General features: G+C 41.8%; 194 protein-coding genes, 5 tRNA genes and 1 riboswitch (2 of these 200 running past the window's edge). Of the genes, 105 read left to right on the forward strand and 94 right to left on the reverse strand.

Annotation, left to right across the window (positions count from 1 at the left end):
• Positions 1–506 carry the 3' portion of a helix-turn-helix domain-containing protein gene (locus QWZ01_RS03080; protein WP_290321759.1) on the forward strand. 382 nt of this gene lie to the left of the window's left edge, so only the last 506 of its 888 coding nucleotides appear in the window; its start codon lies beyond the left edge, outside the window; it ends in the stop codon at positions 504–506.
• 87 nt (positions 507–593) lie between these two features.
• Entirely contained in the window at positions 594–1634 is a 1041-nt protein-coding gene (locus tag QWZ01_RS03085; protein WP_290321760.1) for an NAD(P)-dependent alcohol dehydrogenase, read from the forward strand.
• A gap of 308 nt (positions 1635–1942) precedes the next feature.
• Here the strand turns inward: QWZ01_RS03085 and QWZ01_RS03090 are convergent, their stop codons facing one another.
• Complete coding sequence (locus QWZ01_RS03090) at positions 1943–3493, reverse strand: M20/M25/M40 family metallo-hydrolase (RefSeq protein WP_290321761.1); 1551 nt, start codon at positions 3491–3493, stop codon at positions 1943–1945.
• A gap of 193 nt (positions 3494–3686) precedes the next feature.
• On the opposite strand from QWZ01_RS03090, the gene QWZ01_RS03095 reads away from it, so the two are divergent.
• Both QWZ01_RS03095 and QWZ01_RS03100 read left to right on the forward strand, forming a co-directional pair.
• Positions 3687–4361 carry a COG3650 family protein gene (locus QWZ01_RS03095; protein ID WP_290321762.1) on the forward strand — a complete coding sequence of 225 codons (675 nt, stop codon included), beginning with the start codon at positions 3687–3689 and terminating at the stop codon, positions 4359–4361.
• A 105-nt stretch (positions 4362–4466) separates the two neighbouring features.
• Complete coding sequence (locus tag QWZ01_RS03100; RefSeq protein ID WP_290321763.1) at positions 4467–5282, forward strand: helix-turn-helix transcriptional regulator; 816 nt, start codon at positions 4467–4469, stop codon at positions 5280–5282.
• A gap of 109 nt (positions 5283–5391) precedes the next feature.
• On the opposite strand, the gene QWZ01_RS03105 is transcribed toward QWZ01_RS03100, so the two are convergent.
• Genes QWZ01_RS03105 through QWZ01_RS03115 form a run of 3 tightly spaced genes read right to left on the reverse strand, consistent with a single transcriptional unit; the run spans position 5392 to position 7702 of the window.
• Positions 5392–5958 (reverse strand): isochorismatase family protein, encoded by a 567-nt coding sequence (locus tag QWZ01_RS03105; protein ID WP_290321764.1) that lies wholly within the window; start codon positions 5956–5958, stop codon positions 5392–5394.
• Between the two features lie 20 nt (positions 5959–5978).
• A complete protein-coding gene (locus QWZ01_RS03110; protein ID WP_290321765.1) occupies positions 5979–7238 on the reverse strand; it encodes an MFS transporter in 1260 nt (419 codons plus the stop codon).
• Between the two features lie 26 nt (positions 7239–7264).
• A complete protein-coding gene (locus tag QWZ01_RS03115) occupies positions 7265–7702 on the reverse strand; it encodes a MarR family winged helix-turn-helix transcriptional regulator (protein WP_290321766.1) in 438 nt (145 codons plus the stop codon).
• Between the two features lie 151 nt (positions 7703–7853).
• Between QWZ01_RS03115 and QWZ01_RS03120 the strand changes: the two genes are divergently transcribed.
• Together QWZ01_RS03120 and QWZ01_RS03125 are read left to right on the forward strand one after the other, a co-directional pair.
• Positions 7854–8246, forward strand: a complete 393-nt coding sequence (locus tag QWZ01_RS03120) for a group III truncated hemoglobin (protein WP_290321767.1) — start codon at positions 7854–7856, stop codon at positions 8244–8246.
• A 43-nt stretch (positions 8247–8289) separates the two neighbouring features.
• The gene (locus tag QWZ01_RS03125; RefSeq protein WP_290321768.1) at positions 8290–9189 is read left to right on the forward strand and encodes a glycoside hydrolase family 25 protein; all 900 of its coding nucleotides are present in this window, start codon (positions 8290–8292) and stop codon (positions 9187–9189) included.
• Positions 9190–9192: 3 nt separating this feature from the next.
• Here the strand turns inward: QWZ01_RS03125 and QWZ01_RS03130 are convergent, their stop codons facing one another.
• The 4 genes from QWZ01_RS03130 to QWZ01_RS03145 form a co-directional block, all read right to left on the reverse strand.
• On the reverse strand, positions 9193–10479 hold the full coding sequence (locus tag QWZ01_RS03130; protein WP_290321769.1) for a hypothetical protein: 1287 nt from the start codon (positions 10477–10479) through the stop codon (positions 9193–9195).
• 56 nt (positions 10480–10535) lie between these two features.
• Positions 10536–12050: an FAD-binding protein gene (locus QWZ01_RS03135; protein ID WP_290321770.1), complete on the reverse strand. Its 1515-nt coding sequence runs from the start codon at positions 12048–12050 to the stop codon at positions 10536–10538.
• Between the two features lie 11 nt (positions 12051–12061).
• Entirely contained in the window at positions 12062–12412 is a 351-nt protein-coding gene (locus tag QWZ01_RS03140; RefSeq protein ID WP_290321771.1) for a Bor/Iss family lipoprotein, read from the reverse strand.
• 183 nt (positions 12413–12595) lie between these two features.
• Positions 12596–13297, reverse strand: coding sequence for a head GIN domain-containing protein (locus tag QWZ01_RS03145; RefSeq protein ID WP_290321772.1), 702 nt, complete (start codon positions 13295–13297; stop codon positions 12596–12598).
• A 155-nt stretch (positions 13298–13452) separates the two neighbouring features.
• Here QWZ01_RS03145 and QWZ01_RS03150 point away from each other — a divergent pair, with 155 nt between their 5' ends.
• Complete coding sequence (locus QWZ01_RS03150; RefSeq protein ID WP_290321773.1) at positions 13453–14343, forward strand: glutamate--tRNA ligase family protein; 891 nt, start codon at positions 13453–13455, stop codon at positions 14341–14343.
• Between the two features lie 4 nt (positions 14344–14347).
• Here the strand turns inward: QWZ01_RS03150 and QWZ01_RS03155 are convergent, their stop codons facing one another.
• From QWZ01_RS03155 to QWZ01_RS03175, 5 genes are all read right to left on the reverse strand, one after another.
• Positions 14348–15070, reverse strand: coding sequence for a hypothetical protein (locus tag QWZ01_RS03155; RefSeq protein ID WP_290321774.1), 723 nt, complete (start codon positions 15068–15070; stop codon positions 14348–14350).
• A 262-nt stretch (positions 15071–15332) separates the two neighbouring features.
• Positions 15333–16751, reverse strand: coding sequence for a glycoside hydrolase family 30 protein (locus tag QWZ01_RS03160; protein WP_290321775.1), 1419 nt, complete (start codon positions 16749–16751; stop codon positions 15333–15335).
• Positions 16752–16827: 76 nt separating this feature from the next.
• Entirely contained in the window at positions 16828–18303 is a 1476-nt protein-coding gene (locus QWZ01_RS03165; protein ID WP_290321776.1) for a RagB/SusD family nutrient uptake outer membrane protein, read from the reverse strand.
• Positions 18304–18324: 21 nt separating this feature from the next.
• Positions 18325–21375 carry a SusC/RagA family TonB-linked outer membrane protein gene (locus QWZ01_RS03170; protein ID WP_290321777.1) on the reverse strand — a complete coding sequence of 1017 codons (3051 nt, stop codon included), beginning with the start codon at positions 21373–21375 and terminating at the stop codon, positions 18325–18327.
• A gap of 314 nt (positions 21376–21689) precedes the next feature.
• Positions 21690–23627, reverse strand: a complete 1938-nt coding sequence (locus QWZ01_RS03175) for a 7TM diverse intracellular signaling domain-containing protein (protein WP_290321778.1) — start codon at positions 23625–23627, stop codon at positions 21690–21692.
• A 686-nt stretch (positions 23628–24313) separates the two neighbouring features.
• On the opposite strand from QWZ01_RS03175, the gene QWZ01_RS03180 reads away from it, so the two are divergent.
• The 4 genes from QWZ01_RS03180 to QWZ01_RS03195 all read left to right on the forward strand — a co-directional run bounded on the left by QWZ01_RS03180 (position 24314) and on the right by QWZ01_RS03195 (position 26571).
• Positions 24314–24523 carry a hypothetical protein gene (locus QWZ01_RS03180; RefSeq protein ID WP_290321779.1) on the forward strand — a complete coding sequence of 70 codons (210 nt, stop codon included), beginning with the start codon at positions 24314–24316 and terminating at the stop codon, positions 24521–24523.
• Positions 24524–24715: 192 nt separating this feature from the next.
• Positions 24716–25792 carry a glycosyl hydrolase gene (locus QWZ01_RS03185; protein WP_290321780.1) on the forward strand — a complete coding sequence of 359 codons (1077 nt, stop codon included), beginning with the start codon at positions 24716–24718 and terminating at the stop codon, positions 25790–25792.
• Positions 25793–25958: 166 nt separating this feature from the next.
• Positions 25959–26174, forward strand: coding sequence for a hypothetical protein (locus tag QWZ01_RS03190; RefSeq protein ID WP_290321781.1), 216 nt, complete (start codon positions 25959–25961; stop codon positions 26172–26174).
• A gap of 91 nt (positions 26175–26265) precedes the next feature.
• Positions 26266–26571 (forward strand): hypothetical protein, encoded by a 306-nt coding sequence (locus tag QWZ01_RS03195; RefSeq protein WP_290321782.1) that lies wholly within the window; start codon positions 26266–26268, stop codon positions 26569–26571.
• A 306-nt stretch (positions 26572–26877) separates the two neighbouring features.
• Here QWZ01_RS03195 and QWZ01_RS03200 read toward each other — a convergent pair whose 3' ends face one another.
• Positions 26878–27627, reverse strand: coding sequence for an alpha/beta hydrolase (locus QWZ01_RS03200; protein ID WP_290321783.1), 750 nt, complete (start codon positions 27625–27627; stop codon positions 26878–26880).
• A 370-nt stretch (positions 27628–27997) separates the two neighbouring features.
• Positions 27998–28071, reverse strand: a tRNA-His gene (locus QWZ01_RS03205).
• A gap of 116 nt (positions 28072–28187) precedes the next feature.
• Here QWZ01_RS03205 and QWZ01_RS03210 point away from each other — a divergent pair.
• Positions 28188–30281, forward strand: a complete 2094-nt coding sequence (locus QWZ01_RS03210) for a heavy metal translocating P-type ATPase (protein ID WP_290321784.1) — start codon at positions 28188–28190, stop codon at positions 30279–30281.
• A gap of 99 nt (positions 30282–30380) precedes the next feature.
• Positions 30381–30842, forward strand: coding sequence for a ribonuclease HI (rnhA, locus tag QWZ01_RS03215; RefSeq protein ID WP_290321785.1), 462 nt, complete (start codon positions 30381–30383; stop codon positions 30840–30842).
• A gap of 99 nt (positions 30843–30941) precedes the next feature.
• Here the strand turns inward: rnhA and QWZ01_RS03220 are convergent, their stop codons facing one another.
• On the reverse strand, positions 30942–31436 hold the full coding sequence (locus QWZ01_RS03220; RefSeq protein ID WP_290321786.1) for a metallophosphoesterase family protein: 495 nt from the start codon (positions 31434–31436) through the stop codon (positions 30942–30944).
• Between the two features lie 177 nt (positions 31437–31613).
• Here QWZ01_RS03220 and QWZ01_RS03225 point away from each other — a divergent pair, with 177 nt between their 5' ends.
• Complete coding sequence (locus tag QWZ01_RS03225; RefSeq protein ID WP_290321787.1) at positions 31614–32678, forward strand: T6SS phospholipase effector Tle1-like catalytic domain-containing protein; 1065 nt, start codon at positions 31614–31616, stop codon at positions 32676–32678.
• Here the strand turns inward: QWZ01_RS03225 and QWZ01_RS03230 are convergent.
• The 3 genes from QWZ01_RS03230 to purL are packed head-to-tail and all read right to left on the reverse strand — an operon-like array spanning position 32652 to position 35979.
• Entirely contained in the window at positions 32652–33365 is a 714-nt protein-coding gene (locus tag QWZ01_RS03230; RefSeq protein WP_290321788.1) for a tRNA1(Val) (adenine(37)-N6)-methyltransferase, read from the reverse strand. The two genes, QWZ01_RS03225 and QWZ01_RS03230, sit on opposite strands and share 27 nt — an antisense overlap.
• Positions 33366–33367: 2 nt before the next feature.
• Positions 33368–33757: an SMU1112c/YaeR family gloxylase I-like metalloprotein gene (gene gloA2, locus QWZ01_RS03235; RefSeq protein ID WP_290321790.1), complete on the reverse strand. Its 390-nt coding sequence runs from the start codon at positions 33755–33757 to the stop codon at positions 33368–33370.
• Positions 33757–35979 carry a phosphoribosylformylglycinamidine synthase subunit PurL gene (gene purL / locus QWZ01_RS03240; RefSeq protein ID WP_290321791.1) on the reverse strand — a complete coding sequence of 741 codons (2223 nt, stop codon included), beginning with the start codon at positions 35977–35979 and terminating at the stop codon, positions 33757–33759. Before purL ends, gloA2 begins: the two co-directional genes overlap by 1 nt.
• Positions 35980–36304: 325 nt before the next feature.
• Here purL and QWZ01_RS03245 point away from each other — a divergent pair, with 325 nt between their 5' ends.
• Positions 36305–36646: an ArsR/SmtB family transcription factor gene (locus QWZ01_RS03245; protein WP_290321792.1), complete on the forward strand. Its 342-nt coding sequence runs from the start codon at positions 36305–36307 to the stop codon at positions 36644–36646.
• Complete coding sequence (locus QWZ01_RS03250; RefSeq protein ID WP_290321793.1) at positions 36627–37091, forward strand: SRPBCC family protein; 465 nt, start codon at positions 36627–36629, stop codon at positions 37089–37091. Before QWZ01_RS03245 ends, QWZ01_RS03250 begins: the two co-directional genes overlap by 20 nt.
• A gap of 290 nt (positions 37092–37381) precedes the next feature.
• Here QWZ01_RS03250 and QWZ01_RS03255 read toward each other — a convergent pair whose 3' ends face one another.
• A complete protein-coding gene (locus tag QWZ01_RS03255) occupies positions 37382–38206 on the reverse strand; it encodes an energy transducer TonB (protein ID WP_290321794.1) in 825 nt (274 codons plus the stop codon).
• 827 nt (positions 38207–39033) lie between these two features.
• Here QWZ01_RS03255 and QWZ01_RS03260 point away from each other — a divergent pair.
• Positions 39034–40341, forward strand: a complete 1308-nt coding sequence (locus QWZ01_RS03260; RefSeq protein WP_290321795.1) for an ammonium transporter — start codon at positions 39034–39036, stop codon at positions 40339–40341.
• Between the two features lie 355 nt (positions 40342–40696).
• Here QWZ01_RS03260 and QWZ01_RS03265 read toward each other — a convergent pair whose 3' ends face one another.
• The 3 genes from QWZ01_RS03265 to QWZ01_RS03275 all read right to left on the reverse strand — a co-directional run bounded on the left by QWZ01_RS03265 (position 40697) and on the right by QWZ01_RS03275 (position 44304).
• Positions 40697–41296 (reverse strand): DUF4468 domain-containing protein, encoded by a 600-nt coding sequence (locus QWZ01_RS03265; RefSeq protein WP_290321796.1) that lies wholly within the window; start codon positions 41294–41296, stop codon positions 40697–40699.
• A 124-nt stretch (positions 41297–41420) separates the two neighbouring features.
• Positions 41421–42467, reverse strand: coding sequence for an outer membrane beta-barrel protein (locus QWZ01_RS03270; RefSeq protein WP_290321797.1), 1047 nt, complete (start codon positions 42465–42467; stop codon positions 41421–41423).
• A gap of 214 nt (positions 42468–42681) precedes the next feature.
• Positions 42682–44304: an ammonium transporter gene (locus QWZ01_RS03275; RefSeq protein ID WP_290321798.1), complete on the reverse strand. Its 1623-nt coding sequence runs from the start codon at positions 44302–44304 to the stop codon at positions 42682–42684.
• Positions 44305–44896: 592 nt separating this feature from the next.
• On the opposite strand from QWZ01_RS03275, the gene QWZ01_RS03280 reads away from it, so the two are divergent.
• Entirely contained in the window at positions 44897–47071 is a 2175-nt protein-coding gene (locus QWZ01_RS03280; RefSeq protein ID WP_290321799.1) for a glutamine synthetase III family protein, read from the forward strand.
• Between the two features lie 144 nt (positions 47072–47215).
• Positions 47216–48394 (forward strand): AIR synthase related protein, encoded by a 1179-nt coding sequence (locus QWZ01_RS03285; RefSeq protein ID WP_290321800.1) that lies wholly within the window; start codon positions 47216–47218, stop codon positions 48392–48394.
• A 93-nt stretch (positions 48395–48487) separates the two neighbouring features.
• On the opposite strand, the gene QWZ01_RS03290 is transcribed toward QWZ01_RS03285, so the two are convergent.
• Positions 48488–51829: a TonB-dependent receptor gene (locus QWZ01_RS03290; RefSeq protein ID WP_290321801.1), complete on the reverse strand. Its 3342-nt coding sequence runs from the start codon at positions 51827–51829 to the stop codon at positions 48488–48490.
• A 361-nt stretch (positions 51830–52190) separates the two neighbouring features.
• The gene (locus QWZ01_RS03295; RefSeq protein WP_290321802.1) at positions 52191–55445 is read right to left on the reverse strand and encodes a TonB-dependent receptor; all 3255 of its coding nucleotides are present in this window, start codon (positions 55443–55445) and stop codon (positions 52191–52193) included.
• Positions 55446–55820: 375 nt separating this feature from the next.
• Between QWZ01_RS03295 and lpdA the strand changes: the two genes are divergently transcribed.
• From lpdA to smc, 7 genes are all read left to right on the forward strand, one after another.
• Positions 55821–57206: a dihydrolipoyl dehydrogenase gene (gene lpdA, locus QWZ01_RS03300; protein ID WP_290321803.1), complete on the forward strand. Its 1386-nt coding sequence runs from the start codon at positions 55821–55823 to the stop codon at positions 57204–57206.
• Between the two features lie 145 nt (positions 57207–57351).
• Positions 57352–58191: an MBL fold metallo-hydrolase gene (locus tag QWZ01_RS03305; RefSeq protein WP_290321804.1), complete on the forward strand. Its 840-nt coding sequence runs from the start codon at positions 57352–57354 to the stop codon at positions 58189–58191.
• 237 nt (positions 58192–58428) lie between these two features.
• Entirely contained in the window at positions 58429–59289 is an 861-nt protein-coding gene (locus QWZ01_RS03310) for a sigma-70 family RNA polymerase sigma factor (RefSeq protein WP_090466905.1), read from the forward strand.
• A gap of 97 nt (positions 59290–59386) precedes the next feature.
• On the forward strand, positions 59387–60091 hold the full coding sequence (gene nfi, locus QWZ01_RS03315; protein WP_290321805.1) for a deoxyribonuclease V: 705 nt from the start codon (positions 59387–59389) through the stop codon (positions 60089–60091).
• A gap of 320 nt (positions 60092–60411) precedes the next feature.
• Complete coding sequence (locus QWZ01_RS03320) at positions 60412–61077, forward strand: ATP-binding cassette domain-containing protein (protein WP_290321806.1); 666 nt, start codon at positions 60412–60414, stop codon at positions 61075–61077.
• A 104-nt stretch (positions 61078–61181) separates the two neighbouring features.
• Entirely contained in the window at positions 61182–61973 is a 792-nt protein-coding gene (locus QWZ01_RS03325; RefSeq protein WP_290321807.1) for a PhzF family phenazine biosynthesis protein, read from the forward strand.
• 473 nt (positions 61974–62446) lie between these two features.
• Positions 62447–65986 (forward strand): chromosome segregation protein SMC, encoded by a 3540-nt coding sequence (smc, locus tag QWZ01_RS03330; RefSeq protein WP_290321808.1) that lies wholly within the window; start codon positions 62447–62449, stop codon positions 65984–65986.
• 10 nt (positions 65987–65996) lie between these two features.
• Here smc and QWZ01_RS03335 read toward each other — a convergent pair whose 3' ends face one another.
• Genes QWZ01_RS03335 through QWZ01_RS03350 form a run of 4 tightly spaced genes read right to left on the reverse strand, consistent with a single transcriptional unit; the run spans position 65997 to position 69190 of the window.
• Positions 65997–67562, reverse strand: a complete 1566-nt coding sequence (locus QWZ01_RS03335; RefSeq protein WP_290321809.1) for a S41 family peptidase — start codon at positions 67560–67562, stop codon at positions 65997–65999.
• A gap of 55 nt (positions 67563–67617) precedes the next feature.
• Positions 67618–68226, reverse strand: coding sequence for an HAD family hydrolase (locus QWZ01_RS03340; protein ID WP_290321810.1), 609 nt, complete (start codon positions 68224–68226; stop codon positions 67618–67620).
• Entirely contained in the window at positions 68216–68524 is a 309-nt protein-coding gene (locus tag QWZ01_RS03345; protein ID WP_290321811.1) for a hypothetical protein, read from the reverse strand. The genes QWZ01_RS03340 and QWZ01_RS03345 overlap by 11 nt, the downstream gene beginning before the upstream one ends.
• Before the next feature lie 15 nt (positions 68525–68539).
• Positions 68540–69190, reverse strand: a complete 651-nt coding sequence (locus QWZ01_RS03350) for an ABC transporter ATP-binding protein (RefSeq protein ID WP_290321812.1) — start codon at positions 69188–69190, stop codon at positions 68540–68542.
• A gap of 222 nt (positions 69191–69412) precedes the next feature.
• Between QWZ01_RS03350 and sucC the strand changes: the two genes are divergently transcribed.
• Positions 69413–70699, forward strand: a complete 1287-nt coding sequence (gene sucC / locus QWZ01_RS03355; RefSeq protein WP_290321813.1) for an ADP-forming succinate--CoA ligase subunit beta — start codon at positions 69413–69415, stop codon at positions 70697–70699.
• A gap of 209 nt (positions 70700–70908) precedes the next feature.
• On the opposite strand, the gene QWZ01_RS03360 is transcribed toward sucC, so the two are convergent.
• On the reverse strand, positions 70909–72549 hold the full coding sequence (locus QWZ01_RS03360) for an FMN-binding glutamate synthase family protein (protein WP_290321814.1): 1641 nt from the start codon (positions 72547–72549) through the stop codon (positions 70909–70911).
• A gap of 218 nt (positions 72550–72767) precedes the next feature.
• Between QWZ01_RS03360 and QWZ01_RS03365 the strand changes: the two genes are divergently transcribed.
• Together QWZ01_RS03365 and QWZ01_RS03370 are read left to right on the forward strand one after the other, a co-directional pair.
• Positions 72768–73310: a YceI family protein gene (locus tag QWZ01_RS03365; protein WP_290321815.1), complete on the forward strand. Its 543-nt coding sequence runs from the start codon at positions 72768–72770 to the stop codon at positions 73308–73310.
• 210 nt (positions 73311–73520) lie between these two features.
• Positions 73521–74141: an L-threonylcarbamoyladenylate synthase gene (locus QWZ01_RS03370; RefSeq protein WP_290321816.1), complete on the forward strand. Its 621-nt coding sequence runs from the start codon at positions 73521–73523 to the stop codon at positions 74139–74141.
• Positions 74142–74266: 125 nt separating this feature from the next.
• Here QWZ01_RS03370 and trpA read toward each other — a convergent pair whose 3' ends face one another.
• The 4 genes from trpA to trpD all read right to left on the reverse strand — a co-directional run bounded on the left by trpA (position 74267) and on the right by trpD (position 77945).
• Entirely contained in the window at positions 74267–75037 is a 771-nt protein-coding gene (gene trpA / locus QWZ01_RS03375) for a tryptophan synthase subunit alpha (RefSeq protein ID WP_290322081.1), read from the reverse strand.
• Positions 75038–75144: 107 nt separating this feature from the next.
• A complete protein-coding gene (gene trpB / locus QWZ01_RS03380; protein ID WP_290321817.1) occupies positions 75145–76326 on the reverse strand; it encodes a tryptophan synthase subunit beta in 1182 nt (393 codons plus the stop codon).
• The gene (locus QWZ01_RS03385; protein ID WP_290321818.1) at positions 76310–76951 is read right to left on the reverse strand and encodes a phosphoribosylanthranilate isomerase; all 642 of its coding nucleotides are present in this window, start codon (positions 76949–76951) and stop codon (positions 76310–76312) included. Before QWZ01_RS03385 ends, trpB begins: the two co-directional genes overlap by 17 nt.
• 4 nt (positions 76952–76955) lie before the next feature.
• Positions 76956–77945 carry an anthranilate phosphoribosyltransferase gene (trpD, locus tag QWZ01_RS03390; RefSeq protein ID WP_290321819.1) on the reverse strand — a complete coding sequence of 330 codons (990 nt, stop codon included), beginning with the start codon at positions 77943–77945 and terminating at the stop codon, positions 76956–76958.
• A 326-nt stretch (positions 77946–78271) separates the two neighbouring features.
• On the opposite strand from trpD, the gene QWZ01_RS03395 reads away from it, so the two are divergent.
• Positions 78272–79225, forward strand: coding sequence for an ion channel (locus tag QWZ01_RS03395; RefSeq protein WP_290321820.1), 954 nt, complete (start codon positions 78272–78274; stop codon positions 79223–79225).
• A gap of 95 nt (positions 79226–79320) precedes the next feature.
• Here QWZ01_RS03395 and QWZ01_RS03400 read toward each other — a convergent pair whose 3' ends face one another.
• The 4 genes from QWZ01_RS03400 to QWZ01_RS03415 all read right to left on the reverse strand — a co-directional run bounded on the left by QWZ01_RS03400 (position 79321) and on the right by QWZ01_RS03415 (position 83077).
• Positions 79321–80136, reverse strand: coding sequence for an SDR family oxidoreductase (locus QWZ01_RS03400; protein WP_290321822.1), 816 nt, complete (start codon positions 80134–80136; stop codon positions 79321–79323).
• Entirely contained in the window at positions 80123–80956 is an 834-nt protein-coding gene (locus tag QWZ01_RS03405; RefSeq protein ID WP_290321823.1) for a glycosyltransferase family 2 protein, read from the reverse strand. Before QWZ01_RS03405 ends, QWZ01_RS03400 begins: the two co-directional genes overlap by 14 nt.
• Position 80957: 1 nt before the next feature.
• Positions 80958–81575, reverse strand: coding sequence for a recombination mediator RecR (gene recR, locus QWZ01_RS03410; protein ID WP_290321824.1), 618 nt, complete (start codon positions 81573–81575; stop codon positions 80958–80960).
• A 338-nt stretch (positions 81576–81913) separates the two neighbouring features.
• Positions 81914–83077, reverse strand: a complete 1164-nt coding sequence (locus QWZ01_RS03415; protein ID WP_290321825.1) for a glycoside hydrolase family 76 protein — start codon at positions 83075–83077, stop codon at positions 81914–81916.
• A 272-nt stretch (positions 83078–83349) separates the two neighbouring features.
• Between QWZ01_RS03415 and QWZ01_RS03420 the strand changes: the two genes are divergently transcribed.
• The 3 genes from QWZ01_RS03420 (at position 83350) to QWZ01_RS03430 (ending at position 87091) form a co-directional block, all read left to right on the forward strand.
• Positions 83350–84834 (forward strand): sodium:solute symporter, encoded by a 1485-nt coding sequence (locus QWZ01_RS03420; protein ID WP_290321826.1) that lies wholly within the window; start codon positions 83350–83352, stop codon positions 84832–84834.
• Between the two features lie 22 nt (positions 84835–84856).
• Positions 84857–85564, forward strand: a complete 708-nt coding sequence (locus QWZ01_RS03425) for an LOG family protein (RefSeq protein WP_290321827.1) — start codon at positions 84857–84859, stop codon at positions 85562–85564.
• A 390-nt stretch (positions 85565–85954) separates the two neighbouring features.
• Positions 85955–87091 (forward strand): BamA/TamA family outer membrane protein, encoded by a 1137-nt coding sequence (locus QWZ01_RS03430; protein WP_290321828.1) that lies wholly within the window; start codon positions 85955–85957, stop codon positions 87089–87091.
• 83 nt (positions 87092–87174) lie between these two features.
• Here QWZ01_RS03430 and QWZ01_RS03435 read toward each other — a convergent pair whose 3' ends face one another.
• On the reverse strand, positions 87175–88323 hold the full coding sequence (locus QWZ01_RS03435; protein WP_290321829.1) for a TlpA disulfide reductase family protein: 1149 nt from the start codon (positions 88321–88323) through the stop codon (positions 87175–87177).
• 176 nt (positions 88324–88499) lie between these two features.
• On the opposite strand from QWZ01_RS03435, the gene QWZ01_RS03440 reads away from it, so the two are divergent.
• Positions 88500–89771 carry a TCR/Tet family MFS transporter gene (locus QWZ01_RS03440; RefSeq protein ID WP_290321830.1) on the forward strand — a complete coding sequence of 424 codons (1272 nt, stop codon included), beginning with the start codon at positions 88500–88502 and terminating at the stop codon, positions 89769–89771.
• Here the strand turns inward: QWZ01_RS03440 and QWZ01_RS03445 are convergent.
• Positions 89752–90348, reverse strand: coding sequence for a DUF502 domain-containing protein (locus tag QWZ01_RS03445; RefSeq protein WP_290321831.1), 597 nt, complete (start codon positions 90346–90348; stop codon positions 89752–89754). The genes QWZ01_RS03440 and QWZ01_RS03445 overlap by 20 nt on opposite strands.
• Before the next feature lie 564 nt (positions 90349–90912).
• Here QWZ01_RS03445 and QWZ01_RS03450 point away from each other — a divergent pair.
• Positions 90913–91548, forward strand: a complete 636-nt coding sequence (locus QWZ01_RS03450; RefSeq protein ID WP_290321832.1) for an SGNH/GDSL hydrolase family protein — start codon at positions 90913–90915, stop codon at positions 91546–91548.
• Between the two features lie 41 nt (positions 91549–91589).
• Here the strand turns inward: QWZ01_RS03450 and QWZ01_RS03455 are convergent, their stop codons facing one another.
• Positions 91590–94052, reverse strand: coding sequence for a bifunctional UDP-N-acetylmuramoyl-tripeptide:D-alanyl-D-alanine ligase/alanine racemase (locus QWZ01_RS03455; RefSeq protein WP_290321833.1), 2463 nt, complete (start codon positions 94050–94052; stop codon positions 91590–91592).
• A gap of 59 nt (positions 94053–94111) precedes the next feature.
• Between QWZ01_RS03455 and QWZ01_RS03460 the strand changes: the two genes are divergently transcribed.
• From QWZ01_RS03460 to QWZ01_RS03470, 3 genes are all read left to right on the forward strand, one after another.
• Entirely contained in the window at positions 94112–94594 is a 483-nt protein-coding gene (locus tag QWZ01_RS03460) for a regulatory protein RecX (protein WP_290321834.1), read from the forward strand.
• 68 nt (positions 94595–94662) lie between these two features.
• Positions 94663–94735: transfer RNA gene (locus tag QWZ01_RS03465), tRNA-Gly, on the forward strand.
• Positions 94736–94786: 51 nt separating this feature from the next.
• Positions 94787–94871: transfer RNA gene (locus QWZ01_RS03470), tRNA-Leu, on the forward strand.
• Between the two features lie 130 nt (positions 94872–95001).
• On the opposite strand, the gene QWZ01_RS03475 is transcribed toward QWZ01_RS03470, so the two are convergent.
• The 10 genes from QWZ01_RS03475 to QWZ01_RS03520 all read right to left on the reverse strand — a co-directional run bounded on the left by QWZ01_RS03475 (position 95002) and on the right by QWZ01_RS03520 (position 108062).
• Positions 95002–96348 carry a hypothetical protein gene (locus QWZ01_RS03475; protein ID WP_290321835.1) on the reverse strand — a complete coding sequence of 449 codons (1347 nt, stop codon included), beginning with the start codon at positions 96346–96348 and terminating at the stop codon, positions 95002–95004.
• Entirely contained in the window at positions 96348–97088 is a 741-nt protein-coding gene (locus tag QWZ01_RS03480) for a superoxide dismutase (RefSeq protein WP_290321836.1), read from the reverse strand. The genes QWZ01_RS03475 and QWZ01_RS03480 overlap by 1 nt, the downstream gene beginning before the upstream one ends.
• 100 nt (positions 97089–97188) lie before the next feature.
• Entirely contained in the window at positions 97189–98019 is an 831-nt protein-coding gene (locus tag QWZ01_RS03485; protein ID WP_290321837.1) for a DUF4397 domain-containing protein, read from the reverse strand.
• Between the two features lie 10 nt (positions 98020–98029).
• Positions 98030–100795 carry a TonB-dependent receptor gene (locus QWZ01_RS03490; protein ID WP_290321838.1) on the reverse strand — a complete coding sequence of 922 codons (2766 nt, stop codon included), beginning with the start codon at positions 100793–100795 and terminating at the stop codon, positions 98030–98032.
• A 107-nt stretch (positions 100796–100902) separates the two neighbouring features.
• Complete coding sequence (locus QWZ01_RS03495) at positions 100903–101949, reverse strand: cytochrome-c peroxidase (protein ID WP_290321839.1); 1047 nt, start codon at positions 101947–101949, stop codon at positions 100903–100905.
• Positions 101950–102052: 103 nt separating this feature from the next.
• On the reverse strand, positions 102053–102721 hold the full coding sequence (locus QWZ01_RS03500; RefSeq protein ID WP_290321840.1) for a YceI family protein: 669 nt from the start codon (positions 102719–102721) through the stop codon (positions 102053–102055).
• A gap of 73 nt (positions 102722–102794) precedes the next feature.
• The gene (locus QWZ01_RS03505; protein WP_290321841.1) at positions 102795–104123 is read right to left on the reverse strand and encodes a peroxiredoxin family protein; all 1329 of its coding nucleotides are present in this window, start codon (positions 104121–104123) and stop codon (positions 102795–102797) included.
• Between the two features lie 28 nt (positions 104124–104151).
• Positions 104152–105468, reverse strand: coding sequence for a peroxiredoxin family protein (locus tag QWZ01_RS03510; RefSeq protein WP_290321842.1), 1317 nt, complete (start codon positions 105466–105468; stop codon positions 104152–104154).
• Between the two features lie 221 nt (positions 105469–105689).
• Positions 105690–105802, reverse strand: a riboswitch (SAM riboswitch).
• Between the two features lie 408 nt (positions 105803–106210).
• Positions 106211–106657 carry a protein-disulfide reductase DsbD domain-containing protein gene (locus QWZ01_RS03515; RefSeq protein WP_290321843.1) on the reverse strand — a complete coding sequence of 149 codons (447 nt, stop codon included), beginning with the start codon at positions 106655–106657 and terminating at the stop codon, positions 106211–106213.
• 241 nt (positions 106658–106898) lie between these two features.
• A complete protein-coding gene (locus QWZ01_RS03520) occupies positions 106899–108062 on the reverse strand; it encodes a hypothetical protein (RefSeq protein ID WP_290321844.1) in 1164 nt (387 codons plus the stop codon).
• Between the two features lie 229 nt (positions 108063–108291).
• On the opposite strand from QWZ01_RS03520, the gene QWZ01_RS03525 reads away from it, so the two are divergent.
• From QWZ01_RS03525 to QWZ01_RS03570, 10 genes are all read left to right on the forward strand, one after another.
• The gene (locus tag QWZ01_RS03525) at positions 108292–109068 is read left to right on the forward strand and encodes an SDR family NAD(P)-dependent oxidoreductase (RefSeq protein ID WP_290321845.1); all 777 of its coding nucleotides are present in this window, start codon (positions 108292–108294) and stop codon (positions 109066–109068) included.
• Positions 109069–109325: 257 nt separating this feature from the next.
• Positions 109326–110132, forward strand: coding sequence for a phytanoyl-CoA dioxygenase family protein (locus QWZ01_RS03530; RefSeq protein ID WP_290321846.1), 807 nt, complete (start codon positions 109326–109328; stop codon positions 110130–110132).
• 308 nt (positions 110133–110440) lie between these two features.
• A complete protein-coding gene (locus QWZ01_RS03535; RefSeq protein WP_290321847.1) occupies positions 110441–111361 on the forward strand; it encodes a family 2A encapsulin nanocompartment shell protein in 921 nt (306 codons plus the stop codon).
• On the forward strand, positions 111345–113618 hold the full coding sequence (locus QWZ01_RS03540; protein ID WP_290321848.1) for a family 2A encapsulin nanocompartment cargo protein cysteine desulfurase: 2274 nt from the start codon (positions 111345–111347) through the stop codon (positions 113616–113618). The genes QWZ01_RS03535 and QWZ01_RS03540 overlap by 17 nt, the downstream gene beginning before the upstream one ends.
• A 9-nt stretch (positions 113619–113627) precedes the next feature.
• On the forward strand, positions 113628–114446 hold the full coding sequence (locus tag QWZ01_RS03545) for a serine O-acetyltransferase (RefSeq protein ID WP_290321849.1): 819 nt from the start codon (positions 113628–113630) through the stop codon (positions 114444–114446).
• Between the two features lie 11 nt (positions 114447–114457).
• Positions 114458–115711 (forward strand): cation:proton antiporter, encoded by a 1254-nt coding sequence (locus QWZ01_RS03550; protein ID WP_290321850.1) that lies wholly within the window; start codon positions 114458–114460, stop codon positions 115709–115711.
• A 130-nt stretch (positions 115712–115841) separates the two neighbouring features.
• On the forward strand, positions 115842–116915 hold the full coding sequence (locus tag QWZ01_RS03555) for an acyltransferase (protein WP_290321851.1): 1074 nt from the start codon (positions 115842–115844) through the stop codon (positions 116913–116915).
• A gap of 109 nt (positions 116916–117024) precedes the next feature.
• Positions 117025–117453 carry an SRPBCC family protein gene (locus QWZ01_RS03560; protein ID WP_290321852.1) on the forward strand — a complete coding sequence of 143 codons (429 nt, stop codon included), beginning with the start codon at positions 117025–117027 and terminating at the stop codon, positions 117451–117453.
• Between the two features lie 135 nt (positions 117454–117588).
• Complete coding sequence (locus tag QWZ01_RS03565) at positions 117589–118854, forward strand: Na+/H+ antiporter (RefSeq protein WP_290321853.1); 1266 nt, start codon at positions 117589–117591, stop codon at positions 118852–118854.
• Positions 118855–118985: 131 nt separating this feature from the next.
• A complete protein-coding gene (locus QWZ01_RS03570; protein ID WP_290321854.1) occupies positions 118986–119903 on the forward strand; it encodes a bestrophin family protein in 918 nt (305 codons plus the stop codon).
• Between the two features lie 3 nt (positions 119904–119906).
• On the opposite strand, the gene QWZ01_RS03575 is transcribed toward QWZ01_RS03570, so the two are convergent.
• A complete protein-coding gene (locus tag QWZ01_RS03575; RefSeq protein ID WP_290321855.1) occupies positions 119907–121262 on the reverse strand; it encodes a serine hydrolase domain-containing protein in 1356 nt (451 codons plus the stop codon).
• A gap of 152 nt (positions 121263–121414) precedes the next feature.
• Here QWZ01_RS03575 and QWZ01_RS03580 point away from each other — a divergent pair, with 152 nt between their 5' ends.
• The 5 genes from QWZ01_RS03580 (at position 121415) to QWZ01_RS03600 (ending at position 123814) form a co-directional block, all read left to right on the forward strand.
• Positions 121415–121993: a Crp/Fnr family transcriptional regulator gene (locus QWZ01_RS03580; protein ID WP_290321856.1), complete on the forward strand. Its 579-nt coding sequence runs from the start codon at positions 121415–121417 to the stop codon at positions 121991–121993.
• A gap of 153 nt (positions 121994–122146) precedes the next feature.
• Positions 122147–122884, forward strand: a complete 738-nt coding sequence (locus QWZ01_RS03585; protein WP_290321857.1) for an SDR family oxidoreductase — start codon at positions 122147–122149, stop codon at positions 122882–122884.
• 246 nt (positions 122885–123130) lie between these two features.
• Positions 123131–123203, forward strand: a tRNA-Gly gene (locus tag QWZ01_RS03590).
• A 141-nt stretch (positions 123204–123344) separates the two neighbouring features.
• Positions 123345–123429 (forward strand) — tRNA-Leu (locus QWZ01_RS03595).
• 127 nt (positions 123430–123556) lie between these two features.
• Positions 123557–123814, forward strand: a complete 258-nt coding sequence (locus QWZ01_RS03600; protein ID WP_290321858.1) for a GIY-YIG nuclease family protein — start codon at positions 123557–123559, stop codon at positions 123812–123814.
• Between the two features lie 201 nt (positions 123815–124015).
• On the opposite strand, the gene QWZ01_RS03605 is transcribed toward QWZ01_RS03600, so the two are convergent.
• Positions 124016–124906: a winged helix-turn-helix domain-containing protein gene (locus QWZ01_RS03605; RefSeq protein ID WP_290321859.1), complete on the reverse strand. Its 891-nt coding sequence runs from the start codon at positions 124904–124906 to the stop codon at positions 124016–124018.
• Positions 124907–125009: 103 nt separating this feature from the next.
• Here QWZ01_RS03605 and QWZ01_RS03610 point away from each other — a divergent pair, with 103 nt between their 5' ends.
• Together QWZ01_RS03610 and QWZ01_RS03615 are read left to right on the forward strand one after the other, a co-directional pair.
• The gene (locus QWZ01_RS03610) at positions 125010–125663 is read left to right on the forward strand and encodes a WD40/YVTN/BNR-like repeat-containing protein (protein ID WP_290321860.1); all 654 of its coding nucleotides are present in this window, start codon (positions 125010–125012) and stop codon (positions 125661–125663) included.
• 300 nt (positions 125664–125963) lie between these two features.
• Entirely contained in the window at positions 125964–126689 is a 726-nt protein-coding gene (locus tag QWZ01_RS03615; protein ID WP_290321861.1) for a 3-keto-disaccharide hydrolase, read from the forward strand.
• Positions 126690–126789: 100 nt separating this feature from the next.
• Here the strand turns inward: QWZ01_RS03615 and QWZ01_RS03620 are convergent, their stop codons facing one another.
• Both QWZ01_RS03620 and QWZ01_RS03625 read right to left on the reverse strand, forming a co-directional pair.
• Complete coding sequence (locus QWZ01_RS03620; RefSeq protein ID WP_290321862.1) at positions 126790–127686, reverse strand: helix-turn-helix domain-containing protein; 897 nt, start codon at positions 127684–127686, stop codon at positions 126790–126792.
• 59 nt (positions 127687–127745) lie between these two features.
• Entirely contained in the window at positions 127746–128570 is an 825-nt protein-coding gene (locus QWZ01_RS03625) for an SDR family NAD(P)-dependent oxidoreductase (RefSeq protein ID WP_290321863.1), read from the reverse strand.
• Positions 128571–129010: 440 nt separating this feature from the next.
• On the opposite strand from QWZ01_RS03625, the gene QWZ01_RS03630 reads away from it, so the two are divergent.
• Positions 129011–129385, forward strand: a complete 375-nt coding sequence (locus QWZ01_RS03630; RefSeq protein ID WP_290321864.1) for a hypothetical protein — start codon at positions 129011–129013, stop codon at positions 129383–129385.
• A 112-nt stretch (positions 129386–129497) separates the two neighbouring features.
• The gene (locus QWZ01_RS03635; RefSeq protein WP_290321865.1) at positions 129498–130577 is read left to right on the forward strand and encodes a hypothetical protein; all 1080 of its coding nucleotides are present in this window, start codon (positions 129498–129500) and stop codon (positions 130575–130577) included.
• 100 nt (positions 130578–130677) lie between these two features.
• Here the strand turns inward: QWZ01_RS03635 and QWZ01_RS03640 are convergent, their stop codons facing one another.
• Entirely contained in the window at positions 130678–131559 is an 882-nt protein-coding gene (locus QWZ01_RS03640; protein ID WP_290321867.1) for a hypothetical protein, read from the reverse strand.
• A 107-nt stretch (positions 131560–131666) separates the two neighbouring features.
• On the opposite strand from QWZ01_RS03640, the gene QWZ01_RS03645 reads away from it, so the two are divergent.
• A complete protein-coding gene (locus QWZ01_RS03645) occupies positions 131667–132170 on the forward strand; it encodes a cupin domain-containing protein (RefSeq protein WP_290321868.1) in 504 nt (167 codons plus the stop codon).
• Position 132171: 1 nt separating this feature from the next.
• On the opposite strand, the gene QWZ01_RS03650 is transcribed toward QWZ01_RS03645, so the two are convergent.
• Complete coding sequence (locus QWZ01_RS03650) at positions 132172–132618, reverse strand: DoxX family protein (RefSeq protein WP_290321869.1); 447 nt, start codon at positions 132616–132618, stop codon at positions 132172–132174.
• A gap of 357 nt (positions 132619–132975) precedes the next feature.
• Here QWZ01_RS03650 and QWZ01_RS03655 point away from each other — a divergent pair, with 357 nt between their 5' ends.
• The 4 genes from QWZ01_RS03655 to QWZ01_RS03670 all read left to right on the forward strand — a co-directional run bounded on the left by QWZ01_RS03655 (position 132976) and on the right by QWZ01_RS03670 (position 136959).
• A complete protein-coding gene (locus tag QWZ01_RS03655; RefSeq protein WP_290321870.1) occupies positions 132976–134445 on the forward strand; it encodes a ligand-binding sensor domain-containing protein in 1470 nt (489 codons plus the stop codon).
• A gap of 123 nt (positions 134446–134568) precedes the next feature.
• Positions 134569–135156 carry a TetR/AcrR family transcriptional regulator gene (locus tag QWZ01_RS03660; RefSeq protein WP_290321871.1) on the forward strand — a complete coding sequence of 196 codons (588 nt, stop codon included), beginning with the start codon at positions 134569–134571 and terminating at the stop codon, positions 135154–135156.
• 81 nt (positions 135157–135237) lie between these two features.
• The gene (locus QWZ01_RS03665; protein ID WP_290321872.1) at positions 135238–136086 is read left to right on the forward strand and encodes an oxidoreductase; all 849 of its coding nucleotides are present in this window, start codon (positions 135238–135240) and stop codon (positions 136084–136086) included.
• A gap of 18 nt (positions 136087–136104) precedes the next feature.
• On the forward strand, positions 136105–136959 hold the full coding sequence (locus QWZ01_RS03670) for an NAD-dependent epimerase/dehydratase family protein (protein ID WP_290321873.1): 855 nt from the start codon (positions 136105–136107) through the stop codon (positions 136957–136959).
• A gap of 29 nt (positions 136960–136988) precedes the next feature.
• On the opposite strand, the gene QWZ01_RS03675 is transcribed toward QWZ01_RS03670, so the two are convergent.
• Positions 136989–137936, reverse strand: coding sequence for a helix-turn-helix domain-containing protein (locus QWZ01_RS03675; protein WP_290321874.1), 948 nt, complete (start codon positions 137934–137936; stop codon positions 136989–136991).
• 250 nt (positions 137937–138186) lie between these two features.
• Between QWZ01_RS03675 and QWZ01_RS03680 the strand changes: the two genes are divergently transcribed.
• The 3 genes from QWZ01_RS03680 to QWZ01_RS03690 all read left to right on the forward strand — a co-directional run bounded on the left by QWZ01_RS03680 (position 138187) and on the right by QWZ01_RS03690 (position 140463).
• A complete protein-coding gene (locus QWZ01_RS03680; protein WP_290321875.1) occupies positions 138187–138951 on the forward strand; it encodes an SDR family NAD(P)-dependent oxidoreductase in 765 nt (254 codons plus the stop codon).
• 284 nt (positions 138952–139235) lie between these two features.
• Entirely contained in the window at positions 139236–139883 is a 648-nt protein-coding gene (locus tag QWZ01_RS03685) for a DUF5343 domain-containing protein (protein ID WP_290321876.1), read from the forward strand.
• Positions 139876–140463, forward strand: coding sequence for a Swt1 family HEPN domain-containing protein (locus QWZ01_RS03690; RefSeq protein ID WP_290321877.1), 588 nt, complete (start codon positions 139876–139878; stop codon positions 140461–140463). The genes QWZ01_RS03685 and QWZ01_RS03690 overlap by 8 nt, the downstream gene beginning before the upstream one ends.
• 89 nt (positions 140464–140552) lie before the next feature.
• Here the strand turns inward: QWZ01_RS03690 and QWZ01_RS03695 are convergent, their stop codons facing one another.
• The 7 genes from QWZ01_RS03695 to QWZ01_RS03725 all read right to left on the reverse strand — a co-directional run bounded on the left by QWZ01_RS03695 (position 140553) and on the right by QWZ01_RS03725 (position 147539).
• Complete coding sequence (locus QWZ01_RS03695; protein ID WP_290321878.1) at positions 140553–141116, reverse strand: dihydrofolate reductase family protein; 564 nt, start codon at positions 141114–141116, stop codon at positions 140553–140555.
• A 123-nt stretch (positions 141117–141239) separates the two neighbouring features.
• Positions 141240–142304 carry a serine hydrolase domain-containing protein gene (locus QWZ01_RS03700; RefSeq protein ID WP_290321879.1) on the reverse strand — a complete coding sequence of 355 codons (1065 nt, stop codon included), beginning with the start codon at positions 142302–142304 and terminating at the stop codon, positions 141240–141242.
• A gap of 113 nt (positions 142305–142417) precedes the next feature.
• Complete coding sequence (locus QWZ01_RS03705) at positions 142418–143278, reverse strand: SDR family NAD(P)-dependent oxidoreductase (RefSeq protein WP_290321880.1); 861 nt, start codon at positions 143276–143278, stop codon at positions 142418–142420.
• An 83-nt stretch (positions 143279–143361) separates the two neighbouring features.
• A complete protein-coding gene (locus tag QWZ01_RS03710; protein ID WP_290321881.1) occupies positions 143362–143931 on the reverse strand; it encodes a TetR/AcrR family transcriptional regulator in 570 nt (189 codons plus the stop codon).
• 174 nt (positions 143932–144105) lie between these two features.
• On the reverse strand, positions 144106–146292 hold the full coding sequence (locus QWZ01_RS03715; protein ID WP_290321882.1) for a TonB-dependent receptor: 2187 nt from the start codon (positions 146290–146292) through the stop codon (positions 144106–144108).
• Positions 146293–146353: 61 nt separating this feature from the next.
• Positions 146354–146671, reverse strand: a complete 318-nt coding sequence (locus QWZ01_RS03720; protein ID WP_290321883.1) for a hypothetical protein — start codon at positions 146669–146671, stop codon at positions 146354–146356.
• 31 nt (positions 146672–146702) lie between these two features.
• A complete protein-coding gene (locus tag QWZ01_RS03725; RefSeq protein ID WP_290321884.1) occupies positions 146703–147539 on the reverse strand; it encodes a polysaccharide deacetylase family protein in 837 nt (278 codons plus the stop codon).
• 183 nt (positions 147540–147722) lie between these two features.
• Between QWZ01_RS03725 and QWZ01_RS03730 the strand changes: the two genes are divergently transcribed.
• Positions 147723–148751: a LacI family DNA-binding transcriptional regulator gene (locus QWZ01_RS03730; RefSeq protein ID WP_290321885.1), complete on the forward strand. Its 1029-nt coding sequence runs from the start codon at positions 147723–147725 to the stop codon at positions 148749–148751.
• A gap of 164 nt (positions 148752–148915) precedes the next feature.
• Positions 148916–149989: a phosphotransferase enzyme family protein gene (locus tag QWZ01_RS03735; RefSeq protein ID WP_290321886.1), complete on the forward strand. Its 1074-nt coding sequence runs from the start codon at positions 148916–148918 to the stop codon at positions 149987–149989.
• Between the two features lie 225 nt (positions 149990–150214).
• Here the strand turns inward: QWZ01_RS03735 and QWZ01_RS03740 are convergent, their stop codons facing one another.
• From QWZ01_RS03740 to cysQ, 5 genes are all read right to left on the reverse strand, one after another.
• Positions 150215–151537, reverse strand: coding sequence for a DUF3472 domain-containing protein (locus QWZ01_RS03740; RefSeq protein WP_290321888.1), 1323 nt, complete (start codon positions 151535–151537; stop codon positions 150215–150217).
• Positions 151538–151543: 6 nt separating this feature from the next.
• Positions 151544–154525: a glycoside hydrolase domain-containing protein gene (locus QWZ01_RS03745; RefSeq protein ID WP_290321889.1), complete on the reverse strand. Its 2982-nt coding sequence runs from the start codon at positions 154523–154525 to the stop codon at positions 151544–151546.
• Positions 154526–154655: 130 nt separating this feature from the next.
• On the reverse strand, positions 154656–156167 hold the full coding sequence (locus tag QWZ01_RS03750) for a RagB/SusD family nutrient uptake outer membrane protein (RefSeq protein ID WP_290321890.1): 1512 nt from the start codon (positions 156165–156167) through the stop codon (positions 154656–154658).
• 13 nt (positions 156168–156180) lie between these two features.
• Positions 156181–159210, reverse strand: a complete 3030-nt coding sequence (locus QWZ01_RS03755; RefSeq protein WP_290321891.1) for a SusC/RagA family TonB-linked outer membrane protein — start codon at positions 159208–159210, stop codon at positions 156181–156183.
• Between the two features lie 464 nt (positions 159211–159674).
• Complete coding sequence (gene cysQ / locus QWZ01_RS03760; RefSeq protein WP_290321892.1) at positions 159675–160460, reverse strand: 3'(2'),5'-bisphosphate nucleotidase CysQ; 786 nt, start codon at positions 160458–160460, stop codon at positions 159675–159677.
• Positions 160461–160619: 159 nt separating this feature from the next.
• Between cysQ and QWZ01_RS03765 the strand changes: the two genes are divergently transcribed.
• From QWZ01_RS03765 to QWZ01_RS03775, 3 genes are all read left to right on the forward strand, one after another.
• Positions 160620–161417, forward strand: coding sequence for a HipA family kinase (locus tag QWZ01_RS03765; protein WP_290321893.1), 798 nt, complete (start codon positions 160620–160622; stop codon positions 161415–161417).
• Positions 161395–161778, forward strand: coding sequence for a DUF3037 domain-containing protein (locus QWZ01_RS03770; RefSeq protein WP_290321894.1), 384 nt, complete (start codon positions 161395–161397; stop codon positions 161776–161778). Before QWZ01_RS03765 ends, QWZ01_RS03770 begins: the two co-directional genes overlap by 23 nt.
• Positions 161779–162013: 235 nt before the next feature.
• Entirely contained in the window at positions 162014–163186 is a 1173-nt protein-coding gene (locus QWZ01_RS03775; protein ID WP_290321895.1) for a DUF5009 domain-containing protein, read from the forward strand.
• 185 nt (positions 163187–163371) lie between these two features.
• Here QWZ01_RS03775 and QWZ01_RS03780 read toward each other — a convergent pair whose 3' ends face one another.
• Together QWZ01_RS03780 and QWZ01_RS03785 are read right to left on the reverse strand one after the other, a co-directional pair.
• Positions 163372–164127, reverse strand: coding sequence for a ThuA domain-containing protein (locus QWZ01_RS03780; protein WP_290321896.1), 756 nt, complete (start codon positions 164125–164127; stop codon positions 163372–163374).
• A gap of 53 nt (positions 164128–164180) precedes the next feature.
• Positions 164181–164747: a DUF1572 family protein gene (locus tag QWZ01_RS03785; RefSeq protein ID WP_290321897.1), complete on the reverse strand. Its 567-nt coding sequence runs from the start codon at positions 164745–164747 to the stop codon at positions 164181–164183.
• A 208-nt stretch (positions 164748–164955) separates the two neighbouring features.
• Between QWZ01_RS03785 and QWZ01_RS03790 the strand changes: the two genes are divergently transcribed.
• Positions 164956–167895 (forward strand): PAS domain-containing protein, encoded by a 2940-nt coding sequence (locus QWZ01_RS03790; RefSeq protein ID WP_290321898.1) that lies wholly within the window; start codon positions 164956–164958, stop codon positions 167893–167895.
• 14 nt (positions 167896–167909) lie between these two features.
• Here the strand turns inward: QWZ01_RS03790 and QWZ01_RS03795 are convergent, their stop codons facing one another.
• The 3 genes from QWZ01_RS03795 to holA form a co-directional block, all read right to left on the reverse strand.
• Positions 167910–168743 (reverse strand): sulfotransferase, encoded by an 834-nt coding sequence (locus QWZ01_RS03795; protein ID WP_290321899.1) that lies wholly within the window; start codon positions 168741–168743, stop codon positions 167910–167912.
• Between the two features lie 45 nt (positions 168744–168788).
• Positions 168789–169352, reverse strand: coding sequence for an adenylyl-sulfate kinase (gene cysC, locus QWZ01_RS03800; RefSeq protein WP_290321900.1), 564 nt, complete (start codon positions 169350–169352; stop codon positions 168789–168791).
• A gap of 299 nt (positions 169353–169651) precedes the next feature.
• Positions 169652–170674 carry a DNA polymerase III subunit delta gene (holA, locus tag QWZ01_RS03805; protein ID WP_290321901.1) on the reverse strand — a complete coding sequence of 341 codons (1023 nt, stop codon included), beginning with the start codon at positions 170672–170674 and terminating at the stop codon, positions 169652–169654.
• Between the two features lie 151 nt (positions 170675–170825).
• On the opposite strand from holA, the gene QWZ01_RS03810 reads away from it, so the two are divergent.
• Positions 170826–171287 (forward strand): type I restriction enzyme HsdR N-terminal domain-containing protein, encoded by a 462-nt coding sequence (locus QWZ01_RS03810; protein WP_290321902.1) that lies wholly within the window; start codon positions 170826–170828, stop codon positions 171285–171287.
• On the opposite strand, the gene QWZ01_RS03815 is transcribed toward QWZ01_RS03810, so the two are convergent.
• Both QWZ01_RS03815 and QWZ01_RS03820 read right to left on the reverse strand, forming a co-directional pair.
• Entirely contained in the window at positions 171284–173083 is a 1800-nt protein-coding gene (locus QWZ01_RS03815; protein ID WP_290321903.1) for an ATP-binding protein, read from the reverse strand. The genes QWZ01_RS03810 and QWZ01_RS03815 overlap by 4 nt on opposite strands.
• Positions 173084–173178: 95 nt before the next feature.
• The gene (locus QWZ01_RS03820; protein ID WP_290321904.1) at positions 173179–175854 is read right to left on the reverse strand and encodes a valine--tRNA ligase; all 2676 of its coding nucleotides are present in this window, start codon (positions 175852–175854) and stop codon (positions 173179–173181) included.
• Between the two features lie 417 nt (positions 175855–176271).
• Between QWZ01_RS03820 and QWZ01_RS03825 the strand changes: the two genes are divergently transcribed.
• On the forward strand, positions 176272–178347 hold the full coding sequence (locus QWZ01_RS03825) for a M13 family metallopeptidase (protein ID WP_290321905.1): 2076 nt from the start codon (positions 176272–176274) through the stop codon (positions 178345–178347).
• Between the two features lie 70 nt (positions 178348–178417).
• Here QWZ01_RS03825 and QWZ01_RS03830 read toward each other — a convergent pair whose 3' ends face one another.
• Both QWZ01_RS03830 and QWZ01_RS03835 read right to left on the reverse strand, forming a co-directional pair.
• The gene (locus QWZ01_RS03830; RefSeq protein ID WP_290321906.1) at positions 178418–178777 is read right to left on the reverse strand and encodes a hypothetical protein; all 360 of its coding nucleotides are present in this window, start codon (positions 178775–178777) and stop codon (positions 178418–178420) included.
• Positions 178778–178779: 2 nt separating this feature from the next.
• Positions 178780–179415: a TNT domain-containing protein gene (locus QWZ01_RS03835; RefSeq protein WP_290321907.1), complete on the reverse strand. Its 636-nt coding sequence runs from the start codon at positions 179413–179415 to the stop codon at positions 178780–178782.
• A gap of 238 nt (positions 179416–179653) precedes the next feature.
• Here QWZ01_RS03835 and QWZ01_RS03840 point away from each other — a divergent pair, with 238 nt between their 5' ends.
• The 6 genes from QWZ01_RS03840 to QWZ01_RS03865 all read left to right on the forward strand — a co-directional run bounded on the left by QWZ01_RS03840 (position 179654) and on the right by QWZ01_RS03865 (position 185491).
• Positions 179654–181000 (forward strand): rhodanese-like domain-containing protein, encoded by a 1347-nt coding sequence (locus tag QWZ01_RS03840; protein ID WP_290321908.1) that lies wholly within the window; start codon positions 179654–179656, stop codon positions 180998–181000.
• A 27-nt stretch (positions 181001–181027) separates the two neighbouring features.
• Positions 181028–181720, forward strand: coding sequence for a tRNA (5-methylaminomethyl-2-thiouridine)(34)-methyltransferase MnmC2 (gene mnmC2, locus QWZ01_RS03845; RefSeq protein WP_290321909.1), 693 nt, complete (start codon positions 181028–181030; stop codon positions 181718–181720).
• A gap of 77 nt (positions 181721–181797) precedes the next feature.
• Positions 181798–182601 (forward strand): nucleoside triphosphate pyrophosphohydrolase, encoded by an 804-nt coding sequence (gene mazG / locus QWZ01_RS03850; RefSeq protein ID WP_290321910.1) that lies wholly within the window; start codon positions 181798–181800, stop codon positions 182599–182601.
• 64 nt (positions 182602–182665) lie between these two features.
• Positions 182666–183115 carry a hypothetical protein gene (locus QWZ01_RS03855; RefSeq protein ID WP_290321911.1) on the forward strand — a complete coding sequence of 150 codons (450 nt, stop codon included), beginning with the start codon at positions 182666–182668 and terminating at the stop codon, positions 183113–183115.
• Between the two features lie 281 nt (positions 183116–183396).
• Complete coding sequence (locus QWZ01_RS03860; RefSeq protein WP_290321912.1) at positions 183397–183951, forward strand: RNA polymerase sigma factor; 555 nt, start codon at positions 183397–183399, stop codon at positions 183949–183951.
• A complete protein-coding gene (locus tag QWZ01_RS03865) occupies positions 183944–185491 on the forward strand; it encodes a ribosomal eL19 family protein (protein ID WP_290321913.1) in 1548 nt (515 codons plus the stop codon). Before QWZ01_RS03860 ends, QWZ01_RS03865 begins: the two co-directional genes overlap by 8 nt.
• Before the next feature lie 69 nt (positions 185492–185560).
• Here QWZ01_RS03865 and QWZ01_RS03870 read toward each other — a convergent pair whose 3' ends face one another.
• The gene (locus QWZ01_RS03870; RefSeq protein ID WP_290321914.1) at positions 185561–186781 is read right to left on the reverse strand and encodes an ABC transporter permease; all 1221 of its coding nucleotides are present in this window, start codon (positions 186779–186781) and stop codon (positions 185561–185563) included.
• A gap of 84 nt (positions 186782–186865) precedes the next feature.
• Here QWZ01_RS03870 and QWZ01_RS03875 point away from each other — a divergent pair, with 84 nt between their 5' ends.
• The 3 genes from QWZ01_RS03875 (at position 186866) to QWZ01_RS03885 (ending at position 189996) form a co-directional block, all read left to right on the forward strand.
• Positions 186866–188104 carry an exo-beta-N-acetylmuramidase NamZ family protein gene (locus tag QWZ01_RS03875; RefSeq protein WP_290321915.1) on the forward strand — a complete coding sequence of 413 codons (1239 nt, stop codon included), beginning with the start codon at positions 186866–186868 and terminating at the stop codon, positions 188102–188104.
• A gap of 34 nt (positions 188105–188138) precedes the next feature.
• Positions 188139–189056: a methionyl-tRNA formyltransferase gene (gene fmt / locus QWZ01_RS03880; RefSeq protein WP_290321916.1), complete on the forward strand. Its 918-nt coding sequence runs from the start codon at positions 188139–188141 to the stop codon at positions 189054–189056.
• Between the two features lie 142 nt (positions 189057–189198).
• Positions 189199–189996 (forward strand): DUF3050 domain-containing protein, encoded by a 798-nt coding sequence (locus QWZ01_RS03885; RefSeq protein WP_290321917.1) that lies wholly within the window; start codon positions 189199–189201, stop codon positions 189994–189996.
• Between the two features lie 73 nt (positions 189997–190069).
• Here the strand turns inward: QWZ01_RS03885 and QWZ01_RS03890 are convergent, their stop codons facing one another.
• Both QWZ01_RS03890 and QWZ01_RS03895 read right to left on the reverse strand, forming a co-directional pair.
• Positions 190070–190906 carry an aminotransferase class IV gene (locus QWZ01_RS03890; RefSeq protein WP_290321918.1) on the reverse strand — a complete coding sequence of 279 codons (837 nt, stop codon included), beginning with the start codon at positions 190904–190906 and terminating at the stop codon, positions 190070–190072.
• Positions 190907–191051: 145 nt separating this feature from the next.
• Positions 191052–192110, reverse strand: a complete 1059-nt coding sequence (locus tag QWZ01_RS03895) for an RluA family pseudouridine synthase (protein WP_290321919.1) — start codon at positions 192108–192110, stop codon at positions 191052–191054.
• A gap of 129 nt (positions 192111–192239) precedes the next feature.
• Here QWZ01_RS03895 and QWZ01_RS03900 point away from each other — a divergent pair, with 129 nt between their 5' ends.
• The gene (locus QWZ01_RS03900; protein WP_290321920.1) at positions 192240–193127 is read left to right on the forward strand and encodes a 1-aminocyclopropane-1-carboxylate deaminase/D-cysteine desulfhydrase; all 888 of its coding nucleotides are present in this window, start codon (positions 192240–192242) and stop codon (positions 193125–193127) included.
• Between the two features lie 70 nt (positions 193128–193197).
• Here QWZ01_RS03900 and QWZ01_RS03905 read toward each other — a convergent pair whose 3' ends face one another.
• Both QWZ01_RS03905 and QWZ01_RS03910 read right to left on the reverse strand, forming a co-directional pair.
• Positions 193198–194523 carry an SGNH/GDSL hydrolase family protein gene (locus QWZ01_RS03905; protein WP_290321921.1) on the reverse strand — a complete coding sequence of 442 codons (1326 nt, stop codon included), beginning with the start codon at positions 194521–194523 and terminating at the stop codon, positions 193198–193200.
• Between the two features lie 18 nt (positions 194524–194541).
• A complete protein-coding gene (locus tag QWZ01_RS03910; RefSeq protein WP_290321922.1) occupies positions 194542–195765 on the reverse strand; it encodes an OmpP1/FadL family transporter in 1224 nt (407 codons plus the stop codon).
• A gap of 239 nt (positions 195766–196004) precedes the next feature.
• On the opposite strand from QWZ01_RS03910, the gene QWZ01_RS03915 reads away from it, so the two are divergent.
• From QWZ01_RS03915 to QWZ01_RS03980, 14 genes are all read left to right on the forward strand, one after another.
• Positions 196005–196913: a helix-turn-helix domain-containing protein gene (locus QWZ01_RS03915; RefSeq protein WP_290321923.1), complete on the forward strand. Its 909-nt coding sequence runs from the start codon at positions 196005–196007 to the stop codon at positions 196911–196913.
• A 207-nt stretch (positions 196914–197120) separates the two neighbouring features.
• Positions 197121–198917 (forward strand): acyl-CoA dehydrogenase FadE, encoded by a 1797-nt coding sequence (locus tag QWZ01_RS03920; RefSeq protein ID WP_290321924.1) that lies wholly within the window; start codon positions 197121–197123, stop codon positions 198915–198917.
• Positions 198918–199123: 206 nt separating this feature from the next.
• Positions 199124–199867: an electron transfer flavoprotein subunit beta/FixA family protein gene (locus tag QWZ01_RS03925; RefSeq protein ID WP_290321925.1), complete on the forward strand. Its 744-nt coding sequence runs from the start codon at positions 199124–199126 to the stop codon at positions 199865–199867.
• Between the two features lie 31 nt (positions 199868–199898).
• Positions 199899–200876 (forward strand): electron transfer flavoprotein subunit alpha/FixB family protein, encoded by a 978-nt coding sequence (locus tag QWZ01_RS03930; RefSeq protein WP_290321926.1) that lies wholly within the window; start codon positions 199899–199901, stop codon positions 200874–200876.
• A gap of 7 nt (positions 200877–200883) precedes the next feature.
• Complete coding sequence (locus QWZ01_RS03935; protein WP_290321927.1) at positions 200884–201333, forward strand: acyl-CoA thioesterase; 450 nt, start codon at positions 200884–200886, stop codon at positions 201331–201333.
• A gap of 7 nt (positions 201334–201340) precedes the next feature.
• The gene (locus QWZ01_RS03940) at positions 201341–201598 is read left to right on the forward strand and encodes an acyl-CoA-binding protein (protein WP_290321928.1); all 258 of its coding nucleotides are present in this window, start codon (positions 201341–201343) and stop codon (positions 201596–201598) included.
• Positions 201599–201927: 329 nt separating this feature from the next.
• The gene (locus QWZ01_RS03945; protein WP_290321929.1) at positions 201928–202380 is read left to right on the forward strand and encodes a DUF2147 domain-containing protein; all 453 of its coding nucleotides are present in this window, start codon (positions 201928–201930) and stop codon (positions 202378–202380) included.
• Positions 202381–202419: 39 nt separating this feature from the next.
• The gene (locus QWZ01_RS03950; protein ID WP_290321930.1) at positions 202420–204801 is read left to right on the forward strand and encodes a 3-hydroxyacyl-CoA dehydrogenase/enoyl-CoA hydratase family protein; all 2382 of its coding nucleotides are present in this window, start codon (positions 202420–202422) and stop codon (positions 204799–204801) included.
• 114 nt (positions 204802–204915) lie between these two features.
• Positions 204916–206091 carry an acetyl-CoA C-acyltransferase gene (locus QWZ01_RS03955; protein ID WP_290321931.1) on the forward strand — a complete coding sequence of 392 codons (1176 nt, stop codon included), beginning with the start codon at positions 204916–204918 and terminating at the stop codon, positions 206089–206091.
• A gap of 25 nt (positions 206092–206116) precedes the next feature.
• On the forward strand, positions 206117–207934 hold the full coding sequence (locus QWZ01_RS03960; RefSeq protein WP_290321932.1) for an AMP-dependent synthetase/ligase: 1818 nt from the start codon (positions 206117–206119) through the stop codon (positions 207932–207934).
• Positions 207935–208025: 91 nt separating this feature from the next.
• Positions 208026–208802, forward strand: coding sequence for an enoyl-CoA hydratase/isomerase family protein (locus QWZ01_RS03965; RefSeq protein WP_290321933.1), 777 nt, complete (start codon positions 208026–208028; stop codon positions 208800–208802).
• Between the two features lie 15 nt (positions 208803–208817).
• Positions 208818–209711, forward strand: a complete 894-nt coding sequence (locus QWZ01_RS03970; protein ID WP_290321934.1) for an SDR family oxidoreductase — start codon at positions 208818–208820, stop codon at positions 209709–209711.
• Positions 209712–209961: 250 nt separating this feature from the next.
• Positions 209962–211293 carry an L-lysine 6-transaminase gene (lat, locus tag QWZ01_RS03975; protein ID WP_290321935.1) on the forward strand — a complete coding sequence of 444 codons (1332 nt, stop codon included), beginning with the start codon at positions 209962–209964 and terminating at the stop codon, positions 211291–211293.
• A gap of 242 nt (positions 211294–211535) precedes the next feature.
• A complete protein-coding gene (locus QWZ01_RS03980; protein ID WP_290321936.1) occupies positions 211536–211973 on the forward strand; it encodes a hypothetical protein in 438 nt (145 codons plus the stop codon).
• A gap of 68 nt (positions 211974–212041) precedes the next feature.
• Here the strand turns inward: QWZ01_RS03980 and bshB1 are convergent, their stop codons facing one another.
• The 3 genes from bshB1 to QWZ01_RS03995 are packed head-to-tail and all read right to left on the reverse strand — an operon-like array spanning position 212042 to position 213900.
• Positions 212042–212764 (reverse strand): bacillithiol biosynthesis deacetylase BshB1, encoded by a 723-nt coding sequence (gene bshB1, locus QWZ01_RS03985; RefSeq protein ID WP_290321937.1) that lies wholly within the window; start codon positions 212762–212764, stop codon positions 212042–212044.
• 18 nt (positions 212765–212782) lie between these two features.
• Positions 212783–213283 (reverse strand): glutathione peroxidase, encoded by a 501-nt coding sequence (locus QWZ01_RS03990; protein WP_290321938.1) that lies wholly within the window; start codon positions 213281–213283, stop codon positions 212783–212785.
• Positions 213284–213285: 2 nt separating this feature from the next.
• Complete coding sequence (locus QWZ01_RS03995) at positions 213286–213900, reverse strand: DUF4294 domain-containing protein (RefSeq protein ID WP_290321939.1); 615 nt, start codon at positions 213898–213900, stop codon at positions 213286–213288.
• Between the two features lie 108 nt (positions 213901–214008).
• Between QWZ01_RS03995 and QWZ01_RS04000 the strand changes: the two genes are divergently transcribed.
• The 4 genes from QWZ01_RS04000 (at position 214009) to QWZ01_RS04015 (ending at position 219521) form a co-directional block, all read left to right on the forward strand.
• Positions 214009–216231 (forward strand): RelA/SpoT family protein, encoded by a 2223-nt coding sequence (locus QWZ01_RS04000; RefSeq protein WP_290321940.1) that lies wholly within the window; start codon positions 214009–214011, stop codon positions 216229–216231.
• A 164-nt stretch (positions 216232–216395) separates the two neighbouring features.
• A complete protein-coding gene (locus tag QWZ01_RS04005; protein WP_290321941.1) occupies positions 216396–216863 on the forward strand; it encodes a Fur family transcriptional regulator in 468 nt (155 codons plus the stop codon).
• 38 nt (positions 216864–216901) lie between these two features.
• Positions 216902–218179: an adenylosuccinate synthase gene (locus QWZ01_RS04010; protein ID WP_290321942.1), complete on the forward strand. Its 1278-nt coding sequence runs from the start codon at positions 216902–216904 to the stop codon at positions 218177–218179.
• Positions 218180–218273: 94 nt separating this feature from the next.
• Positions 218274–219521 carry an anthranilate synthase component I family protein gene (locus tag QWZ01_RS04015; protein ID WP_290321943.1) on the forward strand — a complete coding sequence of 416 codons (1248 nt, stop codon included), beginning with the start codon at positions 218274–218276 and terminating at the stop codon, positions 219519–219521.
• A 3-nt stretch (positions 219522–219524) separates the two neighbouring features.
• Here the strand turns inward: QWZ01_RS04015 and QWZ01_RS04020 are convergent, their stop codons facing one another.
• The 5 genes from QWZ01_RS04020 to QWZ01_RS04040 all read right to left on the reverse strand — a co-directional run bounded on the left by QWZ01_RS04020 (position 219525) and on the right by QWZ01_RS04040 (position 223356).
• Positions 219525–220298 (reverse strand): YqjF family protein, encoded by a 774-nt coding sequence (locus tag QWZ01_RS04020; protein WP_290321944.1) that lies wholly within the window; start codon positions 220296–220298, stop codon positions 219525–219527.
• A 67-nt stretch (positions 220299–220365) separates the two neighbouring features.
• Positions 220366–221166: a M48 family metallopeptidase gene (locus tag QWZ01_RS04025; protein ID WP_290321945.1), complete on the reverse strand. Its 801-nt coding sequence runs from the start codon at positions 221164–221166 to the stop codon at positions 220366–220368.
• A 5-nt stretch (positions 221167–221171) separates the two neighbouring features.
• On the reverse strand, positions 221172–221819 hold the full coding sequence (plsY, locus tag QWZ01_RS04030; RefSeq protein ID WP_290321946.1) for a glycerol-3-phosphate 1-O-acyltransferase PlsY: 648 nt from the start codon (positions 221817–221819) through the stop codon (positions 221172–221174).
• A gap of 115 nt (positions 221820–221934) precedes the next feature.
• Positions 221935–222777, reverse strand: coding sequence for a carboxylating nicotinate-nucleotide diphosphorylase (nadC, locus tag QWZ01_RS04035; protein ID WP_290321947.1), 843 nt, complete (start codon positions 222775–222777; stop codon positions 221935–221937).
• A 183-nt stretch (positions 222778–222960) separates the two neighbouring features.
• Positions 222961–223356 carry a DUF4783 domain-containing protein gene (locus tag QWZ01_RS04040; protein ID WP_290321948.1) on the reverse strand — a complete coding sequence of 132 codons (396 nt, stop codon included), beginning with the start codon at positions 223354–223356 and terminating at the stop codon, positions 222961–222963.
• 194 nt (positions 223357–223550) lie between these two features.
• Between QWZ01_RS04040 and gpmI the strand changes: the two genes are divergently transcribed.
• Entirely contained in the window at positions 223551–225074 is a 1524-nt protein-coding gene (gene gpmI / locus QWZ01_RS04045; RefSeq protein WP_290321949.1) for a 2,3-bisphosphoglycerate-independent phosphoglycerate mutase, read from the forward strand.
• The gene (locus QWZ01_RS04050) at positions 225061–225630 is read left to right on the forward strand and encodes a hypothetical protein (protein WP_290321950.1); all 570 of its coding nucleotides are present in this window, start codon (positions 225061–225063) and stop codon (positions 225628–225630) included. Before gpmI ends, QWZ01_RS04050 begins: the two co-directional genes overlap by 14 nt.
• A gap of 57 nt (positions 225631–225687) precedes the next feature.
• Here QWZ01_RS04050 and QWZ01_RS04055 read toward each other — a convergent pair whose 3' ends face one another.
• Positions 225688–226335: a tetratricopeptide repeat protein gene (locus QWZ01_RS04055; RefSeq protein ID WP_290321951.1), complete on the reverse strand. Its 648-nt coding sequence runs from the start codon at positions 226333–226335 to the stop codon at positions 225688–225690.
• A gap of 361 nt (positions 226336–226696) precedes the next feature.
• Between QWZ01_RS04055 and lon the strand changes: the two genes are divergently transcribed.
• Both lon and QWZ01_RS04065 read left to right on the forward strand, forming a co-directional pair.
• Positions 226697–229171, forward strand: coding sequence for an endopeptidase La (gene lon, locus QWZ01_RS04060; RefSeq protein ID WP_290321952.1), 2475 nt, complete (start codon positions 226697–226699; stop codon positions 229169–229171).
• A gap of 96 nt (positions 229172–229267) precedes the next feature.
• The gene (locus QWZ01_RS04065) at positions 229268–230215 is read left to right on the forward strand and encodes a lipid A deacylase LpxR family protein (protein ID WP_290321954.1); all 948 of its coding nucleotides are present in this window, start codon (positions 229268–229270) and stop codon (positions 230213–230215) included.
• Positions 230216–230294: 79 nt separating this feature from the next.
• On the opposite strand, the gene arfB is transcribed toward QWZ01_RS04065, so the two are convergent.
• A protein-coding gene (arfB, locus tag QWZ01_RS04070) for an alternative ribosome rescue aminoacyl-tRNA hydrolase ArfB (protein ID WP_290321955.1) crosses the window boundary here: on the reverse strand, positions 230295–230686 show its 3' portion. It continues 16 nt past the right edge of the window; only the last 392 of its 408 coding nucleotides appear in the window; its start codon lies beyond the right edge, outside the window; the stop codon is at positions 230295–230297.

Here is a 230686-nt window from a genome sequence, read left to right on the forward strand (position 1 = left end):
ATGAGCAAACTGAATACATATACAGCCTATTCAAGCGCATGCACCACGAACTTGATGGCGAATACCTGTATAAATATGAGCTTATCCGTAACCACCTGAACCTCATTATACATGAGGCCATCAAAATGCAACCGGCGGTGGCTTATTTCACGCCTCAAAACGCAGCATCGCGCATAACCAAGCTGTTTTTGGCCCTTCTTGAAAAACAGTTCCCGGTTGATTCAATCCGCTATACCCTCGCCCTCAAAAAAGCCAGCGACTTTGCCGATAAGTTGGCGGTTCACGTAAATCATCTCAACGCCGCGGTAAGTGAAATAACCGGCCGCTCTACCACTACCCACATCAACGACAGGATACTTACCGAAGCAAAATCACTGTTAACCCATACCAATTGGAGTGTTGCCGAAATTGCCAACAGCCTTGGTTTCGATTATTCTTCGTATTTTAATAACTTCTTTAAAAAACATACAGGCCTTACACCAATGGCTTTACGAAAAGCTCTTTGAAAAGTGTAATTATTGCTTTGAAACGTATAATCGCTTCTTAGGCCACCATTTATACATTTGCTAAGTAAACATAAACAACAACTAAATATGATACAAGCAAAAGGATACGCAGCGCAAACTGCTGAAACTGACTTAGCTCCCTGGGATTTTGAACGCCGGGAAGTTGGACCACACGACGTTCAAATAGAAATATTATTTTGCGGTGTTTGCCATTCAGATCTTCACCAGATCAAGAATGACTGGTTTCCGGGTATATTCCCAATGATTCCGGGCCATGAGATTGTTGGTAAAATTGTTAAAGTTGGCGATCACGTAAAGAAATTTAAAGTTGATGATTTGGCAGGTGTTGGCTGTATGGTTGATTCATGCCAGGTTTGCGAAAACTGCAAGCAAGGTTTAGAGCAATACTGCCTGGAAGGCAACACGCCAACTTATAACGGCAACGACAGAAGCGGTGTACCAACCTATGGTGGTTACTCCAACACCATTGTAGTGCGTGAAGAGTTTGTGTTACATGTTTCAGACAAGTTACCTCTTGCCGCCACAGCTCCATTGCTTTGCGCAGGCATCACAACCTACTCGCCATTGCGCCACTGGAAAGTTGGCAAAGGCCATAAACTGGCTGTTTTAGGCTTAGGCGGCTTAGGCCACATGGGCGTAAAATTTGGTGTTGCCTTTGGTGCCGATGTTACTGTATTAAGTACTTCTGCATCAAAAGAACAAGCGGCCAAAGATTTAGGTGCTCATCACTTCGTGGTAACATCTGATCCGGAACAAGTTGCTGCCGTTAAAGGTTCATTTGACTTTATCCTTGATACCGTATCAGCAGAGCATGATATGAATCTGTACCTGTCATTACTAAGAACCAACGGAACACTTATTGGTGTGGGTGTACCTTCTGAACCATATTCTATTCAGCCGTTTTCATTGTTGGCTGGTCGTAAAAGCATGGCTGGTTCAGGTATCGGAGGCATTCCTGAAACTCAGGAAATGCTTGATTTCTGTGCCGAGCATAACATCGTTTCTGATATTGAGATGATTGATATTAAAGATATCACCGGTGCTTACGAACGCATGGTTAAAGGTGATGTCCGTTATCGTTTTGTGATTGATATGGCTACGCTGTAATCTATAGAAACCCGCTTAATAAAAAAAGCTCCCGCATGCACGCGGGAGCTTTTTTGCTTTTTTAACTATCGAAAACTTAATAGCTGCTATTTATGTGCTGTTGCAACGGAGTTGTTGGAAAAAATAAACAAATTGTCATTTCGACGAGGTACGAAGAGAAATCTTCTCGAGCTTTCAAAACCACCGGATATCGCACAAGATTTCTCTGTCGCGCCATCCTCATTCCAGCCATTGCTCCATCGAAATAACAACATTTTTTCATAACGTTTATTTTATAAAACACCAGTCACCAACCTACATCAATCCTATTACTTATCCAATCCACCTTTCCGGGTCGATTTAACCTGTACGGGCCACTTCACTCCTTCTGTTTTTACGGTAGATGTTTTTTCAGGGTCTTCGCTGGCCATATAAGCCATAATGGCCGCTAACATGGCATTGTTGCGCAGATCATCAAACACAATTTTATCATAAGTGTCACGGTTGGTATGCCAGGTATAGGTTCCGTACGACCAGTTAAGCGATCCTAACGAAAAGCCTGGCGCTCCAACGGCTACAAATGAGGCAAAATCTGAACCGCCACCACCAGGCTGCCCAGGGAAATTTGTTTTCACACGGGTCTTAATACTATCAGGCGCAGCCGCCAGCCAGCGTGTCAGATAATCCTTAGCATCGGCAAAACCTTGTCCCGAAAGGTTTACTACCCTGCCGGTACCGTTATCCTGGTTAAATAATGCCTGCAGGTTTTTAACAATTTCCGGGTGATCCTCAACAAAGGCGCGTGAACCGTTCAGGCCTTCCTCCTCGCTGCCCCAGTGACCAACCAATATGGTACGTTTAGGGTGAGGATAGAATTTCTTCAACAAACGCATGGCCTCCATCATAGTCAATGTACCTGTACCGTTATCGGTAGCTCCTGTGCCGCCGTCCCATGAATCAAAATGGGCCGATAACATCACATATTCGTCGGGCTTTTCGGTACCTTTTATTTCGGCAATGGTGTTAAATGTGGGCACCACACCCAGTTCTTTTGATTCGGTATGAATGCTGATCACCGGCTTTGTGCCTGATTCGCTCAGGCGGTAAAGCAGGGTATAATCTTCCAGGCCAATATCAACAGTAGGAACAGTTTTGGTATAAGCACTAAATATTTTATCAACCCCAAATCCGGCCGACCAATTATTAGTAAGAATACCTAAAGCTCCGGCTTTTTCAAGCGCTACCGGAAGTGTTTTGCCGGTAAAGCCGGTCTTGCTGATACGTTTGCGCCAGGCATCGGTCATGGCGGTACGTTCGGCCTTCATTTTGTCAAATGATTCTTTCAGGGCAAATTCCTGCCAGTTATAATCGGGCCTGCCGGTTGGCTGACACATGGATATCATTACAAACTTACCCTTGGCATTGGGCAGCCATTGCTGAAAAGCAACAGAATCGGCCACATCAGGTAAAATGATCACCTCGGCTGTGGATGTTTTTTTACCCATGCCCGGGCTCCAGGCCAATTGGGTACCTTCTAATGATTTTACACGGGGTGATACCATATCAATGTGTGAGATACCTCTTTCCCAGCCGCGCCATTCGCCCCATTTTTCGTTTCGGGCGGGTATGTCCCAACTTTTGTATTTGGCAACAGCCCAGTCATTAGCTTGCTTCATTTGAGGCGAACCAACCAAACGGGGGCCTATGCCATCAAGCAGTTCACGACCCAGTTTTTCTAATTGCGAGTTGGAGGTTTCCTCCTTCACTATATTATCAATAACAGGGTTGCTTGATTGTGCAAAGGTAACGCTGCTGCAAAGCATCATCCCTAACACCAATGTCTTTGTGCGATGCCATATATTATAGTAGTTTTTTTCCATGACCCGAATTTATAAAAATCGGGGCTAACTGTTACTGTAGGTGAATGCCACGTAACAGGTTTGTTATAAAAAAGTCTTTTAATCTTTTCGTTGCAAAATTACCCCAGATAAATAATATGATTTTTTATTATATTTAACTTACTGATAATCAATATAAAATAAGTAGATATTTTAACCTGTCACTTTTAATCCCATGAAAAAAAGATCACTGCTACTAATATTTTCAGGATGTGTTTTACTGGCCTGCACCAGTAATACCAAAACTGATTCAAAGGCCGATTCAGGCATGGCTATCACCAAAGTACCGGATAGTAAAACCGACTCTGACAATAAACCAAATGCGAAAATACCAACGGCTGTTGATACAATTGCCCCTGACTCTGCCGACACTACACCAGGGGCGCAGTATGACATCAATACAACAAGTAAAAAAACTGCCGCATTGATCAGAACTGTGCTGCCTGTTGTGCTCAAAGAAAATTATGAGTTCATATCAAAAGCTAACCGCCGTTTTATATTTTTTGAAACAGATTTAAATGACGACGGCCGTAAGGAGATTTTTGTAGGCTTTAACGGGTTGGATTTTTGCGGCACCGGGGGCTGCACCGCTCTTCTGTTAACAGCTGATGGAAAACTGATTACCTATTTTACGGTGGCCGATTATCCGTTTATCATTTATAATAAAAAAACCAAAGGCTGGAAAAACCTGGTAGTAAGAAGTAATCATGCCGACAGGCTACTTACCTGGAATGGGAGCAAATACCCATCCAACCCATCTGTGGCACCCAAGTACAAAGGCCTGCCAAGTGATGAGGCACCCCGTGCATTATGGTGGACACAGCACCCGTATCCATGGTTTAAATTTTAAATGCGCCATTAATTAGCGCATCAAACCATATAAACAACTGGCATATAAGGTCATATAACTTTATATTTGTATATAACCAGATAAAACCCAAAAGGGCATTAGTAAATGGAGTACAAACAGATACAGCCACCTGCATACCTGAAAAACCACATCCGTTATTTCTGGACGCTGGAAAGTAATGATCTGAGCATCCCAACACGGAGTTTCAGAACAGTTGCAGAAGGTTCGCCTGGGCTTATTTTTCAGTCGCCTGAGAAAGGGCCCATGTATCAGTTTGGCAAGGAGCTGCCACATATTTTTTTATATGGTCAGTCAACCCGCCATGCCGAAATTCACTTCGGCGGAGCATTCAGTACCATAGGCATTTGCTTTTATCCCAATGCCCTTAAAACCATATTTGGCTTTGATGCCGATGAACTGACGGATACCTGCACCTCTGTTGATCTGCTGGCCCGGGAAGATGGGTACTTACTTTCAACTCAACTTGTTGAAGCAGGTTCTTCACCCAAACAGATTGAACTATTGAGTCAATACCTGTTTTTCAAACTCCGGAAAAACAACCGGCACGAAGATCAATCAATGCAATTTGCCATATCAAGCATTATACAATCAAAGGGTAGTGTACCGCTGCAGGATCTGCAGAAACATCTTCAAATTTCTGAGAGAAGTTTTGAACGAAAATTTAAACAATATGTAGGTGTTACGCCTAAATTGTTTTCCCGCATTTCCCGTTTCCAGGCTTCGCTTAATGAATTACGTATAGGCCTGCACACCAAACTTACCGATGTTGCTTATGAAAATGACTATGCCGATCAATCACACTTTATCCGTTCGTTCAAAGAATTTGCCGGCTGCTCACCTCTGCAATATCAAAAACAACTGATGCAGAGCGTTGAGAATTTTTATGAGAGGACTAAATAGTCTGAACCACGATTAAACGGATTAAATGATTACCACGATTTTTTCTTAAAAGCTAAAATAAATCCTTAAATCCTGTTCATCTGTTTAATCGTGGTTCAGACAAGCTTTTTTACTTCCCTAACTTTTCAATGATCTCATCGGTAGTACCAATTTCACCAATGCGCGGGAAAATGAATTTAAAGCTATGTTTGTGTGCGTCTTCAAATAAATCGGTCATGGCATCGCTGGCAAAAGCAATATTGTAGCCATATTCATTGGCGCTGCGGGCGGTACCTTCAACCCCTATGCTGGTTGCAACACCGGCCAGTACAATACCGGTAATACCTTTTTTCTGCAATTCGGCATGTAAGGCTGTGTTATAAAAAGCATTCCAGGTTTCTTTGGTAATGCGGATATCTTCGTTCTGTATTTTTATTTCGGGTACAATATCAAGCGCGCCATCTGGTAAGCTTGTCATAGCCGGAGATTTTGCATCCTTGCGTGTTTTTGATGCAGCCGAACCTACCGGGTTTACGTTCACTATCACCACAGGCAAACCCGCCTCGCGAAACGCGGCAACCAGTTTGGCAGAATTGTCAATTACCGGGCCTATTGGATGGGCCGCAGGTAATTGTACTACCAGCTGTTGCAAATCAATTAATACTAAAGCGGTGTTTTTATCAAATGTAGTTATCATGGTTTATGTGTTTTTGTTTATTAAGCGAGTGTATTAATGGGTTGTTGTTCAAGCGTGGGTTGGGTAACCTTTTTAAGTTTACTCCTGCGTAAAAAGCGGAAATGAAGTAAACCGATCAGCAAGGCAACCCCACCCTCAAGCATAACAGTATCCTGGGTACCTATCCATTGCGAAACGGCACCTACAAGCAGCCCCCCAAGCGGTTGCATACCAAAAAATGCCATGGCATAAAAGCTGATCACCCGGCCACGCATTTCTGGCGATACCGTGGTTTGAATCAGGGTATTACTGATGGTGATCTGTGACATCATGCCAAAACCGGTAATGGCGGCAAACAGCAGCGCCAGCGGATAACTGGGCATATGCGAAAAGATGACCAGCCCCCCGCCGAATATCAGCGTATTAATGGCCAGTATCTTTTTCAGGTTATGCCCCGGTTTTAACGATGCCAGGTAAATAGCACCTGAGAAAGCCCCTAACCCTATCACACTATCAATAACCCCAAAGGTTGATGCCGTACCTTTAAAAATATCTTTGGCATACACAGGTATCATGGTACTGAACGGCAATACCATTAAACTGATCAGCGAAAGCATAATGATCACGAACTTGATAGATGGCGTATTGTTGATGTAGGTAAAACCTTCCTTCAGCTCAAAAAAGATGTTCTTATCATGCTTTTTTGTTTCTGCCTTAGGCAGGCGCATCATGAGCAGGGAGCCTATTACGGCGATAAAGCTCAGCGCGTTGGCACCAAAACATACGGTATCGCCAAATTTTTCCAGTACCAACCCGGCTATGCCCGGCCCTACCAGCCGCGACAAGTTTACCATGGATGAATTAAGCGCCAAAGCATTAGGCAGATCGGCCTTGCTGTTCACCATTTCATAAACCAATGATTGCCTTGCGGGCACATCAAACGCGTTTATGAAACCCAGTACCGCGCTCAGGGCTATTATTTCCCACACCACATAGTGCCCCCAGAAAACCAAAGCGGTTACCAGCACCGCCTGTATCATGGAGGCTACCTGCGTGGCTATCAATAAATTAAAACGATTATAACGATCGGCAGCTACACCGCCCAAAAATGAGAACAGGAACGATGGAAACATGCTGGCAAATAAAGACAAACCCAGCATAAATTCTGAATGAGTGAGATCATATACTACCCAGCTTACTGCTGTTTTTTGCATCCATGTGCCTACTAACGATATGGATTGCCCGGTAAAGTACAACCGGTAATTTCTACTTTTAAAAGCGTTAAATGTACTAATATTCATTACTCACTTCCCCTATTCACCGGGGATCAATCAAAATCAACTAATTTGGTTAACGGGCCTATGGCCTTTTTTAACAGGGCTTTTTCTTCTTCGGTACAGGTGGCATCCAGCGCTTTGTTCAACCATTCCTCGCGTTCATGACGTACCTGGTAAAGCAGGGTTCGCCCCTCGTCTGATAAGGTAATGATGGCCTTGCGCTTATCCGTTTCAGATATACGCCTTTTAATGATACCCAGCAGCAGCAGCTTATTCAATATCTGCGACATGCTTTGCGTGGTTATTTTCTCCATAGCAGCCAGTTCAGTGGGCAGCAATTCTCCATGCTGATCAAGCAACGCAATGGTTGATCGTTCGGTGAGCGACAATTGCGCAGCTGTCGACGATTCTTTACGCATTTTTTTGGTAAGGCGGGTTACTACGGCACGCAGCTCAGAGGCCAGCAGGATATCATTTTCCTTTGTCATATATTTATTAAGTAAACTTGTAAGTTTACCTTACAAATATAAGGATTATATTATCCGCTGAATGTCATAAAGGAAAAACGCCGCCCTGCTTAAAAATTACTTAACTATTAAATAAAACCCGATCAAAACCTTCACCTTTGTATCATTGAATATGGAGCCCAAACACGATATAGCAAACCTTGATGATATTAAACTACTGGTAGATACTTTTTATACCAAGGTGGCCGGGGATGCTTTGCTTGCTCCTATTTTTGGCGAACGCCTTGGTGATCATTGGGAACCTCACCTCGAAAAAATGTATACCTTTTGGCAAACCGTTTTGCTGGAAGAATATACTTACAACGGCGCTCCATTTCCTCCTCACGCTGAGCTTCCGGTTGATAGCTCTCACTTTGAAACCTGGTTAAGCCTGTTTGCCGATACCCTGGACAGCTTATTCAGCGGCCCCAAAACCGACGAGGCTAAATGGCGCGCGGGTAAAATGGCCCAAATGTTTCAGCTGAAAATAGCCCACTTCAAAAACAACAGGCTGAATATATTATAGCATTGCCTTGCCGGGCATAAAGGCAATTTTGTAAGTTTGCACCGTGCCGCCTCCAGTTAAAAAAACGCCTCCTGTTGTTAAAGACAAACCTCCTGTAAAACCAAAAGCTACGGTAAAAAGAAAAACCGCTGCCCAAAAGAAAAAGGAGCAAACCACCAAAGTATACTGGAGAATAGCCATTGCAGGTTTACTGCTGATACTGCTTTCACCATTTTATTATGGCTATGTATTGAGAAGTTTTAGCGCTACCTGGCGCTGGATCATGGATATTGGGCAGGATACCAACTACCGCAACTACAAAAGTTTTAACGTACGCATACCATCGGGCTATACGGTTCATGGTATTGATGTATCTTCATACCAGGGCAAAATAAACTGGCAAAAGGTAAAAGCAATGGATGACGATGGTGTGCATATCACCTTTGCCTTTATTAAAGCTACCGAGGGCGTACTTAGCATGGATCCTTATTTTCAGCGTAATTGGCGTGAAGCCCCTAAAGCCGGTATTGTTTGCGGAGCTTATCATTACTTTTTACCGCAAAAAAGCGGGGTTTGGCAGGCCCGGTTCTTTTTACAAACTGTAAAAGTTGAAAAAGGCGACCTCCCCATGGTAGTTGATGTGGAGCAGCTTTACAAAACCACACCCGAAAAAATGCGCGAGCAGCTCATGTTGTTTGTTAATCACATTGAAAATAAAACCGGTGTAAAACCCATTATTTATACCAACATCAGCTTTTATCATGATTACCTGCAGGGTTATTTTGATGATTATATGCTATGGATTGCTCACTACTACCAGCCGGTATTGAATGTAAGCAATAATACCAACTGGCAGTTTTGGCAGCACTCAGATAAGGCCCGCATCAATGGCATCAGCCAAAAGGTTGATTTTAATATTTTCAAAGGCGATAGTACTGCTTTTCAGAAACTCCTGATCCCTTAAGCTTCAATAAACAATCTTGCTGAATGGGATACCCACCGTTACACCAATGGAGGTTTTATTGCCGGGCAACTGTATTTTGCCGATGGTATTGCTCATATCAACAAATAGTAGCTGGCATTCAAAATTTATGGCCGGGGCGCCTTTTTTATCTATCAAAACAATGGGTATGCCCAGTATAGAATTAAGCGCGTGATAGGTACCAAAATTTTTCTCCATCCTGAAACTTACCCCCACATGAGAATTGCCAGGAATGTACACCAGTTTGCCCGATACCGCCGGGGTAAAAAAGTTACGGTAATTACCTATAAAACGATTGCCTCCGTTTATGGTAACTATCTCGGTTCCGTTAGCAGCCGGGCTACCGTTTACATCCGCCTGGTAAAGGAGGCCGCTTTGAATGGCGTTGTTTACAAAGCCTTTGCCGTTTAAGGTAAAAAATATCCTGCCAATTTTAGGGCTTTCAAAAAAGCGGGTGTGGGTTAAAAAAACCTCAAACGGATAGTTATGACGCTGCGAAACGTCTGAACCAACATCTGTACCCACCTGAAATTTTTGCGGGATGATAGGCAAATAAACACCAAAGGTTGTCCAGTTATCGGTAACCAGGTTAAAATTATTGCTTTGCACCAGGAGATCTGATTGCGCTTCTGAAAACTTTTGCAAGTATTCCAGTCGCAGGGCTGCATAAAAATCACGCCGCAGGGTATTTCTTGCTGATGTTAAGCTTTGGCCGGGAACTTCAGATTGTTTAACGGAGTCAAGGGCGCGTTCATAATCACTCGCCTTGGTTTTCAGTTCGGCGGCAAGGCTATTTAAAAGCACTGCCCTTTGTGCATCTATGGCAAATTTTTGGCTATCGCAATTGTTGTAATGGGTAACCGGTTTACCCATCCACGTTTTTTGAAGGGCAAAACCCAGCTGATTATTAAAATACTTGTTGGAAAACCTGCTTGAATAAGTATTGGCCACATTTACCCTGGCACCAACAATAACAAAGCTTCGCACATAATCATCAGAATCAACAGGCTGGTGAAAATTATGGTTGATGGATAGACGCCCCTCGGCGGTGTTCAGGTTCACATAATTTTTATAGAGCGACAGATCGGTACCGTCAGAAAGATAGGAACTCACCTTATTGTTCAGGAAAACATTCATCGCCTTATTACTGATCAGCATCCCCTTGCCTAAACTACATGGTGTACCGGCAACTTTAGCGTTCACCTGCCTTAACTGGGTTATGATCTGATCTGTAGTTTGGCCATGGGTAAGCGTGGCTATAAAGCTAAGCATCGCGAAAAAGCATAACCTTCCCCACCAATACTTAATACTTGAGTATGACTTATATATTAAACTATCACTTTGTTCAGGCCCCATTGCTCTAAAATTGGATTAGTGAAAACCCTCATACTATCGGCATCAAGCAGCTTGTTACGGGCAGCTATCCATGAATCAACAGCCGGGCCGTACATGTTAGCCAAACGCTCGGGCGATAACTCGTTTACTTTGCCCCAATGAAAGGTAAAGGGGATCTGCTCGTCCTCTAACTTTTTCCAAACGTTGGTGTAAAAAGTATAGGTTTTGTCAGAAAAAGCAGCATCAAGCTCCATAACACAGGTATGTGTATACCGGGTAAAGCCAAGCGTTGCCTTAGTTTGATTTACAAACCTGAATGAGAACAGGCCTGCAAAGGGCCCTATGGTTTTATTCACACTCAGCATCAGATCGGCAACGCGGGTGCTAAACTCAATCGGGAAACCTACCGCAGCGCTCAATAGCTTGCCACGTAGGGTGGTGTTGCTAAAAATTTCACCCAGAGTGCCAAGCTGTTTATCATAAAGGGTAAGGCTTGCTCCAAGTACCTTGGTTACCAGTGTAGGCACTATAGCAGGCAAGGCATCGCTTATGGTGCCTATAAAACATGGTGCATCATCTCCGGGGCCAATGCCTGCAGGGTTATCAACCGGTGCCTTATAGCCTGCTGCAAACGGGCGCTTATACATGGTGGTAACGTATGCACCCTTATCCATATCATAAGGATTAAGCAATACTGCAAAATGGTATGGCCTTTCGGTGCCGCCGGGTAAATTGGCTTTGCTGAAATCAAGCGTGTTCATGATGTTTTTTATCGAATCATCATAAGGCACACGCTGCATATAGGCTTCAAGCAAAAACAGGTCCTCGGTTTCAATCATTACTCCGTGAATAATGCCAAAGCTTCCAAAACTAACAAGCACTGCATTAAACAGATCATCATCCTGCACCAGCTCTGTTTTCAGGTGATCAATAAAAAGCGGCGATACCACCGGGGCCGAAGCCCGCTCTAACCAAATATGTTTATTTGGGCCGGTGATAAGATGTATACCAACCACATAATCCTGTACCCCACCAACATCAAAGGCCGAACCATGAGCGCCTGTGCCCATAGCCCCGCCAAGGGTTTGCCCATTACTTGCACCTGAGGCTTTTAACGATTGGTTCTTTTGCCTTAAATATTTACCCAGTTCCCAAATACCGGTTCCGCTTTGTGCAAAAAGCAGGTGCCTGGGCTGGCCCTTGTACGCAGGTGAAACGCTGCCTTCAGTAATATCAAATACGGTATTAAGGGGTTTGGTATCCAACATAATGCCATCCTGCACGGTGGCAATCTTTGTCCATGACCAGCCTGCTCCTAATGCGCGCAGGGGCGTGTTGGTGGTAATGGCCTTGCCTATCAAATCCTGTAGGTTTTTGGTGCTGTCGTTATAGCCATCAAGGGCATCCAGTGCGTCCTCATTGCCCAACACGTACATATCCTTAATATTTTCTACAAATATTTCATGCCGGTTTTCCCAGGTCTTATCACCTGTTTTAATAACTTTCATCTGCTGTCGGTTTAAAGTTTGCCTACTTTTTGGCAAGGTTTGCCACACTTCCACTCAATGCGGGTTGGGCTCCATATGCCCAGCGTAACCACTGTTAAAAGCGAGTAACCGAAATTGTTCCTCACGGTTACTTCGGCCATGCCATTAACACCCAGCGAATCGCAAATGGGTGTAGTTACTCGCTTAGGGCTTTGCACCAGACCCCAGAAATAAAAGTTTACCCTTTGACTTGAAACCTCGGTTCCGGCCTGTGCCTGCGTAGCAACGCGGGCGGTATAGCAGCTGTTTAAGGTAAGCGTGATGACCGTTGCTAACAAAAGTTTACGGCAATGACTTTTAAGTGAGTAATGCGGTGAAATCATAAGGCTTGATGATTAAAGGGTACAACCTGAATTACATAATAAAGATACATAATTAACTCATTTACAGATTAGTGAAATTACCCGATTTTTATACGTGATTTTACGTATTTTACAGCTAGGCCCTTAAAAAGGAAAAGGCCTTCCTGATGGGGAGGCCTTGGTTATGTTTATGAAGAAAAAAGCTTAATCTACTTTATTAAGCCTGCCTGAGCCGGTGTGTCTGTCTTCGCTAACCGTAGCGCCGCCAGCGTAATCTACCCCTCCTGAGCCGGTTATGTGCGAAGAAATGCTTTTAGTTGCGCGAATGGTAATACCACCCGAGCCGGTTACATTTGCCGATACGTTTTGTGCACTTAAAGATTTAGCCTCAATATTGCCCGATCCTGATATACGCAGGTTTGCCTCATCGGCAGTTCCTTTCAGATCAATACCGCCTGATCCGCTAAGTCTTGATTCCAATGAACCGGCTTTTACAGCGGCTTTCATATTACCTGAACCGCTTAGTATTACCTTAACATTTTGGCCGGTAAGCACGCCATCAAGATCAAGACTGCCCGAACCGCTGTTGGCAAGTGCTTCAAGCGATTTAGCGGTTACATAAATCTCGCCCCTTTTAATATCGCGGTGTTTGAATGAAAAATTGTTTTTAAAACCTATTTTCAGAACTCCGCCTACTACTTCGGTCTTTACATCGTTAATTACATCCTCATCAATATCAAGTTTAATGCTTTCGGTTCCGTTGATCTTTACGTGTACGTTAAATGGGCCGCCCGATTCAATGCTGCTGAAACCCGAAACAGACCTGGTTTGTCCGCCCTGGGCATAGGTAACAGAAGTCATCAGCGCTAAAGCCGATACAAATAAAATAAAGACATTTCTTTTCATAACGTGGTTGTTTTTTTAATTAGACGCAGCATGAGGATAAATAGTTGCACCTAAAGCAGCGTTTTTCTTTTCAACATCGCGTTTTAGTTTTATTTTGGATGCAGTTTGCGCCAGGTTCACTTACTTATAGCGTAAACAACTAATGTAACAAAGCATTGCCCGAGCAGTTTAAAAACTTTAACAAAACACGCATTGCCCCTACCCCAAGCGGCTTTTTGCATTTGGGCAATGTGCTTTCTTTTGCCATTACCGCTGCATTGGCCCAAAAAAGCGGAGCTAAAATATTGCTGCGGATTGATGATATGGACAGGGCTCGGGCAGAGGAGCAATATATTCAGGATATTTTTGATACGCTTCATTTTTTGGAGATACCCTGGCATGAGGGGCCACGTAACGCTGAAGAATTTAACGATAGCTATTCGCAAATGCACAGGCTGCATTTATACCAGGAGGCAATTGATCAGCTTCGTGAGGCGGATCTTGTTTTCGCCTGTACCTGTTCGCGCAAACAGCTTATTGAAAATGCCTGTACCTGTTTTGAAAAAAGCATTCCGCTCAGCGCACCTGATGCCAGCTGGCGGTTGCGAACCAATAACAGCCATGAACTGATCATCAAAAACCATAATGGCTTAACAGCGAGGGCTGTTTTACCTGTGGATATGCACAACTTTATCATCCGTAAAAAGGATAGTTTCCCCGCGTATCAACTTACATCAGTTGTTGATGATATGCATTACGACGTTGATATGATAGTACGGGGGAATGACCTTTGGGCATCAACCCTGGCACAACAGGAACTGGCCCACGCTTTAGGTCGTGATAGTTTCAGGGATATAGCCTTTTATCACCACACTCTGCTTACTGATGATATTGATCAAAAGCTTTCCAAATCGGCCGGGGCCACATCCGTTCGCTACCTGCGCGAAAACGGCAAAACCCCGGCCGATGTGTATATGCTGATAGCTCGTATGTTGAATATTCAAAAACCCATCGGCAGCTTTATACAGCTTGCCGATGAATGGTTTCAGCAACAAAACCCAGCTTGATTGCTTAGTGCGATGCCGAACCGTAAAATGAATCGCCGCGGCCTCCACCAAAATTTTCAAAACTTTCTGGGCCCGAGGTCGACCTGATCATTTCCGAAACATAAAAATCATTTTGGTAGGCCACAAACTGCGGAACATTATTTTTGAGTGTATACACGGTTAAGTAACTTCTGAAAAACAAAGGGCTGTTTTCTCTATTAAACTTGGCCACCTTACCCGTAAGTCCCATGGCGCCGTATGACGGAAATTTGGTTTTTACAAACATGCTGTCAGGAACCGGCTGAAACGAGCGATCACTTAATTTTTCCATGGTTTTACTAAACTGCGAATGCGGAGGTAAAAAAGCTACATTTTTGGGCAGGGTTGCCTGGGCCGCTATGGTAGCATCGGTAAAGCGTAAACGCTTGCCTGTTGAAACACTTGACGCATCAGCACTTATCTGTACAACATCATCCCCATAACTGTAACTCTTATCGTCCATGATCATGGCCGAACGTTCCCAATCAACATAAATGGGTTCATTGAGCTTGTTGTAAATACTTAATTGAATGGGGGCGTTTTTACCCGCAAATGAATAGAGGATCTTTACAGAATCATTCTCCAATTTAAATACACCTGTTTTTTCGTCGCGTGTAGTGTTGGTACTGCTTAGGGTACTCATTTGATACGTGCCGCAGGATGACAGCAGAGCCATTGCCGCCAAAGGGATGATAAGTAGCTTTTTCATAGGTTTAAATTTTATGATAATGGTTGGTTTAGGATATTGAAATGTTATATCCGTTTTACCTGGTTGTTCGACTTTAATAACTCATCAACGTTTAACACAAATGATCAACGTAATATGAATTTTACAATAGTTAGTTCATAAAACCTTTTCTTCTTTTAAAGCAAAAGCTGCAGATATAATACCTGCAGCTTTTGCCTACCTAAATAACAATTGTGTATTGTATTCTTTGTTACACAAATATTAAGAAATGATTATTCATCACCTATAAAACATATGTACCCACCGCATTTGCATTTAATACCGATGATACCTGGTTAGTACCATATTTGATATTGAATTTTTGAGTAACCTGGCCATTATTAAAAACAATGAGCACTACTTTACCAGCCGGGGTAATGAAGGCCACGTTTGGAAGATCGGTTAACAAATTAGATGCTATGCGTTTTGAACCCGGCCTTACAAATTTTGACGCATGGGCAATAATGTAATAAGCCGGATTACGGGTAACCGCGTCTTTTATTATAGTGATAGCACCAAGGCAGCGGTCGCAGCCTCCGGGAGTGTGCGGATTCTGATCCTGATCGGCGGCAAGGTTCCATTCAATCACATTGCGGCACCAGTTTCTTGGGGCACCAATAATGATATCCTTCATATGGAAGTCCAGTTCCTTTTTCAGATCGCCGGGAGCTCCTACCCACTCCTCTGTAAAATAAAGGTTTTTATCCGGGTGGGCATCATGCACCTGGCTAAGCGCTTCTATCTTACCTCCATACAGGTGAAATGCAGAACCATCAGTATATTTTTTAGCCTCGGCATTGTTCAATATATCAATAGGATAATCGGGCCTGTCGGCATTATGATCATATAAAATTATTTTGGTTTTAATACCGGCGGCCTTAAACTCGGGCCCCACGTTTTTAGCGATAAAAGCAGCCTGCTCGGCAGCTTCCATCACCATGCTTGGATTGTTCTTAGGGTTCAGTGGCTCGTTCTGAAGCGTTACCGCATCAATCCGGATACCCTTAGCCTGCATGCCTTTAATGTACTTGATAAAATACTGGGCATAGGCATGATAATATTCAGGTTTTAAGTTGCCGCCAATGGTGCTGTTATTGGTTTTCATCCACACCGGCGGGCTCCATGGCGAGGCTAATATTTTGATGTTAGGATTAATGGCCAATATCTTTTTCAATACCGGGATCAGGGCCTTTTCATCATTGGCCAGACTAAATTTTTTCAGGTCGGCATCAGTTTCACCGGCGGGCAGGTCATCGTACGAAAAAACATGATCATCAAGGTCAGACGCGCCAATGCTAATCCTTAAATAGCTAACACCAAGATTGTTTTTATCCTGGGCAAATAATTCATTCAATAAACGGGCCTGTGTGGCACTGCTCATTTGGTTTATAAGCGCAGCGCTGCCACCTGTTAGGGCAAACCCAAAGCCATCCATTTGCTGGTAAATTTTGCTTTTATCAACTGTAATAACAGGCGTGTTCGGGTTTTTATCGGCAGGTGCTATTTTTTGATCCTGTTGTTTAAATAAGATAGAATCGGCAGGATCAGTAAGCCATAATTGCGGTTTGCTTTTCAGCGCTCCCTTACTTTGGGCATTAACCAAAGTAAATTGTGCACAAAGGGCAATTATTAAAGTAAAAATTAACGATTTGTGTTTATTCATATTGATGATAAGTTATGAAGAATATTTAATGAAAAAAGCTGCAACATTTCTATTGCAGCTTTTTTTTCTACCTGAATTAATAACCCGGGTTTTGGGTCAGGTTACCATCAAGTTGTATCTCATTGTAAGGCACAGGCATTATTAGTTTTGCCTGGGTAATAGGAAAGTTAAGCGGTTTGCCAAAAGGATCAACCTGGCTTTTAATTAAGGTAATGGTGTACTGGGCACCAAACCTTAACAGGTCGTTCCAACGGTGACCTTCAAAGGCCAGCTCCATACGGCGTTCGGTTAATATAGCCAGTGCCACATCTGCTTGTGATGTTACAGTGATAGCAGGCAATTTAACCCTTGCCCTGATCTGGTTAACCAAAAGGATAGCCGCAGCAGTTTGTCCCAAATTGTTTGATGCCTCGGCCTTTAACAAAATAATATCGGCTAAACGCAGCAACACGTTATTATCGGTACCACCGCCAAATTGCGATATGTTGGTTTTCCATTTGTAAAGGAAAGGAACCATAGGCGATGCTGTGGTGTATGGCGCAGGTATCGGGTCGCCGGCAGCAAGGCCGTCCGGAGTTACAGATGCCTGGTAAACTGACGCGTTTAAGCGGATATTATCATTCTGTGACTTGAACAGCGCGATAATGTTGGCTGTTGGCAGGTTAAACTTTTTGAAAGAGTAAGTTCCAAACTGTGCCGGTAAAAACAACGAGGTGTTGTATGTGGTAAAACCGCTTGCAGCTGAATGCTGGCTTTCAAATATCGACTCAGATGTATTTTTTGTGCCATCAAACAAAGTAGCATAATTTGGCACAAGGCTGTACTGGCCGCTATTGATCACCTTGTTGCTATAATCTAAACATTGCTGATACTTACCTTCCTGAGCATATACTTTTGCCAGTAAGGCCTGTACGGCGCCTTTAGTAGCATGACCAACATTAGGGAATGAGACTGGTAATACTGCTTCGGCTGTGGTCAGGTCATTTTCTATTTGCGCGTAAACCGCTGTTGCAGCCGCACGTGATGGCTTGGCAGGCGTGTTAATGGTTGACAGAATCAACGGTACATCACCAAAGGTAGTTACCAGCTGAAAGTAAGATATGGCCCTGATGAATTTGGCCTCGCTCAAAATTTCCTGCTGCCTGCTGCCTGTAAATGACGAGGCCGGAATTTTAGCTACATAATCTAAAACAATGTTTGCAGCATAAATATCCTGGTACAGTCCCTGCCAGTCGCGGGTTGAGTTACCGTTTTGAGGGGTTGGCGTAAAACCGGCAATAGCAAAGTTGTCTGGGTTATCACCACCTGCGTAGCAGTTATCGGCACGGGCATCGCCGTTGCTCACGTAATCCCAAACCCAGTACTGATCGTTAATAAAAGCCTGTGAATATGCACCAACCAAACCACCTTCGGCATCGGCGGCTGTTTTGTAGTAGTTACCTGCTGTACCTTGAGATATGGGTTGTTTGTTCAGAAAGTCCTTTTTACAGGCAGAGGTTAAGCCAACTGCCGCAAGCAGCACAATTGGCAATATTTTATGATATTTATTCATTTTCTTAAAATTTAGGATAGATTAAAAGGTTACGTTAAGGCCCGCGGTATAAGTTTTTGTTTGCGGATAAGTACCGTAATCAATACCAATAGCAGTTGAACTTGGCGCACCAAGCGAACCATTGTTTTGCGAGCTGCCGCTAAACGAGTTAACCTCAGGATAGTAACCTTTGTATTTGGTAATGGTGAACAGGTTTTGAGCTGTAGCAAATACACGTACCTTTATACCTTGTTTATCCAACAAGCCGCTTCTGATCTGGTAGCTTAATGACAGGTTTTTTAACCTCAAAAATGCACCGTTCTCCACAAAGCGAGATGATGGTAAAATGGTAGAGGTACCTGCACTGTTTGTACCACCATAAACCGCGGCAGGGATATTGGTTACATCGCCTGGTTTTTCCCAGCGGCCCAATACTGCTGTGCTCGCGTTGCCAATCAGGTACATACCTTCTGTTTCTACACGGGTAGCATTAAATACTTTGTTACCGGTTACGGCATCAAATAAGAAATCTAAGCTGAAATTTTTATAGCTCACGGTGTTGGCAAAACCATAAACCGCTTTTGGCAAACCACTGCCCAGGTAAGCCTGATCTGCTTGAGTTGGAGTTGCGGTAGTACCACCGCTTGCTGATTTATACAGGGCGTTTCCATTAGCCGGATCAACACCTGCAAACTGGTAGCCGTAAAAAGCACCTAAAGGTAAGCCGTTTTTAACAATAGAAAGGTTGGTAGCGTTGCCGTTACCGCCAAAGGCAATACCGCCAAATGGGAAGGTTTGATCTACCTTGTTACCGTTGGCATCTAATATTTGTGGTATGCCGCTTACATTATTTTTGTTGAATGAGGCGTTTAAAGTAGCTGTCCATTTAAAATCCTGGCTTTCAATGATCCTTGCGGTTAATGAAAACTCAACACCCTCGTTCAAAATATGGCCCGGAAGGTTGGTATTTTTCAGGTTTGATGCACCACCCTCGGCTGCCGAAATCACAACAGGGAAAATAAAGTTGGTTGTTTTTTTATTATAGTAATCGCCGCTTAAGGTTAACCTGTCATTTAAAACGGTAATATCAAAACCTACGTTGATACCTTTGGTTGATTCCCATTTCAAATCGGGGTTACCTGCCGGGTTAGTTGGATAATAGCCAGATGCAGCATTACCGCCAAATAAATAACCTGTAGGGTTTAAGGTGCTGTAGCTGTTATAAATGGTTTGCGGCAAGTTACCTACTTCACCATAACCAGCCCTTAATTTCAGGTCGCGGATAAAGTTGTTATCCTTCAGGAAATCTTCCTGTGATATGCGCCATGCGCCTGACACCGCCGGGAAGTATCCCCATTGGTTATTAACACCGGCCCTTGATGAACCATCGGCCCTTAATGATGCTGTTAACAGGTACTTATCATCATAACCATAATTTACACGACCAAAATATGAGTTGGTAGTCCAATCAGTTCTGTAAGTTGATACCTGTTTGTTTGCACTTGCTGCATTTAAAGTAGTAATACCTGCCGGGAAACCGGTTCCGTATAAATAACCACTGTGGTATTTTTCTTCAATGGCCGAAGTACCCACAACGGCAGTAATGCTGTGCTTTTTATTAATAACCGTTGAGTAGGTTAAAGTATTATCCCAGGTATAACGGAAGGTTTCGTTATTGGTGTTGCTGCCAATACCGTTTACCTGGCTTGCGCCCTGATTGGTTAACGGGTTGGTAAATGAATCCTGATTGTAGTTGTTTAACGAAATACCGAATTGAGAACGATATTTAATGTTGAACGGCAGGGTAATTTCTGTATGGATATTGCCTAACAGGTTATTACTGATGTATTGGTTGTTAGGGCTGTAAATATCATCAAGCGGGTTGGTAGTATTGTCGGAGTTTGACTGGTACATACCATTTGCAGCATATATTGGCACTATTGGCGGGGTAGATAATGCTGCCAAAACAGTACCACCATGGTTTGCCGAACTGTTATCATTCACGGTACGGCCATTGGTTCTGTTATAAGCGATGTTGGTACCAAAGGTCATCCATTTTTTAGCTTTTTGCTCCAGGTTTAAGTTAACAGAGTAACGTTTAAAGTTAGTTCCGTTGATGATACCATCCTGGTTCAAATCGCCCAGACCCAAGTAGTAAGTACCTTTTTCGCTGCCGCCAGATAAGCCAACGTTAACACCACTTTGGTTGGCGGTGCGGTATGTTAAATCCTGCCAGTTGTTGTTTGCAGTAAAGTTTTGCGGAAATGCCGGTACATCTTGTCCTGCATTGGTATACTCATCAGTAATCAGGCTTCTGTACTGATCAGCGTTCAACATATCCAGTTTTTTAATGATCTGCTGTTTGCCGGCATACATATTGATCTCAACCTTAGGTTCGCCGCTGGTACCTTTTTTTGATGTAATTAATACTACACCGTTAGTAGCACCCAGTGAACCATAAATTCCGGCTGCTGATGCATCTTTTAATACGCTGATAGATTCGATGTTGTTAGGATCAATACTGGCCGTGTTGGTTACCACAACTCCATCAACAACATATAATGGTTCCGAACCATTTGGCGACGAAGCACCACGGATCCTTACGCTGAAATTACCACCACCTGGTGCGCCTGACGCGTTGAACACCTGTACGCCTGAAGCTTTACCATCTAATATTTCAGATGAATTTACTATTGGCCTGGCGCTAACGTCCTTTACACCTACGGTTGCAATGGCCGAGGTTATGTCCTTTTTCTTTTGTGAACCGTAACCTACTACTACAACCTCATTCAATTGTTTGTTGTTGGAAGTTAAAGTTACATTGATCTCGGTTTGATTATTAACAGGGATCTCCTGATTGTCAAACCCGATAAATGAGAATACCAGGGTTGCCGTTTGGGCAGCGCTGATGGTGTATTTACCATTTAAATCTGTTGATGCAGCCTGGGTTGTGCCTTTAATCACAACGGTTGCTCCCGGTAGGGGTAATCCCTGGCCATCTTTGACCACTCCTTTTACTGTACTTGTTTGGCCAAAGGCAAACAAACAGCCAGATACAAGAAGGACTACTAATAGAGTAATTCTTTTTTTCATAAATTTTAGTTCGATAATTAAAAATTGGTTACATGCTGGGCATGCTGAAATCAATGCGCAAATTTATGTGCATTGTGAACTAAAAACGAAAGAAAAACTCAAATATTTTCAACATAAATAACTGATATACAGACAGTTAAAAATAAGTTGATACGGTTTAACACCTTAGTGATACGCCTCGTAATTGATTGATTATTAACCCTAAAATTCACTAATAAAGCATACTTACAACCCAATTCTGATACGGATAATAACCTTTTTGTTATGATTGATAATCAGCCAATTAAAAATGGAGGGCTTAGGTGCAAAACGGGCTAATCAGCAGTGTTATCCACCACCAGCTTGCTCCAACCCTCGTTATTGCCATTTTTAATGCCCGTTTTACGGCTCGAAAGCAACTTTTTTATTCTGTTACTATAAGCCCAGCAAGTGCTTTGCCTTATGGAGAGTATTTCAGATAATTTATGCGATGATATTTTTCCGTTTGTAGAGTAAACCAAAAATATCATATAAAACGCTTTGGTGATGGGTATCCTTGTGTTCTGGAATATGGTGTACGATGTAACAGACTCGTCATAGCTGCATTTACCGCAACGACGGCTATAAGGCAGGTGCCCGCTGATAAAATGAGTATTACCGCATTTGTGGCATTTATAGCCATCGCGCCATTTTAAATCGGCCAGGAATTTATGACAGCTTTCCGGATCGGGATATATTTTACTGAACTCCTCAAAATCAACCCCGGCCGACATGATCCTATCGCGCGATACCTTATCAAAACTGGCGTGCAGTTCCTGGTTATCTTTTTCAAGTAGTACGTTCATTCTCGAAATTTCGGCCGTCTGTTGCTCCAGTATCTTATTTACACGGCTTAGATCCTCGTTTTGTTTTTCAATGATGCTGGCCTTTTCAATAACCTCATGTGTTCTTTCCCTTACCTGTTCTTCCAGCTTAATATTGATCGATTCTTTTAGCTTTTCATTATCCCTAAGCTGTTTAATAATATCCTGCTGAGCCTTTTCTTTTTCGCTTTTTAAAATCCTCACCTTATCGCCAATGGCAAAACCCAGCAATATCATTTCAAAAATAAAGCACATGCTCAGGCTGTAATAGCTTACGGCACCCAAATTGAGCCACCAAACATTCAGCATGATCAAAAACTTAAGCGTAAAGCCAATAAACAGAAAGCTATAACCCAATACGAAGAACCTTGCAGGCCTATATCCTTTTCTGAATATGTAAATGCCCGTGTAAAAGGCTATACATAATGGAATTGCCTCAATAACCTTATAGTTGAACCATTGCCTGTTAAAAACAAGGCATATCACAAAAAACGTTAACCTGGCTGCAATTACCGTATTAATGAGTTTGTATAAACCGGGAGCTTTCGATTTTACAAACAGGAGTTTATTGGTGAACATGAGAGCAAACACGCTTATACAACATAAGGCGAAACCATAAGCATATTTATTCCACCCCGGCGAATCGGGCCACAGGTACTGATAGCCGATGCCATCATTACAGAGTTCATAAAATCCAACGCTCAGGATGTAAAAAACGTAGTACAGATGCTGTATGTGCCTTATAGCAATAAACATCATCATGTTATAAAAGGCAAAAACCAGTATCATCCCGTAAAATATCCCGAACAGCAGGTATTCGTTCAGGGCATATTCTACAAACCAGTTAACCGAACGCAGCACGATGATAACATCGGCAGTTTGGTGCGATTTGATGCGAAAATAATAGGTACGCTCCTGCCCTGGTTCCACCTTCAGGCTCACTTCAAAGTTCTTATGCTGAAACTGCCTGTTACCAAATGCCTTTAAAGCGCCAAAGCGTTCAACCTTGTATTCCTGATTAGCCGCGGGAGTATATACTGCTATATCATCAATGGTTTGATCAAAAAACTCCAGCATCCAGTTTTTCATGGTTTCGGCCGGGTACCCTATAGTTACCTTGTACCAATAAGCCGATTTCAGCTTATAGTTTTGAGGAGTGCTTGACCAGCTTGCCTTAAACTTTGCAGCTACAGCCGGAGATTGCACATCCTGAAGGCTTAGTTTGCCTGTAGGATCTTCCAGGCAATATATCTCCTTGTATGAAAATATGTGCTGGTTTACCTGGTCTTGTACATTAACTTTTTGCTGAGCAAATAAGATAGAGGAGGAAAACAAGCAGATGAGCAGAACTAAAAGTTGCTTTATAAAACCTGTATCAGTAGTATGTAACTTATACTTTGATTGTTGCATGAGCGAAAACTTCTTATTTAGGAATATTTAATTGAACAATCAGCAAAGATGAATAGTATGATAGCTTATAAGAAAATATTTTTTGTATTAATTGTATTTATAAAGTAAAAAGGCAGCTGAAGCGTCAAAAACACTCCTTTAAGTAACACCTCGGTAGAGATCAGGTATAATCCCGCAAAAAACGTTTCCGCACATAAGTAGAAATACGCAGTTTTCAGATTTATTCATTTTATTCATGAGCAAAGCCCTATAATTGACTCAACATAACTCTCACAATAACGGCAACACCCTTAGTTAAGTATTTATAACTAAGGGTGTTTATATGTAAGACTTATGAGTATAGAAAAAAATATCATCTGTTATCGGAAGCCTGTTCAATATCGACAAAGATGAAGATGATAGCCTGGAAAGATTAATATTCTTCGTAAACCCGGAGGAAGTGAGCAGGTTTGAACCTGGAAAGGGGGGATCAGGCGAACCCGACGCCCCCATGTTTTAATAACTGATCAAATATGAAATTAAATCAGGTATCAAAACAAGGGTATTTGAGAATATGTACACGAAATGTAAAATGTGTGAATTTTTGTGCAATTGAGTGAAAAACTATAACCTAAACCGCCTGATTAACTATTAGTTGATAACAAATAAAAATTTTGAATGTAATGGTTTATATAGATTGTAATGTTATGGACAGTTTAGAAAAATGGCTGGTCAATTTTTTAAAAGTAAAAAACCGGCAGGGAATTAAATGCAAAATTACGCTCTACATGAGAGGCAAAACTAAAAGGTATATGTTTCATGTTGATGGCGAACTCAGGAACATTGAAAATTACCTAACTGCTGCCGAGGTGGTACAGTACCGGGAGTTGCTTAAAAGCGAAACTGTACCTTCTTAGTAACATATTATAGTTCCGTTTGTGAATCAACATGTGTAAAGCTGTATAATAACTAACTGATTATGTACTAAATATGGGCGTACAAAGTCAGATTATTTGAATTAGTTTGCAGTCGAAATGATGTGTGTATAGGCAACACAACCTATTGAGGTTACTGCCCCCCTCAATAATTGTTGATTTAAAGTATTTGATATGACTAACAAACGCTCTTTTGCACTTATAATATTATTTTTAACAACGTTTACAATATCCTGTAAAAAAGATCTGAATATTGAACCTGTAAAAACAGAACCGATAGCAGATACCTCATCGCCCCAAACTGAAGAAGCTGCAGCTACAACAGCACCGGCCACAACTACCCGGAAACTCATTTTAGGTATGAATGGCCACCCCCTAAGTGCCGAAGCCTACATTCAATTAGGAATTACCGACCAAATAAAGATGCTTAAAAACATGGGTATGACCTGGTACAAACTTAATGTATCAGTAAATGCCGATGGCAGCATGCAAAATATAGAAACGTTTATCCCGCTGCAAAAACTTGCCAAAAGCAATGGTATAAACTTGCTCCCATCTTTATCAACCAAAGGTTTAAAATATAGTGACACCGAAGCTCAAGCCTATGCAAAGGGTAAAACGAGCGGTAGCAACTTTGCCGGTAAATACAGCCAGTATTTTACAACCTATCATCTCGGCAATGAGATGGAGCAAGAAATAATTTTGGCAGGCAAAAGCGGGCAGTACACGAGTAACTATGATGCTAAGAAATTTAAAGTAACAGCCGCCTATTTAAAAGGCATGAACGAGGGCGTTAAAGCCAAAGATCCGGGAGCCATTACCCTGGTAGATGCTTCATGGTTACATTATGCATACATTCAAATGCTTATAAGCTATGGAGTAAAGTTTGATGTTTTAAGTTATCACTGGTACTCTGATATGGAAGGTGCTGCTGCAAAAGCACCATATAACATTCCGGATATCACTCAAAAATTGTCGGGTTTATTCCCTACCAAACCAATATGGTTCACCGAATCAAACTTCAGGCCCAAGAATTTGAGCACTGATGAGGCTAAACAGAAAGACTTCGTTACCAAGTTTATTGCCAAGTGCAAAGCCAACAGCCATGTACAAGCCTTAATTTTTTACGAACTGCTGGATGAACCCGGAATAAGAAGTGATAATGAAAATAAATTAGGCTTTACCAAATGGGTTAAACCATACACCTCGTGGTCATATAAGGCCGCTTCACAGGGCTGGTTAACCAAATAATTTGATCGCTGATTAAGGTGTGAATTACCGATTGATCAAAAAATGAGAAAATTGTGAAATTGCGTGCAATCAGCTACACAATTATTATAAATATCCATCTATTAACTAATAGTTGACAACAAAATATTAAAATACTTGTAGTAATCGTTCAACTATTCCAAGTGCAATGTCTGAATTAGAAAAATGGTTTCTTAAAATCCTGAAGGTCAAAAACGAACAAGGAATCAAGTGCGAGGTGACCTCTTACATGAGAGGCAAAACAAAAAAATACATGTTTATGGTTGATGGCGAACCAAGAAATATTGAAAAGTATTTAAGCCCTGAAGAGCTTACCGAATATAAGGCACTAATAAAAAAGAAACACAAGCCCTGTACTACTTAAAACTGTGCAATAACCTGTATCAAATTAACCCTATAACCTTTAACTAAACAATTACGTAAAATATGGATAACTAATCTCACGTTACTTTATAATGAACAGAGCATTCCAAACCATTGTTAACTACTTTTATCCTAAAAGGAAGAAAACAGACATTGCTGAATGGTTTACTAAAAAAGAAACTCTTCAGCTGCTTGGCCAAATTAACCAGGTATTGGAACTATCAAACATCAGTATTGGCGATACGGAAGATCAAATGTTATTGATGGATCTATTCAGAGATACTATTAACGAGGGAAACTACAAACCTGTTAAAAAGCGTAACACACGCAAATGGAATTATCAGTCTGTTTTAACCAGCGTGCGTTTGCATAGTACCGCTCGTTTTTTTAATTTCTAACTTCAAGTCGGCCCAAACAAAAGAAGGATCGTCAAAATCCCTCAGCAAATAACTGCCTATTATAATCCTCCAAAGAAGATAACTCCGTATTACGGGCAGCTGCGTGATTCAAAATATAGCTTACCTGATAACCGAACAAGATAAGATTCAGCTGCTTCAGAAATCGGCCTGCAACGCAAAGAGCATCAATAATTATTTACTATGTACATCCACAAAGACATTTGGTAAAGGAACAGAAATCTTCGTTATCCTCCGTTGATCAGAAATTATAAGGGGTGCGGTCACACCCCTTATATTAATTAATATTTATTGTTTGGCGGCCTCTTCTATAACCTTTAATACATCAGCCGGACGCGCAAGCATCATAACATGTGATGATGGTATTTCAATCGTTTTGGCTTTCATCCTTTTTGACATAAAGCGCTCCAGATCGGGGTGTATTGTTTTATCATTTTGTGCCACAACATACCAGCTGGGCTTGTGCTTCCAGGCAGGCTCACCGCTTTTATCTTCAAAAACCGTATGAGTAGCTGATACCTGTGTTGCATAAATCAATGACTGTTTTTTTGCATCCAGATCTTGCGCAAATACTTTCTTCACACCTTCTTCAGAAATAAACACTGAGCCATCGCTTGGTACAAGATATTTGGTAAGTTCAGTTTGAGGAGCATTTGCAGATACATCTAATAAAGATTCACCACTCTCAGGAGCGTAAGCTGCCAGGTAAACTAATCCAACAACCTTAGGGTCGTTTCCGGCTTTAGTAATCACCATGCCACCCCATGAATGGCCTACCAGTATTACCTTGCCCTTAATCATGTCTATAACGTTCTGCACTTTGGCCGCATCGGCATCAATAGATACTACTTCATTTTGTACAGACATTACCTGATATCCTTTAGCCTGCAAGGCTTCAATTTGGCTGGAAAAACACGAGCCGTCTGCCCATATACCATGTACAAAAACTATTGTCGGTTTATCTCCCCCGGTAGTTTGCCCATTGGCGACGGTTGCTGCAAGTAATGTCATAAGGAAAAAGATTTTAAAAGTTTTCATGATGTTTAATTATTTGTGATTATTATTCATAATAGTTCAGCATTTTATTCAGGAGATGCAATTGATTAAATTCTAATTCAAAGGCCATCAATCAAAAAATTTAAAGCTATTATTTAATTCAAATCTCGTTTATGCAGGGCGGGTTTTTAAATCAGTAAACTTATATGAGTTATTAAAAAGCTGATATACGGGCAAAATAACAGGCCAAATGACTATTACCGCAAAACGCATCATGGAGGCCAACGCAATAAAGTGAAGACAAGGAACCGGAAAACTGAATGATGCAACTTTACCTATCTACTTGATTAGCATCAAATTAAATGACAAAAAAAATGGGGCAAAATCAGTTTACCTGACTTGCCCCATTAAGGGTAAATGATGGGGCTCGAACCCACGACCCTCGGTACCACAAACCGATGCTCTAACCAACTGAGCTACATCTACCGTTTGGAGAGTGCAAAAATAGAAATCTTATGGCTATTTGCAAACTCTTTTTAAAATTACATTCATCTTACCTCTTTAATTTAGAACGATTTTAATTTATCTTTATTTTTGTATTTATGGCTGAGCAATTAATTGAACTGAATGTAACAGGAATGCATTGTAATAATTGCGCGTTATCTGTTCATAAACTACTCGAAAAAAGAGGGTTACATAACATACTTGTAGATTTCGCCAGCGAAGAGGTAAAATTTTCAACCGCCGATAGTAGCCAGTTACCCGAAATAAAAAAAGGAATAGAAAGTTTAGGCTTCAAAATTATTGATGATATTTCTTTGCATCAGCCTGCATTTTATGAAAAAATAGAGAACAAATTTTTCTTTTGCGCCCTTTTTACTGCTCCGCTCCTGCTCCACATGGTGCTTCCATGGCATTTTTTACACTTGCCTACGGTACAATTACTACTGTGCCTGCCGGTATTTATAGTAGGTTGCCTGCATTTTGGTAAAAGTGCCTTTAGCTCTATAAAAGCAGGGCTGCCCAATATGGATGTTTTGATATTTATTGGTTCAACATCTGCCTTTGCTTACAGCCTTACCGGTACGCTGCAGCATTTAGGTGCCAATTATCAGTTTTACGAAACCTGTGCCACTATTATAACGCTGGTGCTATTGGGGAATGTCTTTGAAAAACGTTCGGTTCATCAAACTACTTCTGCAGTAAAAGATCTTATCAAATTTCAACAGGTTAATGCCAACCGGGTTGTTAACGGCGGCATTGAGGTGATCAGCGCTAAGGATGTACGTCCGGGCGATACGTTGCTGGTTAACCGGGGCGATAAGATCCCCGTTGATGGCGAGATACTATCGGGCAGCGCCTCCGTTGATGAAGCCATGCTCACCGGCGAAAGCTTACCGGTTGAAAAAGAAAAATACGATAAGGTTATTGGTGGCACCATTTTGCTTAATGGTAACATTCATATGCTGGCCACCAAGGTTGGCTCAAACACCATCCTGTCGCAGATCATTGATCTGATGAAAAAAGCTCAGGCCGCTAAACCTCCTATTCAAAAACTGGGCGACAAAATAGCCTCCATATTTGTACCGGCTGTGCTGGCCATAGCCTTGTTAACTTTTATACTAACTTATTATGTTGGTCATGCAGGCCTGCAGCATGCACTGATGAATGCAATAGCGGTGATGGTCATTTCATGTCCTTGTGCTATGGGTTTAGCCACACCTACCGCGGTTATGGTAGGCCTTGGTCGTGCGGCTAAGAACGGTATCCTGATCAAAGGCGGTGATACCATTGAAGCGGTTGCCTATACCAAATACGTAGTTTTTGATAAAACAGGAACTTTAACCACAGGGAAATTTCACATCAATGAGATAAAGCCCGAAACCGGAGCAGATATAGAACAGATCAGGGGTATCATTTTTGCTATTGAGGAACGTTCAAACCACCCCATTGCCCGCTCGCTGGTAAACGGCCTAAAGAACCTGCCCAGGCAAAAAATTATCTTGAAAGTGGCCCGCGAAGAACGGGGTTTAGGTATGCGTGCCGAGGATGTTGATGGCAACAACTATTTTTTAGGAACGGCCAAACACAATAAAGACGATCATTTTAACCTGTCGCTCTATAAAAATCAGCAATTGCTGGCGCAGATAGCCATCGACGATGAAATAAAACCCGAAACTATAGCCCTGATAGCTCAGCTCAAAAAAATGGGCATCAGGCCAATCCTTTTAAGCGGCGACAAAAAAGACCGCTGTTTAAAGGTAGCCGAGGCTATCGGCATTAAAGATAAAGATGTACATGCCGAAAAGCTGCCCGATGAAAAGCTAAAGGCTATTGATATTTACAAGCAAAAAGGCAAAACCATTATGATTGGCGATGGCATTAATGATGCTCCCGCCCTGGTTAAAGCTGATGTGGGCATCTCCATGAATGATGCCAGCCACGTAGCCATACAATCAGCCAGTGTGGTACTTTTAAATACCGATCTACAATCGGTGATCAAGTTTTTGCAGATCAGCCAGCACACACTGCTCACCATTAAACAAAATCTTTTTTGGGCATTTGCCTATAATCTTATTGCTATCCCGGTGGCTGCCCTCGGTTTTTTAAACCCAATGGTAGGTGCTTTCACTATGGCATTTTCAGACGTGGTGGTTATTGGTAACTCGCTTAGGTTAAAGATCAAGAAATTTTAGCCCCCCACCCTCCTAAAGGGGGAGCTTTTTGATTAGCACTGCGCAGATTTTTTTTATTCTCCCCCTTTAGGGGGCCGGGGGGCTTACTATATTTGCACAATGATCGAAATATTTACAGACGGAGCATCAAGTGGCAATCCCGGTCCGGGTGGTTATGGGGTAATTTTGCGTTCGGGGAAACACTATAAGGAACTTTCTGAAGGCTTTCGCAAAACAACCAATAACCGGATGGAGTTGCTTGCCGTTATCAAAGGGCTTGAGGCGCTAAAAACGCCTAATCAACAGGTCATGATATTTTCCGACTCTAAATATGTGATCGATGCTATCGAAAAGCGCTGGCTAAATGGCTGGCTGCAAAAAGGTTTCGCAGGTAAAAAAAACAAAGACCTCTGGCTGCGTTATCTCGACATAAGCAAACAGCACCAGGTTAAATTTACCTGGGTACGCGGCCACAACGGCCATCCCGAAAATGAACGCTGCGACGAACTGGCCGTAGCCGCCGGCAAACAAAAACCACTACTTATCGATTCGGTGTTTGAGGTAGAGAACGCTAAAATTTAGTATCAAGTACTTAGTATCAGGTATCAAGATTTATTTTGAGGCTGATAATAGTTTGAGTTCTGTTTTGATGCCTGATACTAAAACTTGATACCCGAATTATCACCTCCCCTGCAGCTCAATCACCTCCAGGTTTTGAATTTTATCGACATCAATACTAAAACGCATCAGGGTACGCACCTTATGCCAGCCTTGCTGTCCGGCCGCTCCAGGGTTAAGGTGCAGGCAACCGATGGTTTTATCGGGCATTACTTTTAATATATGCGAATGCCCCGAAATAAATAATTTGGGCGGATTTAAATAGATTTCCTTTTTTACGGCCGGGCTGTATTTGCCCGGATAGCCGCCAATGTGGGTCATCCATACGTCAACGCCTTCACAGTTAAAACGCAAATTTTCGGGGTAAACCATTCTTATGTCTTTACCGTCAATATTGCCGTATACTCCTTTTAATGGTTTAAAGGCGGCCAATTTATCAGCCAGCTCAATGGTGCCAAAATCGCCGGCATGCCAAATCTCGTCGCAATTTTCAAAATGCTTAAAAACAGCGTCGTCAAGGTAACTGTGGGTGTCGGATATCAGGCCAATGCGGGTCATACAGAATCAAAAGGCAAGACTAAAGAAACCATAATCAAGATGCAAACATTGATCAAAAGAATTTTAGACCAATGCCTAATCTAAATGAAGCGTTATTTTAAAACAATCTCTTATTCAATTATTTATATTTATATAACCATTAAAGTTTCAATACTTATATAAACCTTTAGTACCCCTATGAAAAGAATTATCATATGCTGTGACGGCACATGGAATAGTCCCGGCGATGTTGAGCAAGGTACCGTAATTAAAACCAATGTACAAAAGCTATTCGAAGGCGTTTGCAATATTGATCAGAATAACATACTACAGCTTAAATATTATACCGAGGGTGTAGGCACATCAGGCGGTAAACTTCGCCGAGTTATTGATGGCGCTACAGGCTGGGGTTTGGATGATCATATACTTAATGCCTATAAATTTTTAGTTTGGAACTTTATTAAGGGCGATGAAATATACATCTTCGGTTTTAGCAGGGGCGCCTATACCGCCCGGAGCCTTGCCGGACTGATACGCAACTGCGGCATTATCAGAAACGACGACCTGAACCTCATCAACGAAGCCTATGAGCATTACCGCAACAGAACAGACAGGGGCTGGAAACCTAATGGGCAAAAAGCGATGGAGTTTAAGGCTAAATACAGCCAGGAAACCGGCATTAAATTCATAGGCGTTTGGGATACTGTAGGCGCACTCGGCATCCCTTTCTCTTTTTTCAGGCTATACAACAAAAACAGGTACAAATTTCATGACACTAAGCTAAGCACCTATGTTGATTATGCCTATCATGCCGTTGCTATAGACGAAAGACGCGCCAGTTTTAAACCCACCTTGTGGACCCAAAGCAAAAGCGCTCTGCAGAGGCCAACCCCACAAATATTGGAGCAAAGATGGTTCAGCGGTGTGCACTCCAACATTGGCGGAGGTTATCCCGACAGCAGCATCAGCGATATTACCTTTAAATGGATGGCCGAAAAGGCTACGGAAACAGGTCTTGCCTTTGAAGAAAGGTACCTAACCAACAATATAAAACCTAATATTGATGGTAAACTCTATAATTCGTTTGTATTTCCGTTCAATTTGATGCCTCCTGCAAAAAGGATAATCAGTGCCAATCAGATCTATCACCAAACGGTTGATCCCAGCGCGATTGAAATCTGGAAAACCAATGCATCCTACAGGCCACAAAATCTGAAACATGTAATTGAAAAGGGCTTAAAAAATGATGAGGAAATTGCGTAGTAGCTCTTGATATTGCTGAGTGTAAACTTTGGGTCCATCATATATCACCAGGGTTTCTTCCGTAATCAATGAAGCATCTAAAACAAATACCAGTATTTCCCGGTGTGGTTCATCGTGATCAAAAGAACGGATCTTTATTATTTTTTGCACATAAAGTCCAAACGATAAAGCCAGCGATTTAACCAGCATTGCGGTATCAACCGGTAATATTAACCAACAGGCTCCATTTGGAGTTAAATGCTTTGAAACTTTATTCATCATTCCTTTAAAAAATCCATCCCCCGCATGTTTAGCCAAATTTTTCTGCGAACCCGGCGATAACAATGAATTGATATAAAAAGGCGGATTGGAAACAATCACATCATAGCTTTTCTCCGGATGGGTTGCAAAAAATTCCTCAAATCCGGAAGCATGCAAGGTTAAACGCTCATAAAAAGGTGAATTTTCAAAATTGCCTTCGGCAGTTGCCGCTGCACCTTCGTCGATCTCCACAGCATCAATTTGAGCCATTGGAAAGCGCTGGGCCAGCATCAGGGTAATTACGCCTGTACCGGTACCAATATCTAAAACAGATTGGGGCTGGTTAAAGTCAGCCAGTGCACCAAGCAATACCCCATCGGTATTGATCTTCATGGCGCAGCCCGTTTGGTCAACACTGAATTGTTTAAAGCGAAACAGATTCGCCATGATTACTTTTCGTAAAGCTCCAGTGGCAGGCCGTCGGGGTCGGTAAAGAAGGTGAAGCGTTTGCCGGTGAACTCATCTATGCGGATTGGCTCGGTTTCTACACCAAAGTTAGTCAGGTGCGATACGGCTTCATCGAGTGCATCAACCTCAAAGGCCAAATGGCGCAGACCTACCGCTTCGGGGCGTGAAGGACGGGCGGGAGGTTCAGGAAATGAAAAAAGCTCGATCTGGTAGAGGTTTCCCACTTCCAGATCAAGCTTGTATGATTGTCGTTCTTCGCGATAAACTTCACGAACTATATTTAAACCCAGTATCTCACTATAAAAATGTTTCGACTTTTGGTAGTCGGCACAAATAATGGCTATATGATGTACCCGGTTTAGTTTTAGCATTATTCGCCTAAAATAGTATGTAATACATTGCTGTGAACCATTTTCAGGTCGGTAACATGACCAAATGCTTCTTCATCTACATTCAGGAAGCCGTTATTTACGGTACCCAGCAGACTGAACTCAGTAGCACTGGTAGCCATAAACTCAACAAAGCGTTCCTGCTCTTCAGGAGCTACAGTTACCACTACCCTACCTTGTGCCTCGCCAAAAAGGAAGGCATCCTTGCGGATAGTATCATCAGTTTCAATATCAAAACCCAATCCGTTTGGCATAGCTGCTTCTAAAAGGGTCATGTACAAACCACCATCGGCCACATCATGAGCCGATTCAATAACACGGTGTTTGATCAATCCTTTAACGGTTTGCTGCATATCATATTCCTTATCAATATCAAAATAAGGAGCTGGTGCTTTCAAAACTTTGTGCCATGAAGCCAGGTATTGTGATGACGCAATATCATTTACAGATTCGCCTATTAAATAGATCAGATCGCCGGGCTGTTTAAAGTTGGCGGTCATGATGTTATCTACATTATCCATAACACCCAGCATACCAATAGTTGGCGTAGGGAATACAGAACCACCATCGGCCGACTGATTGTAGAAACTTACGTTACCACCGGTAACCGGGGTTTCAAACTTACGGCAGGCATCGCCCATACCTTTAATGGCGCTCACAAACTGCCAGTAAACCTCAGGAATGTAAGGGTTACCAAAGTTTAAGCAATTGGTAATAGCTACAGGTTCGCCACCGGCACAAGTAATGTTGCGTGCGGCTTCGGCCACAGCAATGGCAGTACCTTTGTATGGGTCGGCATATACATAACGCGAGTTACAATCTGTAGTTAATACGATGGCCTTGTCGGTATCTTTAACGGCAACAACGGCAGCATCACAAGCCAGGTTAGCGGTCATGGTTTGTACACCTACCATGCTATCATACTGGTCTGTTACCCAACGTTTTGAAGCCAAGTTAGGGTGGGCTGCCAAATGCTCGGCAACTTCAACCAGATTTGCAGGTTCCTGTATATCGTCTATATTAAATTTCTGATTTTCGGCAAAGTAAGCAGGCTCGCGGTATTCGCGTTGGTAAACCGGTGCGCCTCCACCTAAAACTAAATCGTCGGCTGGTACATCAGCTACTTTTTCGCCGTTCATGTAGTACTCTAAACGCTGGGTGTCGGTTACTTCACCAATAATGGCGCAGTTCAGATCCCATTTATCAAAAACAGCCTCTACTTCTTTTTCACGGCCCTTATGTACCACAATAAGCATACGCTCCTGTGATTCGGACAGTAAAATTTCGTAAGGTTTCATATGATCCTGGCGGGTAGGTACTTTATCCAGATCAATACGCATACCGTGCTCGCCTTTAGCGCTCATTTCTGAGTTTGAGCAGATGATACCGGCTGCGCCCATATCCTGCATACCTACTACGGCACCGGTTTTAATAACTTCAAGTGTAGCTTCTAACAACAGTTTTTCCTGGAACGGGTCACCCACCTGAACGGCCGGTAAATCGTTAACAGAATCGGCAGTGATATCTTTTGATGCGAAAGCCGCGCCATGGATACCATCTTTTCCGGTTGCAGAACCTACTATATATACCGGGTTACCCACGCCGTATGATGTTGCAGAAACGGTTTCGCCCGCTTTTACAATACCTGCCGACATGGCGTTAACCAATGGATTTACATTATAGCAATCATCAAAAAACAATTCGCCGCCAACGGTTGGGATACCAAAGGCGTTACCATAATGGCTGATACCTTTTACTACACCTTTAACCAACCATTTGGTTTTATCAAGGGTAAGGTCGCCAAAACGCAGCGAGTTTAGCTGCGCGATGGGTCTTGCGCCCATTGTAAATATATCGCGGTTGATACCGCCTACACCTGTAGCCGCACCCTGATATGGTTCCAATGCCGAAGGGTGATTGTGCGATTCGATCTTGAAAGCGCAGCCAATGCCATCACCAAGGTCAACAAGGCCGGCGTTTTCTTCACCTGCCTTAGCCAGCATACGCGGGCTATCCTTAGGTAAAGTTTTTAGCCAGGTGATAGAGTTTTTATACGAGCAGTGCTCGCTCCACATTACTGCGAAAATAGAAAGTTCGGTAAAATTGGGTACTCGCCCTAATATCTCTTTAATACGTTCAAATTCTTCGGGTAGTAAGCCTAAATCTTTGGCGGTTTCAACGGTGGTTAATTCCTGGTGCTCCAATGTAATATGTTTTATTTGAAAGGATGCGCAAAATTAGAAAAAAAGGGCGAAAGCTGAAAGCTTCTTTTGGATTAGTGACATAGGTGTGGGAATGGGGTGTGGTAGCGCGGTGCGGGGAACGATGTGCAGGATAAGATTAAGCTGTCCGAAGCCTCCGACTTCAGACTACCGGCATTTTTTGATGTAGTTGCAAATTACGGGCATAGTGATTCGAAGTCGGAAACATCAAACAGCAGGGGACTGCCTTTTTAGCACTTTCTATTTACAAAAACACTTGCGCAAGCAAATACTTGCATTTATATTTGCAAGCAAGTACTTGCAGATCATGAAAACCAGACGAGACGTTTACCAGGCCATTGCCGATCCTACCCGCAGAGCGATAATTAACATGATTGCTACCGAGCCGCATAATGTCAACACCATTGCCGCCAACTTTGACGTTACACGCCAGGCCATTTCCTTGCACATACAAATACTGGTTGATTGTGGCCTTATTAATGTGAAACAACAGGGCCGCGACAGGCTTTGCGAAGCCCGGCTTGATCAGCTGAGTGAGGTATCTACCTGGGTTGATCAGTACCGTCAGCATTGGGAAAGCAAATTAGATAATCTGGAAAAATATGTAGAACAATTAAAAAACGAAAGACATGGAAAGCACAAAAAGTAACACATCCGACCGCGAATTACGTTTAACACGAATAATTGATGCCCCAGTTGAATTGCTTTGGGAGGTATGGACACAACCCGAGCACATTGCCCAATGGTGGGGCCCAAATGATTTCACCACCACTATTAATAAAATGGATGTACAACCCGGTGGTGAATGGAATCTGGTATTGCATGGCCCCGATGGAACTGACTATAAAAACAAAAGCATTTTTAAAGAGATAGTTCCGTTCAAAAAATTAGTGTATGATCACATGAGCAGCCCCAAGTTTGTTGCTACAATTGAGTTTGAAGCACATGGCGAACAAACCCACCTTAGCTGGCACATGCTTTTTGAAACACCTGAGCAATTTATACAGGTTGTAAAAACATTTAAAGCCGATGAAGGATTAAAACAGAATCTGGATAAGCTTAATCGATATATAAAGGGCTTAAATAAAAGGTAGTTTTTAACAGCTTGTCATTTACTTTGAGCCAGGGCAGACATGAGCGTTGAGCGGAAGAGAAGCTATCTTTTGAACGTAGCGAAAAATCTTACAAAATATATAAAGCGAACTTACATGGCGTATAAGATTTCTCCTCGTTCCTCGTCGAAATGACACTTTTTATTTATATCTATAATATAAACAAAAACGGGCAGGTGAAATATCGCCTGCCCGAACGGTCTGTTTTCAAACCCCTGCTACCCCCTTATCGCCGCAGAGACCGTTGCCCGACCGTATATTTTTAACAACCCTTATTGCTCGCTTAGTTGGAAATTAATAGGGATAGTATATTTAACGCGTACAGCCTGCCCATTCTGCACCCCTGGCTTCCAGGCTTTGGCCAGTTTTAAAACACGGGATGCTTCTTCATCAAAACCGTACCCGGCGCCGCGTTCAACTTTTATATTTGATAAAGAGCCATCTTTTTCAATAACAAAACTCATAAATACTTTACCAGAAACCCCATTTTCCTGAGCCACACCCGGAAAGTGAAGATTTTTTTGCAAAAACTTAGCCCAGGCAGCCGACCCACCCACCGGCTCGGGCATAACTTCAAGCACATCTCCGGTAGTATAAATAGTTTCATCCGCGGGAGCCGCCCCACCTCCACCCTGAGTTTTTCCCTGATCCATTTGATTATCTATGCCTTTATCCGGCCCATCAACATTTGCTGAACCGATAGGTCCTTTTATTTCACTAATTACAGGAGGATCCACAGTTGGCTGATCATCCGACACCACCCGGGTAGGTATGGCTGTAGTTTTTACCTGAACCGCCGGCGCAGGAGGATCAACAGACTTAGGAGGATCGGCTTTTTTAGGTTTAGCCTCCACAGGTGGTTTTACTATAGTTGGAAGCTCAACCGGGATAAATTTATACTCAGGCTTAGGTTTTACCCTGAATACAAAACTCGCTATTACCAAAACAACCACTGCTATAAAACTTAAGCCCATAGCCTTCACCATAGTTTGGCCATAACTCTTTCTCAATTCATAAGCACCATATGCTTTGTTACGATGGTCAAATACAAGGTCGAGCCACTCGGCTTTGTACAAATCAAATTTGGAGATATTCATATATTTCAGAATTTAATTTCTTATAAAACGAATATACATATATAATATTTTACAAAACAAAAATTATTTCAAATATTTTTCGCCAAAATCACTCAAATTAAAAATTATATTCTTTTTTAATTTCAACTTAAAAATTTCACAAAAACGAACAATTTTTATTAGTTTATCTTTACAAAACCTATTTAAAATGAGTTTTATGTATATTTTTATTACACAAATCATTAAAAACTTAAAAAATTCATAAAAAAAGTGGATTTATTTTAATTTTTTACTACTTTTAGATATGGTTAACAGGCTTTATCAATTTACTGCCTTATTTTTTTTACTTTTTACGGGCTTTTCAGCATCCGGAAAGGAAGAAATACACAATAACCATTACTCAAAAGGTAAAAATACTTCGTTTAGCACCGCAAACCCAAATCATCATCCGTTTAATTATGATTTCAGCATTAACAATGTGCCTTTGCAGGTTATCAATGTTCAGCAACACCGGGTTTCGCATTCTTTACAGGGCCTTTACCACTCCCCCATTTTTTTATCCATAGCAATTAAATACGTGACCTTTATTTGTGGCTCAGGCTCAAGTGAACTGTCGCGTTTTCGCAAACTCATCCTTTTTCCATTTCATGCTTTTTGGTAGTAGAAAACAATATCAAACCGGATGCTCTGATTAAGCAACCGGATCATATTGTTTTTTAAAATTTAGTTTAACTATCCGGCATTTTGATTGGGTGCCGTATACGCTATTAACTTATTTAATACTGCCCGGCATTTTGATTGGGTACCGGGCAGTATTACAACTTATCAAATTCCCTTAAACCCTAAACATGAAAAAATTCATACCCTTTGGCGTACTTATAATTGTAATTATACTTGCCCTTGTTTACCCTTCTGTTACCCTAACTACTGTTAAAGACAGTAAAATTGATAGCGGCGACACTGCATGGTTATTAGTAAGTACCGCCCTTGTACTCATAATGACCCCGGGCCTGGCCTTTTTTTACGGCGGTATGGTTAGTAAGAAAAACGTACTGTCAACCATGCTGCAGAGCTTTGTATGTATGGGTGTTATAACTGTAATATGGGTTATTTTCGGATTCAGCCTTGCCTTTGGTGATAGCATAGGAGGTTTCATAGGCGATCCACGCACTTTCTTTATGATGAAAGGCACTTTAGGCAACGCTACATGGAAACTTGCACCAACCATTCCATTGGTATTATTTGCCATGTTCCAGCTCAAGTTTGCCGTAATTACTCCGGCGCTTATCACCGGCGCCTTTGCCGAGCGTATCCGCTTTAACTCATACGTGATATTCCTGGTGTTATTTATGATATTTATATACGCCCCGCTGGCACACTCAACCTGGCACCCTGACGGCTTCCTTTTTGGTAAAGGCGTACTTGACTTTGCAGGTGGTACCGTTGTACACATGTCTGCAGGCTGGGCTGCTCTTGCTTCGGCACTATATTTAAAACAACGTAACGATAAAGCCCACGCTCCTGCACGTATCAGCTATGTATTATTGGGTACTGGCTTGTTATGGTTTGGCTGGTTTGGATTCAACGCAGGTTCTGCCTTAGGTTCAGGCACGTTGGCCGCAACTGCTTTGGCTACCACAACAACCGCATCAGCAGCTGCTGCAATGGCATGGATGTTTTTTGATATACTGCAAGGTAAAAAACCAGGTGTTATGGGCGCTTGTATAGGCGCTGTTGTTGGCCTTGTGGCTATTACACCTGCAGCCGGCTTTGTAACCGTTCCTCACTCATTAATAATTGGTATTGTTGCCGCTATAGTTAGTAACCTGGTAGTGATCTGGAGAACATCAACCAGCATTGATGACACACTTGACGTATTCCCTTGCCATGGTGTAGGCGGTATGGTAGGCATGCTATTAACCGGTGTATTTGCCCACCAAAACGTAAACGCGGGTAATACCACAGGCAACGGATTATACTATGGCGAAACACACTTATTTGTATTACACCTGATAACTTTAATAGGCGTATCTGCCTTTGCCTTTTTCGGCTCATTATTATTGTTAAAGATCACCGACATGATCAGCACACTTCGCGTAACTCCTGAAGAAGAACTTGCAGGCCTTGACTTAAGTCAGCACGACGAAGGATTATAAAAAACTATTACATATTACATCAAACCAAACAACTGAAAAAACTAAAGCTGCATTTACCGAAAATGCAGCTTTTTTATTATTATTCCTGACGTTGATTTCTTTTAATCTTGACCGTTGATTCTTTATGATTTCTATGATGGCGTTGATTTTTGACCGTTGATTTCTTTTGATTTCTGTGATGGCGCTGATTTTTTTTGTCTGAGCCAAAACTTTTTTGAGGCTAAAGTATTAACACGATTTTTCTATTGCAATTATTAGAACGTCCAAACTGAAGTAAAAATCCTTAAATCCGATAAATCTGCTTAATCGTGGTTCAGACAAAATTCGCGATTACTTCGGTAATTCTACTCATTACTCACCAGTCCTTAGTCGATATCTTTTTGACCTTTTTCACTTCCTGAGGCAGGGCCGAAGTTTTAAGCATATATGCTTTTAGTGTACCTCCTATTTGCTTACTATTAAGCAGTATCTTATCTAAATATACTGCGAAATCATCTTTATCTATTTTCCCCTGCGCATGCTCCATCGGTATGGTTACCCCGGGAACCGGTTCATAAACATTATACCGGTTACGCTGATATGGAGTATATACAAAGTCTGTAAACCAATAACGATATTTAGAATCCTTAACCTCTATACGCAGAGAAAAGCTTATGGCACCATCTTCATGGGTTGTTATAAATGCCTTTTTTGAAACCAGGAAACTTCCTTTACCGGTTATCACACCCTCAGTCTTATCGGCGGTAACTACTGTCAGTTTACTTTTAGGATAGGCTGTTTTTATAAAGTATAATCCGCGGTTATATAAGCTATCAGCCGATAAACCCGGCTTGCTCACCGTTTGATAATAGATGTATTTATCATGTTCATCAAACGCTAAAGAATCCTTTTGCGCGCAGGCTGTTTTAACAAACAGCAAACAAACAAAAGCCACAAGTATATTTTTCATCATCATATTTTTATTTCAATTCAAGATCCTCATCATCTCCCCACCATAGGCCATCCCGCAATAAATATAAAGATAAAAGCCGCTCCGGTTAGCACCGGGCGGCTTTTAAAAAGGAATATTTTCTTACTTTTTAGAAAGCATAAACAGCAGCTATTAAAAATTGCTGAGCATGTTTGGTTGGGTCGCCCATGCTTTTGGTAAATGCCTCTGCCGAGTTGTTATCTAATCTGATCTCAGGGATCAGTGTTAACGGACCTGCCTTAATATTAGATGTCAGGGTTATAGCAGTTACGTGATCGCCTGGAGCTGGGCCAGCCAATGAAAAATCGCCGGTTTTGGTTTTAAAGTACTCACCCCTTAAACCAAAGGTCACAGATTTTGATACAGCTATTTGCGGATACAATGCTACACCAGTAAAACCACCTTTAACACCGTTGGTTGCTTTATAATCAGCAGCGTTTAAGCCTAATTTAAAGGCATCAGTGATTTGATAAGCGGTGGTCAGGTCAAATTCAGTACCTGCGGTGCCCCCGGTAATTACATTCAGGTAAGCTGTCCAGCCTTTTACAGGGGCAATCATTAATTGCGCCCCAAAGTTATTTAAACCGGTATTGGCTTTGTAAGCATTCCATTGATCGTTAAAGATACCTGCCATCAGGCTTACCTTATCAGAGAATGAATAAGTTGCCTTGAAACCAGCATTCTGGAACGGGCCATTGGTGAACATATACGAGGTTGAGTAGTTAAAGTTACCTGTAGGGCTTATAACCTCATAACCTATAAATGTAGCCATATAACCACCTGTAAGCACAAACTTATCGGTTACATCATATGACATATATAAATTCTGGATATGGAAGGAATCGCCATTGTCGCCCGCGTTAGGGAGCGATTGACCCTGACCTCTTGGGCCAAAGGAAAGCTCACCCACAAAGGCGGCTTTGCCTACTTTTTTCTTCAAGCCGAGGTCAACCATACCTATCGACATAGAGTTATGATCTGTAGCGAAGCTGGTTGGTATATTGCTGTGTTTAGCAAAATCGTATTTATAGTAAGCATCAACAGATCCGGTTATGGTTAATGGAGGATCAGCTGCGGCGGTTTTAGTAGTATCCTGGGCTTTAACCGTAAAAGCTGCACTTGCAAGTAAACATAAGAGTAAAGCTGTTTTTTTCATGATAACGATTTAATTGTGGAAAATTTAGTTTGTTAATTGTTTTGATTGATAAAATATTGATATTCAGAAATTTACCTTAAATCGGGATCCTTTATTGTCGGCATAAAAAATCCCTGTGCAGTTGGCCATGCCATTGCAAAAAAGCCACACACCAACCACACAAGGTATTACAGACCTTTTGTTTCAAGGTCTTTCGATAGTATCTATCCTTCTGTTAAACTTCAGAGGTTGTCTTAACACCTTTATCAAAAAGGCCGCTTAAGCTAATCTCTTCGTCCTGAACAGGGTAAACCTCAATGCCATGATCAAACACATCAATACCACCCATACCGGCTTCGCCGTGTTCTTCGATACGAAGTTTCCATGGATGACCTAACTTGTTGATCACAAACATCATTACAAAGCTTACCACAAATACAGATGCTGTAATAGTAAAGCTGCCTATGAATTGAGCCTTAAGCACTTCAAAACCACCACCGTAAAATAAGCCGGTAACCGGAGCAGAGTTATCAGCACCAGTTGGGCCTGTAGCACCAAACTGACCTGAAGCAAATAAGCCTAATGATAAAGTACCCCAGATACCGTTTAAGCCGTGTACAGAAACTGCACCAACCGGATCGTCTATACGGAACCACTCAACAGCATACACACCGGCAAAAATGATAAAGCCTGCAATACCGCCAAGCAATATTGAACCCAGCGGGCTTACCCAGTAACAAGGGCAGGTAATAGCAACCAAACCGGCAAGGAAACCATTTATAGTAAAGGCCAAATCAAACTTACCTTTAGTTGTGCCCCACCAAAGCGCGGCAAGCATAGCGGTAAAACCACCGGCGCAGGCAGCAAGTGTAGTATTAGCGGCAACACGGCCTATACCTTGCATATCCATTGCTGATAAGGTTGAACCAGGGTTAAAGCCGTACCAGCCAAACCATAATATAAAACCACCAACAGCGGCGATCAATAAGTTATGACCTGGAGGTAATCCGCCTTTTTCTTTATCATCACGGGCAAATATGCGACCCAACCGTGGGCCTAACACCATTGCACCTGCCAGTGAAGCTACACCACCAATGGTATGCACCACGGTTGAACCAGCAAAATCACGGAAAGGTTGTGAGCTTAAATGAGCGAAAATTCCTGAAGTGCCCATAGTTGCCAGGAAACCATCAGGTCCCCAGGCCCAGTGACCTATAATAGGATAAATAAAACCAGTAATACCTATACTGTATAAAATATCGCCACGGAAACTGGTACGACCGATCATTGCACCAGAAACAATGGTTGAGCAGGTATCAGCAAATGCATACTGAAATATCCAGTGTGCCAAAAGCGGAATACCTGTAGCGCCGTATGTAGCAGGAGTATTTTGTAAAAAGAACCAGTTGGTGATAGTTTTACCATCGGCTCCAAGTCCGCCCCAGCCAATAAAGCCATTGCCATTACCAAACATAAATGCATAGCCTATAGCATAAAACAACAACCCGCAAAGGCATGTATCAAAAATACATTCCATTAAAACGTTAACCGTTTCTCTTTTACGGGCAAAGCCAGCTTCAAGCATAACAAAACCCGCCTGCATGCCAAATACCAAAAAGGCAGCTACCAGTGTCCATACTGTGTTTACAGTATTGATCAGGGCTGTTTCATGAGCGGTGTACGTTTCGGCAGCATGGGCCGAAGTTCCCAGAATACCCGGCAAACTCACCATAGCCACAAACACCAGCAATAAACCAATCATCTTTCCTGTTAAAATGGTAGCTCCCAGCGCCCATTTTTCACGTGGCAGTTGTCGGACTGCACTCAGGAGGTTGTGTTTTGTTGAACTTACTTTCATTTGTTTTTTAATTTAGTTTGATTGTTTTTTAAAGTTTAATTTAGTTTGATTGTATAATAATTAAGTCTGATTGCAATTTAAAAACCGATATTTTCCCCACCAATCTCCAAAAACACCCGGTTTATATTTACTATTCTAACCAATTTTATAAAAAATATAATAATTGTAGGTTTTCTGTAAATTATTTTCTGAAATTATGTAGTTATTTTAACAATAACAAATTTTTAACATATAAATAACGTTAAAAAATCTAATATTTACGAAAATTGTAAATCAAAACTAAAATTTAACCAATTTTTTGATGATTTTAAATTTACAACGACTATAAATTGATTCAAAATTGAATTATTATCGAAAAATCCATCTTTTACATCAAAATTCAATTGTTTTTAATGATTTATTCAGATAATACCATTAAATAATCAATAAAAACACGAATAATTTGCGCAAAAGTTAAAAAAGTAACTAATTATAAAATATGGGAAATCAGAGATCAAAATATCGCAATCGTGATATTTCCTTTAATTTTTGCGCATATTTTAAATGATAGTTCTATTTTTGAAAGTTGACCTTATTTTAAACCGTATATATCATGTCCAACATTCGATTTAAGGCACTACAGGACGTTCTGAGCAGAACCATTCCTGAAGTTAAACCGCCCTCTTCAAAAATTTCAGATTACTTCGGTGCTAATGTTTTCGATAAAAAGAAAATGAAAGAATATCTTTCAACAGAGGCTTACCAGGGTATTATCAATTCAATTGAAAAAGGCGAACCAATACCACGCGACCTGGCCGAGCAAATTGCCTCTGCCATGAAATCATGGGCATTGGGCAAAGGGGCAACACATTATACGCACTGGTTTCAGCCACTTACCGGCACCACTGCCGAAAAACATGATGCCTTTTTTGAACCAACTGCCGATGGCGGCGCAATTGAGCGTTTCTCGGGCGATGCTTTATCGCAACAGGAGCCCGATGCGTCAAGCTTCCCGAGCGGTGGTATACGCAACACTTTTGAGGCCCGCGGTTACACTGCCTGGGACCCGTCATCACCTGCATTTTTGATGGCGCGTACCTTATGTATACCAACTGTATTTGTATCATACACCGGCGAAGCTCTTGATTATAAGGTACCATTATTAAAAGCGCTTAACGTTTTAGATAAAGCAGCCGTTGACGTTTGCCATTACTTTGATAAAGGCATTGAAAAGGTAAACGCATCATTAGGTATTGAGCAGGAATATTTCCTGGTTGATGTAGCGTTGTTTAACGCCCGCCCCGATCTGTATCTTACCGGCCGTACATTATTCGGCCATATGTCGGCCAAAAACCAGCAGCTGGAAGATCATTACTTTGGATCGATACCGGAGCGCGTTTACGCTTACATGCAGGATATGGAAGCCGAAGCCCTGCAATTAGGTATCCCTTTAAAAACACGCCACAATGAGGTTGCCCCTTCGCAATTTGAATGTGCTCCTATTTATGAGGAAATAAACCTGGCTATTGATCATAACCAGTTACTAATGGATCTGATGGACCGTGTGGCCCGCAGGCATAATTTCAAAGTGTTGTTGCACGAAAAACCTTATGCCGGTTTAAACGGCTCGGGTAAGCACAACAACTGGTCGCTGATAACCAATACAGGTAAAAACTTGTTGTCGCCGGGCAAAACGCCTAAGAACAACCTGATGTTCCTTACCTTCTTTGTTAACACCATCAAGGCCGTTTACGAACATGCCGACCTGTTGCGTGCATCAATCGCATCTGTAAATAATGATCACCGCTTGGGTGCTAATGAAGCCCCTCCGGCCATTATTTCTATATTCCTGGGCAGCCAGCTGAACGATGTACTTGATGAGATCGAAACTTCACGCATCAGCAAAAAGATAAAAGAGGATAACATGCTATGGCAGGGCATTCCTAAAATTCCGCAGATATTGCCTGACAATACCGACCGTAACCGTACCTCGCCTTTTGCCTTTACGGGTAATAAATTCGAATTGCGTGCTGTTGGTTCATCGGCAAACTCGGCCAGCCCAATGACCATATTAAATATGATTGTTGCCGATCAGCTTAAAAAATTCAAATATGATGTTGATAAACTGATCAAAAAAGGCGAGAAAAAAGACCTTGCCTTATTAATGGTTATTAAGAAATACATTAAGGAGTCAAAAAACATCCGTTTTGAAGGCAATGGTTATAGCGAGGCCTGGGAAAAAGAGGCCGAAACACGTGGCTTATCAAATGTAAAAACCACCCCAAAAGCGCTTGACGCATTGTTATCAGAAAAATCAGATATCCTTTTTGCAGAAACAGGTGTATTCAGCCCAAGGGAAGCTCATGCCCGTCATGAAATTTTATTGGATAGCTTTTACAAAAAACTGCAGATTGAAGCCCGTGTAATTGGCGAATTAGTGCTGAACGTGATCATCCCGTCGGCAATAGCATATCAGTCAAAATTGATAGAGAATGTTAAAGGCCTAAAAGATATTGGCTTAGCAAGCGACACTTACGCTGCACAGCTTGATCTTATCAACAAGATTTCCGAGCATGTTAATTTTATCAAATCAAATGTGGAGCAAATGGTTGATGAACGTAAAAAAGCCAATGCCATTGATGATATACGCCAGCGTGCCATTGATTATGATGAAAAGGTAAAATCATTCTTCCAACCTATCCGCTACCATGTTGACAAACTGGAGCAATTGGTTGACGATACTTTATGGCCACTGCCAAAATTCAGGGAGTTGCTATTTATTAAATAAATTATAGCATAACTTTATGCAAATGGCACTAATTAATAATTAGTGCCATTTTTTGTTAGCGCTAAATTCAGCGTAAAATTCACATTTTGTGATTAGGATTAACACAATCTGTGTACTTTACTTTCAAAATCATTAGTTTTGCACATGGTTTCTTCACAACGTTATGATCAACGTGGCGTATCTGCATCAAAAGATGATGTACATAATGCAATAAAAAATATCGATAAAGGTATATTCCCGCAAGCCTTCTGTAAAATTGTACCTGACATTTTAACTAATGATGCCGAATACTGCAACATTATGCATGCCGATGGCGCAGGCACCAAATCATCATTAGCTTATACTTACTGGAAAGAAACCGGCGATATATCTGTATGGCGCGGTATTGCCCAGGATGCTATCATCATGAATCTTGATGACCTGCTTTGTGTGGGCGCTGTAGATAATATTCTCCTGTCATCAACCATTGGCCGTAATAAAAACCTGATACCAGGCGAAGTTATTGCAGCCATCATCAACGGCACTGAAGAAATACTTAACGAGCTGCGTGATGCCGGCATAGGCATTTACTCAACCGGCGGCGAAACTGCCGATGTAGGCGATCTGGTACGCACCATTATTGTTGATTCTACGGTTACCTGCCGCATGAAACGTGATGATGTGATCTCCAATCATCGCATACAACCTGGCGATGTTATTGTAGGCTTAGCCTCTTACGGCCAGGCCAGCTACGAGAAGGAATATAATGGCGGCATGGGCTCAAATGGCCTTACATCTGCCCGTCATGATGTTTTTAATAAGACTATAGCCAGCAAGTATCCGGAAAGTTACGACGCCGCTATCCCTTACGAACTGATCTTCAGCGGGAGCAAAAACCTTACCGATATGATTGATATTGGTAACGGCCAAAGTGTTACCGCAGGCAAGCTGGTATTAAGCGCTACCCGTACCTATGCGCCTATCATCAAAAAAATCCTGGATAGCTATCGCAGCCAGATCCACGGTATGGTACATTGCAGTGGCGGCGCGCAAACCAAGGTATTGCATTTTATAGAAAACCTTCATGTTATTAAGGATAACCTGTTCCCGGTTCCTCCGTTGTTTAAACTGATTCAAGAGGAGTCAAAAACCAGCTGGCAGGAAATGTATAAAGTTTTCAATATGGGTCACCGTATGGAGCTATATGTACCTCAGGAAATTGCAGCAGAACTTATCGCAATTTCTCAAAGCTTTGGCGTAGATGCACAAATAATTGGCCGTGTTGAAAAAGCCGAAACTAAAAAGGTCACTGTAAAATCAGAGTTTGGGGTATTTGAATATTAATTGATCGCCCTTCAATCATTTTACTATAAAACAAAGAAACCCGGCCAATTGGCCGGGTTTCTTTGTTTTATAGTGTTTCTTCGGAAACCGAGATTAGTTAAATATATATCTAACACCGATCTGAGCCTGGAAACGTGAGAACTGGCTGATATCTGTTTTGTATGAACTTGTAACAGGTACAGCGTTGTTAGCATCAAGGTAAGGGAATGAATAATTTGCTTTACCTGTAGCATCTTTACCCATATATCTTAACACGGTTGTTGCACCATTGTTAAACCCGCTGTATGAAACCTGGTATAAACCCCAGTTACGGTTTAACAGGTTAGTGAAGTTGATCACATCAAAAGTAACTTCTAATGTATTTTTCACTTTACCGGTTTTGATAAAGAAGTCCTGAGCAAAGTGCAGGTCAAGACGTTTGTAAGTAGGCAATATAGCACCATTACGTTGTGCAAACTGACCTCTGTGCTGGCTCAAGTAGTTATCCTGATTAATGAAATTGTTTAACTGAGTCCAGATCTGAGCAGGTGTACGGGTATCAACTGTTCCATTTGCAGCTGTAGGAGCAGCAACCAGATTAATGTCTCCCTGATTTTTAGGGATGTACATCAAATCGTTAGTAGCACCATCATTATTAGGGTCATTAGCAGTAATGTATGAAATAGCACCATTGTTTGAAGCTTCAAATACTAAACCTACAGTAGTAGCCAGGTTTTTAGCATACTGCTTACGGTAAGATACGGTTGCTATGATACGATTAGGCTGAACGTATGAACTGTTTGATAAGTTATCACCATTAGGGTTACCGGCAACATAACGGGTATTCCAGATTGTTGCAGCTGTTGAGCCACCATCGTTAACATCTTTTGATTTGGTGTAAGTGTAAGCTACACTCGCAGCAAAACCATTGGTAAAGCTTTTTTGTAACTGACCTGTCATGAAATATGAGAAGCCTTTGCTGGTGTTTCTCATATAATACAAACCGGTGATAGATGGATTTGCAGCAGTAGCTGCTGCAGCTGAAGGGGTTGTGTTTTTAGAATTGTACTGAATTTGACCTTCAACACCAGGAAGTGTTGTAAAAGCATCAGACAATACTAAGTTCTGGTGATAAATAGCACGGATATCCTTGGTGTATGAACCTTCGATAGTACCGATGATACCACCAGGTAATCTTTGATCGATAGCTAAGTTAGTTCTCCAGATTTTTGGATATTTCAGGTTAGGATCAGCAACATCAAGCTCATAAGATGTATTTGCCGCTGCATTTGCCGGGCGGTTAGCATTAACATCTTTGTTGAATATTAACTGTGGGTTGTTAGGGTCATTAGCTTTTGTAATGGTACGTGAACCAAACAATAAACCGTTGTTTGAAGCCTGGTTAGAGATCCATACAAATGGTACAGTACCTGTAAATAAACCCGAACCACCACGTACCTGGGTTGACTGATCGCCATTAACATCCCAGTTAAAACCGATACGAGGTGAAAGCTGAACTCTGTTTTTAGGTAATTTAGACACATCAACATGTGTACCACCCTGGAAAGTTAAAGCAGCAGCGTTTGAATTTGCAGCTAATGTAGTAGGGAAAACATCATAATCAGCTCTTAAACCATAAGTTAACCTGAAATTATCAGTAACATGGAATTTATCCTGAACATATACGCTATAGATAGAAGCTTTGATCTTAGCCAAAGGTAAATCATTACCTACTGCTGAGTAGCGTAAGGTGTAAGCCTGAGCAGGTAAACCATTAATAAAATCAGATGCAGAGTTGTAAGTATATAAACCGTTATAATCTGGTGCAAAACCGTTGGTATAGCTTTGGATCTGGTTGCTTGTACCAATGGTGAACTCATGCTTACCTGAATATATGGTGAAGTCATCAGCAAATTGCCAGATGTTGGTGCTTAATAAGTTACCTGCTGTGTAAAGTTCAGAACCAAAGCTGGTTGCTGTTGCACTTGCAGGCGATGTAACCACACCGTTTGCATCAGATGCACCGTTACCGATATCAACCATTGGTAATGAACCATTACCCAGGAAGTTACGGAAATCTCTCAGAGCCGAATAACCTACAGTAAGTTTATTTGACATTGAGCTGCTGATACGGCTGTTTAACTCAACTATACCAATATTAAAGTTGTTGTTGATAGTATAACCTGAACCTAAGAAAGGTAAAGTGTTAGGGCCTGGTGCACGTGTGGTACCATAACCAACAGATGTTATACCATCGCTATTTGGAATACCTGAGTTACTGGCAGGCTGGTCTTTAAATGACTTTAAGTAAAAATACTTGGCACTTAAAGTATTATTTTTATCAATGTTCCAGTCTAACTTGGCAGTTAACTTGTTACTTGAAGTTGCATAAACATAGTTTTCGTAAGCTCCCGGGTCATAACCATAAGTTGCCAATTTAGCTTTTATAGCATCTAAAGTGCTGGCTTGTACGTTTGAAACGTTAGAGCCGCTTAAACCCGGACGACCGGCAACATATGCAGTTGCAGGTGGCTGGCTTATTCTTTCCTGCTCACCAGATACAAACAAGAATAATTTATTCTTGATGATAGGGCCACCAACGGCAACACCATCTGTATGGTAATCAAAAGGAGTGATAGGAACATTTGTATTACCTGCGTGGTAACCGGTTAACCTTACTCCACGGCCATAGTAATAAGCAGTACCTTTAACTTCGTTGGTACCTGATTTTACTACAGTGTTAATACCGGCACCGGTAAAGTTACCCTGACGTACGTCATAAGGTGCAATATCAACCTGAATCTGGTCAATCGCATCTAATGAAATAGGTTGTGAGCTTGCCTGACCACCCAAAGTACTTGATAAACCGAATGAGTTGTTGAACAATGCACCGTCAACAGTTACGTTATTGTAAGCACCGCTACGACCACCGAAACTGTTAAAAGTACCGGTTGAGTTTGCTGATGGAGTCAATTTCGTAAAATCCTGTAATGAACGGGCAACTGTTGGCAAATTTTCAATTTGCTGACGGTTAATTGTTTCACGGGCACCGGTACGTGATGAGTTGATCACCTTACCTTGAGTACCTGTTACCACAACCTCCGTTAATGAAGTTGTATTATCTGCCAACTGGGCGTTGATCTTCTGATCCTGACCAATTGTAAGCGTAATACCTTCCTGAACAAAGTTTTTGTAACCAATAAAGCTTACTTTAAAGGTGTATGGCCCACCAACCCTTAAGTTAGGGATGTTATAGCGGCCATCGGCACGGCTTACTGTAGAGTACACAGTTCCGGTTGGGATATGTGTAATTGTTACAGTTGCTCCCGGTATAGCTCCCTTAGTATCAGCTACAATACCGTTTACGCTCGCGGTGGTTACCCCCTGCGCAAAGGCATTCCTGTTAAGGAACATAAAACCGGTTAATAATAATAAAAGAAGTAAAGGCTTCCTCATAAATTGCTTTTTTAATTATACTTATATTAATTAGGTGCAAAGATAGTTAATAGCCTAATTGACAATGTTAATTTAATGTTAATAATAGGCGCTTATTTTTTCAACATTTTAAAAAAAATCAACACTTTTAAGCAACCTGTTACGAGCATTAACCCTACTAATACTTAGTATTTTATAATTAAAGCAATAAAACGAGTAAAGCTTATTATACTTATGGTTAATAAGCGTGATATATGTAATACTATATATTATATCCTAACAAAGCTTTTATCGATAATATTTGACCAGTTTATGACAAAACAAAAGCGGCAGCCTAATGGCTGCCGCTTTTTAATATTAAGAATTTAATCTAACTAACTACTTAGAAAGAGTAACGGAACGTTAACTGACCTCTCCAACGGGTAAGGAAGTCATTTACAAAATAAGGCTGGTATTTACCATTAATGGTGTTCAGCTTAGTTTGATCAAATGTAAATGTTGGTTTAGTTGATTGATTAACTACAGTGAACAATGATACGTCCTGGTTTGAAGTACCATAGCTACGACCTGAGTTTTTGTCAATCAGGTTACCAACGTTAAGGATATCAAATGATACCTGTAAGCGATGTTGGTTAACCATATAAAAATCCTGGCTAATTTTCAGGTCAAAATGGTTTTCCCATGGGCTGCGGGTACCGTTACGCTGAATCACTTTACCTTCGTTCTTTTTCAGGTCTTTATTACCTTCAACAAAAGCTTTCAGATCAGCCCATTGCTGCGCAGCAGTTCTTACAACAGTGGTAGTACCATTTGCTGTGGTAGTAAGGTCAACAAGTGTATATTTTGAATAACCAGCCGGGTCGTTTAACTCCTGTGCAGATGGCACATACACCAGGTTGGCGTTGTTGTTACCGGTTCTGCCGGTAATGTCATCACCGTTAATGTTTTTAGAGTAAGTGTAGCTAAATGGCAAACCAGACTGGCCGGTGTATACCAAACCAACAGTTGTAGCTAAGCGTTTGTGGGCATAGGTAAAGGTTTTGGCAACAAAACCAATAATACGTGATCCCGGATCATAATTTGAGCGCGACTCATCAAGGCTATTTAAACCATTGGTGTTATAAGCAAAACGCCAGTTAGATAAGGCTACTGAGCTGGTACCATCATTTACCGAAGTTGATTTACCATAGGTATAAGCAACCGAACCTACCCAACCATCGCTAAATGGCTTTTGAATTTGAGCGGTAAAGTTGTATGAGTAACCTTTGCTGGTGTTGGTTAATTCCAGCACATCAGTAAACTTGTTATCTAAACGGGTGAAGTTATACCACGGACGTGTGCTGTTACCAATGGTAACCACATCGGCCTGAGGTGCAATGTTAAGGTTCTTGTAAAGGATATTATTAATGTTTTTGGTATACAAGGCCTCTAAAGTACCCACTAAACCCCAAAACGGTAATTTATGATCAACCGCTAAGTTGGCACGGAATATCTGAGGTAATTTAAAGTTAGGATCAGTCACATCAACCTCAGTAGCTGGTGGGTTGTTGGCAGCAGGCACATAAGCACCGCCTAAACGAGCGCTTGGATCATAGTGAAAGTGCAGATCTGTTGGTACACCGGTACCGCTTGGCGCGTAACGGATAGTAGAAACGCCTGTACCACCATATTGGTTAGAGATCCATACCAAAGGCACTTTACCGGTAAATATACCAGCACCACCTCTTAACTGTGTTATGCCCTCACCATTAATATCCCAGTTAAAGCCTGCACGCGGGCTAAATAATAATTTAGATTTAGGGTGCTGGTTATTCTGTATGCCACCAAAACTCGGATTAGTGTTAAAGGCTGTATTAGCAACCGGGCTATTGAAGTAAGCCGGCAGATCTAAACGGATGCCGTAAGTTAACTTAAAATCCGGAGCAACTGTCCAGATATCCTGACCGTAAACACTGAACTGAGCAACGTGCATAACAGAAGGAGCCTTATCGTTACCACCCTTAGCTGAATAATTTAGGGTGTAAGAGTTTGGAATTGAGTTTGGATCTTCAAATGAAGCTATATTATCAAAACCTGCTGTTGATTTGTTGTAGCTGTAAGCACCGGTATAAGCTTGTAAAAACACGTTGTTAGTGTTAAAAAACTGATTTTCGGTACCAACAGTAATCGTATGATTATCGCGGTAAATTGTATAGTTATCAGTTAAAGTAAAGTTATTTTGCTTTAACGAGTTGGCAGAAGAAGAAAAATCAGCACCTAAATTATAGGTTAAACCATCTTGTACTATCTGTACGTTAGGGAACGGTGAGGTTTCTCTTCTGTCATTAATGTTATTATAAGTTACACGCAATACGTTTGAAGAACTGCTTGAGATACTGCTGTTCAACTCGGCAACGGTTGAGTTGGTAGTACTTTTGAAATAATAGCCGCTGTTAGCAAAAGCAATTGACGTTGGGCTGCGGCTAATGTTGTAGTTGCTACCATCAACATAGCTATGACGTACGGTCAGTTTGTTTTTAGCATCGATGTTCCAGTCTAAACGGCCAAATATTGAAGTATTTTTGGTTGTTCTGTTGATATCAGTGAATGATCCAGGATCGTAACTGTAAGTTTTCTGAACATAATCATGTAATGACTGTAAGGTAGCTACGTTGAATTTTGAACCTGAACCAGCCTGTGAAGGATCAAACGCCAATGGGTTTGTGCTGGTTAATCTCTCGCCGTTAACAAAAAAGAATAATTTGTTTTTAACAATGGCGCCGCCTAAGCTTGCACCAAATGTTTTGGTATTAAAGGTAGGATATTTTGTATCGGTATTACCATGCTCACCAACCAAACCCTGGTTGCTAAATAGGTAATAAGCAGAACCATGCATGGCATTTGTACCGCTTTTAGTAACCGCATTGATACCACCACCAGTAAAGCCACCCTGGGTAACATCATATGGTGATAATACTACTTGTACTTCCTGGATAGCTTCAAAAGGAATTGGATTAATACCAGCCTGGCCACCGTTGGTGCCTGAAGCTGATAAACCAAACGCGTCATTGGCAGCTGCACCGTCAATAGTAAATTGGTTGTAACGGTTGTTCTGACCTGCGAAGGTTATACCTGCAGGGCTGCCATCAGCATTGCTGGTTGATGAAATAGCCTGTGGCGTTAAACGTGTAAAATCCTGTATGCTGCGAGAGATGGTTGGTAAATTTTGCAGCTGGCGTTGAGAAACGTTGGTGGATGTACCGTTTCTTTCAGGGCTGATAGCAGCCCCCTTTTTCTGACCAACTACTACAACCTCTGACAGTGCTTTTGACTGATCATCCAGCGTAATATCGATATTAAGCGGCGTACCCAGGCTCAATACCAGGTCATTAATAGTTTTTGGATTATAGCCCACAAAGGTAATCTTTAAGCTGTATGGACCGCCAGCACGCATGGTAGGGATGGTGTATTGTCCATTTGCCCTTGATACTGTGCTATAAATTGTACCGGAAGGTACGTGAGTGGCCACAATGGTAGCGCCGGGTAAAACCCCTTTTGAATCTTTAACGATCCCTGTTAAGCTACTGGTTGTAATTTGCGCCGAGGCAAACCCAATTGTAACCACACTAATGAATAAAAGAAGTAAAATCTTCCTCATAAATTGTTATTTAATTAATAATATATTATTTGAGCTGCAAAGGTATACAAACACCTGATTGCCAATGTTAATTAAATGTTACCAATGGCTATAAACTTTTCAACATTTTCATCAAATCGTAATATTAATCACAAGTAAATAGGTAGATATTATATAATATTCATAATGTATTAATTAGTGCTATTCTGCTTAAATGGCATTTTATTGTAATTAATAAGCAACACGCAATTCTAAGCCTGTGTTGCATTTTCTCATTTCGCCCCTTTTACTTAGCTTTGGGCCAATTAAAATTAACGCCTGTGTAAAAAACATGGGGGTAGCTTTAATCCGTACTAAGCAAAAGTTTAAATTATAAAAGTATTATCGTTAAAAAATATGGATTACGATTTAATTGTTATAGGATCAGGCCCAGGAGGTTACGTTGCAGCTATCCGCGCTTCCCAACTCGGTTTAAAAACTGCCATTATTGAAAAAGAATCATTAGGCGGCATTTGCCTTAATTGGGGCTGTATCCCTACTAAAGCTTTGTTAAAAAGCGCCCAGGTATTTGAATACCTTAATCACGCTGCTGATTATGGTGTAACTGCTACCGGCGAGATCAATTTTGAAAGTGTTATTAAAAGAAGCCGCGGCGTTGCCGATGGCATGAGCAAAGGTGTTCAGTTTTTAATGAAGAAAAACAAGATCGATGTAGTAGTTGGTTTTGGTAAATTAAAATCAAAAGGTGTTGTTGAAGTTAAAGGAAACGATGGCTCAACCAAACAGATCACTGCTAAACATATAATTCTGGCTACAGGTGGCCGCTCACGCGAACTGCCTAATATTAAACAGGACGGTAAGAAAGTTATTGGCTACCGTGAGGCAATGGTATTGCCAAAACAACCAAAATCAATGATCGTGGTTGGTTCAGGTGCTATAGGTATTGAGTTTGCTTACTTCTACAATGCCATTGGTACAAAGGTTACCGTGATCGAGTATCTGGATAACATTGTGCCTTTGGAAGATGAAGAAGTTTCAAAAAACCTTCAACGTATCCTGAAAAAACAAGGCTTAAATATACTTACCGGTTCAAACGTAGAGTCGGTTGATACCAGCGGCGAGCTTTGCAAGGTAAGCGTAAAAACCGCTACCGGTGTTGAAGTACTGGAAGCCGAGATCGTTTTATCGGCTGTTGGTATATCAACCAATATTGAAGGCATTGGCTTAGAAGAGAACGGTGTAAAAACAGATAAAGGCAAGGTAGTTGTTGATGATTTCTACAAAACCAATGTAGAAGGCGTATACGCCATTGGCGATATCGTTAAAGGACAAGCCCTGGCTCACGTAGCATCTGCCGAAGGCATTATCTGCGTTGAGAAAATAGCAGGCCACAATCCTGAGCCTTTAAATTACAACAACATCCCGGGTTGTACTTATTGCTCACCTGAGGTTGCCTCTGTAGGTTATACCGAAAAAGCAGCTAAAGAAGCCGGATACGAAATTAAGGTTGGTAAATTCCCATTCTCAGCATCGGGTAAAGCAAGTGCTGCCGGCGCAAAAGATGGTTTTGTGAAAGTGATATTTGACGCTAAATATGGTGAGTTCCTGGGTGCGCACATGCTGGGTTACAATGTTACTGAAATGATTGCCGAAGTAGTTACCGCCCGCAAGCTGGAAGCTACCGGTCATGAAATCATTAAATCGGTTCACCCTCACCCAACCATGAGCGAAGCAGTAATGGAAGCAGCAGCAGCAGCTTACGACGAAGTAATACATTTATAAGTCAAAATTAAAAAGTCAAGATCTCTTGTCCTGTTAATCAAGACAAATAAATTTCAAAAGGCCGGTAGCAAAAAGCTATCGGCTTTTTCTTTATTATTACATTAACAAAGCCTTTTGACTTTTGACTTTTTAATTTTGACTTACCATGAATCTTCATACCATTGATACCGGCTTTTTTAAATTAGACGGCGGCGCCATGTTTGGTGTAGTACCCAAAACCATCTGGAACAAAACCAACCCTGCCGATGAAAACAATATGTGCACCTGGGCCATGCGCTGCCTGCTGGTTGAAGATAATAACCGCCTCATATTAATTGATACCGGTATTGGTAACAAGCAGGATCAAAAATTTTTTAGCTATTACTACCTGCATGGTAATGCCACTTTAGATAGTTCACTGGCTGCCCTGGGTTTTCACCGGGATGATATTACAGACGTATTTTTAACCCACCTGCACTTTGACCACGTTGGAGGTGCGGTAACCCGAAACGGCGACAACCTTACCCCTACTTTTAAAAACGCCCAATACTGGAGCAACCAGCAACATTGGGACTGGGCCATAAACCCTAACGACCGCGAAAAAGCATCTTTTTTAAAGGAAAATATACTGCCTATACAACAAAGCGGGCAACTACAGTTTGTTAAGGGTACGAATGGTGATACTTTTACCAGCAACTTTGATATAAGATATGTTTACGGCCACACCGACGCTATGATGCTGCCGCTCATTAATTACAAAAACAAAAACATCCTTTACATGGCCGATCTTTTACCATCTGTTGGCCATTTGCCTATGCCGTATGTAATGGCATACGATATGTTCCCATTAAAAACACTGGCAGAGAAGAAACTATTTTTAAATGAGGCCGTAGAAAAAGATTATATTTTGTATTTTGAGCACGACCCAATTAACGAATGCTGTACATTACAGCAAACCGAAAAAGGAATCAGAGTAAAAGACGTATTTAAACTAAGTGATATTTAGTTTGGATTTTACGCAGACAACAAAAATCATACCGCTTGACACTTTAACCAATTATTTAAAAAAAATAGAACAATTACTTAACAACGCAATTATTAACCATTCAAAATCAACACGTTACGTTTGGCCCATATAAGCTATTTTTTTTGAAAATACGTGGTACAATTGTAATTTTTTAGAACAATTTTATAACTTTGCACGTTCTGTACTCAATAGAAAGTACGGAAGGTTTATAAATAAATGAGACAACTCAAAATAACGCAATCCATTACCAATCGCGAGTCACAATCGCTGGACAAATATCTTCACGAGATTGGTAAAGTTGATCTGATAACTGCCGAAGAAGAAGTAATATTAGCTCAAAAAATACGCGAGGGTGATCAGGCGGCTTTGGAACGTTTAACCAAAACCAATTTACGCTTTGTGGTTTCTGTTGCCAAACAATATCAAAATCAGGGCTTAACCCTTGGCGATTTAATTAACGAAGGTAACTTAGGTTTAATTAAGGCAGCCAAGCGCTTTGACGAAACCAAAGGTTTCAAATTTATATCCTATGCCGTATGGTGGATCCGTCAGTCCATACTGCAGGCCATTGCCGAACAGTCACGTATAGTGCGTTTGCCTTTAAACCAGGTAGGCTCGTTAAGCAAGATCAGCAAGGCTTTTTCAAAACTGGAGCAGGAATATGAGCGTGAGCCTTCACCTGAAGAGCTTGCCGACATACTGGAAACCACGGTTGATAAAATCTCAGATACGTTGAGCAATTCAGGCCGTCATGTATCAATGGATGCACCTTTTGTACAGGGTGAAGAAAATACGCTGCTTGATGTATTGGAAAACCAGGAGCCTAATACCGACTCTATATTGATCAACGAATCATTGTCTGAAGAGATCAAACGTTCGTTATCAACCTTAACCGAACGTGAGCGCGAAATTATCGTGTTGTTCTTTGGTTTAGGTACTAATCATCCACTTTCATTAGAGGAAATAGGTGAAAAGTTCAACCTCACCCGTGAGCGTGTACGCCAGATCAAGGACAAGGCCCTGCAACGCCTTCGTCACACTTCAAGAAGCAAAATCCTGAAATCATATTTAGGTTAATCTTAACTAAAAATATTTATAAAGCCATTGGTTATCGCCAATGGCTTTTTTGTTGCAGTAATTCAAACAAGCATATGAGCTGTCCGTTTTATAAACCATGCAGCCATCTGATTATGAAAACCTCACTCCTGCTCAGGCTATTGCCTACCAGCATGAGTTACGCAGGCAAATCAACATCTCCCCACTCTTAAGTGCCATAAATACTATTGGTGGAGCCGATATCTCGTTCAATAAATATTCAGAGGTGGTGTATGCAGGCATTGTGCTGTTTAGTTATCCGGAATTAAAGATCATAGGTCAGTCCACAGCTATCAGCAAAACCAAATTCCCCTACATATCGGGGCTGCTGGCTTTCAGAGAGGTGCCCGCCCTGCTTGATGCCTGGGATAAACTGACAGTTAAGCCTGATCTGATGGTTTTAGACGGGCAGGGAATAGCCCATGAACGCCGGACAGGTATAGCAACACATTTCGGCCTCATCACTGATATACCCGCCATAGGCAGCGCCAAAAGCAGGCTCACCGGCAGGTATGATGAACCCGGCAATCATCCGTTTGATCAAAGCCCAATGTATGATAAAGGCGAAATTATTGGCATCGCCCTCAGAAGCAAAAAAAATTGCAATCCTATTTATATATCCCCAGGCCATCGCATCAGCATGGAGCAAAGTGTACAAGTTATTAAAAACTGCATCCGTGGTTACCGCATCCCCGAACCTACCCGGCAAGCTCATCTGCTGGTTAATAAAATCAGAATTGAGGACGGGGATAACAATAATCGGCAAATTAATCTGTTTGATTAATTGTCACAATTACCAATTGAAACGTTTAGGCATCCTTACACTTCAATATTACCGGCTGCTGGTGCTATACAATGTATCATTCACTGTATTAGCTTTATTGCTTTTAGTTTTCAATGCCGCAACTGTTAACACTCCCATATTTTTATTTGCCAAAATAATTGGATTTATATCAGCGGTAAGCCTTCATCATTTTTCTGTCAAAGAAAATTACTTTTATTTCCGGAACACTGGCTTTGGTATGAAACGCATGATAATCAATGCTTTTATAATCGACACAGCTCTCTGCGTATTATTGATCATCCTATCTAAAATAATATTTTATGCAGCCACTTGTATTAAAGGTTGATAGTATTCAGCTTGAATTTGATGGGCGGATGATTTTACAGGATATCTATCTTGACTGTAAACAAGGCGAGATTGTAGGCCTGCTGGGTAGAAATGGATGTGGAAAATCATCTCTGTTACGTATTATTTTCGGCATTTTGAAACCAGGCTATAAACATGTGAGTATTAATGACCAATACATAACTAAAGGCTATCATCAAACCCGGATAGCCTATTTGCCTCAGCACAATTATCTGCCACATGGCATAAAGATAAAGGAGCTGGCCAAAAACTTTATCGATCCTCAATTTTGGGATGAGTTTACCAGTCTTGATATTTATCAAGGTCATTTTAACAAAACTGTTGGTCAGCTATCGGGCGGTGAGCTCAGGCAACTGGAAACCCTCATGATCGTTTACAATAAGGCTGATTTTATTTTGCTGGATGAACCCTTTACCCACATTTCGCCAGTTCAGGCTGATCTTTTTAAGCCCATCATTAAACGATGTGCTCAACATAAGGGCTTTATCATCACCGATCATCAATACAGAAACATTATCGACATTAGCGACCGCCTTATCCTCATTAGCAATGGAAGCACCAAACACGTTAAATCTCCAGACGATCTGATTACCTGGGGCTATATCAATAGCATCGATTAAATTATCCTCCCAATCTAATATTATTACCGATATTTCGTTATAGTTATGTGAATTTAATATTCACATAATAAAAAAGTATTTTAGCCCTATCAGAACTTTTTTTTATGACGATTTCAATATATCAGGCCGACGCATTCACCGATAAACTTTTTGGCGGCAATCCGGCTGCTATCTGCCCGCTTACCGAATGGTTACCCGATGAGGTAATGCAAAAGATTGCTATAGAAAACAACCTGGCCGAAACCGCTTTTTTTGTAAAAACCGACAATGGCTATAAGCTACGCTGGTTTACACCCGAATATGAAATTGACCTTTGCGGCCATGCAACCCTGGCATCCGCACATATATTATTTACCGAATTGGGTTTTACCGGTGATACCATACATTTTGAAACTGTAAAAGCGGGTACACTTATAGTTAAAAAAGATGGCAATAAATATACTATGGACTTCCCTTCCCGGCCGCCTATACCGATTGAGCCACCCAACGGACTGGCCGAGGCGCTTAGCGACAAAGAGCCCGTAGCCATTTTAAGATCAAGGGATTACTTCCTCGTTTATGAAACCGAGCAGGACATCAAAGATATGACCCCCGATTTTTTCGCGCTTTCAAAAATGGATACCATAGGCGTAATTGTTACCGCGCCGGGTGATAACTCCGATTTTGTATCGCGCTTTTTTGCACCCGGGGCAGGCATCCCTGAAGATCCCGTAACCGGATCGGCACATTGCAACCTGATACCTTACTGGGCTAAAGCACTCGGCAAAACCAAGCTCCGCGCCTACCAGATATCAGCCCGCCGTGGTGAACTCTGGTGCGAGCTCAAAGGCGAACGCGTGCAAATGAGCGGTAAAGCAGTCACCTACCTAAAAGGCGAGATCAGGGTAGCGCTTTGAGTAGTGAGTAGTGAGTAGTGAGTAGTGAGTAGTGAAAATTCGCTTTTATATTGATTGTTTCATTTAATGCGTTTTATTTTTCCTTCAGCAGATAAGCTTCGGGAGAAAGCAGACAGAACAATGGTGGCCCGTGTAGCTGCAGGGGCATAGCAAATATTTGCAGAAGCGTTTGGCTTTGAGCGAACGAAGTCGGGCAACTTTTTGCAGCCCGTGGTTCTGGCTGATTTGCAGAGTAAGGCCTCGTGCGGCAAAGAAGCCTATCTGCTGAAAGCCTTTTTGGTTACTTTTGTGGCCACAAAAGTAACTCGGCCCTCCCGCGGCCAAGAGCGGGTATACGATGAGCATTTCCCGCTGAGATTGCCTCATTCTTGCAATGATTCATATCAAACTACCCCCACCAAAAAAAGTTTAATAAAATCATTTTTTTATAATTACTTTGAAGGTTAAATTTTTGCAAGGACACAACAAATTAAATGCAGCTTACCCGCTTAGAAATCAAGGGCTTTAAGAGTTTCGGAGATAAGATCACCATTAATTTTAATGAGGGTGTAACTGCTATTGTTGGACCAAATGGCTGCGGAAAATCAAATGTGGTTGATGCCATCAGGTGGGTTTTAGGCGAACAAAGCACCCGTATGCTGCGCTCGGAGAAGATGGATAACGTTATTTTTAACGGTACCAAAAGCCGTAAATCAGCCAATCTTGCCGAAGTTTCCCTCACTTTTGATAATACTAAAAACGTACTGCCAACGGATTATTCGCAGGTAACCTTAACCCGCAAACTTTACCGCACTGGCGAAAGCGAATACCGCCTTAATGATGTGCAGTGCCGCCTGAAGGATATTACCGATCTTTTTCTGGATACCGGCATAGGCTCCGACTCCTACTCCATCATCGAGCTGCGGATGATCGACGAGATCATCACTAATAAAGAAGGATCGCGCCGTAACTTATTTGAGGAAGCATCGGGTATATCCAAATATAAACTTCGCAAAAAACAAACCTTTAGTAAACTTAAAGATACCGAAGCCGACCTGGAACGTGTGGAAGACCTACTTTTCGAGATAGAAAAGAACCTGAAAACACTGGAGAACCAGGCCAAGAAAACCGAGCGCTATTACCGGATAAAAGAGCAATACAAAACGCTCAGCATTATGTTGGCCTCGTTCCGCATTGTATCCTTCAGCGAATCGTTAAAGAAAATTGAAGATCAGGAGCAAAAGCAAAAAGCCGAAAAAGGAGGCATTGTAGCCCAGATAGATACTTTGGAGGCAGCCTTACAGCAACAAAAGCTGGATAGTATCACCAAAGAAAAAAATCTGTCGGTTCAGCAAAAAACCACCAACGAGTTTGTTTCTAAGATCAGGGCTTATGAAAGTGAGAAAAAGATCAAGAATGAACAGCTTAAATTTCAGCAGGATAAAGAAGCGCGTCTAACCGAAGAACTTGACCGCGACAAAAACCAGCTGAACCACGTATTATACAACATCAAGCGCTTATCAGAAGAAAAAGCGACTGAGGATGAGAACCTGCAAACCATACAAAGTAAACTGATTGACCTTAAAGACGCTGTTGATGAGTTAAGGCTGCAGCAATCATCGGCCCGTAACGAGCTTAATGAACTTACCGGCATCAATACCCGCCTGCAAAATCAGGCATACAAAGCCGAAAAGGACATTGATATACTGCAGATACAACAGCAGGCTTTGGAGCAGGAAAGTCAACGCAACATGGAAGATGCTACCAATAAGGAAGTAGAGCTTTCGCACTTTAACCAGGTAGTTGCCGAACTGCAGGCCCGTAAAGAAACCCTCGATGATGAATACCAACTATCCCTTGAGGCCGAAAATAAGTTAAAGGAGCAAATTGCCGATACCGATGCCGAATTGGTTACTGTAAAGGATACCATTATCAAGGAAAGCCGCAAGCTCGACGCCAAGCAAAACGAATATAACCTCACCAAAAGCATGGTAGATAACCTGGAAGGTTTTCCGGAGTCTATCCGCTTTTTGAAAAAAAATACCGACTGGGCCAAAAATGCCCCCCTGTTCAGCGATGTGCTTTTTTGTCGCGAGGAGTTCCGTGTAGCTATTGAAAACTTCCTGGAACCACTCATGAACCACTATGTGGTTGAAAGCTATGACGAGGCTATAAAGGCCATTAACCTGCTCAGTAACGCAGCCCGGGGACGTGCCCACTTCTTTATCCTCGAAAACTACGGCGAAATTAACCCAAGCAACCCGGCTTTTGAAAATGCCGGCGCGGTATCGGCCCTGCAGGTAATTGAGGTGGATAAACGTTACACCAACCTTTGTAACCATTTACTAAAAAATGTTTACCTGGTTGATGATGATAAAGACCAGCAGATCAACAATGCCCAACTATCCGATGGTGTGGTGTTGATTGGCAAAAGCGGCAAGTTTAACAAATCGAAATATACCATGGCCGGTGGCTCGGTAGGTTTGTTTGAGGGTAAAAGGATTGGCCGGGCAAAAAATCTGGAAAATCTGGCCAAGGAGATCAAAGGGATAGAACATCTGGTTAACACGCAAAAGACAAAATCAGACGAGTTACAGAACAAACTCGCTGCCCTGAAGGCATCAACCAAGGCGGCCCAGCTCAATGAGCAGCAGCAAATACTGAACCGTTTAAATACCGAGCTGATCACCGTTAAAACTCGTCAGGAACAGTATCAAACCTTTATTGAAAACAGCCTTAACCGTAAGGAGGATATAGCGCGTAAAATAGCCGGTATAAATGAGGAAATGCAAAACCTGCACCCGATGCTGGCCGAGCTAAAAACTCAAAAACAAATTCAGAACGATTTACTGATAGAAAAACAGGCAGCCTTTAACGAGCTTAATGAATATGTATCGGTACAATCAAACGCTTATAACCAGGAAAACATCCGTTTCCACCAGCAGCAAAACAAAGTATCAGGACTTTTAAAAGACCTGGATTACCGCGATACGCAACAGGAAAGCCTGGAGAGCCGGATTAAACTAAATACTGCCGAATTTGAAAAGGTAAAGATTGCTATACAGGAAAACCTGAAACAGGCCGATAACTCCGACGAAGGTTTGCTGGAGATGTATGAGCAAAAAGAAAACCTTGAAAAAGCCACACAACAGGCCGAGCAGGAATATTATCAATGGCGCGCTGTTATTACCGAAAACGAGAACGAAATAACTACGCTTCGCCGTAAAAAGGATAACAGCGAGGTTATTGAAAATGAACTGCGCGACGAGCGTAACAACCTCAAATTGGAGTTAAACGCCCTTAAAGAGCGACTTTCGGTAGAGTTCAACATCGATATTGAAGATCTCCCTGAAACCGAAACACCAACAGAAAGCGAACATGACCTGCGCGAAAAGGCTGAGAAATTTAAAAAGCAACTGGATGATTTTGGAGCTATTAACCCTATGGCGGTAGAGGCTTATAATGAAATGAATGAGCGTTATACCTTTATCCAGGCGCAAAAGAAAGATCTGAGTGAGGCAAAAGCTTCTTTACTGGCCACTATACAGGAGATTGACGATACGGCCAAGGAGAAATTCATGGCAGCCTTTATTATGGTGCGCGAAAACTTTATCAAAGTGTTCCGCTCGTTGTTTAATGAGGAAGACTCCTGCGACCTCGTGTTAACCGACCCACAGCACCCGTTAGAATCGGATATTGATATTATTGCCAAGCCTAAAGGTAAACGCCCCCTATCCATCAACCAGCTTTCGGGCGGCGAAAAAACATTGACGGCAACGGCTATCCTATTTTCGCTTTATCTGCTTAAGCCCGCCCCATTCTGTATTTTTGATGAGGTTGACGCACCGCTTGATGATACCAATATTGATAAGTTCAATAACATTATCCGCACGTTCTCTAAAGACTCTCAGTTCATCATCGTGTCACATAACAAAAGAACCATAGCCAGTACCGATGTAATTTACGGAGTGACTATGGTTGAACAAGGAATATCGCGTGTTGTGCCGGTTGATTTACGTGAACTGGCAGACTAACACCGTTGGATTATTTTTTCCCTTTTAAAGTAATATACATAGCATGAAGCTTATGGCTGTTTGTTTTTACAGCCAGTGTGTTCCTTTGCACCGATGATAACTTTTGAGTGGCCGACAGGCTTTGGATAACCTGTGTAGAACCACTTTGCGGGTAAGCGTTTGTTTGGATATAAGTTAACGCGTCATTCAGTAAACCTTCCGTCTTATCGCCGAATGATTTTGTTAAATCATCGTCGTCAAGTTTACCTGAATATATACCTCCGTTAGGGGTAACACCGCCCGGTTCCATACCCAGGTAGTAACCACCCTCGTTCGCAGAGTTTTTTATCTCAAATTCTGGGGTATAAAAATAATGCCCTTTAACAATCAGGTTTGAAAGAAAGCCAACCGGTTTACCGTAAGTAGTTTGACCAATAAGCTGCACATCCATTTTAGGCCTTAAATTGTTAATGGTAAGCTCACTGGCCGATGCCGTATTACCTGTTACGATAAAGAAAACACGGCTTACGTTCACCGAACCTGCTTTGGCAAACTTTTCAATTTGATTGGCATTGGTAGGTTTAAAGTAACCAGGTCCAAAATCGCCCAGGTTTTTCTTCAGATAAGGATAAGCGTCGTTTTGCAGGTTGGCTGTCCAGTAGGTAGTATTCATCACGCTACCGCTTGCGCTTGATGGAGCAATTAAATTTGACAGGTAAGTGCTTGTACGCACATCGCCGCCGCCATTATAACGCAGGTCAATAACCAGGTCGGTCACACCTGCTGATGCAAATACGTTAAACACAGAATCAAGTTTGGGCTTTGCCACATCTGGCGAAGTGAAGGCATTAAATACCATGTACCCCGCAACCTTGCCGGCAGTACCTACCTTATAGGTATTGGCATAAATAAGCGGGTTTAAGGTATAGGTTTTGGCGTTCAGCGTTACATTCACTGTGCTTCCGTTGGTTTTCTTTAGCTGCAATGTAACGGTGCTGGTACCGTTAAGCGCACTGGATACAAATTTGTAACCGGCATCATTAGCCGGGTCATTTAAATTAGTAATGTTGATGGATGTACTGCCATTGATGGCTACAATCTGATCACCACGGGTAAGGCCGGCCAAAGCCGCCGGCGAACCGGCATAGATCAGGCTTATCCTGATATCACTGGCTGTATTGTAAAAATAATTAAACCCGTAATCGCCTTTAGTGGCGTTAAGTTCATTATTAACATCGCCATCATCAATAAATGAATATTTTGAACTGCCCGGGTTAAAATCATCGTACTCATAAGGGCGGTTACCATTTTGCGGGTTTTTTGATAACTGCGTGTATGCGTCAATTTCAGCTGTTAATTTATCCAGGTCGGTGCTTCCGCTGGTATACTGTCTGGGGTTAAATGTTTTATAATCCGGTAAAAAGCTGTTCCAGTAGTAAATTTCCTTGGCATACAGATAAACAGAATCCTGTGCTATCTGCAATTTAGTAGCCGCGGTGTCAGTTGGCGTAGGATTATTACCGGGGTTTTTATCCTTTTTGCAGGCCGCCGTAACCGCTACCGATAAGATCAATATCAGGTAAAAAAATTTTCTCATACAACTCAATTTATTAATTAACGTTACATCGCTTAACTAAGTATGTAACATACGCTTACAAAAACTTTTCAATGTTAATATAATCAATTCCTACTGCTTCTGCACACAATCTGTCCGTTTCTGAATTTTCAATCATTACAACATCTCTTCGCTGCAAATCATGCTCCTGTATTAGCAGGTGTATCACATCCGGTTCGGGCTTGGCTACGGTTTCTTCAGCAAAATAGCAAACCAGGTATTTTTCAAGGCCATGCCATTCTATCTGCTTAATTTTGTTTACCTGCTGTTCTACATTACCATTTGATACAATGAACAACTTTTTGCGATCAACAACAATTTCCTGCAGCAGCGTCAGCATGTTTTGATACAGCAGCAACTTTAACGGCAGCTTGGCGGTTACCAGCAGGTTGTCAAAATTGGCCCGGTACTTTTCGGCAATGGTAAATTTTTCGGCTACCCTGTCAAAAACAAACTGATCTCCCTCTGATACATACGTATCAATCATCAGATCGGTTGTTTGCTTGGCATCAACCAGTTCGGTGTATTCCAGCAAATTGGCAAACAGGTAATAAACCTGGTAATAATAATCTTTACGTGGATAAAGTACATCATCCAGCTCTAAAATGAAAGCACTTTTGCGCTTATCAATATCCTTATAGTTCATTTCCCTTAACCAGGATTTTTATATTATACTCATTAAATAATGTTTCGGCCTTTAGCAACAGTTCTATTTCTGGCTCACGAAACAGGTAAATAGCCTCAACTCCCAGATCCAGGCATAAGGTAAGCATTTCATGCGTATAACTTACCGAATTAGGATCGGGCAGGCGGATCAGTTTACCCGGTTTCAGCATAAAATCGGGTAAGTCGAGATGATCACCCATTATTACGTTATCGTTGCTTAATTGGTTCTTTAATTTATAGGCCGGGGCCGAATTGGCCGCTGTTATCAATATATTCACTTTACGGTAAAGGCTTTAAACAATTAAACCATCTTTCATTAAAACAGTACGATCTGAAAGATTAGCAAGATCTTCATTATGCGTAACAATTACAAAGGTTTGATTAAAATCATCCCTCAACTTAATAAATAATTCATGAAGCTCCAGCGCGTTTACCGAATCGAGATTGCCCGATGGTTCATCGGCAAAAATCAACGCAGGATTATTGATCAGCGCACGCGCAACTGCTACGCGCTGTTGCTCGCCGCCAGATAGCTGGTTGGGCTTATGATTTATCCTGTCCTTTAAACCCAGTAATTCCAGCAATTCGTTTGCCCTTCGTTCGGCTTCGGCACGCGGTGTACCGGCTATAAAAGCGGGGATACAAACATTTTCAATGGCGCTAAACTCGGCCAGCAGGTGATGAAACTGGAATATAAAACCAATTTTACGGTTGCGGAAATCGCTCAGGCTTTTATTGTTCAGCTTGCTCAATTCTATATCATTGATGAACAAACGCCCAGAATCGGGCCTGTCTAATGTACCTAAAATACTCAGTAATGAACTTTTGCCTGCGCCGGATGCGCCAACAATGGTTACAATTTCGCCCTGCTGTACCTCAAGATCAACACCCTTTAATATTTGCAGCTGCCCGTATGATTTGTGAATGGAATTGGCTTTTAGCATATTACAAAGGTAGTTTTTTTTGGTATTAATGGATGTGGTGTGGGGAGTGAAGATCGGGGAGCGAGGAGTGAATAGCGGTAATTGGGATGTCAGGAAAACAACTTTGATTAATCCGGGTTCCACGCCTTATTCGGCTCATTCTCCTTCCCGATTCACCTCCCCTCCTTTCTCAATTACCCCAAATCCTCGCACCTCATTCCCCGCACCCACATTGTAAAGACTATGTTAATAAACGCTCTGCCTTTAAATAAAGTCCATTTACCTCTTCAACCTTTCAAACAAAATTGTAGATTTACCGCAAATTCTTCAAAAAACATGAATATTCACGAATATCAGGGCAAAGCCATATTAAAGAGCTTTGGCGTTAGAGTTCAGGAAGGCATTGTTGCCGATACTGTTGAGCAGGCTGTAGAGGCTGCCCATAAATTGAAAGAAGACCTGGGATCAAGCTGGGTAGTAATAAAGGCACAGATACATGCCGGCGGCCGTGGTAAAGGCGGTGGTGTAAAACTGGCTAAAAACATTGACCAGGTAAAGGAACTTGCCGGTAACATTATTGGCATGCAGCTGGTTACTCCGCAAACCGGTCCTGAAGGTAAAAAAGTAAAAAAGGTATTAGTTGCACAGGATGTTTACTATCCTGGCGAAAGCGAAACCAAAGAGTTTTATATGAGCGTGTTGCTTGACCGTGCAAAAGGCCGCAACATTATCATGTACAGCACCGAAGGAGGTATGGATATTGAAGAAGTTGCACACTCAACTCCTGAGCTTATATTTAAAGAAGAGATTGATCCTAAAGTTGGTTTACAAGGTTTCCAAACCCGTAAAATTGCCTTTAACCTTGGCCTGAGCGGCGAAGCGTTTAAAGACATGACCAAATTTATTGCCGCTTTATACAAAGCCTACGAAGCTACAGATTCATCACAGTTTGAAATTAACCCGGTATTAAAAACATCTGATAACAAAATATTAGCTGTTGATGCCAAAGTAAACCTGGATGATAACGCATTATACCGTCACCCGGATTATGCAGCAATGCGTGATACCGATGAGGAAGATCCAACCGAAGTTGAAGCCAGCAAATCAAACCTGAACTATGTAAAGCTTGACGGTAACGTAGGCTGTATGGTTAACGGTGCAGGCTTAGCCATGGCTACTATGGATATTATTAAAATTGCAGGTGGCGAACCGGCTAACTTCCTTGACGTTGGTGGTACTGCTAACGCGCAAACTGTTAAAGCTGGTTTCAACATTATCCTGAGCGATTCTAACGTTAAAGCTATCCTGATCAACATTTTTGGTGGTATAGTACGTTGCGACCGTGTTGCTCAAGGTGTTATTGATGCATACAAAGAGATTGGCAACATCCCTGTGCCTATCATCGTTCGTTTACAAGGCACCAATGCTGCCGAAGCTAAAGAACTGATCGATAATTCAGGCCTGAAAGTATACTCAGCCATATTGCTGAAAGAAGCTGCAGAAAGAGTTAAAGAAGTATTGGCTCTGTAATCTTAGCCAATTCTATAATAAACAAAAAGGGGGAAGCGACGCTTCCCCCTTTTTTGTTGAGATTTTTTGTCTGAACCAGGATTAAACAGATTTTTAGGATTACAGGATTTAACTACCATTTGATAATATCGTGATAATCCATTAATCCCAAAAATCCCCGTTCAGACAAATTTATCCGCGAAATCAACGCAATCACATCAATTAGCGGTCTAACTCATATACGAGTTCACATTGCTGTAATCAATATTAGTTACGTTAGTGTAATCCGGTACAAAAGTGTTCTCACTGCTGATAGCCATATCCAACTCAAAGCTTGATGGGTAAGGTGTATTCAACAAGCTCCCTTTAGGTATGTAGGGAAACAGCTCGGCATAGGTTTGGATCTGGCTATGGTTTATGCGGCGGTAAATGTACATACGGTGCAGATCGCAGGGTTTGGTTAGCCCGGCGGCACCCAGCATTTGTATGGCGCTGCTTACCGTTTGCTTGTGGAAGTTGGCAACACGTACCTTCTTATCATCAACCACCAGGCCGCGCATCAGGCTTTTATCCTGTGTGGCTACGCCTGTTGGGCAGGTATTCATATTACACTCCAATGCTTGTATACAGCCCAGAGCAAACATCATTCCGCGGGCGCTGTTACACATATCGGCACCGAGGGCAAAATTCTTCACCAGGTCAAACCCTGTAGCCACCTTGCCTGATGCTATAAGTTTGATATGTCTTTTAATATCGAAACCCGTAAGCGCATCATAAATAAAGGCCAGAGCCTCACGCAGTGGCATACCTACCGAATTGGAAAACTCAAGCGGAGCTGCACCTGTGCCCCCTTCGCCCCCATCTACCGTTATAAAATCCGGGTAAATACCTGTTTTAACCATAGCCTTGCAAATAGCCAGAAACTCGCTCTTGTGGCCTACACAAAGTTTAAAGCCAATCGGTTTACCACCTGATAGCTCGCGTAGTTTTTTGATGAATTGCATTAAGCCTATTGGGTTGTTAAAAGCAGTGTGGTATGGCGGCGATACTACATCCTGCCCCATCTCTACCAGCCTGATGCGGGCAATCTCCGGCGTAACCTTGGCAGCCGGCAAAATACCCCCATGCCCCGGCTTTGCACCCTGCGACAGCTTGATCTCGATCATTTTTACCTGCGGTAAAACGGCACGTTGCGCAAAGGCATCGTAATCAATAGTGCCATCAGGATGACGGCAACTGAAATATCCCGTACCTATTTGCCATATAATATCCCCGCCGGGTTGCAGATGGTAATCGCTCAGTCCGCCCTCACCGGTGTTGTGGGCAAAATTATCGAGTTTGGCACCACCGTTCAGGGCCAGTATGGCGTTCTCGCTCAGTGAACCAAAGCTCATGGCAGATATATTGTAAACACTGGCCATATAGGGCAGCTTGCAATCAGGCCCGCCTACTTTTACTCGCGGTGATAAGTCGAGCTTATGATGATCAACCGCTGCAATACTGTGATTGAGCCATTCGTAACCATTTTCGTAAACGTCAAGTTCGGTACCAAAGGGGCGCGTATCATCAACCATTTTTGCACGCTGGTATATTACGCTGCGGTTTTGGCGGTTAAAAGGTGTACCGTTGGTATCACTTTCAATAAAATACTGGTAAATTTTAGGGCGAAGCTCTTCCATCAAATACCTCAGGTGGCCAAACACCGGGTAATTGCGCACTATGCTATGCTTTTTTTGAGCAAGATCATAAAAGCCTACAGCATATATAGGTACCATGATCACGAACGACCATGCGGCGGGTTTCCAGATGATAGTCCACGCGGTGAGTGCGGCAAAAATGATAAAGAACGAGGTAATGAAAAGCTTTCTCATAAATAAATTGTTTAAATAGTAGCAGCGATGCTCATCTCTTTACGTAAATTGCTGACACCTATTTTTTAACATAAAAATAACTTTTAAAGATAAACATTAGCGCAATTGTATGGTTAAACTTGTAACTCAATGTCGGCTAATTGTAATTAAATAAAAATACATGTTTAAACATGTATTTTCTTATTATCTTTGATCAACAAAACAAATAAAACAAAATCATGGCAACAGAAACAGCAACAAAATGGGTTATTGATCCATTGCATTCAGAAGTACAATTTAAAGTAAAACACTTGGTTATTTCAACCGTAAGTGGTTTTTTCAAAAGCTTTGAAGGCGAAATCTTAGCCGAAGGCGAAGGGTTTGAGAACGCAGAAGTAGATTTTTCATTAGACATCAACAGTATTGACACCAATCAAAGCCAACGTGATGAGCACTTAAAAGGCGCTGAATTTTTTGACGCTGAAAAATATCCAAAAATCAGCTTTAAATCATCTTCATTAACCAAAACCGGTGATGATGAATTTGAACTAAAAGGCGATTTAACTATTAAAGACGTAACTAAACCAGTAACCCTGAACGCAGAATTTGGCGGTTCGGCTGCTGATTTTTATGGCAATACTAAAGCCGGCTTTGAAATTACAGGTAAAATTAACCGTAAAGAATTTGGTTTAACCTGGGATGGCGTAACCGAAGCCGGATCAATTGTAGTTGGTGAAGACATCAAATTACTGATCAACATACAACTTACTAAACAAGCTTAATTGTTTTAATACTGTTGCTGTGTTTTAACTTTTAAAATGCCGGTGTTGTTATTAAGGTAACAACACGGCATTATTGAAACACCTCAACTTGTTAAACTTTACAAAGAGAGTCAATTTGATAAGCAAATTGGCTCTCTTTGTTTTGATACCGGATGCTCTCCCATAACACTATATTTTAAACCAACTTATAGGTATATTCGTACTTATATTATGCTTGTTAAAATATATCCCGAAAACCCCAACCCAAAAGCTATTGAGCAGGTGGTTGAGGTGTTGCGTAAAGGAGGGCTCATCATATACCCTACTGATACCGTTTATGGTTTGGGTTGCGATATTACCAACCATAAAGCTATTGAGGCTATCTGCAAGATCAGGAACCTTAAACCCGAGAAAGCTAATCTCTCATTTATATGCTATGACCTCAGTCATATATCTGACTATATTAAACCCATAGATAATGCCACCTTCAGGGTGCTTAAAAAAGCTTTGCCCGGGCCATTCACCTTTATATTTAATGCCAGCCACATGGTGCCTAAACTATTGAGTTCCAACAAAAAAACAGTGGGTATCAGGGTGCCGGACAATAATATAGCACGCGAAATTGTACGGGTATTGGGGAACCCGATACTTTCTACCTCAATTAAAGACGATGATGATATTGTTGAATACTCAACCGATCCGGAACTTATCCACGAAAAATATGAGGACCTTGTTGATATTGTGATAGATGGGGGCTATGGCGATAACATAGCCTCAACCGTAGTTGATTGCACATCAGGCGATTTCGAGATCATCCGTGAAGGCAAAGGCGATCTGGAGCTATATTTATAGTGGACTGTGGGACTATGGGATTTTAGGACTTGGAGATAAAAGACAAAAGACTTTCTTCTCCTAAAATCTTTCGTCTTTTGTCCTAAAATCCAACAGTCCCATAGTCTAACTGTCCCCAAGTCCAATCAAAATTTTATAGCTTCAATAAATCCGGGAATTTTTTCCATGTAATTTTCTTCGGCCAGTAGTTTTACAAATTTGCTGCCAACAATGGCGCCATTGGCATACTCGCAGGCCTTTTTAAAACTGGAACTATCTGTAATTCCAAAGCCAATGATGGTTGGATTTTTTAGCTCCATAGCCTTAATACGCTTGTAATAATCTTTAATGTTATCGGTAAGCTGCAGGCTGCCGCCGGTTATAGATGATGACGATAACAGGTAAATAAAAGCATTGCTCAGTTCATCAATTTTGCGGATACGGTCTGGGGATGTTTGCGGAGTAACCAGAAATATATTGCTAAGGTTATTTTTGATAAAATGCTCCGAGTAAAGCGCCTCATACTCGTACATAGGCAAATCAGGAACTATGATACCATCAACACCCAGCTCAGCCGCTTTGGTGCAGAAACGCTCGATACCGTATTGTAAAATAGGGTTAAAATAGCCCATTAACAGTATAGGTATGCTTACACGCTTACGTAATTCGGTAAGTTCTTCAAACAACAGGTTAAGAGTCATACCGTTTTCAAGGGCTTGCTCTGAGCTATGCTGTATGGTTGGGCCATCAGCAACCGGGTCAGAGTATGGGAAACCCACCTCCAGGAAATCGGCACCGGCTTTTTCCAGTGCCTCGGCAATATCAACGGTAGTGTTCAACGCAGGGTAACCCGCGGTATAATATATGGATAACAGGTTTTCTTTTTTTGCTGCAAAAAGCTGATTGAGGCGGTTCATTTTATAGCTTATAGTTGATGGTTCATTGTCCATGGTATTAGTTTGCTTATAGTTACGGTTACATATTGTTTTTTACTATGACCCATGAACTATTAACCATGATCCAATTAATAATTAAAATGCTTTATATAGGTATCCAGGTCTTTATCTCCCCTGCCCGACAGGCAGATCACAACATTATCTGTAGCCTTGAACGTCATATGCTCAAGCTGTGCCAGTGCATGTGATGATTCAATTGCCGGAATAATACCTTCCATTTGTGAGCATAGTAAGCCTGCATTCATCGCTTCATCATCAGTTACGCTCACATATTGCGCACGGTTTATTTTATACAGGTGCGCGTGCTGCGGACCTATACCTGGATAATCTAATCCAGCAGAGATTGAATATGGTTCAACAACCTGACCATCCGGAGTTTGCATGAGTATGGTACGGCTTCCATGCAATACCCCTTCCTGGCCCAGAAAGGTTGTAGCTGCCGAATGACCGCTATCCACACCTTTTCCGGCTGCCTCAACAGCTACCAGTTTAACAGATTCATCGTCAAGAAAATGGTAGAACATACCCATGGCGTTACTACCACCGCCTACACAGGCTAACACATATTCGGGCAGTTGTTTACCGGTATGCTCAACCAGTTGTTTTTTTGTTTCTTCGGATATGATTGATTGGAAACGAGCTACCATATCGGGATATGGGTACGGGCCCACTACCGAACCAATGATGTAATGGGTATCAACCGGGTTGGCAATCCAATCGCGCAGGGCCTCGTTAGTGGCATCCTTAAGCGTTTTACTGCCCGATGATGCCGGTCTTACTGTAGCACCCAGCATTTTCATGCGCGATACGTTAGGGGCCTGGCGGGCCATGTCAATTTCGCCCATGTAAACCACGCATTCAATTCCCATCAGGGCGCAAACCGTAGCGGTAGCAACACCATGCTGACCCGCGCCTGTTTCGGCAATGATGCGTTTTTTGCCAAGGCGCTTTGCCAACAGTATTTGCCCTATGGCATTATTGATCTTGTGCGAACCCGTGTGGTTCAGATCTTCGCGCTTAAAGAAAATATTAGCGCCGTATTTTTCCGAATACCTTTTGGCATGATATAAAGGTGAAGGCCGGCCTACATAGTTTTTCAGCAGGTCATCAAACTCAGCCTTAAAGCTGGCATCATTTAAAATGGTAAGATATTGCTGCCTTAATTCTTCAACGTTTGGATACAGCATTTCGGGGATATAGGCACCGCCAAAATCACCATAATAGCCATGCTCGTTAACTCCGTATTTCATTTGTAATTTGTTTTCTGATGATATCAAATGCGTTTTTCAATTTCTCTAAATCTTTTACGCCGGGTTCAGTTTCAAACCGGCTGTTCAGATCAACCGCGTAAAATTGCGGGTGTGTTATATTTTTTACTTCATTAATGTTATCGGGGCTTATACCGCCCGACAGGAAGAAAGGTATATCCAGTTTGTAGTTGTTCAAAATGCTCCAGTCGAACGTTTTACCAGAGCCACCATATGCTGATGTTTTGGTATCGAACATAAAATAATCAACCTTACCGGCGTAGGCTTGCAACTGGTCAAAGTTAAAATCATTATCAACACCAAAGGCTTTAATTACATTTACCTTACCTTTAAAAGCGTAGGCAAACTCCGGGCTTTCGTCACCATGCAGTTGTATGGTATCAAAGCCATATTTGTCAATCGGAAAATTGATGGTTTCAGCATCTTCATTTACAAAAACGCCGGTTTTATGTATCCCTACTGGTAACTCAGCCAGCACAGAAGCCGCTAAATCATCAATGTAGCGTGGTGAACGACCATAACAAATAAAGCCAACATAATCGGGCTGCAGTGCCGCTATGGCTTTAATGTTTTCTGGTTGCTTCAGGCCGCAAACTTTTATTTTCATCCTTTTAATTTTGTAGCAAAAGGTTAAAACTATTCAATGCCTTTTTCCCCAACAATGCTTCTTCGGCCTCGTAGTAACAATCGGCAAAGCTTTTTTCCGGGCCGATAGTTTTGATGGCTAATGCCGCGTTTGATAACACCACGTTGTTTTGGGCAAATGTGCCCTCACCATTAAGTACATCGCTAAATATTTTGGCGGATGCCGCTACGGAATCGCCTCCGGTAATTTCTGCAGGATTTAATTTTTCAAAACCAAGATCTTCAACCGTATTTATCTTTTCGCCTTCGGCCGAAAAGGTTTTGAAATCGCAAGTAAGCGATATTTCATCATAGCCTTCCAGCGCATTCACAATAGTGTATTTGGTTGTTGATTTTTGATAGAGATATGCATACACGCGGGCCAGTTCCAGGTTAAATACGCCTACCAGCTGGTTTTGTGGTTTCGCCGGGTTAACCAGCGGCCCCAACATATTGAAAAACGTTTTTACCCCTAACTCCCGGCGGATAGGCGCTACGGTTTTCATAGCAGGGTGAAACAGTGGTGCATGTAAAAAACAGATATTGGCCCCATCAATACTCCTTTTCAGCTTATCTGTATCGTTAGTAAACTTATAACCCAGGTATTCGATCACATTGGATGAACCACAGCCTGATGATACTCCGTAGTTACCATGTTTGGCCACTTTGTAACCTGCACCTGCCACAACAAACGATGCCAGGGTTGAAATATTGAAGGTATCCTTACCATCTCCCCCGGTACCGCAAAGGTCAATCAGTTGGTCGGTTTCCAGATCAATGGGTAAGCAAAGCTCCAGCATGGCATCGCGAAAGCCTTCCAGCTCTTCAACCGTGATGCTGCGCATACAATAGGCTGTCATGAATGCCGCCATCTGCGAGTTGTTGTACTTACCCTGGGCAATGTTCATCAAAATATTTTTTGACTGCTCCCGGGTAAAGGTTTTGTGTTCAAAAAGGTGATTTAATATCTGTTTCATGTGCCCCCTAACCCCCTAAAGGGGGAATTTTTTGATTTATTATTTTATAATTGACTATCGCCCTGTCTGATCGCTACTCACCCCCCTTCATAATCACTCCCCCTTCAGGGGGCCGGGGGGCATAAAAAAAGGGTTACCGTATGGCAACCCTTCTGAATATTATGTTAAAAAACAAAAAACGGAATTGCCTTACGATTACTCGTTAAGCCACCACCAGTTATTGTTTAATGCTATCATTTTCATTTGTTCACAAATATGGAAATAGTTTTTACTAAAAGCAAACAGAATGATAAATTTACGCAAAAGCCGAAAAGCTTATACTTCAAATGGACTTAAAAAAGCGAAAAGTTAACCCGGAAGATGATCTGGGCTTTGGTAAACAGCCTGTTATGAAGAGCCAGCCTGTTATAAATAAGGATGGCTCCATTAACGTAAAGCGAACCGGGTTACCCTTTTTGAATACCCTTAACAGTTACCAAAACCTGATCACCATGAGTTGGACCCGGTTTTGGCTGGTTGTTTTAAGTGGGTATATGGTAGCCAATATAGCCTTTGCCTGTATCTACGTTGCCTTGGGCCCCGATAGCCTGGATGGCAAAAGCGGCAACACACTTTTTGATCATTTTATGGATGCCTTCTTCTTTTCGGCACAAACCATATCAACAGTTGGTTATGGGCATATCAGCCCGCAGGGAATGATTGCCAATAGCGTAGCCGCCATGGAATCAATGATCGGCTTATTGGCGTTTGCCTTAGCGACCGGTTTGCTTTACGGGCGTTTTTCACGACCAACAGCCAAGATTAAATACAGCGAGAAAATATTAATATCCCCTTATCTTGAAAATAAGCGCGGCCTTATGTTCAGGCTGGCCAATGTGCGCCGCAATATATTGATAGACCTGGAAATGGAAGTGCTGTTCTCGTACAATGAAGAAGTGAATGGCAAAACCGAGCGTAAGTTTTTCCCGCTTGAGCTGGAGCGCAGATCTGTAAGCATACTAACCCTGAACTGGACGGTTGTACACCCTATTGATGACGACAGCCCTATAAAAGATTTCTCTCCGGAAGATTTTGAAAGATCGGAAGTTGTTTTTTCCGTAATTTTAAAAACTTTTGACGATACCTTTTCGCAAACCGTTCATTCCCGTACTACCTACACCTATAAGGATATGGTATGGGATGCCAAATTTAAACCCACCTTCGATCGTGACGAAGATGGCCGCGTAATGCTCCACCTGGAAACTATTGATGATTATGAAATGGTTGGTAAGATTGTCTGAACCAGGATTTATAAAATTAAAGATTAACCTGAATTACTGCCCCCCGCACCATTAAAGCTCTAACTTAAATAACGACTTTAATCTCCAAACGGATACTATTTTAATAGCGGGTTCTTCTCTTTGGAGAAAACATTGTAAACCATTTTATCCAAAAACGACGGTAAAAATTTACTGAGCGTTACAGTCAATTTTCCCTGGCCGGTCATGATGAGGGTTCGCGCGCGGTTTTCTACACCATCCAATATAATGGTTGCCACTTCATCACTGGTCATCATTTTATTTTCGTCCATAGAACTTTCACCCTGCTGACTGCCGTCTTTTGCCAGCGCGGTATTACGGATATTTGATGCCGTAAAACCAGGGCAGGCTGTTAATACGTGCACACCGGTTTTCAAATTCTCTACCCGCAATGAATCTAAAAAGCCATTCATCGCGAATTTTGAGGCGGAGTAGCCCGTGCGCCCCGGTAAGCCTTTGTATCCCGCTATGGATGATACTCCCACAATACTACCCTTGGTTTTTAAAATTTCGGGCAGTGCATACTTGGTACAGTATACCGTGCCCCAAAAGTTAACATCCATCAGGTTTTTTAATACCTTCAGATCAACATCCTGAAATAAGGCACGCATAGATAAACCTGCATTATTAATGAGCACATCAATTTTACCAAAAGTTGTGAGGGTTTGTTTGACCAGGTGCGCACAATCTTCTTCTATAGCCACATCACATTGTACGGCAAGGGCTTTAATGTTATATTGCTTCTCAAGATCCTGCCCAATTTCGCAAAGGGTAACGTATTGGCGGGCCGCCAAAACCACATTGGCACCACGTTTGGCACATTCAATAGCTAATGATTTACCGATGCCTGATGAAGCGCCGGTGATAATGATGGTCTTGTTATTTAACTTCATAGGTTGAAGGGTATAGCTGCGGCAAACCCTCCACTTTTATTTCGGGTACCTTAAATAAGTATTTGCTGGCGAAGATAATCATAGCGCCATAAAATTCCTTAATGTAAGCAAAGCTAAATTTTGCCCGCCCCCGTGTATTGAAGTTGATAATATATGTTTTAGGGAAATAGTAATTTTTAAACCCGGTGAGCCTAACCCTGTATGACAGATCAATGTCATAACCATAAACATGAAAACGCTCATCCAGTTCGCCGGTATGGTTCAGCGCCTCTTTACGGTACAGCATAAAAGCGCCGTTCAGCACATCGGTTTCAGAAGTTTGGAATTCCTCTACCCAGTCTTTTCGTAATACATCAGTAAGGCGTGATTTGGAGAAATACTTAGCCAGTCCTGTTAGTTTAAAGAAAATGGCCCAAGGCTGTGTGAAGCCATGTTTTGATTCTTTCAGGAAGCTGCCATCAGGAGTTATCATGCGTACACCAAGTCCGCCTGCATCGGTATGCATGTCCATAAACTCCAGGGCTTTCTCAATAGTTTTTTTGCCTGTAATAGTATCCGCACTGACCATTAAAACATACTCCCCGGCAGTCAGTTTTAAGGCTTGATTATAGGCCTTGGCAATTCCCTCATTTTTTGAGTTAGCTAACACGTTTACACCCGGAAATTCATCCTGTAACATTGCCAATGACTTATCTGCCGAACCATTATCAACCACAAAAACCTCATGATCAATACCCAAGGCGGCACGCACAACAGAGTTAAGCGCCAGCCTCAGCATATCGCAGGTATTGTAATTAACAAGGATTACAGATAGCTTCATTTTACTTTGTCAGTGAGTTTTCATATGGAACACGTGTAGCTATAGATCGCCCAAGGGTTATCTCATCAACGTACTCCAATTCTCCACCAAAAGCTATGCCACGGGCTATGGTTGATATGGTAATATTGAAACTTTTGACTCTTTTATGAAGATAGAACAAAGTAGTATCCCCTTCCATGGTGGCACTGAGTGCAAAAATGATCTCTTTAGTTTCATTGGCTTTCAGCCGTTCCACTAAAGTATCCACCTGTAAGTCCGACGGGCCGATACCATCCATTGGCGAAATAAGGCCACCAAGTACATGATATACGCCATTATATTGATTGGTATTTTCAATGGCCATTACATCGCGGGTATCTTCAACCACGCAAATGGTGCTATGATCACGTTTGTGCGATGAGCATATTTCGCAAACCGACTGATCAGAAATATTATGGCAAACACTGCAAAACTGTATCTCGTTACGCAGCTTGCTGATGCTGCTGCTAAAGCGCTCAACTTCCTGCTTATCCTGATTAAGCAGATGCAATACCAGGCGCAAGGCGGTTTTTTGTCCTACCCCCGGCAGTTTGGCAAACTCCGCTACAGCATTCTCCAACAATTTGGACGAAAAATTCATGCAACGAAGTTACGCAATAGTGAGGAAAAGTTGAAGAGGCAGAAAATGCCACTTGCATGATCTTTTTAGCAGAAGAGCCCAAGGCTCTGGAACCTGGGAGTATCTAATATTATAATTTATTTAAACAGTGAAAGGTGATGTTAAATGCTGCATGGCCTATAGTTTACTCACCCGCCCGTTGCTTCGCTCGGGCGCCCTCTCTTCGCCTGCGGCGGAAAGAGGGCTTTAACTCTGATAAATATGAAGCCGCCCCCTCTATGCGCGAAACGGAGAGAGGGGTGACAAGCGAAGCGATGTCGGGGTGAGTCGATACGCGCAATGCTTAATAACTGGCTTATCTACTTAGCCACCGAAATAACACCCGGGTATAGCTGCATAAAAGCTACCAGGCTGCTGGCCTCGTATGATTGTATGTTACCGGTTGGGCAGCTTATTGCATAATTCCTGTAAGTAAGGTTGCGAGCCTTGTCGCGGTTTTGCCAGCCGGTGATAATATTAGATTTGATCCAGCTTAAATACTGGATTTGTTTGCCCTCGTTGATCAATTGCATCATATAATCGGCAAATATGGTTTTCATTACACCCTGCTCGTTAAAGTCGCCCTCGGCAGGCAGTATGCCATCCTTACACAAGTTGTTTTTTACATAATCCGCGTATCTTTTGGCGTCCTCCAGGTAAGCCACATCTTTTGATTGTTTATAAAGCAGATACGCCGCTCCAATGGCAGTACCTGCATTGTAAGTGTAAGCCTGGCCACCCGGAGGGTGATTACCGATCTTATTATCGTAAACCTGCCCTGTACCGGTATTGGTGAGGTTGGCTTTTGACCATGCATAAACAGATTGCGCTTTAGTTAAATAGGCTTTATCCTTTGTTATTTCATACAGACGCATAGCTGCTATAACCGTTGGAAAATTGATGCAGGAGTTTTTACCGCTATGGTTAAAATCCCAGAACATACCGCCATCTGTAGGGTCATAGGAACCTGCCCAAACATGATCAAAACCTTCCTGAGCTTTTTGCAGGTAGGTAGAGTTTCCGGTAAGCTGGTTGGCACGGGCCAGGGCCATGATCCACCACATCATATCATCATATATGAACCAGGTTTTTTTATTGTTCCAGTTATAAGCATCGTACTGGTTAAAACCTCCCTGGTACATAGCGTTTACAAAGGCAAGCTGAGCCGGCTTTTTGGTATGGTTGTAAACATCCATAGCCATATCCCAATAAATTGCTTGTGTCCATATAGCGGCTATTCCATCTTTATTGGTATTACCATAGTACAAATTAGTATGTGGATTTAAAAATGCGGCATTAAATGACGAATATGCCAGATCGGCAAGTTCATTATTGGATGGAGAAACTCGTGGTAATCTTGATCTTGTTTTTTTGACGGCATCTGCACGGGTGGCGTTTGGATGTGTAGCCTTTGTTTTGCTGTAACTCAACAAGGCACTGCACGATCCTAAAACAACTAAAACGAAAAATCTTCGCACATTCATAATTCAGGTATTAAGGTTTAATGTTACAGCAATGATAAGACGGTAAATACTTAAATAGAAATTAAAGTCAAAAAAATCATTAACCGGAAGGCTAATCGCACTTAAAGGCTACTTTTCGTGCAGATATATATTATTCCTGGTGAGCAATAATAAAATACACAAACCCAGGTCAATAATTACCTTTTATAAAAAAAGTTTCCGACTTTCGGAATTAACTAAAACTAACACTTCCGGATATGCCGCTGCTCGGATTTCCGGACTAACTAAAACATATGTCGCCCGGAATACTGCTTTCTTTCATCATCGGTTACTTTTTGGTATTATTGATCATATCGTGGCTCACCTCAAAAAACTCATCAGATAACGATACCTTTTTTGTTGCCAACCGTAATTCTAAATGGTACCTGGTAGCTTTCGGTATGATAGGCACAGCACTGAGCGGCGTTACCTTTATTTCGGTGCCCGGTAAGGTCGGAGCTCCATCGGGCGATGAATTTTCTTATTTTCAGTTTGTACTGGGCAACGCGGCTGGCTTTATCATCATTGCTACAGTTTTGCTGCCGCTTTATTATCGACTTAAACTCACTTCTATTTACAGCTACATTGAGGGTGCCCTGGGCACCTGGAGTTACAAAACAGCAGCAGGCATCTTCCTAATCAGCAGGGTTATAGGCTCTGCGTTCCGGCTGTACCTGGTAGTTATTGTATTGCAGAAATTTATTTTTGATAGTTATAACGTTCCCTTTGCGGTTACGGTGCTTATATGTTTGCTGCTTATATGGTCGTACACTTTTAAAGGTGGTTTAAAAACCATTATCATTACCGATAGCTTGCAGACTTTTTTCCTGGTGCTGTCAGTATTCCTGTCGATATTTTTTATTTGCCGGAGCCTGCACATGAGCATTTTTGAAGCAGCCGATGCTATCAAAAACAGTAGCTATTCTAAAATATTCTTCTTTAACAATTTTGTGAGCAGTAAGCTGCATTTTACCAAAGCGTTTTTAGGTGGCCTGTTTATCACCGTAGGCATGACCGGGCTTGACCAGGATCTGATGCAAAAAAACCTGAGCCTTAAAAATATTAAAGAGGCACAGAAAAACATGTTCAGCTTTACTGGCGTATTTGTGATTATCAATATATTCTTTTTAAGTGTTGGCGCTTTACTGTGGATATATGCCAATAAATACGGCATCCACGTTGAAAAAACCGATTACCTGTACCCTACCATCGCATTAAAATATTTAGGGATAGTACCGGCCATGGTATTTATGCTGGGATTAACCGCTGCCACCTTTGCCACTACCGATTCGGCTTTAACGGCGCTTACCACCTCTTTTTGTGTAGATTTCCTGAACTTCAATAAAAAGGGCGACTTAAACAGTAAAAAAATGGTAAGCATCAGGCATACGGTACACATCGCCTTTTCTGGACTGATGTTTTTAACTATCTTGATATTTAATGCCATTAATAACGATGCTGTGGTGAACGCCATTTTTGCCGTGGCTTCCTATACTTACGGGCCACTACTGGGTTTATACTCCTTTGGCCTTTTTGTAAGCAGCAGACAAGTGCGCGATAAACTGGTACCTTTTATTTGTTTAATATCACCGGCGGTATGTTATTTTTTAAGCAGCGAATCGGCTAAAATTTTAGGTGGATATGTTTTTAGCAATGAGCTGATCATTGTTAACGGATTAATTACATTTGTGGGCCTTTGGTTAACGTCTAAATCAAAAACAAAGATGGCAACGTTATAGTTTACTATATTTTATAACAGATATGACCGGCGAAGAAAAAATAAGACAAGCGTTTGAAAACAAAAACTGGCAAGAGATCAAAGTAACCGACTCCTGGCAGATATTCAAGATAATGGCCGAATTTGTTGACGGTTTTGAGAAACTGGCAAAAATTGGCCCCTGCGTATCCATATTTGGATCGGCACGTACCCATAACGATAACAAATACTATCAACTGGCCGAAAATACAGCGCGTTTGCTTACCGAGCATGGCTATGGTGTAATATCGGGCGGAGGCCCCGGCATTATGGAAGCAGCTAATAAGGGTGCTTATGAGGCTGGCGGTAAATCGGTAGGTTTGAATATTGAGCTGCCTTTTGAGCAGTTCCATAATAAATACATTGACAGGGATAAAATTATGGAGTTTGATTACTTCTTTATCCGCAAGGTGATGTTCATGAAATACTCGCAGGGTTTTATTATCCTGCCTGGTGGCTTTGGCACTATGGACGAATCATTTGAGGCTATTACCCTGATACAAACCGGTAAAATTGCCCGGTTCCCCATCATATTTGTTGGTGTAGAATACTGGAAGGGTCTGTTTAGCTGGGTTGAAGAAAAAATGCTGTCCGAACAGCACAACATCAACCCTGATGACCTGAACCTTTACCGCGTGGTTGATACTGCAGAGGAAGCTGTAGAGCACATTACCCGTTTCTACAACAAGTATGTATTGAAACCGAATTTTTAATATTCCACTTTATAAAATAAAAATGCCATCTCAATTTGAGGTGGCATTTTTGCTTTCTGAAGGTTGGTGTTTAAGTGCAATCTACCTCAAGTAAAACATTTCAGGATTTCCGTGGTTTAAATCCAAAGTAACATTATCACAAATTAAGAATTTAAATAAATTGAAAATTAAATAGTTATCATCCTGAAAACGCATCATACCCCAAAACATAGCAAGTTCTTTTTATTAAAGGTTTTAGTATTACCACTACTCATCAGCATTAATTATAATGCTTACAGTCAGGTAAAAACCCATGCGGATTCGGTAAAGGCCGATTCGCTCCGTATACGACAGGCACGGGCAGCTATTGCCAAAACCGACAACCTATCCAAACAATACGATGTTGGTAATTTGTACAATGATATTTTCCGCCCGCACAGAAAGCCTGATTCGGTTCAAAAAAAATCATCGGGAATTACAGTTATACCCAACGTTGCCTCTAACCCCAGTATCGGGTCGCAGATAGGTATCAAGGCCGTAGCCGGCAGAAAACTGGGTAACGATCCTAATACCCTGCTGTCTGTAGCTGCAACATCAGCTTCCATTACTACCAAAGGCATCATTTATTTTTACGTTAACCATAACGTATATACTCCCGGTAACAAATATAACTTTCAGGGTAACCTGGTGGTTGCCAAAACCGTTACACCCGATTATGGCTTAGGCATAGGCCGAGGATCTGATGAGAGTGTGGACGATCATATATTAACCAACCCAGAGCGTAAAGCCAGGGCGCTGCATTCGGTATATTTTAATTTAAGGGAAAAGGTATACAAACAGATAGACACCAATCTGTTCCTGGGAGCCGGTTTGTCATTTGACGTAAGGAAAAGCATTGAAGATAATAAATCTGTTGGCCCAACGCCATACAGCATTTATAACGACCGTCATGGCTTTAGCCAGGACAGCTACAGTGCCAATGGCTTTCTGTTTAACCTGCAATACACTACCCGTGATAATCAGAACCGCGCATACAAAGGTGTTTACATAGATGCCGGTATCAGGATTAACCAAAGTTGGATAGGCAGCAGTAAAAACTCCATGCAGTTCACTACCGATTTCAGGAAATACTTTAGCCTGTCTGAAGATCATCCCGAGCATGTTATAGCTTTCTGGAATTGGGGATCATATCTGCTAAGCGGCAATGTACCCTATCTCGAATTACCAGGAACTGCCAAGGATGGAAGTTTCCGTAGTGGACGTGGATATACTACAGGCTATTTCAAAGGCACGAAATATGATTATTCGGAGGTGGAGTACCGCTTTCCGATACTCCGCAACAAGTTTTTAAGTGGTGTTGCCTTTTTCAACCTGCAAACCTCCAATGATGAAAACGGAACCAATTTATTCCAGGTGTGGCAGCCGGGTGGTGGTGCCGGTTTGCGTGTACTGTTCAATAAAGCAACCCGCACCAACTTATGCCTTGATTATGCTTATGGCAAGTACGGAGCCAAAGGATTTTTCCTGGGCCTGAATGAAGCTTTTTAAGGAATCGAAATTTAACCTATCCATTTTACCTGAAGCCAGATAAACTTCAGGTAAAACGGTCGGGGTTTGCAATCAATAAGCCATTATTGAAAGATTGTTTCTATTTTTTTCGTGACAGCATTCTCATCGTTAGAGGCAATGATTACTTTTCCCTCTTTATCCAATAGTACAAAAAAAGGCATAAACCTAACTGCATATAATTGACCTACTTTTCCTCGTGAATTTATTGAGGAGTATTCATCAATAACTTGTGTCCAGGGCATTCTCTCCTGATCAAGCGCACCAATCCAATCCTTCCAATACCTATCATCAGAAATACTGACTATATTAAGCCCTTTCGGGTGATATTTCGCATACACCTTTTTCCAGTGCGGAATGCCATTTCTGCATGGCACACACCAACTTGCCCAAAAGTCAAGCATTGTAATGGATCCTCGGGTCGAAGAAAGCGTAAATTTGGTTTTGTCCCTTTTTTGCAATGTAAAATCAGAAGCCAGGTTATTAGCCTCTCTATTTTTTAGCGTTGGTAATTTCTTCATCAATGCCTCATAATAAGGAGATGCTTTTGCCGCTCCTGAAAATTGATTGATCATTGTACGCAAATAAACTTCGGACGTATTACCTGATAAATTACAATATTCATTAAATATATAAACTCCGGCAAGGGAGCTGGGATTTCGACCGATATAATCCTCGATCCATGCTTTTTCCTTCCCCATAATCAGCCCACGGAGGGAGTCTAACTCATTCTTGATAATGGAAACCGAATCTTTTTTTGCTGATTTCAACTTTTTAAGAAGAGAGTAGCAGTGAGTTAACCCTATTTCATTTTCATATTGAGTATAGGCATCAGCTAGTACAGAGCCTGTTTCTTTAATTTGCCAAAAAATAGGATAATCTTTCTTTTGAGAATACTGATGCATGGCGTCTGCTGTATCTATATTGAATGTGATAAGGGTATCTTCTAAAAAACCCCTGAACGACCAGTTACCCGGCGAAATTAAAAACCCTCTTCTTCTGGGCGAACCTATTTTTCCCTTAAAAATAAATTTACCATTCGATATAATAGCACTGTCAATAACATCTCTGTTATCTGAAAGCATACGTACAATACCAGAATCAATACCGGTTATTGTACCATTAATAACATAATTATCATTCTTGGTAGCTTGGGCATTGGCCTGAAAAATAAAAAACATGAATAAAAAACAGAGCGTTAAAAATTTTCTCATGATAGGTATTGGCTATATATAATATTTATTATTAGTAATTGCTAATATATGTATACCAATATTATTCCGATCATAAATTAATAAGTTATCAAAACAAATTTTACCGGCTGAACGAAACATTTAATACAACTTCATATCTTTAAAACTTTTACCTTGTTCAACGCTTTATCCTATTAATGACCACCCAACCTAAAAAAAAGCACTCAGCCGCGCTGGGGTTTATATTCATAACATTGTTTATCGACGTGTTGGGCCTGGGCATTATTATACCGGTAATGCCTAAACTGCTGGAAACCCTGGGCAATGTGGATGTTAGTACTGCCACCCAATACAATGGTTATTTAACTTTTACCTATGCCAGCATGCAGTTTATCTTTTCGCCGGTGTTGGGCAACCTGAGCGACAGGTATGGTCGCAGGCCGATATTACTTTCTTCATTACTGGGCTTTGGTATCGATTATCTTTTTATGGCTTTTGCCCCTACCATAGGCTGGCTTTTTGTAGGGCGGGCCATTGCCGGTTTCACCGGGGCCAGTAACTCTACCGCTACCGCATATATTGCCGATGTAAGTACCGGTAAAAACAGGGCGGCTAATTTCGGGCTGGTAGGTGCAGCTTCCGGCCTCGGATTTATATTAGGTATTGGAATGGGGGCCTACCTGGGCGATATCAATGTTAAGTTGCCTTTTATGGCTGCTGCAGGCTTCGCTTTGCTAAATGCGCTCTATGGCTACTTTGTACTGCCCGAATCATTACAACCCCGCAACCGCCGCCGGTTTGAGTGGAAAAAATCAAACCCCATAAGTTCGTTACGAAGCCTGGGCAGATACCCGGCACTTAAGGGGCTGATCGGCGCTTTCTCCCTGGTTTATATAGCCCAAAAATCAGTGGAATATGTGATGTCATTTTACCTGATAGAAAAATTTAACTGGACCCTCCGAAGCATCGGCGCGTTGGGTATTTTTATTGGAGTTGTGCTTGTAGCTATACAGGGAGGCCTCATCAGGTTAACCATACCTAAATTTGGGCAGGAAAAAAATATAACAGCGGGGCTGCTTTTTTACGCCTTGGGATTAACCCTCATTGCCTTTGCAAGCCAGGGCTGGATGATGTATGTTTATATGATCCCCTACTGCCTCGGTGGTATCTCAGGACCGGCATTGCAGGGTCTCATAACAGGCACAGTTTCCCCAAAAGAGCAGGGCGAATTACAGGGTTCATTAACCAGCTTAACCAGCATGGCGGTAATTATTGGGCCTTTATTGATGAGTTCGATATTTCACTTATTTACACACCGCAATAGCAGCACCTATTTTCCAGGAGCACCTTATATTCTGGGAGCAGTATTAATGCTCATCAGTGCCTTTTTAGCTATTAGGAGTTTTAAGAAAGTGAAAGAAGCCGCTAACGCGGTAAGCCCGGTAGGTATTAATGATCAAGTCCGCTAACACCGCCTGATATTACAAACTTCATCATATCAGCAGCACTTTTTTCAATATGCTTTACTTTGCTTGCTGATATAATAACCACCTGCCCCGCAAAGGAGTATGAATACGGAAAATATACGGCAACATCGCCGGGCAGGTTAAGGGCACTGAGATCTTTTTGAACTATAAACCCAATCTTTTTTAAGCCAAACTCATTAACCTCTACCAAAACGGGTTCATTGAATTTCTTCTCCTCCCCTACAAAAGCTTCGGTGAGGTCTTTGATGGATGAATACAGGAACTTGATAAGTGGAAGCCGATCGAGCCAGCGGTTAAACCAGCGTTTAATAGGGTCGGTAACTACATTGGTAATCAGTATACCTGCTATCATAATTACCACAACCACATTTAAAATACCCAAGCCGGGGATATAAATTGGCTTTCCGGCCTTATCAACCCATAGGTCGGCACTTAAATTAAGCGCCTTATCAATGGTTGATACTGCCCAGTAAACTATAAAAAATGCGGCCCCAATAGGTACAACCACAATAAGCCCTTTTACAAAATATCTTAATAAGGCGCCCGCAATCCTGTTCATAGATGCAAATTTAGTATCAAGTAACGTATTTTTTAACATCAGCATCAAAAATCTTGATACTCAATAGTAGTAATGATAGACACACGTTAAAAGGTTTTTTGTCGCTCCTGTATAAAAGAAAAAAGCGTTAGCTCTCACCCTAACGCTTTTATTAACTTATTTAAAATGCAAACTCCGTACGTCCTTATACGCAAGATATATATTTAAGTTGCTTATTTTAATCCATTTATCAATATTTTATGATAAAATCTTAAAAACCGACAGAAACCCGGTCCAGCTTAAATATATTATCATTTATATGGTATAAAATCAAAAAAACTCATTGGTATAAATAGCCTGTTAAATAAGAAACCCCGGTATAAAACCGAGGCTAAACTACGTTGACAGTCATCCCTAACCGCACTTCAACGCTGCAGTACAAAAATATTGTTTAAGTATTTAATAGTAAAATAACTATACGGTTAATAATTATATTTATTAATAACTTTAATTATGCAACCTAAACCTGTATTTATAGCCCTTTTAATATTATTATCTGCTGCCTGCAATAAAGAAAAACCAGATTTGCCCAAAGCAAATATTCAAACCACTTTATTACCTGGTAAAACAAATGTAATTCCCGCCCAATCCAAATATAAAAACGTTCTGATTTTAGGCAACAGCATTACTTATTCCCCTATCAATGAAAGTATAGGCTGGAATAAGGCTTGCGGTATGGCTGCAACTTCGCCAGATTTAGATTATGTACATTTATTATGCGTACATTTTAAATTCGCAAAATTAACAGCCGTTAATATCTCACGGTTTGAAAGAGAGTATCAGACCTACGAACCTGATCAATATTTAAAGGAATATAGAGACCTAAAACCTGATTTAATAATCATGCGGATTGGTGAAAACTTACCCATGATAGATTCGGCTTTATTTAGACAGAAATATAAATGTCTCTTAAATTATTTAAGATCAAACAATCCGGATGTTAAGGTAATAGCAGGTTTGTCATTTTGGCCTGACAGAGATGATGCAGATAATATCATTAAACAATATTCACCATATGTAACATTAAATGTGCTTTCTGGTGATATTAGCAATTATGCATTTGGTTTGTATACTGATGGTGGCGTACAACAACACCCGAGCGATAAAGGCATGAAAGGCATAGCCGACCTTTTATGGGATGGCATAACCAAATTAAAATAACTTTGATTAATTAGCTTATATCAGCTTCGGTTGTTTGGAGTTTATTCATAAAAGTACACCCTCTTTACCCGCTGCGATACATTAGTTAAAATTTCGTACGGAATGGTGCCTATTTGCCGGGCCAGCTCCTCAATACGGTATTGTTCATCAAAAACAATCACTTCATCCCCCTCGCTTACATCAAGTCCGCTCACATCCAGCATACACATATCCATAGTAATATTCCCAACCGTTGGCACTAAGGTTCCCTTTATCATCATTTTACCTACTCCGTTACCAAAAGCACGCAGGTAGCCATCAGCATAACCAATACGCACAGTGGCTATTTTACCATCTTTTGCAAGGCTGCCGCTGCGGCTGTAACTGATGGTTTCGCCCGCGCCAATCTTTTTAACCTGGGCCACACTTGTTTTTAGAGAAGCGATAGGCATCAGGGCACCATCTGAAGCAGGTACTGCCGAATCAACCCCATACAAACCAATACCCAACCTCACCATATCATAATGCGCCGATGGCCAGCGTGTTATGCCGGATGTATTACTCAGATGCTTGATCACCTTGTAACCAAGTGTTTTTTCTATTTCCTTAAAGGCCTTTTCAAAACGCTTGATCTGCTTTTTGGTAAATTCATCGTGCTGGGCCGCCTCGCTTGCCACCAGGTGCGAAAATACCGACTGCACCCGGATATACCGGTTTTGTTCCAGCATATCGCAAAGGGTTTCAATATCCAGGTTCTCAAACCCAAGGCGGTGCATGCCCGTATCAATTTTCAGGTGCACAGGGTAGTTCTGTATAGCACGATCTTGCGTGTAGATCACAAAATCATCCAAAAGGCCGAAGCTGTATATTACTGGCTCAAGTTTATTTTCAACCAGTTTATCAAATGCCGAAGCCTCCGGATTAAGCACCATAATGGGCAGATTGATGCCTGCCTGGCGCAGGGCTACCCCCTCGTCAATATAAGCCACGGCCAAATAATCAACCTTATTGTATTGCAGCATGTTGGCAACTTCAAAGGTGCCGCTGCCATACGAAAATGCTTTAACCATTGCCATCACCTTTACACCCGGCTTTAATTTTGACCGGTAAAAATTCAGGTTGCTGAGCAGTGTATTCAGGTTAATTTCTAAAATGGTTTCATGAGCCTTTTGCGTGAGCGCGTTACTGATACGTTCAAACTCAAACCGCCTCGAACCTTTGATTAGGATGGTTTCTTCCTTAAAATTAAGCGCTTTTAATTGCTGTAGCAGCGCAGGCGTATCCTTAAAAAAGTACTGCTCCGGCAAATTAAAACAGGTTTGATTGCTAATAAGTGCCTCACCCACCCCGATAAACTTATCAATACTTTGTGTACCTATCAGGTTGGCTACCTGGCAATACAACACATCAAGCTGCAGGCCCGATTGCAAAATATCTGACAAGATCAGCGTTTTTTTCTGATGCTGATTTTGCTGCCCCAGAAAGTTAAGCGCAATCTCCAATGATTGCAGATCGGAGTTGTATGAATCATCAATAACCGAGCAATTATTTATTCCGTTTTTAAGCTCCAGGCGCATGCTTACAGGTACCAGGCGTTCAATACGTTTATCGGCCTCGGCAGGGCTATAGCCCATAGCCAGCATGGTAGCCCAACAGGTAATGGCGTTTTCGATGGATGCCAGGTCGGAAAAAGGAATTAAACACTCTATCTCCTTTTTCTTGTAATAAGCCCTCAGATAGTATTTTTTAGAGATCACCGTTTCACTGAAAACATACAGGTCGGCAACCTTAAATTTTCGACTCCAGGTAAAGGTTTCCTTTACGGGGATGTCTTTTTGATAGTCAAGCAGCTGGTCGTAATTATATATCAGCAGCTTGCTGTTTTTAAACAGCTGTAATTTTTCAAGTACTTTTTGTTTCCTGCTATCAAACCCTTCATCGTGCGCGGGGCCAATATGAGTTAATATTCCTATTTCGGGTTTCACTATGGACTGCAATTTCTCCATTTCATTAATGGTAGATATACCTGCCTCAAAAATACCCAGATCGTTACGACTGTTTATTTGCCATACCGACAGCGGTACGCCAATTTGCGAATTATAGCTTTTAGGGTTGCGTACAATATTTTTATCTGCTGCAAGTAATTGATAAAGCCACTCTTTAACTATGGTTTTACCATTACTACCCGTAATACCTATTACCTGTAGTTTAAACTGACTGCGATGGTAAGCAGCCAGGGTTTGCAAAGCAACCAAAGGATCATTAACCAGTAAAAAATTGGCGCCAGGCATGTTAAACTCGGGGCCATGTTTCACCACAAAATTACGCACGCCGGCAGCATAGGCTTCGGCAATAAACTCATGCCCGTTACGCCTGGCACTCAAAGCAAAAAACAGTCCTTCTGCAGCGTTATTGATTCGGCGACTGTCTGTTAGCAGCGTGCTTATGTTGCTTTCTTTTACGATATTGCCTTCTGCACTGATGATTTCCTTTACCTCGGTTATGGCGTATTGATTGCTATGCATGCTACGAATTTGCTTATATTATCTAACAATAGAAGAATTTTTAACGAATTTTGACATTGATGGACAGCCCGAAAACTATAAAGATAACCGACCCGAAGGTTGCACTGGCCAAGGCCGAGCATTTTTGCGCTTACCAGGAACGCTCGCAACAGGAGGTACGCGATAAGCTGTACGACTGGGGGCTTTGGCCCGATGCCGTTGAACAGATTATAAGCCAGCTTATTGAGGGCAATTTTTTAAACGAGGACCGTTTTGCCAAAGCTTATACCAAAGGTAAGTTTGCACAGAAAGCTTGGGGGAAAATTAAAATAAAGCAGGGCCTCAAGTTTAAACGGGTGCCTGATGTATTGATAAAAAAAGCCCTCCAAACCATTGATATTGACGACTATGCAGCTACTCTCAGCAAAATATTAGAGAAAAAAGCTGCTACCTTAACCGAAAAAAATACGCTAAAACGCCGTTACAAGCTGCAGCAATACGCCATGGGCCGTGGATATGAGGCCGACCTGATTGCTGATATTCTGAAAAACAGCGAGTTATAAAAAACTTTAAAAAAAATAAACTTTACGCTTGCAGAATATGCTTTTCTGCCTATATTTGCACTCCCAACGCGAAAGTAGCTCAGTTGGTAGAGCACGACCTTGCCAAGGTCGGGGTCGCGAGTTCGAATCTCGTCTTTCGCTCAAAGCCCTTCCTTCAAAAAGAAGGGCTTTATTGTTAAAAGGTCAACACCTGCTCAGATGGTGGAACTGGTAGACACGCAGGACTTAAAATCCTGTTCCCGTAAACGGAGTGCGGGTTCGATTCCCGCTCTGAGTACAAACGATCGCAAGTATAAACACTTGTGATCGTTTTATTTTTAAGCAGTTGCAGATGGATTCAACCTGGCCTGAGCCATTAGGCCACTCCGCCAATTAAAATTTCGGGGGAATAGTTTTTTACATATTCGTCAGTTGCCAATATTTCTTTTCAATGCAAGTGGGTATTGCTTAGCAACACGAGTAAGTTTCACATAAACCGAATCTTTACGCTCATCAATTCCTTTTAAAATAAAATGCCCAGGGCTTGGCCAACTATAGCTTAGCAATAGTTTTTGACTGGTATCTGCACGGTTTCTCAGCGTTAATATTTGTTTAACCGTATCAGCCTCGTAACCATAAAACAACCTGCCGATATTGCCATAATATTCTGTAGTACGTATTTTATTTTGTGTGTAAACCTTAAAAGGCTTTCCCACTTTAATGCTAATGGTATTAAATTTTTCAAATACCACATTCTGCCAGCGTAATGTATCATCAGGAGCATAGGATATAACCCGGTTGTTTACCCTGAATTCATCCACATTATACAATCCTGTAAAACTTTGAATACCTACATCAAGCGGTAGCTTAAAGGTTTTTCCGGCCGCGTATAGCTTTTCGTAATGATAACCCCGGTAAAAAAGAAAAACAAAAATAAAACCTGTTTTAAGCACAATTCGCCCTGCTCTTTTCCATTGCTGCTGAATGGCAGGTGGTAAAACATAACTAATGGCTGCCTCCCGGTGCTGGATGAGCAGCCGCCAAAATTTATCTGCATCCTTTGCCAACAACAGCAGAGATAACAAGAGCAAATGAAGACTTGCCAGTTCAACCCCTGCATCATATCCTATATTTACAAACCAGATGGGAAGCAGGATAGCAATCATCATCAGCGCGCCAAGCGTAGCGGTGCGCCTGAAAAGTATGAGTACAGTAGCCGTAAGCTCAAATATGCCTGCAAACACCTCAAAAAATGGCGACACACCAGTAGTGAGCCAGTAAAGTTTGCCGGGCGTAAAATCGCCAAGATTGGTGTTCAGCTGACTAATTGTTGGGAATGGCATTTGAACTGGGAACACTTTGGCAATGGCAAACCATGACATCCTTAAGGCAACCTGGTATCTTACCAATATAAAGAACCAATTATAAAGCCTGCTATCGTCGGTATGGAGGTCCAGAACATTTTTATCAGAATGGATCCGTTTTTCGATCAATAGCCAAACAGTACCGGCTATGAAACAAAGCAGTACAGTAACAAACCAGCCCCCATAATTTTTCCCTTCATGATTGCTGAAGAACCAGGGATTGTTCTGACTGATCACATCAAGCCAGCGCCATGGGTAATTTACCACCGAAAAGCCCGCATCAAAATCCTGACCGTAAAAAGAAGGGACAAGCGGTATAACAGTTATGGCTGCATAAACAATAAATGTTCTTAAAAGAAGCCGGTGATACCATTTCCACTGTGGACCGCCAAAATCACTTAGCGTACCCATTAGCCTAACCTTTTATTAACTTCATTCCAGTTCACTACGTTCCACCATCCGGCAACGTACTCATTACGTCTGTTTTGGTATTTGAGGTAATACGCGTGTTCCCAAACATCCAGCGCCAGTAAAGGAGTGCCTTTTACAGCCGCATTATCAAACAGTGGGTTATCCTGATTAACTGTGGAAGTAATGGTCAACTTACCGTTAGCATTAATCAGCCATACCCACCCCGAACCAAAACGTGATAGTGCGGCTTGCGTAAACTGTTCTTTAAACTGATCAAACGTTCCAAACGCTGAGGTTAAAGCGTCTTTAATTTTCCCGCCCGGCTCTGTTGTGTTGGGAGTTAAGCTTTGCCAAAAGAAATTATGGTTCCATGCACCGCCACCATTATTGCGTGCTTTGGGTGACAGCTGCGAGGCATGGTCAAAAAATTCTTTTTCTGTGGTAAAGGTCAGCTTTTCGGCAACTATGGCCTCATTTACATTTTTGATGTAAGCGGCGTGATGCTTGGTATAATGGATCTCGTTGGTAAGTGCATCAATATGGGGTTCCAACGCCTTGTAATCAAACCCAAGCGGAACTTGTTTAAATTTTAACACATCAGCCTCAGGAACATCCTTTGCAGCTGTATAATTGTTTGCCTGGGCCTTGTGGGCACTAAACAGCAACGGGCCAGCCACAGCAATAGCTGCACCTGCCTTTAAAGCATTACCAATAAATTGCCTGCGATCATTATTTTTCATAGTAGTATTGATTTTAATTATCTGATAAAACATTAAATAAAGCTGCCCGACCAAAACCAGGGCAGCTTCCTGAGCATACTAATTAAGCCACCTGTTTTTATTAGTTATGAGTTAATACCGTTGCGCCAATAGCTGCATTGCCTGGTGTACCATTAATGTAAATGGTATATATTTTACCCGCAGTTAAGGTTACCTGAGTGAGCTTATTATCAAGTATGGATACGGCTGTTTGATCGGTTGTTTGGTTTACTGAAAAATCAACTACACCTGCATCAACTGAAACAAACGGACCTATTGACCACATATTTAATCCAGTACCTGATAAAACAGAACCACCAGCCCTGCCATACACCGTATTGGTGAACAGGGCTGTTTGTCCCTTTATACCAAAATCAACCGCGGGTGCACCAGGTGCCAGGTTTACAAACCTTACTTTAGCCTTTCCTTGCGCGGGCGCAGCAAGATCATCATAGAAAAGGATCAATGAGTCTGCGGTTGCTTTAGTGTTTTTCACCGCGAATACGGTATGATAATAGTTGGCTATGGGGCCATTTGGGCCGCCTGAAGATGAAAACGTAGCGCTGTTACCAAACTGGCGCGATGCTTTGTAAGAAGTATTTGTGCCTTCCGTAAAATTGATTTGCACGTCGCCAAATTGTGTATCCAGGTAATCGGTTTTGGTATTAATGGCTACAGCCGCCTTGGTTACCTGTGTGGTATACGTCCAGAATTGGATACCTGCGTTTACCGGCCTTGCATTTACAAAACTAATATGTGCGGCAAGCGCAGGCCTGTCGGCATTGTTAATATTCAGATAATCCGTCTTTTTGCAGGAAGCAGTAAAGAACAAGATTGCCGCGAATAGTAAGGGTAATTGATGCGGTGCCTGTTTAAACAAAGGTTTATATATTTTATATTGATGATTATTCATGATATTGAGCTTATAAATGAGCAGATAGTTTAATAAAGGGTTGTATACCCGCGCTGCCGTTCTGTATGCCCACAACAGTTGGGTTACGCAGGCCGGCGATAGATTGATCGGTATAGTCGCCCAGGATATTGAATACGTTATTTACCCCAGCGGTAGCCTGAATTTTAGTTGTGAACTTGTAACCAATTGATAGATCAGTTACCCAAATAGGTTTCAGGTTTTGGTAAAAGTAAACCGGGTTAAGCGGATCAGCGGCACTGAGCAGTGATGCTGTGGTTACCTTGCCAAAGTAAACGGTGCGCAGTAAAAACGTAAATTTATCCAGGCTGTAAATACCCTGCAGATTAATCTTTTGTGCCGGGATATTGGTTGTAACCCTGGCCCGTTCCCCTGGGCTCAATATCACATTTTTATAAGCTTCCAATCCTTTTGGAGTATTTACTTTGGTCACTTCGTTTTTGGAAAAGTTCCCCCCAAATAAAAAGTTGATATTACCTTTATTCAGCAACACATTATAGCTGCCGGTAAATTCCACGCCCTTGGTACGGGTACTAAACTCATTGTAAAAGAAATTGGCCTGGGCAGCACCCGTTTGCTGAAAAAGCGTTTTAACATCGGCAGGGAGATTGGCGTCACTTGACGTAAAATTGCCTGTATTGCCAACCCTGTTATCAATGTTGATCAGGTAAGCATCTACCGTTAATTCAATATTACTGCCGGGTGCCGAGGTTAGGCCCAGCGCGTATCCTTTTGATTTTTCGGGTGATAGTTTAGGGATACCTAAGGCCCTCGCTGCCGCGCTTTGATTAGATGCGGTCAAAATATCAACACCCCTGCCTTGCTGAAAAGTTGTAGAAACAGATGTATAATACGATTGTGCTAAATCCGGCGCACGGAAACCCGTATTGGCTGATCCGCGAATATTCAGCCACCGGGCAAAACTATAGCGGGTGGCAGCTTTCCAGGTAAACACGTTGCCGAAATCAGAAAAATACTCCGCGCGACCAGCACCGGATACCAACCAGGCTTTGGTTACGTTAAGTTCCACATCAGCATAGCCAGCGGTTACAGACCGGCTTACATTCACCGCATTTTCGGGCCGGAAGCCCAGATGAATCTGCGAACCGGCGGCAAGTCCATTCAAAGATGTTACGCCTGCGCTTGATAAATAGGGTATACCTCCTAAGGTAGTGTCCACATCAACAATAGTGCGTTGATCTGCTTTGGAGTAAGAACCTTCCTCGCCGGCGATGATCTGAAAACTTTCTATCCGGTGCTGCGCACCGAAGGCTACGTTCAAGCCTTTTAGTATCTTGTCAAAATAGCGGTTAAAGTCGAGCCCGGTGGTGTTTTGCCCTGCGTTGTACCTGCCCGCATCAAAACTGGTAGGACTCTTCAATCCAAGACTGGCATTTAAGGAATTATCTACCCGGTTGGTAAAACTATTCTTTCCGTATACGTTTGACAGATCGACATTCCAATCACCAACCTTACCTTTTATACCCACAGCTATAGAACCATCTACAATGTTGTTTTCCATGGCCGGTAAAAAGCCATCGGGGTAAATGAAATTATTATTCCTTGATGTCCACCCGGGTAAACGATAAACCGCCGTAAACTGCGAGTTGCGGCTGCTGATGCCACCAAACGCATATATATCTGTGGTTTTGTTTAACGGAAGGGCAGCATTAAAGGATAACAAAGCATCCTGGCCAGGATTAGAACCACTTGCACGCTGGTCAAAAAAATGACGATCGATGCCACGGCTTTTTAAAATAGCGTCATCAATTTCTTTGGTGTAAATGGCATCATAGCCACGGGTGTTGGCTCCGCCACCATAAATGGGGCCGTTATACAAGCCGGCATCAGCCTTGCCTGCAGGCAGTGAAATTGCCTGTGTCGCATATTCCGCAGTGGCATTGATATAGCCACCGGTGTTCCCTAAACCTACGCCGTAATTCACGCTGGTACGGGTTGTTGCTCCATCACCGCGCCTGCGGGTGCTTCCAGAGGTGGTAACGGCCAGGTCATCTGTTTTTTTCTTCAAAACGATGTTGATCACCCCGGCTATAGCATCAGAACCATATTGAGCGGCTGCACCATCACGTAAAATCTCGATCCTGTCAATAGCTCCGGAAGGGATAGAGTTAAGATCATACCCGGTAGATCCGTTACCGAGGCCGCCATAATTAACGTTGGCGCTTTTGTGTCTGCGTTTACCATTTACAAGTACCAAAACCTGGTCTGGACCTAATCCGCGAAGCTGAGCCAGGCTTAATGCCGAACCTGCGTCACCGGCGTTGCTTCCATTAACGGAGTGGAATGATGGTGAGATATATTGCAGCAGCTGGGTTACGCTTACCTGCGGGGCCGATTCCAGTAAAGGTTTAATATCAATAACATCAACAGCCGAGGCAGAATTGAGCTTGGTACGGTTAGCATTTCTTGAACCAACTATCTGCACTTCGTTAAGCGCGTTGCCTGCGGGTTTAAGTGCTATTTTAAATTCTTTTAAGCCATCAATTTCCACTTCCTGATTTTCATATCCTAAAAAGGAAAACACCAGATATTTGCCATTACGTACTACAATGCTGAAAGTTCCGTCGGCTTTAGTTACCGCACCTTCATTGAGGCCTTTGATCCGGATAGATACGCCCGGTAAAGGGACCTTGTCATCGGCACCGATCACGATTCCTGTAACCGTTCGTTTTTGCGCGAATATATTTTGCCCGTATGCCAGGCTGAAAAATATCAGCAGGAGTATAATTTTCTTCATTTTACAATAGTTTTAGACAAAGCAGCGGCTACAGCAGGTTACAGATCCTGCTTTACGTACTATGCGCCTGTCTTTTGATTAATTAATTATTTAATAGGGGATTATTTTTAGTTCGAGGTGAGTTTTTGCTTAAAACGATCGTCGGTAAGTGCTTTCAAAAATTCAACAATATCATCCACTTCGCCCTCATTCAAATTCAGCGGTTTATCCAGCGACAGGTCGCGGTTGATACCATCCTTCACAACCAGCGAGGGATTGTTATAATATTCTACCACGCTTTTCAGGGTTTTAAACTTCCCATTATGCATATAAGGAGCTGTTACCGCCACATTGCGCAGGCTTGGTATCTTAAATTCGCCCTCATCTGCCTTATTTTGGGTGATCACAGACCGACCAGCATCATTCAAATCTTTTCCATTATACAAACCAATGCTCTTAAACCTATCGGCAGTAAAATCTTCACCCGAATGGCAATTGTTACAGTTAGCCTTACCAATGAACAAGAGCCTGCCGCGTGCTGCCGAAGCAGATAAAGCATTGTCATCGCCATTAATGTAGCGGTCATAGGAACTGTTTGAAGTTTCAAGTGTACGCTCAAATGAGGCTATGGCCTTCAACAAATTATCTTTGGTGGGTGTTGATTTAAATATTTTTTGAAAAGCATCAGCGTAGTATTTATTGTCGTTTAGTTTTTTTACGGCATCCTCAATGGGCAGTCCCATTTCTGTAGCCGAAGTTATGGGGCCAAGCGCCTGCTCTTCGAGTGATGAGGCACGGCCATCCCAAAACAGGTGCGGGCGACCGGATAGATTGGTAAGCCCCGGAGAATTACGGGGTGTAAGGTTACCTTTTATACCTATACTTGAAACAGAGGTATCGGCAAAGGCAAATTCCGGTTTATGGCATGAAGAACAGCTAATGGTATTATCCGCAGATAGAATGGGGTCGAAAAACAGCTTCTCGCCCAGTTGCTCCTTAGTTTGTACATCATCCTTAGTACCAACAAAACTCATGAGCCCTATCAATATACTAATACCTGTAATAGTTAGCGGTAAAAATCCCTTTTTCATATCATCATGCATTTTTATTCCTGTAACAGGCCGAACCATTGGCCGGGATACCCAATATACCCCGGCTTCCTGATTCGTTTCCAAACATTACAAGCGTGTTATAATGCGGTTTATTGGTCAAAACAATGGCCCTCCGCCTTTGAGGGCGGTTTATTTAGTTATCAAATCTTAATTTTTTACCTAAGCGTTATTGAGCTGCCGCGTTCAGGTTAACGTTCAAATCAAAGTCGTCATAGATCACTTTATCGCCCAGGTTTTCAAAAAAGTTTTTTGAGCGAAACTTGATATCGTATTTAGTACGGTCAATAGTGATTTTTGCAGCAGCAGTTAACTTATTGCCATTAACTGTTACCGTGGCCGGAAAAGTCACTTCGTTGGTGATCCCCTTTATGGTAAGCTTACCTTTAACATTATATTGATTGCCCGATGTTTTTGTTGCCGATGAGATTACAAAATTAGCCTTAGGGAATTTTTCAGCATTGAAGAAGGTTTCGCTTTTTAAGGTACTTACCAGTTTATCATTCTGAGCCTGGTCGGTAAGGTCGGCATCGGTAATGGTATTTAGGTCAATATCAAAGCTGCCGCCTTTAAGCGCATTATTTTCCAGATTAAGGTTACCGTTGCTCACTTTTACCTCGCCGTTATGATCGCCTGTTGCTTTTTTGGCGGCCCAGGTAAGTTTGCTGTTTTCATTATCAACCTTAAAGGTTGATGCTTTTACTTTTTTTACCGGTACAGTGGTTTTAATGGTTTCGCCCCGGCCTTTGGTTAGTTTAACACTTTTAATAACTGATGGTGTAAACGCGGTTAACGATACGAATGCTGTTAATAATACAGCGCCTGATAATTTTGTCATAACGGTGGTTGTGTGTGTTTTTTAGTGAACCCGGTAAAGCTTTTACTCCTTACCGGGATTAGTTTAGTTTATTTTATTTTCCTTTTAGTTCTTGTTGATTGTTACCAGCTATATTGGCTTCGCTGGCCGGAGCAGGTTCTGCAATGAGTTCATCAAGCAGCTTGTTAAATTTCTTTTCGTAATCCTGGTAATACTTACCCGTAACTGTACCAGTGTACCCAGTGTATATTTCGCGCACATCGCCTTTTCTGTCAATAATGATTGTTGTGGGGAATGCAACAAACTTATTCAGAGCAGGCAGCTTTTGCGATACCAGCTTTTTATCGGCTAACCCTCCGAAAACAATATCATACTGAATATTGTACTTCTCTTTCAGCTTGCCTAAAGTGTACTTGGCATATTCCAGGCTATCTTTCTGTTCAAAGCCAATGGCTATCGCTTCTACCCCACGGTTATGGTTTTTATTGAACCATGGCGACAGAAATACTGTTTGATCTGTACAGTTAGGGCACCAGGTACCCACAATTTCAATGATGGTAACCTTGCCCTTGTACTTGTCATCACTTAATGATACAGGTTTACCATTCAGATCAGGAAAAGTGAAGTCAAGCTTTTTGTAGCCTTCTTTGAGGTAAGTGAGTTTATAGGGATCGGGCAGCTCTGCTTTGTCATCCTTTACGGCATCAAACTTGGTATTATCATAAATACCTGAACCTATTTCACCGCTTAAGGTGCCATCGGTATTGATTTTGCCTTTATAAATCTTAGGGCTTGGGCCTGTGAAACCAGATAATTCAAACTCATCGCCCTGTACGGTTCCTTCAAGTTCGCGGCTATCGCCGGTTACCTGCATAATTACTCCTGTAAGTTTATTACCGGTTTGTTTTAAAACGGCAATTTTGTTTGGCACCTGATCTTTAGAATAAACCTTCAGCTCCCATTTCCCGGTCAGGTTAGCCGTTGGGGCAACATCTTTTCCGGGTTCAACAAAACGGTAAGTTTTACCGTACTCGGCAGTAAATGGCAGGGAGTTTCCCCTAAATCCCGGTACCAGGCTGCGGTATTCACCGCTTAGCGTTCCGTCATCTTCTACTTTGGCAACAAGAGCAGCATCATAGGTATTCATTTTTATGAATACAGAGTCCTTACCTATCTGCTTTACGTGGAAATTGTCCCGGCGGCTTCCATTGATCAACGTAAATACAGCATGTTCGGCATCTTTACCCTTAAGCTCAAAATTGAAGGGAACTTTAGTTTCGGCAACGGTGAACACTCCCCGCCAAACGCCTTGCCTAATGAATTTTACCGGTGGTTGTTTATCTGCAGCCAAAGCCGCTGCGCCACTGAATAACAGGCCTACAGACAGGCATTTAAATGATGTTATAAGATTGATGGTTTTCATTTGATGATTGTATAAAATCAGTTAATAATTAATTTCCCTGGTGATTGGTATCGGCAACCGCGGCAGATTCCGGTGCCGGTTCGGCTATCAGTTCGTCAAGCAGCTTGTTGAATTTCTTTTCGTAATCTTCATGGTATTTACCTGTTACCGTACCAGTATAACCGGTATAAATCTCCCTCACATCGCCTTTTCTGTCAATGATGATGGTTGTAGGGAAGGCAATGAATTTATTCAAGGCAGGTAGCTTTTGTGATACAAGTTTTTTATCGGCCAGGCCCCCAAATGCGATATCGTAATTGATCGCATATTTCTCTTTCAGCTTGCCTAAAGTATATTTGGCATAATCCAGGCTGTCCTTTTGTTCAAAACCCAGGGCAATGGCCTCTACCCCACGGTGATGATTCTTATTGAACCATGGTGAAAGAAACACGGTTTGATCGGTACAGTTAGGGCACCAGGTACCTATGATCTCCACAATAACTACCTTGCCTTTGTATTTGTTATCACTCAGAGAAACCTGTTTACCATCAATACCCGGGAAGGAGAAATCAAGCTTTTTGTACCCTTCTTTCAGGAAGGTAAGCTTATAAGGATCAGGCAATTCCACATCGGCTTTTTTGGCGGCATCAAACTTGAGGTTTTTATAGATACCAAAGCCTTCTTCTCCGCTGATAGACCCATCCTCGTTGATCTTACCTTTAATAATGAAAGGGCTTGGGCCTGTAAAACCGCTTAATGCAAACTCATCGCCTTGTACGGTACCTTCCAATTCGCGTGTATCACCAACAACGGTCATGACAACACCTGTGAGTTTGTTACCGTTTTGTTTTAGCAGGGCAATAGATGCAGGGACGGCTTCTTTACTATAGGTTTTTATCTCCCATTTTCCGGTAAGATCAGCTTTAGGAGCTACGTCTTTACCCGGTTCTACAAAGCGATAGGTTTTACCGTACTCTGCGGTAAAAGGCAAGGAATTACCTCTGAAACCCGGTACCAGACTCCGGTATTCTCCACTCAGCGAGCCATCATCTTCAATTTTGGCTACCAGAGCCGCATCGTAAGTGTTCATTTTAATATATACCGAATCGGCACCTATTGATTTTACATGAAAATTGTCGCGACGGCTGCCATTGATCAGCGTAAACACCGCGTGCTCAGCATCTTTGCCTTTGAGCTCAAAATTGAAGGGAACCTTTGATTCGCTTACGGTAAATTCACCGCGCCATTTACCTTCTTTAATAAATTTTGGTTTAGGAGTTTCGTGGGCCGATAATATTCCTGCGCCGCTAAACAGCAAAGCAGCGGTGAGCAGCCTGGTTTTGGTTAAGTAGTTGATAGCTTTCATTTCGTATAAGTTTTAATTGTTATTGATTGATGGAATGCCTGAAAAATTTGGGCATAAGTTTTCCATTAGGCTTCATAAGCCTTTTAAAAAAACGTTATAAAATTTCAGGGCTAATGGCTGTTAAAACCAGAAAACATACTGAACCATACAACAACATCGTTTGATGGCTGCACGTTGTACCGGAGAATGATGAGTAACAAATGTGTTCATGACTTTTAGTTAATTTATATTCCGGCGGCACTATGCTACCGGAAAAAGTTTAGCACTTATTCCAGACTGCTGAAAAGTTGCTATAAGATCATCGAGACTTCCTCTCCCTTATTCTTTATAAATCAACTAATTAATGGTGGGGTTAATTAGAATGGTGTAAAGATAATAATAAATATGATAAATACAATAAAATCTATAGATTAAGTAGTAATTATTTAAAAAATGTATGTTTTTAACAAATTATTATCTTGTAAACGATAAACATCCTGGACTGTACAGCACACGCCTGATTTACCACCATAGCAAAGCAACGCACTTAGTACAGCCAGGATGTATATCATAACTGATATTTTCAAACCTGGAGATGTAAAGGCATTTTTTTACTGATTGCAGTAACAACAGAAAAAGGCGCCACCATTCTGTTTACAGGTGTTGATTATTGGGTTGGTGATTGAACTCATGATATATTTAAAAACTACACGCAGTTTAATTGGTGGCTATCAACTGCATGGATGGTTAGGTATTTAGTACTTTATTTTACAGGTATATTAAATTCAACATCATCTGGCGGCAGGCACTGTTTGGCATTGCAAACCATAAAATTAATAGTTCCTTTAACAGTAGTTTGCCCGGCTTTGAGCTTTATCTTTTGCTGAAAGGTAACAGCCTGCTCAAAATATTGCACATTCATGCTAAATGATTTTTCATATTCGCTAATCGGCTTAGGCTCGATTGTACTACCCTCTAAAATGTAATCGTCGTTTTTTTCAAACTTTAATGTGGTTTTAATCGGGCCGCCATCAGCAACATGCTGAGAGTAAATGTGCCAGCCCTTGTCAATTGTAGCCCTGATCAATAAAACAGCCTGCTCCTTATCAATTCTTTTTGAAGCATATGACCATTTTACAGGAGTAAGTATTTGAGAGAAGGCGGCGCTACAAAGAGTAATACAGATAGCTGTTAGTATAATTTTTTTCATAAGGTTAATGGTTTGTAACGTGTGGTTTAGTTATTGCAGATGATGTTTATTTAAAACACGCTGATCAACAACATAGCCAAAGGGTGCTACAATGTGACTTGAAAATGCGGGCAGGGTTGCAGGAGAAAGTATTCATTTATTAATTCATTAGATTCAACTTGTTTAAATTTTGAACAAGCATTGTAAGTGTATGATGACAAATATATAATTAATCTATTAAATCCATAGACTTTATAGTAATTTAATTTTTAATTAGCTTTTTATCAAAATCAATGAATAGGTTAGCCTTGTCATTTGCATCATATGTTTCGCCTTTAATAATGCTTTGCCCGGTTGTAGCCGGATTGTTCCCATGACCTAAAGGCCATGAACCGCTGGCGTTTGAAACGCCAAAACCGGCATAACCTGCAGCTTTCAGGGCAAAATCGGTACAGTTGTTTTTGGATAAATGGTATTCCAGTCCATCATAATCTTTAGTGAGGCGCAGGATATTATCAAATCGCTTTTTAGAAATGAACTTACCCATAACCTCGTCCCATTTGTGGCCGTTATCGTTTTTAAACGTACCCGAGCAGGAGGGATCCCATGGTGTAGCAGAAAACAGGTTATCTTTATGCGGATAAAACCCAAAGGAAATTGAAACTGATGTTGAATCGGTATTATATTTAATGAGCGTAATAAACGTGTGCCCGGTATTGCTTAGTTTAAAAACTTTGCCCTTGCCGGGCACAGGTTGCTTTACATGAAAAAGCAACGCGTAGGCAACGGCCTTTTTACCATCGTTAAATGTATTGATGATACGGTCATAAGTTATGGCTTTGCTCTTGATCTCCCGCTTATCATTTAATCCAGCCGGATCAGGCTCATTCACAAATACCGAATCGTCCTGGGTATTTAAATCTAAATATGCATTCTTATAGTCGGGAAGTTCCAGCTTTATATTATTCCTGAGCGAGTCCGTAATTTCCACCGATTTTGTTTCCCTTTCTGATTCGGGTTTATCCTTATACTGCAGTGTTTTAAAGAAACATTTCATGGCCAGCGGATACATACGCAGGCGGGCAAACATATTGGCAAGTCCGTAATAAAGCCTTACCCTTGATTGATTATAATTTATCTGGTTATTATCTGCTGAAATATTTATCAGGTAAGCCATCAACGCCTTCCGCTCCTGCCTGCTGCTTAAATGGGTTTCCATATTTTCCAGCAGGTTAGCATTATTCATGGTTGTTACTGTAGGCGATCTATTTTCGTCGGGCAGTGAGGTACTGAACTCAGCGGTATCTAATAATTTAGGTTCATAGTGCACAGCAGCCGATAACTGGGCATGCCCGGGCAATCCATAAAAAATAAAGGCTATAATGGCAAACGCCCTAAATAAGGGTGATATACGAAGCGAAATCATGAATAAGGGTATTAAGGTGGATTTATTTAACGGGTTATTATAAACAATACGGGGGGACTTGTTTATCTGTAACAACAACAATAACAACAACCTAAAAAATGACGATGATGACCAGCGTTTTCCATATACTTACAAACGTAATAAGTTTTTAAATAGTCTACAAGTTTAGTAGGGTATTTGTTAAACTTATTACCTTAGCCCGTAATTTAGGTAAAATGATCAATACCGAATGAATGAATATGCTTTAATAACCGGTGCAAGTAAAGGCATTGGCAAATCAATGGCCTTATTACTTGCTCAAAAAGGCTACAACGTACTCCTGGTAGCTCGTTCTGCTGCCGAGCTGGAAAGCCTTGCCCTGCAAATAAAATCAGATTTTAAAGTTGAAGCTCTATATTTCGTGGTCGACCTATCCATTCCCGGATCAACTAAGCAAATTGCAGATTGGTTCCGGCAGCTTTCGGTTTCACTATCCATCCTGATCAATAACGCGGGTTATGGTCTTTGGGGAAATTTTGACGAACTAAGCTTAACAGGGCAAGCCGCTATGATGCAGGTAAATATGAATGCAGCGGTGGAGTTATCTTATTATTTACTCCCTTCATTAAAACTTCAAAAGCAGGCTTATATACTTAATGTAAGTAGTACCGCCGCTTACCAGGCCGTACCTACCCTAACTACATATGCCGCAACCAAATCATTTATATTATCATTCAGCAGAGGGTTGCGGTATGAATTAAAGGATACATCTGTTTCTGTCAGTTGCCTGAGCCCAGGCCCTACCGATACTAATTTTGCTCATCATGCCGGCATGGATGCCCTGGCCGATCTTGCGGCTAAATTCAATATGGCTCCTGATGCGGTTGCTGTTATTGGCATCAATGGCATGTTTAAGAAAAAGGCAGAGATTGTGCCCGGTTTTTTAAACAAGTTATCAGCTATGGCGGCCAGGCACAGCCCAAAAGCTTTGATTGAACGCGTTACAGCAGGCTTGTACAAACAATAAATTATTTTGGGCAAAGTTTGTTTAATTAAATTATTTATCTACATTTGAATAATCTACTAAATAGATAGATATAATATACATTGATTACTCAACAGCACATATCGCTTACTTTCCTGATGCGAATGCCCCTATCACAAAGGGTCATGTGCAGCTGTTGTTGTTAATCTCCCCCAGGACCATGTCCTCCTTTTAATTACTGCTTTATGCGGTAAGCTATAATTCACACTTCTTTTTAAAGCTTTTTACAATATATTTTCATGGCAGGCTTATATCAAAAATTCACCTTAGGTGACATCATTACACCCGAACAACAGGCTTTTTTCAATCAGCATGGTTTTATCCATTTTACAAATTTCATTAAACCCGAAACAGTCGCCGACATTATAAAAGCGTCTGAACAGGTGCAGCAAAAATGGATCGCCGATCAGGTGCAGAAGGTAAACGGTGTACCTATTAAATACGGAAAAGATGTAGATGGCTCCCCTATTGTGCAACGCTTTGCCTTTATCAATAAACACCATTCATTGTTAGATGAGTTTTCTAAAGATCCGCGTTTCCAGGTATTGCTTAGCCTCATAGGTAACGGGGCACGCCTTGGTACTGATGAAAAGGACGGAATGGTTTTTAACCACTATGTAAATGGCCCCGAAAGCAGTTTCACAAAAATGGGCTGGCATACCGATGGCCTTCGCGATGTTTTTCATGGGCAGCGATTAAACCCGATGCTTAATGTAGGTATCCACCTAAGCACACTGAAACCCGAGAATGGGGGTTTAAGAATTTTACCCGGTACTCACCAACAGAGCCTGTACCAGATGCTTTTCCGTAAAAAATATTTCCTTGACCATGATACTGATAAAAATGAAGTTGCCATAACACCTACCGCTGGCGATCTCACTATTCATGATGGCCGCCTGTGGCACCGTGTGGCACAATCAACAGTAATTGGTGAGGAAAGCCGCAGGAGGGTAATTTACATTCCCATTATTGCCGGCAAGTATGAGCCCAAAAATGCCAATAGCCCTACAGCTTTTTACCAACGTTTTGCGGGCATAGTTAAATAAGAAAGATATGTTAATTGCCCTGCTCATAAGCTACCTTATCCGGACAGGTAAGGTGGCTGCCATCCGGAACTTCTTCGTGAACAATAAACCGTTAACAAAGGTGGCTCCTGACAACCTGTAATTTCCCTGAATTTTGTTTAAAGTTCTCATATACAACCGAATCAAAATTTAGCTAACTTGTAACATCTAACGGTTATTTATTGTTAAAAATAACTTAGTATATAAATTCTATAGAATTTATATACTATACTTGCACTACTGTATATCAAGATTCAGTTCAACATATCAGCCACTTTTACCTTAATTGTATGCCAGATCAAAAACCAAAACAAACCGCCCTTGGCGACGTAGCCGCCAGACAGTTAGCCGTAGCCACCCGTACCGTTCCGCAATTATCAACCATTACCCCTCGTTGGCTCACCCATCTGCTTAATTGGATACCAGTTGAATCAGGTGTTTACCGCCTGAATAAGGTAGTACATGCCAACAATGTAGAGGTAGACTGCTCAAACCGCGATGAACGTGAACTGCCATCAACCTTTGTTGATTATGAAGAAAACCCGCGCGAATACAATCTGAGTGCTGTGAACACGGTATTGGATGTTCATACCCGTGTATCTGACCTGTACAGTAAACCTTATAATCAGATCAGTGAACAATTACGTTTAACTATCGAAATTGTTAAGGAGCGACAGGAAAGCGAACTGATCAATAATACCGAGTATGGCTTATTAAGCAGCATTGCACCTTCTCAAAAAATTAAAACGAGGCTGGGTCCTCCTACCCCTGATGATCTGGATGAACTGATCACCAAGGTTTGGAAAGAGCCCGGATTTTTCCTGCTGCATCCGCTGGCTATAGCTGCCTTTGGCCGCGAATGTACCCGCCGTGGTGTACCGCCGCCAACTGTTTCATTGTTTGGTTCACAATTTATTACCTGGAGAGGTATACCGCTTATTCCGTCTGATAAAGTTCCTATTGTTAACAACAAATCAAAAATTATCCTGCTGCGCACCGGCGAGAGCCGCCAGGGTGTTGTAGGCCTGTTTTTACCGGGCTTACCTGGGGAGCAGTCGCCGGGTCTATCAGTTCGCTTTATGGGTATAAATAATAAAGCGATAGCCTCTTACCTTGTTTCTCTTTACTGCTCATTAGCTGTATTGGTTGATGATGCAATTGCCGTTTTGGAAGATGTTGATTTAGGTAATTACCATGAGTACAAATATTAACAATGATAACCTGCCCGATATAAGGGAACTGGAGCAACTGGCCAACCTGTTTTTTAAATCAGGACCGGGTGGCTTTCAAAATACATTGCCGGATCAACAGGCTGCCGAGCAGTTTTCAGCACCGGCTAATGTAACTGATGTTGGGTTGTTCAATCCATATGGGCAGGTAAATGCGGCATCGCCAATTCCCTCAAGTACCATTGGTGATGGTGGTATTTCGCCTTCTGCGATTAATCAGAATAATGCCGTTAATCTGCATGATCCGCAAACCAGTTTTGCCGATCCTAATTTGAACGCGCATCCTAACCCGTCGACACCTGTTCAGTTTTTTCCGTCAGAACAGCTAAATGCTTATTCTTCGCCAATTCCTCCAAGTACAATTGGCGATGGTGGTATTTCGCCGTCAGCAATCAATCAAAACAATGCCGTTAATCTGCAAGATCCGCAAACCAGTTTTGCCGATCCTAACTTGAACGCGCATCCTAATCCGTCGGCACCTGTTCAGCTTTTTCCGTCAGAGCAGGTAAATGCGGCATCACCAATTCCATCAAGTACAATTGGTGACGGTGGTATTTCGCCTTCGGCAATCAATCAAAACAATGCCGTTAACCTGAAAGATCCGCAAACCAGCTTTGCCGATCCTCATTTGAACGCGAATTCTAATCCGTCGGCACCTGTTCAGGGTAATAACCCTAACGGCTACGGCTTCGGAAGTCAGCTTCCCGTGCAACCCGGATTTGGTTATGAATCATACCTGGTAAAAACCGATCTTATACCGGATGTGCCTTTAAAGCAAAGCTTCCCGATTGAGCAACTTTCATTTACACCAGAAAATTTAATTCAGCTGCCATATCAGCAAGACCAGGCATTTGATACCGATCTGCGAAAAATATTGAGCAACATCCATACATCAGGTCCTTCATTTACCGGCGCTCCTGCTGCGGCAGAAGTTCCTTTCTATTTTTTGGCTGGCAATTATGGCCTTCCGGCTGTTAAAGCTGATGGCAGAAACACCTCTAAAGCAGGATTAAGCAGCGTTGCAAGCCCCCCTTTTGATGTAAATTTAGTAAGGCGCGACTTCCCCATATTACAGGAACGGGTGAATGGAAAACAACTGGTTTGGTTTGATAATGCTGCAACAACTCAAAAGCCTAAACAGGTGATTGAACGTATCAGCTATTTTTATGAGCACGAAAATTCAAACATTCACCGTGCAGCGCATGAATTGGCAGCCAGGGCAACCGACGCTTATGAAGGTGCCCGCAAAAAGGTACAAACCTTTTTAAATGCACGTTCAATCAACGAAATCATATTTGTTCGTGGTGCAACTGAAGCCATTAACCTGGTAGCCAAAAGCTGGGGCGAACAAAACCTGAATGCGGGCGATGAGATCATTGTTAGTCACCTGGAACATCATGCCAACATTGTTCCTTGGCAGCAACTGGCTGCCAAAAAAGGCCTGAAAATAAAAGTTATCCCAGTTGATGACGACGGACAATTATTGATTGATGAGTTTGCGAAACTGCTTGGCCCTAAAACCAAACTGGTTTCATTTACGCAGGTTTCAAATGCTCTGGGCACAGTTACTCCTGCTGCTCAAATTGTTCATTTAGCGCATTTGGCCGGTGCCAGAGTATTGGTGGATGGTGCACAATCTGTATCGCACATGCCTGTTGATGTACAGGCTTTAAATGCCGATTGGTTTGTATTTTCGGGTCATAAGGTTTTTGGCCCAACAGGCATAGGTGTACTTTATGGTAAAGAAGATCTGTTAAATGAAACCCAGCCCTGGCAGGGAGGCGGCAACATGATCAAAGATGTAACCTTTGAGCATACTCAATATCATGATGCCCCCGGCCGTTTTGAGGCAGGTACCGGTAACATAGCCGACGCTGTTGGCCTTGGTGCCGCCATTGATTATGTAAGCCGTCTCGGCATGCCGCTTATCGCTCAATATGAGCACTATTTGCTGGTTTATGCCACCCAATTGTTAAAAGGCGTAAAAGGATTACGTTTAATTGGTACAGCCCCTGACAAAGCCAGTGTTTTATCATTCGTGCTTGATGGTTATAAAACTGAGGATGTTGGAGCAGCCTTAAACCAGCAAGGTATTGCTGTGAGGTCTGGCCATCACTGTGCCCAGCCTATCCTGAGGCGGTTTGGTGTGGAAAGCACGGTAAGGCCATCATTGGCATTTTATAATACCTGTGCCGAAATTGATCTGCTTGTAAACACGCTTCATAGCCTTAAACGATAATGCCGGGGTATGAAAGAGGATAAATTTGACACCTTTATACAAACGCTATACGAAACCCATAAAGCTGAATGGGAGGCAACGCCAAAGATAAGGCAATGTGTTGGGTGGCTATCTGATCTTTTTGAATTTCTGTTTCCAAATAACCACGCCAATAAACTGTCAATATACGGAGGGCATCTTAAAAAGAACCAGATAGATCTGGAGAATATTCTGTTAAGCTACCTCGACCCGAAAGATATTGACATTGAAGGTGCCGTTATTTCGTTTTACGATTCGCTGAATGAAATTTATCAGAAATTAAGGCAGGATGCATCCATGATCTATGAAAAAGATCCTGCAGCTACCAGCGTACATGAGGTAATTGTATCCTACCCTGGTTTTTATGCTATTGCGGTTTACCGGATAACACATCAGCTTACGCGGCTGGCTATACCTATTTTACCTCGCATATTATCAGAGCATGCCCATGGTAAAACCGGTGTGGATATTCATCCTAAAGCGCAAATAGATGTGCCCTTTTGTATTGACCACGGCACCGGGATTGTTATAGGAGCAACCAGTGTTATCGGAAAGCATGTAACCATTTACCAGGGAGTAACTCTTGGAGCTGCCCAGGTAAGTAAAGAATTATCCGAAACAAAAAGGCACCCTACCGTTGAGGATAACGTAGTTATTTATGCACGCAGTACCATCTTGGGTGGCCGTACTGTAATAGGCCATAACAGCGTTATTGGTGGCAGTGTGTTTTTAACAAAAACAGTGCAGCCTTTTTCACATGTTTTTAACATGCACCAGTTAAGAATTGAAGTTAAAGAGGGCTTGCAATAATTTCTTCAAACATGGTTTCAAAACTTAACTCAGCGGAGATCATTCATTTCCTCCTCATTCTTTTGATCATCCTGATACCCGCAAGGCTTTTGGGAGAGCTATGCCGCAGGTATAAATTACCGGCTATCATCGGTGAAATTTTCGCTGGCATTATCGTAGGGCCTACGCTGTTAGGTTTGTTTCTTCCTGATGTATTTAAGGATATTTTTATTTCAACTCCACATGCTTTTGAAGCATTTGACGGTATTGCTAACATTGGTATCATTTTGCTCATGTTTATTGCCGGCTTTGAGGTTGATCTGAAACAAATAAGGCAAAATGGCAAGCAGGCCATCAGCATAAGCCTCACGGGTATTATATTCCCATTTGCCATCGGTTTTATTTCCGTTTGGTTACTGTACCAAAGCCATTTTGCAAATGGTGTAAATAACCAATTAGTCACCTCCTTATTTTTCGGTACTGCGCTATCCATTACAGCGCTTTCCGTGATCACCAAAATACTGCTCGATCTGGATATTTTGAACACACGCATAGGTAACATTGTACTAACTGCTGCTATGGTTGATGATTTTTTGGGCTGGATATTATTCTCGATCATCATTCAGCTGATGAATGTTGGCAAAGGTGAGGCCTCATTTTGGTCGGTTAGTGTAGTTGTGCTCTACGCGGTTTTTATGTTAACAGGTGGCCGGTGGCTGATTCACAAACTACTGACCTTTGCAGGCCTGGGAGAAAAGCCGGGAAGGGTGTTAACCATGGCTGTTTGCCTTTGCCTTATCAGTGCATGCATTACCGAAGGGCTCGGCGTACGGGGTATATTCGGTGCTTTCCTGGTGGGTGTTGGTATTAATGATTCCGAATACTTTACCGAAAAACACAAGCACGTACTGCATCAGTTCACTATAAACGTATTAGCTCCGCTCTTTTTTGCCTCCGTGGGGTTAAGGCTTAATTTCATAGCTAATTTCAATCTGGAAATAGTGATTATCATTCTGTTTATTGCCTGCCTGGCCAAATTGCTTGGCGCCGGTATTGGCAGCGCCATAAGCGGCATGAGCAAAAACGAATCCATTGCCGTTGCATTTGGTATGAACGCCCGCGGATCGCAGGAGATAGTACTTGGTTTATTAGCGCTTCAGGCCAAAATTATTAGTGAACCTGTGTTTGAAGGGCTCGTAGTCATGACCGTGGTAACCATGATCATTTCGGGCCCCATCATGAAGCATTATTTTTTAAAAGATCAACAGCTGCAAACCGTGTCGTAACTATCAGTTGCCTTAATATACTTGGTAAGTATCTACTGAAGCTGCCAATTAAAATGGCGGCTTTTTTTATGATATATCGGCCATAATATTATTTATAATTTAATATCTTACCAGTCCAATAACCACAATTATGACTACTGTTAAGCCTGCACGCAACTATGGTTTGGATGTTTTACGGGTGATTGCCTGTTATATGGTGATCCAGGTACACTCCGGCGAATTTTATTACATAGGTGATGGCGGTATGGTACTCAACACACCCGATGCCCACGCGGTTGACTGGTATAACTCTATATGCCGCATCTGCGTACCATTATTTGTCATGATCTCAGGCTTTTTTCTTTTCCCGGTAAATGATGTGAACGCGTTTTTTAAAAAGCGGTTTAGCCGTGTTGCTATCCCTTTTGTGTTGTGGTGTATACTATATGCCTTGTACCAGTATTTTATGGGAGGGGCCGATATGCGTACAGTACTATTTAACATCCTCAAGATCCCGGTTAATTATGGTGTAGATATTGGTCACCTTTGGTTTGTGTATATGCTGCTGGGCTTGTACTTATTTGCCCCCATTATATCACCATGGATACAAACCGCAAGCCGCAAAGGTATGGAATTTTACCTGATACTTTGGGGCGTTGCCTTCAGCCTGCCTTATATCCATTTAGTATTCCCCGAGATATGGGGCGAGGCCTATTGGAACAATACCCCTATGCTGTATTATTTTTCGGGCTTTTTAGGTTATGTGGTGCTGGCTAACTATATCAAACGTTTCCACATGCAACCCCGGCCCTGGAATTATGTGGTTGGCGCTATCCTCATTATAGCAGGTTATGCTATCACAGTTGGTGGTTTCCTGAACCGCCTGCCAACAGAAAAATTTGTAAAAACCCTTGAGCTTACCTGGAGCTTTGAAACCATTAATGTAGCTATGATGACCGCTGGCGTATTCCTGATCATTAAAAACATCAGTATTCAAAATACTGCATCAGCGTTTCACAGGTTGGTATTTGATGTTGCGGCTAAAAGCTATGGCATTTACCTTGCCCATATTATGCTGCTTAACTTTTATCATTCCCTGCTTGATAAACATTTTGACAGCGCGGTAATTAAAGTGCCGCTGATTGCTTCATGCACATTTATAAGCACATATATTGTGGTTAAACTGCTTTCATTTTTACCAAAAAGCAAATGGCTGGTAGGATAATCACTATTGTAAGGTTTAGTTACACCCTTTATTTGTCGTAATTACACCCTCCGTTTTTTAAAATGTTGCCCTACCTTTATTTCAATAAAACTACTCAACAATTAAATTTATGGAAACAGTAAATAACACCACAGTAACAGTTGCAGCAACAGTAAACGCGCCTGTTCAAAAAGTTTGGGAATTTTGGAATAATCCGGAACACATTACCAAATGGGCACATGCATCAGACGACTGGCATGCTCCTTATGCAGATAATGATCCACGCACCGGCGGCACATTCAAAACAACTATGGCCGCTAAAGATGGCAGCTTCAGCTTTGATTTTGGAGGCACTTACACCAATGTGCAAGACAATAGCCTCATTGAATATACTATGGATGATGGCCGGAAGGTTAGTGTAATTTTTGAAAGTACTGGTGGTGCTACAAAAATTACCGAAACCTTTGATCCGGAAAATACAAACCCTATTGAAATGCAACGCGGCGGCTGGCAGGCTATTCTTGATAACTTTAAAAAATACGCGGAAGCCCACTCTTAATAAACAATCATTTTTTAATACCGCTCTGGTTAATGACAGGGCGGTATTGATTTTTACTTATAACCTTAACCTATTAACCTGGCCGGTTAAAAAACCAGAACGCGCTTACGACGTTTTAAAGCTGTAAGTATATTTATGGAAAACTACAGCATCGTTATATTCATCATGGCCATTATGATAGGCCTCTCGGCTATTGCCGATAAAATTAAACTCCCCTATCCTATTATACTTATTGTGGCAGGTATAGCCATCGGTTTTATCCCCACATTACCCAATATTGAACTCAATCCGGAAATCGTTTTCCTGATATTTCTGCCGCCTTTATTGTACGATGCTGCCTTTAATATCTCTTACCAAACGTTTAAAACCAATATCAATACTATAGGTGTATTGGCCATTTCGCTGGTTTTTATAACAGCATCGGGTATAGCGGTTGCCGCTCATTACCTTATTCCCGGCATGACCTGGCCGCTTTCGTTTGTATTGGGTGCCATACTTTCGGCTACCGATGCCGTGGCAGCTATGAGCATTACCAAAGGTCTTGGCTTATCGCATAGTACCAATACCATACTGGAAGGTGAAAGTTTGGTGAATGATGCCTCGGCACTGGTGGCTTATCGTTTTGCAGTTGCCGCGGTTACTGGCACTGCATTTGTATTCTGGAAAGCCTCGCTGCAATTCCTGATTTTGCTGGCCGGGGGCTTTATAGTTGGTTTGGTAATGGGTAAAATTCTGGCTTTTATTATTAAACGGATACACCAAAACAACCTGGCAACCATTAGTTTCATGATACTGATGCCCTTTGTAACTTATCTGGTTGCCGAAGATTTGCATGTTTCGGGGGTCATCGCGGTAGTTATCCTGGGCTTAAGCATTGCCCGTTTCAGCAATAAGGTATTTCCGGAGGCATTAAAAACCCAGTCTAAATCAATCTGGGATATTATTATTTTTTTACTCAACGGACTCATTTTTATCATCATCGGTTTACAGTTTCCCTTTGTATTAAAAACCCTGAGTATGCAACAGGCCTTACCCTACATAGGTTATTCATTTATCATCACCGTAGTTGCACTGGTACTGCGCATAGCGCGTGTGTTTTCGCAAAAGGTTGATCTGCAGCGAGCCTTTGCAAAAGGCAAACGTAAAATAACGCAGGATGCCTTGCTCGATTTTAAAAGCAGCCTGATCATTAGCTGGTCGGGCATGCGGGGTATTGTATCACTGGCTATTGCCATAGGTTTGCCGGCCACACTCGCCGACGGAACTCCATTCCCGCAGCGTAATGTTATTATTTTTATTTCGGTAGTGGTGGTGCTGTTAACGCTCATCGGGCAGGGCCTAACCCTGCCATGGCTGGTAAAACTCCTGAAAACAAAAGATGAAAAGGCCGCAACAAGTTGATTGCCGATGATGGTTAACACATGAAAAATAAAATGATCTATGATAGCTCTTCTCACAGCCATTTTGTGGTTCGTTTTTAAATACAATTTCGGATATTCACAGTAAAATAGTTTAGCATATCCCGCCACAATATGATCATCAGAAAAAACGAGAACTGGTTCAGGATGCTTTTTATATGGCAGGGCTCCGTATTGCCAAAGGTGCTACCACGTTTGATCATGCTGTTTGTACTATCCGTAAGTATCGTATTTTTCAAAGGCACTTTATTTCATTATAAAATTCCGCTTAACCCGGCGCCGTTCACCTTGTTTGGCATAGCCCTGGCCTTGTTTTTAGGCTTCAGGAACAATGCCAGTTATGAACGGTTTTGGGAGGCCCGCAAACTTTGGGGAGCTTTGCTTAATGATACCCGCTCACTGGCCCGCCAGGCGCTCACGCTTAGCGGTTACCCTGCAGAAAGTAAGGAAACGGCCACCTTTATCAATTACCTCATTGCATTTACTTATGCCCTGAAACACCAGCTAAGGCATACTGATGCCGCAAGCGATATGCAAAAAAGATTACCTGCCGAGCTCGCTGGTGAACTAAGTACAGCCATATATAAACCTGTTATGCTCATGAAGCAGATGGCCATGTGGGTTCAAACCACGAAAGAACAGGGTAAGATAGATTCTATTATACAAACGGCTTTTGATGATAACTTTAGCAAATTATCAGATATTGTGGGCGGTTGCGAACGTATAGCCTCTACCCCCATCCCATATACTTATCGTGTACTATTGCACCGTACTGTTTATGTTTATTGCTTTTTATTGCCCTTTGGTTTTGTTGATAGCCTGGGCTGGTTTACCCCTCTTATTGTAACTTTTATTGCCTATACGTTTGTAGCACTCGAAGCTATAGCCGATGAAATAGAGGAACCTTTTGGCCTGGAAGTAAACGATCTTGCCCTCAACGCTATGTGCCTCATGATAGAAACCACCCTATTAGAAATGGCCGAAAAGCCCCTGCCCGATCAACCAGCCAGGCAGGGTTATATTGTTGACTGATATTTACTCTTGTTTCTCGCGGGTCATGATAAAAGTTTGGCCACTTTGTTTCAGGGTAAGCTTATTGGCTGTAGTATCAAATACCATTATGATGCCACCCTGAACAAATTGAAACTCATTCGCTGTAATTGCCTCTAACGGAAACGACGACTGACCGGTACCTTGTGCCATTAAAGTAGCGTTATTTTTAGTGACTGTAATTTTAATGGGAAGCCCATTACCCGCATACACCCCAAGGTACTTATCTAAATCGGCCGATTTGAGTTTTATGGTAGTTACCGGAGTAAAAGCAGGCAGGGTATATGGCCGGTTAAAAACTATGCTCAGCACCCCTATCATCATATCATTTAATGAGGTATTAACACCATTAGCCGTATAGGACGTAGCCAGTTTTTCTTCCGGAAAATAGATAGCCTGCGATAGAAAATTATCGATACCGCCATTATGGCCAAAGCCTTTTTTACTGTAAAAGGGGTACATGATCAGATCCATACCATAACCATCTTTAATCGTTTTCATGTGAGTAAGGCTACTATCACTTATCAGCTTACCAGTGAACAGCGCATCCATAAATTGTGTAAGTGCTGCTGGGTTTGAAACAAGTGCCCCGGCTCCACCCGGAATGCTCATATTTGTTTCTGTAACGTTTTTCCAGTTATTATCCTGCCAGTTATAAGATTGTGCTTCCTGTTTTGTCTCATCTATTTTACCTCCGTAATATGTATCAGGCAGGCCAATTTTATTTACTATCCTATCTTTCAAGGCAAGGGCGTACGGTTTTTTATCAATTGCTTCTATGATATAACCCAGTAACACAAACGCTGTATTACTGTATGAATGTTTGGTGCCTGGTTCAAAATCAGATTTGTTTTTCTTAAATACAGATAGCAGATCAGCATGTGTTAAGTTTTTACTGGCGATAACCACATAATTGCTATCGTTGGTAAAATTGTGTAAACCGCTGCTGTGATTAAGCATTTGGGCGATGGTAATTTTATTGGCATTGGGTATATCCGGAAAATACCGCGCCAATGGTGTAGTCAATTGAAGCTTACCCTGCTCTATCAACTGAAATATCATTACCGAAGTAAAAATTTTAGAAATAGAACCGATACGATAATGGGTACTGGTTGTGGCGGCTTCCTTTTGGCTCCCATTTATTGTGCTGTAACCTATCGCTCTGCTATATATAAGTTTGCCATTTTGCCTGAGGGCCACGCTAACCATAGCTTTATTATTGGTCGCCAGTATATCCATCAGGCTATCCATTTTGGCTTTATTAAATACAGGTGTTTGGGCAACTGTACATTGGCTAAATAAAACGGCGACCAATGCAATAATTAAAAGTTTACATTTCATAGTTTCGTAGATGTTAATAAGATTTAAGTTGTTATTTGATAACGAATAAATATAAGTACTAAAACCCCCATCTGTCACCCCAATTTCAAATAGATGCGGTATATTTATTCTGCACGCATAATTAAATAGTTTTGGCGAGTAACGTTAATGCAATGTTTGAAAGTTTCCGAAGATATATTACTGAAAAGGCAAACCTTACCCCCGATGAGCTGGAAATGATCCTGGCTGCCAGCATCCAAAAAAAACTAAAGAAAAAACAATACCTGTTGCAGGAGGGAGAAGTATCGCGCTATAACACCTTTATAGTTAAGGGTTGTTTAAGACAATACCGTACCGGTAACGACGGGGCCGAACATATTATACGATTTGCGGTTGAGGATTGGTGGATAAGCGACCGTGAAAGCCTGACCACGGGCCTGCCATCGAAAAGTTATATTGACTGCCTGGAAGATAGCGAGCTTTTACTTTGGACCAAAGACACCTTCAATGAACTGAAAATAAAAATCCCCGAGCTCCGTGCCTTTGAAGAACGGACACTGGCCCGAAGCTTTAACGCCACACAAAACAGGATACACATAGCCATCAGTTATACTCCTGAGGAAAAATATCAGAATTTTATTCAGTCATTCCCTAACATATTTAACCGTGTGCCATTGTATATGATCGCTTCATACCTCGGTATTTCACGCGAAACCCTAAATCGTATCCGCAAACAGTTTGCACATAAATAATCCTGAATACCAATTAAATACTTTTATGACCTTCTAACTTTATTAATAATAAACCATTATATTTTGTGTCAAATGACATTTTTTTTCGGGCGTTTTGCCCCCACCTTTGTATTGTTATCCGGATGAATGGATGACACATAAACACAAAAGAAAATGTCAGGAAAATTAGAAAATAAAGTAGCTGTAATAACCGGAGCTACCAGCGGCATGGCCTTAGCCACCGCAAAATTATTTGTTGAAGAAGGTGCATACGTATTTATCACCGGCCGCAGGCAGGAACAATTAGATGCAGCTGTTAAAGAAATAGGCCGCAATGTTACCGGCGTACGTGCCGACTCGGCCAACCTGGATGATCTGGATCATTTATACGAGGTTGTTAAGGCCGAAAAGGGAAATATAGATATCCTGTACGCCAGCTCGGGCGTAGGTGATTTTGGCGTACCCATTGGCACCGTAACCGAAGAAATTTATGCCAAAACCTTTGATGTGAATGTGAAGGGAACCATATTCACTATACAAAAAGCTTTACCGATATTGAATGAAGGTGCTTCTATCATCATGACAGGTTCAATAGCATCTGTAAAAGGCTTGGAGGGCATGGGTGTTTATAATGCCAGTAAAGCTGCCGTACGTTCACTGGCCAGAACCTGGACCGTTGAGCTTAAGGCACGAAAAATAAGGGTGAATGTATTGAGCCCAGGTACCATTTTAACCAATACTTTTGATGGTGTACCACAGGAAGTTATTGATTCATTTGCCGCCCAGATTCCGCTGGGCCGTGTTGGTCAGCCTGAGGAAATCGCCACTGTGGCCTTGTTCCTGGCCTCGTCCGATTCAAGCTTTATTACCGGCATTGAATTATTTGTTGACGGCGGAACCGCTCAGATATAATTTTTTCAAATAATTTCGCTTTAGCAATAAGGGCTTTTCTGGTAACAGGAAAGCCCTTGTTGTTATAACATGATTAATAGCGGTTTGCGATTTTTTAAACCTATACCTAATACTTATTAAAGCCTTTTTAAATGCATAAACGGCATCTTTTTATTCCGAAAAAACTACTTTTTTGCGGATATATTTAACAGATTTTATTTTTCCTCTTGCAGAATTTACTTTTCTGTCTATATTTGCACTCCCAACGCGAAAGTAGCTCAGTTGGTAGAGCACGACCTTGCCAAGGTCGGGGTCGCGAGTTCGAATCTCGTCTTTCGCTCAAAGCCCTTCCATCAAAAAGAAGGGTTTTATTTTTAAAGGTTAACCGCCTGCTCAGATGGTGGAACTGGTAGATGCCCCGATTTAAATCGGGGTTCCCGTAAAGGAGTACCGGTCTGCATATTTAAAAAAAGGTTCATCCGCTCAGATGGTGGAACTGGTAGACACGCAGGACTTAAAATCCTGTTCCCGTAAACGGAGTGCGGGTTCGATTCCCGCTCTGAGTACAAAGCCCTGATACTGGCGTATCAGGGCTTTTTGTTTTTATATAGTTTGGTAGTCTGAAGACTATGGGCATAGTGCATCCGAAGTCAGAGACTTCGGACAGTGGGCTTTTGTTTTTATATTCGTTTTATGTTTTACACTTATATTATACAGTCTGTTAAAAGTGGCAGATACTATATTGGACACACATCAAATATTGATGAAAGATTAGAACGACATAACAGAGGAAAAGTAAATGCTACAAAAAACAAGGGGCCCTGGATTATTAAATATTTTGAAACATACAAAACCAAATCAGAAGCTAATTCTCGGGAGCTATATATCAAATCGATGAAAAGTCGTGTTTTTATTGATAAGCTTATTTCAAACTCATCAAAGGAAAACTGATGAATCAATATACCGTTTTGATCTAATCGTGTTTCCGTAAAAGGGGTGCCCCGATTAGATCGGGGCTCTGAGTACAAAGCCCTGATACTGGCGTATCAGGGCTTTTTGTTTTTATATCGTTTGGTAGTCTGAAGACTATGAGCATAGTGCATCCGAAGTCGGAGACTTCGGACAGCGGGTGTTTTCTGGTAACGGTTTTCCTCAAGAGTTAACTTCAAGCTTATATCCTTTGCTCCTTATAACAACAATGTTAATATTCGGATCAGGTTCCAATTTTTTCCTGAGTTTTGATATGAACATATCCAGGCTACGCCCCACAATAACACCTTCATCTTCCCAGATCTCTTTTTGCAGCCGGCTTCTTGCTATAGTCTCGTTGGCAGACAACGCTAAAATTCGCAGTATACGCGTTTCTGTTCCGGTCAGGTCTATGGTATTTCCATTTATTGTTAATTGCCTATTCTTTACATCAAACAACACCGAGCCCAACGTTAACACGCCGGTATTTTGATCTCCAGGCGTTGATTTACCCGGTTTAATCAATCTCAAAAAAATAAAACCAACAAATGCTAAAAATGGCAGGCCGCCCAGCAGATATCTATTTCTTGTTTTATTTATTCCTGTCGGTTTGAATTTAATATTGATCATATAAGATGCCTTCGGTTGCTTCCTTCCTTTACATGCTATAATATCATCTTTTTTATTTCCAGATATGGCAAATCCATAGGCTACACTGGCGTCGCCACGATTCAGAACATTAACAATGTAATCATTGGTAAGCGGGTCTTTGGCTAACAAACGTTGGGTAGTATTCACCAGGGAGTCTGGTTGAAAAGTAAGGTCGTTTTCAAACCCGATTTGGTATTCATCTTCTGCGATCTTTTTTACCGGGAGCACCCTTGACGTAGAATCGCCAGATTGTAAAAATAGTTCATCTCCGATCCTGCGGAGCAAAACTTCCCTTCTGGCGATAGCAAAGTCATCACTGCCGGTCATACTGAAAGCCACACACATTATAGCAGTAAACACAAGTAATATCAATCCGAGCAGATATTTGCGTTTCCCGGCGAGGAAATTTCGGCTAAGATGCATAGTGTCAAGTTTTTATTTACAAAGTTTACATTTTTATTTACAATCCAAACTCCCTGCGCCAAAAAACATCGAAGTAATTTCGCTGAATTAAAATTTATAGGATATGAAAAATAAAAAAATGAAAACATTCCTTGTGTTTGCTCCAGCCATCCTCCTGGTATTGTTTCTACTAAATTCATTTGTGCTTAAAGAAAAAGAGGCTGTTCTCAAATCTGTTGATGGTGGCCAAACATGGCAGGACAGTCGCGAAGACATCGCTGAAATTGAAAAGCCGGTAACTGTAGTGCAATCAGATGGGGTTATGATTGCTACAGGTTCAAAAGGCATTAAGCGTTCAACAGATAATGGCCAACACTGGCAATGGGTTATAAGCGAGGGTGGCGTCGGTATAGCTGTTGAACGTATAGAAGGTGGATTTGCTGCTATATCTTACAACACAGAAACTAAATCCAGGAGGATACGCATTTCATTGGATAAAGGAAAAACCTGGCAAGCTATTGATGAAGGACTTCGCCCTTCTCCATTTATTTCATCAATAAAACAAACGGGTAAATATTTAATATGTGGTAATACCGATGGTATATTCCGGTCATCTGATATGGGTAAAACCTGGACTAAGGTTCATCCCGGCGTTGATAAAAACGACTTTATATTTATTCCAATATTAGATAGGCCCCTCAGTGAACCTAAAAGTGTATTTAAGATATATGTTTCTGATAATGTATTGTATGCGGTGGCAGGTAGTGCCGGATGCTGAAATTTCCATTTTAATGAATGAATAGGCAGTGTATTCTGGAGAAAATTCACAACATTAACCAAGTTCTGTTAAATTATTAGCAGTTCGTGAAGGATGTCCGTTCTGCGTGCAAAGCCCTGATACAAGCCCGTATCAGGGCTTTTGTTTTTATATAGTTGGTAGTCTGGAGACTACCGGCATAGTGCATCCGAAGTCTCTGACTTCGGATATCGAATACCATATAATTTCTTAGCGTTAAACCTTACCAATCCTAATAAAATTATTTGCAAATTCATCCTACCAAATCAGTACCTAAGAATTATGAAGAAGAATTTCACCAAATGTTTATCCATTATGGCTGTATCGGCAGCTATTTTTACTTGCTATTCCTTCAACGCAGACCCAAACAATAAGCTCTCTGCAAAAGAAAAAGATCAGGGCTGGAAGTTATTGTTTGACGGAAACTCCACCAGCGGCTGGCATTTGTATAACACCCCCGGCGCATTCACCGTATGGAAGGCTAAGGATGGCGAACTATTTTGCGATGCTGCGGATAAAACAGGTCCGGGCGACTTGGTTACCGATAAGGAGTATAAAAACTATGATCTGAAATTTGACTGGAAACTGCCAAAAGGCGGAAACAGCGGCGTTTTTATTAACGTTATTGAAAGAAAAGATGTCCCGACAGGCTGGGCATCGGGTCCGGAATATCAATTACTGGATAATGCCAACCCTGACTTTGTTAAACCGCAATACCGTTCAGGATGTTTATTTGGAATGACCTCTCAAAAAAAGCCGGCTAAAACCAAACCCGAAAATACCTGGAACCATTCGGAGATAATACAAAAGGATGGTAAAGTGCAGTTTTACCTTAACGGCATACTCACCACGCAGGAAGACTTTACTTCCAAAGCCTGGGCAAAAAAAGTGGCGGATTCGCATTTTCACGGATTCCCTGAATATGGCAAGCATATCAGCGGTCATCTTGTTCTGCAAGACTGGGCCACGGGCATTGCATTCAGAAATATCAAAATAAAGGAACTATAGGGAGCTATTGAACAGAGCGGCTCTCATTCAAATCATTTGAAATTGCTTAACGGAATGAAAGTATAAAAGCCCTGATACATATTTGTATCAGGGCTTTTGATTAATGCTGATTGCGGTAAGCAACGGGTGTAAAACCTGTTTGTTTTCTGAAAAGCCGCGAAAAATACGGCGGGTTTTCAAATCCAAGCTGATAGGCTATCTGTGCCACGTTAAGGTCGGCACCTATCAGCAGGTTTTTTGCCTCTGAAATGAGGTAGCTGTGAATGTGATCAATTGCCGGCTTTCCTGTTTCCTGCCTTAATAAATCGCTGAGATAATGAGGCGACATTTTTAGCTGTGCAGCAATAGCGGCAACAGTTGGTAAGCCATCTGTTTGTAATGCACCTTGTTCAAAGTATTGTTGAATAGCCTCATTAAATTTAGAAACCACTTTACCCGAAAGCTTACCCCTGTTAAGGAATTGCCGCTTATAAAAACGCTGCGAATATTTCAACATAGATTCAATATGACCAAGCATAATGGATTTGCTGTACTCGTCCTGGTTGTTGTTATATTCTGTTTCTACCTTTCTGAACAGTTCCCACATAATTTCTTCTTCGCGGGGCGAAATATGAAGCGCTTCGTTGGTTTCGTACTCGAAGAAACTATATTTTTTGATGGTTTGATGCAACTGCTCTCCATTCAGGAGATCAGGGTGAAACATGATCGAAAATCCGCTGCCTTCCAAAACAATGTTCTTAAACTCGGTAACCTGACCTGGCTTTATGTAGATCAGCGAACCTTCATTATGATCATACTTTGTACGGCCATAATAAACACTGCCCGAAAGTATTTTCTTAAACGCAATGGTATAAAAATCGGTTGTATACTCGTTTTGTTCAATACCCGCCCTCACCGGGCATGTTTCAACACATGTAACCAAGCTCAGCAAGGGGTTTTCGGGAATTGGCCAGCCCCTGGCTTTATGCAATTCACTTAAACTTTTATAATGCTTCATTTTTATAAAGATAAGATACCCTAATTACAAGTACACCGCTTCATTTTAAAATTAACTAATTAATGACCATGTGCCGCCGCCGAAACTTCTTTCCATGAATCCCAAACCGCCAAGCGCTCGGTATAAACCTGTTGTACCCGTGGCAAAGCCATTTTTCCTAAAAACAAGCGTAAAGGCGGTTCTTCACTATCAACCAGTTTTAAAATGGCCGGTACGGTAGCTTCAGGAATGCCGATCATTTCCGGTTTAAAATAGCTGTAAAATGAATCCTTGATTTCGTCGTAATGCGCAACAACAGATTTTGTCCTAACAGCCGAATCTCCGCTCCAATCTGTACCAAATGCATTGGGTTCAACAATACTTACCTTAATGCCGAACGCTTTTACTTCGACGGCAAGGCTTTCACTTAGGCCCTCTATTGCCCATTTGGATGCATTATATATACCTAAAACAGATCCTGCCACAACACCCAGCAAACTTGATATCTGCAATATATGTCCCTGACCTTGCTCCCGCATATAAGGAATAACGGCCTGGGTCATCCATAACAAACCAAATACATTGGTATTAAACTGATCCCTGGCCTCCTGTTCGCTGGTTTCCTCAATGGCGCCAAACAACCCATAACCGGCGTTATTAATTAAAACGTCGATACTTCCAAAATATTCATTCCCCTGTTTTACAGCAGCAAAACACTGTTCGCGGTCATTTACATTCAACTGGATGGGCAAAATGGCCTCCCCGTATGTTGTTACCAGATCTTTTAATGAATCAATATTACGTGCGGTGGCAATTACTTTATCGCCGCGTTTTAAAAATGCTTCGGCCCATATTTTACCCAATCCCCGGGATGCGCCTGTTATTAAAATTACTTTAGATTTCATATTCAATATTTTATAACACAAAACTACCGGCAACCGGCGCCTGCGGCTTATACATATTGCTGAATATTGGATACATATTTGTTTAACCAGGGATTTACCCTAAGAGGACTTTTTGTTTTTATATCCGTTCGTTTTTTGTTTCCCGGAATATCAATGTGATAGAACCATTACTAATCCATATACCAAAAACCTGTTCAATTTAGGCCGAAGGTTCAAGCCAGATATTAACGGTTATAAGCTCCCTATAAGCACTGTATTTAGTGACTTCGTCCCGGCTTTTGTCGATATTCAGTGTAAGCCAATCCTTATAATATTATCAAATAATTGACTTTCAGAAAATTGCTTAACGGCACAAGCATTGCAACCGCCGTTTTATTGATTGGTGTTTTAAAAAAACACTTTCAACTAAAACTCAATAATTAATCATTAAAAATTTAGCAATGACCAGCGAACAATTAATTGAATTAACTAAAGAACTTATTGACAGGGCCACTCATTTTGATTTGGAGTATGTAATAAAAGCTTATGCCGATAATTTACTGATAGTTAAGGTTGATGAGAACGGTGTGGTAGATACCATGAACAAAGAACAGCTTGTTAGTTTCATCAGGGAAAACAGAGATTCAAATGCCGATCCTATTTCATCCAAAACGGAATATCATTATGCTGTATGTGACGAAAACATGGGCATGGTGGTTATAACCCGCGAATTGGTATTTGATGGTAAACTAAACAGGAAATTTTTTACCGTGATCTGGGAATATCTATCCGGCAGATGGCAGATTGTAAAGGAATCGGCAGTGGTGCGCTATTAAAAAACCTCGCTGTTATCGCAAGCGTTCAATTGCGGTAACAGCGAAATTTGATGTGTATTTACATTACTATTCAATCAAAAGGTTGTATCTTAAGGCTCAAATAAGCCTTATCATGTTTGGGAATCTATTTAAATACAAACCGCCTTTGTCGTTATCAACTTTTTTAAATTATGCTAATACTCAAAATTGGAACTATCTATCAGCGCTTGATTTGAAATCTAACGATTTGCAAAAAGCAACCTTTGATCAAATTTTGAGTAATCCTGGCGATATCGCGATCGGCGTAAACAAAGTTGAAATGGTTTTCGGGAAAAATTTCTTTAATCTTTTCCATAGCCTCATAATCAAACACCATGATGATGGCACGATTAGACTGATGTTTAATGAAGAGGTACTGGAGTTAAGAAAAGTTTTGGATCTTTTTGAAAGGTTACGAATAAATTTAGGAGAGGGCATTCATTATTCTCCTAAATATTCAACATTCTTTGATACCGGAAAGGTCATGGCACTCTCGAACGGAAGATATGATAGTAAAACCGATGAGATTTTGCATTATTGGCAAAACGGTCGTTTTGGATTTACTTTAAACTACAAGATCGATCCTCTTAGGGAATTGGTCTTCATTGTTACCTATAGCAAAGAAAAGACTATTGATATCCAAATTCGCAAAAAAGGAACATTAATAAATCTCCTAAACCATAATATTAACGAATTACTTAACACAAAAGAAACATACACTAAGTCTATTATTGAAGATGGTAATATCAAATTCATAGATTATATCTATCAAGTCAACCCGCCTGAATTTCACATTTTTGAGTCGATCACGATAAGATTAGTAGGTAAAGAAAAATCTAAGGCCAATACTAAGTCATTATTGGTAACTTATGGAACAAAACAACAACCCGACTCTTCATCGGTTATCCAACTGGTGGACAAGTTAGTTAATATATATGGTGTAGATAGTTCAGGATATGCAGAAATGCAGGCGCACGAAATTGACATAATAGATGAGGATTCTTACTGGATTGGTAGAAGCTGGTTCATAAATCAAAATCACGGTCTCCAAAATATCGATGATCCAGAACAACTGACTCTTTATTGGCTTACTTTATCACTAAATCCAGAAGATGGCTTTTATTTAAGTATTTTGGGATTTGATGAAATGGAGAATTATCATAAACAATCTTAAAAAGAAAAAACATCACAGTCTCTAAATTTAAACATAGTGCAAATTATGCCCAATAGCTGTTACCGCAAGCGTTCAATTGCGGTAACAGCGAAATTATTCTTTAAAACTTAACCTGCAATTTTTCAGAAACAAGCGTTCCGCCTTTGTAATATTCAAAAAACCAGTCCTGGTTCTTTTTCAAAACTATACCATTGGCAGTGGCGCTGTTGGCTATATAATAATTTTCGGCAGAGGTTTTCAGCAACGTTAAAACTATTTTGGGGGTAGTGTCAATTAATTGAAAGCCGTTTGGTATGGCCTGGGCATGTAATGTTCCAGCGGCCGGAGGCGTTGGCTCTGCGGTTGCCTTAATAGCTTTTGTTGCAGTAGCGGTAGTTGCGGCAACTGTTGCCGCAGCTACATCCGGTTTTACTTGTGTTGTTGCAGAAGGTGCCTGCTTTACAGGCTCAGGTGATGCGGCCGCAGTAGTTGCAACAGTTGATTGGGCAGGTGCCGCGGCAACTGTTGTTGTGCTAACCGCAGGCTGGGTAGCCGCAACAGACTCCGTAGTTGAACCGTTATAAGCGTATTTAATCTCATCCAATGATGTAAAAGCATCTCTCAGGGCCATGTTATAGGCTACCTTATATTCTTTTTCGCGGCTTTTACCCTCTTTACTTTTAAAAACAATATTGCCGTGGCAATCCTTTAATAACAATGTAACACTGGTGGTAAACATGCCGCCTTTTTCCAGCAGGTCGGCAGTTAAGGCATTGCATTTATTGTTTGCCAATTCGGTAGGCAGTTCGGCGTTGTCAATATAGGTAGTAAAGCCTCTATCCTGCAAAAGGTATTTGGTAAGGCTGTTTAACGAGTATTGGTCATTTTCTTTCAGGAAACTGTATTTTTCGGGTACTATTACGTATTTGTAATTATTAATGCTATTTTGTGCATAGCCCGAAAAAGTAAGAAATAAAAAGAGCACTAAAATATATCTTTTCATATAAAACGATTATAGAATCTGGTTAACAGGGTTAAAATTAATGTTATTTTTTGATAAGTTATGCCATACCAGTTACCCGGATCTTGCATAAAATAATTTAAACCACTATGGAAAATAACAAGCCCGCACCAATAGCCAGATCTGCCGAGGAGGGAACCATTATTTCGATGGCCGGCAATACCTACCGCATGTTAGTAACGGGAGCCGAAACCGATGGCGCTTTCGCCATAATGGATTTTTTGATCCCGCCTGGCGGCGGCCCCGGCCCGCATGCTCATGCGGATTTCCAAGAATCCTTTTACGTGATAGAGGGCGAAATTGAATTTAAATCTGAAGCCGGAACTTACATTGCTAAAAAGGGCGCATTAGTTACCATCCCCAAAGGCGGCATTGTTCACCAGTTTAAAAACAAAACTGATAAACCCGCCCACATGACATGCACCGTAGTACCAGCTGGCCTCGAAGCCTTTTTTATGGAAATTGGCAAACCTGTAATAAATGGCATTATCCCTCCTCCACCACCCATGGATGCCGAGGCTATAAAAGCTATTGAGGCTCTTGCAAAAAAATACGGGCAGCAATTATTTCCGCCTGATTATCTGGATAAGTAGATCATGCTTTTTTCCGGGCCAATATGTTATCCATTGATAACTTACCCGATCCGGTTAGCATTAACGAAATGAGCCCGGCTATGTATAACAGGTTAATTTCATATCCTGGCGGGCCAAACAATGGCCCGGTGGGTGATAATCCAATAGTTTTTACCGAGCTGAAGCCAAAATTAAGTTGAATGGTGAACATTGCCACCAGCATGGTAATAATAAGTGGCATGGATACAATGAATGTAAAAGCCCCCACAAAAATAGCGAAGCCGCCTAAAAGTTCAACCAAAGGCGCTACCCACGAACTAATGTGAGCAAATGGAACACCGGTTAATACCAGTAGTTTTTCAAAACCTGCAGTGCCTCTGCTCAATTTTGCCCAGCCATGCTGCATAAAGCCAAACCCAATAATAAGGCGTAATACTAACGGTGCCCATTGGGCATACTTTTTACTCATAGGAATATATTTTTCACTTAGTCGTAACGGTTTGATAATCCTTACGCACAATAAAATATTTTACGGGGGTAAGATGTGATACAGAATTTAAAGGGGCGGATAACAGGTAATCGGTAACTGAAAAGGCTGCATAATTCATTATAATATCAACGTATTTTGCCACTGCATCTTACCAAATAACATCTTTTATTAAGTAAAGAAACCGATACATTTCTTTATCAGGCTTTTTTATTGTCATTATAATTTATTGTTTTGCAATTCGTTAAAGTGATCGATTTTATCCGTAATCCTGTTTAACATTATTTAACTACTATTTGCTTGCTGATTTGAATTTCCTTTCTTTAATTTAGAAAATTAATGTTAACACTGTTACCCCCAGCTAAAATCCGTAAGCTACTGCTTATTTGCTTGTTTATCAGCTCCTTGCCTTCTGTGGTTTCGGCACAAAACCTGTTCCTGCAAACTATTGATATCTGTAACCCATCAAACTATTGCATGGATTGCGGCGATGTAAAGGCTACCTGCGATCAGTTTAACCTTGATTACATTGCTGATAACATCAATCGTAAATATTCGCTTAAAGAGGCTTTCGGGTCAATAACTTTCCAGGTTTTGATAGATACGCATGGTTTTCCCTGCGTGTACAGCCATACAGATAATACCAACAGCCCTTTAACCGCCGACCTGATACGTTTCCTGAACGGTAATATTTGGAAGCCCGCCAAAATTGATGGCAAACCGGTGAATGCCTCGGTGAATGTGATATTCCGTTTTGCTTACGGTGCTATTTCCGGCCGTATGCTGCGGATGGACCTTGACCAGTTAAAACCACCCGGCGATCCGGTGATTTACAACACTCAAACATATGCTAATCCATCCATCAAAAACTATGAGTTCATTACCTGGACCAGGTATAACTCGCCCCTGCCCGATAACGTAAGTAAATATTGCGCCATTGATAAGGCCGATGTTTTATGGTATGCTACCGATAAAGGCCTTACCCGCTTCAACGGCACAACCTTTGACCCGATAAACGAGTTTAACTCGCCTTTCATTATCGAAACGGCCATTCACAACATAACTGTTGATAAGGATAATGCCAAGTGGGTTTACGCCAACGATAAAATATATAAATATACCGATGCAGGCTGGCAGATCTATGATTTTCAGAAGTTCCTGGCTTCGGGAGTTAATAACATCCTGAACAGCCGCCACGGCGACCTGCTTTTCGCTACCAAAACAGGCCTTGTAGTAAAACGCGATGATAAGGTGGTAGTGATCAATAAAAGAGCTATCAAAGAACTGCCCTCAAATAATGTATTGTATGCCTACAACGACAGCCATAAACATTTATGGATAAGTACATCAAAAGGCAGCATCATGATAGACAGGAACTCCATAGCCACTACTTTTGATTCGGACAAAACCCCGCTCAGAAACGTAACCATAACCGGGGCTGTAGAGGATGAAAAAGGTAACATCTACTTTTCGCTGGTTGATTACAACAACACCACCGGCGATGATAGTGATAAGGAAGGCATAGCCGTGCTAAAACCCAATGGCAAATGGCTTCACTATACAGATAAAAACTCGGGCCTGCCATCAAACCGCATCAATACTATGCTGTATGATAAGTTTGAACACGTGCTTTGGATAGGTACTGATAAATCGGGCCTGGTTAGGTTTGATTTAAATAATGGCTGGGAAAACTACAATAATGCCAACTCAGCTGTACCGGGCTTTAAAATTTACCAGCTGGTGCAGGATTCAAAAGGTATCATTTACTCAACTACCGCCAACGGCCTGTTAAGGATCAGGAAAAAATAAACCCTTCAAGCTCACCAGTTTCATGCTTAGGCTATGTTAGCTGTCAAACATTTGTCATCTCCCTAAATATATTTTTTTATGACCGAACGGTCATGTACATTTGTATCATAATCAATAAACAAAATGACCAAAGGCGAGGAAACCAAACAATTTATCATTGAGCGCTCTGCCCCCATCTTTAACACAAAAGGGATAGCGGCAACAGCCATGAGTGATATTACGGAAGCAACCCAGCTTTCAAAAGGGAGCCTGTATGTGCATTTTGAAAATAAAGAGGTTTTGGCCGCCTCGGCTGTTGATTATAACATGCAGTTACTAAGTAATAAAGTTATGGCTGCCGTAAACAAGCAAAAAACAGCTAAAGACAAGCTATTTGCTTTTGTTGATACTTTGAAAGATCCGCTTAGTCCGCCGGTTACGGGTGGTTGCCCGATGATGAATTTTGGCACCGAGGCCGATGATACCAATCAATTGGTAAAAACCAAGGTTAACCAGGCTTTTGACAACGCCGAACTAACCATTGCCGGCATTATACAGCAAGGGATAAAAGAAGGATCTATGAACCCCGACTGGAATTACAAAGAATTTGCTACCATGATATTTGCCATGATTGAGGGGGGCATTGTAATGAGCAGGGTTGCCGGCAACATCAGCAAGATGAATATCATTGTTAAAAACATCAAAAAAATGATAACAGAACAACTTATATAATTTTTTTATTCAAAATATGACCAATCGGTCATATTTTGAATTACATCAATAAACAATAATTAAACAAACAATAACAACATCATGAAAACTCAAAAAGTATGGTTTATAACAGGTGCATCCAAAGGTTTTGGATTGGAAATTGCCAAAGCAGCACTTGAAGCAGGCGATAAAGTAGTAGCCACCGTTAGGACCAACGCTGATCAGTTAAGATCAGCATTGAAAAACGAAGATAATAGCCTGGTTGTAACACTCGACGTGACCAACAACAACCAGGTTAAACAAGGTGTACAGGACGCCATCAGCAAATTTGGCCGTATTGACGTACTGGTTAACAATGCCGGTTATGGTTTACTCGCCGCTACTGAAGAAGCATCAGACGAGGAAGTAAGAAAACAATATGATACCAACGTTTTTGGATTACTGAACGTTACCAGGGCCATTTTACCGCACATGCGCAGTCAAAAATCTGGCCATATCGTTAATATTTCATCGCTGTTTGGTTATACTGCTTCTATTCCGGGCTTTGGCTTGTATGGCTCAACCAAATTTGCGGTAGAGGGTATAACCGAAGGTTTGGCACTGGAGGTAAAACCGTTGGGTATCCACGTTACCGCTGCCGCTCCCGGCCTGTTCAGAACAAACTTTGCCTCTGCCGAATCATATCAGCCGTCAAAAACTATAATTGAGGATTATAAAGAAACTGTAGGCCATGTAAGAGGTATCATTACCCATGTTGACGGCAACCAACCCGGCGACCCATCAAAACTGGCTCAGGTGATCATCAAACTGGCATCAAGCGAAAACCCTCCTGTTCATTTACCAATAGGCTCAGATGCTGTAGCTGCCTTCCGCACTAAAACTCAGGTAGCGGGTAAGGAAGTTGATGAATGGGAAAACGTATCTGACAGTACAGACTATCCTAAAAATTAATAGGCTGCCGTTTAGCTATTGAGTAAAACCGGTACCTGCGTACCGGTTTATTTTTTGCCTGAATTTAATGTGCGTCATGAAACAATACTTGTTGTTAAAGGCATGGGTGAGCTTTCTAACAAAGTAAATTATAGCTTCTCAACAAAGCAGGCTATTATCATTATATTGATCTTTGCCCTTATTGATAGAGATTTTGATATATTGAGTTTTATGGAGATCAAAGTAATTATTACAGGCGCCACAGGCATGGTGGGCGAGGGCGTAGTGCTCGAATGTCTGAACCATCCGCAGGTTAAGGAAGTGCTGATAGTAACCCGCAAACCTGTTGCTATACAACATGCAAAATTGAAGAACCTGGTGGTGCCCGATTTTCTGGACCTGACCAAAGTTACGGCCGAATTAAGCGGATATGACGCTTGCCTTTATTGTGCCGGTATCAGCTCAGCGGGTTTAAATGAAGCCGAGTATCAGCACATTACCTACGACGTAACCATGCACTTTGCACAAACGCTGCTAAGTATTGATCCTGCCATGGTATTTTGCCATATATCGGGCAGCCATGCTGATAGTTCTGAAAAAGGTAAGATCATGTGGGCCCGCGTGAAGGGCAAAACCGAGAATGCTTTGATGAAACTTCCCTTTAAAAAGGTATATAATTTCAGACCCGGTTTCATGAAACCTACTGCCGGTCAAAAAAACGTTAAATCATTTTACAAGATCATGGGCAGCCTGTATCCCCTGTTTCTGTTTTTGTTCCCCAATAATGTAAGCACCATGCGCGAGGTTGGTTTGGCCATGATCAACAGCGTGCTTAAGGGTTATCCCAATCAGCTACTTGAAGTAAAAGACGTTAAAAAACTGGCAGGGGCGTAATAACTAAGCACTACGAACAGCGCACAAAATCAAACCGCCTGGCTCCTGATCTCCATGGGCGACATGGACGTTTGCTTTTTGAAGAACGTTGAGAAATGTGATAGTTGCTCAAACCCTAAACTATAGGCAATTTCCGAGATATTCCAATCTGTTTGTTTAAGCAAGATCTTGGCTTCCTGCACCAGCCTGCTGCTGATGTGTTCGGTAGTGGTTTTACCTGTGCTCTCTTTTAAAACTTTATTCAGGTGGTTGCTGTGGATAGCCAGGCGGTCGGCAAAGTCTTTAGCCGTGCGTAAACCAACCTTTTGCTGGGTAGATGCTACCGGGAACTGCCTTTCAAGCAGTTCAATAAATAACGAGGAAACCCTTGCCGAAGCATTATGTGTGATATTATAAGTAGTTAAAGGCTGCAGCTTTTGCCCGTAGTGCACCAGCTCCAGTACATAATTGCGGATCAGATCATACTTATACAGGTAGTTGGATGCAATTTCTGCGTGCATTTTCCTGAAAATCGGCGCTATTTCTTCGGCCTGTTCATTTGTCAGTAAAAACACGGGGTAACCTCCCGGCTTAAAGATGGGAAGCTCATCCAGCACTACTCCGCTTTTTGATTGTATCAGGAACTCATCGGTAAAAATGCAGAAGTTGCCACTCTGATCCATATCCTGCGGTAACCAGTGGTAAGGAATTTTGGGGGTGGCAAAAACCAGCGCGTTCTGATCAATTTGGAAAACCTTATCGGCATACTCGGCAATATTTCGGCCTCTTACCAAACTTATTTTATAATAGGCCCTGCGATTGTAGGGCATTTTATTAGGATTCATATTTACCTGCCTTATCATTTCGCCTACATCAAATACGTTGAAATGACCAATCTCCTGGTTAATACCGGCAGGCAGTAATGAAGTTACTTCCTCGTTTGACAAGGCGGCCACTTGCTGATAAAACTGATCGATAGAAATTGGTTTCTGCTCCATAACCCTATGTATTGATGTATAACAAATTTACAGATTATACTTTGTACAAATCCAAGCCATATTTGAAAATGATAAACCAACCACACTGTTAAAACACCAACATTGTCATAAAAATTTCATTGTTTGGCATAAAATTTATTGTATCAATACCTCGTGTTTGAATTTGATAAACATTGGATTGAATTGGATAAACAGCCCGGGCTTTTACACCCGTACCTTTACATCAACAACAACAACAATAAAAATTCATATGTCAACAAAAAATAAAATAGCCCTGGTAACAGGCGGCAGCCGCGGTCTTGGTAAAGACATGGCCATCAGCATAGCAAAAAAAGGTTTAGATGTAATCATCACCTACAATACCCAAAAAGATGAAGCCCTGGCTGTTGTAGCCGAAATTGAAAACCTTGGTCAAAAAGCGGTTGCCCTGCAACTGAACGCCGGCGACATCAATAGCTTCGACTCATTTTTACAACAGGTAACCCAGCAGCTGCATGATACTTTTGGCACCGATAAGTTTGATTATTTGATCAACAACGCCGGTGTGGGTATTGCTAAACCATTTCTGGACTTTACCATTGATGAATTTGATACACTGATGAACATTCATTTTAAGGGTGTTTTCTTTTTAACCCAAAAAGCGGTACCTATGCTTAATGATGGCGGCGGTATCATTAACATATCAACCGGGCTTACCCGCTTTACAGCACCAGGCTCGGCTGCTTATGCCAGCATGAAAAATGCCGTTGAAAGCCTAACCCGCTACCTGGCCAAAGAACTTGGTGTGCGCAATATTAATGTGAATACCGTTGCCCCCGGTGCTATAGCTACTGATTTTGGCGCGGCCACTGTAAAAAATAATGCGCAGGTACAGGAGCACATTAAAGCAATTACCGCGCTGGCCCGCATAGGTCAACCCGAAGACATTGGTGGTGTGGTTGCCTTTTTATGTACCGAAGATGCCCGCTGGATTACCGCCCAGCGAATTGAGGTTTCTGGTGGTATGTATGTTTAATCAACTGTATTTAAATAAAAAAAGGCCGCTTCCTAAGTAATTATGGAGCGGCTTTCTTTCTGTTTAGTGAATACTTGAATATGGAATTATTTCATATTTACTTTTGATAAAATGGAGAATATCTGTTTACAAATAGATGGATTGATACAAATATTACCAACACAAGAAAATTCGTTAAAAATAATTCCACATACGATATTGAAAACTGTATTTTTATGCAAAGCCCTTTTTAGTTTCCGTAATCAATTGATTAAGATTTATTAACCTCCTAAAATTATCACATCATGCTATCAAAAAAATACTTAAACAGTGTAAAAAACCTACCTGCAATAATGAAAAAAATTATTGAAGGTACCGCACCGGACAAGTTTACGACTGAACACTTAAAAAAGATAGGTTTTGCAAGCAGTACTGATAGAGCTGTATTAGGGCTTCTTAAAGATCTTGGATTTATTTCCGATAGCGGAAGCCCAACGCAGCGATATCATGATTATCGCAACACATCAAAATCAAATAAAATTTTAGGCGAAGCACTTAAAGACGCATACACTGAAATATTTCATATAAATGAAAAACCATCTCAATCAGACAGACCTGCTATAACTGGCTTATTTAAATCCACTCATAATGTCAGCGATCAAGTTGCTGGTTTTATGGCAAATACATTTCTTACCCTATTAAGCTTAGCTGATATTACCGGAACGAGCAAGCTTTCACCCAAAAAAGATAACGACAAGACAAAAACGGAAGACAACCATTCTCATACGGGCATTGAAACTCTTTCCCCAATGAACAACAATGGGTTAAATGTTATATCTTCTATTGTTCCTAATTTAAGATATAACATAGAAATTCATCTTCCATCCACAAAAGATATTGAAGTTTATAATGCGATATTCAAATCATTAAGGGAACATTTATTAAATGAGTAATAAACCGAATATAAGAGAATGGATGTTCCGAGCATTAATGTTTGAAGCAGAGGCGGAGCAATTTAAGAGTGCTGGTATAAGAATCGGTGCGGACAACGAACATGTGGAAAAAGTTTTAATGGAAGAGACTTTATCCCCATTTCCTATTCCTATCCGTAATGAAGCAATCCGAATGTCGAGAATTTACGCGTTGATTAATTGTTTTGAAAATTCTGTTCGAGATTTAATCAAAGAAAGATTAAAGGAAAAATTCGATACAGACTGGTGGGAAAAAGGAGCACCAAAAAATGTCAAAGAATTTGCACAAAAAAGGCAACAAATTGCCAAAGAAAATTCTTGGTTAGAAGGCGATAATACAGAATTGATTGAGTTTATAGAATTCGGACATCTATCCGATATTATAATTCAAAATTGGTTGGATTTTTCTGATTTGATACCAACACAACACTGGCTTAAACAAAGAATGGATGAATTAGAAAAAGCAAGAAATTATATAGCCCATAATAGATTATTGCTACCATCTGAGTTTCGTCGTATTGAACAATATGTTAATGACTGGAACAAGCAAATTGGATTTTAATTTTTGCAATCTTATAATAGAAGCGTACATAACGTAGTGAACGTTTTTAGCATCAATTTGAATTGAACTGTCGATTAATTCTCTTACTATCATTTCTTTATCTCATAAAGCAGTTCCACCATTCCACTTTTGTAGGCTGTTGTGTTTTTGAGATGCAATGCTTTTTCCTGGCCTATTTGGTTATAAAACGGTGTGCCATCACCCAGGATAATGGGTAGTATGGACTGTCTTATCTCGTCGGCCAGGTTTAGGCGGATAAAATCACTGGCCAATTCTGCACCTCCTACAAGCCAAACATTACGATAGCTGGGTTTTAGCCGCTCGTTGAGTAACGTGTCCAGATCGCCTGAATAAATTTCAACGTTCGATCTTTCTACAGGCAAATTCCTGTGAGTTAATACAATGGTAGGCACATCGCCATAAACCCATCCATATGATTTTGAAAGTTCCAAAGCAAGCTCATACGTGCGCGAACCCATCAGGTAGCAGTCTATCCCTTTAAGAAACTCCTGCGCATCCTGTTCGGTAACGTGAACTCCCGGTTCATACTTATCTGCTGTATTAAACCATGAAACGCTGTTATCTTTTTTGGCTATATAGCCATCAAGACTCGAAACCATATGTATCGTTAGCTTAAAATCGTCTGCTGCCATGTAATTGATCGCTAAATTATATTGACCGTATTAAAGTACAAAAATCATAACGTAAGCAAAGGTTTGTAGTGTTTTATTCTACAATCATACTTATCAGCTAACCCAATCAGCATGATGAACTAACTATTTTTTTGTTCTTGTTTCAAAGTTTACAACAGAATCGCCGGCAGATTTAAGATAAAATTTCACAAGATCTATATACAGTTGTGAACCATTATCTGAATTGGTGAATATCAGCAACATTCTTCCTGAACGCGGCAGCACAAATGCCATGGTATTTACCCCCGGATCGCGACCACCGTGCGACAACGCGTATTCCCCCTCACCCACCGGTTCATATACCGACCAACCAAGCCCCATGTACACATTTTCCTTAGTTTCTACCTGGTGGCTGATCATTGTACTATACAATTGTTTTGAAACACCACCGCCTTTCATCAACCACATCAGGAATTTACTATAATCGCCAATAGTGGTTTTTAGCAGGTCGGCCGCATTTGCCTCAGTATTTTTTGTTATTTCAAGCAATTTACCCGTACCATCTGTAGGATATGCAAACCTGGTTTCCATGCTGTTATCCCAGGTAAAGTGAGTATCGTTCATCCGGAGTGGTTTAAATATGATGGAATCAGCCAATTGCGCCAACGAGCGATGAAACTTATGCTCCAACGCATGGCGAAGGTATTCAAATCCCTCGCCCGAATAACCGTACTTAGTGCCCGGATCTGCCTGGAAAGCCAGTTTACCATCCTTTAATTGTGAGCGCCAGTTTGGGAAACCGCTACGGTGAGTAAGTATATCGCGTGTGGTGAGCTTATGGCTTCTGGGGTCGGCAGCTATATCAGGATCGGTCCAGTATTTAAACAGTGGTTCGTCAAGCTGCCAAAGCCCTGCATTGATCAGGTTAAGCGTAACCATAGTGGTTATGGGTTTAGTGAGCGATGCCACGTTAAATATGGCATTGTTATCCGCGCTTATTCCAGGCTTCAATTCGCCATAAACTTTAAGCGTTTGCAATTTTCCATTATCGGCATAAGCCAGGCCCAGTGCCGGGATATGCTTTTGCTTTATCCATGCGGCCACCTTAACAGAGTCATTCATATCCTCCATAGTTTTTACAGTATCCTGTGCGTTAGCACCAAAGGAGCACACAAATAATATTGAAAAAACTAAATACATCTTTTTCATAAGCTATGATTTAAATACAGGTCGCTTCAAATGCTAAAAAGTTGCAGAAAATACAAAAAAAGCCCGCCTGCTATGCAGACGAGCCTTACATTCATATCAAATCAAGTACGTTATTATTTGCGCAGGCCCATAGTGGTTTCTACAATTTCCTGTAGCAGGCTGTTCACTTTTTCAAAATTAGCGGTTTGCGGACCACCGCCAACAACGGTAAATAATGGTCTTTGTCCCTGTGGTTGTTCAACCAGCGTCAACATGGCGTCGGCAACTTCCTGTGGGTCGCGGCTTTCAGGTGTAGGATCAAAGTACCTGATAATTCCTTCTTTAAAGCCCAGCATACCTTCGCTGTAAGATTCTTCAACCGCGATATTACCGGCCTGTATTGATTTGGTGGTAATATCTGTAGTTTGATAAGCTCCCGGCTGAATGGTTACCACATCAATGCCTGATGGTTTTAATTCATAATGATAACCTACAGATACCGCATCCAATGCAGCCTTTGTACCATTATAAGTACTCAAAACAGGAATATAATGGCGAGATTGTACACTGGTGATATTAATGATCAATCCATCTTTCTGCTGATGCATAAATGGTAATACTGCTTTCATCATACGTTCGGGCGCAATCGTATTAACCTGGTATAACTGATCGGTTTGTTCAATGGTAAGCGCCTCACCAAAACCAAGGTATGATATGCCCGCGTTGTTGATCAGCACATCAATAACACCACCAGATTTTTCGCTGATCTCTGCTATCGCTTTTTTTACAGACTCGTTGCTGGTTACGTCAAGCTCTACAACTTCTATCGCTTTACCGTTATCTTTTGCCCATTGTTTCAATTCGGCAGCAACAGCAGCTTTTGAACCTGTTATATTACGCATGGTTGCATAAACCGCGTGCCCGGCATTTGCTAAAGTTTTTGCTGCCTGTAAGCCAAAACCGCTGCTGCTTCCTGTTAAAATGATCTTTTTCATGTTATTGATTTTTGTTATATGTTTTATTTGATGATGATAAGATTTACTTACTTATATGTAAGTAAGTAAACTGATTAAATTTTTTATGTTGATTTTAATGATGCAAGTAAACTGTTCATTATCTCTTTAAAATAGGCTTCGCCACGCCAACGGCCTACCTGTAAGGAACCAGGCAATATGGCGGCCCATTTATTGGCCATTTCTTCGGCGGTACCTTCAAATTTAAATGCTCCGATATCAAGTCCTTCCTGCATTACCCCTACCAGCCAGTCTTGAATCATGTTTGAATATTGGATAGTAGCTTGCTGTATTTTTGCGGGAATGTCATGATATGCCGAACCAAAAGTGCTGATGAGGCATAACTTATGACCGTCATAAAAATAACGCTCGTAGATATATATCAATGCCTCTAACTTTTTAATGGGTTCATCATTAGCGGTTGCGGCAATCATACATTCAAAGTCATTTTTGTCCTTTTCTATAACTGCCAAACCAAGATCTTCCTTTGATGGATAATAATGGTGGATAGCCGCGTTTTTGATATTTAGTACGGTAGCTATTTGTTTATAATTAAATGCATGATAGCCCACGGTTTGAATATAGCCCCTGGCCAGCTCAACAATTTTATCGCGGGTATGTAATGTGGCTTCCATTTCGTTTTGCATTTAACGACACAAATATACTTACTTGCATGTAAGTACCAATTATATCCATCAATGATGACACCCCTATTACAAAGCATGTTTAAACACATCAAAAATGCGCAAAAACCATGTAAAAACTGAACAATTTACGTGATTTTTGAGCTAAAACTGCATCAAAATCTGCTAAAATCTGAGCTTAATTCCGCCGTTTACAACAAAACCATCAAGTGGTGCATAAATATCCTTGAATACCGGATTGGTTAAACTACCCGTATAAATTGCCCCAAATTTGGTTTGCCTGGTATCGGTCAGGTTCTCAAAATTCACAAACAGCGAAAAACGCTTCCAGATTCTTTCGGCCATTAATCCGGCAGTCCAATATCCCCTGCCGGTTGTGCCGTCATTTAGTTTTTGCGGACTAAAATAATAAGCCTCAGCCCCAATTTTGAGCTTATTCTCAATCTCATACATCAAAACATTGTTTAACCGATGTTTTGATACCAGCGGATATGTGGCAATGGTATTTAGTGTATGCTGTGTTACATCGGCCAGGGTATAGCCTAAAAACAGCTTGAAATTGGAATAAGTAATTTTTACATTGGTTTCCAGCCCTTTAGTATTCAGATCGCCGCGGGGTTGCAGGTATTGCAGATCACCGTTGGCAAGCGGTGTAAGCAATATCGGGTTATCAATACGGGTGTAAAAGAAAAGCTGGTTAATACTGAAACTCACCTGGTCATCAAACAAGCCTGTACGGTAGTTAATATCATAATTAGCTCCGTATGAGCGTTCTGCACGCGTATTAGTAACATCAATAGGCAGCACGTTCCTGAACTGGATCCGTTCTGCATCCTCCGTAAATACGCTGGGGGCCTTATAACCCAAACCACCACCCAGGCGGGTTGAAAAATGATCGCTTATTTTCCACAAGGCAGATATGCGAGGTAACAGGAAAAACCCGTAATCATTATGATAATCACCCCTTAAACCGGTTTCCAGCGTTATTTTCCTGGTTGCGTTCCAGGTATTTTGCACAAAGCCGCCTATAGTATTGTAATTATAACTACGCAATGGGAAAGTACTGTTTCTGTGCTCATTAAAATTATCGGTAAGGAAAGTGATGCCTGCAACCCAGTCTGATCGTTCCCCGGCGCGCGAATAACTTGCTTCGCTATAAGTAGAAACCTGCGCACCGGAAAAACGGTAATCGGGCAGGTTTATAGTGCGGTCGAAATAGCTTACACTGCTTTTAACAGTCAGCTTTTCGGTGTTATTGAACTGATGATCAAACTGTACCTGAGTACTGTAACGCCCTGTTTTATTTTCCTCAAAATAAGAATGGGCTGCATTGCTATCTCCCTCAATATAATGCAGATCGCCTCCTATGCGATTCTCTATGGTACTGTTGATACCTATATTAAGCATATTACGATCATTAAAATACAGGAACAGCTTAGGGTTCAGCGTAAAACGATTAAATTTAGGGATAGCCGTAAGGTCGATATTGGAAGGGTCATAGGCCGAACCATGGTTGTACGCCGCGTAAATGGTAGCACCAACTTTGTTGAATTTTTGCGAATAGAAGCCGCTGGCGTCCAGGCCCAAAGCCGAAGTTCCGTTGAGCAGAAAGCTAAGCTCACGCTTATCCGTTGGCGTTTTTGATACCAGGTTAACCAGCCCGGCAATAGCCCCACCGCCATATAGGGTAGATGATGAGCCTTTGATCACCTCCACCTGTTTTAAATCTAAAGGGGCAATTTGCAGCAAGCCAAGTCCGCCCGAAAAGCCTGAATACAAGGGAAAACCATCACGAATGATCTGCGTATACTTACCATCGAGCCCCTGTATACGGATACTGGAGTTACCACTGGTAGCCGAGGTTTGCTGTGTTTGAATGCCTGTACTTTCGGCCAGCAGCATGCGAATGTCACCGGGCTTCATATTACCTTTTTCGTCCAGTTCCTCACCTGATATTACCTCGATGCGGGTTGGGATATTGGCAATGGTACGGCTGCTGCGGGTAGCTGATACCGTCACTTCGGTTAGCTCCTCTCCATTATCTTCACCTGTGGTTTGCAGTATAATAGTCATGGGTTGGCCTTGTGCAACCGGGAAAATCAGGGTATCAAGCCGGGGCTGATAACCCACGTATTGAAAGCGGATAACTTGCCTGCCATCAGGTATATCATTCAAAATGATCAGTCCGCTGGTATCGGCCATGGCTCCTTTGGATGTACCCTGCAGCAAGGCAGTGGCCCCTATCAATACCTGATTTGTTTTACCATCCTTAATAATGGCCCTAAATGTATTTTGCGAATAAGCTACAGCACTATAAAGCAGTGCTGCCAGCAGCACATAAATTTTTTTCATTAAATAACAGAGATTAAATTAATACCGTAAAACGAGCCTGGGTATGGCTCAACAACTTGTATTAACCTAATTGTGGCGGCTGCCAGATGGCCTGGGCAATCTCTTTTAAATTGGGTTGCTGATAGGGTGCATAAGTTATCACCCTACTTTCTGCAATAAGCGGCAGATTGTGGGTAACAGGTTTTGTTACTACGAAACCCGCACAAGTACCACATGAAAAGAAGGGCGAACAGCCCGGACATGTTTTTTCCTGCGAGTTGTTTTTTACTGATAATTCTTTTTTAGCCCCTGTTGAACTTTCACGGCAGTTATCGGCACAACATGGCCTTGCTGATAGCAGCACCACGTACAACGATAATAAAAGACAAAGCAGTTTCACGCCACAAAGATATAAATTGCATCCACTTATTTTATTTAGTTTCTGCCCGTGGGATACTGGCCCTGCCTTGTGGTAATTTAACATTTGGCTTGCCGCTCTCCATTACAAAATCCATAGCCTGCTGAAACGTGGTTATCCATATTGTTTTGCGGCTTTTACTCAGATAATTTAATAATTCCTGGTGAGCACTTGCCGAAACCGTGATATAATCGCCCCCGATGCCATGCAGCATAATAATACCCATGCCGCCTTTTTGCTCCACATTTTTCACAAAAGCTATCAGCTTTTCGGCATCGGTGCCATCTTCCACACCAAATGAGGGTATGCGCAATGGGTCAAGATGTTTAAAATCGGTTATAACACCATCAGAGGCATCGCCGCCAACACGGGCATATTTTACAAGGGCATATTTGCGCAGGGTATCTACATAATCCTTGCCATCGCCTACGGTTGTTTCGGCGCAGGGATAGGCGTAGGTGCGGTTGTTTTTCCCATCAATGGCGTTTAAAAGATGGTTCATCACCTCAATTTCTCTTATTATGCCATAAGGATTATAATGGTTAGATGTTACGGGGTTATCATCTACACCTGCACAGGGATGGAAAAGCGTATGGTTGCCTAATTCAAATCCTTGTTTGCTAAGCGCCCTCCACTGCGGTGTGGTAAGCTTGTTAACATCGCCCGTTAAAAAAAACGTAGCCGGAAAATGAGCTGTCTTTAGCTGCGGAACAGCCACATTTAACTGCGACAAAAGCCCATCATCATAAGTAAGTACAATAGCCGCTTTTTTTTGCTGGGGCCAATGCATTTTCTCCTGTGCATAGGCGTTAACTGTAATCAGCAGGAAAAGCAGCAGCAGTGGTTTCATAATATTAAGTTTAAGCAGCAAAATAAAAATAAAGCAGCATATTATATTGTTCAATTTTATTTATGAACAGCAAACAAACGTTTGCGTTCAAATAACTGTTCAATTAGTAAGCACACTTATTGTATCGCTTAAATTGGCGCTTTAAAAGCATTTTGTTAATTTTATTGACTACTATAGCTTATAATGACTGGAAAACCCGCTACTATTAAAGAAATAGCTAAAATTCTGAATGTTTCTGTTTCAACAGTTTCACGAGCCTTGCATAAACACCCAACCATAGGTGTTACAACACAGCAAAAAGTACAGGCTTTGGCAGATAAAATGGGTTATGAGCCAAACCAAACCGCTATATCTTTCCAAAAAGGTAAAACTTATACCATAGGTGTAATTATTCCGGAATTATCAGAGGCTTTTTTCTCTGCCGCTATCAGTGCCATTGAGGATACCGCTTACAAGCGAAATTATACTGTTTTGATAGCCCAGTCGCATGATGATGAGGCCAAGGAAATTCAGCTGGTCGAAAAAATGAAAAACTCCCGTGTGGACGGCCTGCTCATCTCCGTGGCAAAAACAACATCGGGCTTTGCTCATTTTGATATGCTTAAGCGGTTTAATATCCCCGTTGTATTTTTTGATCGCATCCCTCCCCTTAAAAACATTCATTATGTAGCCTGTAATATGGAAACTGGCAGTATTGAAGCAGTAAACTACCTGTTGCAAAAGGGGCACCGCAGCATCGGCATGATCAACGGGCCGGCCACACTGGCCGCGAGCGGCGAACGCAAGGAGGGCTATATTAAGGCTATGATAAAAAACCGATTAAAGTTTGATCCCTCGCTTATAGTAAGCTGCGATTTAACTGATCAAGATACCCGTACCGCCCTTGATAACCTGCTTGCTCACAAACGCAGGCCTACAGCCATTGTAACTTTTAATGACTACGTTTCTTTATATGCTATAAAACATGCCCGCAGCCAGGGTATCGATTTAGATAAGGACCTGCAATTTGTAAGTTATGCCAACCTGCCCATGATCAATTACATGGATTATGCGCCGGTGGCATCGGTTGAACAGTTCCCCTATTTACAAGGGCAAAAAGCCGCTGATATATTGCTTGACCTATTGTTACGCAAAGTGCAATCGCCCGATGAATTGCAGGCTTATTACAATGTAATGGTTGAATCGCAGCTGGTAGAAAGCAAGAAGAAATAACAATTAAAACAGCCCCCTCACTTTATTAAAACGCAGCATAATCATTAAATTTATTTTGATGCGTTACCTATTGAAAAAACAGGCAAACGTTTGCGTGAAAAGTTTACCATTTTATTAATTAGGTTTGGTTTAAACATTCAAAAAAACTTTAAAATAACTGGTAAATGTTTAATGATATTTTAAGATCCTTTAACCTTGAAGCTGAGGAATATCGCATCGAAAAATTTGGTGAAGGACTAATAAACCGGACCTGGAAAATAACCGGTGTTATCAATAACAACGAATTTATATTACAGCAAATTAATAAGAGTGTTTTTAAAGCTCCGCAATACATTGCTCAAAACATCAACAAGATCAACAATTACCTGTCTGAGCATTATCCAGGCTATTTATTTGTAGCGCCCCTACCTACCGTTAATGGCGATTACATTGTTCAATATAATGATGGCGAATATTACCGTCTGTTTCCTTACATAAAAAGCTCTGTTACCCTCAATACGGTACAAACCCGCGATGAGGCCTTTGAAGCTGCCCGGCAGTTTGCCAAATTCACCAATTTGCTGGCCGGTTTCAAAGTAAGTGAGCTAACCTATACCCTTGCGGGCTTCCATGACCTATCGGCCCGCTTTGAGGCCTTTAAACGCGTTATAAAAGACGCGCATACCGAAAGACTTGCCGAAGCTAAAACTGCCATAGAAAGCGCCTATAAACATCAGGCCATTGCCGAAATGCACCAGGCTATCATGAGCGAACAGATGATCCCTCTCCGGGTAGTTCATCATGATACCAAGATCAGTAATATTTTATTTAATGAAGATCATAAAGGCCTGTGTGTGATTGATCTGGATACCGTAATGCCTGGTTACTACATGAGCGATGTGGGTGATATGATGCGCACCTACCTTTCGCCCGCCAACGAGGAAGAACAGGATTTTTCAAAGATTGAAGTACGCGAAGATTTCTTTACGGGTATAGTAGAGGGTTACCTATCTGAAATGAACACCAACTTAACCAATACCGAAAGGCGGCTGTTTGTATACTCGGGCAAATTGATGATCTATATGCAGGCTATTCGCTTCCTGACCGATTATTTGAATAATGATGTGTACTACAGCGCAAGCTACCCAGGCCACAACCTGGTAAGGGCGCAAAACCAGTTTACCCTGCTTGATAAATACATTGCCGCCGAAGATCGCTTTATGGAGATTGTGCTGAGCACTCAAAATCAGCGTATTTAATTTTAGTTCCGGATAAAAAGAAATGATGTCATTTCGACCAAACAGCCGGGAAATTGCATATAAGGGTTGAGGAAGAATCTCCTGCACCCTGCTTTTTCGCCTTGCATCTTGCAGAAGATTTCTCTTTCGCGCCCCCTCCCAGTCAACCCTCTGCTCTATCGAAATGACAATTTTTATTATTTGAAGGTTATTTATCTTATCTCAAAATCAACGTATTTAGCAAGCTTATGGCAGCTTGCTAAAATCAATATCCGGGTGGTTAATATTAGCCTGCTCCATGGTTAAAACCGTTTTGAGCGGAGCAAAATCATTAAAGAAACCACAATTACGCAGGTAAAACTGATTGCCTTGTACCCCGCCGCCATAATCCTTGCGAAAATTGATGTTGGCGGTAGCATCGCCTGTAAACAATGCCTGCGTTAAAGGAAACCATTTGCCGGAGGTATCAACCACCCAACCGTTTCCAAAGTTAACCCTTCGCTGGGCTGTACCCATTTCAGGTTCAAAGTTTTCCAAAAAGGAATGTAACCCTTGCAGGTATGAACCTGATACGGGGCGTTTAAAACTGGCTATCAGCATCCATTGCGCTTGGTCAAGCGGTTTAAAGTAAGCCGTATAAATAGTAGTTTTTGCTTTGGCATCGGCCTGGGCATGTACTAAAAAGCCATAGGTTTTGCCGGCCACCCAGGGGTAGTTCAGATAACTTTGCCCGCCCGATCCTTCACCGCCAAACTCGCCTGCATGTACGCCTGTACCTTTTTTCAGCATCTGGATCTTTAAGCTGTCGGGGATACCTTTAGGGTCGTCGGTATTAAAAGGACTCCACACCGAGAACAGGATATGACGCTCGGTTGGTGAATTTACCTGCATGCCAAAATATCCACCGCTAAAGCCATCGGCCATAAAATAGGATGACATGACATCATTGCCCATAGGCACGGTAACCTCGTTATAAAACCACTCAGCATTACTTCTGGCCTCATCAGGCATACTGTAGTTCAGGTGTACCGAAGGCCCTCTGCGGCCCCAATAAAAATAATTGCCATGATTATCCTTTACGTATGCAGCACCATTTATGGTAGCTGGCCCGCTTAACAACAGATCACTTACCCGGGCGTATTCTTTACCACTTTTTTTCAGGCCCTTTAGTTTCACTTCAACATAGCCCGGAGATTTGATCAGCGTTTTTCCAAAATCAATAATCGCCGGTTGATGGTTCGATACCTTGTTAGTTAACACGATTTTCCCAACAATGGCCTGGATTGTTGATCCACCATCGGGCACAGCCAGCTTTAAAGCAACATTTAAGCTTCCTGCCGCTTCTATACGTACATAAATACTTACCACATCGATGCCAGCCAGCCAATGAGTTAGTCCGGTACTATCTACCTGTGCCTTTGCGTTATTGTTTACCCAACTGTTGCCACCCAATGGTACAGTTATAACTGAGTCTTTATTAAGTACGGCAGCGTGGCTATGATATTGCAGCAACATAAAAAATGCTGTTCCTGTAAAAGCTTTAATAGTGTTAGTGATGTATTTGCGCATAAATTTTTATTTAATGATGAGTAACCAGCCTTTGGCTTTCTCTACCGGTATGGCGTCATTGATGCTGAATGTTTTTGCGGGCTGAAAATTCCGGATAGCAGGCGCCGTTATAGTAGCTTTTGATGGGTCGATCCCTAATTTTTTCCAGTCAACAGTTAGTTTCACTTCTGTATCGGTATCCTCCCAGCTGGCTATGGAAACCAGTGCGGCTCCGTTCTTTTTATATACTGTGGCCAATACTTTTTCATGATCGGTTTTTACCGGGTTATCATCAACCCAATAACCTATCATTTTTGTGCCTTGCATACCAAAACTGTCCCAAACCTTCCATATAGGTCTTGGGTCGGCGCCATCGCTCCAGGGAATACGGTTGGTCATGCCGTAAACCATACCCCGCCAGGCATTACCACCACCCTGCAGCATTTCACCCATTAAACCAAAAGGAATACCGCTTACTTCGGTCAGGAAAAAGTCGGGCGAGTTTTTTTCATAATCAAAATACTCACCAAACCATAAGCGGTTGAGGTACGGAAAATGCTCCATATACAAATTGGCGCTGTTATTAAAACCATCGCTCTTGTTATACTGATTGGCCGAATGCAGGTCAATTATCCCAGGGTGACCATCTTTGGTAAGCACTCTTTTAATACGCTTCATGGTAACGCGGTCAAACGCCACATCGTCAAGGTAAATACCGTCGATACCAACCTTTTGGGTTAGCCAGTTCATACCTTCCACATAGTAGTTATGCCAACGATTCATGCCGCTGTTAATGATGGCTGCATCCTTAATTTCGGGCACAAACCAGGCGGCTATATAATCATCGCCTAAATGTTCCTGCAGCCAGCTAAAACCGCCACCGTTGCCGGGCGAATAAATTTCGTGGCCAAGGCTTCGCAAGGCAAATGTTTCATAGGCGTGGTTTGACAGCTCGCGAATAGTATTGTATATCTTCACCTTTTTACCTGCCGCATGTGCAGAATCATCATAAGCCTTCATAGCCTTCCAGGCTATAAAAGGATAATTGATATTAGGGTTAATGGCCGTAGCATGATGAATATTGATCACAGTAGCGCCTACTTTTTTAATGGTATCAATTGGCTTATAGGCATGGTAAAAACGGGTAGCCCATTGAAAATCGGTATTAATGGTATGGAAAGGGGTAACCAGTAAGGTAAAATTATAATACAGCTCATCACCTTTGCTCAGTTTGCGTTCGCCGCTGTAATTGTTAACCAATACAGCCTTGCCGTCAAATTTAACATTGATGCCTCCCTTATTATCATTACCCCATGATGATGGCAATACCAAAGGCTTTTGCAGGTAAAAATTGGTATTAAGCGGACGAACGTACTTTTCGTCGCGCAGCGAATACTGCAAACCGGCATTTACATTGCCTATCCATGCGCCATCCTGATTTTTGTGCGTTACGTCCCACTTCCATTCAAAGTTTTCAGGGCGATACCCACCTTTCTGACCCAGGCCCATCATATAGCGGGCCATCTCTTTTTTAAGGGAGATGTGCATGGTGATGTCTTTTAAGCTTACATCATTCAATGCTTTAACTTTTACTTTATAGGTCATAAAGCCATCAAACTCCAACGATGCCATTACTTCCATTTGCAAGGTATCATTAGCGCTAATCGCCTTCCACTCTACCGTGCCGGGCTCCTGTTTGGTAAATTGCAGGTCCTCGCTTTTCAGCTTTATATTTTTACCATCAGGCTTTATAAAATGAAAGTGCATGGCCTCGGTAAGCAGGCTATTGGCCGCATCCGTATAATCCGTCATTTCTGGCGTAAAAAATGTTTGGATCTGTTTTGGGAAACCATCGCTGTTTAACTCCACTTTCCGGCCCAACAGATCTATAGTGTTGTTTTTTACAATTAGTGGTGTGTAAGGAGCTACCACGGTATTTTTTTGCGCCAGGTTAGAGTTGAGCCAGCCCAGGCGGGTCATTTTCCAGGGTTCATCAACACCACCATTCTTAGCCAAAATATTATTAACACTTATAGCCAATTGAACTTCCTTTGCTGGTTTTCCGTTAATGCTGATAGTGGCTTTCCCTTTATAAATTGCAGTAGCTGCGTTTGCAGGTACATCAATGCCGCACCATAAGGCCTGTACCTCACCTTTTGACACGGTAACCGTTTTGTTTAATGCGGAACCATCATAAGTTGTACCGCCGTTATTGATGCAGAATAAAGCCGAGGCGGGGATTATTTTGCCTGATGCTGCCTTCAGATCGCTGAAGGTAACTTTTACATCGTCCAGATTTTGCAAAGCGTATATACCCAGTTGAAAGGCAAAATTCTCGCCGCGCTGGGCAACAGCTGTGAACTTGTTTTGCGGTCCGGAGGTTATCCAGCGCTGGGGCAGATCCATGGTCATGCGAATGGAATTGAGCCTGTCTTCCGGGAAAACCAGGAAGGGCTCTGCCTTGTGTTTGGCAATCAGGGCTTCTGTTTCGGTCCTGGTGGCAATTACCTCCATCGGGTAAAAACTATTGAAAGCATCAACAGACTGAAATTCCTTTACCGAAGCAGCCGGTATATTTTTTCCCAAACTACTTAGCCACGCTGCCGAAGCTGTATTTTCCGGTTTGAGATATACACCCTTAGGATAATTGGAACGCCCCTCATTTTTGTAGGGCATGTAGTATACATAGTAAGTTCCCTTGCCAGACGTAGGCTCAAACATCAGCTCACCATTTTCACGGTTGATGGTGCCTAATTTAACGTTGGTGATTTTTTGTTTGGTTTTGGCATCCTGTATAATGATGCGTTTATCCTGCGGGTCGGTATCACGTCTTCTCCAGGGGATGATCACCTTGGCGGCTTTACCCGTGCCGTTAAAGGTTAGTACAACCCGGTGGTTACCCAGCGAATCGGCCAGCCAGCAGTTTTTACAATTGGTATAGGGTATTTTTTGAGCAGAAGCCGTAAAACCGGCGAATAAGAAGGCAAGAGCAAAAAAATGTTTTTTCATATTTATTATACAGGTCAGCTGATATAAATTTAAAAAGGAGGGTGTTACCCCTCCTAATGTAACCATAAATAAATAGCTGTTTACTGTTTAAAATGTTCGGGACATCCTGATAACGGACATCCTGCTTATTTTAAGGATTTTGTGTAAGTTTTGGATTGTTATCAATTTCTGTTTGCGGTACAAAGAACACCACCCTTGCATCGGTAGGTAATACCGTTTGCATAATATTGGTAGTTGGCGTGTTATTAAGCGAATGTGTACCGGGATAATTACGCACCATTGGCAAATTATTCCTGAACAGGTCATAAGCGCGCTGGCCTTCAAAGGCAAATTCAAGACGACGCTCTTCCAGTACAACTCCAAGAACACCGGTTGCTCCTGCTGCATCGGTTAAGGTAACGTTAGGTATACCGGCACGGGTGCGGATGATGTTTACATCGTCAAGTGCCTGTTGAGTATTGCCCAGTTTGGCGTTTGCCTCTGCCCTGTTCAGGTACATTTCGGCAAAGCGCAGGTAAACAGGCGAGCTTAGCGTAACTATACCTTCCTGAAAGCTGTATTTGGTAATGTAATACATTGGTGTTTGCGGCGTAAGCTTTGGGTTCATTTGCAAAACGCCGGCAATGGTATAAGGTGCTATAAAACTGTGGCGAAGATCATTAGGATATTTATCCAGATCGGCAACAAAGGTTTTTGAAGCATACACTTCACCCCAGCCGGTATTTCCTTGCCCGCCGGGAGTGGTTAATGAACTTGTACCATCAGGGCCCTGGCCGCTATAGTACATGGAACCGATGGCGCTAAAGCCCTGATCCTGTGTTTTGGTGTGTTTGATACAGAAGATAGTTTCTTTATTATTTTCGGGAACACCGCTAAAATAGTTCTGGTAATCGCCGCCCTGTAATAAAACATAACGACCTGAATTAATTACCAGATCGGCATATTTAATGGCGTTAGCATTATCATTCATGTATAAATAAACCCGTGACAGTAGCGCGTAAGCCACCTCTTTTGAGGCATAAACATTGTTGTTTGATGAGTTCATTAAATCACCGGCCTTGATCAGATCGGCCAGTACGGCATCATAAACTTCTTTTACCGTGCTGCGGGCAGGGGCAATATCAGTACTGTTCTCTTTTAGTATTGGCACTCCGGGATTGCTGCCATTACCCTGTGTGTACGGGCGGCCAAAAATGCGTACCAGGTTAAACTCGGCCATGGCGCGCAGAAATAGGTTTTCGCCCTTTAATTGTTTTGAAGCCGGTGATGCATCATCAGGTATAACGGCTATAATTTTGTTGGCCGCTGCTATCAGGTGATAGGCTTGTTTCCAAAAGGCCGTAGCATGCGCCCCTGTTGGAATCTGATTGTATCGGTAACAACGCGAAAGATCATCAGAAGAAGCCTGCCCCTGGGCAATATTATCGCCTGGATACTCCATTAAAAAGTGACCGCTGCGTACATAATCAGGATTACGGAGTACGGCATAGTTACCAATAGTTGCTGTAGCTATGTGCGAAGAATCGCCCAGGGCTACCTGCTCATCAATTGCGGTTGATGGTTCTACCTTTTTACACGCGCTCACAAAGGCTCCTAAGAAACCAATGATGAGTGCCGTTTTTATATATCTTGAAATTTTCATTTTAATATCTTTTTTAGAATCCAACATTCACACCAAACAATATTTTTCTGCTGATAGGGTATTTAAAGCTTGATAAACCTTTGTTACCCGCATTACCCGGGTCAGGGCTAAGGTCAACCTCTGGGTCAACACCGGTAAATTTGGTAAAGGTTACTAGGTTATCGCCACTTACAAATATGCGGGCGCTCCTGATTTTTAAACTATTAAGCCAGGTTTTAGGCAACTGATAACCGAAAGTGGCATTGCGCAGTCGCAGGTAACTGCCGTCTTCCAGGTATCGTGATGAGGTTGAATTAGAGTTGTTATTACCTCCCTGAATGGCTTTAGGCTCGGTAGCTATATCACCAGGTTTTTCCCAGCGTGTCCAGCCTTTAGGAGGTACCATTACGTTGTAGCTATCGTACAAACCATCATTATCAAAATATACACGGCTATCATTATACACATAATTGCCCTTTACAAAATTGAAGAAGGTACTAAGCGAGAAGTTTTTGTAAGAGAAGGTATTGGTGATACCGCCTGTAAATTTTGGTGATGCCGATTTACCTGTGAATTGTTTAGATGCTGATGCCTCTGAGTAAATGCTGGTTGTTTGTTTGGTAACGCTGCCATCGGCATTGGTAACCAGTTTTTCCCACAGTGGTTTACCATTTGCAGGATCAACCCCGGCCCATATTGGCATATACCATTCGTTCATATCATGCCCAACCGCTATAGGTAAAGATGCACCCGGTGAAGCCATGGTTTCGCCTGCATCTAAGGATAATACCTTGTTACGGTTAAACGCGATGTTAAAGTTGGTTTCCCACTTGAAAGCCCCTACCAGGTTGCGTGAAGTAACGTTGATCTCTAAACCACGGTTACGTACAGAACCTATGTTTTCAAACACATAGTTATAGCCGGAAGTTGCCGGTAAAGGTTTCTGGAACAACAACGCGCTTGATGTTTTCTGATACGCGTCAATATTAACATCTATACGGTTAAACAAGCCAAAATCTACACCGATGTTGGCGGTTTTGATCTTTTCCCAGGTAAGGTTAGGATTGGCTTTTTGCGATGGATAAGAACCCGGCGCGCCATTATAACTTGCAGACTGGTCAATACTATACAAACCTAAAGCAGCGTAGTTACCAATTTCGGCATTACCGGTGGTACCGTAGCTGGCTCGCAATTTCAAAAAGTTAAAGGTCTTTACGTTTTTCATAAAGTTCTCTTTACTTATTATCCATGATGCGCCTGCCTGGTAAAAGTTACCGCTTGGGTTGTTGCTGCCAAAACGCGACGAGTATTCATGTACATATGAACCTACCACAAAGTATTTACCGGCATAGTTGTAATCGGCCTGCCCCAGGTATTTCCTGAAATTGTATTCATCAACACCACCGCTTGGGTTACTGATGATATCTGTAGCTGTTGACATAACAGGGCTTCCGGCAGGCAAACCTTTACCGTTCAGGTACTGATCGTCATAGTGATATTTTTGACCCTCACCAACCGCTAATAACGACAGGTTATGATCACCAAAGCTGTTATCATACCTTAAACGGTTTGATGTTAACAAGGTGCTGCTAAAATTACTGCTGTTATATAACTCGCCTGAATTTGCACCGCCGTCTTTGGTACGGGCATCATAATAAGTTTCGTCGCGGTAGTTATAAAGCGTTACCCGGTTGTAGGTTGCAAAGCTCAGGTGTTTGGTTATCGCGTAATCTATATTAAAATCGCCGCTGGTGTTCAGGCTTTTGGCATTTGCGAAATTGTATTGCAGCCCCTGCAAAAAGTTCTCTTTATCGCGACCCACCCAACCCGGATAGGTTCTGCCGTCAGTTGGTGTACCATCAGCGTTGAAGGCGGGGTCAAAGGGCATGCTCAGGTAGGCATCATATAGTGCATTACCTGTAAAAAGATTAGTTGGGTTATCGTCTTTAGTATATATAGTATTGAATAAAACGCTCAGTTTCACCTTGTCGCTCAGCTTTGTAGTAAGGTTTGAGCGTAAGTTGTAGGCGGTTTTACTATTGTCTATTAAAGTGCCCTCTTCCTTATAATAGTTACCTGAAACGTAAAACTGTGTTTTATCGCTACCGCCAGATACTGAAACCGTATGATTTTGAGTTAACCCCGTTCTGAAAGCCAGATCAAGCCAGTTTGTATTGGTTTTCAACAACGATGGATCGGGCGTAAGGAATGTTTTCTGGTAATCAAACAATTGCTGCGAATCCATTAAATGGAACTTGCCAAAGTTGGCATTGTTAAAACCAACTACCGAGTTTACATCAATTTTTACGTCTCCTGATTTACCCATTTTGGTAGTAACAATAATTACACCGTTGGCAGCCCTTGAACCATACAGCCCGGTTGCAGCTGCATCTTTCAAAACAGTTACCGATTCCACATCCGTTGGATTATAGGTACCGCCAATGTTACCATCAACCACCACCAGCGGACTTGTGCTGGCACTGATACTGCTTGCCCCGCGAATGAGGATACTTGAACTTGCAGATGGATCGCCAGATGCAGATGATACCACCACGCCAGGAGCTTTACCTTGTAACAGGCTGTTCAAATCGTTTGAGGTTACATCCCTTAACTTATTACCGCTGATAACCGATACCGAGCTTGATAACTGCGATACCTGTTTGGATGAATACCCAACTACTACCACCTCGTTCAGGTTATTCAGGTTTTCCTGCAAGGTTATCACCACTTCACCGGCACCGTTGGTAGCAAACTCCTGTGTTTTATAACCTATATAAGATACCACGAGCGTGCGCGAGTTTCCTTTAAGGGTTATTTTGAATTTACCGTTAATATCTGTGGTGGTGGTATTTTTAGCCCCCTTTTCGGTAACGGTTGCTCCAATTACTGCAACACCTGTATTATCCTTCACCGTACCGTTAATAACTGATTGCGCCTGTACCAGTGCTGGCAAAAACATAAACAGTAAATAACACATGGCTTTAAAAAAGAGCCTGCCCGGTGCTGCCTTTATCAAGGCGCCTCCTCTGAGCTCCAGACTAAGTTGTTTGTAAATTTTAATCATACATTGTTGGTGTTAGTATTAATTAATCGATAAATTTCAGTTAGCTTTTTTGGATATTGGAAATTAGAGATAAGGCCTAAACAAAGCAAAGACAAGGGCCTTCAAACACCACGCAAACGTTTGTTTTACAAAAACTTAAGCAACACAAACGTTTGATAAGAGGCAAAGCGGAGAGGTATAAAAAAAGAAAATGCTTGTTAACAGCAGGTTAACAAGCATTTTGAAATAATAATCTTAATGTAAAAAAATAAAAGCTGCCTGATTTAGAACCGAGGCTCAAAACTTTTGATTTTACCGGGACAAATTACAGCCATCTTCAAAAACAATAACATTTTAGTTTTTTATGCGATCAGAATTTAAAACACAGTACCGATTACGATGGCTAACCATCTATTTGGGATAAAAGACCAGCTTGAGTACTTCCGTAATTTAACACAAACGTTTGATGTTATATTTACCTGCCGTTATTTCACTTTTACTAAAAACCCTGAATTGAGCAGGGATGGTTTATTATACAAAAATGGTTCGCCATTCGGGCCGGTCATGATAGCTCCGCTGTTGGTTGCAATAGCCTGGCCGGCCGCTGTATCCCACTCCATTGTGGGGCCGTAGCGGTAGTATATATGCGCCCTGCCTTCGGCAATTAAACAGAATTTAAGCGAGCTGCCTACCGTAATGGTTTCTTTTATGGGATATTGACTTAGCAAAGCTGTTTCTTCGGGCGATGCGTGCGAGCGGCTGCCCGCTGCAATCCATTCTGTGTTGTTTTTATCTGCGTGTAGTTGGGTGGTTATACCATCGGCTGTTTGCTTCCAACTACCCATGTTTTCGCCGCCATAATATAACTCATCGGTAACCGGGATATAGATGATACCCAAAACAGGCGTATTTTTGTAGATGAGCGCGATGTTTACGGTAAACTCCCCGTTATGTTTAATAAACTCTTTGGTACCATCCAAGGGGTCAACGCACCAAAAGTATTCCCAGTTTTTACGGATTTCATACGGAATATCTTTCCCCTCTTCAGAAATGATAGGAATATGCGGAGTTAACTCCGTTAGTTGCCTGAATATGATTTCGTGCGATAGCCTATCGGCAGCCGTAAGCGGCGACTGGTCATCCTTCAAAGTCACCTTCATATCTTCCGGCAGCAAGTTATAGATACGCAATATTTGAGCCCCGGCCTCTTTGGCTATACCGTTCAGTTTATCTAAATCAATTGGCGCAAGATGGTTAAAATGAAAAATCATACAATGGATAAAAACTGGCAATGCTGTTTTGTAAAGGTAATAATTTCGGCAAAGCAGCTTAACCTTATCATTTTCTCAGATATTTGCCCTAATTTTCGGGTCGCCTGCTTGCAGCGAATGATTAGTTTACAACAACAGGCATAAAATTAAATATCCGTTATGAATTATACTGAACCACAGCTCAGAACCATAAATGTGATACGCTACGTAACCCCCTTGCGCGAAGGCGGTTCATTACCTGCCATTGCCGAGGGCGACGATGAGTTTTTGTACGTGCTCAAATTTCGCGGTGCAGGCCAGGGCGTAAAAGCACTGATAGCCGAACTTATTGGTGGCGAGATTGCCCGTTTGCTGGGCTTAAAAGTACCCGAACTGGTTTTTGCCAATCTTGATGCCGCTTTTGGCCGTTCAGAAGCAGACGAGGAAATACAAGATCTGCTGAAATTTAGCGTAGGACTTAATCTGGCGTTGCATTACCTTTCGGGCGCTATCACTTTTGACCCCGTGGTTACTACGCTTGATGCTAAACTGGCCTCACAAATAGTTTGGCTCGATTGCCTGCTGACCAATGTTGACCGTACTCCACGCAACACCAATATGCTGGTATGGCACAAAGAGCTTTGGCTTATTGACCACGGCGCGGCCTTGTACTTTCATCATTCCTGGCATAACTGGGAAGAGCAGGCTAAACGTCCTTTTGTACAGGTGAAAGATCATGTATTATTACCCCTTGCTTCCATGCTGGATGAGGTTGATGCAGAATTTAAAGCCATTTTAACTGACGATCGCATCCGCACGATTGTAAACCTGATCCCCGACGATTGGCTTACCGACGATTCGCAGAACGGCACGCCTGCCGAACGCCGTGAGGTTTATACCCAATTTTTAATAACGCGCGCAGCCGCATCTGATATATTTGTAAAAGAAGCACAACATGCAAGAGCCATACTTATTTGAGTACGCCGTAATACGCATTGTACCCAGGGTAGAGCGCGAGGAGTTTATAAATATTGGGGTAATTGTTTACTGCCCCAAACAACGCTTTTTAAAAGTACGCTTCCTGCTTGATGAAGCGCGGATCAGCGCCTTTGCGCAGCAGCTTGATATAGATTGCATTAAAGAAAACGTAAACTCTTTTGAGCGCATAACCCATGGTGATAAACTGGCCGGCCCTATTGCCCAGCTGGATATGGCCTCGCGTTTTCGCTGGTTAACGGCTACCCGCAGTACTGTTGTACAATCATCCAAAGTACACCCCGGCCTTTGTCTTGATGCCGAAAGAACACTTAACCGTTTGTTTGAGCAACTGGTGGCGTAATTTACCTATTTCCTTGTCATCCTGAACATAGTGAAGGATCTGCTATTGAACTATTCCTATTATAGAATAGATACTTCACTACGTTCAGGATGACAATTCTTCTTAAAATATCTATCCCCGCAGTAGTAAAATAGCGATATGTTACTGTTAATATGATAGTTTACCGTATAGCTTTGCTAATGGATGAACTAAATCACGTATCTTCTGTTCGTATTCACATATACAGCTCTTTATAATGCAACAATTACCCAAGCGTCTTTTATCTATCGATGTGCTGCGCGCCATTACCATGCTGTTGATGATATTTGTTAATGACGCCAGTGGTGTAAGAGATACGCCTGATTGGCTTGATCATGCTAAAATCACGGAAGATTCCATGGGCTTTGCCGATACCATTTTCCCGGCATTTTTGCTCATTGTGGGCTTATCATTACCTTTTGCCATTAAAAACAGGCTCAGCAAGGGCAATTCATTTATTTCTATTTTAATATATATCATTACCCGGAGTGCGGCCCTCATTATCATGGGTTTTTTCCATGTAAGTATGGAAGTTTACAGCCCAACGGCCACGCTTTCAAAACCGCTTTGGGCTGTATTGATAACACTTGCTTTTTTCCTCATCTGGCTTGATTATCCAGAAACCATGAACAGATTTAAAAGATACACCTTTTCAGGTATAGGGGTTGCATTGCTGATAACTATGGCCGTTTTGTACAAAGGCGAGGATAATGGTATAACCGTATGGATGCGCCCTTCATGGTGGGGCATACTGGGTATCATAGGCTGGGCCTATTTAACTTGTGCTATCATTTACCTGTTAAGCAAAGGCAAGCTCAGCATACTTATACCTGTACTGGTGGTATTTGCAGCCATTAACATCGGCAGGCATACCGGCACCCTGAACAAAACTGTATTCCCTATAGGCGATGCATCATCCATGTTTTTGGTTACGGCTGGTATTGTGATAACAGAGGTATACGCCCGTTTGGTAGCCCTTGGCAAAACACAACGCATATGGCTTATTTTCGGGCTCGCCGGTGTATTGCTTATTGCATTGGGCTTTGTGGTGAGGCCTTATGCCGAGGGGATCTCCAAAATCCGCTCAACACCTGCATGGGTATTTATTTGCAGTGGCATTACCTTGCTCATGTTTGAACTCATGATATACCTGGTTGATGTAAAAGGCAAAAAGAACTGGTTCAAGTGGATCTGGCCTGCTGGTACCAGTACGCTCACCTGTTATTTAATGCCTTACTTCCAGGTTTTTTTGATGATGATGTTTCATATTGGTTATCCAAGAGGCTTTAATTCGGGCTTCCTTGGCCTTTGCCGCTCCATGGCGTTATCCTTTGTGCTGATAGCCATTGTAGGCCTCATGGAAAAAAAGCGGATCAGGTTAAAAGTTTAGTTCTGCAAACCCCATATTGATTGAGTCAGAATTTGGCTAAAGCCCATCTTCGGTACTTTTATCCGTCCCATAAATGGGACGGCAATGAAATGTGAAATTGTTTAAAACACCTTGTATTATTATTGCCGTTGGCTTTAGCCAACGGATTATAAATAAACATATTTAAGGCTTGAGTCTTCATAAAATTATTTACCGGCCGCCCATAAAATAGAATTGGTAACCAGTTTAACCCAAGCGGGGTTATCAAGCAAGTTGGGCGAGTGACCCATGAAAATATAAATGTTCCTGGCTTTTTTATGCTGGTTAGTCCACACAACGGGGTGATCACCCATTTTAATATCTCCCTGGGGGGCATAACTATTTTCATCAACACTGGCCAGTACATGTACGTTTGCCCGCGGACTTTTATCATAGGTATACCACTCCTCCTGCTGAATGATGAATGAGGCGGGTATGCCCTTCATTACGGGATGCTTTTTATCCTCCACATTAACCTTTCCGCGTGCAAAGGTGGCTATATAATTTTTATAGGTAATACCGCCCATAAAGTCAGAGAACCATTGCCATTCATGATAGCCATCAAACTCGCCCAGTAAAGTGGCATGATGAAAACCTATCCAGCCACCCCTGCCCTCGTCAATATATTTCTGGAAGGCTACCACGGCTTTATCCGTCCAGGCATAAGGCGCATAATCTAACTGAATAAACAATTGATAATGGCTTAAAAACGCGTCATCAATTTTATTGGTATTTTGTATATAATCTATATTAAAACCTTTTTCAGCAGCCAGCTTATCCAACCATATTTTGGCACGTTTTGAAAATTCAATATGGTGGCCGCCATTCTCGTACAAAGCCAGTACTTTAAAGTGCTTTGTTTGCGCGTTTAGATTCACAACCATAAACAGGCCGGTACAGATCAATAACAGTATTTTCTTCATAGGGTGGCTTAGCTCTTATTGTATTTCAATTATTAGTTACAAAGACAATTGTACTATTTTTCGTCTGTAAACTCGTCTGTAAAATGTTCGCGGCGTTTTTCTTTCGCGAATTTTTCGGCATTGTAACTTTCAGACTGTCCTCTGGGGATTGACAGGGATTTCCATTCTTGATCGCAAAGCATTTTGCCTATGAAAATAATTTGCCCAATATGATACGGGTAATGAGCCAGTTGCCTGTTAATGGCTTCGGTAACGGTATGCCCCATGTTACGGATATAAATTATCCGCTCAAGATCAGCATCAGTGAGGCTATCTAATGTGTCTAATAAAACTCGCCAGCCATCATTCCATTTTTGAAGTATTTGTTCACGAGCCGGATTAATTTCGGCAAACTCAGCCTCCCGGTTGCGCCATTCCTTTTCGCCGTCTGTAATGAAAATATCCGTCCACCGGGAAAGCATATTGCCCGAAAGGTGATTAACGATCATGGCTATACTGTTAGATTCGGCATTATACTGCCAAAGCAGCTGCTCATCAGTAAGCTGACTAAATGTTTTTTCGCCCAGCATTTTATAGTAGGCAAATTGCTTTTTAACACTTTCTAAATAATCTGATGTCATACATAAAGTTACAATCTTTTTTAGTTGAAGTATATGTCAAATACCTCAAAATCATCGTTTAAGAGATATATTATGATGAAGATTAATTTTTTCTTCGGATAAAATTATTTCTCAATTATTTATTTATTTTTCAAAACATTTTGCCATAATATAATATTTTAACAGTTATAACTGGTTGTAATCATATTTATCAGTCTACCATATATATATGCCCATAAAACACCGCTCGGCCTTACCTACTGATACGTTAAGGGTTTTTGAAACTTTACCACACCCTTATCTTATTCTGTCAAAAGAGCTGTTTATACTTACCGCGAGCCAGGCATATTTACAACTAATTGGTAAGGTACGCGCCCAATTGTTTGAAAAGTACCTTTTTGATGTTTTTCCTAAAGTACCAGAATGGTCTACTGAGGAAGGCGGCATCGCTTTTTCATTGGCACAGGCTATTGAAACCGGTAAACCGCACAGGTTGCCTATCACCCGTTTTGATATTCCGGATCCGGATAATGCAGGCAGGTTATTGGAGCGCTACTGGGATACCGCACATACGCCTGTTCTGGACAATGAAGGCTATCTATGCTATATTATTCACCATACCCAGGATGTAACCGAGCAGGTACTTGCCGAAAGAAATTTGAAAGCCAGTTTAGAAAAAGAAAAAGAGACCGCGGCAAAAGCTACCCGGCTAAGCCTTCAAATGGAAAAGCTTTTTGAAGAGATGCCTGCACAGATTGCCGTAGTTACGGGTCCTGATCTCGTTTATGAATTTATAAATCCACAATACGAAAAAGAGCTTTTCCCCGGGCGTAAGGTGCTGGGAAAACCCTTATTAATGGCGCTGCCCGAGGTTGCCGGCCTACCTGTTTGGGAATCATTGCAGCAGGTTTATAAAACAGGTGAAACTTTTGCAGGCAACGAAATATGTATACCTCTGGCACAGGAAATTGGAGGTATACCCGAAGATCACTATTTCAATTTTATTTGTCAGGCCTTAAGGGATGAAAAAGGCAATATTACAGGGGTTTTAAGTTTTAAATATGATATAACTGAACTGGTTTTGGCCCGCAAGCGACTTGAACAAACCAGCAGGGAGTTACAGGAACTTAACGAAGGGCTGAGCCAGGCCAATGAAGAGATCCAGGTTACCAGCGAAGAAATACAATCGGCCAATGAAGAGTTGAGCGCCACCAATGAAGAGTTATACCAGGCACAGCAAAGCTTGCTCAAACTAAATGATGAGCTGGAGGAGCGGGTTGAGTTGCGCACACTTGAATTGCAAAACACCCAGACAGAGCTTGACGGTCAAAACGAAAGGTTAACAAGGTTTTTTATGCAGGCCCCTGCAGGTATTTGCGTAATTGATGGCCCCGATTTTGTATTTGAACTGGTTAACCCACCCTATCAGCAGCTTTTTCCCGGCCGAGAGCTTACCGGCAAACCTCTATTGGAGGCACTACCCGAGCTCAAAAACCATGCGGTTTATGATATTTTAAAAAATGTTTATGAAACCGGTAATACCTTTGAAGGTAAAGAATTATTGGTGCCCCTTGCCCGTACACCTGACGGGCCAATTGAAGACCGCTACTTCACTTTTATATACCAGGCTCGTTATGATGTATTAAATAAAATAGACGGCATACTTGTTTTTGTGTTTGAAGTTACCGATGAAGTCCGCATAAGGCAAAAAGAGGCCGAAAATGAGCAGCGCTTCCGGTTTTTACTGAACGCCATACCCCAACAGGTATGGACTGCCCGGCCTAACGGTAAGCTTGACTATGTGAACGAGGTGATCTGCAATGATTTCGGTCAGGATGCCCAAACCATTACCGACCGCGGCTGGCAGCAGTTTATCCACACAGAAGATTTGCAAACCTGTTTGAAAAAATGGCTGATCTCACTAAAAACCGGTCAGGAATACCTGGTGGAGTTTCGCCTTAAATTTCACGACGGGCAATATCACTGGCACCTTGCCCGTGCCGTACCTCTTATTGAAAACGGCGAAATTAAATTGTGGCTGGGTACCAATACAAATATCGATCTGCAAAAAAATAACGAGCAGAAGAAGGACGAATTTTTATCCATAGCCAGCCATGAGCTAAAAACACCGCTTACCAGCATCAAAGCATTCAACCAGTTAATGCTCCGGATTAACGACCCGCAAAAGCTTACAGGCTTTATTCAAAAATCTGCCTCACACGTTTTGCGGCTCGAAAAGCTGATTAATGACCTGTTGGATGTATCACGTATTAATGCGGGCAAAATGGTGTATAACATGGAAACCTTTAATTTCCGTGAAATGCTTATTGATACCATCGATGCCGTACAACATACCACCTCATCGCACCTGATTATCCTTGAAAACTCAGAGGACATCGCATACACCGGTGATCGCTTCAGGCTGGAACAGGTAATGAATAATTTATTAAGCAACGCCATCAAATATTCGCCCCAGGCAGATAAAGTGATCGTTAATTGTGTGGTAAGAATAGAGGATAATAGTATTGTTGTATCAGTAAGGGATTGGGGTATTGGTATTGAAGAAAAAAACCTGACCCGGCTGTTTGAGCGTTATTATCGTGTTGATAATACCGCCATGCGCTTTGAAGGTCTTGGATTGGGCCTGTTCATATCTGCCGAAATTTTAAAAAGGCACAATGGCAGTTTTTGGATAGAAAGCAAGCCCGATGAAGGTTCTACTTTTTTCTTCAGGTTACTGCTTGACCCATCTAAAAAAACAGAACCGATCATAAATGAAGATGATCATTACCAGGATAGCTCCATTACACTTAGCTATAACAGAGCCCATGAACGCATTGATGCCGACTGGACAGGTTTTCAAAACCTTGAATCGGTACAGCAAGGGTGTTTACGCATGATGGAGATGCTGGTAAAGCATAAGGTTCAAAAAGTACTTAATAACAACACATATGTTTTAGGCAACTGGTCTGAAGCGGCAGACTGGGGAGCGCAGGAATGGTTTCCGGCAATGGAAAAGGCTGGTATGAGATATTTTGCCTGGGTAAACTCGCCGAGTGTATTTAGCCAGCTATCGGCCCGTAAAAGCGCCGATTCTACTTTGGAAAAACTTAAGATTCATTTTTTCACAGAAGTAGCAGCAGCAGTGGACTGGTTAAATGAACAATAATTTTTAACAGTTAATTAGTTGATAACCCTTAAATATCCTTTCAATTCATCCTGCAGTTTTTTGGCAGTTTCAATCACTGATTTATCGTTTATATAATTGTCTATATCTATATCCTCACCTATCTGATCCTTTTTAAATACATCCTTAAAGCTGAAATATTTTAACGAGAAATTCCAATTACTCTTGAGGTATTTAAAAAGACCGGTATCCGCTTCATTTAACATGGAATAATTAATCACGATAAATGAATTGGCATCCAACTTTTTTATACATTTTAAAATATCATGATTATATGCTATCCATACCTTTAAATACTCAACTGCCTTACCACGGGTAAGTTTTTGCTGCCTGCGCTGACGTTTCACCTTTAACCATAGCAGCCTACCGATAAAATTACGTGCCATGTATCGCTTATCCATGATTTTAAACTCACGCCTTAATAATGAGCTTACTACTGATTGGTAATCACGTAAAATAATGAGGTAGCAGGCATCTGGCAACAGCTCCTGGTAAACATCCAGAAACAGACAGGTACGGGGATCTTTCCATCCCCATTGATCATATAGCTGTTGTTTGATTTTTATGATGCTTTTTAGTTTCTCCTTTTCGTAAATGGAAAAATGGTCAACATGCTCGTCGGTCAGGCCAGATACTGGCAGGTTATTATTGGCTAATACCTCCTCATGCATCTTTAAAAACTCTACGTCTTCAAAGTGGCCATCAGCATTCCCGTTATCGGGGCCTAATTGCCTTTCGCCAAGCTGAAGGCCACACTTTACCAACCAGTGAGAAATAAGCGATGTACCGGACCGGTGCATTCCGGCAATGATAAGGGTTCTTTTTTCCATACTTTTTAAAACGACAATTAATTAAACATGCTTTAAGCAGGAAGCTTAAAAATTATCAACCACATTATGAATGTTCTTTTCGGCAGTATGAAGGTTGCTCAATATATAATAAAGCAACAGTGAAGTACTTTGTTTAATGTTATCCTGACTGGTATTTATGTACAGATCAGCATCATAAGGAACATCAAACTGATCATTGATACCCGTTAGGTTTGAAAGTTTATCCGGATGTCCCTCAGGTAAAAGAGCCCGATGGTAAAGCCCCTTAGTGTCACGGGAGATCAGCCTGTCAACCGGGCAATCTACGTGTATAATATTTACATGAGGATATTTTTCAGCCAGTTCGCGCCTAATTTCATCATATGGGTTTATGGCGCTAACTATTGAAACTATTCCATGCGCCGAAAACCGGCTGGCTATAAAGCCCAACCGCCTGATGTTTTCGCAACGGTCATTCTTTGAAAATCCAAGATCTTTACATATTTCCTGACGATATTCGTCCCCGTCAATGATCTCTGTTCTTATCCCAAGTTCGGTTAATTCAAGAGCCACGTTTTTTGCCAATGTGGTTTTTCCTGCACCGGATAGGCCGCAAAATAAAAGTATCATACCTGATAGTTAAGTTAGTTAATATCATCTTGCGAAAGTTCTGCAGGACACTTTCAGAACGTGAACTTATACATTAACTTGTCTCAAATTTTGCCTGGCATTGTAAATAAGCCATTACAATTGAGTATGAGTTTTTATTTAAGGAAGGATATTCATGCAAAAATCACCCATAAGGGTTAAAAAACGCAGTTTTTGGGCAAATCTATTTTATTACGCAGAATAGGCACCAATTGATACATATATCAAAAATGTTACACTATTAGGTCGTTAAAACCTGTACCAGAACAAGTTATGACAAGTTAATGCAGTATTTTAAACATCAACTCTTTCATCAGTTCGCCATGGGGAGCGTTTGAGTCAACACCTTTGCTTTTCAGGTCGTAGTCGCGCAGATAGCTGATGATCTGCATTGTTTTACCATAATTATAGTTGCGGCCGGCTTGTTCATAGTCCTTAACAAAATAAGGATTTACACCTAACTCGCGCGCCAGGTTCTGCTGCGATTTATCCTTTACATAATGATAAGCCAGCACCTTGCTAAAGTAATTATTCAGGTTACCCAATATCAGCACAATGGGGTTTGATTTTGGATTGGCTTCAAAGTAATTAATGATCTGATTTACTTTGTATGCATCCTTTTTACTCAGGGCTGCCTGTAGTTCAAACACATTATACTCCTTGCTAATACCAATATTATCCTGAATATGTTTGAGCGTAATTTCCTGACCTGCCGCTACGTTTAGCATCAGTTTTTCGAGCTCATTAGCTATTTTCGACAGATCGTTACCTAAATATTCGGATAGCATGGCCGAGGCCTGCGCATTGATCTTGTAGCCCTTATCACTGATATAACCTTCTATCCAGGCAGGTATCTTATTATCATATAATGGTGCCGATTCAAAAATGAGCCCATTTTTTTCAATGGCTTTATAAGTTTTTTTACGTTTATCAAATTTGCCATACTTGTAGCAAAACACCAAAATGGTGCTTGGCAACGGGTTTTCAAGGTAGCTCAACAATGGGTCGATGCCTTTTTTACCGTCATCATCCTTACCCCATTTCATATCCTGTGCCTCTTTTACCATTACTACCTGGTAATCGGCCATCATGGGGTAGCGTTTGGCGGCGTTAAGCACAGCCATCATCTCGGTATCCTTACCATAAACCACTGTCTGATTAAATCCCTTTTCGGCCTCAGATAGTAAACTATGCTCAATATAATTGCTAACCAGATCAATAAAATATGGTTCTTCACCATGCAGCAGGTACAAGGGTTTATACTTACGGTTTTTAATATCTTTTAATATCTCGGCTGCGGTCATGGCGGTGATTCAATTCAAAAGTCAAAAGTAAAAATTCAAAAGGACAAGCATGTTGTCTGATCTAATTAAAAAAAGCTTTAATCTTAATTTACTTTTGAATTTTGCCCCAACAAGGATTTTGAATTTTTACTTTTGAATTTTGAATTATATAATGGATCAGCTGCAACCACTTAATCTTCCTCCTTACCCTTTTAAAATAAGTGACCAAAACGGGCAGCTCACCTTGTTTGATGAGATCAGGAAAAAGAACATCATTATTACTCCTGAAGAATGGGTGCGCCAGCACTTTGTACAATATCTTATAAAAGAAAAAAACTATCCCAAAGCCCTTATTAAACTGGAGGGCGGAATGAAACTGAACGGGCTCCAGAAACGAACAGATATTGTAGTTTTTAATGCCGAGGGGAAAAGGATATTGATAGTAGAGTGCAAAGCACCATCCATAACTATTGATCAAAAAACGTTTGATCAGATAGCCCGTTACAACATGGTGCACCAGGTATCATTATTAGCTGTAAGCAACGGCCTGCAACATTACTATTGCCATATTGACCTTGATAAGAGACAATACCAGTTTATTGCAGATCTGCCGGATTACATACGGGCTGTTTAGGCTACAGCAACGTAGGTTTGTATCTTTTCAATAAGTTCATCGGGCTTAAAGGGTTTAGATACATAATCATTCATTCCTGCTTCACTGATCCTGTCTCTAATATCGGCCATTGCCGAAGCTGTTAACGCGATGATTGGTATCCGCGATTTTTTCGGATCGGCCATTTTCCTGATCTCATTAGCGGCATCAAAACCATTCATTACCGGCATCTGTAAATCCATCAGTATAATATCAAAGTTACCATATTGCATAAATTCAACAGCTCGTTCGCCATTTTCGGCAATAGTTGGCGTTATCTCCCATTTTGACAACAGCTTTTTCATGAGCATCACATTAACCATGTTATCCTCGGCAATAAGTAATTTTAAGAATTTTAAACCAACCCCTTCTGCATTTTCTGCCTGTAGACCTGCATTTTCGATAACAGTTTCTGTAGATACCGGAAATTCCATATTAAACGAAAACACCGACCCTACCCCTACCTTACTGGATAAGTTTATTTTAAGCCCCTGCATATTAAGCAAGCGTTTTACTATAGCTAAGCCTAAACCGGTACCACTATATTTACGTGTAGTAGCTAATGATTCCTGGGTAAAAGGTTCAAATATGCTATTCAGCTTTTCCTCATCAATGCCTATACCTGTGTCCTTTACTAAAAAATTCACGGTAATGGTGTTATGTCGGTCTTCAAGACAAGTTACCATTACGTTAATACTTCCACGTTCTGTAAACTTTACAGCATTGTTTATGAGGTTAAAGATGATCTGTGTTAAACGGGTTGGGTCGCCAAAAAACGATTTGTTTTTTAGCACTTCATCAATAGTCAGTTTAAACTGCAATCCTTTTTGTTCGGCTATTAATATTTGTCCGCCGCAAATATTATTCATCATTTCGGTAAGGTCAAAACGGATGCTCTCAAATTCAAGCTTACCAGCCTCTATTTTGTTAAAATCAAGCACATCGTTTACAATGGCCAGCAGGTTATTTGCCGAAGATTTCAGTATTTCCAAATTCTCCTTTTGCTCTGGCCGGGGGCTGCTCATCATCAGCAAATTACTCATGCCAATTACCGCGTTAAGCGGTGTACGGATCTCATGCGACATGGTAGAAAGAAACTCGGATTTGGCATAGGCCGATTTTTCTGATTTTTCAATAGCCCGCGCCAGTTGCACGTTTAAAACTGCCTGTTCCTTAGCGCTTTTTTTAAGTTGTTTGATGTTTTTTATAAAAGCATTATAAAAGTGGCTGTGGATGTAAATAAGTATGATAAAGTTGGCAAACAGACTTATCATCTTAGTTGCCTCATCTATGTTATCAGGTTTTATCCATATTACGTAATTGTATCTGTATTCAATAATTAAAAAAAGCAGTACAGGTAAAGTATTGAGTAAGGAATATATGAGGCCCCACTTTTGCCCAACCATATAGTAGCTAAATGCAATTACAATGATAACCACCTGTACAGTTATGATGTTTATACTCTGTAACGAAATGTAAACAATGCTTGCGTTAACAAGTGTGCCAACAATAAGTAGTATATGAGATATGAGATACCATCTGGGTCTGTATGTTAATGCTTTGAACAATACAGCAACAGTAACCATTAAAAAAACAGAAGTACGGGCCAGCATCATTTGCCCCTGAAAATAAACGCTGACCAATAAAGCTCCGCAAGCTACAAATACCAGGAAAAAACCATAATAAAGTAAACGTATCCGGGCCTGGTCAAGAAAGGGTTGCTCCTTAGAAAGTATTTTGTATATGGAAATATTAAAAAAACCAGCCTTATTATGCATATTTAAACAACAAGCAGCAGTTATTCAGCAGAACTTAGCAGGTGAAATTTCACCTGCTAAGTTTTGCTACTGCTCGTAGCAAACATGATATGCAATTAATCAGCCAAAGTGGTCAGGTTCTCTTCCAGTATGGCTAATTTAGCTTCGGCATCTGCCCGTTTTTTCTGTTCTATATCAATTACTTCGGGTTTGGCATTGGCCATAAAACGCTCGTTATTGAGCTTTGCATTTACCGATTTCAGGAAACCTAAAAGGTATTCTTTTTCCTTTTCCAAACGAGTGCGTTCTGCAACCGGATCTACGTTTTCGCTTAGCGGAACATAAAATTCATCAGTTGAGGCAATGAAGTTTATAGCGCCATTCACCTTATCATTCACTACACTGAATGTACCTATGTTGGCCAGTTTAGTTATTATTGGCTCATATTGCTGGTAAGGCAACCCTGAGTTTATCTTTACCGATAGGTCAAGTGCCTCTTTAGGCGAAATTTGTTTGGTGTTACGAATATTCCTGATTTGGGTGATAATAATTTTTACGATCTCTAAGTGATTCAGCGTTTGTGCATTTATTTCCCCAATATTTGGTAATTGTGCAACAATGCAACAATCCATTTCATCACGTTCTCCAAAAAGCTCATCATGCCATAGCTCCTCAGAAAGGAACGGTATAAACGGGTGCAACACCTTCATGATATTTTCAAAATATTGAATGGTAACATCATAGGTGGCTTTATCAATAGGCTGCTGATAAGCAGGCTTGATCATTTCCAGGTACCATGCACAAAAATCGTCCCAGACCAGCTTATAGGTGGCCATAAGGGCTTCTGATAGCTTGTATTGTCCAAATTGAGTTTCTATTTCGGCCAGCGCCTGGTTAAAGCGATTGCCAAACCATTCAATAGCTATCTGATTTGGGTTAGACAGGTTTTCATCAACCTCCCAGCCTTTGATCAGCTTAAAGGCGTTCCATACCTTGTTGGCAAAGTTACGGCCCTGCTCGCAGTAGCTTTCATCAAACATCAGGTCGTTACCTGCCGGCGAGCATAGCAACATCCCTACCCTTACACCATCGGCACCATATTTCTCAATCAGATCAAGTGGATCGGGCGAGTTACCTAACGATTTTGACATCTTACGGCCCAACTTATCCCTAACTATACCGGTTAGGTAAACATTTTTAAACGGTGCCTGCCCTCTGAACTCGTGTCCGGCCATGATCATCCTGGCTACCCAGAAAAATAAGATCTCGGGAGCGGTTACCAGATCATTGGTTGGATAGTAATAGTTAATATCAGCATTATCAGGGTCTTTAAAACCGTCAAATACAGATATAGGCCACAACCATGATGAAAACCAGGTATCAACCACGTCTTCATCTTGTTTTAGATCAGCAGCGCTGAGGTTTGAGTTTTGCGTTTTGAGTTTTGCCTCGGTTAAAGCCTCATCTATATTTTTAGCAATAACAAACTCGCCATTGGGTAAATACCAGGCCGGGATCTGTTGACCCCACCAAAGCTGACGGCTGATATTCCAGTCCCGCACGTTTTCCATCCAGTGTCGATAGGTATTTACAAACTTATCAGGAATAAGGTTAACCTCGCCGTTCAAAACATAATCAAGGGCGGGTTTAGCCATCTCGCTCATTTTGCAGAACCATTGCATAGATAGCTTAGGCTCAATAACCGCATCAGTACGTTCAGAAAAACCTATCTGCGATTTATAATCCTCTACCTTGGCCAACGCGCCGGCTTCTTCCAGCAATACCGCAATTTTTTTACGTGCAGCAAAACGGTCAACACCAACTAATATTTGTGCTTTTTCGTTCAGCGTACCATCGTCATTTAAAATATCAATAACAGGCAGGTTATGTTTCTGGCCCAGTTCATAATCGTTCAGGTCATGTGCTGGTGTAACCTTTAAACAGCCCGTACCAAAATCCATTGTAACATACTCATCCAGTATAACCGGAATTTCGCGGTTAATAAGCGGAATAAATACCCTTTTACCATGCAGGTGCAGGTAACGTTCGTCATTAGGGTTAATACAGATAGCTGCATCGGCCATAATAGTTTCCGGACGGGTTGTGGCAATGGTTAGGTAAGTGCGGGGTGCGGGGTTTCCGGTTTCGTTTTTATCCGCTCCGGTATCCTCGCTCTGCGCAACTTCATAATTTATATAATAAAGCTTCTGATTAACTTCTTTACGGATAACTTCTTCATCAGATACCGCGGTTTTACCTTGCGGATCCCAGTTAACCATACGTACGCCACGATAGATCCAGCCTTTTTTATACAGATGGATGAAGGTATCTATCACAGCTTCGGAAAGGTCTTCGTCCATAGTAAAACGGGTACGATCCCAATCGCATGAGGCTCCTAACTTTTTAAGCTGCTCCAGGATAATGCCGCCATATTTCTCTTTCCACTCCCAGGCATAAGCCAAAAATTCGGGGCGGGTAAGGTCTTTTTTGCTGATGCCGCGCTCTTTAAGCATGGCTACAACCTTGGCTTCGGTAGCAATACTGGCGTGATCCGTACCCGGAACCCAGCAGGCATTTTTGCCTTTCATACGGGCACGGCGTACTAATACATCCTGTATGGTATTGTTCAACATATGCCCCATGTGCAAAACCCCGGTAACGTTTGGCGGCGGAATGACTATTGTATAAGGCTCGCGCTCATCAGGCACTGATTTAAAAAAATCGTGCTTTAACCAGTAACTGTACCACTTCTCTTCGGTTTCTTTAGGCAGATATGTTTTAGAAATACTCATAATGCGCAAAAATAAATAAATTAGACCGTTGATTTAGGTGATTTTTTTGATTCCGTTGATTTTTTGTCTGAACCTTGATTTATCTGATTAAGTGATTCATTCGATTTTTCTTAACTTGTAAGCTATTTTTCCAAACCACTCACCACTCACCACTCACCACTCACCACTCACCACTCACCACTCACCACTCACCACATCACCACTCACCACATCACAATATTTTTACAATAAGCCCGTTTTTAATGTCAGTAACCTTAAAAGTCATGAAATCAATGGATCTGCACCGCTTTTGGCTTGATATTTTAAAAAGGTCAAAGCTTTCGTTTTTCGTAAACTGGTTTAACCGCTAAACGCATCCGCATCCGCGGTTTGCACACAACTAACATATTTCACTAACTTTAATTTTTAAATTTTAATATGAAATTAAAGTTACCTTACTATGTAATGCTGGCAGGTTCCCTAACGCTGTCGGCTAATAGCTTTGCTGCCGATGGTGGCGCATCACCCAAAGCAAGCCATAAGCAAGGCGTTCCGAAAAAATTTATTGATCCGGCCAACATGAATACCAGCGTTAAGCCCGGCGATGATTTTTTTGACTACGCCAATGGCAACTGGATAAAACAAAATGCTATACCTGCCAAAGAAACCCGCTGGGGTAGCTTTAATATCCTTCGCCAGGAAAATACCGATAAATTATTGGGCCTGCTCAACGAGGTAAGCAAACAATCGGCAACGCAACCTAAAGGAAGTTTAAAACAACGCGTTGGCGACCTGTACGCAAGCGGCATGGATAGCGTAAATATTGAAAAACGCGGTTACGACCCTCTTAAGCCCGATTTACAACGCATTGATAAAATAAGCAGTCTTGACGATGTAATAAACGAGATCACCTATCAGCGTGTTAACGGTGAGGGCAGCCCGCTGTTCAGGTTTGGTGTTGGGCAGGATGACAAGAACGTAAATAAATACGTTGCCGGACTTGACCAGGGCGGTACCTCATTGCCCGACCGTGATTATTATTTAAAAACAGACGCGCGTACCAAAGGCATACAGGATGCCTATAAAAAATATATTGTTGCGCTGTTTACGTTAACAGGCAGCAGCAACGATGCGGCTGTTAAAAATGCTGATGTTATTTTAGGCCTTGAAACCACATTAGCCAAAGCACAGCTAAGCCGTGTAGCCATGCGCGATCCTAATGTTACCTACAACAAATTTTCGGTTGATGCCTTCAGCAAAACAACGCCGCATTTAAACTGGGTGAAACTTTTGCCGCAAATGAAAGCCGAAGGTCAGGATACTGTTCTGGTTGGCCAACCAGCCTTTTTCAAAGTTGCCGACTCCCTGCTTGCAGCTACCCCGGTTGATAACTGGAAGGTTTATTTAAAGTGGAGCATACTTAAAGGAACTGCATCTGCACTAAGTTCATCATTTGTAAACGCCACCTTTGATTTTAATAAGGTACTGAGCGGACAAAAAGTGCAGACACCTCGTAACGAGCGTATAAGCGCTCTTGTTGACGGCAGCCTCGGCGAATTGCTGGGCCAGTTGTTTGTTGAAAAATACTTTACTCCCGCTGCCAAGCAATACATGGTTGATCTGGTGAACAACCTCAAGGGAACCCTTGGCGATCGTATTAAACGTCTGGATTGGATGAGCCCCGAAACAAAAGAGCGTGCCCTTAAAAAGCTGGCCGCCTTTACCGTTAAAATAGGCTATCCTGATAAATGGGAAAAATACGATGGAGTAGTGATTGACCGTAACGATTATGTAGGTAACCTCCGCAACCTGTCTGTTTGGCGTTACAACTTTAACGTAAGCCGTTTAGGCAAACCGGTTGATAAAACCCGTTGGAGCATGACCCCACCAACCGTTAATGCTTACTACAACCCAACAAATAATGAGATCGTATTCCCGGCTGGTATATTGCAGTTCCCCTTCTTTGATTTTAAGGCCGATGATGCCGTAAACTATGGTGGTATTGGTGCTGTGATAGGACACGAAATGACCCACGGATTCGACGATCAGGGCCGCCAGTACGATGCTGATGGCACCCTGCGTGATTGGTGGACAAAAACCGATGCCGACAAATTTAAGGTACGCGCCAATAAAGTGGTTGATCAATACAACGCCTTTACGGTTGTTGACACGCTGCACGTAAATGGCAAACTAACGCTTGGCGAAAACCTTGCCGACCTTGGTGGCCTAAACGTTGCCTATGAGGCCTACAAGAAAACCAAACAAGGCCAGGAAAACAAAAAAATAGATGGCTTTACTGCCGATCAGCGTTTCTTTTTATCATGGGCACAAGTATGGCGCAGTTCGCAACGCCCTGAAGCGGCAGCGCAACGCATCCTGACCGATCCGCACTCGCCTGAACAATATCGCACCAATGCGCCGCTTACCAACATTGATGCCTGGTACAAAGCATTTAATGTACAACCCGGCGATAAAATGTATAAAAAGCCTGAAGACAGGATAAAGGTGTGGTAGTTAATGCCACTCATAACAAGAAAGCCCGGCAAAACCGGGCTTTCTTGTTTTTTTAATATAGGTTGAGTTTTTAATTAATTTTCCAGACACCTTCCAGGTAAAGCTTGTATCGGGTAGGTTGAAATTCGCCATAGGCGAAAACCATTATGGTATTACCCTTTTTGCAAAAGTACAAACGCAGGCCCTCGCTCCCTTTGTAAAGCTTTAAAAAGCCATTGTCGGTTGTAAATCCACCGGTTTGTATGATAGTTTCAAAATCGGCATCTCCAATGATGGCACGCAGATCTTCAAAAGCATTACGGGCAAAATCGTTGAATTTTATTGCCACACCTGTTGCAATCTCTGTATCCGGAACAAAATACCTGTCAATAATTTCAGATTCATTTCCATCAAATAACAACGAATTTGTCATGGCGTATTTTGCTATCATAATTATTTAGAGCTTTCCTGTTTCTTTTGTTCCTCAAGATAACCTTCTTTCTTCAGATCGTTAACCGTATAAGGTAATTCATCCTGAACACCTAAACCCGGCTTGCCAAACCACGGGATAATTTTTCCTTCCTTAACATTTGTAATAGGCTTTACAATTTTATAAACCCTGTAAGGCGAGCTCAAAGTTTTATCGGGCAGGGCACGCTGCGGAAAGGGAACATCTGTTAAAGATACAAAAGTACCTTTATCCTGAAAAACACTATCGGCATCAAAATAACCTCCGTAACGGTCAATCAGCACACCGGCTTTCAAAACCACTATTTTTAAATTTACCGCGCCCCGGTTTGGAGGCCAGCCACCGTTTAAATTATTGGCTGTAAAAAATTTCTCCAGCCCGTCCCACTTTTCATCTCTCCATAATGCCCAGGCAGTATCGGCCAGTGCTTTTTTGGTGCTGTCGGCAAAATCAGATACGGAACTTTTAAAAACATCAAAGCTCACGCCCCTAACAAGGCCGTCGGCGCTTTTGTGATGTTTTAAATTACCTGAATGATGATGAGCTGAATTTTTTTGTTGAGCTGTTGCCAGGAATGGCATAAACAGCGCTGCTATTAGCAGAACTTTTATCGATTTCATAATAAGGTTGTTTAGTCGGTATAAAAATAATACGAATAAATACATATTATATATTTATTTTATTCATATCAATTATTACAATTCACACATAAAAAATCTTATTTAATAATTAAAATAAGTTTAAATAAATTAAATTGTCATAATATACTATCCACCATAAATAATTAATTATTTTACTTTTGGCTAACCCCGGCACAGGTAATCAATGCAAGCAAAGCTTTATATTTGCGGTTATATTATGATTATCCATCAGTTCTACGATAAAGGCTTGGCGCATGCATCATATGCTGTGATCCGCACAGGCAAAATGATTGTTATTGATCCGGCACGCAACCCGCAGCCTTATTATGATTTTGCAGCCCAGCACGATGCCGACATCGTGGGCGTTATTGAAACCCACCCACATGCCGATTTTGTGAGTTCGCATCTGGAAATTCACCAAACCACCAATGCGGTTATCTATTGCAGCAAGCTAACAGGCGCAACTTACCCGCACGAAACTTTTGATGATGGTGACGCTATACAGCTTAACGATATAAAGTTAAAGGCACTGAATACCCCCGGTCATTCGCCCGACTCTATTTGTATTTTACTGGAAAATGAAGAAGGCAAGGAAACCGCTATCTTTACCGGCGATACCTTATTTGTAGGCGATGTAGGTCGCCCGGACCTGCGTGAAAATGTTGGCAACATCACTGCTAAAAAGGAAGAGCTTGCTAAACAAATGTACCAGAGCACCCGTCAAAAACTCATGACCTTACCAAAAAGTGTTATAGTTTACCCTGCGCATGGCCCCGGTTCGTTATGCGGTAAAAACATGAGCCCTGATCTGGAAAGCACCATAGGCCGCGAACTGCGTGAAAACTATGCACTGCAACCGATGGATGAGCTTACCTTTGTAAAAACTCTGACTACCGATCAACCCTTTGTACCTCATTATTTTGGTTACGATGTGGATTTAAATAAAGCGGGCGCGCCTTCGTTTCAGCAGAGCGTTGATAACGTTAGCAGGATAAATGCCGAAACACCACTTGAAAAAGACGCTATTATTATTGATACCCGCCCTAAACAACAGTTCAGGAGCGGCCATTTAAAAGGTGCCATCAATTTGCAAAACGGGGAGAAGTTTGAAACCTGGTTGGGTTCTATCATAAAACCTACAGAGGTATTTTACCTGGTTGCCGATAACACGGCTGATTTGGACATGTTTATTAAAAAGGCCGCCAAAATAGGCTATGAAAAAAATATCAAAGCCGGAGTACTAATACCTGCCGGTGCTACAGAAACATCGGCCGATCTTAACCTTGATGATTTTAAAACCGATACCGACAAATACACCATTGTAGATGTACGTAATCGGGGCGAAGTAAATGAGGGCATGATATTCAAAAACGGTATCAGTATTCCTCTGCCTGAACTGCGCGACAGGCTTGATGAAATACCTGCAGATAAACCCATTGTTATCCATTGCGCTGCTGGCTATCGCTCGGCTGCTGCAGCAAGCATTGTTGCAGCCACAATAAAACAGGTACCGGTATATGACCTGGGCGAAGTAATAGTTGAATTTGCCGAAACTATTCATTAATAGCGCTCAAGTAATCCATTAATGGCCATGGGCAATAATAACCTGGAGATAGTAACCACTGCCGATGGTTCAAAAACCATTTACAACGCGCAGGTTGGTGAGCATTACCATTCACGCAACGGAGCTTTGCAGGAGAGTCGTCACGTGTTTGTTAACGCGGGTTTGAATTTCTTTTTAGATGCAAACAAGACTGATGAAGTAAGCATACTGGAAGTTGGTTTTGGAACCGGACTAAATTTTTTGCTCAGTGCCGATGAATGTGCCGAACGCCAAACATTGCTAAACTACACTGGCATTGAAGCCTACCCTATTAGCGCGGAAATGATGGCCCAAACAGGTTATGATGAATACTCTTCGCCTGAGCTTTGGGCTGCTTATATTGCCTCATACCCTGATGCTTTAAAAAAACAAGTAAAGCTTGATCATTACTGCAACCTTCAAATTGCAGATATTAAACTGACTGATTTTAAAACAGAACAGCGGTATGATATCATCTATTTTGATGCATTTGCTTCGGCCCGGCAGCCTGAAATGTGGGAACAACCGGCCATTAGCCATACGGTAAGCTTTTTAAAGCCAGGCGGCGTGTTTGTTACCTATGCAATTACCGGCAATTTAAAGCGAATGCTTAAGGCTCTTGGCTTTACCATTGAAAAAGTGCCCGGAGCGGCAGGCAAACGCGAGATGCTGCGGGCCACAAAGAATTTAACAAACAATTAACCTGGCTATACGGCCCTCTCTTTTCCTCTTGATAGTAAATCAGCTATCTTTGGTTGTATTTCAAAAAACTAAAACACATGCCTTTAAAAGCTCCCGATACCGCATCTACCCCAGCAACCGGTTTTGAACGCTTGCTTACCATTATGGATGACCTGAGGGCAAATTGTCCATGGGATAAAAAACAAACACTGGAAAGCCTGCGCCACCTTACCATTGAAGAAACCTACGAGCTTAGCGACGCCATTTTAAGCGCCGATATGCCCGAGATAAAAAAGGAATTGGGTGATATTATGCTTCATCTTGTTTTTTATGCCAAAATAGCCTCAGAAACAAATGATTTTACCATCACAGATGTATTGAACAGTGTTTGCGAAAAGCTGATCAACCGTCACCCGCATATATATGGTGAGGTAGAGGTGCAAAATGAGGAGGATGTAAAACGGAACTGGGAGCAGATCAAGCTGAAAGAAGGCAACAAATCTGTTTTAGGCGGGGTACCTGCCTCCCTACCGGCCCTGGTAAAGGCATCACGCATACAGGAAAAAGCACGGGGTGTCGGTTTTGACTGGGAGGAGAAGAACCAGGTTTGGGCCAAGGTTGAAGAAGAGATGCAGGAGTTTAAAAATGAATTTAACGCCGAAGACGAAAGCGCCATCGATCATGAAAAGGCAGAAGGTGAATTTGGCGACCTGTTATTTTCACTCATCAATTACGCCCGTTTCATAAACATCAACCCGGAAAACGCGCTTGAAAAAACAAATAAAAAATTCATCAAACGTTTTCAATATCTGGAACTTAAGGCAAAGGAAAGCGGCAAACAGCTGCACGATATGAGCCTTGCCGAAATGGATATATTTTGGGACGAGGCAAAAAAACTATAAAAAAGTCGCTACCGCTGTAGCGTTTCATCAAAAGTTACGTAATGGTTAATAAATACGAATTAATATGAAACGCAATTTACTCTACTTACTACCATTATTATTAATGATGTTAGGTGCTGCCTGCTCACCAAAATCAGACAATACACCCATTCCTGCACCATTAGGTACTTATAAAGGTACTTTTAAGCTGCTTGTAAAAAAAGGCACAACCACGGCTTACGACACTGTAAAGAAAGACTCCCTGCTTAATATAAAAATAGCAAACCCTAACACATACGCGGTAACTGGCGATACAGCTACTGTACATGCAGGCAGCAAAGGCCTTTTCCAGTATGATGGTTATAATTCACTTATTGCTTTTTATGACAGCACTTACAAAGCAGGCCCTCAGCCAAAATTTCATTTGGTAGGAACCTACCGTTACGCATACAATGGTACAAGATTGCAATTCACACGGGCTAATGCCCTGCAGGATTCAATTCTGTTCTACGATCTTTATAAAACTTCAAATTAATTATGTTTTAATTTACTGGTCGTCACCCTTAAAAGTGGCGGCCTTTTATTTAAAATTATCCGGTTTTTGTAATAAAAAATCAGCGGTACTTAACAGTGCAGCTGATTTTTTATTTTTGCACCCTCGTAATTAATTTGTTTAGTATCAACCTGCAACGGCTTGGTACAGCTAATGCAATAAAAATTTATTACTTATTGTATCAATAATCGCAACCACTGCGTAAAGGCTATAAATAAATAATTAAAGAGTAACTATTATTTAAGCGGAATTAAAAATACTTAATGCATTCACCCCCACGCATTACTGAAGAGGAGATCATCAGCCAATGCAAAACAGGCAGCCTAAAACACCAGGAAATGCTGTATAAGCTATTCTATGGCTATGCTATGGGGATTAGTTTGCGTTACAGTTTAAATCGCGATGATGCCTTAGAGGTTGTAAATGATGCCTTTATAAAAGTTTTCAATGCCATTCACAGCTATAATATTGACAAACCCTTTAAAGCATGGCTGCGTACCATTGTGGTTAATACCGCTATTGATCGCAGGCGTAAAGATTTAAAATTTCAACTTAATGTTGAACTGGAGAACGCCGCTCCAATTACCAGCAACATGGGTGCGGTTGATAATTTAAATGTACAGGATATTTTAAAACTGATGAAAGAGCTGCCTGCAATTCAGCTTACCATCTTCAACTTATACGAAATAGACGGATATAATCACGATGAAATTGCAAATATGCTATCTATTCCGGTAAGCTCATCAAGGGTTTACCTGAGCAGGGCAAAAGAAAGATTAAGAAAAATGTTAAGGACCGAAACGCAAAACCATGGATGAGCAGTTGGATAACGACTTAAGCAACCGCATCAGGGAGGTGTTTGATAATTTTGAAGACCCATCCTACCCCTCTGCTGACGAAGGCTGGTTATTGCTCAGGAATAAATTTCCTGAAACGGAAAAGAAGCGTCCGGTTGCCTGGCTATGGTGGGCAAGCGCGGCGGCCGCTGTTTTACTATTTTTAGGTATTGGCCTATGGATGCTGAACCCTGCAAAACAAGCAGCCAATACTATAGCTGTAAAACATGCAAAGCAACAACCAAACGAATCAGTCGTAACGCAAGATACAAACATACAATTAGCTGCTAAACAAACACCTGTTATTAAAAACAATACTGTAGTAGCAACTGATTCATCAACTATTAACAGCCTGGCTGCATCAAAAATACAAGCCGGCAAATCTGTCACTAAACCTTTAATACCTGCCGCTGCCAACCGCAACACAGCTGCCTATGCAAACACAATTACAAAAACTATACAACAACCGTTAACAAAAGCAAACAACATTACTCCCGACTCCAATAGCATAAAAACAAATGCGGCACAATATGCTGCTAAGACAATTGCTCCGGTAGCCACAGGTTCAAAAACTCCGGTTAGTTCAGTTGTAGCACCTGGCAAACCAATAAACAGCAATCAACAGGCAACCGCGGTTGTTAATGCTCCGCAATACGGAGCGGTTTCGCCTGCCACTAATGCTTCAAAAACAGTAGTTACGGCCCCGGCTAATAACAGCACTGCGCCTGTAATTGTAAATACGCCGCAGGCCAAGGGCCCAACCCAACCAAAAGCCAACTCAATGGAAGCATTGTTTGCCAATGAGAGCAAAACACCAAAGGTTGATGATAAATACACAGAGGATAAAAAAGTACGCTTTGGGGTTTATGCCGCTACATTTTTTAACTATGCAAAAGGAAGCGCCAATCAGGTTAATGCAGGGCTTGGTTTTTCATCAGATATTAAACTCAGCAAAAACATAAAACTTTCAACAGGCGTGGCCTTGGCTCAAAATACGCTGAGTTATAACAGTAATACGGTGCCGCTTAGTTACGCCAGCGCTGCGGTAGCCCGGCCACAGGCTTTAGCCAATTCTTACGATAAAGAGAATCTGTTTTCGGCCAATACATCTTTCCCGGTACTGAAAAACTACAATGCCAATTTGGTGGGTCTGGATATTCCGCTGAACCTTAAATATGAGTTTAATCCTCAAAAAAGTGATACTTATATTTCGGCTGGTTTAAGTTCAGGTACTTTCATCAACGAGGCTTATACATCAGTATATGGATATAGTCCATCCTCAATTGCGGCGGGGGCATCTCAGCAAACTACCGACGAAACCACCCGCAAAAATTTCACCGGATTTAACTTCGCTAAAACCCTCAACGTATCGTTCGGTGTTGGTTATCCGATAGGTAAAACCAACCGGATAGTTATCGAGCCTTTTTTAAAGTATCCGCTTGATGGGCTTGGTTCACAACAACTACGTTTTGGTGCCGGGGGATTAAATCTGAAACTTAACTTCACTTCGCCCAAGAAATAAATATTGGGGATACGGTTTTGAAAACGGCATTCATTAGCAATATGGTAGCCTTAATTTATCGATCTGATATTATTTAAACCGGATAGCTTTTACAGGTGATATTTTACTCACCAGCATTGATGGCACAATGAGTACAAGCAGGCAAACAACCAGCGTCCCGATATTGAGCATCAGGATATCGCCCAGGTTAAATTCAACAGGTACAAAGGTCATATAGTACGATGCCTGATCAAGTTTGAAAAAGTGCGTTTGCTGCTGAAAAAAGCCAAGCCCAAGGCCCAAAGCATTCCCCAGTAACAGGCCCAACCCAATGAGATAAGCGGCATTGTATAAAAATATCTTCTGGATTTTCCAGCTGGTGGCGCCCATGGCCTTAAACATGCCTATCATGGTGGTACGCTCCAATATCATGATCAGCAATGCCGATATCATGTTGATCACGGCTACCAGGGTCATGAGCGCAAGCATTACTACCGAGTTAACATCAAGCAGTTTAAGCCATTCAAATATGGGGGGATAATCTTCTTCTACGGTGTAGGAGCGCAGCTTTACAGGTAATATATCGTCCAGTCTGTCTGCAGCATAATCAACCGCGTTAAAATCAGACACGCGTAATTCGTACTCACCAATTTCATTAGCTTTCCAGTTGTTGAGCCTGTTAATTAATGATAAAGAACCAACCACGAAGGTTTTATCAACTTCCTCTACTCCAATATTAAATATTCCCTTTATTTTAAATTGTCGCTTACGCAGGGGTTCCTGAACAAAGTACATCAGCAGCTTATCGCCTACTTTTAATTTTAATCGGTTGGCTGTGGTTTGCGAAAGCATGATTTCCTTTTGTGCCTCTACCGAATCGGTAAAATCAATCACGCTACCGGCCACCATTATTTTTTTAAAATAGGTCCAGTCATAGGTTTTATCAACCCCCTTTAATACCACACCTTCAATTTCATTATTAGCCTTAATAATACCGGGTTTGGTAGCAAAGGGCATGATGCGGGTAATGAAAGGGCTTTTTAGGGCACGTTTGGTAAAACTGGTATCGTCAACAAAAGGTGAACTTTCGTATGAGCTGTTATTATCTAATTTCACTACACGAATGTCACCGGCAAAACCGCGTATCTTCTCGCGAATCTCGTGTTTAAAGCCTTTAACAATAGCCAGCGACAGTATCATAACCCCCAAACCCAGCATAATACCAATAATGGCAATGCGCACGATCAGTTTTGAAAAGGTGCGTTTTGACTTGAATGTTATGCGTGCTGATATAAAAGAGGCGAAACTCAATGCAGAATGATTTTTTGTACCTTCGCAAATATGCGGTTTTGCTGCTAAACCTACTACTACTAAAATTGTTTAAACATAATATTTATGATAAAAACATTCCTTTTTTTCCAATGCGCGTTAATAACAGTTTTGTGGACAAACACCGCCCGGGCCAACAGGCTTGTTAGTGTAAATCCCGACTCGGTGACAACCCAAACCGGTTCAAAAATAATTACCGGTGCCGATCAGATTCCGCTGTATATTGACTATCTTAAAGGAAAAAATATTGGGATGGTTGTAAATCAAACTTCTGTTATCGGTCAAAACCTAACTCCCAGTGTTGATACGCTTTTAAAATCGGGCATAGCCATAAGAAAGATCTTCGGCCCTGAACATGGCTTTAGGGGTGATGCCAGTAATGGCGCCAGTGTAAATGATGCCACTGATCCAAAAACAGGCCTGCCGGTTATATCATTATACGGTAATAAACACTACAAACCCACTCCTGAAGACCTGAAAGACCTCGATCTGGTTATATTTGACATACAGGATGTAGGCGCACGTTTTTATACCTATATATCAACCCTGCACTATGTTATGGAAGCTTGTGCCGAAAACAATATAGAACTCATGATACTGGACAGGCCCAACCCTAACGGCTACCTGATTGACGGCCCGGTGTTAGATACTACTAAAGCTCCACGTTCTTTTGTTGGCATGCATCCTATACCCATAAGCCATGGCATGACCATTGCCGAATACGCTCAAATGATCAACGGCGAAGGTTGGTTAAAAGACGGTGTAAAATGCAAGTTAAAGATTATTGATGTAGCTAATTACAAGCATGATATGGTTTACAAACTACCTGTAAATCCATCACCCAATTTAAATACCGATCAATCAATTTTGTTGTACCCCAGCGTATGTTTGTTTGAGGGGACAACATTAAGCCTGGGCAGGGGCACCTTATTCCCCTTTTTGGAACTTGGGCACCCTTCATTAAAAAGTAAATATTTTTTTTCATTTACACCGGTAAGTATAGCTGGTATGAGTGAAAACCCGCCGCAAAAAGATCAGTTATGCTATGGTATCGATTTAAAAAGCTACAGTGTAGAGATGATCAGGAAAAAAGGGCGATTAGATCTGTCATTGCTTTTGCAGCTTTATAAAGCTTTTCCTGATAAAGCTCATTTTTTTAATGCTTATTTTACCAAACTGGCAGGCACCACAGAGCTAAGAAAACAAATTGAAGCAGGTAACAGCGAAGCCCAGATACGCCGGAGTTGGGAACCTGGCTTAAATAAGTTTAAAACCATTCGCGCCAAATATTTATTATATCAATAACAAGCAAAAAGCACTTTCAAACGTATATTATAGCATGAGAATTGTATTTATGGGCACCCCCCAGTTTGCCGTTGCATCGTTAGATGCTTTAATTAAAGCAGGCAGTAATATTGTAGGTGTTGTTACTGCGCCTGATAAACCTGCGGGCCGTGGCCAAAAGGTGAGCGAATCGGCGGTAAAACAGTATGCGGTAGCTAACGGCCTGAAAGTGCTGCAGCCCGAAAAGCTTAAAAACTCTGATTTTTTGGCCGATTTAAAAGCTTTGAATGCCGATCTGCAGGTGGTAGTAGCTTTCCGCATGTTGCCCGAAGTTGTCTGGAATATGCCTTCAAGAGGTACCATTAATTTACATGCCTCATTGTTACCGCAATACCGTGGCGCTGCTCCCATTAACTGGGTATTGATCAATGGTGAAAAAGAAAGCGGCGTAACCACATTTTTCCTGAAACATGAAATTGATACAGGAGATGTATTATTTACTGAAAAGATAACATTAAGCGGTCATGAAAACGCAGGCGAGTTACATGACTGGCTGATGAATAAAGGCGCTGGCCTGCTGGTAAAAACCGTAAAAGCTGTTGAGAGCGGCCGTTACCATGAACACCCGCAAACCCAATTGCACACTGGCGAAGAGTTAAGGCATGCACCTAAAATCTTTAAAGAAGATTGCCTCATCGACTGGACCCAACCTGCCCAGCACATCTACAATAAAATACGGGGCTTGAGCCCCATACCTACTGCCTATACTGATTTGAATGGTAAAATTTTAAAGGTTTACGCATCGGAGCTACTACCTGATGAGCCAGCTATACAACCTGGCGGCTTCCTGACCGATAATAAAACGTTCCTGAAATTTGCAGCTAAAGATGGCTTCATCAGCCTCACTGATATACAGCTGGAGGGCAAAAAACGTATGGGGATCGAAGATTTTTTGAGGGGCGTAAAACTGTAAATAGTTTTCACTTTACTATATAAGGGGAAAGTTTGCTTGCTATATCGCTTTCCCTCTCCCATCAACCCAAAGTCAAAATAAATAAACACTGCCTTAATAATCACTGGGTTTACTATTTTTGCGGCCTCATAATTTTTATTCCATGGCAAGCTACAGCGACAGAATTACCCTTTTAAAAAACGAGATACAACCCTTACGTGAGCAATTAATACAACACGAACTTTATAAAAACATTAACTCGCTTGATGAGCTTACCGTTTTTATGGATCATCATGTGTTTGCCGTTTGGGATTTTATGTCGCTGTTAAAATCGCTTCAGCAAAGATTAACTTGTACTGTTACACCCTGGATGCCTACCGGTAATGCTAATACCCGCTATCTCATCAACGAAATTGTTACCGGCGAGGAAAGCGATATAGACGAAGCAGGCAACCGCACCAGCCATTTTGAGTTGTACCTGCGCGCCATGCAGCAGGCCGGCAGCGAAGCCATAGCTATCAATAACCTGTTCAATGAGCTTAACTTTGGTAAACATATTGATGAAGCCCTCATCATTGCCGAGATTCCTTTAAGCGCTCGCAACTTTGTGCAGCACACCTTTGAGGTAATTGAAAGCAGCAAAAACCACGTACAGGCAGCGGTATTTACCTTTGGCCGTGAGGATCTGATACCTGATATGTTTGTGAGCATTGTAAAAGAACTGAGCAAACAACTGCCAGGGAAGGTTGATATTTTATTATACTACCTGGAGCGCCATATTGAAGTTGATGGCGACCACCATTCACAATTGGCTTACCAAATGACTGCTGAACTTTGCGGCGACGATGACACGAAATGGCAGGAAGCAACCAATGCGGTAAAAGAGGCCTTGCAAACACGTATTGCTTTGTGGGATGGTATACTGGCTGCTATAAAAACTCCGGTATCTTTGCACTTATAAGTTTCAGGTATTGAGTTTTGAGTTGTAAACATTGTGAACTCAAAACTCATTACTTAAAACCCAAAACTTATCCTTACAACTTATTCAGCTCATCCATGAGCACCTTGCTGATGCGGTTAAAATAGCGCCTTACACCAAAACCCATTACCGTTTGTATGCCACGGGTGGCATTGGTTAAAAACACTTCATCGGCTTCGTAAAGAATATCGGGGTTTATCTGGGCTTCTGTTACATCAATATTGTTCTCCAGGGCCAGTTTAATGATCACCTTGCGCATTACACCTTCTACACAACCTTCGCTCAAGGCAGGAGTGTATAAATGATTTTGGTAAGATATGAATATGTTAGAGCTGCTGGCTTCGCACAGAAAACCGTTTTGATTCAGCAAAAACACATCATCAAGCTTATTTTGAGTTTTATAGATACCCGCCATTACATAAATGAGCGAATTGCAGGTTTTAATATTTGAAAGATAATTTGTTGCCTTAGGCAGTTCGTTAAATACATCCATGATCAGGCCCTTTTCGTTCAAAAAGTACCTGGGCTCGTCAGATGGGGTAAGCTCCAGGCAATAACCCATTTTATTTTGCGATGGTGTATACAAACCCTCGGCATCACGATAAACGGTGAGGCGCAGCCTGCCATGCTTTACCTTGTTTCGTTTGGCCAGTTCCTCTACTATTTCCTTTAAAAAATAGGTGTCCATCTGCGAGTAGCCGTCAATTTTAAGGGCTTTCATACCGCGTTGCAGGCGGTCGGCATGCAGGTCGGCAAATTTTAGTTGTCCCTTCATTAAACGCATGCTTTCAAACAAACCATCGCCATACCTGAAAGCCCTGTTGGCTACGGATAGCAAGTGGCTGTTTGCCGGGTGTACCTCTCCATTAAAATTGATAAAAACAGGCGTCATTTGGATGTGCAGATTTCAAGTGTGCAAAAATGCAGATTTTTTATTCGGATAAAACAGGTTAAATTGTTCATAATGCTATGGCATTGTAAATTCATGAGCGCCATATGCCTGCTCAAAAACCATGCTTATATTGGTACTAAGCATATTATAATTCATCCGGAATTGTATTTGCCTGATTGCCAGCGGCAGTGTATTTACGCCATTTTTGCAGTACACCCTCAAAATCTGGCGGAAGCGGTGACTCAAATATGATTTGTTTTTTTAACGTAGGATGCAAAAAGCCGAGAATCTGTGCATGCAAAGCCTGGCGTGGCATCAGCTCAAAGCAGTTCTCCACAAACTGTTTGTATTTACTGAACACAGTACCCTTTAAAATTTTATCACCGCCGTAAGTGGCATCGCTAAACAAAGGGTGACCGATGTGCTTCATGTGCGCCCTGATCTGATGAGTACGCCCTGTTTCCAGCTGGCATTCAATTAGGGTAACATAACCCATACGTTCCAACACCTTATAATGGGTAACAGACCATTTCCCCTTTTCAGGATCGTCATATATCGACATTACCCTCCGGTCGTTAATACTACGGCCGATATAGCCCGTAACCGTACCGTCCTCTGCCAGATCGCCCCAAACCAATGCTATGTATTTACGGGTGATGGTATGGTCAAAAAACTGCTTGGCCAGCCAATTCATAGAGCGTTCGTTCTTACTGATCAGCAGCAAACCCGATGTATCTTTATCAATGCGGTGTACCAACCCCGGCCGGCCATCATTACCCGGCAGCGTAGGCAATTGCTGAAAATGATATACCAGCGCATTAACCAGTGTACCGGTATAATTATTATACCCCGGATGTACTACCATGCCCGCAGCCTTATCAACCACCAGCACGTCATCATCCTCATAAACAATGTTGATAGGCAGGTTCTCAGGGTAAACCTCGGTATCACGAGGCGGGTGCGGTAATACCACCGATATAACATCAAGCGGTTTTACCCGGTAGCTCGATTTGATAGGCTTATCATTCACCAGAACATTACCCAGTTCAATAGCATTCTGGATACGGTTGCGCGAGGCATTCTCCACCCGGTGCATTAAAAATTTATCAATACGTAGCAGTGACTGACCTTTGTCAACCACAACGCGTAAGTGTTCATATAAATCCTGTTCTTCCTGCTCTATAAACTCGGTATCGTCTGCCATTTGAGCGCAAAAGTAATCGTTTTTTGTTTTAGGTTAAGATAGTAGCAAGATATTAGTATCAACTATCAGGATTTTTAAATAGTTTGGCATTTCTGTAAGCTGTATTAATATCTTGCTACTAAATATACCATGAATATTGACCTTGAAATTTTTAGTCCGGTTCAGGCAATCAGCAACCCGCTTTTTGATGAACATGACGTAAAAGTTTTTTTAAAGCGCGACGATCTGATACACCCCATGATATCGGGCAATAAGTGGCGTAAATTAAAATACCTCCTTAAAACAGCTCAGGAACAGCAAAAAGACCATTTGGTAACTTTCGGTGGAGCATATTCCAACCATTTGTTGGCTACAGCAGCGGCGGCGGCCCGCTTTGGCTTTAAGGCTACTGGCATAGTGCGCGGAGAAGCGGTAGATAATGATACCCTGTTTTTATGCAAGCTGCACGGCATGCAGTTGATATTTACAGATCGGGAAAGCTACCGAGATAAACCTGCCCTGTTCGCCAACTACTTTGGTAATAACGAGGATGCCTTTTTTATTGATGAAGGCGGCGCATCTGCCGAGGGAGCTTTAGGTTGCAGCGAACTGGTTGATGAACTTACCGAAACCTACGATCATATTTTTTGCGCCTGCGGTACAGGAACCACTGCGGCAGGCATCATCAACGGACTAACCAGGCATCAGCTTAAAACCACATTTAATGCTATACCCGTGTTTAAGAACGGCAGTTTTATGAAAAATGAAATTGACCATTTACTAACCGCTCCCATTCATTATGATCTGCATACCGATTACCATTTTGGCGGTTACGGAAAAGCGAATAATGAACTGATTGATTTTATAAAACAATTTGTTGCTGCTACCGGCATTGTAATTGAACCTGTTTACACCGGTAAAATGATGTATGCCCTTTATGATCTGATAGCAAAAAAACATTTTAAACCCGGCAGCAAAATACTCGCCATCCACAGCGGAGGTATATGGGGCTTATTGGGTATGAAAGATAAGTTTTAAAACAAAAAGAGCCGCTCTCCTTTGCGAAGAAACAGCTCTCAACGAGATCAGTATTTAGTTAATTTAGTTTTTATGGGAACTTAACGCCGTTATAGCTCGATACGTTAGCCAACGGAATAGTGGCGCTATATTGTTTGTTGATGGCTTTTATAAATTCATTAGCTACAATGGCATATCCACGAGGAGTTAAATGCACCCCATCCAGTGAAAATATCCCCCCGCTGATATAGGCCGAACTCAGGTTTACACCATCAACTGTAAGGCCATGTGCTTTAATGTCATTCAAAAAAGTAAAGGCATCAAAAACAGCTAAACCTTTGGATGCCGCTACAGATTTGATGGTAGTATTGTACGAACTTACATAATCCTGAGTAAGCGCAACTTCATTTTGATCAAGCACATATTGATTATCTATAGGTGTATAAGGTGTTAACCCATAAGGCAACGGGCCAGCAGGCGTATTTACCGGCTGCCCTATCATACTTGTCGGAAACGTAAGTACAACCAGGTCGCTTGCAGTTGCAACCCGGGGGGCGTAAGCAGTACCCGAAACAAGCGCATTAACATATAAGGCTTTAGCGGCCGGGTTTGCCTTTTGTACAGCAGCAAGAATAGCACCCACAGTTACCGTATTAAAATAAGGCACAGAAGTAACATCAGGAATGGTTGCCACTGCACCTTTTTGTCCGTTTGCGGTTAGCTTACCGATAGAAAGGGTATACAATTGCGTAAACAATGTTTTATCCGTTAGCACATCCCCTGCTCCGCCGCTTGTGGCATATAGCAGCGCATCGTTATTACCCAGCCAATCGGTAAAAAAAGTAAATGGCTTGGCCGTTACAAAATCAAGATAAGCCGTAGTATTTGTTGGCGAATCATTAGGCAGCAGCCTTTCAAAATAACCATTCAAATTACCGTATGGCGCATAGGTTATTTGCTGCAGTTTGATTCCCGGTACACCATAATTATTGATGTCGCCAGTATATTTGGTATACAGTATCACATTCCCAAACCCCGGAACGGCTATCTGCCCGCGTACGGCCAAATTAGTTTTAACCTGCTCTGTTTTAGGGGTTCCATCGGCGTTAAAACCGGCCAGCCTCAAATAGCCGGAGCCATTTGATTGCTCTGCTGTGAATAAAGGCTGTGTAAACGTCCCTCCACCCACTTTTTGCATTTGCGCGGCAATAATGCTGGGGTATGAGTTTAACTGCCCTTCGCGATATAATCCTCCATCGGCATAGCCGGCTGTAAGGGAATTACCCACCGATATATACCTCGAAAAATCTGCCGTACCGCGTGACGGTTTCGGTGTATTGATGTCGGTTTTGCAGGCCGCAAAGCTCAATAAGCCCGCGGCTAAAAATATATGTAAGTATGATTTATAAGTTTTCATTTGATTTGCGTTTAAATGTTACCAGTGATAAGCAAGTGACAAGCCGGGGATATAAACATTGGTTTTAAATGTACCTGATAACTGCGACTCGATATTTGTTTGCGTGCGCGATATTACCCGCTCATACTCAAATGAAACATCCAGATCAAGGTGTTTGGCCAGCGCATAACCTATACCGCCGGTAAAATAGTAGCGGTTGGCATCAGGAGCCTCCGGGGTAACATAACCATCGCGCACGGCAGTAGTGGCGTAACCACCGCCTGCACGTAAAAACAACTTATCGCTGGCTTTGTACTGGGTACCGGCCCGGTAACTCCATCCGTCTTTATAATTACGGGGCGAGTAAGTATCCTGCAGCGTAGGCGTATTCTGCGCATAATCAAATCCCAGCACTTTATAAACCGACCAATGGGTAAAGTTCACATCAACAGCAATCGTCCAATCTTTTGCCGGCGAATAGCCAAAGCCGATAGACGATGTTGAAGGCAGAGGCAGCGTAGTGCTAAAAGTATTTGGCTGCGGAAAATTTGCCTGTATTGATGCAGGAACAGTAAAAATAGCATCACCGCTTTTAACCGTGGTATTTACTTTTGAGCGATAATCAAGACCTACGGTAAGGCCTACTTCCGTCTTTAAAAACACGCCCGCGTTCCAGCCAAAGCCGTGTGCGTTCCCTTTCAATTCAGCCTGCCCCACATCGCCCGATGCATTTACAAGCGGAATGGCCCGGGTAAGGTCAACCGTACCGTGGTTGTAAACAAAACCACCGCCTACACTTAAAAAGTCGGCCAGTTTTATACTTATGGTAGGCTGAAAATAGATGGCTTTCAGATCAAGGCTTTCCAATACATATTTACCTGTCCATTGATTGCCCCAGTCCGTTAAACCACCGAAAGGTGTATAAACGCCTAAACCAAGTTTCCACCACGAGTTTTTAGGGCCCCATACCGCGTAAGCTGTAAAGGGAGTGGCAACCTTATTTTTAGTACGAAACTGATCTGTAGTACCGCTTGGGTTAAAGTCAGATTTAAAGAATAGCGGGCTGATACCTGCCTGAACAAAATTTTCGGGCAGCATTACCACCGCGCCCGGGTTAAACAATACAGATGAACCATCCTGCAATAAGCCGGTTCCGGTGTGCCCCATACCTATCTGTTTCTGTCCGTGAAGGTTAACCTGGAAACCCTGGGCAAATACCATAGCAGGTAATATTGCAAACAGCAATAGTAGAAGTTTTTTCATGATAAATATAATTGGTTTATAATAAGTGGTTTGCTGAGGGTAACAAACTGCATCTATTTAAAAAATAAAATTAGGAGGCTTTGAAAGTAAAAAAAGGGCTATAATGCGGAGGTATTGGTCAAAAAGTCGGATAAAAACTTTAATCAATACTTTATTTTTAATAAAATAGTATTAAATATTATTACTGTTTAATTAACACTTTTAATAAATTAAGGGAATAAAATTATACCTTTCGTTACATGAGCAAAAATCCCAGATATGTGAGCAAAAAGATCGCTCAACTGAGCCTGTCAAAATTTGCCGACCTCTATGCCGACAAACTGATAGGTCCTGATTTTTTTATAGCCGACGAAAAACAACTACTGAGTTTAAGTGAGTTTCCATACCGCTCAGACGGATATATTATAGGTATTTGCACCCGTGGCACCGCCCGCGTTGAGGCCAACTTACAGGTGTATGAAGCCAAACCCGATGCTATGCTGCTGGCAACGCCGTTCCATATTTTAAGGATCTATGAAAGCAGTGACGATTTCCTGTGCCGGTTCATTGTTTTCTCCAAGGCTTTTTTAACCGAGAACAATGTTAACAGCCACTTTCTGGAATCATTCAGTTATTTCAAAAGCGCATCGCTGCCGGTAATATACCCCAGTCATGAAGATGCTAAAATGCTGTTGGATATTTACCTGTTGATGCAGCAAAAGATGGCCCGGGAAACTCATCCTTATCGTATGGAAATATCCAGGAGTATGCTAATCACTATGCTTTACGAGGTAGAATCAATATACGAAAAGCAACACGTTATTGTAAAAGGCAAACAAACCCGCAAACAGGAATTGAATGTATTGTTCCAGGATCTGGTTTTTCATCATTATAAGGAACACCGCAACGTACAGTTTTATGCCGATTCATTGTACGTTTCACCCAAACACCTCACCGAAACCATTAAGGAAGTAACCGGCCGAACCGCAGGTGAATGGATTGACGATGCCGTAGTATTGGAAGCCAAAGTACTGCTCCGTAATAAAGAAATAAGCATCGCCCATGTAGCCGAAGAGATCCATTTTCCTGATCAATCCTCTTTTGGCAAGTATTTTAAAAAGCATACCGGCATGTCTCCCTCTGATTATAGGGTGGTTACCACGCATTGATATTTCTTTTCCGACTTTTTGACCAATACCTCCGCATTGCTGCCCTTTTTTTCTGCCGGCGAGGCTTATACTTTTACTCCTGATTATAAAACTAACCAAAACAGTATTAAGTAATTAGTATCAAGTATTGAGATGCCTCCATGTGTCTGAATACCATTCAAAGTCATGATACTTTATACCAATTACCTCATACTTAAAATTTAAATTATGAGTGAGATCGAATCAATAAAAGCCATCAAAGGGGGTGAGTTTCTGATCAGGGAAACTCAGGCAGATAGTGTTTTTATTCCGGAAGAATGGAACGAGGAGCAGTTGATGATCGCAGAAACATGTACCAATTTCCTCGCTCAAAATGTGGTACCCAATTTAACCCGTATAGACGAGCAGGAAGAAGGATTGATGCCTCACCTGATGGAAGAAGCCGGCGCGCTTGGTCTGCTCAGTATCTCTATTCCCGAACAATACGGCGGCTTTGGTAAAGATTTTAAAACCTCTATGCTGGTTACCGAAAAGCTGGGTGCGGGTAATTCATTCTCTGTGGCATTTTCTGCTCACACAGGTATAGGAACCCTGCCCATTTTATATTACGGTAACGACGCTCAGAAAGAAAAATATATCCCTAAACTGGCAAGCGGCGAATGGAAAGGCGCATACTGCCTAACCGAACCGGGAGCCGGGTCTGATGCCAACTCGGGCAAGGCCCGGGCAAAACTCTCTGCCGATGGTAAGTATTACCTGCTTACAGGTCAAAAAATGTGGATCACCAATGCAGGCTTTGCTGATGTTTTCACCGTATTTGCCAAAATAGATGATGATGAAAACCTGAGTGCTTTCATTGTTGAAAAAGATTTTGAAGGATTATCATTAAATACCGAAGAACATAAAATGGGTATCAAAGGCAGTTCAACCCGCCAGGTATTCTTTAATGATTGCAAAGTGCCGGTAGAAAATTTACTATCTGAAAGGCAGAACGGTTTCAAAATTGCCGTCAATATTTTAAATCTTGGCCGTATAAAATTGGGGGGCGCCACCATTGGGGCCAGCAAAGAAGTTATTACATCGGCCATTCGCTATGCCAACGAGCGCGAGCAGTTTGGCAGGCCAATTTCAAAATACGGTGCTATCCGTTATAAACTGGCGCAGCAAGCTATTCGTACTTATGCTTCGGAAGCAGCCATATACCGTGCCAGCCAAAATATGGAGGAAGCTACCGAAATGTACGAAGCATCGGGCCTCGACCCTATCAAGGCAAAATTAAAAGGGACCGAACAGTTTGCCATTGAAGCTGCCATAATCAAAGTACATGCATCCGAAACGTTGGATTATGTGGTTGACGAAGGCGTACAGATTTACGGTGGAATGGGTTACAGCGCCGAAGCACCGATGGACCGAGCCTACCGCGACTCACGCATCAACCGGATATTTGAAGGAACTAACGAAATTAACCGGATGCTTACTGTTGATATGATGCTGAAACGTGCCCTTAAAGGCGAACTCGATTTGATGGGCCCGGCCCAAAAAGTGGCCGGTGAGCTGATGAGCGTACCCGATTTTGGCGGTGCCGATGAAGAAGGCTTATTTATCAAAGAGAAAAAATATATAGCAGGCTTCAAGAAAGCTATCCTGATGGTAGCGGGAGCAGCTGTACAAAAACTCATGACACAGTTAGGTAAGGAACAGGAAGTGCTGATGTACCTGGCCGACATGCTGATAGAGCTTTACGTGAGCGAATCATTACAACTGCGTGTAGAAAAACTCGTTGGCCTGAAAGGCGAGGAAGCCGTTAAAGAAAAGCTTGACATGATGCATGTTTACATTAACGATGCTGCCGTAAAAATTGCCAACGCGGGCCGCGAGGCTATCAATTCATTTGCCGATGGCGACGAGCGCCGTATGATGTTAATGGGCCTTAAACGCTTTACTAAAACTGAAGATATCAATACCACACAGGCCCGCAGAAACATCGCGGCCAAATTAATTGAAGCAAATAAATACTGCTATTAACCGATAACCCCGACCCTCTTCAGAGGAAAGGGAGTGCCATGCACTCAACGCTACCCGACAAGAGGACCAGGATGCCTCCCCTACCAGGCCGGTGGGGAGGCCCGAAGGGGCTTTTCTGAAAAAACAACCCGGCAATTTCTTAATCAACCAAAATTTATAAACCAAATAAAATGGTCTCTCTTTTCGGGAGATTCAGAGGGGGCTACATGAAAATATTAGTGTGTATAAGCCAGGTGCCTGACACCAGCACCAAAATTGTACTGAAAGACGACAACACCGCGATCAATAACCAGGGTACAACTTATATTGTTAACCCATATGACGAATGGTATGCTCTGGTGTGTGCGCTTGAACTCAAAGAGAGCGGCACAGCCAGCGATATTCACCTTATAACCGTTGGTAAAGCAGATGTTGAACCAGTGATCCGCAAGGCGCTGGCCTTGGGCGGCGATGAGGCCATCCGTATAGATGCTGATAGTAATGACCCTTTCCAAACGGCCACCTATATTGCCGAATATGCTAAATCCGTAAGTTATGACCTCATTTTGTGCGGCAAGGAATCCATCGATTATAACAATGGCGCAGTAGGTGCTATGCTTGCCGGTCTGCTGGATATTGATTACATAGGTTTTGCAACTGATATTCAGATAAACGGCAGCAGCGTAATTGTAAAGCGAGAAATTGAAGGCGGCGAAGAAACAGATGCTTGTAGCCTCCCGGTAGTTATCGCCTGTCAAAAAGGTGTTGCCGAAGCCCGTATCCCTAATATGAGGGGTATCATGGCTGCGCGTACCCGCCCGCTTAAAGCGGTTACACCTGTAGCTGTTGATCCGGTAACTGAGATTTTGGCTTATGAATTACCCCCAGCAAAAGCAGGCATTAAACTGATCGAGGCCGATAATATGGACGAATTGGTAGCCCTGCTGCATACCGAAGCCAAGGTATTATAAAAACCCTTTTTGTAAACTAAAACCTATAAAAATGTCTGTAATAGTACTGGTAGAACATACCGAAGGAAGTATAAAAAAGAAAAGTCTGGAAGCTGTACAGTATGCTACCTCCATCGCTCAAAAAACGGGCACTACGGTAAGCGCTATTGTTTTGGGAACATTGCCCAATGATGAAATGGAAAACCTTGGCCAATACGGCGCTCATAAAGTGTTGAATGTACCCGATGCCCGTTTAAATGAGTTACATCCCCGGGCATATACAACCGCGTTACTGACAGCGGCCCAACAGGAAGCCAGCAAGATTATCATTATGCTGCATGATATTAATGGTCGCGCAGTAGCCCCACGGGTAGCTGGAAAACTCAAAGCAGGTTTGGTAGCCGGTGCATTATCCTACCCTGACCTGGATAAGGGATTTGTAATTAAAAAGGCCGTTTTCTCGGGCAAGGCATTTGCGCATGTAAATATTACGAGCGATGTAAAAGTGATCACCCTGATACCAAATACATTTCAGCTGAATAAAGGTGAAGGCAAAGCATCTATAGAAAAACTGGATGTAAATTTTAGCGATAATGACTTTGGCATCACGGTTAAGGAAGTAAATAAAATAAAAGGTGAGATACCATTGGCTGATGCTCAACTGGTAGTATCCGGCGGTCGCGGACTTAAAGGACCGGAAAATTGGGGTATCCTGGAAGATCTGGCAAAAGAACTCGGTGCGGCCACTGCCTGCTCGCGCCCGGTGGCCGATGCTCACTGGCGGCCGCACCATGAGCATGTTGGGCAAACTGGTGGTACCGTACGGCCCGATCTGTATATAGCAGTCGGAATATCAGGAGCCATTCAGCACTTGGCGGGTGTTAACGGTTCAAAAAATATTGTGGTGATTAATAAAGATCCTGAAGCCCCGTTTTTTAAGGCTGCCAATTACGGTGTTGTTGGCGATGCCCTGGAGGTTTTACCAAAGCTTACCGAGGCAGTAAAAAAATTCAGACAGAACCATAAATAATAAAACGATGAATGTTTTTTATGAGGGACAAGTATTATGGTCGCAGATAGATGCTAACAAGCACATGCGCCACTCGGCCTATGCTGATCTTGGCGCGCAGGCCCGTTTAAATATGCTCGAAAGTTTGGGACTGAAACCTACCAGTCTTTTTGGATATAAAATTGGCCCGGTTCTTTTTAAAGAAGAATTGAACTATCTGCGCGAGATAGAACTTGGCGATCATGTACAAATAACCTGTGAAGTGGCACGCTCGCGCCCCGATGGTTCACGGTGGACAATCAGGCACGAGGTGTATCGCAGCGATGGGGTAAAGGCCGCCATTATTATGGCGCATGGAGCCTGGATAGATATGGAAAAACGCAAACTTGCCATATTACCCACAGCATTGAGCCGCCTATTTATGCTGGCCCCCCGTAGTGAAGATTATATGGAAGAACTAAAAACAATCCACAACTAAATTTAAAATGACTGACCAGATAACAACCTTTGAAACCGCCGTTGCTCAAAGCAAGCAACTCCCTTCCCGCCCTGATAACGAAACCCTGCTGCGCCTGTACAGCTTGTTCAAGCAAGCTACAGAAGGCGATATCAACCCAGAAAACCAGCCCGCCATGTTTGATTTTGTAGCTAAGGCCAAATACGATGCATGGCTGAAGCTCAAAGGCATGCAAGCTACCGATGCCCGGCAGCAATATATTGATCTGGTACAAGGCCTGTCCTGATCATGCTTTGCAAGTGAAACAAAATTATGTACATCAACGGTTGCTTCTCTTCAATGCTCCAACAAAAAATACTTATCTTTAATAAACCAACTTATAAATAATACAAACTGAAAGTTTCCGAAATATTGACAAATGTTTCCGCCATTTTAACCTTTGTTCAGCTTCGGTAAAAAAGATATTTGTTAACTATAAACCAATACTAAATTATTTTTCAACCTGTCGTGTAATTCTGTTTGCCCCTGCAAAGCGGTACAACTGTAGTTCATATACTGCTGGCTTGTATGTGCTAAAGGCTTATTTGAATTATTTGGCAATAGCAAGCAAAAACCATGTTATCACCTAAAAAACATTTCGTTCGCTTATTATTAATAATACTTACCACATTATCTGTAAATATTACGGCAAGGGCACAAACAGATAAAATTGAAGGGGTATGGTATAATGATATTAAAAACGCCAAGATCCAGATCGCTAAAGGCGCTGATGGTAAGTTCAACGGAAAAATAATATGGCTTAAGGAACCATTAAAAGATGGCAAACCCAAAACCGACGAGAAAAACAAAGACGAAAAACTGCGGAGCAGGCCCATTATAGGTATGGCGATCCTCTCGGGCTTTGTACCTGATGGCGAGAATAAATATACCGACGGCAAAATTTATGATCCTAAAAACGGCAAAACCTACTCCTGCAATATCACACAAAATGGCAAAACGTTATCCATTCGCGGGTATGTGGGCATATCGCTTTTAGGTCGTACCACCACCTGGGAACGGGCAGAATAATATTAATGCATATAACTGATATAAAATAAAGCACGATATATGGATGCTAAACGAATTATAAAAAAGGTAGCTGTACTTGGCTCGGGTGTAATGGGCAGCAGGATCGCGTGTCACTTTGCCAACATCGGGGTGCAGGTATTATTACTTGATATTGTACCCAAAGATGCTCCAGCCGGCGATAAAAAAGCCCGTAATAAAATAGTCAACGATGCGCTTGATTTTGCTTTAAAATCAAACCCGTCCCCTATCTATCTTAAATCTTTCGCCCGGCGTATAGCTACCGGCAACTTTGAGGATGATATGCCTAAAATTACTGAATGCGACTGGGTGATTGAGGTGGTAGTTGAACGCCTGGAGATAAAACAACAGGTATTTGAAACAGTTGAAAAATATCGTAAACCGGGCACACTCATCACGTCAAACACATCTGGCATTCCCATTCATTTAATGGCAGGTGGTCGCAGTGATGATTTTAAAAAGCACTTTTGCGGCAGCCACTTCTTTAATCCACCACGTTATTTAAAACTTTTAGAGATCATCCCCACTAATGATACCTTGCCGGAGGTAGTTGATTTCCTGATGAATTATGGCGAACAATTCTTAGGCAAAACTACCGTATTGGCTAAAGATACTCCTGCCTTTATCGGCAACCGCATCGGCGTTTTCAGCATTATGAGTGTGCTGCATTATGTTGAAAAAACCGGTATGACGGTAGAAGAAGTTGATAAACTGACCGGACCGGTTATCGGTCACCCCAAATCGGCTACCTTCCGTACCAATGATGTGGTAGGACTGGATACCATGGTACACGTTGCCAACGGACTCAGCAAAAACGTTCCGGATGATGAAGCTAAGGAACTATTTGCCATTCCTGAATTTGTGAATGGTATGCTTAAAAATAATTGGCTGGGCAGCAAAACGGGCCAGGGTTTTTATAAGAAAGAAAAAGTTGATGGCGTAAACCAATTCTTCGCGCTCGACCTCAAAACGCTGGAATATAAGCCATCGCAAAAAGTAAAATTTCCATCATTAGATATTACCAAAACGGTTGACAGCTTAAAGAAACGATTAAAGATCCTTTTTGCCGCCAAAGACAAAGCCGGCGATTTTTACCGCACCACGTTTTACCAGCTGTTTGCCTATGCCAGCAACTGTATCCCCGAAATTGCGGATGAGCTTTATAAAATAGATGCCGCGGTAAACGCGGGCTTCGGTTGGGAAATGGGCCCTTTTGAAAAATGGGATGCCCTTGGCGTTGCCGATACCGTAAAGGCGATGGAAGCCATGGGCAATAAACCTGCTCAATGGGTATACGATATGCTGGCCTCTGATGCCGATAGTTTTTACAAGATAACTAATGGCAAACGCCAGTATTATGATATCGTTTCCAAAACTCACAAGGTAATTCCGGGTACAGAAAATTTCATTCTCTTAAGCAATATCCGTGAGGCAAATACCATCTGGAAAAACAGTGGTACTACCATTACCGATATTGGCGATGGCATCATTAACCTGGAGTTCCACACCAAAATGAACACTATCGGTGGTGATGTGATTGAGGGTCTGAACAAAGCCATCAGCCTCGCCGAAAAGAGCTATAAAGGCCTGGTGATCTCCAACGAGGGAGCCAATTTCAGCGCTGGCGCCAACGTGGGCATGATATTCATGATGGCCGTTGAGCAGGAATTTGATGAACTCAACGTGGTGATCAAGGCTTTTCAAAATGCCATGATGCGCATTCGTTATTCATCAATCCCGGTGGTGGCCGCACCCCATCAAATGGCATTGGGCGGTGGTTGCGAGCTATGCCTGCATGCCGACAAAGTAGTTGCCCATGCCGAGCTGTATATGGGCCTCGTGGAGTTTGGCGTCGGCCTCATCCCTGGCGGTGGTGGCACCAAGGAGTTTGCCCTCCGCCTGTCAGATGAGCTGCAGGACGGTGATATTGAATTAAATAACTTCCGCGACCGGTTTTTAACCATCGGCCAGGCAAAGGTTTCCACCTCGGCTTATGAAGCGTTTGAATATGGCTATCTCAAAAAAGGGAGAGATGTTGTGGTGGTATCACAAAACCGTTTACTTGCTGAGGCTAAACAACACTGCCTGCAATTGGCTAATGAAGGTTATGTACAACCTGTTCAGCGTACAGATATCAGGGTGTTGGGCAAGCAGGCATTAGGCCTGGGTTATGTTGGGGCCAATACCATGTATAGTGGCAACTACATCAGCGAGCACGATGTAAAGATCTCACAAAAATTGGCTTACGTACTTGCTGGCGGCGATTTGTCGCAACCGTCATTGGTGAGTGAAGATTATTTGCTGAGTTTGGAGCGCGAAGCCTTTGTTGCCCTTTGCACCGAACGTAAAACGCTTGAACGCATACAATCAATTATAACCGGTGGCAAGGTATTGAGGAATTAAAAAGAGAATCAAGAAATAAGAACCAGGAAACAAGAAAATAAAAATGATTGGGAGCGCTTTCCCTCTTGATTCTTGACTCTCGGTTCTTGACTCTAATAACTAAACATAAAAGACATGAACGCATATATAGTGGCTGGAAGCCGCAGCGCAGTGGGAAAAGCAACCCGGGGTGGTTTCAGGTTTACCCGGCCGGATACCCTTGCTGCTGATGTTATTAAACACTTGCTTACAACTGTACCCAATGTAGATAAGGAACAGATTGATGATGTAATAGTGGGCAATGCCACACCCGAGGCTGAGCAGGGTTTAAACGTAGCCCGACTTATTTCGCTCATGGCTTTAGATACTGATAAAGTACCCGGCATGACGGTGAACCGATATTGCGCATCTGGTTTGGAAACTATAGCCATAGCGTCAGCCAAAATACACAGCGGTATTGCTGATTGTATTATTGCAGGTGGGGTAGAAAGCATGAGCCTGCTGCCTATGGGCGGCTGGCGTATAGTACCCAATGCTGATGTTGCCCTGGCCCACCCTGATTATTACTGGGGAATGGGTTTAACCGCAGAGGCAGTTGCCAAAGAATATAACATAGGCCGCGAAGAACAGGATCTGTTTGCCTATAACTCCCACCAAAAAGCTATTAATGCCATAAAAGAAGGCAAATTTAAAGATGAGATAGTTCCCGTTAGCATTACAGAAACTTATGTTGACGAAAGCGGCAAAAAAAAGAACAGGGAATTTAAGGTTGATACCGACGAAGGCCCGCGTGCGGATACTTCGCTTGATGCTTTGGCCAAATTGAAACCGGTGTTTAATGCCAAAGGCGTGGTAACCGCAGGCAATTCATCTCAAACAAGTGATGGGGCAGCGTTTGTTATGGTAGTAAGCGAACGTTTTTTAAAGGCCAATAATCTTAAACCTATTGCCCGGTTGGTTAATTATGCCGTTGCCGGGGTGCCACCGCGTATCATGGGCATTGGCCCGCTGGTGGCTATCCCTAAGGTATTGAAACAAGCGGGCATGCAGCAACAGGATATTGACCTGATAGAGCTGAACGAGGCCTTTGCATCACAGTCATTAGCGATAATTAAAGGCCTGGATCTTGATCCGGAACGCATCAATGTAAACGGCGGTGCCATAGCGTTGGGGCATCCACTGGGTTGTACAGGTGCCAAACTTTCTGTACAGCTTTTTAATGAACTGCAACGCCGCGATAAAAAATACGGTATGGTAACCATGTGCGTAGGCACCGGGCAGGGCGCGGCAGGCATTTTTGAATTATTATAACAATTTACTTTTAAACTGTAACAACATGGAAAAAGTGACAAGATTGTTTGATTGCATGAACATTCAGGCCAAAGAGCTTAAGGCAAATTTATTAACTGCCAAGGTAAACGGCAGCTGGAAGGCCTACAGCACAGCTGAAGTTCATACTATGGTTTATCAGTTAGCTATGTCACTTTTAAACCTGGGTGTTTCGGCCGGTGACGGTACAACAGAGGGGCGGGATAAGATAGGGCTCATCAGCGCAGGCAGGCCCGAGTGGTTGATCACCGATCTGGCCGTTCAGCAAACCGGGGCCATATTAGTGCCCCTTTATCCAAATACCAATTGTAAGGAGTTGGAACAAATACTGAAAGAAGCCGAAATAAAATACCTGTTTATAAGCAATAAGGAGTTATGCGACAAAATTCATGAAATCAGTGCCAATGTTCCATCGTTAAAAGCTATTTATACATTTGATAATGTTGAGGGCTGTACTAACTGGTCTGAATTATTTAAACCATTACCTCATGATTATCAAACCACGTTAGCAACCATAAGCAACACTATAAAAGAAGATACCGTAGCAACCATCATTTATACTTCAGGTACAACCGGTAAGCCTAAAGGCGTAATGCTTACCCATAAAAACATTCTCAGCAACGTGCTGGCATCGGGCGAGGTGCTTAACAAGATCCCGCTTGAAGAAAAAAAGGCGTTAAGCTTTTTACCGCTCAATCACATTTTTGAGAAAACGTGTACCTACATCTATCTTTTCTTTGGTTTCTCTATTTGTTATGCCGAAAGCATGGATACCATTGGCGCCAATATGAAAGAAACCAAACCCGATATTTTTACAGCGGTACCGCGCCTGCTTGAAAAGGTATTTGAAAAGATCATGATAGAAGGCCAAAAATTACAGGGCTTTAAACGGAAGGTGTTCTTCTGGTCGATAAAGGTTGCGGAAGAGTTTGAGATCGGTAAAAGCAACCCCTGGTACAATATTAAACTGGCCATTGCCGATAAATTGGTTTACAGCAAATGGCGCAATGCTATTGGCGGCAATGTGAGGGCTATCGTTATAGGTAGTTCGGCCTGCCCTATTAAACTTGAAAAGATTTTTACCGCCGCTAAAATGGTGGTTCTGGAAGGTTATGGGCTTACAGAGACTTCGCCGGTGATAGCCGTTAATCGTTATGAAGAAAGCGGCAGAAAATTTGGCACCGTAGGTCAGCTATTGAGCGGAGTAGAAGTGAAAATTGCTGATGATGGCGAAATATTAGTCAAAGGAGATAATATTATGGCGGGTTATTATAAAAACCCTGAAATGACCGCGGAAGTTATTACCGATGGAGGCTGGTTCCACACAGGCGATATTGGCGAGCTTGACGCAAATGGATTTCTTAAAATAACTGATCGTAAAAAAGAGATCTTCAAAACATCTGGAGGAAAATATGTAGCTCCGCTACCTATCGAAAATAAAATGAAAGAGAATTATTTTATTGAACAGATGATGGTAGTTGGTGCCGAAAGAAAATTCACCGCGGCGCTTATTGTACCTTCATACACGCATTTAAAACCCTGGTGCATCAAGAACGACATCCCGGTTAATTCGCACCGCGAGATGATAAACGACAGTAGGGTTGTTGAGCTTTACCAATCAATCATCAACGGTTTTAACCCCGAATTTAACCATGTGGAGCAGGTTAAAAAGGTTACGCTGCTGCCCGATGAATGGTCGATAGATAGCGGCGAGCTCACACCTACCGGTAAAATGAAACGTAAGGTGATCACAGAAAAATACAAAGGTCAGATTGACAAAATGTACGCCGGCGAAGAACATGAGAACCCTTCCCTTGTTCATTAATTATCAATAACCATGGGAGCAGACTTACGAAGTTTTTAAAACTTCGTAAGTCTTAAAATACAATGAATCTTAACAACTTACCTCTAAAGCTATGAATACAACTTTTCAATTATCCGTAAGGGACAGGCTGGCTATTATTATGCTTGACAGGGGCAGGTCAAACGCCATTAATCATCAAATGGTTAAGGAACTTACCGAGTGTATACAATCTCTTGAACTGGACGCTTCTGTAGGTGGCCTAATTATAACAGGCAAGCCGGGCTTCTTCTCCTCAGGAGTTGATCTTATTGAGGCTTATGAATATGATGCGGATCAAAGCCGCGCCTTATGGACAGATTTTTTAGCCTTACAGCGTAAATTGGTCAGCTTCAAAAAGCCTATGGTGGCAGCCATTAGCGGTCATAGTCCTGCGGGTGGTTGTGTGCTGGCTGTTTGTTCTGATTATAGGGTAATGGCAGATGGATCATTCATTATCGGCTTAAATGAGATTCCGGTAGGCATTATTGTTCCCGATAGTATTTTTCATTTATATTCCTTTTGGCTTGGTCAGCATAAAGCCTATCAATATTTAATGGAGGGAAAACTATTAAAGGTAAACGAGGCCCTTGATGTCGGCCTCATAGACGAGATCAGCCCTGCTGAAAGTTTGCTGACTACTGCCGAAAGAAAGATCCGCACTTATATGCAGCTAAACCCTGTAACCTGGAGCCAAAGCAAGCTTAATCTGCGCAGCGAACTCATCGGCAAGTTAAATACCGACCAGGAAGGTGTACTAAACCGCATGCTTGCTCAATGGTGGGCACCCGAAGTACGCAAGGGATTACAAATGCTTATCCAGAATTTAAAATCAAAAACACCTGCTGCATAAATAATAATAATTACCATGAGCAATACCAGCATAAATAATACCGCGGCAACTACCGGCATGTTAAAGGATGATGCCTTAAAAGGAAAAACTATTATAGTTACCGGTGGCGGTACAGGGCTGGGGAAAGCTATGGGCACCTACTTTTTAAAACTGGGAGCCAACCTGGTAATTACCAGCCGGAAACTGGATGTGCTTGAAAAAACTGCGGGCGAAATGGAGGCCGAAACCGGCGGCAAGGTTTTGGCCATAGCCTGCGATGTACGCAATTACGATGATGTTCAGCAAATGCTGCAGCAATCTGTTAAGGTATTTGGCCGGGTAGATGCGCTGTTAAATAACGCTGCGGGCAACTTTATTTCACCAACCGAGCGGTTATCAGCAAATGCTTTTTCGGCTGTTATTGATATCGTTTTAAAAGGATCGGCCAATTGCTCATTAGCCTTGGGTAAATATTGGATTGCTGAGAAAATACCTGGTTCTATCCTGAATATCATTACAACATATGCATTTACAGGCTCGGCTTATGTTGTGCCATCGGCCTGTGCCAAGGGCGGTGTACTGGCCATGACCCGCTCATTAGCCGTTGAATGGGGCAGGCATGGTATTCGTACCAATGCTATAGCTCCCGGCCCCTTCCCTACCAAGGGTGCATGGGAACGCTTACTACCCGGAGATATGGCACAAAAATTTGATTTTAAAAACCGTGTGCCGCTTAAACGAGTGGGCGAGCATCAGGAACTGGCCAACCTCGCCGCTTTCCTGGTATCCGATTTTTCGGGATATATTAATGGCGAAGTGATCACTATTGATGGAGGCGAATGGCTACAGGGGGCCGGGCAATTTAATGCCTTTGAAATGATACCCGGCGAAATGTGGGATAGCATAGAACAAGCCACCCGCAAGGCATAAATTATTGTACAAAACGCAAGTACAAGATTAGCATACAAATCAATTAAACATAAAGCAAATTCGATTTTATTTGCATTATCTGCACATCAAAAATTTGCACATCTGCACATTTATTTCGCATACCCGTTTCTGCTTTGGTACAAAAAGTAACTTTAAACAATTTAAAGTTACTTTTTGGTCTATCGGTTCAAAAACCGCCTTAATTTTATTTCTGAGGCCTTTTTAGTAAATTTGTTAAAACCAAAATTATATGTACAACCTACTTGTTTCTCCCGAAAATGTGCAAGCCTCGTTACAGAAGCACGTGCTTGCCGATGGCTTTGACCTAACCTTTGACATGGAAAAAAGTAAGGGTGTTTATATTTACGATGCTAAATATAACCGGACACTGCTTGATTTTTTCACCTGTTTTGCTTCGGTACCATTAGGCTATAACCATCCCAAAATGGTGAACGATGAGGAGTTTAAAAAAAACCTCATGCTGGCTGCATTAACCAATCCTTCAAACTCGGATATATACACTACGCAATACGCCCAGTTTGTTGAAACATTTTCGCGTGTGGGCATACCCGAATATCTTCCGCACGCATTTTTTATTGCAGGGGGATCCCTTGCTATTGAAAACGCGCTGAAGGTAGCTATGGATTGGAAGGTGCAGAAAAACTTTGCCAAAGGTTATACTAAGGAAAAGGGGCACAAGGTTTTGCATTTTGAGCACGCTTTTCATGGCCGCTCAGGCTATACGTTAAGCCTCACCAATACCCAGCCTAATAAAACAAAGTGGTTTGCCAAGTTTGATTGGCCCCGTGTATCTGTACCCCAAATTAATTTCCCATACAGCGATAGCAACCATGACGATCTGGTACAGCGCGAGCAGTTTTCTATATCACAGATCAGAACTGCCTTTGCCGAAAATAAGGATGATATATGCGCCATTATTATTGAGCCCATACAATCTGAAGGGGGGGATAATCATGTGCGGAAAGAGTTTCTTGAAAAACTGAGGGAGTTTGCCGACGAGTACGAAGCCATGCTTATTTATGACGAAGTGCAAACAGGTGTTGGCCTTACGGGCAAATTCTGGTGCCATGAGCATTTTGGCGAAAAGGCCCGCCCCGATATTATAGCATTTGGTAAAAAGATGCAGGTATGCGGTATACTGGCCAGTAAACGGGTTGATGAAGTAGAGAACAATGTTTTCCAGGTATCGTCGCGCATTAACTCAACCTGGGGTGGCAGTTTGGTTGATATGGTAAGATGCTCAAAAATTCTGGAAATTATTGAAGAGGATAATTTAATCAAGAATGCAGCCGCTATGGGCGAATATTTGCAGGCCCAATTAAATGAAATAGCTTCTGAGATTTCAGCAATAAGCAACGTACGAGGCAAAGGTTTACTTACCGCTTTTGACTTCCCTGATAAAAATATGCGTGATACATTTATTAAGCAGGGACTCAACAATAATATTATGTATTTGGGCTGCGGCGAAAAAAGCATCCGTTTCAGGCCTGCTCTTATCATCGAAAAAGAGCATATAGATCAAGGACTTAATATGCTCAGGAAAATATCCAAATCTTTATAAAAAATTCAATAATAATTGACGTTATGACATTTAATTATTCCACTTAAATGATAGTTAATATTTAATATGTGACCAAATTGCATTAGGAAAGGACGAAATGATTGTTTAGGAGTACGAAATTTACCAAAATATTAATATATACTATTTTTTAGCCAAAATATGCTATATATTTAATTATTATTTGGATTAAATTTGTACCATCCCTATTAAATAAATTTATATCATTTCTTTTTCCTTGAGCTATGAGCAAACACATAGAGAAATTAAAAAAACAACTTGTTGAGGTAGCAGAAGTTGTAAACTCGTTCCAGTCCGAAGCGGTTCAGGTACGAATCATTGATCGGTTGTTAGAAGTAATGATAGAATCCGAGAAAGTGGATGCTGATGGATCTGAATTATTCAGCAAAAAAGGGCGCAGAATGCGTTCAGATGATGAAAATACGGCTACAGCAGGCAGAAAAAAGCCTGGTGCAACCAAAATATTGAATCAGCTTTTAAATACAGATTTTTTTGACATTTCACGGTCTATATCGTCAATTGCCAATTACTGTAAAGACAATTTTGATTCTGATTTTAAAACATCAGAACTCTCAGGCATATTGTTGAAATTAGCCAATGAGCATAAATTGAGAAGGGAAAGAAGCAATGAAAACAATCGGTTTGAATATATAAAAGCCTGATATTTATTTACTTGAATATTTACTAAATAAGCCGCAAATTGCGGCTTATTTAGTAATAGTTAAAAATATTATTTTAAGTAAAATAAATTATCTACACCTAAAATTTTTCTACTGGTAAATCCTTCGGCATATTTTACCTGGATGCTTTTACCCAATTCACTTGCACGGGCAGCCACCACATTGATAAACTGAGGCGATGAAATATAGGTTTGGGGTTCCCCCTCCCACTCAGGGTTATAAAATTGCGAACCAAAAGCATTTATGCTTTCTATCTTTTTATCCCAATAATCGGTAACGTCAATCAATATATCAGGTTTTATATAATTATCCTGTATAAAGTGCAGAACATGCTGCGGGCGCCAGGCTTCCTGTGCTACACCATCTTCAAAGGTTTCTATCTTGCGTAGGCCCGCTAAAAAAGCCGAGGTATCAACCAGATCGCTTGAACGAGCATGATCAGGATGCCTGTCATAATAGGCATTGGTTAATATAATTTCCGGCTGATACTTGCGTATAGCAGCTATCACTTTTAACTGATGTTCGCGCGTGTTTTCAAAAAAACCGTCAGGCAGGCCCAGGTTTTCCCTAACGGCCAACCCCAGTATTTTTGCCGAAGCTGCTGCCTCCTGCTCTCGGATCTCTACAGAACCACGGGTACCTAATTCGCCGCGGGTAAGGTCAACGATGCCTACTTTTTTACCAAGGGCAACGTGTTTTAAAATAGTTCCTGAACAGCCCAGTTCGGCATCATCGGGATGAACCGATAAAACTAATATATCTAATTTAAGCATAAACTAAGTACAAATGAATTAATGTGCGGCAGCCAGCAAACGCTCAATCTTTTTCCTGATTTTCGAGGATGTTGGCTTAGTAAAAGGGTAGTAAAAGTCGGTCACATGACCGTTTCTGTCAATTAAAAATTTATGAAAGTTCCACCTCGGAACTGATTTAAGATAGCCGTTATCTTTTTTATCGGCAAAAAACTTGTATAAAGGATGCGCATATGGGCCGCGTACCCTTATTTTATCAAATATGGGGTAATTGGCACCTGCGTTTACACAAAAAGCACCAATAGCAGCTCCCTCCAGCGGCTCCTGCCCACCAAAGTCATTTGAAGGGAAAGCCAGTATTTCAAAATCCTGATCTTTAAATTGGTCTTTAAGTATGGCAAGATCTTTAAGCTGTGGTGTAAATCCACACTGGGAGGCGGTATTAACTATTAAGAGTACTTTATTTTTATAGGCAGATAGGCCAATCTCTTCACCGTTTAATGTGTGAACATCAAACTTGTAGATACTATTATTATCCATTATTAATTGTTAGTGGAAGTATATCCGGCCTGTTTTAGGATAGCCTCGATATCTTTCTGTTCTTCAGGGTCGTAAGTTTCCTTTAGGTTATGACCAAACAAACTGGCGACAGATTGAAACATGAAGGCCTTAAAACCGCCCTTAAGTTCTTTAACCATGGTGTAGCTGGTTGTGCCGGTTTCGCGGTCAATCAGCTTAATTAATACCTCACCCTGACTAATTGTCAGATTTTTTATTTCCTTGTTAAACAATGCTTTTATTTCGGTTTCACAGGTTTTTACCAACTCCTTTTGCTTTTGCTTATCGCCGGTAAGTGCCAGGTCCCGTTGCAACTGGCGGTAGCGTTGACTTGCAAAACGCGCGTACGGCAACACTTTGAACACATTATACCTCAATCTGAGGTAAGCTATCCTGTCTGCCTCGCTGGCAAATATACGTGTATCAACAATTTTTATTTCAGGGGTAACAATCCACGGAACTAATTCTCCGTCCAAATCGGTCATAGCCGTTTTGATGGTATCATTTTTGCCTAAACTTACTGAAGCAGGTTTATCTGTTTGGGCCCTTAAAGTGCCCATTGTGCAACATAACAACAACAGAAAACCAATAAATTTCATAATTTTACTTAATACAAAATTAAAGCAATTTTTTGTGGTATTTTAATATAATCTGTAATAATAGTTTATAATTACAAGTTTATCAAGCAATACCATTAATATCAGCATATGAAAGATTTAGTGATTGATCTGGAAGCGGAAAAAAATGAGATATTAAAAAGATATCGTGCCTTATTGCGCGCTTGTAAATCAACCCTGCAAAAGGGTGATAAGCGTATGATTCGTAAAGCCTTTGACATGGCCCTGGAAAGCCATAAAGATATGCGCCGTAAAAGCGGCGAGCCTTATATATATCATCCTATAGCCGTTGCTCAAATAGCAGCCGAAGAGATTGGTCTTGGTACCACCTCTATTGTGTGCGCATTGCTTCATGATGTGGTAGAAGATACCAACATGACGCTTGACGATATTGAGATGGAATTTGGTAAAAAGGTAGCCAAAATTATTGACGGTCTTACCAAAATATCGGGCGTGTTTGATACCAACAGCTCATTACAGGCCGAAAATTTCCGTAAGATGCTGCTTACCCTGGCCGATGATGTGCGGGTGATTTTGATAAAACTGGCCGACCGCCTGCATAACATGCGTACCATGGAGTTTATGCCGCGCGATAAGCAGCTTAAACTATCGTCAGAAACAGTATACCTGTATGCACCACTGGCTCACAGGCTGGGTTTGTATACTATCAAATCTGAACTGGAAGACCTATCTATGAAATACATGGAAAGGGAAACCTATCAATTTTTGAAAGTTAAACTTAATGAGAAAAAGGCTGAACGTGAAAAGTTTATTCGTGATTTTATTGAGCCGGTAAAAAAGGTGCTTATAGGTCAGGATCTGGATGCAGATCTGTTTGGCAGGCCAAAATCCATACACTCCATCTGGAACAAGATGAAGAAGAAATCAATACCTTTTGAAGAGGTATATGATCTATTTGCCATCAGGATAATTCTGGATAGTGCCCCTGAGCATGAAAAGGCCGACTGCTGGAAGGCCTACTCCATAGTGACCGATCTTTACCGCCCCAACCCTGACAGACTGCGCGACTGGATTTCATCGCCTAAAGCTAACGGTTATGAATCATTACATACTACCGTAATGGGCCCGCGCGGACAATGGGTTGAGGTACAGATCCGCACCAAACGAATGAACGAGATTGCTGAAAAAGGCTTTGCCGCACATTGGAAATACAAAGAATCGTCAACAGATAGCGGGCTTGATCAGTGGGTTCAAAAAGTTAGGGATATGCTCAAAAACCCCGACTCTAACGCGCTCGACTTTCTTGATGATTTCAAGATGAACCTTTTCAGCGATGAAATATTCATCTTCACCCCCAAAGGTGCGCTTATTCAACTACCTTTAAACGCTACAGCACTTGACTTCGCTTTTGAGATACATACCGATGTAGGCGCAAGCTGTATTGGCGCCAAAGTGAACCATAAATTGGTGCCCCTAAGCTACAAACTGCAAAACGGCGACCAGGTTGAGATCATTACCTCAAGCAAGCAAACTCCTAAGGAAGACTGGCTCAGCTTTGTGGTTACCGCTAAGGCCAAGGCAAAAATAAAATCGGCCCTAAAAGAAGAAAAACGCAAAATTGCAGAAGATGGTAAGGAGATACTGGAGCGCAAACTAAAATCCCTCAAGATCACCTATAATTCTGAAAACATACACAAGCTAAGTTATTTTTTCAAGCTAACATCAACCCAGGATCTTTTTTACAATATTGCCAAAGGCATTATTGATATGAAGGACCTGAAAGATTACCAGGCTTCAGAAAAAGTAATTGAGAACAAACCACAGGATAAAATTGAACCCGAACAGGTACACAGCATCCTGCGTAACATTAAAACCAAAGACAGCGATATACTGCTCATTGGTGAGGATATGCAAAAAATTGACTACAAGCTGGCCAATTGCTGCAACCCAATTCCCGGCGATGATGTATTTGGCTTTGTTACCGTTAGCGATGGTATTAAAATTCACCGCACCAACTGTCCTAATGCTGCCAAGTTAATGGCCAATTACGGCTATCGTATTGTAAAAGCCCGTTGGACCAACCAGCAGGAACTTGCGTTTTTAACCGGCTTGCGCATTACAGGTATTGACGATGTAGGCTTAATTAATAAGCTCACCACCGTAATTTCGCAGGATTTTAAGGTAAATATTCGCTCTATCACGGTTGATAGCGACAACGGTATTTTTGAAGGCTCATTAATGGTTTATGTAAATGACACCGAACACCTGGATAACCTGATCAAAAACCTTAAACTGGTGAAAGGAATAACCGCTGTAACCCGTTTTGACTCTGCCATTGAAAAAGCATCATAAGGTTAGAGGCAAGACTTAAGAACCAGGAACAAGAGCTTAATTATCAGCATAAAAACATTTTCACAATTTTTATTCTTGTTTCTTGACTCTTATATCTTGATTCCATTATTCACATTTCCTGATTCTATCTTTTATTAATAACTTTGTTCCCTTAATAGACTATTATGCCTCAACAGGATACTATTGCGCTGGTAAAAAAAATTTTCGAGGCTTATCTTGAAAACAAAAGCCTGCGCAAAACGCCAGAGCGTTTTGCTATACTCGAAGAAATTTACTCGCGCACCGATCACTTTGATGTGGAATCATTATACATCCACATGAAAAATAAAAAATACCGCGTAAGCCGTGCCACTGTGTACAATACACTGGAGTTGTTGGTTTCTTGCGATTTGGTGACCAAACACCAGTTTGGTAAAAACATGGCTCAATTTGAAAAATCATACGGCTATAAGCAGCATGATCATATTATCTGCATCGACTGCGGCAAAGTGGTTGAGTTTTGCGACCCACGTATTCAGCAGATACAAAGCATGATGGGCGATATCCTGAAATTTGACATCAAACACCACTCTTTAAACCTTTACGGTAACTGCGTAAAATTAAGAGAAGGTAATTGTGACAGAAAAATTTAACTTTGCCTCCCTTAATATTATACTCTGAAATTACATAAATGGCTGTTGACGTATTATTAGGCCTCCAATGGGGCGATGAAGGTAAAGGAAAAATTGTTGATGTGCTTAGTGCAGGTTACGACCTCATAGCACGTTTTCAGGGTGGCCCCAATGCAGGGCACACTTTGGAGTTTGATGGTAAGAAATTTGTATTGAATACCATTCCTTCGGGCATATTTTTCGAAAATACCATGAACCTTATTGGTAATGGTGTTGTGATTGACCCAATTACCCTTAAAAAGGAATTAGATAAATTAAAGGATGCAGGGCACGACCTTTTAGCTAAAAAGAACTTACTGATAGCTAAAAAAGCGCACCTGATATTACCTACTCACCAGCTGCTTGATGCCGCTAATGAGAAAAAAATGGGCGATGGCAAAATTGGTTCAACCTTAAAAGGTATTGGGCCAACGTATATGGACAAAACAGGCCGTAACGGCTTGCGTATTGGCGATATTACCCTGCCCGATTTTAAAGACCGCTACCAGAAACTGGTTGATAAGCATGTATCTATGCTTACTTCATTATATGGCGAGGTGGCCGATTTTTCAGAACGCGAAACTGCATTTTTTGAAGCTTTGGAAGTATTGCGTCAGTTTCCGCTGGTTGATTCTGAGCACCTGGTTAACAACTACATTAAACAAGGTAAAAAGGTATTGGCCGAAGGCGCACAAGGTGCCATGCTCGATATTGATTTCGGTTCATATCCATTTGTTACCTCATCAAACACTACTGCCGCTGGTGCCTGCACCGGTTTGGGTATAGCCCCACAGCAAATTGGTGATGTGATAGGTATATTTAAGGCTTACTGCACACGCGTTGGCGGTGGCCCATTTCCTACCGAGCTGGAAGATGAAACAGGCGAAGAACTGCGCCGTATTGGCCACGAGTTTGGCGCAACCACCGGAAGGCCACGTCGTACCGGATGGATCGATCTGCCGGCTTTAAAATACGCTATCATGCTTAATGGCGTTACCCAATTGGTAATGACCAAGGCCGATGTATTAAGCGGTTTCGATAAAATTTACGCCTGCACACACTACAACTACTTAGGCGAAAAAATTGATTACATGCCTTACGATATTTGTTCTGTAAAACCTGAACCAATCTGGAAAGAGATTGACGGCTGGAACGAAGACCTGACAGGTATTACCGAATTATCAGAAATACCTGCAAAACTGCAATCATACATTGATTACCTGGAAGCAGAACTTGGTGTACCTGTAAAATACCTTTCAGTAGGCCCAGACAGGAAACAGACTTTGGTATTGCATTAATAGCAAACATTATAATATTACTTAAAGGCCGCGCAATGCGGCCTTTTTATTTTTACTTGGTTATTTTTGCAATGTGATTATCCCGGTTACCAATTTGCCCCTGTTTAAACAAAAGGCCCTGCAATGGGCCTCGTCTTTTAACGCGGTATGCTATCTTGATTCCAATAGTTTTAGTGACCCCTATGGCAAGTTTGATACCCTTATTGCCATCGGAGTCAGTGCTGAAGTTACCGCGCAGGCAGGTAATGCCTTTGAACAACTGGAAACATTTCGCAAGGATAACCCCGGCTGGATAACCGGATTTTTTGGTTACGATCTCAAAAACGAAACAGAACATCTGTCGTCATCCAATCCGGATGGTTTGCAATTTCCTGATCTTTATTTTTTCGCGCCGCTGCATCTCATTTTAATTAAAGGAGATAAGGTTGAGATTATCAGCAATGCCTTTCAGTTTGTTTTGGATCAAATTGAACACCAGGATATAGCGAAACCTACTCCGCAAATAGCAATAACACTTCAGCCACGTTTTACCAAACAAGAATATATTGATGCGGTTACCGGCATACAGGAACATATAAACCGGGGCGATATTTACGTAACTAATTTTTGCCAGGAGTTTTTTGCCGAGCATGCGCACATTAACCCACTGGAGGTATTTACCCAGCTTAATGCTATTTCGCCTAATCCGTTCAGTACTTTTTTTAAATGGAAGGGCAACTATATACTTGGTGCATCGCCTGAGCGTTTTTTGGCCAAACGTGACAGTAAACTCATATCGCAGCCTATAAAAGGTACGGCCAAAAGGAACACCGATGCCAAGGCCGATGAACAGATAAAACAAGAGCTCCGCAATCACCCCAAAGAACTACAGGAAAACGTAATGATAGTTGATCTTGTCAGGAATGATCTTACCCGCTCTGCCAAACAAGGTACAGTTAAAACAGAAGAGCTTTTCGGCATCCACAGTTTTCAGTATGTGCATCAAATGATTTCAACGGTAGTGTGCGAAATAAAGGATGGGCTTTCCGCAATAGAAGCTATCAAAAACACCTTTCCCATGGGTAGCATGACTGGTGCACCCAAAATAAGCGCTATGCAATTGATGGAGCAATACGAACACAGTAAACGTGGTGTATACTCAGGCGCGGTGGGCTATCTTAGTCCTGATAATGATTTTGATTTTAATGTAGTGATCCGCAGCTTGCTGTATAACTCGGCAAAGCAATACCTATCGTTCCACGCAGGCAGCGCTATTACCTACCACGCCATTGCCGAAAAAGAATATGAGGAATGCCTGCTCAAAGCCCAGGCAGTAATGGAAGTTTTAGGCGGATTGAAATAGGTCTTAAACAATCTTGGGTTTTACCACTATCTTATCCCCCATTCGCACCGTAATATCAGATCCTACAGCAAAAAATGCTGATACAGGTTCCCGTTTCAGGAAAGGCTCAAAGGCAACTCCATAAAGCCCCGCCACATCAGCATCAAAAACATAATCTTTAACCACCCCGGTTTGCCAGGAAACATGCTCAACCTGATACTCCATAGTGCTGACGGAGTTAAGTTTATTATAACCCCAATAATGTTCCAGTATAAACTCTTCTGCACTCCCGGGTTTAATATCAACGAGTTGGTTACTTACTGTGGCTCCCAACTTGTTCCATTTACCTTTAAATTTCCACTCGTATATAAAATTGGTATGGTTATCTTCACTTAAGGTAATGGAACTGCGCATGGGTAATGCGCGGTAATGTTCTTTATATAAATTATTTGCGATAAGCGCTATCATGCTTTTAGGTACAATTTCGCTTACAAAAACGGCACCTCGTTTCCATTCGGCACCATTAAAATACCTTACATAAAAACGCAGATTCACCTCCTCAAAATTCACATGCCAGGGCCATTTAATACCAAGCACTTTAGTTTCGGCAAATAAAAAGCCAACCATGCTTACCAAAGCCTTATCCTGCCATAGTTCAAGCACAGTTCCGGGTGGTAGGTAAGCATCTAATACTTGGGGATCAACCTCGTAATTAATCATTACCAGATTTTTCCATTGAGCTTTCAAAAACGAGGCTTTAGGCATTTTGAGTAATGAGTTTCGAGTTGGGCTATTCAATAGTAAAAGTTGAAAGTATTTGTTCAAGATTTAACTCAAAACTCAGTACTTAAAACTCAACACCACATCACGGTTTGTAATATTTCATGGCTTCGGGTATCCGGTTCTGGATATCCTGGATACGGGTTGCATCGGCGGGGTGCGTGCTTAAAAGCTCGGGCGGGGCACCGCCTTTATTTTGAGCAGCCATACGTTGCCAAAAGCCAATAGCATTATGCGGATCGTAACCGGCCATAGCCATAAAGGTAAGACCTAAACGATCGGCTTCTGATTCCTGATTACGGGAATATTTTAATAATACCAGGTTACCGCCTACACCATACAATTGGTTGATGATACCCTGAGTAGCGGATGATTGTCCTGCGGTAGCCACACCCACAGCGCCACCAACACCCTGCACAGCCATCTGGTGAGATATACGCTCGGCCGAGTGCCTGGCTATAGCGTGACCAATTTCATGGCCCATCACCACTGCCAGGTAGGCATCGGTATTGGCTACCGGCAATAAGCCGCTATATACAGCCACTTTACCACCAGGCATACACCAGGCATTTACCTCGCTGCTTTGTATCAGGTTAAATTCCCATTGAAAATTGTATTGGTCGCCATAACCGTTATCCTTCAAATAGCGTTCAATAGCAATGGATAGCCTGGTGCCAATTTGCTTAACACGCTGGGCATCGGTGCCGCTGCTGATAACTTTGGTTTTTGGGTCAGATAGTAATTGCTTGTAGCTTGCAGCAGCAGATTGATTTACTTCCGAGTCGCCAACCAGGCTTAATTGTTTTCTGCCGGTTAGCGGAACAGTTGAACAGGAATACAATGCAATGACGGCGATCAAAGCAAGGGCAGATTTGAATTTTCTCATGGTGATCAGGCAGTTTTCTTTTTAAAAAAATTGACTTTAGATTCTTTGCCCTTTAATAAACGTTCGATATTTTTTTGGTGCGTTACCAGGATGAGCAGGCATATACACATGCCATATATCACCACCGATCTGATCGAGGTAGGGAATATAAACGATACCCCTATAGGATAAGTAAACGCTGCTGCAATAGAGCTAAGCGATACATACCTTGTAATCAAAAGCACTACAACAAATACTACCACGCATAATAAAGCGGCATGTAAATGAATAGCCAAAATCATTCCAAACAAAGTTGCAACACCTTTACCGCCCCTGAAACCTGCAAATATTGGGAACAGGTGCCCCATAACGGCCGCCACCCCTAAAGCCAGTGCGTAATTGGTATATGCTGTTGAATTGTAAGCGCCCGTGGTTGATACGCCTATAAAATAGGCAAGATTGGTAGCCGTCCACCCTTTTAAAATATCGAGCAGCATAACGGGTATACCCGCCTTTTTGCCTAAAACTCTGAAGGTGTTTGTTGCCCCGGCGTTACCGCTGCCATACTCTCTTACATCAATATCGTAAAAGGCCAGCCCTATCCATACGGCCGTGGGAATAGATCCGCAGAGATAGGCCAGTATGAGTGCTGAAACTGAATAAACGGTTATCATTTCCCTGCAATATTACAAAATTGATATGGTACTAAGTTTTTTATCATTCAATAAAACGCCAATCAATAAATTAAGTTCAAACTCTCTAATAGTGATATATATCCTTAATTAAAAGCTATATAGCTTTTAAACTCAGATCGAGGCTTTTAACTGAATGTGTTAATGCCCCTACAGATATATAATCAACCCCGCACTCGGCGTACTCGCGTATGTTATCAATAGTGATACCTCCAGATGCCTCTGTTATAAACCGGCCCTGAATAATATTTACCGCCTGTCTTAAATCGGCATAGTTAAAGTTATCCAGCAATATACGGTTTACATGGCCGGTTTGCAAAACCTGGTTAAGCTCATCAAGGTTACGCACCTCAATTTCAATGGCAAGCTTTTTATCGTTATCAATAAGGTATTGATTAGCGCGTTCAATGGCCTGCCTTATACCTCCGGCATAGTCAACATGATTGTCTTTGATCAGTATCATATCATACAAACCAAATCTGTGGTTAACACCGCCGCCAATGCGTACGGCCCATTTTTCAAGGTAGCGTAATCCGGGAGTAGTTTTGCGGGTATCTAAAACTTTGGTGCCGGTATCTTTTAGCAGATCAACTATTTGGCGGGTTTTTGTAGCAATTCCAGACATGCGCTGCATACAATTCAGTACCAAACGCTCGGCTATTAAAATACTCTGCGAACTACCTTCTACCTCAAATGCTACATCTTTAGGCTTTACAACAGCGCCATCATTTAAAAACAGGTTAACTTTAAGACCGGCATCTACGATTTTAAAAATCTCAACGGCCAGTTCAACGCCGGCCAGTATGCCTTCGTCTTTTACCAGAAGCTTTGCCTTACCAACGGTATCAGCCGGAATGGTTGACAGCGAGGTATGGTCGCCATCGCCTACATCTTCCTTTAAAGCTTCAATTATAAAATGGTGTATCAGTTCCTTATCCAAGTGTATTACTTTTAAGCTTCAAAAGTAACAACATTTTTTGGATGAGTAAGTTTTAGATACGCAAATGATGAATATGAGAATATGCTGATATATAATACCGGTAGTATAAATCAATAAAACCATTTGATACCCATAATTGCCCGTTTACAGAAAGCACAGGACAAGCGGGCCAGGGGTTGGTGGTTACTTTACCTTCTCATTCTCAATACGCAATTCAATGATATTCATTTTTTCGTCGGTACCCTTCAGGGTAAAGGCAACGCGGTACAATCCGCTATCGGTAGTTAAAATAAACACACCAAAGCGATAATTGGCGCTTGAGTTTACCTTATGTAACAATTTAATGCTTTTTGGTTTGTTCTTGGTAAAAAACTTATCCAGTATCAATGTAGCCTGTGCCTGCGAATAAATATTCTCTTCGTCCATCAGGGATATTTCAATACTGGGCGCAAATAGCTTGGCCAGTTCTTTAGAATTGCCTTGCTTTAAAAGATTGGCTACGTTGTCGATAGCATCTGCAGGAGCAAAACCAGGTAATAAAAACAAAAGTATTAATGACGGCAGGTAAATTAGCTTCATAATTACAATACGTGAAAAAATCACTTTACGTTACACTTGGCTTAAAAGCTTAACCAACGGGGCTACTGGTCTTTTAAAAAGTATATAACTGCTTTTACAAGCAATTATTATGCAAATAATAAGCCTTAAGGGCGCACTCACCTAAATTAAAAAAATAATAATATAAAGTAAGGCGCGGACTTTATATTTGCGCTGTGGAAAATCAAAAAAAACTCGCATTAATTATTCTTGATGGCTGGGGCTATGGCCGCAACGATCAGTCGAACGCTATAGTTGCTGCTAATACTCCCTTTGTCGACAGTTTATTGCAGCAATATCCAAACTCTAAACTGGAGGCCTCCGGAACTGCTGTAGGCTTACCCGCAGGGCAAATGGGTAACTCAGAAGTTGGGCACATGAACCTGGGTGCAGGCCGTGTGGTTTACCAGGAGCTGGGTCGCATACACAAAGCCGTTGACGATAATGAACTGCCAACCATCCCGGTGTTGAAAGAAGCATTTGAATATGCTAAACAAAATAACCGTAATGTGCATTTAATTGGCCTGGTATCTGATGGCGGGGTTCACTCCCACATCAGGCACGTAAAAGGTTTGTGCGATGCTGCAAAACAGCTGGATGTTAAAAATGTATTTATCCATGCCTTTTTAGATGGCCGTGATACTGATCCAAAATCGGGATTGGGCTTTGTGGCCGATTTGGAACAACATATTACCGGTACCGATGCCCAGATAGCATCGGCCATTGGCCGCTACTATGCCATGGACCGCGATAACCGCTGGGAAAGGGTAAAACTGGCTTATGACCTGATGGTTAACGGCCAGGGCCAAGCCACACAGCACATTACTGATTCTATCAAAAAATCATATGATGAAGGCGTAACTGATGAGTTTGTACAACCAATAGTAAAGGTTGACTCGAACGGTAACCCGCTGGCTGTAATTCAAAATGGTGATGTGGTGATCTGCTTTAACTTCCGTACAGACAGAGGCCGCGAGATCAGTATTGCCTTAACCCAAAAATCATTCCCTGAATATAACCTGCACCCGCTTGATATCCGTTACATCACCATGACCCCATATGATGAAACGTTTAAAAACGTTCAGGTAGTGTTTGATAAAGAAGACCTGACCAAAACCCTGGGCGAAATTTTGCAGGATGCCGGTAAATCGCAGATAAGGATTGCCGAAACTGAAAAATACCCTCACGTAACTTTCTTCTTTTCTGGAGGTCGTGAAAAAGAATTTGATAACGAAAAACGTTTATTAGTGCCATCGCCAAAAGTGGCCACTTATGATCTGCAACCCGAAATGAGCGCGACAGGTATTCGTGATGCTATTATTCCTGAACTGGAAAGCGGCAGGCCCGATTTTATTTGCCTCAACTTTGCCAATACCGATATGGTTGGCCATACAGGCGTGTTCAGCGCCGTAATTAAAGCTGCTGAAACTGCAGATGCTTGCACAAAGGCAGTTGTTGAAGCTGGCCTGGCAAACGGCTACTCATTCATCATTCTTGCCGACCATGGCAATGCCGATTACATGATAAACGAAGATGGATCACCTAATACTGCACACACTACAAACCTGGTGCCTTGCATTATTATTGATAAAGATGTTAAACATGTAAATGACGGCAAGCTGGGCGATGTTGCCCCAACTGTATTACACATACTGGGTGTCACTATTCCCCCGGAAATGACGGGTAATGTATTGGTGTAAATTAAGATCATTAACTACAACCGCTTTTGTTAGCGGCATATTGCTTATATCCGGCCTGCAATCATGCAAGCCGGATATTAAGCAAACCGGTGCCGTAATGAAGTATTATGACATAAGCGGCTTTTTTAAAGCTGATACCGCAAGGCTCCGAAAACTCAACCCCGAGGTTAACAAAACTGTGACCCATAACGGTGTTACCGAAAATAAAACGGTACACATTGATAACTGGGGCCATGAACTGAACCTCTTTATCCAGTCAGATATTAACAGGCCTGCCTGGAAAAACAGCTACAAGGTTCAAAATACTGATAGCCTCATAATATACCAGGCTAAAGACCCCGACCTGAGAACCACCCGTATAGTTATTAAAAAAGACAAGGATAAAGTAAAATGGGTGCTCATTTATAACCACACCAAAAACCTGCTTTACGAAACCCGTGAAAAACTAAGCTACTTCCCCGACTCTGTTTATCTTATCGAAAAATGGCAACAGGTAAGGCTCATGGGGCGAAATAATTATCGCATACAAGGTTTCCTGAAAACACCTGAACAGTAAGCATTACTACTTTCTTACTCAAAAATAAAAGACTATTTGAATTGAATTTTGCTGTAATTAGTTACGGCGGGCAACTGTAGCAGGGCCGGCAGCTTGTTGCAACTTATCTTTTGACTGATCTATCAATGCCGAAATATCCATGCGGCCGGGGTTATCATTCAGCACTTTTTCCAGATCGTTGATAGAAGCCTTAAGTGAATTTACCCCTCTTGCCTTATCGTAAAAATGGGTATTATTCTGAAGTTTGAATACACCATACTCGCGGTAAGCTATACCCCTGTTCTGGTAATATTTATTATCGTTAGGATCGTTGTTGATAGATATGGCAGTGGTAAGGTCTTTAATGGCACCCAACAGGTAAAGCTCCTTATCAGCCGGCGAGGTTTGGTTATCCCTGCCTAAATAGCTTTTAGCCCTTGCCCGGTAATAATAAGCAGTAGCATCAGCAGGTTTTATGGCAATAACCCGTGTATATGCCGCTATTGATTTTTTATAGTTATCACTGTGATAGTATGAATAACCCAGCATCCAAAGCGCATTGGCATTGGTTGAATCGGTGATACATGCTTTTTCCAAATGCGATACAGCCGACCGGAAATCGCCATCCATCAGTGCCTGCTGTCCCATTTTTACATAGGCGCTTTGGCCCTTTGCTTGTTCAAGCGAAGAGATAATCAGAAAGGATACAATGACCGATAACTTCATCAGGGCTAATGGAAAACAATAACAGTTACTACATTTAACTAATAATGCATCAAAATATTATACAAGACGATGCTTTTATAAATTTTTCCTGCAAAAAATTCCAGAAAGCTATAGTATGACTTTTTTTCATCTTTATCAACAAATTCTCATTTTATTACCAAATGCCGATATTATTTGTAATAACCATTTAATCAAACTATTACACTGTTAAATTGAATGTTACTTATAATTGACATAACTTGGCACAGCTCTTGAAACATAATACCCAACAGGTAATAACCACAATTTTACCTATATTTAATAGCCCGTTAATTTTAACAGGCTGACAACATGACGGTTTTTCTACACATAAAATATTATAATGAGTTTTGATCCATTTGATTTCAAAAATGCTTTACCGGTTATAAACGAGGACTCTGAGTTTTTTCCTTTAATGTCTACCGAAGATGAGGAGGAAATGAACAATGAGGAGATGCCTGAGATATTATCGATACTGCCATTGCGCAACACGGTTTTATTTCCGGGGGTGGTAATACCCATAACTGTTGGCAGAGACAAATCAATTAAACTAATACGTGATGCCAACAAAGGCAACCGGATGATTGGGGTGGTTGCGCAACAGGATGTGGGGATAGAAGACCCTAATTTTGACCAGTTGAATAAGATAGGCACTATTGCCCTTATCATAAAAATGCTGCAAATGCCCGATGGTAACACTACCGTTATCATTCAGGGTAAAAAACGTTTTGTTTTAAAAGAAGAAGTACAAAGCGAGCCTTACATTAAGGCTACGGTTGAACCTTTTAAAGAAATAAAAGCAAAAGAGGATAAAGAGTTTAAGGCGATGGTATCATCCATTAAGGATATGGCCATGAACATTATCCAGCTATCGCCCAATATTCCGAGTGAGGCTGGTATCGCTATACGCAACATCGAAAGCACTTCATTCCTGATCAACTTCATATCGTCAAACATGAATGCCGATATGACAGCCAAACAGCGTTTGCTTGAAGTAGCCAACCTCCGCGAGCGGGCTACCATGGTTCTGGAGCACCTTACTCTTGATTTGCAAATGCTGGAACTTAAAAACCAGATTCAAACCAAGGTACGGGTTGACCTGGATAAACAACAGCGCGATTACTTTTTAAATCAGCAGTTAAAAACTATCCAGGAAGAATTAGGAGGTAACTCCCCCGACCTGGAGATTGACAGCCTGCGCCAGCGCGCCGTTAAAAAGAAATGGGCAAAAGAGGTTAAAGACCATTTTGCCAAAGAGCTTGAAAAATTAACCCGCACCAACCCGGCTGCTGCCGATTATTCGGTACAGATCAATTACCTGGAGCTGTTGCTTGATTTGCCGTGGAACGAGTTTACCAAAGATAACTTTGACCTTAAACGTGCCCAAAAAGTACTGGATAAAGATCACTTTGGCTTAGATAAAGTAAAACAGCGTATTATTGAATACCTGGCCGTGCTTAAGTTAAAACATGATATGAAAGCCCCTATCCTTTGTTTGGTGGGCCCTCCCGGAGTTGGAAAAACATCTCTCGGCAAATCAATAGCCAAAGCATTGGGCCGCAAATATGTACGTATGGCGCTGGGCGGTATTCGTGATGAAGCCGAGATCAGGGGCCATCGTAAAACATATATTGGTGCAATGCCTGGCCGTATCATACAATCGGTAAAAAAGGCAGGAGCTGCCAATCCTGTTTTTATATTAGACGAGATTGATAAAGTAGGTAACGATTTCAGGGGCGATCCATCATCGGCTTTATTAGAGGTGCTTGACCCTGAACAGAACAGCACCTTTTATGACCACTACGTTGAAATGGATTTTGACCTTTCAAATGTGATGTTCATAGCTACCGCCAACTCATTGAGTACCATTCAACCTGCTTTGTTAGACAGGATGGAGATCATCGAGGTAAACGGTTACACCATTGAAGAAAAAATTGAGATAGCCAAACAACACCTGTTGCCTAAACAGCGCGAAGCACACGGCTTAAAGCTGAAGGATATCAGCCTTAAAACAGATGTAATTGAAAAGGTGATAGTTGATTATACCCGTGAATCGGGTGTGCGCTCGCTGGAAAAAAAGATAGGCTCGGTAGTTCGCGGAGTGGCTAAAAACATAGCACTGGAAGAGGAATACAATCCTGTGGTAAGTAAAAAGGATATTGAAAAAATACTGGGAGCTCCCATATTTGATAAAGATCTTTATGAAGGTAACGATGTTGCCGGTGTGGTAACAGGCCTAGCCTGGACCTCAGTTGGCGGCGATATCCTGTTTATTGAAGCAAGTTTAAGTCCCGGTAAAGGTCGCTTAACCTTAACCGGAAGCCTTGGCGATGTGATGAAAGAATCGGTAACTATTGCCCTTGCTTATATCAGGGCACATGCAGATTATTTCAATATCAACCCGAAACTGTTTGATCTGTGGGATATACACGTGCACGTTCCGGCAGGTGCTACACCAAAAGATGGCCCTTCGGCAGGTATTACCATGCTTACCGCATTGGTTTCGGCTTTTACCCAACGTAAGGTAAAACCAAACCTGGCCATGACCGGCGAAATCACCCTGCGTGGCCGTGTTTTAGCCGTTGGCGGTATCAAAGAAAAAATACTGGCCGCAAAACGTGCCAACATAAAAGAGATCATTCTCTGCAAATCAAACCAGAAAGATATATTGGAAATTAAGGAAGATTATATCAAGGATCTTAAATTTCATTATATTACTGATATGCGCGACGTAATTGCACTGGCCCTTTTAGATGAAAAGGTAAAGGACCCGCTTGACCTAACGGTTAAGGAGGATGTAAAAGCAGTTGCTAATTAAAAAAGAGGGGTTAAAATTTTATTTTAACCCCTCTTTTTTTGCGGTATATAAATCAGTTCAAATTTTTATATTAGGCACTCAATATTAAAACACCTAATGCTCAATAAACTATTCCTGACACTGCTGTGCCTGTTTGCTACCATCGGTTCATTTGCTCAAACACGCAGCCACGAATTTGCCATACAAACAGACAACGATTCGTACCTCGGTCAGGGTTCTGACAGGTATTACACCAACGGAATTTTCTTTTATTATCGTAAGGCCTTAAAAGCCAACAACGATCTTCAAAACAAAGTCTTAGGTTTTGAGATAGGGCAAAAAATGTACAACCCGCAATCGGGCTATGTACCCAATGCCGATTTTATCGACAGGCCATTTGCCGCATACACTTATATTGGCTCAACACTTAACTTATTGTATAAGAACGAGGGTAATCTTAAATTAAGCGCCCAGATAGGCCTGGTTGGCCCGGCAGCAGGCGGCGAGCCTGTACAAAAGCTTATTCATAACACCTTTGGCTTTTACCACCTGAACGGCTGGCAATACCAGATCAGGAATGATGCAGAACTTAACCTGGGTGCCGAATACAATAAATTACTGGCCAGGGCATCATGGATCGACGTCAGTTTAGCTTCTTACGCAAACCTCGGTAATGGCTTTACCGGTGCAGGAGTAGGCCCGTTGCTGCGTTTAGGAAATTTCAATCAGTTATTCAACTCGGTAAGTACGCAAAGTACTGTTTCGGCGCAAGACCAAACCGGACTGTTGCATGCACATGAAATCTTCTTTTATTACAAACCACAGGTTAACGGCGTACTTTATGATGCTACCATACAAGGCAGCCTGTTAAGAAGCCATGACCCAAACAGCCAGGAAGTTACCTTGAATAAAAAACCGGTAATATTCAGCAATCAGCTGGGCGTGGCCTTTACCACCAGCCGTTTTGCATTTGACATAGCAGCCATATTCCATACCAAGGATGTTGAGGAAATGATCAGATCGCACCAATGGGCCAGCATCACCGGAGCCTACAGGTTTAAATAAGTATCAGAATTTGAGAGGTATCAAAATAAACAAACAATTCTATAATTCTCAAATTCTGTAAGCTTTGATTCAGATAATCTTAATCAAAGCTTACCTTACGGTTCTCTTTTTTAGAGGCGTGTTTCTTTTTATCGTTTAAACGGGCCGCTTTGGCAGCTTTGCTTACTTTGGTGGGCCTGCGCACTTTTGGTTTCTGTAAAGCCTTTGTAAGCAGCACTACAAGCCTTTCTACAGCCTTTTCCTTGTTCAGATATTGACTTCGTTCTTCATCGCAAATAACTTGAACCAAACCGTCTTTATTTAACCGGTTTTGAAGTTTATCGGCCAGCAGTACTTTTTCTTCATCAGTAAATAATCCCGATTCGTTAATGTTGAATAAAAGTTCAACCTTGCTCGATACCTTGTTTACGTTTTGACCTCCCTTACCCCCACTGCGCGATGTTTTATAAGTAATTTCGGTTTGAAGAGCTG

The organism is Mucilaginibacter aquaedulcis (assembly GCF_030409325.1).
GTDB classification, from domain to species: domain Bacteria; phylum Bacteroidota; class Bacteroidia; order Sphingobacteriales; family Sphingobacteriaceae; genus Mucilaginibacter; species Mucilaginibacter aquaedulcis.

Coding starts and splice junctions, on each gene's coding strand:
- QWZ01_RS03085 (WP_290321760.1), top strand. CDS start 594: ATGATACAAGCAAAAGGATACGCAGCGCAAACTGCTGAAACTGACTTA.
- QWZ01_RS03090 (WP_290321761.1), bottom strand. CDS start 3,493: ATGGAAAAAAACTACTATAATATATGGCATCGCACAAAGACATTGGTG.
- QWZ01_RS03095 (WP_290321762.1), top strand. CDS start 3,687: ATGAAAAAAAGATCACTGCTACTAATATTTTCAGGATGTGTTTTACTG.
- QWZ01_RS03100 (WP_290321763.1), top strand. CDS start 4,467: ATGGAGTACAAACAGATACAGCCACCTGCATACCTGAAAAACCACATC.
- QWZ01_RS03105 (WP_290321764.1), bottom strand. CDS start 5,958: ATGATAACTACATTTGATAAAAACACCGCTTTAGTATTAATTGATTTG.
- QWZ01_RS03110 (WP_290321765.1), bottom strand. CDS start 7,238: ATGAATATTAGTACATTTAACGCTTTTAAAAGTAGAAATTACCGGTTG.
- QWZ01_RS03115 (WP_290321766.1), bottom strand. CDS start 7,702: ATGACAAAGGAAAATGATATCCTGCTGGCCTCTGAGCTGCGTGCCGTA.
- QWZ01_RS03120 (WP_290321767.1), top strand. CDS start 7,854: ATGGAGCCCAAACACGATATAGCAAACCTTGATGATATTAAACTACTG.
- QWZ01_RS03130 (WP_290321769.1), bottom strand. CDS start 10,479: ATGCTTAGCTTTATAGCCACGCTTACCCATGGCCAAACTACAGATCAG.
- QWZ01_RS03135 (WP_290321770.1), bottom strand. CDS start 12,050: ATGAAAGTTATTAAAACAGGTGATAAGACCTGGGAAAACCGGCATGAA.
- QWZ01_RS03140 (WP_290321771.1), bottom strand. CDS start 12,412: ATGATTTCACCGCATTACTCACTTAAAAGTCATTGCCGTAAACTTTTG.
- QWZ01_RS03145 (WP_290321772.1), bottom strand. CDS start 13,297: ATGAAAAGAAATGTCTTTATTTTATTTGTATCGGCTTTAGCGCTGATG.
- QWZ01_RS03155 (WP_290321774.1), bottom strand. CDS start 15,070: ATGAAAAAGCTACTTATCATCCCTTTGGCGGCAATGGCTCTGCTGTCA.
- QWZ01_RS03160 (WP_290321775.1), bottom strand. CDS start 16,751: ATGAATAAACACAAATCGTTAATTTTTACTTTAATAATTGCCCTTTGT.
- QWZ01_RS03165 (WP_290321776.1), bottom strand. CDS start 18,303: ATGAATAAATATCATAAAATATTGCCAATTGTGCTGCTTGCGGCAGTT.
- QWZ01_RS03170 (WP_290321777.1), bottom strand. CDS start 21,375: ATGAAAAAAAGAATTACTCTATTAGTAGTCCTTCTTGTATCTGGCTGT.
- QWZ01_RS03175 (WP_290321778.1), bottom strand. CDS start 23,627: ATGCAACAATCAAAGTATAAGTTACATACTACTGATACAGGTTTTATA.
- QWZ01_RS03180 (WP_290321779.1), top strand. CDS start 24,314: ATGGACAGTTTAGAAAAATGGCTGGTCAATTTTTTAAAAGTAAAAAAC.
- QWZ01_RS03185 (WP_290321780.1), top strand. CDS start 24,716: ATGACTAACAAACGCTCTTTTGCACTTATAATATTATTTTTAACAACG.
- QWZ01_RS03190 (WP_290321781.1), top strand. CDS start 25,959: ATGTCTGAATTAGAAAAATGGTTTCTTAAAATCCTGAAGGTCAAAAAC.
- QWZ01_RS03195 (WP_290321782.1), top strand. CDS start 26,266: ATGAACAGAGCATTCCAAACCATTGTTAACTACTTTTATCCTAAAAGG.
- QWZ01_RS03200 (WP_290321783.1), bottom strand. CDS start 27,627: ATGAAAACTTTTAAAATCTTTTTCCTTATGACATTACTTGCAGCAACC.
- QWZ01_RS03210 (WP_290321784.1), top strand. CDS start 28,188: ATGGCTGAGCAATTAATTGAACTGAATGTAACAGGAATGCATTGTAAT.
- rnhA (WP_290321785.1), top strand. CDS start 30,381: ATGATCGAAATATTTACAGACGGAGCATCAAGTGGCAATCCCGGTCCG.
- QWZ01_RS03220 (WP_290321786.1), bottom strand. CDS start 31,436: ATGACCCGCATTGGCCTGATATCCGACACCCACAGTTACCTTGACGAC.
- QWZ01_RS03225 (WP_290321787.1), top strand. CDS start 31,614: ATGAAAAGAATTATCATATGCTGTGACGGCACATGGAATAGTCCCGGC.
- QWZ01_RS03230 (WP_290321788.1), bottom strand. CDS start 33,365: ATGGCGAATCTGTTTCGCTTTAAACAATTCAGTGTTGACCAAACGGGC.
- gloA2 (WP_290321790.1), bottom strand. CDS start 33,757: ATGCTAAAACTAAACCGGGTACATCATATAGCCATTATTTGTGCCGAC.
- QWZ01_RS03245 (WP_290321792.1), top strand. CDS start 36,305: ATGAAAACCAGACGAGACGTTTACCAGGCCATTGCCGATCCTACCCGC.
- QWZ01_RS03250 (WP_290321793.1), top strand. CDS start 36,627: ATGGAAAGCACAAAAAGTAACACATCCGACCGCGAATTACGTTTAACA.
- QWZ01_RS03255 (WP_290321794.1), bottom strand. CDS start 38,206: ATGAATATCTCCAAATTTGATTTGTACAAAGCCGAGTGGCTCGACCTT.
- QWZ01_RS03260 (WP_290321795.1), top strand. CDS start 39,034: ATGAAAAAATTCATACCCTTTGGCGTACTTATAATTGTAATTATACTT.
- QWZ01_RS03265 (WP_290321796.1), bottom strand. CDS start 41,296: ATGATGATGAAAAATATACTTGTGGCTTTTGTTTGTTTGCTGTTTGTT.
- QWZ01_RS03270 (WP_290321797.1), bottom strand. CDS start 42,467: ATGAAAAAAACAGCTTTACTCTTATGTTTACTTGCAAGTGCAGCTTTT.
- QWZ01_RS03275 (WP_290321798.1), bottom strand. CDS start 44,304: ATGAAAGTAAGTTCAACAAAACACAACCTCCTGAGTGCAGTCCGACAA.
- QWZ01_RS03280 (WP_290321799.1), top strand. CDS start 44,897: ATGTCCAACATTCGATTTAAGGCACTACAGGACGTTCTGAGCAGAACC.
- QWZ01_RS03285 (WP_290321800.1), top strand. CDS start 47,216: ATGGTTTCTTCACAACGTTATGATCAACGTGGCGTATCTGCATCAAAA.
- QWZ01_RS03290 (WP_290321801.1), bottom strand. CDS start 51,829: ATGAGGAAGCCTTTACTTCTTTTATTATTATTAACCGGTTTTATGTTC.
- QWZ01_RS03295 (WP_290321802.1), bottom strand. CDS start 55,445: ATGAGGAAGATTTTACTTCTTTTATTCATTAGTGTGGTTACAATTGGG.
- lpdA (WP_290321803.1), top strand. CDS start 55,821: ATGGATTACGATTTAATTGTTATAGGATCAGGCCCAGGAGGTTACGTT.
- QWZ01_RS03305 (WP_290321804.1), top strand. CDS start 57,352: ATGAATCTTCATACCATTGATACCGGCTTTTTTAAATTAGACGGCGGC.
- QWZ01_RS03310 (WP_090466905.1), top strand. CDS start 58,429: ATGAGACAACTCAAAATAACGCAATCCATTACCAATCGCGAGTCACAA.
- nfi (WP_290321805.1), top strand. CDS start 59,387: ATGCAGCCATCTGATTATGAAAACCTCACTCCTGCTCAGGCTATTGCC.
- QWZ01_RS03320 (WP_290321806.1), top strand. CDS start 60,412: ATGCAGCCACTTGTATTAAAGGTTGATAGTATTCAGCTTGAATTTGAT.
- QWZ01_RS03325 (WP_290321807.1), top strand. CDS start 61,182: ATGACGATTTCAATATATCAGGCCGACGCATTCACCGATAAACTTTTT.
- smc (WP_290321808.1), top strand. CDS start 62,447: ATGCAGCTTACCCGCTTAGAAATCAAGGGCTTTAAGAGTTTCGGAGAT.
- QWZ01_RS03335 (WP_290321809.1), bottom strand. CDS start 67,562: ATGAGAAAATTTTTTTACCTGATATTGATCTTATCGGTAGCGGTTACG.
- QWZ01_RS03340 (WP_290321810.1), bottom strand. CDS start 68,226: ATGAACTATAAGGATATTGATAAGCGCAAAAGTGCTTTCATTTTAGAG.
- QWZ01_RS03350 (WP_290321812.1), bottom strand. CDS start 69,190: ATGCTAAAAGCCAATTCCATTCACAAATCATACGGGCAGCTGCAAATA.
- sucC (WP_290321813.1), top strand. CDS start 69,413: ATGTTAATAAACGCTCTGCCTTTAAATAAAGTCCATTTACCTCTTCAA.
- QWZ01_RS03360 (WP_290321814.1), bottom strand. CDS start 72,549: ATGAGAAAGCTTTTCATTACCTCGTTCTTTATCATTTTTGCCGCACTC.
- QWZ01_RS03365 (WP_290321815.1), top strand. CDS start 72,768: ATGGCAACAGAAACAGCAACAAAATGGGTTATTGATCCATTGCATTCA.
- QWZ01_RS03370 (WP_290321816.1), top strand. CDS start 73,521: ATGCTTGTTAAAATATATCCCGAAAACCCCAACCCAAAAGCTATTGAG.
- trpA (WP_290322081.1), bottom strand. CDS start 75,037: ATGAACCGCCTCAATCAGCTTTTTGCAGCAAAAAAAGAAAACCTGTTA.
- trpB (WP_290321817.1), bottom strand. CDS start 76,326: ATGAAATACGGAGTTAACGAGCATGGCTATTATGGTGATTTTGGCGGT.
- QWZ01_RS03385 (WP_290321818.1), bottom strand. CDS start 76,951: ATGAAAATAAAAGTTTGCGGCCTGAAGCAACCAGAAAACATTAAAGCC.
- trpD (WP_290321819.1), bottom strand. CDS start 77,945: ATGAAACAGATATTAAATCACCTTTTTGAACACAAAACCTTTACCCGG.
- QWZ01_RS03395 (WP_290321820.1), top strand. CDS start 78,272: ATGGACTTAAAAAAGCGAAAAGTTAACCCGGAAGATGATCTGGGCTTT.
- QWZ01_RS03400 (WP_290321822.1), bottom strand. CDS start 80,136: ATGAAGTTAAATAACAAGACCATCATTATCACCGGCGCTTCATCAGGC.
- QWZ01_RS03405 (WP_290321823.1), bottom strand. CDS start 80,956: ATGAAGCTATCTGTAATCCTTGTTAATTACAATACCTGCGATATGCTG.
- recR (WP_290321824.1), bottom strand. CDS start 81,575: ATGAATTTTTCGTCCAAATTGTTGGAGAATGCTGTAGCGGAGTTTGCC.
- QWZ01_RS03415 (WP_290321825.1), bottom strand. CDS start 83,077: ATGAATGTGCGAAGATTTTTCGTTTTAGTTGTTTTAGGATCGTGCAGT.
- QWZ01_RS03420 (WP_290321826.1), top strand. CDS start 83,350: ATGTCGCCCGGAATACTGCTTTCTTTCATCATCGGTTACTTTTTGGTA.
- QWZ01_RS03425 (WP_290321827.1), top strand. CDS start 84,857: ATGACCGGCGAAGAAAAAATAAGACAAGCGTTTGAAAACAAAAACTGG.
- QWZ01_RS03435 (WP_290321829.1), bottom strand. CDS start 88,323: ATGAGAAAATTTTTAACGCTCTGTTTTTTATTCATGTTTTTTATTTTT.
- QWZ01_RS03440 (WP_290321830.1), top strand. CDS start 88,500: ATGACCACCCAACCTAAAAAAAAGCACTCAGCCGCGCTGGGGTTTATA.
- QWZ01_RS03445 (WP_290321831.1), bottom strand. CDS start 90,348: ATGAACAGGATTGCGGGCGCCTTATTAAGATATTTTGTAAAAGGGCTT.
- QWZ01_RS03455 (WP_290321833.1), bottom strand. CDS start 94,052: ATGCATAGCAATCAATACGCCATAACCGAGGTAAAGGAAATCATCAGT.
- QWZ01_RS03460 (WP_290321834.1), top strand. CDS start 94,112: ATGGACAGCCCGAAAACTATAAAGATAACCGACCCGAAGGTTGCACTG.
- QWZ01_RS03475 (WP_290321835.1), bottom strand. CDS start 96,348: ATGGGTACGCTAAGTGATTTTGGCGGTCCACAGTGGAAATGGTATCAC.
- QWZ01_RS03480 (WP_290321836.1), bottom strand. CDS start 97,088: ATGAAAAATAATGATCGCAGGCAATTTATTGGTAATGCTTTAAAGGCA.
- QWZ01_RS03485 (WP_290321837.1), bottom strand. CDS start 98,019: ATGAATAATCATCAATATAAAATATATAAACCTTTGTTTAAACAGGCA.
- QWZ01_RS03490 (WP_290321838.1), bottom strand. CDS start 100,795: ATGAAGAAAATTATACTCCTGCTGATATTTTTCAGCCTGGCATACGGG.
- QWZ01_RS03500 (WP_290321840.1), bottom strand. CDS start 102,721: ATGACAAAATTATCAGGCGCTGTATTATTAACAGCATTCGTATCGTTA.
- QWZ01_RS03505 (WP_290321841.1), bottom strand. CDS start 104,123: ATGAAAACCATCAATCTTATAACATCATTTAAATGCCTGTCTGTAGGC.
- QWZ01_RS03510 (WP_290321842.1), bottom strand. CDS start 105,468: ATGAAAGCTATCAACTACTTAACCAAAACCAGGCTGCTCACCGCTGCT.
- QWZ01_RS03515 (WP_290321843.1), bottom strand. CDS start 106,657: ATGAAAAAAATTATACTAACAGCTATCTGTATTACTCTTTGTAGCGCC.
- QWZ01_RS03520 (WP_290321844.1), bottom strand. CDS start 108,062: ATGATTTCGCTTCGTATATCACCCTTATTTAGGGCGTTTGCCATTATA.
- QWZ01_RS03525 (WP_290321845.1), top strand. CDS start 108,292: ATGAATGAATATGCTTTAATAACCGGTGCAAGTAAAGGCATTGGCAAA.
- QWZ01_RS03530 (WP_290321846.1), top strand. CDS start 109,326: ATGGCAGGCTTATATCAAAAATTCACCTTAGGTGACATCATTACACCC.
- QWZ01_RS03535 (WP_290321847.1), top strand. CDS start 110,441: ATGCCAGATCAAAAACCAAAACAAACCGCCCTTGGCGACGTAGCCGCC.
- QWZ01_RS03540 (WP_290321848.1), top strand. CDS start 111,345: ATGAGTACAAATATTAACAATGATAACCTGCCCGATATAAGGGAACTG.
- QWZ01_RS03545 (WP_290321849.1), top strand. CDS start 113,628: ATGAAAGAGGATAAATTTGACACCTTTATACAAACGCTATACGAAACC.
- QWZ01_RS03550 (WP_290321850.1), top strand. CDS start 114,458: ATGGTTTCAAAACTTAACTCAGCGGAGATCATTCATTTCCTCCTCATT.
- QWZ01_RS03555 (WP_290321851.1), top strand. CDS start 115,842: ATGACTACTGTTAAGCCTGCACGCAACTATGGTTTGGATGTTTTACGG.
- QWZ01_RS03560 (WP_290321852.1), top strand. CDS start 117,025: ATGGAAACAGTAAATAACACCACAGTAACAGTTGCAGCAACAGTAAAC.
- QWZ01_RS03565 (WP_290321853.1), top strand. CDS start 117,589: ATGGAAAACTACAGCATCGTTATATTCATCATGGCCATTATGATAGGC.
- QWZ01_RS03570 (WP_290321854.1), top strand. CDS start 118,986: ATGATCATCAGAAAAAACGAGAACTGGTTCAGGATGCTTTTTATATGG.
- QWZ01_RS03575 (WP_290321855.1), bottom strand. CDS start 121,262: ATGAAATGTAAACTTTTAATTATTGCATTGGTCGCCGTTTTATTTAGC.
- QWZ01_RS03580 (WP_290321856.1), top strand. CDS start 121,415: ATGTTTGAAAGTTTCCGAAGATATATTACTGAAAAGGCAAACCTTACC.
- QWZ01_RS03585 (WP_290321857.1), top strand. CDS start 122,147: ATGTCAGGAAAATTAGAAAATAAAGTAGCTGTAATAACCGGAGCTACC.
- QWZ01_RS03600 (WP_290321858.1), top strand. CDS start 123,557: ATGTTTTACACTTATATTATACAGTCTGTTAAAAGTGGCAGATACTAT.
- QWZ01_RS03605 (WP_290321859.1), bottom strand. CDS start 124,906: ATGCATCTTAGCCGAAATTTCCTCGCCGGGAAACGCAAATATCTGCTC.
- QWZ01_RS03610 (WP_290321860.1), top strand. CDS start 125,010: ATGAAAAATAAAAAAATGAAAACATTCCTTGTGTTTGCTCCAGCCATC.
- QWZ01_RS03615 (WP_290321861.1), top strand. CDS start 125,964: ATGAAGAAGAATTTCACCAAATGTTTATCCATTATGGCTGTATCGGCA.
- QWZ01_RS03620 (WP_290321862.1), bottom strand. CDS start 127,686: ATGAAGCATTATAAAAGTTTAAGTGAATTGCATAAAGCCAGGGGCTGG.
- QWZ01_RS03625 (WP_290321863.1), bottom strand. CDS start 128,570: ATGAAATCTAAAGTAATTTTAATAACAGGCGCATCCCGGGGATTGGGT.
- QWZ01_RS03630 (WP_290321864.1), top strand. CDS start 129,011: ATGACCAGCGAACAATTAATTGAATTAACTAAAGAACTTATTGACAGG.
- QWZ01_RS03635 (WP_290321865.1), top strand. CDS start 129,498: ATGTTTGGGAATCTATTTAAATACAAACCGCCTTTGTCGTTATCAACT.
- QWZ01_RS03640 (WP_290321867.1), bottom strand. CDS start 131,559: ATGAAAAGATATATTTTAGTGCTCTTTTTATTTCTTACTTTTTCGGGC.
- QWZ01_RS03645 (WP_290321868.1), top strand. CDS start 131,667: ATGGAAAATAACAAGCCCGCACCAATAGCCAGATCTGCCGAGGAGGGA.
- QWZ01_RS03650 (WP_290321869.1), bottom strand. CDS start 132,618: ATGAGTAAAAAGTATGCCCAATGGGCACCGTTAGTATTACGCCTTATT.
- QWZ01_RS03655 (WP_290321870.1), top strand. CDS start 132,976: ATGTTAACACTGTTACCCCCAGCTAAAATCCGTAAGCTACTGCTTATT.
- QWZ01_RS03660 (WP_290321871.1), top strand. CDS start 134,569: ATGACCAAAGGCGAGGAAACCAAACAATTTATCATTGAGCGCTCTGCC.
- QWZ01_RS03665 (WP_290321872.1), top strand. CDS start 135,238: ATGAAAACTCAAAAAGTATGGTTTATAACAGGTGCATCCAAAGGTTTT.
- QWZ01_RS03675 (WP_290321874.1), bottom strand. CDS start 137,936: ATGGAGCAGAAACCAATTTCTATCGATCAGTTTTATCAGCAAGTGGCC.
- QWZ01_RS03680 (WP_290321875.1), top strand. CDS start 138,187: ATGTCAACAAAAAATAAAATAGCCCTGGTAACAGGCGGCAGCCGCGGT.
- QWZ01_RS03685 (WP_290321876.1), top strand. CDS start 139,236: ATGCTATCAAAAAAATACTTAAACAGTGTAAAAAACCTACCTGCAATA.
- QWZ01_RS03690 (WP_290321877.1), top strand. CDS start 139,876: ATGAGTAATAAACCGAATATAAGAGAATGGATGTTCCGAGCATTAATG.
- QWZ01_RS03695 (WP_290321878.1), bottom strand. CDS start 141,116: ATGGCAGCAGACGATTTTAAGCTAACGATACATATGGTTTCGAGTCTT.
- QWZ01_RS03700 (WP_290321879.1), bottom strand. CDS start 142,304: ATGAAAAAGATGTATTTAGTTTTTTCAATATTATTTGTGTGCTCCTTT.
- QWZ01_RS03705 (WP_290321880.1), bottom strand. CDS start 143,278: ATGAAAAAGATCATTTTAACAGGAAGCAGCAGCGGTTTTGGCTTACAG.
- QWZ01_RS03710 (WP_290321881.1), bottom strand. CDS start 143,931: ATGGAAGCCACATTACATACCCGCGATAAAATTGTTGAGCTGGCCAGG.
- QWZ01_RS03715 (WP_290321882.1), bottom strand. CDS start 146,292: ATGAAAAAAATTTATGTGCTGCTGGCAGCACTGCTTTATAGTGCTGTA.
- QWZ01_RS03725 (WP_290321884.1), bottom strand. CDS start 147,539: ATGAAACCACTGCTGCTGCTTTTCCTGCTGATTACAGTTAACGCCTAT.
- QWZ01_RS03730 (WP_290321885.1), top strand. CDS start 147,723: ATGACTGGAAAACCCGCTACTATTAAAGAAATAGCTAAAATTCTGAAT.
- QWZ01_RS03735 (WP_290321886.1), top strand. CDS start 148,916: ATGTTTAATGATATTTTAAGATCCTTTAACCTTGAAGCTGAGGAATAT.
- QWZ01_RS03740 (WP_290321888.1), bottom strand. CDS start 151,537: ATGCGCAAATACATCACTAACACTATTAAAGCTTTTACAGGAACAGCA.
- QWZ01_RS03745 (WP_290321889.1), bottom strand. CDS start 154,525: ATGAAAAAACATTTTTTTGCTCTTGCCTTCTTATTCGCCGGTTTTACG.
- QWZ01_RS03750 (WP_290321890.1), bottom strand. CDS start 156,167: ATGAAAATTTCAAGATATATAAAAACGGCACTCATCATTGGTTTCTTA.
- QWZ01_RS03755 (WP_290321891.1), bottom strand. CDS start 159,210: ATGATTAAAATTTACAAACAACTTAGTCTGGAGCTCAGAGGAGGCGCC.
- cysQ (WP_290321892.1), bottom strand. CDS start 160,460: ATGATTTTTCATTTTAACCATCTTGCGCCAATTGATTTAGATAAACTG.
- QWZ01_RS03765 (WP_290321893.1), top strand. CDS start 160,620: ATGAATTATACTGAACCACAGCTCAGAACCATAAATGTGATACGCTAC.
- QWZ01_RS03770 (WP_290321894.1), top strand. CDS start 161,395: ATGCAAGAGCCATACTTATTTGAGTACGCCGTAATACGCATTGTACCC.
- QWZ01_RS03775 (WP_290321895.1), top strand. CDS start 162,014: ATGCAACAATTACCCAAGCGTCTTTTATCTATCGATGTGCTGCGCGCC.
- QWZ01_RS03780 (WP_290321896.1), bottom strand. CDS start 164,127: ATGAAGAAAATACTGTTATTGATCTGTACCGGCCTGTTTATGGTTGTG.
- QWZ01_RS03785 (WP_290321897.1), bottom strand. CDS start 164,747: ATGACATCAGATTATTTAGAAAGTGTTAAAAAGCAATTTGCCTACTAT.
- QWZ01_RS03790 (WP_290321898.1), top strand. CDS start 164,956: ATGCCCATAAAACACCGCTCGGCCTTACCTACTGATACGTTAAGGGTT.
- QWZ01_RS03795 (WP_290321899.1), bottom strand. CDS start 168,743: ATGGAAAAAAGAACCCTTATCATTGCCGGAATGCACCGGTCCGGTACA.
- cysC (WP_290321900.1), bottom strand. CDS start 169,352: ATGATACTTTTATTTTGCGGCCTATCCGGTGCAGGAAAAACCACATTG.
- holA (WP_290321901.1), bottom strand. CDS start 170,674: ATGACCGCAGCCGAGATATTAAAAGATATTAAAAACCGTAAGTATAAA.
- QWZ01_RS03810 (WP_290321902.1), top strand. CDS start 170,826: ATGGATCAGCTGCAACCACTTAATCTTCCTCCTTACCCTTTTAAAATA.
- QWZ01_RS03815 (WP_290321903.1), bottom strand. CDS start 173,083: ATGCATAATAAGGCTGGTTTTTTTAATATTTCCATATACAAAATACTT.
- QWZ01_RS03820 (WP_290321904.1), bottom strand. CDS start 175,854: ATGAGTATTTCTAAAACATATCTGCCTAAAGAAACCGAAGAGAAGTGG.
- QWZ01_RS03825 (WP_290321905.1), top strand. CDS start 176,272: ATGAAATTAAAGTTACCTTACTATGTAATGCTGGCAGGTTCCCTAACG.
- QWZ01_RS03830 (WP_290321906.1), bottom strand. CDS start 178,777: ATGATAGCAAAATACGCCATGACAAATTCGTTGTTATTTGATGGAAAT.
- QWZ01_RS03835 (WP_290321907.1), bottom strand. CDS start 179,415: ATGAAATCGATAAAAGTTCTGCTAATAGCAGCGCTGTTTATGCCATTC.
- QWZ01_RS03840 (WP_290321908.1), top strand. CDS start 179,654: ATGATTATCCATCAGTTCTACGATAAAGGCTTGGCGCATGCATCATAT.
- mnmC2 (WP_290321909.1), top strand. CDS start 181,028: ATGGGCAATAATAACCTGGAGATAGTAACCACTGCCGATGGTTCAAAA.
- mazG (WP_290321910.1), top strand. CDS start 181,798: ATGCCTTTAAAAGCTCCCGATACCGCATCTACCCCAGCAACCGGTTTT.
- QWZ01_RS03855 (WP_290321911.1), top strand. CDS start 182,666: ATGAAACGCAATTTACTCTACTTACTACCATTATTATTAATGATGTTA.
- QWZ01_RS03860 (WP_290321912.1), top strand. CDS start 183,397: ATGCATTCACCCCCACGCATTACTGAAGAGGAGATCATCAGCCAATGC.
- QWZ01_RS03865 (WP_290321913.1), top strand. CDS start 183,944: ATGGATGAGCAGTTGGATAACGACTTAAGCAACCGCATCAGGGAGGTG.
- QWZ01_RS03875 (WP_290321915.1), top strand. CDS start 186,866: ATGATAAAAACATTCCTTTTTTTCCAATGCGCGTTAATAACAGTTTTG.
- fmt (WP_290321916.1), top strand. CDS start 188,139: ATGAGAATTGTATTTATGGGCACCCCCCAGTTTGCCGTTGCATCGTTA.
- QWZ01_RS03885 (WP_290321917.1), top strand. CDS start 189,199: ATGGCAAGCTACAGCGACAGAATTACCCTTTTAAAAAACGAGATACAA.
- QWZ01_RS03890 (WP_290321918.1), bottom strand. CDS start 190,906: ATGACGCCTGTTTTTATCAATTTTAATGGAGAGGTACACCCGGCAAAC.
- QWZ01_RS03895 (WP_290321919.1), bottom strand. CDS start 192,110: ATGGCAGACGATACCGAGTTTATAGAGCAGGAAGAACAGGATTTATAT.
- QWZ01_RS03900 (WP_290321920.1), top strand. CDS start 192,240: ATGAATATTGACCTTGAAATTTTTAGTCCGGTTCAGGCAATCAGCAAC.
- QWZ01_RS03905 (WP_290321921.1), bottom strand. CDS start 194,523: ATGAAAACTTATAAATCATACTTACATATATTTTTAGCCGCGGGCTTA.
- QWZ01_RS03910 (WP_290321922.1), bottom strand. CDS start 195,765: ATGAAAAAACTTCTACTATTGCTGTTTGCAATATTACCTGCTATGGTA.
- QWZ01_RS03915 (WP_290321923.1), top strand. CDS start 196,005: ATGAGCAAAAATCCCAGATATGTGAGCAAAAAGATCGCTCAACTGAGC.
- QWZ01_RS03920 (WP_290321924.1), top strand. CDS start 197,121: ATGAGTGAGATCGAATCAATAAAAGCCATCAAAGGGGGTGAGTTTCTG.
- QWZ01_RS03925 (WP_290321925.1), top strand. CDS start 199,124: ATGAAAATATTAGTGTGTATAAGCCAGGTGCCTGACACCAGCACCAAA.
- QWZ01_RS03930 (WP_290321926.1), top strand. CDS start 199,899: ATGTCTGTAATAGTACTGGTAGAACATACCGAAGGAAGTATAAAAAAG.
- QWZ01_RS03935 (WP_290321927.1), top strand. CDS start 200,884: ATGAATGTTTTTTATGAGGGACAAGTATTATGGTCGCAGATAGATGCT.
- QWZ01_RS03940 (WP_290321928.1), top strand. CDS start 201,341: ATGACTGACCAGATAACAACCTTTGAAACCGCCGTTGCTCAAAGCAAG.
- QWZ01_RS03945 (WP_290321929.1), top strand. CDS start 201,928: ATGTTATCACCTAAAAAACATTTCGTTCGCTTATTATTAATAATACTT.
- QWZ01_RS03950 (WP_290321930.1), top strand. CDS start 202,420: ATGGATGCTAAACGAATTATAAAAAAGGTAGCTGTACTTGGCTCGGGT.
- QWZ01_RS03955 (WP_290321931.1), top strand. CDS start 204,916: ATGAACGCATATATAGTGGCTGGAAGCCGCAGCGCAGTGGGAAAAGCA.
- QWZ01_RS03960 (WP_290321932.1), top strand. CDS start 206,117: ATGGAAAAAGTGACAAGATTGTTTGATTGCATGAACATTCAGGCCAAA.
- QWZ01_RS03965 (WP_290321933.1), top strand. CDS start 208,026: ATGAATACAACTTTTCAATTATCCGTAAGGGACAGGCTGGCTATTATT.
- QWZ01_RS03970 (WP_290321934.1), top strand. CDS start 208,818: ATGAGCAATACCAGCATAAATAATACCGCGGCAACTACCGGCATGTTA.
- lat (WP_290321935.1), top strand. CDS start 209,962: ATGTACAACCTACTTGTTTCTCCCGAAAATGTGCAAGCCTCGTTACAG.
- QWZ01_RS03980 (WP_290321936.1), top strand. CDS start 211,536: ATGAGCAAACACATAGAGAAATTAAAAAAACAACTTGTTGAGGTAGCA.
- bshB1 (WP_290321937.1), bottom strand. CDS start 212,764: ATGCTTAAATTAGATATATTAGTTTTATCGGTTCATCCCGATGATGCC.
- QWZ01_RS03990 (WP_290321938.1), bottom strand. CDS start 213,283: ATGGATAATAATAGTATCTACAAGTTTGATGTTCACACATTAAACGGT.
- QWZ01_RS03995 (WP_290321939.1), bottom strand. CDS start 213,900: ATGAAATTTATTGGTTTTCTGTTGTTGTTATGTTGCACAATGGGCACT.
- QWZ01_RS04000 (WP_290321940.1), top strand. CDS start 214,009: ATGAAAGATTTAGTGATTGATCTGGAAGCGGAAAAAAATGAGATATTA.
- QWZ01_RS04005 (WP_290321941.1), top strand. CDS start 216,396: ATGCCTCAACAGGATACTATTGCGCTGGTAAAAAAAATTTTCGAGGCT.
- QWZ01_RS04010 (WP_290321942.1), top strand. CDS start 216,902: ATGGCTGTTGACGTATTATTAGGCCTCCAATGGGGCGATGAAGGTAAA.
- QWZ01_RS04025 (WP_290321945.1), bottom strand. CDS start 221,166: ATGAGAAAATTCAAATCTGCCCTTGCTTTGATCGCCGTCATTGCATTG.
- plsY (WP_290321946.1), bottom strand. CDS start 221,819: ATGATAACCGTTTATTCAGTTTCAGCACTCATACTGGCCTATCTCTGC.
- QWZ01_RS04040 (WP_290321948.1), bottom strand. CDS start 223,356: ATGAAGCTAATTTACCTGCCGTCATTAATACTTTTGTTTTTATTACCT.
- QWZ01_RS04050 (WP_290321950.1), top strand. CDS start 225,061: ATGTATTGGTGTAAATTAAGATCATTAACTACAACCGCTTTTGTTAGC.
- QWZ01_RS04055 (WP_290321951.1), bottom strand. CDS start 226,335: ATGAAGTTATCGGTCATTGTATCCTTTCTGATTATCTCTTCGCTTGAA.
- lon (WP_290321952.1), top strand. CDS start 226,697: ATGAGTTTTGATCCATTTGATTTCAAAAATGCTTTACCGGTTATAAAC.
- QWZ01_RS04065 (WP_290321954.1), top strand. CDS start 229,268: ATGCTCAATAAACTATTCCTGACACTGCTGTGCCTGTTTGCTACCATC.